210 protein-coding genes, 1 tRNA gene, 5 pseudogenes and 1 riboswitch (2 of these 217 only partly in view) are annotated in these 225,956 nt (G+C 63.8%); of the genes and pseudogenes, 127 read left to right on the top strand and 89 right to left on the bottom strand.

The features are described from left to right. The 6 genes from ACJA3S_RS10585 to ACJA3S_RS10560 form a co-directional block, all read left to right on the top strand. Positions 1-644: the 3' portion of a DUF4123 domain-containing protein gene (locus tag ACJA3S_RS10585; protein WP_406821784.1), read on the top strand. It extends 286 nt beyond the left edge of the window; the window shows 644 of its 930 coding nt (coding positions 287-930); its start codon lies beyond the left edge, outside the window; its stop codon occupies positions 642-644. After that, a complete protein-coding gene (locus tag ACJA3S_RS10580) occupies positions 641-3,631 on the top strand; it encodes a T6SS effector BTH_I2691 family protein (protein WP_406821783.1) in 2,991 nt (996 codons plus the stop codon). Before ACJA3S_RS10585 ends, ACJA3S_RS10580 begins: the two co-directional genes overlap by 4 nt. A 3-nt stretch (positions 3,632-3,634) precedes the next feature. After that, a complete protein-coding gene (locus ACJA3S_RS10575; RefSeq protein ID WP_406821782.1) occupies positions 3,635-4,522 on the top strand; it encodes a hypothetical protein in 888 nt (295 codons plus the stop codon). A gap of 258 nt (positions 4,523-4,780) precedes the next feature. Further along, the gene (locus ACJA3S_RS10570) at positions 4,781-5,674 is read left to right on the top strand and encodes a DUF6708 domain-containing protein (protein WP_406821781.1); all 894 of its coding nucleotides are present in this window, start codon (positions 4,781-4,783) and stop codon (positions 5,672-5,674) included. A gap of 306 nt (positions 5,675-5,980) precedes the next feature. After that, entirely contained in the window at positions 5,981-6,358 is a 378-nt protein-coding gene (locus ACJA3S_RS10565; protein ID WP_406821780.1) for a histone-like nucleoid-structuring protein, MvaT/MvaU family, read from the top strand. 285 nt (positions 6,359-6,643) lie between these two features. Beyond that, a complete protein-coding gene (locus ACJA3S_RS10560; RefSeq protein WP_406821779.1) occupies positions 6,644-7,969 on the top strand; it encodes an MFS transporter in 1,326 nt (441 codons plus the stop codon). A gap of 115 nt (positions 7,970-8,084) precedes the next feature. Here ACJA3S_RS10560 and ACJA3S_RS10555 read toward each other — a convergent pair whose 3' ends face one another. The 3 genes from ACJA3S_RS10555 to ACJA3S_RS10545 form a co-directional block, all read right to left on the bottom strand. Next, a complete protein-coding gene (locus tag ACJA3S_RS10555; protein WP_406821778.1) occupies positions 8,085-8,900 on the bottom strand; it encodes a sugar phosphate isomerase/epimerase family protein in 816 nt (271 codons plus the stop codon). Between the two features lie 31 nt (positions 8,901-8,931). Next, positions 8,932-9,984: a Gfo/Idh/MocA family protein gene (locus tag ACJA3S_RS10550; RefSeq protein WP_406821777.1), complete on the bottom strand. Its 1,053-nt coding sequence runs from the start codon at positions 9,982-9,984 to the stop codon at positions 8,932-8,934. Positions 9,985-10,123: 139 nt separating this feature from the next. Beyond that, positions 10,124-10,900 carry an IclR family transcriptional regulator gene (locus ACJA3S_RS10545; protein ID WP_406821776.1) on the bottom strand — a complete coding sequence of 259 codons (777 nt, stop codon included), beginning with the start codon at positions 10,898-10,900 and terminating at the stop codon, positions 10,124-10,126. A gap of 196 nt (positions 10,901-11,096) precedes the next feature. Here ACJA3S_RS10545 and ACJA3S_RS10540 point away from each other — a divergent pair, with 196 nt between their 5' ends. Beyond that, positions 11,097-12,815 carry an FAD-dependent oxidoreductase gene (locus tag ACJA3S_RS10540; protein ID WP_406821775.1) on the top strand — a complete coding sequence of 573 codons (1,719 nt, stop codon included), beginning with the start codon at positions 11,097-11,099 and terminating at the stop codon, positions 12,813-12,815. Between the two features lie 74 nt (positions 12,816-12,889). After that, entirely contained in the window at positions 12,890-14,230 is a 1,341-nt protein-coding gene (locus tag ACJA3S_RS10535) for a D-serine ammonia-lyase (RefSeq protein WP_406821774.1), read from the top strand. A 190-nt stretch (positions 14,231-14,420) separates the two neighbouring features. On the opposite strand, the gene alr is transcribed toward ACJA3S_RS10535, so the two are convergent. From alr to ACJA3S_RS10510, 5 genes and pseudogenes are all read right to left on the bottom strand, one after another. Continuing rightward, a complete protein-coding gene (gene alr, locus ACJA3S_RS10530) occupies positions 14,421-15,650 on the bottom strand; it encodes an alanine racemase (protein WP_406821773.1) in 1,230 nt (409 codons plus the stop codon). Between the two features lie 166 nt (positions 15,651-15,816). Next, a pseudogene (locus tag ACJA3S_RS10525) lies at positions 15,817-15,916 on the bottom strand (IS5/IS1182 family transposase); the annotation flags it as partial. 61 nt (positions 15,917-15,977) lie between these two features. After that, the gene (locus ACJA3S_RS10520) at positions 15,978-17,045 is read right to left on the bottom strand and encodes a lipocalin-like domain-containing protein (protein ID WP_406821772.1); all 1,068 of its coding nucleotides are present in this window, start codon (positions 17,043-17,045) and stop codon (positions 15,978-15,980) included. Next, complete coding sequence (locus tag ACJA3S_RS10515) at positions 17,035-19,497, bottom strand: FtsX-like permease family protein (RefSeq protein WP_406821771.1); 2,463 nt, start codon at positions 19,495-19,497, stop codon at positions 17,035-17,037. The genes ACJA3S_RS10520 and ACJA3S_RS10515 overlap by 11 nt, the downstream gene beginning before the upstream one ends. Next, entirely contained in the window at positions 19,494-20,162 is a 669-nt protein-coding gene (locus ACJA3S_RS10510; protein ID WP_406821770.1) for an ABC transporter ATP-binding protein, read from the bottom strand. The genes ACJA3S_RS10515 and ACJA3S_RS10510 overlap by 4 nt, the downstream gene beginning before the upstream one ends. Before the next feature lie 307 nt (positions 20,163-20,469). Here ACJA3S_RS10510 and mrdA point away from each other — a divergent pair, with 307 nt between their 5' ends. Then, positions 20,470-22,365, top strand: a complete 1,896-nt coding sequence (mrdA, locus tag ACJA3S_RS10505; protein WP_406821769.1) for a penicillin-binding protein 2 — start codon at positions 20,470-20,472, stop codon at positions 22,363-22,365. A gap of 36 nt (positions 22,366-22,401) precedes the next feature. Here the strand turns inward: mrdA and ACJA3S_RS10500 are convergent, their stop codons facing one another. Beyond that, positions 22,402-23,028 (bottom strand): glutathione S-transferase family protein, encoded by a 627-nt coding sequence (locus ACJA3S_RS10500; RefSeq protein WP_406821768.1) that lies wholly within the window; start codon positions 23,026-23,028, stop codon positions 22,402-22,404. Between the two features lie 209 nt (positions 23,029-23,237). On the opposite strand from ACJA3S_RS10500, the gene ACJA3S_RS10495 reads away from it, so the two are divergent. Next, positions 23,238-23,555: a DUF2388 domain-containing protein gene (locus tag ACJA3S_RS10495; protein ID WP_406821767.1), complete on the top strand. Its 318-nt coding sequence runs from the start codon at positions 23,238-23,240 to the stop codon at positions 23,553-23,555. A 92-nt stretch (positions 23,556-23,647) separates the two neighbouring features. Here ACJA3S_RS10495 and glcC read toward each other — a convergent pair whose 3' ends face one another. Further along, positions 23,648-24,412, bottom strand: a complete 765-nt coding sequence (gene glcC, locus ACJA3S_RS10490) for a transcriptional regulator GlcC (RefSeq protein WP_170029396.1) — start codon at positions 24,410-24,412, stop codon at positions 23,648-23,650. 196 nt (positions 24,413-24,608) lie between these two features. Between glcC and glcD the strand changes: the two genes are divergently transcribed. The 7 genes from glcD (at position 24,609) to ACJA3S_RS10455 (ending at position 33,094) form a co-directional block, all read left to right on the top strand. After that, positions 24,609-26,108 (top strand): glycolate oxidase subunit GlcD, encoded by a 1,500-nt coding sequence (gene glcD / locus ACJA3S_RS10485; RefSeq protein WP_406821766.1) that lies wholly within the window; start codon positions 24,609-24,611, stop codon positions 26,106-26,108. Continuing rightward, positions 26,108-27,160, top strand: coding sequence for a glycolate oxidase subunit GlcE (glcE, locus tag ACJA3S_RS10480; RefSeq protein ID WP_406821765.1), 1,053 nt, complete (start codon positions 26,108-26,110; stop codon positions 27,158-27,160). Before glcD ends, glcE begins: the two co-directional genes overlap by 1 nt. Positions 27,161-27,169: 9 nt before the next feature. After that, positions 27,170-28,405, top strand: coding sequence for a glycolate oxidase subunit GlcF (gene glcF, locus ACJA3S_RS10475; RefSeq protein ID WP_406821764.1), 1,236 nt, complete (start codon positions 27,170-27,172; stop codon positions 28,403-28,405). Further along, positions 28,398-28,796: a heme-binding protein gene (locus tag ACJA3S_RS10470; protein WP_406821763.1), complete on the top strand. Its 399-nt coding sequence runs from the start codon at positions 28,398-28,400 to the stop codon at positions 28,794-28,796. The genes glcF and ACJA3S_RS10470 overlap by 8 nt, the downstream gene beginning before the upstream one ends. A 45-nt stretch (positions 28,797-28,841) precedes the next feature. Next, entirely contained in the window at positions 28,842-31,013 is a 2,172-nt protein-coding gene (locus ACJA3S_RS10465) for a malate synthase G (protein ID WP_406821762.1), read from the top strand. Positions 31,014-31,212: 199 nt separating this feature from the next. Next, the gene (locus ACJA3S_RS10460; RefSeq protein WP_406821761.1) at positions 31,213-31,551 is read left to right on the top strand and encodes a hypothetical protein; all 339 of its coding nucleotides are present in this window, start codon (positions 31,213-31,215) and stop codon (positions 31,549-31,551) included. Positions 31,552-31,660: 109 nt separating this feature from the next. Then, the gene (locus ACJA3S_RS10455; RefSeq protein WP_406821760.1) at positions 31,661-33,094 is read left to right on the top strand and encodes a PLP-dependent aminotransferase family protein; all 1,434 of its coding nucleotides are present in this window, start codon (positions 31,661-31,663) and stop codon (positions 33,092-33,094) included. Here ACJA3S_RS10455 and ACJA3S_RS10450 read toward each other — a convergent pair. Both ACJA3S_RS10450 and ACJA3S_RS10445 read right to left on the bottom strand, forming a co-directional pair. Further along, on the bottom strand, positions 33,087-34,283 hold the full coding sequence (locus ACJA3S_RS10450; protein ID WP_406821759.1) for a cyanate transporter: 1,197 nt from the start codon (positions 34,281-34,283) through the stop codon (positions 33,087-33,089). The genes ACJA3S_RS10455 and ACJA3S_RS10450 overlap by 8 nt on opposite strands. Next, entirely contained in the window at positions 34,280-34,738 is a 459-nt protein-coding gene (locus ACJA3S_RS10445; protein ID WP_406821758.1) for a nucleoside deaminase, read from the bottom strand. The genes ACJA3S_RS10450 and ACJA3S_RS10445 overlap by 4 nt, the downstream gene beginning before the upstream one ends. A 195-nt stretch (positions 34,739-34,933) precedes the next feature. On the opposite strand from ACJA3S_RS10445, the gene ACJA3S_RS10440 reads away from it, so the two are divergent. Further along, complete coding sequence (locus ACJA3S_RS10440; RefSeq protein ID WP_406821757.1) at positions 34,934-35,371, top strand: carboxymuconolactone decarboxylase family protein; 438 nt, start codon at positions 34,934-34,936, stop codon at positions 35,369-35,371. A gap of 128 nt (positions 35,372-35,499) precedes the next feature. Here ACJA3S_RS10440 and ACJA3S_RS10435 read toward each other — a convergent pair whose 3' ends face one another. After that, positions 35,500-36,510 carry an AraC family transcriptional regulator ligand-binding domain-containing protein gene (locus ACJA3S_RS10435; RefSeq protein ID WP_406821756.1) on the bottom strand — a complete coding sequence of 337 codons (1,011 nt, stop codon included), beginning with the start codon at positions 36,508-36,510 and terminating at the stop codon, positions 35,500-35,502. Positions 36,511-36,678: 168 nt separating this feature from the next. On the opposite strand from ACJA3S_RS10435, the gene ACJA3S_RS10430 reads away from it, so the two are divergent. Genes ACJA3S_RS10430 through ACJA3S_RS10420 form a run of 3 tightly spaced genes read left to right on the top strand, consistent with a single transcriptional unit; the run spans position 36,679 to position 39,319 of the window. Further along, entirely contained in the window at positions 36,679-37,863 is a 1,185-nt protein-coding gene (locus ACJA3S_RS10430; protein ID WP_406821755.1) for an acetyl-CoA C-acyltransferase family protein, read from the top strand. 13 nt (positions 37,864-37,876) lie between these two features. Continuing rightward, positions 37,877-38,725, top strand: a complete 849-nt coding sequence (locus ACJA3S_RS10425) for a 3-hydroxybutyryl-CoA dehydrogenase (protein ID WP_406821754.1) — start codon at positions 37,877-37,879, stop codon at positions 38,723-38,725. A 12-nt stretch (positions 38,726-38,737) separates the two neighbouring features. Continuing rightward, on the top strand, positions 38,738-39,319 hold the full coding sequence (locus tag ACJA3S_RS10420; protein ID WP_406821753.1) for a TetR/AcrR family transcriptional regulator: 582 nt from the start codon (positions 38,738-38,740) through the stop codon (positions 39,317-39,319). Between the two features lie 110 nt (positions 39,320-39,429). Here the strand turns inward: ACJA3S_RS10420 and ACJA3S_RS10415 are convergent, their stop codons facing one another. From ACJA3S_RS10415 to ACJA3S_RS10395, 5 genes are read right to left on the bottom strand one after another with little or no spacing between them, the layout of a single operon-like run. After that, entirely contained in the window at positions 39,430-39,807 is a 378-nt protein-coding gene (locus tag ACJA3S_RS10415; protein ID WP_170029381.1) for a response regulator, read from the bottom strand. A gap of 43 nt (positions 39,808-39,850) precedes the next feature. After that, the gene (locus tag ACJA3S_RS10410) at positions 39,851-41,077 is read right to left on the bottom strand and encodes an ATP-binding protein (protein WP_406821752.1); all 1,227 of its coding nucleotides are present in this window, start codon (positions 41,075-41,077) and stop codon (positions 39,851-39,853) included. Continuing rightward, on the bottom strand, positions 41,071-41,646 hold the full coding sequence (locus ACJA3S_RS10405; RefSeq protein ID WP_406821751.1) for a chemotaxis protein CheB: 576 nt from the start codon (positions 41,644-41,646) through the stop codon (positions 41,071-41,073). The genes ACJA3S_RS10410 and ACJA3S_RS10405 overlap by 7 nt, the downstream gene beginning before the upstream one ends. Next, positions 41,643-42,464 (bottom strand): CheR family methyltransferase, encoded by an 822-nt coding sequence (locus tag ACJA3S_RS10400; protein ID WP_406821750.1) that lies wholly within the window; start codon positions 42,462-42,464, stop codon positions 41,643-41,645. Before ACJA3S_RS10400 ends, ACJA3S_RS10405 begins: the two co-directional genes overlap by 4 nt. Then, positions 42,461-45,928, bottom strand: a complete 3,468-nt coding sequence (locus ACJA3S_RS10395) for a response regulator (protein WP_406821749.1) — start codon at positions 45,926-45,928, stop codon at positions 42,461-42,463. The genes ACJA3S_RS10400 and ACJA3S_RS10395 overlap by 4 nt, the downstream gene beginning before the upstream one ends. 248 nt (positions 45,929-46,176) lie before the next feature. Between ACJA3S_RS10395 and ACJA3S_RS10390 the strand changes: the two genes are divergently transcribed. After that, positions 46,177-46,527 carry a response regulator gene (locus ACJA3S_RS10390; protein ID WP_406821748.1) on the top strand — a complete coding sequence of 117 codons (351 nt, stop codon included), beginning with the start codon at positions 46,177-46,179 and terminating at the stop codon, positions 46,525-46,527. A 74-nt stretch (positions 46,528-46,601) separates the two neighbouring features. On the opposite strand, the gene cobF is transcribed toward ACJA3S_RS10390, so the two are convergent. After that, entirely contained in the window at positions 46,602-47,351 is a 750-nt protein-coding gene (gene cobF, locus ACJA3S_RS10385) for a precorrin-6A synthase (deacetylating) (RefSeq protein WP_406821747.1), read from the bottom strand. Between the two features lie 67 nt (positions 47,352-47,418). Further along, on the bottom strand, positions 47,419-48,708 hold the full coding sequence (locus ACJA3S_RS10380) for an OprD family porin (RefSeq protein WP_406821746.1): 1,290 nt from the start codon (positions 48,706-48,708) through the stop codon (positions 47,419-47,421). 361 nt (positions 48,709-49,069) lie between these two features. Between ACJA3S_RS10380 and ACJA3S_RS10375 the strand changes: the two genes are divergently transcribed. The 3 genes from ACJA3S_RS10375 to ACJA3S_RS10365 all read left to right on the top strand — a co-directional run bounded on the left by ACJA3S_RS10375 (position 49,070) and on the right by ACJA3S_RS10365 (position 50,520). Beyond that, positions 49,070-49,429, top strand: coding sequence for a histone-like nucleoid-structuring protein, MvaT/MvaU family (locus tag ACJA3S_RS10375; RefSeq protein WP_406822235.1), 360 nt, complete (start codon positions 49,070-49,072; stop codon positions 49,427-49,429). Positions 49,430-49,654: 225 nt separating this feature from the next. Further along, positions 49,655-50,182 carry a lactoylglutathione lyase gene (gloA, locus tag ACJA3S_RS10370; protein ID WP_170029373.1) on the top strand — a complete coding sequence of 176 codons (528 nt, stop codon included), beginning with the start codon at positions 49,655-49,657 and terminating at the stop codon, positions 50,180-50,182. Between the two features lie 95 nt (positions 50,183-50,277). After that, positions 50,278-50,520, top strand: a complete 243-nt coding sequence (locus ACJA3S_RS10365; protein ID WP_406821745.1) for a hypothetical protein — start codon at positions 50,278-50,280, stop codon at positions 50,518-50,520. Between the two features lie 63 nt (positions 50,521-50,583). Here ACJA3S_RS10365 and ACJA3S_RS10360 read toward each other — a convergent pair whose 3' ends face one another. Continuing rightward, positions 50,584-51,405 (bottom strand): shikimate 5-dehydrogenase, encoded by an 822-nt coding sequence (locus tag ACJA3S_RS10360; RefSeq protein ID WP_406821744.1) that lies wholly within the window; start codon positions 51,403-51,405, stop codon positions 50,584-50,586. Between the two features lie 162 nt (positions 51,406-51,567). On the opposite strand from ACJA3S_RS10360, the gene ACJA3S_RS10355 reads away from it, so the two are divergent. The 3 genes from ACJA3S_RS10355 (at position 51,568) to ACJA3S_RS10345 (ending at position 53,191) form a co-directional block, all read left to right on the top strand. Then, positions 51,568-51,903, top strand: coding sequence for a hypothetical protein (locus ACJA3S_RS10355; RefSeq protein WP_170029370.1), 336 nt, complete (start codon positions 51,568-51,570; stop codon positions 51,901-51,903). 93 nt (positions 51,904-51,996) lie between these two features. Beyond that, positions 51,997-52,179, top strand: coding sequence for a hypothetical protein (locus ACJA3S_RS10350; protein WP_170029369.1), 183 nt, complete (start codon positions 51,997-51,999; stop codon positions 52,177-52,179). A 193-nt stretch (positions 52,180-52,372) separates the two neighbouring features. After that, positions 52,373-53,191: a helix-turn-helix transcriptional regulator gene (locus tag ACJA3S_RS10345; RefSeq protein WP_406822234.1), complete on the top strand. Its 819-nt coding sequence runs from the start codon at positions 52,373-52,375 to the stop codon at positions 53,189-53,191. A gap of 37 nt (positions 53,192-53,228) precedes the next feature. Here the strand turns inward: ACJA3S_RS10345 and ACJA3S_RS10340 are convergent, their stop codons facing one another. After that, positions 53,229-53,540 carry a DUF1654 domain-containing protein gene (locus tag ACJA3S_RS10340; protein WP_406821743.1) on the bottom strand — a complete coding sequence of 104 codons (312 nt, stop codon included), beginning with the start codon at positions 53,538-53,540 and terminating at the stop codon, positions 53,229-53,231. A 248-nt stretch (positions 53,541-53,788) separates the two neighbouring features. Here ACJA3S_RS10340 and ACJA3S_RS10335 point away from each other — a divergent pair, with 248 nt between their 5' ends. The 3 genes from ACJA3S_RS10335 (at position 53,789) to ACJA3S_RS10325 (ending at position 56,330) form a co-directional block, all read left to right on the top strand. Continuing rightward, positions 53,789-54,463, top strand: coding sequence for a polysaccharide lyase family 7 protein (locus ACJA3S_RS10335; RefSeq protein ID WP_406821742.1), 675 nt, complete (start codon positions 53,789-53,791; stop codon positions 54,461-54,463). Positions 54,464-54,632: 169 nt separating this feature from the next. After that, positions 54,633-54,986, top strand: coding sequence for a DUF2599 domain-containing protein (locus ACJA3S_RS10330; RefSeq protein WP_406821741.1), 354 nt, complete (start codon positions 54,633-54,635; stop codon positions 54,984-54,986). Positions 54,987-55,091: 105 nt separating this feature from the next. Beyond that, the gene (locus ACJA3S_RS10325) at positions 55,092-56,330 is read left to right on the top strand and encodes a DUF2599 domain-containing protein (RefSeq protein ID WP_406821740.1); all 1,239 of its coding nucleotides are present in this window, start codon (positions 55,092-55,094) and stop codon (positions 56,328-56,330) included. 103 nt (positions 56,331-56,433) lie between these two features. Here ACJA3S_RS10325 and ACJA3S_RS10320 read toward each other — a convergent pair whose 3' ends face one another. Continuing rightward, entirely contained in the window at positions 56,434-57,498 is a 1,065-nt protein-coding gene (locus ACJA3S_RS10320; RefSeq protein WP_406821739.1) for an SDR family oxidoreductase, read from the bottom strand. A 72-nt stretch (positions 57,499-57,570) separates the two neighbouring features. On the opposite strand from ACJA3S_RS10320, the gene ACJA3S_RS10315 reads away from it, so the two are divergent. After that, on the top strand, positions 57,571-57,975 hold the full coding sequence (locus ACJA3S_RS10315; protein WP_406821738.1) for a MerR family transcriptional regulator: 405 nt from the start codon (positions 57,571-57,573) through the stop codon (positions 57,973-57,975). A gap of 41 nt (positions 57,976-58,016) precedes the next feature. Here ACJA3S_RS10315 and ACJA3S_RS10310 read toward each other — a convergent pair whose 3' ends face one another. Continuing rightward, positions 58,017-58,385, bottom strand: a complete 369-nt coding sequence (locus ACJA3S_RS10310; protein ID WP_406821737.1) for a hypothetical protein — start codon at positions 58,383-58,385, stop codon at positions 58,017-58,019. Between the two features lie 295 nt (positions 58,386-58,680). Here ACJA3S_RS10310 and pbpG point away from each other — a divergent pair, with 295 nt between their 5' ends. Then, on the top strand, positions 58,681-59,607 hold the full coding sequence (gene pbpG / locus ACJA3S_RS10305) for a D-alanyl-D-alanine endopeptidase (RefSeq protein ID WP_170029361.1): 927 nt from the start codon (positions 58,681-58,683) through the stop codon (positions 59,605-59,607). Positions 59,608-59,773: 166 nt separating this feature from the next. Here the strand turns inward: pbpG and ACJA3S_RS10300 are convergent, their stop codons facing one another. Beyond that, complete coding sequence (locus ACJA3S_RS10300) at positions 59,774-60,229, bottom strand: REP-associated tyrosine transposase (RefSeq protein WP_406821736.1); 456 nt, start codon at positions 60,227-60,229, stop codon at positions 59,774-59,776. A gap of 357 nt (positions 60,230-60,586) precedes the next feature. Beyond that, on the bottom strand, positions 60,587-61,024 hold the full coding sequence (locus ACJA3S_RS10295; RefSeq protein WP_406821735.1) for a hypothetical protein: 438 nt from the start codon (positions 61,022-61,024) through the stop codon (positions 60,587-60,589). A gap of 202 nt (positions 61,025-61,226) precedes the next feature. Here ACJA3S_RS10295 and ACJA3S_RS10290 point away from each other — a divergent pair, with 202 nt between their 5' ends. From ACJA3S_RS10290 to ACJA3S_RS10250, 9 genes are all read left to right on the top strand, one after another. Beyond that, positions 61,227-62,561, top strand: coding sequence for a lysine N(6)-hydroxylase/L-ornithine N(5)-oxygenase family protein (locus ACJA3S_RS10290; protein ID WP_406821734.1), 1,335 nt, complete (start codon positions 61,227-61,229; stop codon positions 62,559-62,561). Between the two features lie 174 nt (positions 62,562-62,735). Next, positions 62,736-63,929, top strand: coding sequence for a PepSY-associated TM helix domain-containing protein (locus tag ACJA3S_RS10285; RefSeq protein ID WP_406821733.1), 1,194 nt, complete (start codon positions 62,736-62,738; stop codon positions 63,927-63,929). Beyond that, the gene (locus tag ACJA3S_RS10280) at positions 63,926-64,465 is read left to right on the top strand and encodes a thiamine pyrophosphate-binding protein (RefSeq protein WP_406821732.1); all 540 of its coding nucleotides are present in this window, start codon (positions 63,926-63,928) and stop codon (positions 64,463-64,465) included. The genes ACJA3S_RS10285 and ACJA3S_RS10280 overlap by 4 nt, the downstream gene beginning before the upstream one ends. Continuing rightward, complete coding sequence (locus tag ACJA3S_RS10275) at positions 64,462-64,782, top strand: hypothetical protein (RefSeq protein WP_406821731.1); 321 nt, start codon at positions 64,462-64,464, stop codon at positions 64,780-64,782. Before ACJA3S_RS10280 ends, ACJA3S_RS10275 begins: the two co-directional genes overlap by 4 nt. After that, the gene (locus ACJA3S_RS10270) at positions 64,779-65,348 is read left to right on the top strand and encodes a DUF6162 family protein (RefSeq protein ID WP_406821730.1); all 570 of its coding nucleotides are present in this window, start codon (positions 64,779-64,781) and stop codon (positions 65,346-65,348) included. Before ACJA3S_RS10275 ends, ACJA3S_RS10270 begins: the two co-directional genes overlap by 4 nt. A gap of 17 nt (positions 65,349-65,365) precedes the next feature. Next, positions 65,366-66,268 (top strand): metal ABC transporter substrate-binding protein, encoded by a 903-nt coding sequence (locus ACJA3S_RS10265; RefSeq protein ID WP_406821729.1) that lies wholly within the window; start codon positions 65,366-65,368, stop codon positions 66,266-66,268. Continuing rightward, positions 66,265-67,011 carry a metal ABC transporter ATP-binding protein gene (locus ACJA3S_RS10260; protein ID WP_406821728.1) on the top strand — a complete coding sequence of 249 codons (747 nt, stop codon included), beginning with the start codon at positions 66,265-66,267 and terminating at the stop codon, positions 67,009-67,011. The genes ACJA3S_RS10265 and ACJA3S_RS10260 overlap by 4 nt, the downstream gene beginning before the upstream one ends. Continuing rightward, positions 67,011-67,910 carry a metal ABC transporter permease gene (locus tag ACJA3S_RS10255; RefSeq protein WP_406821727.1) on the top strand — a complete coding sequence of 300 codons (900 nt, stop codon included), beginning with the start codon at positions 67,011-67,013 and terminating at the stop codon, positions 67,908-67,910. Before ACJA3S_RS10260 ends, ACJA3S_RS10255 begins: the two co-directional genes overlap by 1 nt. Further along, a complete protein-coding gene (locus ACJA3S_RS10250) occupies positions 67,907-68,770 on the top strand; it encodes a metal ABC transporter solute-binding protein, Zn/Mn family (RefSeq protein WP_406821726.1) in 864 nt (287 codons plus the stop codon). Before ACJA3S_RS10255 ends, ACJA3S_RS10250 begins: the two co-directional genes overlap by 4 nt. A gap of 63 nt (positions 68,771-68,833) precedes the next feature. Here ACJA3S_RS10250 and ACJA3S_RS10245 read toward each other — a convergent pair whose 3' ends face one another. The 6 genes from ACJA3S_RS10245 to ACJA3S_RS10220 all read right to left on the bottom strand — a co-directional run bounded on the left by ACJA3S_RS10245 (position 68,834) and on the right by ACJA3S_RS10220 (position 73,036). Next, the gene (locus ACJA3S_RS10245) at positions 68,834-69,916 is read right to left on the bottom strand and encodes a DUF1615 domain-containing protein (RefSeq protein WP_406822233.1); all 1,083 of its coding nucleotides are present in this window, start codon (positions 69,914-69,916) and stop codon (positions 68,834-68,836) included. Then, the gene (locus ACJA3S_RS10240; protein WP_406821725.1) at positions 69,913-70,464 is read right to left on the bottom strand and encodes a hydrolase; all 552 of its coding nucleotides are present in this window, start codon (positions 70,462-70,464) and stop codon (positions 69,913-69,915) included. The genes ACJA3S_RS10245 and ACJA3S_RS10240 overlap by 4 nt, the downstream gene beginning before the upstream one ends. Positions 70,465-70,521: 57 nt before the next feature. Continuing rightward, positions 70,522-71,241 (bottom strand): thioesterase II family protein, encoded by a 720-nt coding sequence (locus ACJA3S_RS10235; protein ID WP_406821724.1) that lies wholly within the window; start codon positions 71,239-71,241, stop codon positions 70,522-70,524. Continuing rightward, positions 71,238-71,459 carry an MbtH family protein gene (locus ACJA3S_RS10230; RefSeq protein WP_003256222.1) on the bottom strand — a complete coding sequence of 74 codons (222 nt, stop codon included), beginning with the start codon at positions 71,457-71,459 and terminating at the stop codon, positions 71,238-71,240. Before ACJA3S_RS10230 ends, ACJA3S_RS10235 begins: the two co-directional genes overlap by 4 nt. A 253-nt stretch (positions 71,460-71,712) precedes the next feature. After that, a complete protein-coding gene (locus tag ACJA3S_RS10225) occupies positions 71,713-72,114 on the bottom strand; it encodes a hypothetical protein (RefSeq protein ID WP_406821723.1) in 402 nt (133 codons plus the stop codon). Between the two features lie 37 nt (positions 72,115-72,151). Beyond that, positions 72,152-73,036 (bottom strand): LysR family transcriptional regulator, encoded by an 885-nt coding sequence (locus ACJA3S_RS10220; RefSeq protein ID WP_406821722.1) that lies wholly within the window; start codon positions 73,034-73,036, stop codon positions 72,152-72,154. Between the two features lie 146 nt (positions 73,037-73,182). Between ACJA3S_RS10220 and ACJA3S_RS10215 the strand changes: the two genes are divergently transcribed. Next, entirely contained in the window at positions 73,183-74,202 is a 1,020-nt protein-coding gene (locus tag ACJA3S_RS10215) for an alpha/beta hydrolase (protein WP_406821721.1), read from the top strand. Positions 74,203-74,568: 366 nt separating this feature from the next. Further along, positions 74,569-74,742: a hypothetical protein gene (locus ACJA3S_RS10210; RefSeq protein WP_406822315.1), complete on the top strand. Its 174-nt coding sequence runs from the start codon at positions 74,569-74,571 to the stop codon at positions 74,740-74,742. A 40-nt stretch (positions 74,743-74,782) separates the two neighbouring features. Here ACJA3S_RS10210 and ACJA3S_RS10205 read toward each other — a convergent pair whose 3' ends face one another. The 3 genes from ACJA3S_RS10205 to ACJA3S_RS10195 are packed head-to-tail and all read right to left on the bottom strand — an operon-like array spanning position 74,783 to position 76,219. Further along, on the bottom strand, positions 74,783-75,175 hold the full coding sequence (locus ACJA3S_RS10205) for a hypothetical protein (RefSeq protein ID WP_406821720.1): 393 nt from the start codon (positions 75,173-75,175) through the stop codon (positions 74,783-74,785). Further along, positions 75,156-75,764 (bottom strand): polymorphic toxin type 44 domain-containing protein, encoded by a 609-nt coding sequence (locus ACJA3S_RS10200; protein ID WP_406821719.1) that lies wholly within the window; start codon positions 75,762-75,764, stop codon positions 75,156-75,158. Before ACJA3S_RS10200 ends, ACJA3S_RS10205 begins: the two co-directional genes overlap by 20 nt. Before the next feature lie 32 nt (positions 75,765-75,796). After that, complete coding sequence (locus tag ACJA3S_RS10195; RefSeq protein ID WP_406821718.1) at positions 75,797-76,219, bottom strand: PAAR domain-containing protein; 423 nt, start codon at positions 76,217-76,219, stop codon at positions 75,797-75,799. Between the two features lie 247 nt (positions 76,220-76,466). Between ACJA3S_RS10195 and ACJA3S_RS10190 the strand changes: the two genes are divergently transcribed. Next, on the top strand, positions 76,467-77,189 hold the full coding sequence (locus ACJA3S_RS10190) for a pirin family protein (protein WP_406821717.1): 723 nt from the start codon (positions 76,467-76,469) through the stop codon (positions 77,187-77,189). Between the two features lie 114 nt (positions 77,190-77,303). Here ACJA3S_RS10190 and ACJA3S_RS10185 read toward each other — a convergent pair whose 3' ends face one another. After that, positions 77,304-77,597: a DUF1330 domain-containing protein gene (locus ACJA3S_RS10185; protein ID WP_225777299.1), complete on the bottom strand. Its 294-nt coding sequence runs from the start codon at positions 77,595-77,597 to the stop codon at positions 77,304-77,306. A 78-nt stretch (positions 77,598-77,675) separates the two neighbouring features. Between ACJA3S_RS10185 and ribBA the strand changes: the two genes are divergently transcribed. From ribBA to ACJA3S_RS10150, 7 genes are all read left to right on the top strand, one after another. After that, on the top strand, positions 77,676-78,797 hold the full coding sequence (ribBA, locus tag ACJA3S_RS10180; RefSeq protein ID WP_406821716.1) for a bifunctional 3,4-dihydroxy-2-butanone-4-phosphate synthase/GTP cyclohydrolase II: 1,122 nt from the start codon (positions 77,676-77,678) through the stop codon (positions 78,795-78,797). A 354-nt stretch (positions 78,798-79,151) separates the two neighbouring features. Beyond that, on the top strand, positions 79,152-80,177 hold the full coding sequence (locus ACJA3S_RS10175; RefSeq protein WP_406821715.1) for an ABC transporter substrate-binding protein: 1,026 nt from the start codon (positions 79,152-79,154) through the stop codon (positions 80,175-80,177). After that, positions 80,174-81,091, top strand: a complete 918-nt coding sequence (locus tag ACJA3S_RS10170) for an ABC transporter permease (RefSeq protein ID WP_406821714.1) — start codon at positions 80,174-80,176, stop codon at positions 81,089-81,091. The genes ACJA3S_RS10175 and ACJA3S_RS10170 overlap by 4 nt, the downstream gene beginning before the upstream one ends. Before the next feature lie 6 nt (positions 81,092-81,097). Continuing rightward, positions 81,098-81,907, top strand: a complete 810-nt coding sequence (locus tag ACJA3S_RS10165; protein ID WP_170029338.1) for an ABC transporter permease — start codon at positions 81,098-81,100, stop codon at positions 81,905-81,907. Between the two features lie 19 nt (positions 81,908-81,926). Further along, positions 81,927-83,075: an ABC transporter ATP-binding protein gene (locus tag ACJA3S_RS10160; RefSeq protein WP_406821713.1), complete on the top strand. Its 1,149-nt coding sequence runs from the start codon at positions 81,927-81,929 to the stop codon at positions 83,073-83,075. A gap of 224 nt (positions 83,076-83,299) precedes the next feature. After that, a complete protein-coding gene (locus ACJA3S_RS10155; protein ID WP_406821712.1) occupies positions 83,300-84,601 on the top strand; it encodes a substrate-binding domain-containing protein in 1,302 nt (433 codons plus the stop codon). Positions 84,602-84,780: 179 nt separating this feature from the next. Next, positions 84,781-85,845 (top strand): TerC family protein, encoded by a 1,065-nt coding sequence (locus ACJA3S_RS10150; RefSeq protein ID WP_406821711.1) that lies wholly within the window; start codon positions 84,781-84,783, stop codon positions 85,843-85,845. Positions 85,846-85,891: 46 nt separating this feature from the next. Here the strand turns inward: ACJA3S_RS10150 and ACJA3S_RS10145 are convergent, their stop codons facing one another. Further along, positions 85,892-86,260, bottom strand: a complete 369-nt coding sequence (locus ACJA3S_RS10145) for a histone-like nucleoid-structuring protein, MvaT/MvaU family (RefSeq protein ID WP_289132069.1) — start codon at positions 86,258-86,260, stop codon at positions 85,892-85,894. A gap of 170 nt (positions 86,261-86,430) precedes the next feature. Between ACJA3S_RS10145 and ACJA3S_RS10140 the strand changes: the two genes are divergently transcribed. Next, the gene (locus ACJA3S_RS10140; protein ID WP_406821710.1) at positions 86,431-87,225 is read left to right on the top strand and encodes an OBAP family protein; all 795 of its coding nucleotides are present in this window, start codon (positions 86,431-86,433) and stop codon (positions 87,223-87,225) included. An 88-nt stretch (positions 87,226-87,313) separates the two neighbouring features. On the opposite strand, the gene ACJA3S_RS10135 is transcribed toward ACJA3S_RS10140, so the two are convergent. Then, positions 87,314-88,543 (bottom strand): acyl-CoA dehydrogenase, encoded by a 1,230-nt coding sequence (locus tag ACJA3S_RS10135; protein ID WP_406821709.1) that lies wholly within the window; start codon positions 88,541-88,543, stop codon positions 87,314-87,316. A gap of 141 nt (positions 88,544-88,684) precedes the next feature. Between ACJA3S_RS10135 and ACJA3S_RS10130 the strand changes: the two genes are divergently transcribed. Then, a complete protein-coding gene (locus ACJA3S_RS10130; protein ID WP_170029332.1) occupies positions 88,685-89,611 on the top strand; it encodes a LysR family transcriptional regulator in 927 nt (308 codons plus the stop codon). Between the two features lie 194 nt (positions 89,612-89,805). Beyond that, positions 89,806-90,960 carry a cysteine desulfurase family protein gene (locus tag ACJA3S_RS10125; protein ID WP_406821708.1) on the top strand — a complete coding sequence of 385 codons (1,155 nt, stop codon included), beginning with the start codon at positions 89,806-89,808 and terminating at the stop codon, positions 90,958-90,960. Positions 90,961-90,966: 6 nt separating this feature from the next. Here the strand turns inward: ACJA3S_RS10125 and ACJA3S_RS10120 are convergent, their stop codons facing one another. The 3 genes from ACJA3S_RS10120 to nfsB form a co-directional block, all read right to left on the bottom strand. Then, positions 90,967-91,404 carry an RES family NAD+ phosphorylase gene (locus ACJA3S_RS10120; RefSeq protein WP_406821707.1) on the bottom strand — a complete coding sequence of 146 codons (438 nt, stop codon included), beginning with the start codon at positions 91,402-91,404 and terminating at the stop codon, positions 90,967-90,969. Beyond that, entirely contained in the window at positions 91,401-91,850 is a 450-nt protein-coding gene (locus tag ACJA3S_RS10115) for an antitoxin Xre/MbcA/ParS toxin-binding domain-containing protein (RefSeq protein ID WP_170029329.1), read from the bottom strand. Before ACJA3S_RS10115 ends, ACJA3S_RS10120 begins: the two co-directional genes overlap by 4 nt. A gap of 128 nt (positions 91,851-91,978) precedes the next feature. Further along, on the bottom strand, positions 91,979-92,632 hold the full coding sequence (gene nfsB / locus ACJA3S_RS10110; RefSeq protein WP_406821706.1) for an oxygen-insensitive NAD(P)H nitroreductase: 654 nt from the start codon (positions 92,630-92,632) through the stop codon (positions 91,979-91,981). A gap of 104 nt (positions 92,633-92,736) precedes the next feature. Here nfsB and ACJA3S_RS10105 point away from each other — a divergent pair, with 104 nt between their 5' ends. Genes ACJA3S_RS10105 through ACJA3S_RS10095 form a run of 3 tightly spaced genes read left to right on the top strand, consistent with a single transcriptional unit; the run spans position 92,737 to position 95,174 of the window. Continuing rightward, on the top strand, positions 92,737-93,660 hold the full coding sequence (locus ACJA3S_RS10105; RefSeq protein ID WP_406821705.1) for a LysR substrate-binding domain-containing protein: 924 nt from the start codon (positions 92,737-92,739) through the stop codon (positions 93,658-93,660). A 48-nt stretch (positions 93,661-93,708) separates the two neighbouring features. Continuing rightward, on the top strand, positions 93,709-94,539 hold the full coding sequence (locus ACJA3S_RS10100) for an AraC family transcriptional regulator (protein ID WP_406821704.1): 831 nt from the start codon (positions 93,709-93,711) through the stop codon (positions 94,537-94,539). A gap of 50 nt (positions 94,540-94,589) precedes the next feature. Further along, the gene (locus tag ACJA3S_RS10095) at positions 94,590-95,174 is read left to right on the top strand and encodes a LysE family translocator (protein WP_406821703.1); all 585 of its coding nucleotides are present in this window, start codon (positions 94,590-94,592) and stop codon (positions 95,172-95,174) included. 53 nt (positions 95,175-95,227) lie between these two features. On the opposite strand, the gene ACJA3S_RS10090 is transcribed toward ACJA3S_RS10095, so the two are convergent. Beyond that, positions 95,228-96,427, bottom strand: a complete 1,200-nt coding sequence (locus ACJA3S_RS10090; RefSeq protein ID WP_406821702.1) for a sugar transporter — start codon at positions 96,425-96,427, stop codon at positions 95,228-95,230. Positions 96,428-96,633: 206 nt separating this feature from the next. Between ACJA3S_RS10090 and ACJA3S_RS10085 the strand changes: the two genes are divergently transcribed. The 5 genes and pseudogenes from ACJA3S_RS10085 to tssK form a co-directional block, all read left to right on the top strand. Beyond that, positions 96,634-97,950 carry a hypothetical protein gene (locus ACJA3S_RS10085; protein WP_406821701.1) on the top strand — a complete coding sequence of 439 codons (1,317 nt, stop codon included), beginning with the start codon at positions 96,634-96,636 and terminating at the stop codon, positions 97,948-97,950. Between the two features lie 645 nt (positions 97,951-98,595). Continuing rightward, positions 98,596-99,606 (top strand): type VI secretion system baseplate subunit TssG, encoded by a 1,011-nt coding sequence (tssG, locus tag ACJA3S_RS10080; RefSeq protein ID WP_406821700.1) that lies wholly within the window; start codon positions 98,596-98,598, stop codon positions 99,604-99,606. Beyond that, the gene (locus tag ACJA3S_RS10075) at positions 99,603-100,181 is read left to right on the top strand and encodes an FHA domain-containing protein (protein ID WP_406821699.1); all 579 of its coding nucleotides are present in this window, start codon (positions 99,603-99,605) and stop codon (positions 100,179-100,181) included. Before tssG ends, ACJA3S_RS10075 begins: the two co-directional genes overlap by 4 nt. Beyond that, positions 100,178-100,927 carry a type VI secretion system lipoprotein TssJ gene (tssJ, locus tag ACJA3S_RS10070; RefSeq protein WP_406821698.1) on the top strand — a complete coding sequence of 250 codons (750 nt, stop codon included), beginning with the start codon at positions 100,178-100,180 and terminating at the stop codon, positions 100,925-100,927. Before ACJA3S_RS10075 ends, tssJ begins: the two co-directional genes overlap by 4 nt. 25 nt (positions 100,928-100,952) lie before the next feature. Next, positions 100,953-101,219, top strand: a pseudogene (gene tssK, locus ACJA3S_RS10065) (type VI secretion system baseplate subunit TssK); the annotation flags it as partial. A 125-nt stretch (positions 101,220-101,344) separates the two neighbouring features. On the opposite strand, the gene tssM reads toward tssK, so the two are convergent. Next, on the bottom strand, positions 101,345-105,022 hold the full coding sequence (gene tssM / locus ACJA3S_RS10060; protein WP_406821697.1) for a type VI secretion system membrane subunit TssM: 3,678 nt from the start codon (positions 105,020-105,022) through the stop codon (positions 101,345-101,347). A gap of 290 nt (positions 105,023-105,312) precedes the next feature. On the opposite strand from tssM, the gene tssF reads away from it, so the two are divergent. The 11 genes and pseudogenes from tssF to ACJA3S_RS10005 form a co-directional block, all read left to right on the top strand. After that, complete coding sequence (gene tssF / locus ACJA3S_RS10055) at positions 105,313-107,076, top strand: type VI secretion system baseplate subunit TssF (protein WP_406821696.1); 1,764 nt, start codon at positions 105,313-105,315, stop codon at positions 107,074-107,076. A gap of 14 nt (positions 107,077-107,090) precedes the next feature. After that, positions 107,091-107,894, top strand: a complete 804-nt coding sequence (gene icmH / locus ACJA3S_RS10050; RefSeq protein ID WP_406821695.1) for a type IVB secretion system protein IcmH/DotU — start codon at positions 107,091-107,093, stop codon at positions 107,892-107,894. Positions 107,895-108,136: 242 nt separating this feature from the next. Then, positions 108,137-110,878 carry a type VI secretion system Vgr family protein gene (locus ACJA3S_RS10045; protein WP_406821694.1) on the top strand — a complete coding sequence of 914 codons (2,742 nt, stop codon included), beginning with the start codon at positions 108,137-108,139 and terminating at the stop codon, positions 110,876-110,878. Then, positions 110,875-115,362, top strand: a complete 4,488-nt coding sequence (locus tag ACJA3S_RS10040; RefSeq protein WP_406821693.1) for an RHS repeat-associated core domain-containing protein — start codon at positions 110,875-110,877, stop codon at positions 115,360-115,362. The genes ACJA3S_RS10045 and ACJA3S_RS10040 overlap by 4 nt, the downstream gene beginning before the upstream one ends. Beyond that, positions 115,359-115,877 (top strand): Imm15 family immunity protein, encoded by a 519-nt coding sequence (locus tag ACJA3S_RS10035; RefSeq protein ID WP_406821692.1) that lies wholly within the window; start codon positions 115,359-115,361, stop codon positions 115,875-115,877. The genes ACJA3S_RS10040 and ACJA3S_RS10035 overlap by 4 nt, the downstream gene beginning before the upstream one ends. Positions 115,878-116,223: 346 nt before the next feature. Then, positions 116,224-116,412: pseudogene (locus ACJA3S_RS10030) on the top strand (colicin E3/pyocin S6 family cytotoxin); the annotation flags it as partial. A gap of 305 nt (positions 116,413-116,717) precedes the next feature. Then, positions 116,718-116,981: a PAAR domain-containing protein gene (locus tag ACJA3S_RS10025; RefSeq protein WP_406821691.1), complete on the top strand. Its 264-nt coding sequence runs from the start codon at positions 116,718-116,720 to the stop codon at positions 116,979-116,981. Positions 116,982-117,143: 162 nt separating this feature from the next. Continuing rightward, positions 117,144-117,500, top strand: coding sequence for a hypothetical protein (locus ACJA3S_RS10020; RefSeq protein WP_406821690.1), 357 nt, complete (start codon positions 117,144-117,146; stop codon positions 117,498-117,500). A gap of 508 nt (positions 117,501-118,008) precedes the next feature. Continuing rightward, a pseudogene (locus tag ACJA3S_RS10015) lies at positions 118,009-118,273 on the top strand (PAAR domain-containing protein). Between the two features lie 14 nt (positions 118,274-118,287). Beyond that, positions 118,288-118,731, top strand: coding sequence for a hypothetical protein (locus tag ACJA3S_RS10010; RefSeq protein WP_406821689.1), 444 nt, complete (start codon positions 118,288-118,290; stop codon positions 118,729-118,731). Further along, positions 118,676-118,862, top strand: a pseudogene (locus ACJA3S_RS10005) (IS630 family transposase); the annotation flags it as partial. The gene ACJA3S_RS10010 and the pseudogene ACJA3S_RS10005, both read left to right, overlap by 56 nt. 80 nt (positions 118,863-118,942) lie before the next feature. Here the strand turns inward: ACJA3S_RS10005 and calA are convergent. Next, positions 118,943-119,995 (bottom strand): vanillin reductase, encoded by a 1,053-nt coding sequence (gene calA, locus ACJA3S_RS10000; protein WP_406821688.1) that lies wholly within the window; start codon positions 119,993-119,995, stop codon positions 118,943-118,945. A 180-nt stretch (positions 119,996-120,175) separates the two neighbouring features. Between calA and ACJA3S_RS09995 the strand changes: the two genes are divergently transcribed. Next, positions 120,176-121,081, top strand: coding sequence for an AraC family transcriptional regulator N-terminal domain-containing protein (locus ACJA3S_RS09995; protein ID WP_406821687.1), 906 nt, complete (start codon positions 120,176-120,178; stop codon positions 121,079-121,081). A gap of 35 nt (positions 121,082-121,116) precedes the next feature. Here ACJA3S_RS09995 and ACJA3S_RS09990 read toward each other — a convergent pair whose 3' ends face one another. Continuing rightward, a complete protein-coding gene (locus ACJA3S_RS09990; RefSeq protein WP_406821686.1) occupies positions 121,117-121,713 on the bottom strand; it encodes a TetR/AcrR family transcriptional regulator in 597 nt (198 codons plus the stop codon). 92 nt (positions 121,714-121,805) lie between these two features. On the opposite strand from ACJA3S_RS09990, the gene ACJA3S_RS09985 reads away from it, so the two are divergent. Next, positions 121,806-122,402, top strand: coding sequence for an NAD(P)H-dependent oxidoreductase (locus ACJA3S_RS09985; protein WP_406821685.1), 597 nt, complete (start codon positions 121,806-121,808; stop codon positions 122,400-122,402). A gap of 1 nt (position 122,403) precedes the next feature. Here the strand turns inward: ACJA3S_RS09985 and thpR are convergent, their stop codons facing one another. Further along, complete coding sequence (thpR, locus tag ACJA3S_RS09980; RefSeq protein ID WP_406821684.1) at positions 122,404-122,949, bottom strand: RNA 2',3'-cyclic phosphodiesterase; 546 nt, start codon at positions 122,947-122,949, stop codon at positions 122,404-122,406. 158 nt (positions 122,950-123,107) lie between these two features. Between thpR and lpxO the strand changes: the two genes are divergently transcribed. The 8 genes from lpxO (at position 123,108) to ACJA3S_RS09940 (ending at position 130,998) form a co-directional block, all read left to right on the top strand. Further along, positions 123,108-124,007 carry a lipid A hydroxylase LpxO gene (gene lpxO, locus ACJA3S_RS09975; RefSeq protein WP_406821683.1) on the top strand — a complete coding sequence of 300 codons (900 nt, stop codon included), beginning with the start codon at positions 123,108-123,110 and terminating at the stop codon, positions 124,005-124,007. Positions 124,008-124,140: 133 nt separating this feature from the next. Next, complete coding sequence (locus tag ACJA3S_RS09970) at positions 124,141-124,485, top strand: carboxymuconolactone decarboxylase family protein (RefSeq protein WP_225777259.1); 345 nt, start codon at positions 124,141-124,143, stop codon at positions 124,483-124,485. A 79-nt stretch (positions 124,486-124,564) separates the two neighbouring features. Then, positions 124,565-125,134: an N-acetyltransferase family protein gene (locus ACJA3S_RS09965; protein ID WP_406821682.1), complete on the top strand. Its 570-nt coding sequence runs from the start codon at positions 124,565-124,567 to the stop codon at positions 125,132-125,134. Between the two features lie 197 nt (positions 125,135-125,331). Next, on the top strand, positions 125,332-126,498 hold the full coding sequence (locus ACJA3S_RS09960) for a DUF1624 domain-containing protein (RefSeq protein ID WP_406821681.1): 1,167 nt from the start codon (positions 125,332-125,334) through the stop codon (positions 126,496-126,498). 28 nt (positions 126,499-126,526) lie between these two features. Continuing rightward, positions 126,527-126,723, top strand: a riboswitch (cobalamin riboswitch). A gap of 106 nt (positions 126,724-126,829) precedes the next feature. Then, positions 126,830-127,840 carry an ABC transporter substrate-binding protein gene (locus ACJA3S_RS09955; protein WP_406821680.1) on the top strand — a complete coding sequence of 337 codons (1,011 nt, stop codon included), beginning with the start codon at positions 126,830-126,832 and terminating at the stop codon, positions 127,838-127,840. A gap of 2 nt (positions 127,841-127,842) precedes the next feature. Then, entirely contained in the window at positions 127,843-128,856 is a 1,014-nt protein-coding gene (locus tag ACJA3S_RS09950; protein ID WP_406821679.1) for a FecCD family ABC transporter permease, read from the top strand. After that, the gene (locus ACJA3S_RS09945; protein ID WP_406821678.1) at positions 128,853-129,641 is read left to right on the top strand and encodes an ABC transporter ATP-binding protein; all 789 of its coding nucleotides are present in this window, start codon (positions 128,853-128,855) and stop codon (positions 129,639-129,641) included. The genes ACJA3S_RS09950 and ACJA3S_RS09945 overlap by 4 nt, the downstream gene beginning before the upstream one ends. A gap of 16 nt (positions 129,642-129,657) precedes the next feature. Beyond that, complete coding sequence (locus tag ACJA3S_RS09940; RefSeq protein WP_406821677.1) at positions 129,658-130,998, top strand: OprD family porin; 1,341 nt, start codon at positions 129,658-129,660, stop codon at positions 130,996-130,998. 45 nt (positions 130,999-131,043) lie between these two features. Here the strand turns inward: ACJA3S_RS09940 and ACJA3S_RS09935 are convergent, their stop codons facing one another. Further along, entirely contained in the window at positions 131,044-131,367 is a 324-nt protein-coding gene (locus tag ACJA3S_RS09935; RefSeq protein ID WP_406821676.1) for a hypothetical protein, read from the bottom strand. Between the two features lie 219 nt (positions 131,368-131,586). Between ACJA3S_RS09935 and ACJA3S_RS09930 the strand changes: the two genes are divergently transcribed. The 5 genes from ACJA3S_RS09930 (at position 131,587) to ACJA3S_RS09910 (ending at position 137,347) form a co-directional block, all read left to right on the top strand. Next, the gene (locus ACJA3S_RS09930; RefSeq protein ID WP_406821675.1) at positions 131,587-132,066 is read left to right on the top strand and encodes a hypothetical protein; all 480 of its coding nucleotides are present in this window, start codon (positions 131,587-131,589) and stop codon (positions 132,064-132,066) included. Between the two features lie 79 nt (positions 132,067-132,145). Beyond that, positions 132,146-133,717, top strand: coding sequence for a diguanylate cyclase (locus tag ACJA3S_RS09925; protein ID WP_406821674.1), 1,572 nt, complete (start codon positions 132,146-132,148; stop codon positions 133,715-133,717). A 91-nt stretch (positions 133,718-133,808) separates the two neighbouring features. Then, positions 133,809-134,219, top strand: a complete 411-nt coding sequence (locus ACJA3S_RS09920) for a DUF2946 family protein (RefSeq protein WP_406821673.1) — start codon at positions 133,809-133,811, stop codon at positions 134,217-134,219. Between the two features lie 68 nt (positions 134,220-134,287). Beyond that, entirely contained in the window at positions 134,288-136,438 is a 2,151-nt protein-coding gene (locus ACJA3S_RS09915; RefSeq protein ID WP_406821672.1) for a TonB-dependent receptor, read from the top strand. 150 nt (positions 136,439-136,588) lie between these two features. After that, complete coding sequence (locus ACJA3S_RS09910; RefSeq protein WP_406821671.1) at positions 136,589-137,347, top strand: hypothetical protein; 759 nt, start codon at positions 136,589-136,591, stop codon at positions 137,345-137,347. Positions 137,348-137,354: 7 nt separating this feature from the next. Here the strand turns inward: ACJA3S_RS09910 and ACJA3S_RS09905 are convergent, their stop codons facing one another. From ACJA3S_RS09905 to ACJA3S_RS09890, 4 genes are read right to left on the bottom strand one after another with little or no spacing between them, the layout of a single operon-like run. Beyond that, complete coding sequence (locus ACJA3S_RS09905; protein ID WP_406821670.1) at positions 137,355-138,089, bottom strand: amino acid ABC transporter ATP-binding protein; 735 nt, start codon at positions 138,087-138,089, stop codon at positions 137,355-137,357. Next, positions 138,076-138,726, bottom strand: coding sequence for an amino acid ABC transporter permease (locus ACJA3S_RS09900; RefSeq protein ID WP_186685054.1), 651 nt, complete (start codon positions 138,724-138,726; stop codon positions 138,076-138,078). Before ACJA3S_RS09900 ends, ACJA3S_RS09905 begins: the two co-directional genes overlap by 14 nt. Next, a complete protein-coding gene (locus ACJA3S_RS09895; protein ID WP_170029301.1) occupies positions 138,723-139,388 on the bottom strand; it encodes an amino acid ABC transporter permease in 666 nt (221 codons plus the stop codon). Before ACJA3S_RS09895 ends, ACJA3S_RS09900 begins: the two co-directional genes overlap by 4 nt. A gap of 22 nt (positions 139,389-139,410) precedes the next feature. Further along, positions 139,411-140,196 carry a transporter substrate-binding domain-containing protein gene (locus ACJA3S_RS09890; protein WP_406821669.1) on the bottom strand — a complete coding sequence of 262 codons (786 nt, stop codon included), beginning with the start codon at positions 140,194-140,196 and terminating at the stop codon, positions 139,411-139,413. A gap of 275 nt (positions 140,197-140,471) precedes the next feature. On the opposite strand from ACJA3S_RS09890, the gene ACJA3S_RS09885 reads away from it, so the two are divergent. Together ACJA3S_RS09885 and ACJA3S_RS09880 are read left to right on the top strand one after the other, a co-directional pair. Next, the gene (locus tag ACJA3S_RS09885) at positions 140,472-141,155 is read left to right on the top strand and encodes a FadR/GntR family transcriptional regulator (RefSeq protein ID WP_406821668.1); all 684 of its coding nucleotides are present in this window, start codon (positions 140,472-140,474) and stop codon (positions 141,153-141,155) included. A 154-nt stretch (positions 141,156-141,309) separates the two neighbouring features. Then, positions 141,310-142,647, top strand: coding sequence for an MFS transporter (locus ACJA3S_RS09880; RefSeq protein ID WP_406821667.1), 1,338 nt, complete (start codon positions 141,310-141,312; stop codon positions 142,645-142,647). Between the two features lie 32 nt (positions 142,648-142,679). Here the strand turns inward: ACJA3S_RS09880 and ACJA3S_RS09875 are convergent, their stop codons facing one another. From ACJA3S_RS09875 to ACJA3S_RS09865, 3 genes are read right to left on the bottom strand one after another with little or no spacing between them, the layout of a single operon-like run. Continuing rightward, complete coding sequence (locus ACJA3S_RS09875; RefSeq protein WP_406821666.1) at positions 142,680-145,826, bottom strand: CusA/CzcA family heavy metal efflux RND transporter; 3,147 nt, start codon at positions 145,824-145,826, stop codon at positions 142,680-142,682. Between the two features lie 16 nt (positions 145,827-145,842). Next, positions 145,843-147,042, bottom strand: coding sequence for an efflux RND transporter periplasmic adaptor subunit (locus ACJA3S_RS09870; RefSeq protein WP_406821665.1), 1,200 nt, complete (start codon positions 147,040-147,042; stop codon positions 145,843-145,845). Continuing rightward, entirely contained in the window at positions 147,035-148,288 is a 1,254-nt protein-coding gene (locus tag ACJA3S_RS09865; RefSeq protein WP_406821664.1) for a TolC family protein, read from the bottom strand. The genes ACJA3S_RS09870 and ACJA3S_RS09865 overlap by 8 nt, the downstream gene beginning before the upstream one ends. A 219-nt stretch (positions 148,289-148,507) precedes the next feature. Between ACJA3S_RS09865 and aroQ the strand changes: the two genes are divergently transcribed. Together aroQ and ACJA3S_RS09855 are read left to right on the top strand one after the other, a co-directional pair. Further along, positions 148,508-148,957, top strand: coding sequence for a type II 3-dehydroquinate dehydratase (gene aroQ / locus ACJA3S_RS09860; protein ID WP_170029294.1), 450 nt, complete (start codon positions 148,508-148,510; stop codon positions 148,955-148,957). Then, complete coding sequence (locus tag ACJA3S_RS09855; RefSeq protein WP_186684544.1) at positions 148,954-149,805, top strand: shikimate dehydrogenase; 852 nt, start codon at positions 148,954-148,956, stop codon at positions 149,803-149,805. The genes aroQ and ACJA3S_RS09855 overlap by 4 nt, the downstream gene beginning before the upstream one ends. Before the next feature lie 95 nt (positions 149,806-149,900). On the opposite strand, the gene ACJA3S_RS09850 is transcribed toward ACJA3S_RS09855, so the two are convergent. Next, entirely contained in the window at positions 149,901-150,416 is a 516-nt protein-coding gene (locus tag ACJA3S_RS09850; protein WP_406822232.1) for a thioredoxin family protein, read from the bottom strand. Positions 150,417-150,426: 10 nt separating this feature from the next. Continuing rightward, positions 150,427-150,702, bottom strand: coding sequence for a DUF2790 domain-containing protein (locus tag ACJA3S_RS09845; protein ID WP_406821663.1), 276 nt, complete (start codon positions 150,700-150,702; stop codon positions 150,427-150,429). A 217-nt stretch (positions 150,703-150,919) separates the two neighbouring features. Between ACJA3S_RS09845 and ACJA3S_RS09840 the strand changes: the two genes are divergently transcribed. The 4 genes from ACJA3S_RS09840 to ACJA3S_RS09825 all read left to right on the top strand — a co-directional run bounded on the left by ACJA3S_RS09840 (position 150,920) and on the right by ACJA3S_RS09825 (position 154,301). Further along, positions 150,920-151,660 carry a response regulator gene (locus ACJA3S_RS09840; protein ID WP_186684542.1) on the top strand — a complete coding sequence of 247 codons (741 nt, stop codon included), beginning with the start codon at positions 150,920-150,922 and terminating at the stop codon, positions 151,658-151,660. Continuing rightward, the gene (locus tag ACJA3S_RS09835) at positions 151,657-152,943 is read left to right on the top strand and encodes a sensor histidine kinase (RefSeq protein WP_406821662.1); all 1,287 of its coding nucleotides are present in this window, start codon (positions 151,657-151,659) and stop codon (positions 152,941-152,943) included. Before ACJA3S_RS09840 ends, ACJA3S_RS09835 begins: the two co-directional genes overlap by 4 nt. 239 nt (positions 152,944-153,182) lie before the next feature. After that, complete coding sequence (locus ACJA3S_RS09830) at positions 153,183-153,800, top strand: ferric reductase-like transmembrane domain-containing protein (protein WP_406821661.1); 618 nt, start codon at positions 153,183-153,185, stop codon at positions 153,798-153,800. Positions 153,801-153,812: 12 nt separating this feature from the next. Continuing rightward, positions 153,813-154,301: a DoxX family protein gene (locus tag ACJA3S_RS09825; protein ID WP_170029288.1), complete on the top strand. Its 489-nt coding sequence runs from the start codon at positions 153,813-153,815 to the stop codon at positions 154,299-154,301. Positions 154,302-154,438: 137 nt separating this feature from the next. Here the strand turns inward: ACJA3S_RS09825 and ACJA3S_RS09820 are convergent, their stop codons facing one another. From ACJA3S_RS09820 to ACJA3S_RS09785, 8 genes are all read right to left on the bottom strand, one after another. Further along, positions 154,439-155,137 (bottom strand): DUF2063 domain-containing protein, encoded by a 699-nt coding sequence (locus tag ACJA3S_RS09820; RefSeq protein WP_406821660.1) that lies wholly within the window; start codon positions 155,135-155,137, stop codon positions 154,439-154,441. After that, complete coding sequence (locus tag ACJA3S_RS09815; RefSeq protein ID WP_406821659.1) at positions 155,130-155,978, bottom strand: DUF692 domain-containing protein; 849 nt, start codon at positions 155,976-155,978, stop codon at positions 155,130-155,132. Before ACJA3S_RS09815 ends, ACJA3S_RS09820 begins: the two co-directional genes overlap by 8 nt. Before the next feature lie 73 nt (positions 155,979-156,051). Then, positions 156,052-156,543, bottom strand: a complete 492-nt coding sequence (locus ACJA3S_RS09810) for an EF-hand domain-containing protein (protein WP_406821658.1) — start codon at positions 156,541-156,543, stop codon at positions 156,052-156,054. Positions 156,544-156,707: 164 nt separating this feature from the next. Continuing rightward, positions 156,708-157,268, bottom strand: a complete 561-nt coding sequence (locus ACJA3S_RS09805; protein ID WP_406821657.1) for a DUF4174 domain-containing protein — start codon at positions 157,266-157,268, stop codon at positions 156,708-156,710. Between the two features lie 153 nt (positions 157,269-157,421). Next, positions 157,422-161,966 carry an NEL-type E3 ubiquitin ligase domain-containing protein gene (locus ACJA3S_RS09800; protein ID WP_406821656.1) on the bottom strand — a complete coding sequence of 1,515 codons (4,545 nt, stop codon included), beginning with the start codon at positions 161,964-161,966 and terminating at the stop codon, positions 157,422-157,424. A 108-nt stretch (positions 161,967-162,074) separates the two neighbouring features. Beyond that, entirely contained in the window at positions 162,075-166,544 is a 4,470-nt protein-coding gene (locus ACJA3S_RS09795; protein ID WP_406821655.1) for an NEL-type E3 ubiquitin ligase domain-containing protein, read from the bottom strand. A gap of 78 nt (positions 166,545-166,622) precedes the next feature. Continuing rightward, positions 166,623-168,983, bottom strand: coding sequence for a DNA polymerase II (locus ACJA3S_RS09790; RefSeq protein WP_406821654.1), 2,361 nt, complete (start codon positions 168,981-168,983; stop codon positions 166,623-166,625). A 276-nt stretch (positions 168,984-169,259) separates the two neighbouring features. Further along, positions 169,260-170,450 carry an MFS transporter gene (locus ACJA3S_RS09785; protein WP_406821653.1) on the bottom strand — a complete coding sequence of 397 codons (1,191 nt, stop codon included), beginning with the start codon at positions 170,448-170,450 and terminating at the stop codon, positions 169,260-169,262. A 117-nt stretch (positions 170,451-170,567) separates the two neighbouring features. Here ACJA3S_RS09785 and ACJA3S_RS09780 point away from each other — a divergent pair, with 117 nt between their 5' ends. Continuing rightward, complete coding sequence (locus ACJA3S_RS09780) at positions 170,568-171,464, top strand: LysR family transcriptional regulator (RefSeq protein ID WP_406821652.1); 897 nt, start codon at positions 170,568-170,570, stop codon at positions 171,462-171,464. Here the strand turns inward: ACJA3S_RS09780 and ACJA3S_RS09775 are convergent. Continuing rightward, positions 171,445-172,365, bottom strand: a complete 921-nt coding sequence (locus ACJA3S_RS09775; protein WP_170029281.1) for a LysR substrate-binding domain-containing protein — start codon at positions 172,363-172,365, stop codon at positions 171,445-171,447. The genes ACJA3S_RS09780 and ACJA3S_RS09775 overlap by 20 nt on opposite strands. Positions 172,366-172,524: 159 nt before the next feature. Between ACJA3S_RS09775 and ACJA3S_RS09770 the strand changes: the two genes are divergently transcribed. The 8 genes from ACJA3S_RS09770 (at position 172,525) to ACJA3S_RS09735 (ending at position 178,271) form a co-directional block, all read left to right on the top strand. Then, positions 172,525-173,313 carry a YqcI/YcgG family protein gene (locus ACJA3S_RS09770; protein ID WP_406821651.1) on the top strand — a complete coding sequence of 263 codons (789 nt, stop codon included), beginning with the start codon at positions 172,525-172,527 and terminating at the stop codon, positions 173,311-173,313. Between the two features lie 2 nt (positions 173,314-173,315). Further along, complete coding sequence (locus ACJA3S_RS09765) at positions 173,316-173,942, top strand: LysE family translocator (protein WP_406821650.1); 627 nt, start codon at positions 173,316-173,318, stop codon at positions 173,940-173,942. A 38-nt stretch (positions 173,943-173,980) separates the two neighbouring features. After that, positions 173,981-175,066, top strand: coding sequence for a hypothetical protein (locus ACJA3S_RS09760; protein WP_406821649.1), 1,086 nt, complete (start codon positions 173,981-173,983; stop codon positions 175,064-175,066). Positions 175,067-175,204: 138 nt separating this feature from the next. Continuing rightward, positions 175,205-175,900 (top strand): sel1 repeat family protein, encoded by a 696-nt coding sequence (locus ACJA3S_RS09755; protein WP_406821648.1) that lies wholly within the window; start codon positions 175,205-175,207, stop codon positions 175,898-175,900. Positions 175,901-176,137: 237 nt separating this feature from the next. Further along, positions 176,138-176,830 (top strand): AzlC family ABC transporter permease, encoded by a 693-nt coding sequence (locus ACJA3S_RS09750; RefSeq protein ID WP_406821647.1) that lies wholly within the window; start codon positions 176,138-176,140, stop codon positions 176,828-176,830. Next, entirely contained in the window at positions 176,827-177,141 is a 315-nt protein-coding gene (locus ACJA3S_RS09745; protein WP_406821646.1) for an AzlD domain-containing protein, read from the top strand. The genes ACJA3S_RS09750 and ACJA3S_RS09745 overlap by 4 nt, the downstream gene beginning before the upstream one ends. Next, entirely contained in the window at positions 177,138-177,971 is an 834-nt protein-coding gene (locus tag ACJA3S_RS09740) for an AraC family ligand binding domain-containing protein (protein WP_406821645.1), read from the top strand. The genes ACJA3S_RS09745 and ACJA3S_RS09740 overlap by 4 nt, the downstream gene beginning before the upstream one ends. Before the next feature lie 72 nt (positions 177,972-178,043). Then, positions 178,044-178,271: a hypothetical protein gene (locus ACJA3S_RS09735; protein ID WP_003260451.1), complete on the top strand. Its 228-nt coding sequence runs from the start codon at positions 178,044-178,046 to the stop codon at positions 178,269-178,271. A 39-nt stretch (positions 178,272-178,310) separates the two neighbouring features. On the opposite strand, the gene ACJA3S_RS09730 is transcribed toward ACJA3S_RS09735, so the two are convergent. From ACJA3S_RS09730 to ACJA3S_RS09710, 5 genes are all read right to left on the bottom strand, one after another. Continuing rightward, positions 178,311-178,793: a copper chaperone PCu(A)C gene (locus ACJA3S_RS09730; RefSeq protein ID WP_406821644.1), complete on the bottom strand. Its 483-nt coding sequence runs from the start codon at positions 178,791-178,793 to the stop codon at positions 178,311-178,313. Next, positions 178,794-179,402: an SCO family protein gene (locus ACJA3S_RS09725; RefSeq protein ID WP_024086651.1), complete on the bottom strand. Its 609-nt coding sequence runs from the start codon at positions 179,400-179,402 to the stop codon at positions 178,794-178,796. Positions 179,403-179,724: 322 nt separating this feature from the next. Then, complete coding sequence (nfuA, locus tag ACJA3S_RS09720; RefSeq protein WP_003250416.1) at positions 179,725-180,309, bottom strand: Fe-S biogenesis protein NfuA; 585 nt, start codon at positions 180,307-180,309, stop codon at positions 179,725-179,727. A 58-nt stretch (positions 180,310-180,367) separates the two neighbouring features. Next, positions 180,368-181,402 carry an acyltransferase family protein gene (locus tag ACJA3S_RS09715; protein ID WP_406821643.1) on the bottom strand — a complete coding sequence of 345 codons (1,035 nt, stop codon included), beginning with the start codon at positions 181,400-181,402 and terminating at the stop codon, positions 180,368-180,370. 208 nt (positions 181,403-181,610) lie between these two features. Next, entirely contained in the window at positions 181,611-183,911 is a 2,301-nt protein-coding gene (locus ACJA3S_RS09710; RefSeq protein ID WP_406822231.1) for a fatty acid cis/trans isomerase, read from the bottom strand. A gap of 179 nt (positions 183,912-184,090) precedes the next feature. On the opposite strand from ACJA3S_RS09710, the gene metH reads away from it, so the two are divergent. Continuing rightward, a complete protein-coding gene (metH, locus tag ACJA3S_RS09705; protein WP_406821642.1) occupies positions 184,091-187,798 on the top strand; it encodes a methionine synthase in 3,708 nt (1,235 codons plus the stop codon). 159 nt (positions 187,799-187,957) lie between these two features. Next, positions 187,958-188,173, top strand: coding sequence for a DUF2970 domain-containing protein (locus ACJA3S_RS09700; RefSeq protein WP_170029270.1), 216 nt, complete (start codon positions 187,958-187,960; stop codon positions 188,171-188,173). A gap of 280 nt (positions 188,174-188,453) precedes the next feature. Here ACJA3S_RS09700 and ACJA3S_RS09695 read toward each other — a convergent pair whose 3' ends face one another. Continuing rightward, on the bottom strand, positions 188,454-189,530 hold the full coding sequence (locus tag ACJA3S_RS09695) for an ABC transporter substrate-binding protein (RefSeq protein ID WP_406821641.1): 1,077 nt from the start codon (positions 189,528-189,530) through the stop codon (positions 188,454-188,456). Between the two features lie 210 nt (positions 189,531-189,740). Between ACJA3S_RS09695 and ACJA3S_RS09690 the strand changes: the two genes are divergently transcribed. The 5 genes from ACJA3S_RS09690 to ACJA3S_RS09670 all read left to right on the top strand — a co-directional run bounded on the left by ACJA3S_RS09690 (position 189,741) and on the right by ACJA3S_RS09670 (position 194,802). Then, positions 189,741-191,393, top strand: coding sequence for a nitrite/sulfite reductase (locus ACJA3S_RS09690; protein WP_406821640.1), 1,653 nt, complete (start codon positions 189,741-189,743; stop codon positions 191,391-191,393). Beyond that, positions 191,377-191,871, top strand: a complete 495-nt coding sequence (locus tag ACJA3S_RS09685; protein ID WP_406821639.1) for a DUF934 domain-containing protein — start codon at positions 191,377-191,379, stop codon at positions 191,869-191,871. The genes ACJA3S_RS09690 and ACJA3S_RS09685 overlap by 17 nt, the downstream gene beginning before the upstream one ends. Positions 191,872-192,109: 238 nt before the next feature. Then, positions 192,110-192,913, top strand: a complete 804-nt coding sequence (gene dkgB / locus ACJA3S_RS09680) for a 2,5-didehydrogluconate reductase DkgB (protein ID WP_406821638.1) — start codon at positions 192,110-192,112, stop codon at positions 192,911-192,913. Between the two features lie 20 nt (positions 192,914-192,933). Beyond that, positions 192,934-194,106 carry an MFS transporter gene (locus ACJA3S_RS09675; protein WP_406822230.1) on the top strand — a complete coding sequence of 391 codons (1,173 nt, stop codon included), beginning with the start codon at positions 192,934-192,936 and terminating at the stop codon, positions 194,104-194,106. A 231-nt stretch (positions 194,107-194,337) separates the two neighbouring features. Next, positions 194,338-194,802 carry a DUF1348 family protein gene (locus ACJA3S_RS09670; RefSeq protein WP_406821637.1) on the top strand — a complete coding sequence of 155 codons (465 nt, stop codon included), beginning with the start codon at positions 194,338-194,340 and terminating at the stop codon, positions 194,800-194,802. On the opposite strand, the gene ACJA3S_RS09665 is transcribed toward ACJA3S_RS09670, so the two are convergent. Next, positions 194,803-196,158 (bottom strand): ATP-binding protein, encoded by a 1,356-nt coding sequence (locus ACJA3S_RS09665; protein WP_406821636.1) that lies wholly within the window; start codon positions 196,156-196,158, stop codon positions 194,803-194,805. Beyond that, positions 196,155-196,877 carry a response regulator gene (locus ACJA3S_RS09660; protein WP_406821635.1) on the bottom strand — a complete coding sequence of 241 codons (723 nt, stop codon included), beginning with the start codon at positions 196,875-196,877 and terminating at the stop codon, positions 196,155-196,157. Before ACJA3S_RS09660 ends, ACJA3S_RS09665 begins: the two co-directional genes overlap by 4 nt. Before the next feature lie 164 nt (positions 196,878-197,041). Between ACJA3S_RS09660 and ACJA3S_RS09655 the strand changes: the two genes are divergently transcribed. The 5 genes from ACJA3S_RS09655 to ACJA3S_RS09635 all read left to right on the top strand — a co-directional run bounded on the left by ACJA3S_RS09655 (position 197,042) and on the right by ACJA3S_RS09635 (position 201,462). Continuing rightward, on the top strand, positions 197,042-197,824 hold the full coding sequence (locus ACJA3S_RS09655) for a VacJ family lipoprotein (protein ID WP_406821634.1): 783 nt from the start codon (positions 197,042-197,044) through the stop codon (positions 197,822-197,824). Continuing rightward, positions 197,814-198,047 (top strand): hypothetical protein, encoded by a 234-nt coding sequence (locus tag ACJA3S_RS09650; protein WP_406821633.1) that lies wholly within the window; start codon positions 197,814-197,816, stop codon positions 198,045-198,047. The genes ACJA3S_RS09655 and ACJA3S_RS09650 overlap by 11 nt, the downstream gene beginning before the upstream one ends. A 132-nt stretch (positions 198,048-198,179) precedes the next feature. After that, positions 198,180-199,412, top strand: a complete 1,233-nt coding sequence (locus ACJA3S_RS09645; protein ID WP_406821632.1) for an MFS transporter — start codon at positions 198,180-198,182, stop codon at positions 199,410-199,412. 36 nt (positions 199,413-199,448) lie between these two features. Then, entirely contained in the window at positions 199,449-200,222 is a 774-nt protein-coding gene (locus ACJA3S_RS09640; protein WP_406821631.1) for an AraC family transcriptional regulator, read from the top strand. A gap of 91 nt (positions 200,223-200,313) precedes the next feature. After that, positions 200,314-201,462 carry a M14-type cytosolic carboxypeptidase gene (locus tag ACJA3S_RS09635; protein WP_406821630.1) on the top strand — a complete coding sequence of 383 codons (1,149 nt, stop codon included), beginning with the start codon at positions 200,314-200,316 and terminating at the stop codon, positions 201,460-201,462. Between the two features lie 60 nt (positions 201,463-201,522). Here ACJA3S_RS09635 and ACJA3S_RS09630 read toward each other — a convergent pair whose 3' ends face one another. From ACJA3S_RS09630 to ACJA3S_RS09600, 7 genes are all read right to left on the bottom strand, one after another. Next, complete coding sequence (locus ACJA3S_RS09630; RefSeq protein WP_406821629.1) at positions 201,523-202,488, bottom strand: spore coat protein U domain-containing protein; 966 nt, start codon at positions 202,486-202,488, stop codon at positions 201,523-201,525. After that, positions 202,488-204,785, bottom strand: a complete 2,298-nt coding sequence (locus tag ACJA3S_RS09625) for a fimbria/pilus outer membrane usher protein (RefSeq protein WP_406822229.1) — start codon at positions 204,783-204,785, stop codon at positions 202,488-202,490. The genes ACJA3S_RS09630 and ACJA3S_RS09625 overlap by 1 nt, the downstream gene beginning before the upstream one ends. Before the next feature lie 105 nt (positions 204,786-204,890). Continuing rightward, the gene (locus tag ACJA3S_RS09620; RefSeq protein WP_406821628.1) at positions 204,891-205,667 is read right to left on the bottom strand and encodes a molecular chaperone; all 777 of its coding nucleotides are present in this window, start codon (positions 205,665-205,667) and stop codon (positions 204,891-204,893) included. A gap of 39 nt (positions 205,668-205,706) precedes the next feature. Continuing rightward, entirely contained in the window at positions 205,707-206,210 is a 504-nt protein-coding gene (locus tag ACJA3S_RS09615) for a spore coat U domain-containing protein (RefSeq protein ID WP_406821627.1), read from the bottom strand. A gap of 3 nt (positions 206,211-206,213) precedes the next feature. After that, positions 206,214-206,741 carry a spore coat U domain-containing protein gene (locus ACJA3S_RS09610; protein ID WP_406821626.1) on the bottom strand — a complete coding sequence of 176 codons (528 nt, stop codon included), beginning with the start codon at positions 206,739-206,741 and terminating at the stop codon, positions 206,214-206,216. A 19-nt stretch (positions 206,742-206,760) separates the two neighbouring features. Then, the gene (locus ACJA3S_RS09605; RefSeq protein ID WP_406821625.1) at positions 206,761-207,297 is read right to left on the bottom strand and encodes a spore coat U domain-containing protein; all 537 of its coding nucleotides are present in this window, start codon (positions 207,295-207,297) and stop codon (positions 206,761-206,763) included. 30 nt (positions 207,298-207,327) lie between these two features. Further along, on the bottom strand, positions 207,328-207,855 hold the full coding sequence (locus ACJA3S_RS09600) for a spore coat U domain-containing protein (RefSeq protein ID WP_406821624.1): 528 nt from the start codon (positions 207,853-207,855) through the stop codon (positions 207,328-207,330). 266 nt (positions 207,856-208,121) lie between these two features. On the opposite strand from ACJA3S_RS09600, the gene ACJA3S_RS09595 reads away from it, so the two are divergent. Genes ACJA3S_RS09595 through ACJA3S_RS09585 form a run of 3 tightly spaced genes read left to right on the top strand, consistent with a single transcriptional unit; the run spans position 208,122 to position 213,252 of the window. Next, positions 208,122-210,371, top strand: a complete 2,250-nt coding sequence (locus tag ACJA3S_RS09595) for an ATP-binding protein (protein ID WP_406821623.1) — start codon at positions 208,122-208,124, stop codon at positions 210,369-210,371. A 15-nt stretch (positions 210,372-210,386) separates the two neighbouring features. Next, positions 210,387-210,848 carry a response regulator gene (locus tag ACJA3S_RS09590; RefSeq protein ID WP_186675810.1) on the top strand — a complete coding sequence of 154 codons (462 nt, stop codon included), beginning with the start codon at positions 210,387-210,389 and terminating at the stop codon, positions 210,846-210,848. Between the two features lie 13 nt (positions 210,849-210,861). Further along, complete coding sequence (locus tag ACJA3S_RS09585; RefSeq protein ID WP_406821622.1) at positions 210,862-213,252, top strand: response regulator; 2,391 nt, start codon at positions 210,862-210,864, stop codon at positions 213,250-213,252. A 191-nt stretch (positions 213,253-213,443) separates the two neighbouring features. On the opposite strand, the gene ACJA3S_RS09580 is transcribed toward ACJA3S_RS09585, so the two are convergent. Continuing rightward, positions 213,444-213,518: transfer RNA gene (locus ACJA3S_RS09580), tRNA-Gln, on the bottom strand. Positions 213,519-213,779: 261 nt separating this feature from the next. Between ACJA3S_RS09580 and ACJA3S_RS09575 the strand changes: the two genes are divergently transcribed. After that, positions 213,780-214,022, top strand: coding sequence for a hypothetical protein (locus ACJA3S_RS09575; RefSeq protein WP_114170314.1), 243 nt, complete (start codon positions 213,780-213,782; stop codon positions 214,020-214,022). Position 214,023: 1 nt separating this feature from the next. Here the strand turns inward: ACJA3S_RS09575 and ACJA3S_RS09570 are convergent, their stop codons facing one another. Continuing rightward, positions 214,024-214,449, bottom strand: a complete 426-nt coding sequence (locus ACJA3S_RS09570) for a DUF1810 domain-containing protein (RefSeq protein WP_406821621.1) — start codon at positions 214,447-214,449, stop codon at positions 214,024-214,026. A 163-nt stretch (positions 214,450-214,612) separates the two neighbouring features. On the opposite strand from ACJA3S_RS09570, the gene zapE reads away from it, so the two are divergent. Further along, on the top strand, positions 214,613-215,734 hold the full coding sequence (gene zapE, locus ACJA3S_RS09565) for a cell division protein ZapE (protein WP_406821620.1): 1,122 nt from the start codon (positions 214,613-214,615) through the stop codon (positions 215,732-215,734). 54 nt (positions 215,735-215,788) lie between these two features. Then, positions 215,789-217,003 (top strand): delta-60 repeat domain-containing protein, encoded by a 1,215-nt coding sequence (locus ACJA3S_RS09560; protein WP_406821619.1) that lies wholly within the window; start codon positions 215,789-215,791, stop codon positions 217,001-217,003. A 76-nt stretch (positions 217,004-217,079) separates the two neighbouring features. Here the strand turns inward: ACJA3S_RS09560 and ACJA3S_RS09555 are convergent, their stop codons facing one another. Then, entirely contained in the window at positions 217,080-218,969 is a 1,890-nt protein-coding gene (locus ACJA3S_RS09555; RefSeq protein WP_170029244.1) for a propionyl-CoA synthetase, read from the bottom strand. 180 nt (positions 218,970-219,149) lie between these two features. Here ACJA3S_RS09555 and ACJA3S_RS09550 point away from each other — a divergent pair, with 180 nt between their 5' ends. After that, entirely contained in the window at positions 219,150-220,016 is an 867-nt protein-coding gene (locus ACJA3S_RS09550) for a LysR family transcriptional regulator (RefSeq protein WP_406821618.1), read from the top strand. Here ACJA3S_RS09550 and ACJA3S_RS09545 read toward each other — a convergent pair. The 5 genes from ACJA3S_RS09545 to ACJA3S_RS09525 all read right to left on the bottom strand — a co-directional run bounded on the left by ACJA3S_RS09545 (position 219,990) and on the right by ACJA3S_RS09525 (position 224,186). Beyond that, a complete protein-coding gene (locus ACJA3S_RS09545; RefSeq protein WP_406821617.1) occupies positions 219,990-221,144 on the bottom strand; it encodes an HPP family protein in 1,155 nt (384 codons plus the stop codon). The two genes, ACJA3S_RS09550 and ACJA3S_RS09545, sit on opposite strands and share 27 nt — an antisense overlap. Before the next feature lie 395 nt (positions 221,145-221,539). After that, on the bottom strand, positions 221,540-222,898 hold the full coding sequence (locus ACJA3S_RS09540; RefSeq protein ID WP_406821616.1) for a sensor histidine kinase: 1,359 nt from the start codon (positions 222,896-222,898) through the stop codon (positions 221,540-221,542). After that, positions 222,895-223,563 (bottom strand): response regulator transcription factor, encoded by a 669-nt coding sequence (locus ACJA3S_RS09535; RefSeq protein ID WP_406821615.1) that lies wholly within the window; start codon positions 223,561-223,563, stop codon positions 222,895-222,897. Before ACJA3S_RS09535 ends, ACJA3S_RS09540 begins: the two co-directional genes overlap by 4 nt. Continuing rightward, the gene (locus ACJA3S_RS09530) at positions 223,564-223,878 is read right to left on the bottom strand and encodes a PepSY domain-containing protein (RefSeq protein ID WP_406821614.1); all 315 of its coding nucleotides are present in this window, start codon (positions 223,876-223,878) and stop codon (positions 223,564-223,566) included. Next, positions 223,878-224,186, bottom strand: coding sequence for a PepSY domain-containing protein (locus ACJA3S_RS09525; RefSeq protein WP_406821613.1), 309 nt, complete (start codon positions 224,184-224,186; stop codon positions 223,878-223,880). Before ACJA3S_RS09525 ends, ACJA3S_RS09530 begins: the two co-directional genes overlap by 1 nt. A 183-nt stretch (positions 224,187-224,369) precedes the next feature. Between ACJA3S_RS09525 and ACJA3S_RS09520 the strand changes: the two genes are divergently transcribed. Beyond that, entirely contained in the window at positions 224,370-225,449 is a 1,080-nt protein-coding gene (locus ACJA3S_RS09520) for a patatin-like phospholipase family protein (RefSeq protein WP_406821612.1), read from the top strand. A 53-nt stretch (positions 225,450-225,502) separates the two neighbouring features. Continuing rightward, on the top strand, positions 225,503-225,859 hold the full coding sequence (gene queD, locus ACJA3S_RS09515; protein WP_176507467.1) for a 6-carboxytetrahydropterin synthase QueD: 357 nt from the start codon (positions 225,503-225,505) through the stop codon (positions 225,857-225,859). A 39-nt stretch (positions 225,860-225,898) separates the two neighbouring features. Here the strand turns inward: queD and ACJA3S_RS09510 are convergent, their stop codons facing one another. Then, on the bottom strand, positions 225,899-225,956 hold the 3' portion of the coding sequence (locus tag ACJA3S_RS09510; RefSeq protein ID WP_406821611.1) for a hypothetical protein. 560 nt of this gene lie beyond the right edge of the window; the window shows 58 of its 618 coding nt (coding positions 561-618); the start codon falls outside the window, past its right edge; its stop codon occupies positions 225,899-225,901.

The raw sequence follows: 225,956 nt of genomic DNA, 5'->3' as shown, positions 1-225,956 counted from the left end.
CCCATGCAATCGCTACCTGGATGCCCATTGGCGGTGCCATCGCGCTGGATGCCGATATTGGCCTTGGTGGGTTGGCAGACCATTTCACCAACCTGGTACAGGTTTCGCTTCCTGACCAGGGGCTGGCCACGTTCCAGTTCAGACCGGATCACCTTGCAGCCTGGCTGGATGCACTGGATGACGACCATCGGGCTGCCTGGCTTGGGCCTGTGACTTCACTGGCCTGGCGAGTCAACTGGGGGCCAGTCCACGAATGGAGGACGCTCGAGCGCAACCCGACCAGTGCTCGTGCCTTCTCGCAGGCCCCACTCTCCCTGAGCAAGGTCGAGCTGGAACGGCTGCAAGCAGGCCTGCACGAGCACTTCGTGCTCACCTTGGCTCACGAGGTAGCAGCCCTGCCACAGCATGCCAACCACACATTGGCGGACATCAGGCAATGGATTGAAAACCTGCTGCCGCAATTGACGGCGCTGAACTTTCGCGATGAGGAGGTCGCTGGGCAATTCATCAGGCTGATCGCCAGGCACATGTGGCTCATGACCGATGATCAGGCCGTCACGATCTACACCAACCTGAAGGAGTCACCCCAGAGCCGGCTCCACGAACTGCATGCATTGATCGAAAGCGAGGAGCCCGCCCCATGAACGACGCCTCCGTGAGCAGCGCCACCTCCGGCCCTGCCTGCAGCGCACGCATTCCCATCCTGCCGGTGCGCTATGCCATCGTCCCGCGCAGCGGCGACGCTCCTGCCTGCCGCTATGCCGCTGCCGGCTTCAACCTCAAGCAGGATTTCCCTCCGCTGCAGCATTCCGCCTACACCCTGCGCGCCCTGCGCCCGGGCTATGTCTACGTGTTCATGCAGGGCCCCCGGGGCCAGAAGCTGGTCATCCACGAGTACCTCGGCGCAGGCCTCTACAAGGAACTGCGCTATCGCGGCCTGGAGGGCTACCACCTGCGCGATCGCTACCTGTCCAGCCGCACCCTGGGCTGGGTCTGGGCCGACACCTGCCCCGATACCGCCAGCGACGTGTGGATCGGCTACAGCCCGCACCTGTGGACCAACGCCATGACCGCCCGCATCAGCGCTTCGCCAGCCTTGCGCAAACGCCACATGCGCCAGCTGGACATGGCCGAACTCATCAGCGCCAGCCAGGCCCCGTCAAGCCAGCCCCACGTCTTGCCAGTCAGTGCCCTGCCCACCTGGGTCGAAGATTTCAAGCCTGCCGCGCGGCGCATGCCCCTGAGCTGGAGCAGCGATCCGCTCAGCGAAACCTTGCCCATCGGCAACCTCGTTGCCATCGGTCGGCACTACCCCTACACCCAGCCGAAGGTACCGGTGGTGGTGGCGCTCGCCGACGCCGAGGGCATGGCCCTGGACCTGAGCCTGACGGTGTCCGCCTACCAGCACCAACTGCGCGACCTGATGCCCGCCGAGCAGTTGCAGCACCTGAAACCCGCCGAGGGCCCCGAGCACGAACGGGTACCGGCCTGCTACCGGCTGGATGCCGAACAGCTGAGCCCACAGAGCCGCGACTTCCACCACCGCAACCTGGTCGCCATGCTGCTGAACAAGACCCTGGAAAGCCTGTATCCGGCGGATGCGCCATCCCCGGAGCTGGCCGCGTTCCGGCTGGGCACGGAACGGCGCGGGCCTGCCCTGTCGCCCTCGGCATCGCGGTTCCAGGCCCTGACCCATGAAGACTATTCACCCAATGGCGCGCGCCTGGCACAGCGCCTCGATAGCGTCAGCTACCTGCGCTTCCTCGCCGAACGCGATGAGCTGGAGCAACGCATCGGCGCCCTGCGCAACCAGGCCTTGCAAGCCAGCCACGACCATGACGCCTGGCTGGCAACCGCCGAACCCCGGCATATCGACGACCCCTACAGCCTGGCCGCCGCCCTGGCCTGCTACGACCGCGACGAACTCACTTCCGCCCGCGGGCTGGAAATTTCCCTGGCGCTGCTGATCCAGCCGATGGGCCAGCCGGCCCCCGGTAGCGAAGACCAGGACCGCCGTCTCAAGCGCCTGGAGCAGTGGCTGGACCAGCACGACAGCCCGCTCTACACCGCCCTCGCCCCGTTCAACCCGTTCAAGGACAAGGCCGACGCGATCGGCAGCCTGCTCGGCGCCAGCGACAACGTGATCGAAGGCTTGGCCGGGCGTTTTCCGGCCATGGCCGACATCACCGACCTGACGGCCCAGTCGGTCAACACCGTGGTGCTCAAGCGCCTGCGTGGGCAGACTCGCTGGGATGCCAGCCGTGGCCTGCGCCAGCAAGTGCTGCTGGCGGCAGGTGAAGCCAATGCCGAGAAAGCGCTCGGGCTGTTGGCGGCACGCTACCGGATTACCGACCAGGCGATCAGGGAAAATCCATTCAGCCAGGAGGTGCAGAAGTACCTGAAAAGCGGCATGGCGCAGGTGGAGGAAATGAAGCGCCTGCGTATCTCGGGAAGCCGGACGATTTCAGTTGAAATGACCACTACCGTACGGGTGAAACCCAACTTTCTCGGGTTGCTGACATCCAGCGTTGGCGGTGGTTTGAACGCCGGGATGCTGTGGTTCAACGTGTTATCGCTGAAGACGGCCTACAGCAGCCTGCAGAAAAGTGATGCGCCGGAATACACCATGGGCTTCGCTTCATCGATTTTCGGTGTTATCGGTGCGGCGGCGTCGACGTTGGTCAGCGTACGCGCAACGCAGAAAGCCGTGATGCTGAGGCTGAGTTCGACCGCGCCAGGGATGGCGTTTGGCAATGGATTAGTCAAATTTCTAGGAAGTAACCTGTTTGCGCGGGTATCTGGATATCCAGCAATTTTACTTGGATTGCTTTCAGATCTGCAGAAGGCGGAACGTCAAAAGGACAACGGCGACTCAAGAGCTGCCACGTATACTACCCGCGGCGGGTTCGCCATTGCTGTGGGGTCTGTGCTGGTACTTGAGGGTAGTCTAGCGATCGCAGGTCCAACGCTGTTAATTCCGTTTGCAGGCTGGGCTGCTGGCTCAGTTTTCTTAGCTGGGACGGCAATCATTGCGATCGGGTTGTACCTTCATGCCAAAGCACATGAAAGGATCCATACCCCTACAGAGCTATGGGCTGCCAGATGCGTATTCGGCACACGCAAGAACGACGGTGAAGCACGAAAAAATATCACACTTGATTTTGAAAGAAGACTACCAAAATTCAGAAATTTAACTGATGAAATTGAAGCTTGGTACGCTGACCACTACGCGCCCATTCTGCTGACGGAGAAGGAAGCAGGCATTATTGGTGTTGAAGGATTAAACAGCACCTGGAACGAAGCCAACCATTGGTCAACACCAAACTGGACCTCAATTATATACAATGAGGCGGCCACAGCCATTCCTTCCGCAGAATTCTCAATTCTTTTAAAAGGCTTCATCATAGGGCAAAGTGAATGGTCAGCCGCTGTCAACACTCTATCTGAGAACAACCAGGTGTCGAACCTAACAATGGATATAGTCTGCTTTCCCACAAAAGCAGGCCTGATTCTGAACTTCAAGGGTTCAGTACAAAACAAAAGAAGCATAAGCCTTAGCGTCGACTACCACCCCAATCAAGGTCTACTGACGACCTCAGAATCATCCGCCAAATTCACACTGAGCAACTAGAATATGCCGACAATCTGGTTATTCACCCCCACTATAAAACAAAACGTATCACCCAGAATCCTAGGCCAGGTCGATCACATCAAACATAACTACCTCTGCCTGCGCAATCCTTGGGTTAACGACTCCGTTTTCATGGGGAAAATGTACGTTGCAATGATTCTATCGACGGCAGCCTACACATACCCAACCGCCCTCACAGAGCAATTAACATATGATGGTAATTATGAAATTTCGATCATGTTTCTACTAGCGCCCTTCATATTTTCGCCATTTTTATTTTATAGACTATATTTTATCAAGCGACTATCGGCCATATACCTTAACAGATACTCGAAAAAAATATATTATAAACGAATAGGCAAACTGTTCATCTTCGATTGGAACGATACGGTCGGCGGTATATTTAAACGCACCGAGTTCGGTGGTTCATCCTTTTCCACCAGTTATGCACTTGCCTTTGCCCCTCGCCGAGCCGACGGCAGCCTCCACCAAAAAGACTGCCTCTGGGTCGACAGCAACGAACCCACCGATTCCGACGTCCAGCACGTCGCTGAAGTATGGGAATACCTGCGCCAATTCATGGACCACGGCCCGGACAAACTTCCCCCTCCCGGCGAATCCAACTGGTGGCACAAGCCTCTGCACGCCATCTGCCTGACCCCGGCCGAAGCCTGGCGCCACTATGCCCCTTGGCGAACCGGCGAGCCTGGTGAGATGCAGGGCAAGAAGAACTGGCAACTACCGTTCTGGGCCGTACTGTTTCCCTACAACCTGACAGTCGCCATCTGCTGGTACGGCGTCTGTCGGCTGTTCAATGTCCGCGCAGCCCCACCGCCCTCAGAAGCGTTTGAGGAAGCCCCGGCACATCCAATCAAAAAGAAGCGGCGATGACAGACGCCAAGTGAGCACTGCTGCCTTCGGCAATGCCTGCAGGGAAGTGAAGCGCTTGCGTATCTCGTACTTTCCGTGAAGTCCTGGTGGACTTTTTTCCAGCCGCTACAACCGGGTTAATTGTGGCGGCTGGCTTAGTTCTAATTTCAAACACATTATCCCAATCAAACCATGCCCTCACCTCATCTAGCCTACAACACAAATCAAGGGCTAGATGAAACCAATGAGCCTTTCAACTTCCCTTTTTGAGCGCTGATCATGGCAACCATCTGGATATTCGACACAACATCCGAATCAGGTCACAAACCGGCTATTGGAGGACAGGTATTACACTTGTCCTACAATACTTTGTGCCTGCGAAACCCCTGGGTTACGGATTCCGTTTTTATGGGAAAACTATATTGCGCATCAATCATAACGATAATGTTTTTCAGTTACCCATACTTTTTCTCTGACGATGCGTGGAACCCGTATACATTCGACCCCATCCTGATGTTCGGATTCGCAATCGCCCCCTTCGTATTCCTTCCGTTTCTCGCCTATAGAATATATTTCATAAAGAACTTATCTAGCTTTTGCCTTAACCGCTCAACCAGGAAAGTGTACTACCAGCGATTGTCGAAATTATTAGTTTTTGAATGGTCTAACATCGGAGGTGGCATTTTCAAACGCACCGAGTTTGCCGGCGCCTCCTTCAGCACCAGCTATGCCCTCGCCTTCGCCCCTCGCCGGGAAGACGGCAGCCTTCACCAAAAGGACTGCCTCTGGGTCGACAGCAACGAACCCACCGAAGCCAGCGTCAAGCATGTCGCCGAAGTATGGGAATACCTCCGTCACTTCATGGACCACGGTCTCGACAAACTCCCCCCACCTGGTGAACCCAATTGGTGGCACCGGCCGCTTCACGCCATTTGCCTGACTCCGGCAGAAGCCTGGCGCCACTATGCCCCCTGGCGAACCGGCGAACCCGGTGAAATGCAGGGCAAGAAAAACTGGCAACTACCGTTCTGGGCCGTGCTGTTTCCCTACAACCTGACAGTCGCCATCTGCTGGTACGGCGTCTGTCGGCTGTTCAATGTCCGCGCAGCCCCGCCACCTCCGGAAGCCTTTCAAAAAACTACCGTTCAACCCACTAAAAAGAAACGCAGATGAAGCCCGTGGTTGGCCTTCGTCATGGTTGCCCGCCCCATGGCGAAGCCTGCCATTGGACAAAGCCCTCAATCGCACAGTTGGGCTGCCTTGCGGCCCGACGCCCCGCCAGATAAAACAGTCCTCATAACTTATTACAACTAGCCAACTTCAGTGTGAGAATAAACCTACACAGCCAAACCAGCATTAAACACCCCATTCAAGACGATGCGCCCGCTGCCAATCCTGAATATTTCACAAATTATTTCTCTGCTTGCATTACCGTTCGACAGCCACTAACACTTACCCATCAAACGATGGAGATAAAACATGTCACGACTTGCCGAATTCCGCGCACTCGAGCACCTGCTCGCCGCCAAGAAGCCCGAGCTGTCCTTCATAAGGATCGACCCGCACCTCAAACGAGAATTCGAGTTCGAAAGCAAACTCCACGACCTGCTTGCCGAATACCAGTTCGGCCTATCGGACATATTGGCGATCAGCGGGATAGAGGACGAAGATCGCAACCATTCATGGTCGCCTCCACTTCCATTGCGCCGCTTCAGGGCACGGCAAAGCAGGTACTACAGAAACCCGTACACCGCTGAGGTAATAGAAGCGAAGAGTACCTTGAACAAAACGCTGCAACGGTGGATTCAACAATACGGCCGCGAGGAGGTGAAACGCTGGGCAACTGTGTGGTACTGACACCTTGGTGCCAACCCATACCTGCCAGGAAAACCAATGTCCCCTGCCGATACTTTCCCGGCCTGCAGTGCCGAGACGAGGGCCCCGTCTGCTTCGCCATGATCCGCCCCACCGCCTCGCCCGCAGGCCACCGCAACCGTTCGATAACCGAACACTAGCCTCTCCCTTGAATTGACGCTGCCGCCTTCACTGCCCACCATGCACCGGCCTTGCATGTCCCCTGCCTGGGACTGGCGCCCTACCCGTAGCACCGCAGCTGAATACAATTTCAAGAACGAGCAGTTTATGAACCACTCCACGAACACCCCCGCCGCCCCTCGGACGCCCCAGGGTTCGATGGGCGACAAGCTTCGCGGCGCCTTCGCCGTCGGCAAGACCCGTTGGGGCATGCTTGCCCTGGTCTTCTTCGCTACCACCCTGAACTACATCGACCGTGCCGCGCTGGGCATCATGCAGCCAATCCTGGCCAAGGAGATGAGCTGGACGGCGATGGACTACGCCAACATCAACTTCTGGTTCCAGGTCGGCTACGCCATCGGTTTCCTGCTGCAAGGCCGGCTGATCGACAAGGTTGGGGTAAAGCGCGCGTTCTTCTTCGCCGTGCTGCTATGGAGCCTGGCCACCGGCGCCCATGGCCTGGCCACGTCGGCCGCCGGTTTCATGGTCTGCCGCTTCATCCTCGGCCTGACCGAGGCGGCCAACTACCCGGCCTGCGTGAAGACCGTGCGCCTGTGGTTCCCGGCGGGAGAACGCGCCATCGCCACCGGCCTGTTCAATGCCGGTACCAACGTCGGCGCCATGGTCACCCCGGCCCTGCTGCCGCTGATCCTGGCGGTGTGGGGCTGGCAGGCCGCGTTCATCGCCATGGGTAGCCTGGGCCTGGTGTGGGTGCTGCTGTGGCTGCTGAAGTACTACAACCCGGAAGACCATCCGCGCGTGCGCCAGAGCGAGGTGGAATACATCCAGCAGGGCGATACCGCCGAGCCGAGCCGCGTACCATTCAGCCGCATCCTGCGCCTGCGTGGCACCTGGGCCTTCGCCGTGGCCTATGCGATTACCGCGCCGGTGTTCTGGTTCTACCTGTACTGGTTGCCTCCGTTCCTCAACCAGCAATACAGCCTGGGTATCAACGTGACCCAGATGGGGATCCCGCTGATCATCATCTGGCTGACGGCGGACTTCGGCAGCATCGGCGGCGGCATCCTGTCGTCCTGGCTGATCGGGCGTGGCATGCGCGCCACCACGGCGCGGCTGGTGTCGATGCTGATCTTCGCCTGCACCATGCTCAGCGTCACCTTCGCCGCCAATGCCAGTGGCCTGTGGGTCGCGGTGGCCGCCATCTCGCTGGCGGTGGGTGCGCACCAGGCGTGGACGGCGAATATCTGGAGCCTGGTGATGGACTACACACCCAGGCACCTGGTGAGTACGGTGTTCGGCTTCGGCAGCATGTGTGCGGCGATTGGCGGCATGTTCATGACCCAGATCGTCGGCAGCGTACTGACCGCCACCCACAACAACTATGCGCTGTTGTTCACCCTGATCCCGGCCATGTACTTCCTGGCGCTGCTGTGGATGTACTTCATGGCACCGCGCAAGGTCGAGCACGCCTAGGCGCGCTGACACTTTCCTCTGCGGGGCCCCTTGCGGGCCCTTTTTTTTGTCGAGCCGCAAGGGGTAATGCCTGCTGGCTTGCCAGCGAACAAATGCAGTGCCCGCGCTACTTCGGTCAAACCTTGGCCAGCACCGCCATGGCTTTCTGCAGTGCCATGCGCGCACGTTGTTCACCACTGATGCCCTGCGCCAGCAGGGGCAGCGTGGGGATTTCCAGGCTCAGCGGTACATTCGGCGGCAAGGCACGCAGCAGGCCGACCAGGTCGGCATCGCCCTCGCCGGGGAAACGCCGCTCATTGCGTGCCTGGCGCAGGATTTCGTCCATGTCAGCCGGCACCGGGCCAGCGACGTCACACAACTGGGCGTAGCGCATGCGCTGTGGCGCCAGCTGCGCCAGGTCGTGCAACGAACAGCTGGAGCGGTTGAAGTGGAACGCATCCACCAGCACGCAGCCATTGCCGCGATCAGCATTGGCTACCACCCGCATGGCCTGGCGCAGGTCGCGCACATCGGTCCAGGGCATGAACTCCAGATGCGGATAGATACCGTAGCCCGCCGCCAGGTCGCACAGCGCGGCAAAACGCTCGGTCAAGCGCGCCTCGTCCGGATCGTTGCCCGCCACCAGCAGCTCTGTACCGCCCAGTTCTGCGCCCACTGCCAGAATCGGCTCGAAACTGGCCACACGGGTGTCTGCCTTCAGGCGCAGGATTTCCAGGTCGAGCACCTTGATACCCGTGTCGCGCAGACGCGCCTGGGTCTGGCGGCGCAGGTCGCCATCGGCCACCAGCGGAAAATGCTGCTCCTGCTCGGTGGCAGGCACCAGGCGCAGGCCAACGTGGCTGTAACCGGCGCGAGCCGCGGCTTCGACCATGTCCGGTGGGGACAGCTCCAGCACGGTCAGCGCCGCCAGGGAAAACACTCGATCAGTCATCAGTCGTTACCTGTAAGCATGAAGGGCGCATTCAAGCCACCTGCTCGGGCGCACAGGCCCGACCGCTGTCCGCTGCCTTGCGGATCGCTTCGATCAAGGCCAGGGTGCGCCCGCCATCGGCCGCATCGATCAGCGGCGCCTGTTCGCCACGGGCAACCCGCACGAAGTGTTGCAGCTGCAGGGTCAAGGCCTCGCCGGCTGGGATGCTTTCCACACTGTGCAACAGCGGCGAATGCCAACCCGCGCCGGCCTCGGCGTAGTGCCAGCGCTTGAGCTGGGGAATGCTCAACGCGCCCAGGGTGCCGGCCAGCAGGTAGCAAGGCTGGCCGTCCTGGCGCGGGTACACCGGGCTTTCGCCAGAGTCCAGCTCCCAGCTCCAGGGCGCGGCCACCGCGTCGGAACCGGTCAGGCTACCCAATGCGCCATTGGCGAACTGCAATAGCACCGCTGCGCTGTCTTCGTTGGCATAACCGCGCACATCGCTGCGGGTGAAAGCCTGAACCTGCTCCACCTCGCCACACAGGTGGCGCAGCAGGTCGAGGTCATGGATCAGGTTGGTCAGCAGGAAACCGGCGCCCGGCTCGCGCCGCCATGGGGTTTCGAAGTAGCTGTCGGGCTTTTGCAATTGCCACAGCGCGGTAACGTTGATCAAGCGGCCCAGCTTGCCGTCGGTAATCACCTGGCGGGCCTGGCTGATCAGCGGGTTATGCCGACGGTGATGGCCGACCAGGACCGGCACGTTGCGCCGACGCGAAGCCTCGATCAACGCGCGGACTTCATCCAGATGCACGCCCACCGGCTTTTCCACCAGCACGGGGATGCCGGCCTCGATGCAGTCCAGCGCGGTGGCGACGTGCAGGTTGTTCGGGTTGGCGACGATCACGGCCTCGGGCCGCACGCTATCCAGCATGCGCCGATGGTCGGCAAAACAGGGCACGCCGCATTCGGCAGCAAAGGCCTCGGCCTGTGGGCCTGGGTCGGCCACGGCACACAGGCGCGCTTGCGCCACGTTGAGCAGATGCCGGTAATGCTGGCGGCCCATGCTGCCAGCGCCGATCAAGGCGATACGAAGGGGTGCGTTCAACAGCCTGTCCTCTTGTGATTGTTGTACTGAGGATTCCGGAACCAGGTTCCACAATCTGCGTTAAACAATCTAGAACCAAGTTCTGCATTTCAGAAGCACTGACAAAACAGACTGTGCGGTTATCGCCCGCAAATGCGCCTCAGGCGAACAGTTCGCTGGCCCGGCTGGCTGCCGACAACTCCTCGGTCGCCGCCAACAACAGCGGCGCCAACTCTGCCAGGCGGCCTTGCGCCAGGCGCGCGCTGGGCCCGGCAATGCTCAATACGCCGATCACTTCGTCGCTTTGCGGGCGCCGCACTACCGCAGCCATGGCCGAGGTACCGACGGCGGAGGTTTCCTCGACCCAGGCATAACCGCGCTCCCGGGCCCGGTGCAGGTAGGCCAGCAGCTCATCGGTGGAGCGTGGCGCCTTCGGGCCGAACTGGGCCGGGTCGGCAATGCCCTGCCGCAGCACCATCTGCAGTGCCTGTTCATCATCCAGACTGGCCAGCCAGGCATGCCCGGACGCCGTGTAGAACAGCGGCGCATCGCGGCCCATGTCGGGGTCGTAGCGCAGCCCCGAGCGGGCGCCCTGGGACTTGGCAATCCAGGTCTGGCGGGCGCCGTCGATCACACCAAGGCGCACCAGTTCGCCGCTGTCCTGGGCCAGGCGGTCGAGAATCGGCTGGATGATGTCGGCACCGCTGCTGGCCAGGTAACGGAAGCCCAGTGCCACCAGTTTGGCCGACAGCTGGTAGCGGCTATTGTCACGGTTCTGCCGTACGTAGCCCAGCCGTGCCAACTCGGCGAGCATGCGGTGGGCAGCGCTCTTGGGGATGTCCAGGCGCTCGGCCAGGGTTTGCAACGGCAACCCCTGCGGTTCACCGGCAAGGTGCTCGACAAGACTGAAGGCGCGTTCGATCTGACTACCAGCCATGACTCAGGTCCCTGAAATTTTTGCGAATTCTAGAAGATGATTCCACAGCCTCGATAGCCGCCGCAGCCGCATCGAGCGGAATTGTCCGTTTATCGCCCATTAGTTGCCCGTAAAGGCCATCATGCCCTTGCCGGTCGGCAGGTTGCGCAAGAAGAATGTGGAACCTAGTTCCAATAACAAATACAGGACGCTTGCAATGCCTTCCGCTCTCATGGAAACCGAATGCGATCTACTGGTCATTGGCTCCGGCGCCGCCGGGCTGGCTGCCGCAGTGACGGCTGCCTGGCATGGGCAGAAGGTGCTCGTGGTGGAAAAGGAACCGGTGTTCGGCGGTGCCACCGCCTGGTCCGGTGGCTGGGCCTGGGTGCCGCGCAACCCGCTGGCACGCCGGGCTGGCATCGAGGAAAGCATCGAGCAACCGCGTACCTACCTGCGTCACGAACTGGGGGCGTATTACAACGCCGAGCTGATAGACGCCTTTCTCGAGGCCTGCCCGCACATGGTGGCGTTCTTTGAACGGCACACGGCGTTGCAGTTTGCCGACGGCAACGGCATACCGGACATGCACGGCGACACGCCAGGTGCGGCCGAAGGTGGGCACCAGGTGATTGCCGCGCCCTATGACGCTCGCGAAGTGGGCGCATTGCTGCCGCGCCTGCGCAAGACCCTGCGCGAAACCTCGTTCATGGGCATGCCGATCATGGCCGGTGCCGACCTGGCCGCGTTCCTCAACCTGACCCGCTCGCCCAAGGCCTTGCTGCACGTATGCAAGCGGTTTGGCCGCCACCTGTACCACCTGGCCCGGTATGGCCGGGCGATGCACCTGGTCAACGGCGTGGCATTGGTGGCGCGCCTGGCGAAGTCGGCACAGGACCTGGGTGTGCAACTACACGCGTCGGCACCGGCCAGGCGACTGCTGGTCGAGCATGACCGGGTATGCGGGGCAGTGATCGCCACAGCGCAGGGTGAACGATCGGTGCGTGCCAAAGCCGTGGTGCTGGCGGCAGGCGGCTTCCCCAACGATACGGCGCGGCGCCAGCAACTGTTCCCGCGCGATGCCAGCGGCCACGACAACCTGGCCCTGCCGCCCAAGGGTTGCTCGGGCGACGGCCTGCGCCTGGGCGAGTCGGCCGGCGGCGTGGTTGCGACCGACCTGAAGTCGCCGGTGGCCTGGGCGCCGGTTTCGCAAGTAGCGCACCGCGACGGTAGCGTCGGCCACTTCCCGCACATCATCGAGCGTGGCAAGCCGGGCATCATCGGCGTGCTGGCCAACGGCAAGCGGTTCGTCAACGAAGCGCATGGCTACTACGACTACGTAGCGGCCATGGTTGCGGCCGTACCGGCGCAGGACGAGGTGTGTTCGTGGCTGATCTGCGACCACCGCTTCCTGCGCCGCTATGGCCTGGGCTACGCCCGCCCGGCGCCGTTGCCGGTATGGCCGCACGTGCGCAGCGGCTACCTCAGGCGCGGCGCCACGCTCGACGCGTTGGCCGAGGCCTGCGGCATCGACCCGGTCGGGTTGTGCGCCACGGTCAGCGAGTTCAACAGCCACGCGCGTAACGGCCAGGACCCCGCCTTCGGCCGTGGTTCCACAGCATTCAACCGCAAGCAGGGCGACCCGCAGCATGACGGGCCCAACCCTTGCGTGGCACCGATCGAGCATGCGCCGTTCTATGCCGTGAAGGTACAACCCGGCTGCTTTGGCACCTTCGCCGGGCTGCGCACCGACGGCAATGCCCGCGTGCTGGATGCGGCCGGGCAGCCAATCGCTGGGCTGTACGCGGCGGGTACCGACATGGCCAGTGTGTTTGGTGGCTGGTACCCGTCCGGTGGCATCAACCTGGGCCCGGCGCTGACCTTCGGCTATGTGGCCGGGCGCCATGTTGCCGGGGCACGCGCCCATGAATGCGACTGATCAGCTTGCTCGCGAGGGGTAAATCTGCTTACTTCGCCCAGCCGGCTCCGCTCCCATTGTTCAGGAACTCCACGATGATTCACGGCAAGACGCTGCAAGCATGGTGCAACTCCCACCCCCTGATCGAGGACCTGGTCGCCCTGCGCGAAACCCGCTGGTTCAACCCGCACATCGCCCCCGCCGCAGAGGCCCTGGCCGATGTCGGCCTGAGCGCCGCCGACGTGCGTGCGGCCAGCGCCCGGCTGGCCCGCTTTGCCCCGTACCTGGCCAGCGTGTTCGCGGATACCAGCGCCTCTGGCGGCATCATCGAATCGCCATTGCGGCCATTGCCCAAGTTGCACGCCACCTTGCTGCAGGCGGCCGGCCTGCCCGCCAGCGGTTCGCTGTGGCTCAAGGCCGACAGCGAACTGCCGATCTCCGGCTCGATCAAGGCCCGCGGCGGTATCCATGAAGTGCTCAAGCACGCCGAGGACCTGGCCCTGGCGGCCGGCCTGATCAACCTCGACAGCGACTACCGGGTTCTGGCCAGCGCCTCGGCACGGCAGTTTTTCAGCCAGCACAAGGTTGCGGTCGGTTCGACCGGTAACCTCGGCCTGTCGATCGGCATCATCAGTGCCAGGCTAGGTTTCCAGGCCACCGTCCACATGTCGGCCGATGCCCGGCAATGGAAGAAGGACAAACTGCGCAGCCATGGCGTGAACGTGGTCGAGCATGCCAGCGACTACAGCGTGGCAGTGGCGCAGGGGCGCCAGCAGGCGGCGGCGGACCCAACCTGCTACTTCGTCGACGACGAGAACTCACCGCACCTGTTCCTCGGCTACGCCGTGGCCGCCGAGCGGCTTGCCAGGCAGTTCGACACGGCCGGCATCCAGGTGGATGCCGAGCACCCGTTGTTCGTCTACCTGCCCTGCGGCGTTGGCGGTGGGCCAGGTGGCGTGGCGTTTGGCCTGAAGCTGCTGTGGGGCGACCATGTGCACTGCCTGTTCGCCGAACCCACCCACTCGCCGTGCATGTTCCTGGGGGTTTACAGCGGGCTGCATGATGCCACCAGCGTGCAGGATTTTGGCATCGACAACCTCACCGCCGCCGATGGCCTGGCGGTGGGCCGCCCTTCCGGCTTCGTTGGCAAGGCCATGCAGCGCCTGCTGGACGGTTATTACACGGTCAGCGACGAAACCCTGTACCGGTTGTTGGTACTGGCCCATGACCTGGAACAGGCACGGCTGGAACCTTCGGCGCTGGCCGGCATGCCGGGGCTGCTCAAGGTGCTCGACTCGCCCGAATACCTGGCACGCATGGGCTTGTCGAGCGAGCGTATGGCCAGGGCTACGCACCTGGTGTGGGGGACCGGCGGCAGCATGGTGCCGGAGGCGGAATTCGCCGCTTATCTGAGCAAGGGCCGCTCAGGCACCTAGGCTCTGTACGAAAAGCCTTGATACTTGTTCATGCTGCGTTGAAAACAGCCTCGGAATGCTCATGTACTCCAGTACACTCCGCTTCCTCGGCTGTTTTCGCCTTGCCTGACCTGCGTCTCAAGACTTTTCGTACAGAACCTAGCGCCCGAGCCCTGGGCCGGCAGCGCCAGGGCTTGCTGGAACGGCTATCTCAGTCGACCAGAATCTTCGGGTTGGAGTTGCCCCATACGGTGTACAGGTCGGCCAGCAGCGCGCCGTTGATTTCTTCGATCTCGGCCTGGGTGATTTCGCCCCCGGCCTGCTTGCCGAACAACACCACTTCGTTGCCACTCTTCACATCGGGGAAGTCGGTGACATCGACCATCAACGTGTTCATCGACACCTTGCCTACCACCGGCACACGGTGGCCGTTGATCAGCACATGGCCCTTGTTGGTGAACACCCGGCGATAGCCATCGGAGTAGCCGACGGTGATGTTGGCCAGGCGCGAATCACGGCTCAGGGTAAAGGTACGGTCGTAGCCGACAGTGTTGCCGGCCGGGTAGCTGTGTACCGCTGCCACGTGCGACTTGAACTGCATGACCCGCTGGTACTCGGTGTGCGTCGGCACGGTATCGCCGAACAGCGCGCCACCGGCGCGCACCATGTCCAGGCGCGCTTCCGGCACTTCCAGCGTGGCGAAGGAGTTGGCCGTGTGCAGGGTGAGCTTGCTGCGATCCAGCTTGGCATGCTTGATCAGCCAGTCGGTCTGCTCGTTGAAGGCGGCCAGGCCTTTGCGCACATCGTCCTTGTCTTCCACGGCGAAGTGAGTCATCAGCGCGACCAGCTTGAGGTGCTTCTGGTCGGTGATCTGCAGTGCTTCGCCACGGCCAGACCAGGTGGCCATTTCTACCCCGTTGCGGCTCATGCCGCCGGAATTGAGCGCCAGGTGGATGCGCAAGGTCTTGCCGTGACGCTCGGCCAGGGCATCGAGCTGGCGGGCGAATTCGGCGCTGCCGACCAGTTCTTCCATGTCGTACTGCAGGGCATCTTCCACTTCACCGAGGCTGGCCAGGCGCACCCGCACCAGCTGCCCGGTGAAGCCACTGGCACGGACCACACGGGCTTCCTCGTTGCTGGCCACCGCCACGCAGGGCACGCCCTGGGCAATGATCGAGGGCATCACCAGGCCGATGCCGTGGCCATAGGCGTCGGCCTTGAGCACGGCGCACAACTTCGACTTGCCACCCAGCTCGGCCTGCAAGGTCCGAATGTTGTGCTGCAGCGCGCTGGCGCTGATTTCGACCCAGGCGTTGCTGTTCTGCACAGTCAGGGCGGTGGTGCCGTTGTCCATCGACAGCGGCGGTGCGGCGTACAGCGGGGCTTGGCCAGTGATCAGCAGAGCGAGGGAGGCAGCCAGGAGGGTACGGCGAAATGGCATGGTGATTTCTCTATTCTTTTTTTTTGGTGATGTATGCGGCCGGAAAGACCCAAGGGAATTGGTGCTCGGCACGCCTCAGCGAGGGTGCCACAGCCATTGGGGATATGGCCAGCTGTGTCGCGCCCAGCCAACACCGGCTAGGCTCTATACGAAACAAAATGTCGCAACACCGCATGGAACAGGCCAGTGAGACCATGGGGGGCGTAGCTTTTCGCGAGCTTGTTGAAGCCTGTCACGATGCGGCGGTTCTCTTTCAGCCAGCCAAACCGCCATGGTCTCACTGGCCTGTTCCATGCGGTGTTTGCGACAGCTCTTTGCGTACAGAACCTAGTACCCGGTCATTTCCAGATAACCGCGCCCACCCGCACTCCCGGTCAACCGCACCGGCCCTTCCCAGTACGGGAAGCGGGTGTCCATCCACGCCTGCGGCTCCAGCGCCTCGGCCTGCACATCCACGCCCTGCCCCGGCACCCGCACCCGCCAGCGCGTCGGCACCTGCTTGCCGTTTTTCTGCCGCGTCCAGGCCTGCGCCTGCAACTGGACCTGCGCCCCCGCCAGCGCCACCACCTGACCTTGCGGGCCAACCCAGGTCCCGGCGCGATACGCCTCGCCCTGGGCCTGGCGCACCTGGAACAGCATCAGCTTGGCACCGTTGTCCAGGTGCAGCGAAAACCAGTCCCAGCCGGTCTGCCCGGGGGCCAAGGGCTGGCTGCTCCACTCCCGGTCCAGCCAGGCCCGGCCTGTGACAGCAATACATTGACCGTCACGCTGCACATACCCATGCACGTGGTAGAACGGCTGGCTGTAATAATACGAAGCCTGCCCCTTGCCGGACTTCTCGCTGTAACCCTGCTCGCCATGCAACACCAGAGGCCCGTCGCTGTGCAGTTGCAGGTCATAGCGAAAGCCTTCGGTAGCGGCCAGCATCTGCAGGTTGTCGATGCCAACGCTGCCCTGCAGCGACCAGTCATTGATCCACGCCCGGAACGGCTGGGCCTGAACGCCGGCCTGGCCGATGCCGCCGCGCGCCAGGGTCTCAGCCGACTGGTGGCCGCCCGGGCCGGTCAACGCCGCGTGCCCCAGCCACAGGTTCGGGCTGTTCCAGCCAGCAGTTTCCGGGCCGGGGCGCAGGGCCGAGCGGAACAGTGTCCACTGCACGCCCCAGTCCCGCTGGCGGGCATCCTGCAGGTTGGCGGTGACGTACCACCATTCGATGCGAAAGCCATCATGCGCCCCATGGTCGCGTGGAAAGGCCAGGTGCTGGCCACGAGTCACCTGGCTGAACGCAGCCGCCTGCTGGCCGAGCCCGGCATAGCTTTGCTCCGTCGGCTGCTCGCAGCCACCCAGCAAGCCACTTAGCAAGCCACACAGCAGTACGCGCAGGCTACGCCTCATCGGTGAACGGCCTCAACAGTTCGCGCGGCTGGCGACGCGCCAGCTGCCACAGGGGCCAGGCGCTGGCCAGCAGGCTGGTCAGCAAGGCCAACAGGGCCAAGTGCAGCAGTTGTGCGGGGAACAGGTAAAGCGGCAGGCGCCAGCCGAATGCCTGCACGTTCAGCACCGCGACCAGGCACCAGGCCAACAGGATACCCAGCGGAATCGCCAGCAGCACGGTAAGGCTGCTCAGCAGCAATGTCTGCCCAAGGCTCAACCAGGCCAGCTGCGCACGCCGCACCCCCAACGCCCACAATGGCGCCAACTGGCCCAGGCGAGTCTGGCCCAGGGTCAGCAGGTTGATGAACAGCGCCACGCCGGCCACGCCAAGGGTCAGGCTGTTGAGTGCCGCGGTGGCGGCAAAGGTGCGGTTGAACACCTCGGTCGACCAGCGTTTCAGGCGGGCCTGCTCGACCACCCGGCTGTCGTCCAGGGCAAAGCGCTGCTGCAATGCGGCGATGAGCGATGGCGCCTGGTCTGCAGCTATATCGACGCTCACGCCAGTCAGGGAAGCCTGCACCCAGTGCTGGCGTAACCAGCCAGCATCGACCAGGGCATGGCCCTTGGGGTTGCCGTAATCGGCATATATCCCCACGACAGTCAGGCCCGACGAGGTGTCTGCCGGCACCCTCAAGCGGTCACCCAGGTGCAGTTCCAGGCGCCTGGCCAACTGTTCACTGAGCATCACGGCCTGCCCGCGGGCCAGCTGCTCCCAGGCACCTGGCTGTTGTTCCAGCAATGGCCAGCGTGCTGGATAGGCCGGATGGTCGAGGATGCCCTGTACCTGCACCGGCCAACCTTGCAACTGCGTTTCCACGCGCCAGACAGGCAGTACCGTGCTGGCCCCGGGTTGCAGCCCGAGCCACTGGCTGATCTGCAGGCCCTGGGCGGTATCCCGCGGGGTGATGTACAGCGCGGCCGACAGGCGCTGGTCAAGCCAGCCGACAAAGGTCTTGCGAAAACCTTCGGTCATGCTGCCGACACCGACGCTGGCGGCCAGCGCCAGCAACAGGGCCATCAGCGCCAGCGCCAAGGCCGGCAGTTGCTGACGACTGTCGGCGACGAACCATTGCGCCAGCGGCCGCCGGCAGCGGCGCGCCAGCCAGGCCAGCGCCCTGTCGAGCAAGGCGGGCAGCAACAGCGCCGCCGCCAGCAGCAGTGCTGCCAGCATGCCAAACGCGCTGGGCAGGCTGTTACCCAGCACGCCGCAGCCCAGGGCCAGCATCAGCAGCAGGCCCGCCAGCAAAGCCTGCCGCCGCAACCACGGCCCTTGCGCCTGGCGCCAGGCCTGGGGCTGCGCCAGCGCCAGCAAGGGTAGCCGGGCGGCCCGCAGTACACTGCTCAGCCCGGCCAGCAATGCCCCCAGCACGCTCACCAGCACACCCGCCAACCACCACCACGCCGGCAGGCTCAGCGTGCCGGCCACCTGGGCGCCATACAGGCCGCGCAGGCTGGCGGCCACATCGGGCAGCAAGCATGCGGCCAAGGCATACCCACTGGCCACCCCGGCGACGCCACCCAGCACGGCGAACAGGCCCAGTTCCAGCACCAATGCCCACAACAGGGTGTTCAACTGGAGGCCACAGGCACGCAGGTTGCGTATCAGCCCGCGCCGCTGCTCCAGCGCCAGGCCGATCGCGGCATGGGCGATGAACAGGCCGACGACGAATGCCAGCAGGCCAAGTGCCGTGAGGTTCAGGTGGAAACTGTCGGTCAGCCGTTGCAGGCCACCGTCATCCTGCCGCGCCTGCCATTCAAGATCAGCGGCGAATGCTCTCGGCAGCGGCCCTGGCGCAGTGGCCAGCAGCAGGCGCGACAACTGCCCAGGCGCATGCAGCAATGCCTGCGCATGGCCAATGTCCACCACCATCACCCCAGGGGCCAGCGCAGGTTGCAGCACCACCGGTGGCAACAGCTGCCCTTCGCTGTCGCGTGCCGCCGCCCCGGGCTCCACGTTCAACTGCCGCAATGTATCTGGCCCCACCCAGGCCTGCCCTGGCGAGCCGATGAACGCTTGCAGGTCGAGGGCCGGCAGCTGCACCCCGGCAACGCTGCTGGCCGGCGGCAGGCTCAATGGCTCGATGCCGATCAGCCGCACACTGCGTGGCGGCTCGCCCGGCAAACGCAAGCGGCCTTCCAGCACCGGGGAAACCGCCCAGCCCAGCCTGCGCAGCTGCACGTACAGGGCCTGGTCGAAGCGCTCGCCATTGCGCGCCACCAACTGCGCCTGCAGCGGCGCCGCCAAAACCGCACTGGCCCGGGCATAGTCGCTGCGCGCCTGGCTGTTCAGCGCCTGCACACCGGTCCACAGGGCGGTGGCCAGCCACAGGCCGGTAAAAATGCTGAAGCATTGCACCCGGTGGCGCCGCCAATGGCTGAGCAGCGCCCACAGGGCCAGTGGCAGCAGCCTCATCCGCCCTGCTCGGCCCGCACACGGCCGGCCTGCAAGTAGCAACGTTGCTGCAAGCGTGCCGCCAGGCGCGGGCTGTGGGTCACCATCAGCACACCACTGCCGGCCTCGGCGACCAGTTGCAACAGCAGGCTCAGCACCTCGTCGCTGCTGGCTTCATCGAGGCTGCCGGTGGGCTCGTCGGCGAGCAGCCAGGCCGGGCGCCCAGCCAGCGCGCGGCCGATGGCAACCCGCTGTTGCTGGCCGCCGGAGAGCTGTTCCGGGTAGCGCTCCAGCAGGCTCGCCAGGCCCAGGCGTTGCACCAAATAGGCGACCCATTGCGGGTCATGCCGCGCAGCCAACCGGGCCTGGAAGGCAAGGTTGGCCGCCACGTCCAGGCTGCTGATCAGGTTGTACTGCTGGAATACCAGGCCAACCGCCTGCCGCCGCCAGCGCGCCAGCGCCGCCTCGGAGCGGCCATCGAGCGGGGCGCCGTCGATCAGGATACGGCCACTGTCGGCGCGGTCGAGGCCGGCCAGCAGGTGCAGCAAGGTGCTCTTGCCGCTGCCCGACTCGCCCATCAGCGCCAGGCTGCTGCCACGGGCCAGGCGCAGGTCGACGCCCTGCAATACCGGCAGCAGGCCTTGTGGGGTGGAGTACGATTTGTGCAATTGCTCGATGACCAGCATCGATAGGCCCTGTTGGCTTCAAGTGTCCTTTTAGGCATAGCAGGTTCAGGGCAATGCGCGTGCATCGTTGCAGGGCCAGGTTGCAGCTTGGTAGCGCCGTGATGAACAAATCTTCATGTTGCCGGCGGCCCGCGTGATTACGGGCGTGGCAGCTGCCATTGCTTTAGCGCCGGCAGGCTTTTGCCTTGAGAGGGCCTGGTAGCTTGCGTAGCATCACCGCCCCCGCTGCCACAGCGCTCGCGCCCACAGGTCAGCTTGCACGGCGTCCGCCGTCATCCAGCCCCACCACCCGCAGACAGAACCGCCGATGCCGCAACCCATCCCCCTCAAGGACCACGAAAAGGAAAAGCACCTGGTCAACCGCCGGCTCCTGGCCTGCGCCGCCCTGGTCTTCAGCCTGTGTGCCGTGCTGGTGGGCCGGCTCTATGTGCTGCAGGTGGTGCAGCATGAGCAGCAGAGCGCCGTGTCGGAAAACAACCGCGTGCACGTGCTGCCCATCGCTCCCGAGCGCGGGCTGATCTACGACCGCAACGGTGTGGTGCTGGCCGACAACAAGCCCAGCTTCGACCTGACCATGACCCGCGAACGGGCCGGCGGCGACACGGCCAAGGTGCTCGACACCCTGGCGCAGGTGCTGGGCCTGGGCGAAGACGAGCGCAAGCAGTTCGACAAGGACCTGCGTCGGGGCCGCAAGCCGTTCGAGCCAGTCACCCTGATGGTCGGCCTGAGCGAAGAGCAGATCGCCCTGGTGGCGGTGAACCAGTTCCGCCTGCCGGGCCTGGAAGTGGAGCCGCAGTTCATCCGCGAGTATCCGCTGGCCGAGCATTTCGCCCATTCGGTGGGCTACGTGGGGCGGATCAACGAAAAAGAGGCCAAGGCCCTCGACAACACCGAGTACCGCGGCACCCAGTCGATCGGCAAGACCGGTATCGAACACTTCTACGAAAGCCAGCTGCACGGCCACGTGGGTTATGAAGAAGTCGAGACCAACGCCCAGGGCCGGGTGATGCGGGTGCTCAACCACAAGGACCCGACCCCCGGCCAGGACATCGTCCTGACCCTGGACGCGCACCTGCAACTGGCGGCGGAAAAAGCCCTGGGCGACCGCCGTGGCTCGGTGGTGGTACTCGACCCGGCCAACGGCGATGTGCTGGCCATGGTCAGCAACCCCAGCTTCGACCCCAACCTGTTCGTCAAGGGCATCAGCTACAAGCAGTACGCTGCGCTGCGCGACTCGATCGACCGGCCGCTGTTCAACCGCGTGCTGCGCGGCCTGTATGCACCGGGCTCGACGGTCAAGCCGGAGGTGGCCATTGCCGGCCTGGACAGCGGCGTGATCACCCCGGGCAGCCGGGTCTTCGACCCGGGCTACTACGAACTGCCCAACTATGACCACAAGTACCGCAACTGGAACCGCAGCGGCGATGGCTGGGTGGACATGTACAGCGCGATCATGCGCTCCAACGACACCTACTTCTACGACCTGGCACACAAGCTCGGCATCGACCGCCTGCACGACTACCTGGCCGAGTTTGGCCTGGGCCAGAAGGTGTCGCTGGACATGTTCGAGGAAGCCGCCGGGCTGATGCCGTCGCCCGAGTGGAAGCGGGCCACGCGGCGCCAGGCCTGGTTCCCCGGCGAGACGCTGATCCTCGGCATCGGCCAAGGCTACATGCAGGTCACCCCGCTGCAGCTGGCCCAGGCCACCAGCCTGCTGGCGAGCAAGGGCGTGTGGCACCGCCCGCACTTGGCGATGACCGTGGGCGGCACTGCACCGCTCGACCCGCACCCGATGCCCGATATCGTGCTGCATGACAGGCATGCCTGGGACCAGGTCAGCCAGGGCATGCAGATGGTCATGCACGACCCGCGCGGGATCGCCCGTGCCGCAGCGGCTGGCGCGCAGTACCGGATTGCCGGCAAGAGCGGCACCGCGCAGGTGGTGGCGATCAGGCAGGGCGAGCGCTACAACCGCGAAAAAACCCAGGAACGGCACCGCGACAACGCCCTGTTCGTCGGTTTTGCGCCTGCTGACCACCCAAGCGTGGTGGTGGCGGTGATGATCGAGAACGGGGAAGCCGGCGGACGGGTAGCGGGCCCGGTGGTGCGGGAGGTAATGGATGCCTATCTGCTGGACGAACAGGGCCATCTGAAGCCTGAATATGCTGGTGGCGCAGGCGCGCATGCTGCGCCACACAGCTAGGCGTGAAAACGGCGTGTCACCTGGCAGCGGTACGCCTCAGGCGGCTTCGCGCGGCATCAGCTCGTACGGGTGTTTCCACCGCGGTAATGCCTGGATCCGAGCCTTCCAGGCCTCGATATGGGTGAAATCCGCCACCCAGATGCCGGTGTCCTCCGGCATGTACACATACCCCGCCAGCGACAGGTCGGCGATGGTCAGGCGCCCACCTACCATGAAAGGGGTCTTGGCCAGGTGTGCGTCGACGATGCGATAGGCCGCCAGGGCACGCTCACGGAGGAACCGGGTCACCTCGGTTTCGCCGGTGTTCTTCAGGCAAAACAGGAAGCGCAACGCCGCGTAGTAGCTGGTGAACTTGTGGTTGTCGAACAGCATCCAGCGCCAGATTTCGCGTTTTTCGTCTTCGTCGCGCGGGCCGAACTGTCCGGTCTGCGCAGCGAGGTATTCGAGGATCAGCGCCGACTGGGTGAGGGTCTTGCCGGCGTGTTCCAGGACCGGCACCTCGCCCTGTTCGTTCACTTCCTCGCGCCAGGCCTGCTCGCGGGTCTGGCCATGGAAGAAATCGACGAACACCGGTTGCCAGGCCTGGCCGGTGAGTTCGAGCATCAGGGCAGCCTTGTAGGCGTTACCGGATTCGGCGAAGCAATGCAGTTTGTAGTCGGGCATGAGAGGACCTTCAGATTCCGTTGAATGATCGTGCAGGCCCGTGGTGGGCAAGCCCGAGCAAATCACGCCGGGCGCGCCACAGTCAATGCACGCGTGCAGCAGCTGAACGCCCCTGCCGTGGAACACCCATGGAACTCCGGCCAGGTTCGCGCGCTCTTAAACACTGAGTGGTTTATTTCCCTGTGCTGCACGTTACTGGAGAACATGCCATGCGCCACCTACTCCTCGCCCCTGCCTTGCTGCTCCTGCTGCCTGCCGGCGCTGCCCTGGCTGACGTCGACGCGGGCGACGTCGCCACCTCGGCTGGTGTTTCCGCTTCGCTCTATTCGACCTTCAAGGACGACAAACGGATCATCCCGGCGCGTGACGAGCTTTCCGCTTATGTCGCCAGTGGCGGTGCAATCCGTGGCGCCTATGTGGAGGCGGCGCTGGAACAGGCGCGCAAGGACCACCCCGGCCTGCAGGCCAGTGACGAAGAACTGGCCCAGGCCATCCTGTCGCAGGACGATAGCGTAGCCAATCATTGACCAGGCCAGCCTGCCGGTGACCCGCGCCCACAAGGCCGCTACGGCCGTTGTGGGCGCGGGTGCCCCCACGAAAGGGCAGGCACAGGCAAATTTCACCCCCAGCCATCCATGCGCATGGTCGCTCGCACCAGGCGCTGCTCCTCCTGCTCGATTTCGCGCAAGCTGTCGCGTATCCCGTTGATGTGTTCCCGTGCCGCGCGCTGCGCCTGCTCGGGCAATTGCTCCATCACGGCGTGGTACAACCGGGCATGCTGACGGTCGATCTGGCGCTTCTGCGCGGGGCGGCAATACAGGTTGTTGACCGACGCAAACACGGTGCTCAAGGTCAGGTCACTGAGCGATTGCAAGGTATGCACCAGCACCGGGTTGTGCGAGGCCTCGCTGATCGCGCGGTGGAAGGCATGGTCGCGGCGGGCATGTTCACGGGCATCGAGTGGCTCCTGGGCGGCATGGGCAGCCAGCATCTCTTCATAGCGCCGGCGGATCAGCAAACGGTCGATATCGGTGGCACGCAAGGCCGCCAGGCGCGCCGATTCCGCCTCCAGCAGCGCACGCACCTCCAGCAGATCGAACAGCGTGCGCGGCTGCGAGCTGAACAGGTGCATCAACGGCGTGCCGCCTGCCTGGCCGGTCAGGTCGGCGACGAACGAACCGCGCCCTTGCTCGGTGTCGATGATGCCGCGCCCGCGCAGGATGCGCAGGCCTTCCCGCAGTGCCGAGCGCGAGCAGCCCAGCTTTTCCACCAGGCGCCGCTCCGACGGCAGCGCCTGGCCGACCTTGAGCACGCCCTCGACGATCAGCCGTTCGACCCGTTCGGCCACCTGGTCGGCGACCTTGGCCTTGCCTTCCGTACCCACTGTGCACCCTCCTGCTGGTAGGACCACTTCGCCTACCCGGCTCAATCTAGCCGAGCAAACCCATCAATAACCAGCACCGGCTACATAAACTGGTAGGACCAGTTCGCCAGCTACTCGACCGCGGCCGCCATGACGCTCAGGCTGGACAGGCTGAGCGATGTGCCAATAACGACAAAAACCGTTGCCGAGTGAACCCATGAACATCCTGTACGACGAACGTGTCGATGGCGCACTGCCCGCCGTGGACCAGGCCGCCCTGCTGCAGGCGCTGCGTGAAGCCCTGCCGGACCTCGAAGTGCTGCACCGCGAGGAAGACCTCAAACCCTACGAATGCGATGGCCTTTCGGCCTACCGCACGGTACCGCTGCTGGTGGTGCTGCCCGAGCGCCTGGAGCAGGTGCAGACCTTGCTCAGGCTCTGCCACCAGCGCGGCGTGCCGGTGGTTGCGCGCGGCGCCGGTACCGGCCTGTCGGGCGGCGCCTTGCCGCTGGCCAAGGGCATCCTGCTGGTGATGGCGCGCTTCAACCGCATCCTCGAAGTCAACCCGCAGGGCCGCTTCGCCCGGGTGCAGCCCGGCGTGCGCAACCTGGCCATCTCCCAGGCCGCCGCCCCGCACGGCCTGTACTATGCGCCAGACCCGTCCTCGCAAATCGCCTGTTCCATCGGTGGCAACGTGGCCGAAAACGCCGGTGGCGTGCACTGCCTGAAATACGGCCTGACCGTGCACAACCTGCTCAAGGTCGAGATCCTGACCGTCGAAGGCGAGCGCCTGACCCTGGGCAGCGATGCCCTGGACAGCCCCGGCTTCGACCTGCTGGCCCTGTTCACCGGTTCCGAAGGCATGCTCGGCATCGTCACCGAAGTCACCGTCAAGCTGTTGCCAAAGCCTCAGGTGGCACGGGTGCTGCTGGCCAGTTTCGACAGTGTCGAGGACGCTGGCCGGGCGGTGGCCGAGATCATCGCCGCCGGGATCATCCCCGGCGGCCTGGAAATGATGGACAACCTGGCGATCCGCGCCGCCGAGGATTTCATCCACGCCGGCTACCCGGTGGACGCGGCGGCCATTCTGCTGTGCGAGCTGGATGGCGTCGAAGCCGACGTGCACGACGACTGCGAAAGGGTCGCCGGCGTGCTGGCCGAGGCCGGGGCGCGCGAGGTGCGGCTGGCCAGCGACGAGGCCGAACGCGTGCGCTTCTGGGCCGGGCGCAAGAACGCCTTCCCGGCAGTGGGGCGCATCTCCCCGGACTATTACTGCATGGACGGCACCATCCCACGCCGCGAGCTGCCACGGGTGCTCAAGGGCATCAGCGAGCTGTCCCACGAGTATGGCCTGCGCGTAGCCAATGTCTTTCATGCCGGCGACGGCAACATGCACCCGCTGATCCTGTTCGATGCCAACCTGCCCGGCGAACTGCAGCGCGCCGAGGCCATCGGCGGCAAGATCCTCGAGCTGTGCGTGGCCGTCGGCGGCAGCATCACCGGCGAGCATGGTGTCGGGCGCGAGAAGATCAACCAGATGTGCGCACAGTTCAACGCCGAGGAAATCACCCTGTTCCATGCGGTCAAGGCCGCCTTCGACCCACAGGGCCTGCTCAACCCGGGCAAGATCATCCCCACCCTGCACCGCTGCGCCGAGTTCGGCGCGATGCATGTGCACCACGGGCAACTGCCCTTCCCCGAGCTGGAGCGCTTCTGATGAGCATCGACCGTGATATGAGCCAGGCCCTGCTGGAGCAGGTCAGCCAGGCATTGAACCAGGCCACGGCGTTGCGTATCCAGGGCGGCAACAGCAAGGCCATGCTCGGCAACCCGGTTGCCGGCGAGGTGCTGGACACCCGCAGCCACCGCGGCATCGTCAGCTACGACCCGACCGAGCTGGTGCTCACCGCCCGGGCCGGTACGCCGCTACGGGAAATCGAGGCGGTGCTGCACGAAGCCGGCCAGATGCTGCCGTGCGAACCGCCGCACCTGGGCGCCGAGGCCACCCTTGGTGGCATGGTCGCGGCCGGGCTGTCGGGGCCACGGCGGCCGTGGGCCGGGTCGGTGCGCGATTACCTGCTGGGAACACGGGTGATCACCGGCCACGGCAAGTTGCTGCGCTTTGGCGGCGAAGTGATGAAGAACGTCGCCGGTTACGACGTGTCACGGCTGATGGCCGGCAGCTTCGGTTGCCTGGGGCTGCTGACCGAGGTATCGCTGAAAGTGCTGCCGCGTCCGCGCCAGTGCCTGAGCCTGCGCCTGTCAATGAGCCGCCACGAGGCCCTGCTGGAGCTTGCCGAGTGGGGCCAGCAGCCGCTGCCGATCAGCGCTGCCTGCCATGACGGCGATGCGCTGTACCTGCGCCTGGAAGGCGGTGAAGGCTCGGTGCAGTCAGCCCGCCAGCGCCTGGGCGGCGAACCGCTCGACAGCTGTTTCTGGAGCGACCTGCGCGAACAGCGCCTGGCGTTCTTTGCCGACCCCGCACCGCTATGGCGCCTGTCCGTGCCGCTGGCCACCGGTGAGCTGGAGCTGCCCGGCCGACAACTGCTTGATTGGGGCGGAGCCCAGCGCTGGCTGAAATCCACCGCAGCAGCAGAGGACATCCGCGAGCAGGTTGCCAAGGTGGGTGGCCATGCCACCTGTTACGCCCCCGGCACGGCCAGCAGCCCACCGCTAACCCCTGCGCTGATGCGCTACCACCGTGCCCTCAAGCAGCAACTCGACCCCCAGGGCATATTCAACCCTGGCCGCCTGTACCCGGACCTGTGAGCCCAGACCATGCAAACCAACCTCAGCGAAAGCGCCCGGCGCCTGGCCCGCGCCGACGAAGCCGAAAGCATCCTGCGCTCCTGCGTGCATTGTGGTTTCTGCACCGCCACCTGCCCCACCTACCAGCTGCTGGGCGATGAACTGGATGGCCCACGCGGGCGCATCTACCTGATCAAGCAGGTGCTCGAAGGCGAACCGGTGAGCGCCAGTACCCAGACACATCTGGACCGCTGCCTGAGTTGCCGCAATTGCGAAACCACCTGCCCTTCCGGGGTGAAGTACCGCGACTTGCTGGACATCGGCCGCGCCGTGGTCGACCAGCAGGTACCGCGCCCACTCGGCCAGCGCCTGCTGCGCCAGGGCCTGCGTGCGGTGGTGCCGCGCCCGGCGCTGTTCAAGGCCCTGACCCGCAGCGGCCAGGCGCTGCGCCCGCTGCTGCCGGCCACGCTCAGGCACAAGCTGCCGGCCCGGGTCGCCGCCCCCGGCGTGCGTCCGCCAGCCCGCCATGCGCGCCGGGTGCTGCTGCTGGAAGGCTGCGTGCAACCGGCCCTGTCGCCCAACACCAATGCTGCCGCCGCACGCCTGCTGGACCGCCTGGGCATCAGCGTGGAGCCGATCCGCCAAGCCGGTTGCTGTGGCGCGGTGGACTACCACCTCAATGCCCAGGAACAAGGCCTGCAACGAGCGCGGCGCAATATCGACGCCTGGTGGCCAGCCATCGAGGCCGGCGCCGAGGCCATCGTGCAGACCGCCAGCGGCTGTGGCGCGTTCGTGCGTGATTACGGCCACCTGCTGGAGAAGGACCCGCGTTACGCCGCCAAGGCCGCACGCGTCAGCGCGCTGTCGCGTGACCTGGTGGAGGTGCTGCGCGACGAGCCGGTCGAGCAGTTGGGCCTGTGCGCCGAGCAGCGCCTGGCCTTCCATTGCCCGTGCACCCTGCAACACGCACTGAAGCTGGGCGGCGCCGTGGAAACCTTGCTCACACGCCTGGGCTTCACCCTGACCGCGGTCGCCGACAGCCACTTGTGCTGCGGCTCGGCCGGCACCTACTCGCTGACCCAGCCTGAGCTGTCGCGGCAATTGCGCGACAACCGCCTCAACGCCCTGGAAAGCGGCAAACCGCAAGTCATTGCCACCGCCAACATCGGCTGCCAGGCCCACCTCGACGGGGCCGGGCGCACGCCGGTGCGGCACTGGATCGAAATTGTCGAAGCAGCCTTGAACCCGGAGAACCACCATGCATAGCAAGCCCGTAATCGGCCAGGCCGAAGTCGCCCGTGTGCTCAGCGCCGCCCGCCAGCAAGCCCTGGCGCAACAGTGGCGCGTGACCATTGCCGTGGTCGATGACGGCGGCCACCCGCTGGCCCTGGAACGCCTGGACGGCTGCGCCCCGGCCAGCGCCTACATCGCCATGGAAAAAGCGCGCAGCGCAGCGCTTGGGCGCAGAGAGACACGCGATTACGAGGAAATGGTCAATGCAGGCCGTACGGCATTCGTCACCGCGCCGCTGCTGACCAGCCTCGAAGGGGGCGTGCCGCTGCAGGTGGATGGCCAGGTGGTAGGCGCCATTGGCGTATCCGGGGTCAAGCCCGGGCAGGATGCCCAGGTGGCCATGGCCGGGGCTGCCGCCCTCTGATTCCTCTGCCCCCCTTTCGAACACCGACTATCGAGCGAACAGACCATGCCAAACCCTCCACTGCACATCGCCCCCACCCTGCAGCGCTTCATCGAAGACGAAGTGCTGCCCGGCACCGGCATCGAGGCCCGTGCCTTCTGGCACGGCTTCAGCACCCTGGTTCACGACCTCGCCCCGCAAAACCGCGCCCTGCTTGCCGAACGCGAGCGCCTGCAGGCAGAACTGGACCACTGGCACCGCCAGCACCCCGGCCCGATCAGTGACATGGCCGCCTACCAGCAGTTCCTGCAAGGCATCGGCTACCTGGTGGATGCGCCCGCCAACGTGCGCGTCAGTACTCGCAACGTCGACCGCGAGATTGCCGTGCAGGCCGGCCCGCAGCTGGTGGTACCGCTGAGCAACGCCCGCTATGCCCTGAACGCCGCCAACGCCCGCTGGGGCTCGCTGTACGATGCGCTGTATGGCACCGATGCCATCGCCGCAACCGAGGGTGCCGAACGTGGCCACGGCTACAACCCGGTGCGCGGCGCCAAGGTGATTGCCTTTGGCCGGCAGTTCCTCGACGCCAGCGCGCCGCTGCAAGGTGCATCACATGACGATGCCAGGGCCTACACGGTCGACCATGGCCGGCTGCAGGTGACCCTGGCCGATGGCCGTCAGGTCGGCCTTGAGCATCCTGGGCAACTGCGCGGCTACCAAGGCGAGCCGCATACGCCGACAGCGATCCTGTTGCAGCACCACCAACTGCATTTCGAAATCCAGATCGACCCCAACCACCCAATTGGCCAGCAGGACCTGACCGGGGTCAAGGACATTCTCCTGGAGGCGGCGCTCACCACCATCATCGATTGCGAAGACTCGGTAGCCGCAGTGGATGCCGACGACAAGGTCAACGTCTACCGCAACTGGCTCGGCCTGATGAAGGGCGACCTCAGCGAGCAGGTCAGCAAAGACGGCAAGACCTTTGTCCGCAGCCTGGCGGCAGACCGCAACTACCAAGGCGCGGACGGCCAGCCCTTGACCCTGCCGGGCCGCTCGCTGCTGTTCATCCGCAACGTCGGCCACCTGATGACCAACCCGGCCATTCTCGACCGTGACGGCCAGGAGATTCCGGAGGGCATCCTCGATGCCGTGGTCACCAGCCTGATCGGCCTGCATGATCTCAAGCGCCGTGGCAACTCCCGCGAGGGCAGCCTGTACATCGTCAAGCCGAAGATGCACGGGCCGGCCGAAGTGGCTTTTGCCGACCAACTGTTCAGCCGCGTCGAAGCGCTGCTGGGTTTGCCTGCGCACACGTTGAAGATGGGCATCATGGACGAGGAGCGGCGTACCAGCGTCAACCTCAAGGCCTGCATCGCCAACGCCGCGTCACGGGTGGTGTTCATCAACACCGGCTTCCTCGACCGCACCGGCGACGAGATGCACACGGCCATGGAGGCCGGGGCCATGCTGCGCAAGGGCGACATGAAGGGCAGCGCCTGGATCCAGGCCTACGAGCGCAGCAACGTGCTGGTCGGGCTGGCCTGCGGCCTGCGTGGCAAGGCGCAGATCGGCAAGGGCATGTGGGCCATGCCTGACCTGATGGCGGCCATGCTCGAACAGAAAGTCGCCCAGCCCAGGGCTGGCGCCAACACCGCCTGGGTGCCCTCGCCCACTGCCGCGACGCTGCATGCGCTGCATTATCACCAGGTGGATGTGGCAGCGGTGCAGCAGGCGCTGGAACAGCTTGACCTGGATAGCCAGCGCGCGGCGTTGCTGCATGACCTGCTCAGTGTTCCGGTCAGCCCCGGCCGCCCCTGGAGCGCAGCCGAGATCCAGGCCGAGCTCGACAACAACTGCCAGGGCATCCTCGGCTACGTGGTGCGCTGGGTCGAGCAAGGGGTCGGCTGTTCCAAGGTGCCGGATATCCACGACGTGGGCCTGATGGAAGACCGTGCCACCCTGCGGATTTCGGCGCAGCACATTGCCAACTGGCTGCACCATGGGGTGGTCGATGCCGAGCAGGTCGAGGCGACCCTGCAGCGCATGGCCGCCGTGGTCGACCAGCAGAATGCCGCGGACCCGGCGTACCGCCCGATGGCGGCCGATTTCGCCGCTTCACACGCCTTCCGCGCCGCACGGGCGCTGGTGTTCGAAGGGCGACAGCAGCCCAGCGGCTACACCGAACCCTTGCTGCACGGCTGGCGGTTGCGCTTCAAACAGGAGGTCCAGCGCTAGCGGTGCCAGGCATTCAGAGGGAAGCGGCCTGGCGTTACCCCAGGCTGCTTCCCTACTGCTCCTGGCCAGCCGGGGTGGCGTCTGTCACGCGCAGTAATTTCCTACGCGGCACTCGGAAACGTCTTACTTGTTGCCCCTGGCCGAGGCAAACATGATCGGCACTGGATGACGCAAGGTCGCGATCCAGAGGAGGCTCCGCATGCACCTGTACGCCCGCTCCACCGCCGAATTGCGCAGCACCCTGCGCGAACTGCTGGCCCATGACATGAACAACCCGGATGACGACCCGCACCTGTCGGGGGTGATGTTCTTCTGCGCCACGGATGAACGCTCCCGGCAACTGATCGAGCGAATCGAGTTGCTGGCCAGCGAAGTGTTCTTCGACGCGCACGGGCGAGCCATTGCCCAGCACATGAAGGCAGCAGCAGTGGACGGCGTGTGCATCAGGCGCAACCGCAAGGCGCCGGCGGACGAAACGGTGATACGCATAGCGTTGGCGGACAAAGGCTACATCACAGTGAGCACGGCCCGCTTCTGACCACACGCCTACCCTCTCGCCCTGGCAGGAGCGGCCTTTCGCGACACAAGGCCGCTCCTGCAGCTCGCCTTCCGCTATCCTGAGCGCTTCCCCCGCTCCGGACCCGCTCATGGAACTGCACATTCGCCTGCAAGGCCGCAAAGGCCTGGCCGACCAGCTCTACCAGCAATTGCGTGCCGGTATCGACAGCGGCCACCTGGCTGCCGGCACCCAACTGCCGCCAAGCCGCCTGTTGGCCGAGCAACTCGGCGTGTCACGCAAGACCGTGGCCGAAGCCTACTCACGCCTGACCTATGACAATCTGTTGAGCGGCGTGGTTGGCCGTGGCACCTTCATCAGCCCACGTCAGCCGCTGCGCAGCAGTGAATCACCCGCCATCCCTCTCGCTGGTGCCGCCTCGCTCGAACGCTGGCAGCAGCGCGCCACCGTGCTTGGCCGACGTCAGCTGCAATCACCCTCACGCTATGACTTCATCGGCGGGGCTTCGACCAAGGCACAATTCCCCTTCGACCAATGGCGCAGTTGCCTGAACTACGCCCTGCGCCGCAGCCAGCGCCATCCCGAGCGGCACTTCCCGGCCCAGGGCCTGCCCGAGCTGCGCGAGGCTATCGCCCACCACATAGCCTACGCCCGAGGCGTGCACTGCAGCGCCGCCGACCTGCTGGTCTGCAACGGTGCCCAGCAGGCGCTCGACCTGATCACCCGGGTGCTGGTCGAGCCAGGTTGCCAGGTGGCCATGGAGGACCCTGGCTACCCACCTGCACGGCAACTGTTCATGGCCTTGGGCGCGCGCCTGCAGTCGGTACCGGTGGATGACCAAGGCCTGTGCGTGGAACAGATCGCCGATGGCACCCGGCTGATCTATGTAACGCCTTCGCACCAGTTCCCACTGGGCATGCCGATGAGCGAGCCACGTCGGCACGCCCTGCTGGCGCGGGCCGCCGAGCTGGGCGCGTTGATCATCGAAGACGATTACGACTGCGAGTTCCGCTACCACGGGCCGGCGGCAGATGCACTGCAGCGCCTCGACCGCCATGGCCTGGTGGCCTATGTGGGGACGTTTTCCAAGACCCTGCTGCCGGAACTGCGGCTGGGTTATGCAGTGCTTCCGCCGGCCGTGCTGCAAGCCGCCTGCGTGGCCAAGCACCTCAGCGACTGGCACAGCCCGACCCTGCTGCAATGGGCGCTGGCGCGGTTCTTGACCGAAGGCCACCTGAACAAGCACATCCGCCGCTGCCACGACATCTACAGCGCTCGTCGCGAACGCATCCTGGCGCGCCTGGGCGGCGACCTGGCGCCGTGGTTCAGCGCCATCCCCGCCAGCGCCGGCTTCCACCTCAGCGCCCTGGCCCGGCCTGGGGTGGATGTCGAGTTGCTGACCAACCTGGCACGCAAGGTGGAGGTTGGCCTGTACTCGCTGGCGCCGTTCTTCAGCGAGACAACGGTGCGTCCCGGGCTGCTGCTGGGCTTCGGCGCCATCGAACTGCTGGATATCGACCCGGCGCTGGACCGGGTGCGCGACACCCTGCAGCGCCTCAGCTGACCGGCGCGGCCTGGCCGGCAGCCAGCGGGCGGGCGATGGCCGCAGCATAGCCGCGCGGGTTGAAGCAGGCGGTCACCAGCAGCATCGCCAGCACGGTCACGCTCAGCAGCGTCCACGACGCCTGGAAGTCACCGCTCACATCCCGCAACCAGCCGGTGATGTACGGCACGATAGCGGTGATGACGAAACCGATCCCTTGCACGAACGCCGCCAGGCTGCCCGCCTCGGCCGGGGTTTGCAGATGTTCGAGGGTCAAGGTCAGGCTCTGGCTGAAACAGGCGCCCAGGCCAAAGCCGATCAATGCCACCCACAGCCCCGCAGCCAGTGTCGGCGCCAGCAGCAGGCCGAGGAAACCCACCAGCTGGATCGCCAGCGCCAGCCACAGGCCGGGGCGGCGATCTGCCCAGCGCCGCAACAGCAGCGGCAGGCCCATTGCCCCAGCCACCTGGAACAGGGTCATCAGGCCCACCAGGTCTGCACCGCCCTGGGCGCTGCCGCCGTGCTCGATGTGATAGGCCGGCAACCAGGCGACCATGCTGGTATAGCCGCCGTTGATCAGGCCGAAGTACAGTGCCAGCAACCAGGCCCGGCGCGTCCCGAACCAGTGCCCGCCCGCAGTACCGGCCTGCGTCGCTAGGGGCTGGCGCGGCCGCAGCATGGCCCAGGCCAGTAGCGCCAGCAGCGCCGGCGCTGCCCACAGGCCCAGGCCGACCTGCCAGCGGCCGAAGTAGCCACTGACATGCGGCCCGAGCACGGCGGCCAGGCCGCCGCCGCTCATCAGCGCCGCCGAATACAGGCCCATCGCGGCGGCCAGGCGCCCGGGGAACCAGCGGTTGACCAACCCTGGCATCATGCCCTGCACCAGCGCTACCCCGAGGCCGGCCAGTAGCGCACTGGCGATCAGTGCCCAGGCACTGTGCAGTTGCAGGCGCCACAGGCAGGCCAGGGCGATCGCCGCCAGGCCCGCGAGCATGCCGCGATGTTCGCTGAGCCAGCGCTGCAAGCATGGCTGCAGCAGCGGCACCAGGCCCATGCACAGCACCGGCAACGCCGTCAGCAAGGCCGCTTGCTGATAGCCCAGGCCGGTGCTGGCGCGCATGGCTTCGAGCAACGGGCCGATACTGGTCAGGATCGGCCTCAGGTTCAGTGCCAGCAACAGCACCAGCAACAGGTTCAATGCCGCTCTCATTGCTGGTTGGCCTGCTGCCATTCCTGGTACAGGCCGGCTTCGCCGCTGGGCTTCAGCGCCCGCAGCGGCAGGCTCTGCTGTTGCGGCGGGCGGGCCATCTGCGCGTAGACCGCCGCGGTGGACAAGCCGAAGGGTTCACCCTCGGTGTTGTCGTAGGCAAACCAGGCGCGCTCGATACCACACAGGTGCATGGCCGCCAGGCACATCGGGCATGGATGGCCGCTGGCGTAGATTTCGGCACCCGCCAGGCGCGCCCGGCCCAGCGCATGGCTGGCTTTGCGGATGGCCTGCATCTCGGCGTGGGCGGTAGGGTCCTGGGTGCTGTGGATCTCGTTGACCGCGCGCGCCAGCACCTGCCCCTGGTACACCAGCACGGCGCCAAAGGGCCGGCCACCGGCGCGGATGTTGGCGCGGGCCAGGTCGAGGGCTTCGCGCATGAAATGTTCGGCGGACATGAATGGCTTCTCCAGTAGCAATACCCGGTCATTATCCCGGCCCGGACACCCAGGCAGAAATGAAGAGATTGGATGCCTGTCAGTGGCCAGCCGAATAGCCGATTGGCCTCCCGCTTATATGCAAGATTGGCTATCGGGGCGGCACAGGGCCGACGCTACAGTAGCGCCATCCCTCACACACCCTTGGAGATAGCCATGCACAACCGTATCGAATGGGCCAAGCAAGCCCCTGAGGCCTATCAGGCGATGGTCGGCCTGGAACAGGCCCTGGCCAGGAGTGGCCTGGAGAATTCGCTGCTGGAACTGGTGCGCCTGCGGGCTTCGCAAATCAACGGCTGCGCCTACTGCGTCAACCTGCACGCCAACGACGCGCGCAAGGCCGGTGAGACCGAAGCGCGCCTGCAGACCTTGTGCGTCTGGCAGGAAACCGCCTATTTCACCCCACGCGAGCGTGCTGCGCTGGCCTGGGTCGAAAGCCTGACCCGGCTGCCCGAGCACGGTGCGCCGCAGGCACACTATGAAGCTTTACTGGAGCACTTCGAACCAGCCGAGGTGGCCAACCTGACCCTGGCGATTGCCACCATCAATGCCTGGAACCGCTTTGGCGTCGGGTTTGCCATGGTGCCGGCCTGATCATTTGAGCCACTGCCTGTGCCGGCCTTTCGCGGGTGAACCCTCTCGCACAGGGAATTCATGGCATTCGAAAGTTGCCCGGTACCTGTGAGAGCCGGCTTGCCGGTGATAGGCCGGAGCAGGTAAAGCTATCGCCCGGCCAACCGCGCCCGGTAGCTGCCTGGGCTCTGCCCGGTCCATTTCTTGAACGCCCGGTGAAACGCACTGGGCTCCTGGAAGCCCGCCTGCTCGGCGATCTCGGCAATGCTCAGCACCCCTTCACGCAGGCGCTCGAAGGCCATTGCCCGGCGCACTTCGTCCTTGATCTGCTGGTAGGAGCGGCCTTCCCGCTCCAGCTGGCGGCGAAACGTGCTGGCACTGACCCCCTGCTGCTGCGCCAGTGCCGCCAGCGTCGGCCATTGCCCATAGCGCCGCGCCCGCAGGTGCCGGTACACCTCGGCCACCAGCCCGTTCTGGTTGCGGAAGCGAATCACCAGCCCCTGTGGCGCGCTGCGCAGGAAGGTTTTCAGGGCGGCCAGGTCCTGCACCACCGGCAGCCGCAGGTAGGCGCTGTCGAACTCCACTTCGGTACGCCCGCTACCCAGGCGCAGGTCTGGCCCCCATAACAGCAGGTCGTCCTCTTGCGCCGGGCGCGACACCGCCAGCTCGGTGCGGTCGATGGCGATCCGCCGCCCGGCCAGCCAGCACAGCATGCCGATCATCAGTACCAGGTAGGTTTCCTCGGCATACACTCGGGTCAGCGGGTCGGCAATGTTCGAATGCACGCTGATCACGGCCCGCCCGCCACGCACCGTCAGGCTGCCGCGCAAGTCACGCAGGAACAGGCCGAAACCGGCCATGCACTGGCGCAAGGCTTTTTCCAGGTTGGGCTCGAGGATCAGGCCCCGGCAGATCAGCGCGAAGCTGCCCGGCGGCATGCCATGGCTGTCGAGGCGGAAGAACTCGTCATCCAGGCGCTGGATCAGCGCCAGCCACAGCTGGGCAAAGGCCTTGGCCGGCACGCGGGCCTGGGGCTGCGCGAGCAGCTGCGGGTCGATGCCCACCGCGCGCAGCTGCGCATCGCGCTCGGCGGGGCAGTTGCGCAACGCGTGGAGCATGGCATTGAGGAAGTACACGGCGACCGAATCGCTATCGCGCATGGCGGTTTTCGCTGTCTATGCTGAGTGGCAAAAAGTGCCAGGTTGTTTGAACAGTTCCGGCATAGGCTGCAACAGAGCCTTTGCCTAGACTCGGTCCCACTCCGGGATCGCCGGCCATTCTCGCAGAGCCTGGCCCGGTCCCGCCATGCCTTCGCAATCGGAGCCCCTATGAGCAGCGCAGAAATCTACGTCGTCAGTGCCGTCCGTTCAGCCATCGGTGGCTTTGGCGGTTCCCTCAAGGACCTGCCGCTGGCTGACCTGGCCAGCGCCATCACCCGTGCCGCCATCGAGCGCTCGGGGGTTGCCGCCGAGCAGGTCGGCCACCTGGTGATGGGCACGGTGATCCCCACCGAGCCACGCGATGCCTACCTGGCCCGGGTCGCGGCGATGAACGCCGGCATCCCCAAGGAAACCCCCGCGTTCAACGTCAACCGCCTGTGCGGCTCCGGCCTGCAGGCGATCGTCTCGGCGGCCCAGTGCCTGCTGCTCGGCGACACCGACGTGGCGGTGGCGGCCGGCGCCGAATCCATGAGCCGTGGCCCGTACCTGCTGCCACAGGCACGCTGGGGTGCGCGCATGGGTGACCTGCAAGGTATCGACTACACCGTCGGCGTGCTGCAGGACCCGTTCGAGCACTTCCACATGGGCATCACTGCCGAGAACGTCTCGGCCAAACACGGCATTACCCGCGAGATGCAGGACGAACTGGCCCTGACCAGCCAGCGCCGCGCCGCCCGCGCCATCGCCGAAGGCCGTTTCGCCAGCCAGATCGTTCCGCTGGAGCTGAAAACCCGCAAGGGCAGCGTGCAGTTCAGTGTCGATGAACATGTGCGTGGCGAAGTGACCGCCGAGCAGCTGGCCGGGATGAAGCCGGTCTTCAAGAAAGACGGTACCGTCACTGCCGGCAACGCCAGCGGCATCAACGATGGCGCAGGCGGCCTGGTGCTGGCCACGGGTGACGCGGTGCGCCGCCTGGGCCTGAAGCCGCTGGCACGCCTGGTCGGCTACGCCCATGCCGGCGTCGAGCCGGAGCTGATGGGCCTGGGCCCGATCCCGGCCACCCGCAAGGTACTGGAAAAGACCGGCCTGAAGGTGCAGGACCTGGACGTGATCGAGTCCAACGAAGCGTTTGCCGCCCAGGCCTGCGCCGTGGCCCGCGAACTGGGCTTCGACCCGGAAAAGGTCAACCCCAACGGCTCGGGCATCTCGCTTGGCCACCCGGTGGGCGCCACCGGCGCGATCATTGCCACCAAGGCCATCCATGAACTGCAGCGCATCCAGGGCCGCTACGCCCTGGCCACCATGTGCATCGGCGGTGGCCAAGGCATCGCCGTGGTCTTCGAGCGCGTCTGAGGGAGGCTGACCGATGAACATTGAACAAATCGCCGTGATTGGCGCCGGCACCATGGGCAACGGCATTGCCCAGGTGTGTGCAGTCGCCGGCTACCAAGTGTTGCTGGTGGATGTTTCCGACGCGGCGCTGGAGCGCGGCGTGGCCACCCTGAGCAAGAACCTCGAGCGCCAGGTCAGCAAGGGCAGCCTCGATGCGGACAAGGCTGCGGCGGCGAAAACGCGGATCCGCACCAGCACCGACTACAGCCAGCTCAACGGTGCGCAACTGGTGATCGAGGCGGCCAGCGAAAACCTGCAGCTCAAGCAGCGCATCCTGCAGCAGGTTGCGGCCAACGTCGCCGCCGAGTGCATCATCGCCACCAACACCTCATCGCTATCGGTCACCCAGCTGGCTGCCAGCATCGAGCACCCTGAGCGTTTCATCGGCGTGCATTTCTTCAACCCGGTGCCGATGATGGCACTGGTCGAGATCATCCGCGGCCTGCAGACCAGTGACAGCACCTATGCCCAGGCATTGGTGGTGACCGAAAAGGTCGGCAAGACGCCGATCACCGCCGGCAACCGCCCGGGCTTCGTGGTCAACCGCATCCTGGTGCCGATGATCAACGAAGCGATCTTCGTGCGTCAGGAAGGCCTGGCCAGTGCCGAGGATATCGACACCGGCATGCGCCTGGGCTGCAACCAGCCGATCGGCCCGCTGGCGCTGGCCGACCTGATCGGCCTGGACACGCTGCTGGCGATCATGGAGGCCTTCCATGAAGGCTTCAACGACAGCAAGTACCGCCCTGCCCCGCTGCTCAAGGAAATGGTCGCGGCCGGTTGGCTGGGGCGCAAGAGCGGCCGCGGTTTCTTCAGCTACTGAGGAGCGAACGCCATGCCCCCGGTCAATGCCGCGATGCGCTGTGCCAATTTCGAGGAGCGACGTGAGCGGGCCATGGCGCTGTTTGCCGAAAAGGGCTTTGGCCAGGTCAGCATGCGCGAGCTGGCGGCCCATGTGGGCCTGACTGCCGGCTCGCTGTACCACCACTTTCCCAGCAAGCAGGACCTGTTGTACGACCTGATCGAAGAGTTGTACGAGGAGTTGCAGGCCACCCTCGACCAGGGCCGGCGGGCCATGGCCCGCGGGGCATCGGCGTTGACCTGCCTGATTGCGGCGCACTGGCAGCTGCACGCCGAGCGACCGCTTCAGTTTCGCCTGGCAGAGCGCGACTTGTGTTGCCTGAGCGACGACCAGCAGGCGCGCCTGGCCTTGTTGCGCAAGCGCTATGAGGCGGGGTTGCTGAGGCTGATCGCCCCCCAGGCGAAGCTGCAGGGCGAGGCGCTGGTGGCCACCGCCCATGTGCTGGCGACGCTGCTGAACCAGTTGCCGGGGCTGTTGAAGGCGCTGCCCGAGGAACAGGGGCTGGGGTTGATGGAAAGCATGCTGGTGGGTGGCCTGGAGCGGACACTGCGCTAGCCTGTTACGGCCCTTTCGCGGGTAAACCCGCTCCCACAGGAACTGTGCAAGTCTCAAGGTTTGCACAGTTCCTGTGGGAGCGGGTTTACCCGCGAAAGGGCCAGTGCAGGCTAGCGCAGAAGCGACTGGATCTGCTCGTGCAGGGTATCCAGGTCGAATGGCTTGGCCAGGATCGGTGCCTTGCGCGTGATCGGGCTGCCGGATTCAAGAATCTCGGCCGGGTAGCCGCTGATGAAAATCACCTTGAGGTCCGGCCGCAACTTGACCGCCGGTTCGGCAATTTCCACGCCGGAGATCCCGCCGGGCAGGCGGTAGTCCGTCACCATCAGGTCCAGGTGCGGTTTGCTGGCCAGGATCGCGAAGGCCTGCTCGCCATCCTCGGCCACCAGTACGTGGTAGCCCTCGCCCGCCAGGTAATCCCGCAGAATCATGCGAATCGCCGGCTCATCCTCGACGACCAGCACCACATCTTGTGCATCTTCACTCATGTCAACGCCTTGAAATGCTTGCAACAGCCATCAGACCCCAGGCTCATGCAGAGGTTGCCCGCGCCTGGTCGTTTTGTTGTTCGCAGGCTGCCAGCGGCAACTGCAGGGTGAACGTGGCACCCTTGCCCTCTTCGCTGTCGAGCAGGATACGCCCGCCATGGGCCTGGACGATCTGCTCCGATATGTACAGCCCCAGGCCCAGGCCACCACTGGCCTGCTGGGTCGCCACCCGCTCGAACTGCTGGAAAATGCGCTGCTGGTTGGCCGCGCCAATGCCGATGCCGTGGTCCTGCACCTGCACGCAGGCCAGGCCATCGTCCTCGAACACGCGCACCTGCACCGGTTTGCGCTCACCGTAGCGCAAGGCATTGGACAACAGGTTGGCCAGCACCTGCTCGATGCGAAACTCGTCCCATTCACCGTGCAGCGGCTCGCAGCGTTGCAGTTCGATGTGGGTATCCAGGGCAGTGGCCTGGGCCGCAAAGTTCTCCACCAGGCCACGCACCAGCTGGCCCAGGTCGAACGCCTTGGGCCGCAGCGACAGTTTGCCGGTACGGATGCGCGACACATCGAGCATGTCCTCGACCAGGCGGATCAGGCTGTTGATCTGCCGTTCGTCGCGCTCGACCATGGCCTGCAGCTTGTCGCGGCTGAACGCGGCAAGGTTGCCGCGCGACAGGTGCAGCTTGCGCAGCTGGGTTTCGAGGATCAGCCCGTTGAGCGGGGTGCGCACCTCATGCGACACGATCGACATGAAGTCATCGCGCATGCGCACGGCATGCTCCAGCTCGGCCCGCGCCGTCTGCAACTGCGCCAGCAGCATTTCCTGTTCCTGGCGGCTGCGTTCCAGCGCCTGCAACTGGCGGTCGAGCACCTTGCGCTGGCGGTACAGGTCGACGAACACCGACACCTTGCTCTTCACCGCCAGGGTGTCGAGCGGTTTGTGCAGGAAGTCCACCGCACCGCTTTCGTAGCCCTTGAAGGCGTAGTTCATCTCACGCCCGGCGGCAGTGACGAAGACGATCGGGATGTTGCGGGTCTTTTCCGTACCGCGCATCAGCTCGGCCAGCTCGAAGCCGTTCATGCCAGGCATCTGCACATCGAGGATGGCCAGGGCGAACTCATGTTCGAGCAACAGCGACAACGCGGCTTCGGCAGACTGGGCCTGGTGCACCTCGCGATCTTCGCCCTGGATCAATGCGTCGAGGGCCAGCAGGTTCTCCGGCAGGTCGTCGACGATCAGCAGTTTGGCGGTGGTGTGGCTTAGCATGCGCTGGGTTCCAGGGCAGCGAGCAACTGCTCGATACCACTCAAAGTAAGGATATGGTCGGGCTGGTGCAGGGCCAGGGCAGCCTCCGGCATCAGCGCGACCTGTGCATCGCGAGGGTCCTGGACGATGGTCCGGCCCCCGCTGTTCTTGATATAGGCAAGCCCTGCGGCACCATCTTCGTTGGCCCCGGTGAGCAGTACGCCAAGCAGGCCGGCACCGTAGGCGTCGGCCGCCGACATGAACAGGAAGTCGATTGCCGGTCGGGAAAAATGCACCGGCGGCTCCTGGCTGAGCGACAGGGTGAAATCGCGTTCCACCGACAGGTGATAACCCGGCCCGGCCACATAGATCTGCCCAGGCTGCAGCAGCTGCTTGTCGCACGCCTCGCACACTGGCCGATGCAGGCGGCGTTGCAGCACTTCGGCCAGCTGGCTGTGGCGGTCATCCGGCAGGTGCAGCACGCAGACCACCGGCAGGGCAAAGCCGGCCGGCAACCCGCCGAGCACCTTGAACAGGGCCGTCACCCCGCCTGCCGAGGCACCGATCACCACCGCGCGCACGCCATTCATGATTTACGGAAGATCCGTTCGGGCTTGACCAGCGGCTCGAAGCGCTCGGCATAGGCGGAAAAATCCACCGACTCCTTGCTGCCCAACACCAGGAAGCCACGGTGGCACAGAGACTCGTGGAACAGCCCCAGGGCGCGGTCCTGCAGTACCTTGTCGAAGTAGATCAGGACGTTGCGGCACGACACCAGCTGGGTTTCGGAAAACACGCTGTCGGTGGCCAGGCTATGGTCGGCGAAGGTTACGTTTTCGCGCAACGAGCTGTCCATGATGGCATTGCCGTAGGCCGCCGTGTAGTAGTCGGAAAAGTCCCGCCGGCCACCGGCCAGGCGGTAGTTCTCGGCGTATTCGTACATGCTCTGCATCGAGTAGATGCCCTGCTTGGCCTTGTCCAGCGAATGCGGGTTGATGTCGGTGGCGTAGATGATGGTGCGCTCCAGCAACCCTTCCTCGCGCAGCAGGATGGCCATCGAATAGACCTCCTCGCCAGTGCTGCAGCCGGCAATCCAGACCTTGATCGACGGCCAGGTGCGCAGCAGCGGCACCACCTCGTTGCGCAGCGCCAGGAAGTGCTCCGGGTCGCGGAACATCTCGCTGACCGGGATCGTCAGGTACTGCAGCAACTGCATGAACATGCCGGGGTCGTGCAGCACGCGCTCCTGCAGTGCCGATACCGTCAGGCAATCGAACTGGCGCAGCGCATGCAGGATCCGGCGCTTGATCGAAGCGCCGGAATAGTTGCGGAAATCGTAGCTGTACTTGAGGTAGATGGCCTCGATCAGCAAGCGGATTTCGATGTCGGTGTTACGTTCGCTAGTCAAATTCGCTCCAGTTGCGGCAGCCAGACACGGATCAGCGAGAACAGACGGTCCAGGTCGATCGGTTTGGCCAGGTAGTCGTTGGCGCCAGCCTGCAGGCAACGCTGCTGGTCATCCTTCATCGCCTTGGCGGTCACGGCGATGATCGGCAACTTGCGCCACCGCGCTTGCTGGCGAATCAGGCGGGTCGCCTCGAAGCCATCCATTTCCGGCATCATCACGTCCATCAGCACCAGGTCGATGTCATCATGCTGTTCCAGGCGCTCGATGGCTTCACGCCCGTTGCGACCGATCTCGACGATCGCGCCCTTGTGTTCCAGCGCGCTGGTGAGGGCAAAGATGTTGCGCACGTCATCGTCCACCAGCAACACCTTGCGGCCCTCGAACACCTTGTCGCGGCTGCGCGCAGTCTTGAGCATGCGCTGGCGTTCGTTGGACAACTGCGACTCGACCTTGTGCAGAAACAGCGTCACTTCATCGAGCAGGCGTTCCGGCGAGCGCGCCCCCTTGATGATGATCGAGCGCGAATACTTGAGCAGGTCGGCTTCCTCTTCACGGGTCAGGTTGCGCCCGGTATACACGATTACCGGCGGGAACGCGCGGATGTCCTCGGCGGTCATGCGCTTGAGCAGCTCGTTGCCGAGCATGTCCGGCAGCTTGAGGTCGATGATCATGCAGTCGTAGATGTTCTCGCGCAGCAGCGCCAGGGCATCCTTGGCCATGGCCACGGCAGTGATCTCGACATCCTCATCGCCGATCAGCCGGGCAATGCTTTCGCGCTGCAGGTCGTCGTCTTCCACCAGCAGGATGTGCTTGAGCTTCTGGGTCAGCTTGGCTTCCAGACGGGCGAACACTTCCTTGAGTTCCTCGCGGCTGGTGGGCTTGACCGCATAGCCGACGGCGCCCATGTGCATGGCCGCCTCGACCCGGTCTTCCACGGAAATGATATGCACCGGGATGTGCCGGGTGCTGGCCTGCTCCTTGAGGCGTTGCAGCACGGTGAGGCCGGAATGGTCGGGCAGGCGCATGTCCAGCAGGATGGCATCGGGAATGTACTGCATGGCCAGCTCGAAGCCCTCGTCGGCGCCCTGCGCGACCAGGCAGCTGTAACCCAGCTCGTGGGCCAGGTCGAACAGGATCCGGGCGAAGTTCGGTTCATCCTCGATCACCAGGATGCAGCGGTTGGCGAACGGCGCGCGCTCGCGGTCGTCGGCAAACGCCGGGGCCGGGCGTTGTGGCTTGCTCGCCACGGGTGTCGGCGCAGCCGGTGGCAAGGCATCGACCGCCGGGCGCAGGGCGAGCGGTTCGGCGGTCTGTGCCTCACGCTCGTAGCGCTCCGGCAGGATCAGGCTGAACACGCTGCCCTGGCCGAGGCTGCTGTCGACGCTGATCTGCCCTCCCAGCAAATGCGCCAGGTCGCGGGAAATCGACAGCCCCAGGCCGGTGCCGCCATAACGCCGGTTGCTGGTGCCATCGACCTGATGGAAGGCACCGAAGATCGCCTGCTGCTGGTCGGCGGCAATACCGATGCCGCTATCGCGCACGGCAAAGATGATGCCGCTGTCGGGCTGGTAGCCGATGTTCAGGCTGACCTGGCCGCGCTCGGTGAACTTGATCGCGTTGGACAGCAGGTTCTTGAGGATCTGCTCCAGGCGCTGGCGGTCGGTGAACAGGGTGGCCGGCACCTGGGCGTCGGTGGTTACCTCGAAGGCCAGGCCCTTGTGCGCGGCCAACGGTTCGAACATGCCGCGCAGGCCTTCGACCAGGCGCTCCAGCTGGGTGGTTTCCGGGCGTACTTCCAGCTTGCCGGCCTCGACCTTGGCGATGTCGAGGATGTCGTTGATCAGGTTGAGCAAGTCGTTGCCGGCCGAGTAGATGGATTCGGCGAACTTGACCTGTTCCGCGCTGAGGTTGCCTTCGACGTTCTCGGCCAGCAGCTTGGCCAGGATCAGCGAACTGTTCAGCGGTGTGCGCAGCTCGTGGGACATGTTGGCGAGGAACTCGGACTTGTACTTGCTCGAACGCTGCAACTCTTCGGCGCGTGCCTGCAGTTGTTCCTGGGCGTGGAGCAGTTCGTCGTTCTTGCGGTCCAGCGCCTCGGTGCGCTCGGACAACTGCTCGTTGGTCTGCTCCAGCTCCGCCTGCTGGGTTTCCAGGTGGGCCTGGGACTCCTTGAGCACGCGGGATTGTTCCTCCAGCTCCTCGTTGGCGGTTTTCAGCTCTTCCTGCTGCACCTGCAGCTCTTCGTTCAGTTGCTGGGTTTCGGCCAGCACTTCCTGCAGGCGCTGACGGTAGCGGGCGCTGTCGATCGAGATACCGATGTTGCCACCAAGCCGCTGCAGCAGTTCCTCGTCACGTGGCAGCAATGGCCGCAGGAAGCCCAGTTCGAGTACGCCATTGACCTGCGCGCCCTCGCCCGCCGGCATCAGCACGGCGCTGAGCGGCAAGCCCCGGCCCAGGCCGGAGCTGAGGTGGAAATAGCCTTCTGGCAAGTTGTCCAGGCGCAGCAGGCGCCCCTCGCGCACGGCCTGGGCCAGCAAACCTTCGTGATCGCCCAGCACCTGCTCGCGGGCCTGCTCTTCGGCATCCAGGCCGTAACAGGCCACCCGCACCAGGTGGCCATGCTCGTCGCGCACGTACATGGCCCCGACCACGCTGCCCAGGTAGCCAGCAAAAAAGCGCAGGATATTGTCACCCAGCATGGACAGGGTCAGCTGGCCCAATACCTGCTCGGCCAGCTGGGTCTGGCCGTTGCGCAGCCAGGCCTGGTGCTCCAGGTGCTCGGTGGCGCGTTGCTGGGCGTGCAGGTTGGCATCGTAGCTGGCCGACAGCGCCAGCAGGTCGCGGCGCCCCAGGTAGGCGAGCAAGGCGCTCAGGCCGACAATGAACAGCACGAACGACAGCATGACCGTGACCGTGACACTGCTGACCCGCTCGTTACGGGTCATGCGCAGTTGCTGCTCAGCGCTGATCAGGGCATCGAACTCTTTGCGGATCTCATCGGTCAGGCGCTTGCCACGCCCACTGCCGATCGACGCGCGGTAGTCGCCCTGGCTGCGGCGTTGGGCAATCAGTTCGCTGCCAAAGGCGTTCCAGGCCTGCTGCAGGGCGATCAAGCGGTCGATGCGTTCGACCTGCTGCGGGTTGTCCTCGACCATGCTGCGCAGGCCCTGCAGGCTGCCGAAAATACGCGGCTTGGCCACTTCGTAGGGGTCGAGAAAACGCTCGTCGCCGGTAATCAGGAAGCCGCGCACGCCGGTTTCCATGTCGATCGACAGCTTGACCGTCTCGTTGGCATTGCCGATGACCCGGTCGGTGTGCTCAACCCACTGCATGGCCGAAAGCAGGTAGTTGATCACCCCGACAAAGGCCAAGGCCCCAAGCAGCCCCACCCCCAAAGGGAGGCCGACGTTGCGGGTCAACAACTTGCGGAAGCTGCGCTGGTCCATCGAGGCTGCTTGAATCATGTGAAAACGCCCGAGCAAGAAAAGTCCATGAAGAGTGTGGCCGATCAATCGTTGTTGTTATCTGCCACTGCACCGTCCTGTTAAGCGAGTCTAACCAGCTTTAGCGGGTCTGGCAGGGCATTTAGCCAGTATTTGAAGGTGATGTGCGCCAATCGTTCCATCTGATTGCATGGACCGGTATCCTCGGGAACTTCTGCTGCCACCCGGTGCACAGATTAAAGACATTCCATTTGTACAGGATCAGAACCATGCACCTTCTGGTAGTCGAAGACGACGACATCGTCCGCATGCTGATGGTCGAAGTGCTCGACGAGTCAGGCTATAAGGTCATTCAGGCGGAAAACGCCAGGGCAGCGCTGCGCATTCTCGAAAACCCGGACCAGGCCCTGGCGCTGATGATGACCGACGTGGGGCTGCCGGACATGCGCGGCGAGGCGCTGGCGGCCAAGGCCCGCGAACTGCGCCCGCTGCTGCCGGTGCTGTTCGCCAGCGGCTATGCCGAAAGCGTTGATGTACCAGAGGGCATGCACCTGATCAGCAAGCCGTTCAGCATCGACCAATTGCGCGACCAGGTGATGGCCATCGTGGGCCCGGCTTGAGGGGAACGCAGTCGGTTTCGCGAGCCTGCCCGCTTCCAGACCGCGTGGCCTGCAGCTGCAGCGGTATCCGCGCCTCACAGCTCCCTGCGCAACAGGTAGGTATCCATGATCCAGCCCTTGCGCCCGCGCTGCCGTTCGCGCACTTCGAGGATCTGAGCCTTCACCGCCTGCAACGGCCCGGCAATCAGCACTTCATCTTCGGTCCCCAGATACGCGCCCCAGTAGATCACCAATGCCGGGTCATCGAGCTGGGCAAATGCGCACTGGCCATCGAGCATGACTAGCACATTGTCGATACGCGCCTGCGTCGCCAGGCATCGCCCTGGCAGCACGGTCAGCGGCTCACCAATGCGGTTGAGCGGCACCTGGTGACGCGCGGCCAGGGCCTGCACGCTGCTGATGCCGGGAATCACCCGCAGGCGCAGCGCTACGCCGCGCTCGCGGACCAGGTCGAGAATGCGCAACGTACTGTCATACAAGGCCGGCTCGCCCCACAGCAGGAAGGCGCCCACCTCCCCGGCGCCGACCTCCTGGTCGATCAGTTGCGCGTACAGGGCCGCACGCTGGCGGTGCCAATGCTGTACCGCACCCAGGTAGCCATCGGCGTGCGCCGCGCGCACAGGGTCGGCCACCTGCACCAGGCGGTAGCCACCCTCGGGCCGGTAACGTTGCAGGATGGCCTTGCGCAGCTGCACCAGCTCATCCTTGTCGCGGCCCTTGTCGAGCACGAAGAACACGCTGGCCTGGGCCAGCGCCTCGACCGCCTCGTAGGTGATCTGGCGCGGGTCACCGGGGCCGATGCCAATCAACAACAGGTCTTTCATTGCCCTGCCCTTTGCCGGAACCAGCAGCCATTGTCAGGCGGCTGCCGGTATTTGGCAAAGCAAGCGATCAGAACAGCGAGAAGTTGTAGCTGACAATCACCCGTGTCTCGTCCATGTCACGCGCCCAACGTTCATAGTTGCTGCGGTAAGTGGAATTGCGCAGGCGTACGCTGACATCCTTGAACGTGCCAGTTTGCACCTGGTACTTGAGTTCGGTGTCGCGTTCCCATTCCTTGCCTTCGGCCATGCTGCCCGGCACCTTGATACTGTCGCCATTGATGTAACGGGTGAAGAAGGTCAGGCCGGGCACACCCAGGGCTTTGAAATCATAGTCATAACGCACTTGCCAGGAGCGTTCCTGGGCGGCGGCGAAATCGTTGACCTGGGCATAGTTGACCAGGTATGGGTTGCTGCCATCCAGGTACGGCATGGCACTGTCGCCGTACATGCGCTGCCAGCCGGCACTGAGCTTGTGGCCACCCAGGCTGTAGCCGAGCATGCCGCTGAATGCGCGGTGGTCGATTTCGCCCGCGCGCGCATTGCCGATGTCGTCACTCTTGATCAAGCGCAGGTCGGCCGACAAGCTGCCCACCGCCAGCGGCTGGCTGGCGACCAGGCCAAGGAAGTGCTGGCGATAGATGTTATCCAGCCTGGCCACCTGGTACTGGGCGCTGAGCCGCTCGTTGAAACGGTAATCGACGCCGGCCAGATCGAAATGGTCGGCTTCGATATCGCAGGCATAACGCTTGTTCTTGCAGTGCACGCGAATATCCTGGCGGTCAGTGGAATCACGCGCGGTGTACTGGTTCAGGCGTGCCAGGGTGAACTTCAGGTCGCGCAACTCTTCGGAAGTCAGCATGGCGCCATGGAACATGGTCGGTAGCAGACGACCGTCGTTGTATTTGAGCAGCGGCACATCCGGCATCATCGAACCGTACTTGAGTACGGTATTGGACAGCTTGGCCTTGGCGGCCAGGCCCAACTTCGCATACTGGTCGGCCGAGTGTCGCGGGTCGTGGCCAGAAGACGGCAACAGGCCGCTGTTACTGTCCGCCGGGCTGGAATCCAGTTTGAAACCGAACATACCCAGTGCATCCACGCCAAACCCTACCGGCCCTTGGCTGAAACCGGACTGCACATTCAAGATGAAGCCTTGTGCCCATTCTTCGCGCTTGGACGCACCCTGGCTGGAACTGCTGTGACCGTCACGAAAGTCTCGGTTGAAATAGACATTGCGTGCTTCAACCTTGGCGCGGCTGTCTTCAAGAAAACCAGCGGCCTGGGCATGGGCACCGGCACACAACAGGAACAGGCCGGCAACACGACGCCCGGGGGCGCGGGGAAAAGGGGCAAACATGCGGGGAAACATCCAGAATCAAAGCGAGTAAATAACCTGTGGCACAGGCTGGCCACGGTATAGCGGCGCGGCCGAAGAATACACGGCCATCATCGGAAATGATCGCGCAACCGCTCTACAACGCGCCATTGGACCATGGTCTAAGCGCCAGGCAGGGCAACCATGAAGAAAACGCAAAATAACGCACGGGGCACCCGGAAAGTTCCCCGCTTACTTCAAAAAAAGTTTGCAGTTTACCCCGTACCCGTGAATGACTACACTCGATATCAGCGAACAACAGAACCTACCCGCGTGGCCGGCGTTTTTTATTTCTTCAATGTTCGTCACGCCCTGCCACCGCCGACGTACAGGAGTGATTACAGTGTCCAGACTTGCAGAGTTTCGTGCTGCCGAAAAAGCGCTTCAGGAACAGATGGCGCAACTGGAAGCGTTGAAAAAGGATGCCGGCCTCAAACGCGAAATCGAATTCGAGCAGAAACTAGTCGGCCTGATGAAAAGCTATGACAAGAGCCTGCGCGATATCATCGCCATCCTCGACCCGAAGGCCACGTCCCGGGCGCCCAGTGCCGCGCCCAAACAACAACGCCGCCCGCGCGTAGTGAAGGTTTACACCAACCCGCACACCGGCGAGCGAATCGAAACCAAAGGCGGTAATCACCGTGGCCTCAAGGCCTGGAAAGAGCAGTACGGAGCCGCCACGGTAGAAAGCTGGGTACGCTGATGAAACGTCCACGCACACTTCACACTTTTTTCACAACGGCTGGCTCAGTATCGAGACAGCTAAAGGACTAGCGACCCCATCACGCGCCCGCACATGCGGGCCTCTAATTCCAGCGCCCTGCCTTGTGCAGGGCGCTTTCATTTGCGCAATCGGCGTACTGCCGTATCATGGCCAGCCTGTCTGTTTTGCCGGTGCCCTGCGCCCGGCCTTGCCTCAGGAGTTCCCATGAGCCTGCACGATCTGCAAACCCTGCCTGGCGTCACCGCCCAACCGGACGCTGCCACTGCTCAGTTCGTCTTCAACCACACCATGCTGCGGGTCAAGGACATCGAAAAGTCCCTGGACTTCTACACGCGCGTGCTGGGCTTCCGCCTGGTGGACAAGCGCGACTTCCCCGAAGCGGCCTTCAGCCTGTACTTCCTGGCCTTGGTCGACCCGGCGCAGATCCCGGCCGATGATGCCGAACGCCACCAGTGGATGAAGTCGATCCCCGGCGTGCTGGAGCTGACCCACAACCACGGTACCGAGAACGATGCCGCATTCGCCTACCACAACGGCAACACCGACCCGCGCGGTTTTGGCCATATCTGCGTTTCGGTACCGGACGTGCGTGCCGCCTGCGCGCGCTTCGAGGCCCTGGGTGTAGCGTTCCAGAAACGCCTGCAGGACGGCCGCATGAACCACCTGGCCTTCATCAAGGACCCGGACGGTTACTGGGTCGAAGTCATCCAGCCGAGCGAACTCAAGGGCTGAGTTCCTCGCGCTGCGCTCGTCGGGCCGGGAACTCCTGGCCCCTTGCTGTGGTATATGGAGGTAACTGCTTCACATGCCACAGCGAGGTAAGGACGATGCAATCTCTTCACTGTGAATACCGCCAGCACACCATCACCGCCAGCGTGATGCCCCACCCCGACTCCCCCCTGCCCTATGCCGCCGGATGCCTGATCACCGACCCTGAAGGGCATACCAGCAAACGCATGTCGATGCCGATGAAGTTCTTCTCCAACCTGGAGAATGCACAACATGTGTCGCTGGCCCATGGCCGGGCGCTGGTCGACCAGCAACTGGATGAAGGGCACAAGGTGTTCTGATCCTGGTTGTTCTGTCTTGGCCCCTTCGCCGGCTTACCCGCGAAGGGGCCAAAACAGGCGCAATCAGACATTCCGGGCGTAAGCCACCGCCGCCTCCACCTGCGCCGGCGTCGGTCGCACCCCGGTGTACAGCACGAACTGCTCCAGCGCCTGCAGCGCAATCACTTCCAGCCCGGTGATTACCGGTTTACCCAGTGCCTGCGCGCGCCGGATCAATGGTGTCTGCGCCGGCATCGCCACCACGTCGAACACCCGCTCGGCCGCGGCGATGGCGTTTTCGGAAAACGCCAGCTGCTCGGCTTGCGCGCCGCCTGCCATGCCGATTGGCGTCACGTTGATCAGCATCGGTGGGCACAGGTCCTCCAGCTCAGCCACCCAGCGATAGCCACAGACATCCGCCAACTGCCGCCCGGGCTGCTCGTTGCGCGCAACGATGATTCCCTCGGCGAACCCGGCATCGCGCAGCGCACTGGCGACGGCTTTGGCCATGCCGCCGCTGCCGCGCAGGGCAAACGCCGTGCGCGGGTCGACCTGGTGCTGCGCCAGCAACTGGCGTACCGCCAGGTAGTCGGTGTTGTACGCCTTCAGATGGCCGTTGGTATTGACCAGGGTATTGACCGACTCGATGGCCGCCGCGGAGGGGTCGACCTCGTCGACCAACGCCATGCAGGCCTCCTTGTACGGCATCGAGACGCCGCAGCCGCGGATGCCCAGGGCGCGGATGCCCGCCACTGCTGCCGGCAGGTCATCGGTGCGCATGGCCTTGTAGTAGAAGTCCAGGCCCAGCTGCTGGTACAGGTGATTATGGAAGCGCACCCCGAAGGTGCCGGGGCGGCCGGCCAGGGAGATGCACAACACGGTATCTCTGCTGGGACTTGTCGACATAACCTGCTCCTTTGTCATAACTGAAACGTTTGTGCAGCGTAACAGAGGCAACCACTGGTCGTCCCTTACACAACCTTTACCGTTTCCCTGTGCTCAGCCGAGCAAGAGTGGGGTCATAGTTAACAGGACCCCACGCTTGGGGTGTCCTTGCGAGGTTGCTTTATGAACCGCCACATTCCTTCAGTCGCCCTGCTGGTCGGTGCCCTGGCCATCAGCGGGCCCGCTGCCGCCCATGGTGGCCATGGCGGCGGTGGTTGGTATGGCCCGGGCCCGCTGCTAGGTGCCGCCGTGGTTGGTGCGGTGGTCGGGGCAACGGTTTATGGCGGGCGCGAGCGTACCGTGTATGTCGAGCGCCAGCCGGTCTACTACGCACCGCCGCCGGTGTACATGCAACCGCCACCACCACCGGTGTATTACCAACCGTACTATGCGCCACCGCCGGGCTACCGCAGCTACTACGGCCCGCCACCGGTGTATTACGGCCCGCCGCGCTGGTGAGGGTTGATAGAACTAATGACCACTATCGAGGAAGTTGATTTCAAAGCGCCTCGGCTGCTGCGTATGGTGAAGCCATGTTTACAGGAGGTCCCCATGGCCACTATTCAGATCATGTCCGTTGTTGGCAGTGCCGTCCCCGCTGCGTTGCGTGAACAAGGCCTGCTGGCCTGCTGGTACCTGGTGCGCAACGGCGAAGCCGTTAGTGGCCCGATGCCGAGCCGGGCCTCGGCCCAGGCGCTGATCGAACAGCTGCAACCAGGCACCCTGGTCGCCTGACCCGTATTTGTTGTGCGTTGCTCCCTACGCCCTTCTGGCCCGCCTATTGGCGGGTCTTTTTTTTCCATTGCCGCAGGCCGGCTGGCTTTTGTTGCAGGCCTGAATCGGTTTAGCCTGGCGCTAGCCACGGCACGGAAAATATTTACCTTCAAACCTATTTAGCAATGAGCTAAACACTGGCATGCTCCGCCTCATGGACATCTACGAAATCCGCAAGCACAACCTGGTCAAGTTGATCGGCAACCAGAGAAAAGGCTCCTGCGCAGAACGCTGGGGCATGGCCCCTGCGCACCTCAGCCAGATCCTCTCGAACAAGACAGCGAAGAACCTGGGTGATGACGTGGCGCGCAGAATCGAAGCTATCGAGGGCTTGCCCCGAGGGTGGTTCGACACCCTGGCGGCAGTTGAGCAGGCACAGACCGAGGTTGCCGACAGCAGGCTGTCCGCAGCTGAGCTGGTCAAGCAGATGCTGGCCAGAAGCGGCAAAGGCATTCCCGAAGAAACCCGGCAACGGCTGCTGGCTGCTGCCGAGGAGCCGGTAAAGGCCGCGCTGGTCAAGGCCGACCTGGTTCAGCCCGGCCTGGTGGGCGACGAGGTATGGATTGCCCACTATGACGTGCGGGCGGCCATGGGCGGCGGGCAAGTCCCCCACGACTACCCGGAAATGTTCAAGGACGTTCGCGTCAGCCCAAGCCACCTGCGCGAGCTGGGCGTGGAATTCAGCGACCATCACCACCTGAAGATGGTGACCGGCTGGGGCCAGTCGATGGAGCCGACCATCAGGCACCGCGACCCGCTGATCGTGGACGTCAGCATCCGTGAGTTCGTCGGCGATGGCATCTACCTGTTCTGCTGGGGTGACCACCTCTATATCAAGCGCCTGCAGATCGCCGATGAAGAGCATTTCGAAATGATTTCCGACAACTCGCGCCACAAGGACCGCATGGTCCGTCAAGAGGAAACCTATATCCAGGCCAGGGTGCTGCTGGTGTGGAATGCGCACCTGGTATGACGCCAAGCCCGCCTCCTGGCGGGCTTTTTTCTGCAATTCAGAACGGTGCAGCTTCGCCCACCTGCGGCTTTACGGCAAGATCATCGCGCGCACCCACGCTGCTACGCGCCCAACGCAACGTGACACTGCCGTCATCGTTGAAGGCAAGGTCCAACTCAGGCGTTTCGGCCAGCAGACCCAGCACTTCCTGCCACTCAGCCTCACCATCCGTATCCAGGCGATGGACCACAACCCAACGCCGGGTCTGGGCCAGCGGGTGGTTGATCATCGCCGACACCCGCAGGCTAAGCCGCTCTAACCCGGTCATTTGCTGGCGCTGCTGCAGCGTCGGCTTCATGTGCTCGGACATAGGTTCACTCCAATACCTGTATTTTTGTACAGTATCCGGGTAAAGCATAGCCCACAGCAAAAACCAGCGTAAAGCCCGTTTCCGGGAAAAACCTGACCTGGAGAAGATTTGCCGACGAGCGAAATTAATTTAGCCAAAAGCTATTGACGTGAATTTAGCGCAAGGCTAATTTTTTTACCGACAGCGGCGCAATAGTCGCTGCCAGCCCCAGGGGCACAACCCGTTATCGATTATCAAGGAGTACCTCCATGAGCGTAGACATCAGCAATCTCATCCTTTCCGTTCCGGTGGCCGAATCCTCCACCAGCCTGGTCGCCGACGAGCTCACCGGCAGCGAAGCGCTTGCCCAGTATCCAGAATATGTATCAGTGCTGGCCGACGGTTCGGTGCAGCTGTCTGCCCCAACCAAAGGCGTGTCGAGCAAAAGCACCCACCGCACGCGCTGCGAGTGGTCGGAGCCGACCTACTGGACGCTGGCCGGTGCGCCAAACCACTGGAATCGTCAAGTGATGACCCTGACCAAGGTCAACTTTGCGCAGAAGGTGGTCGTGGCGCAGATGCACGTGTACGGCGATGACAGCCCGCCAGTGAAGGTGTTCTGGAGAAAAGGCGATATCACCCTGGGGTTCCGGCAGACCTACAACCAGACCGATCCGGTGAACTCGACGGTGCTCAGGGGCGTACCGCTGGGCGCGAAGTTTTCCGTGAGCATCCACGCCACCGCCCAGGGCAGCGTCAACGTCACTGCCAGTTGCAACGGGGTGACCGGCAGCTCCGGCGACCTGCCGTTCGACAGCAGCTGGGCGGCGCACCGGTTCGAATTCCATGGCGGCGTCTACAACCAGGTCGATTACACCGATACGACGCCAGCTGATGATGGCTCGATCTGCATCATCAGCGATCTGTCACTGGTCCATGCCTGAACTTGGCTAGCCGAAAGACGTCCCGATGCCCTGTGCCTGGCGCAGGCAGCACGGGACGTCTTGCGATGAGGTCGGCGTTGTCTGGCAAGCGCATTTGACCGCAAAGAGCCGGCTAACTACGCTGCGGCTACAAGCGTGAACCATTTTTGTGCGACAAGGAGTGTCGGCAATGTACCCGCATGTTCGTTCCCTATTCCTCATCGCCTGTGCCCTGCCCTTCACCCTCGGTGCGCTGGCCGCCCAGGCGCCGCTCGATCCGCAGGAAACCGTCAAGCGCATCAACCGCAACTACAACACCATCAATAGCCACTGCCAGGAAGCCGACACCGGTGCCGCACGCGGCCACTACGACTGCAGCGGTGTGACCTTGCGCATGGTCAATGACGGGCCGTTCAACCCCTGGGACTACAGCCCCTATGCGGGCAACTCCCGGGGCAAGACGCCCTGGAACCTGGAGCCGTTCCGGCCAAGGCTATCCGACAGCGAAACTTGCGCCGCAGGTTGCACCCCGGTCCCGCGCTGACCACTCGAGCATTTGACTATTCACCTGGCAAGAAGGAGGTGCAGCCGTACCCGAATGAAGTTGGACCGCAGGTTGTTTTTTGGCTAAATCAGGGAGATACATGCCATGCAAAAACGTTTGAACAGGATTGTCCCGCTACTGACCTTGCCGTTGTTGCTGCACATCACGTCGGCCAACGCCGAGTCCTGCGAAGAGACCCTGAGGCAGGTGGAAAGCCTCTACAACAAAACCGTCGACAGCTGCGGCAACGACCCAGCATCCGACTGTTCCGGCCTGTTGATCAGGGGTACCCACCGCGCCGACCCGGCGAAGGGCCAGCAATGGGACGTATGGAACCCAAGCCCCAAGGCGCGGGAGCTGGGGACCTTTGCCGCCTCCTGGATGCGGGCCGACGGCATCAGCTATGAAGACCCGGGCATGAGCACGCAGAACGGCTACATCATCAAGCCGATCGACCTGGTGCGCGCCCCCGAGACACCGGTGCATGTGTACTGCGCCTTCCCCAACGACGCCTGGACCGATTTCCGTGATGACCGGGGCTGCGGCAATAACCGCAATACCAGCCAGACCGAGGCCGTTTGCCAGGCCATGGCCCCGCCCATCACCAACGCCAGTGCCTGGGTCGCCCATTTCACCCGGTTCAACAACGACCGCCTGCAGGACCAGCTGCAATGTGGCTTCAACATGCGCAACCCGATGAGCAGCCAGGACCGGGTCAATGCGTTCCGCAACTTCATGGGCGCCCGACGTGTCATCAACACCCGGGAGTTCCAGACCCAGACCGAGCTGCGCCTGGGCAACCCGAAAGATGATGAATTGCCGATCCTGGCGTTTTTCTACAGTGATCAGCGCGGCCTGAACGATGCCCTGGCCAACCAGCGCGACTACAAGAACAAGACCGGCAAGGACCGCAACATCATCAAGATCAACTTCCCGCGCACGCCCAACGGCAAGGCCAGCTTCGCCTGCACCCAGGCAGCGCCGCTGCCCACGCAGCGGTTCTGCGACAGGTACATTGAGTCCAGCACCTGGGTGCAGCGCCCGGATCCGAAACTGGGGCCGCACACTTGGTCGCTGCAGGTTGTGCCCACCGCCTGCGGCCGGGCGATCAAGGACGACCAGACCGACCGGATGTTCGCCGAGCTGTACAACAAGCACAAGGACGATGCGCAATGGCGGCGCTACAGCGTCAACGGTGGCTCGCTGCGTCGCCAGCTGGTGTGCCACCTGGCAGCAAGCTATGACAACAAACCGGTCAGGGACAAACCCGAATGGAACCTTGAGCCGGCGCGCCCGTACGTCGACCAGGCCACGGCCATAGCGCAGTACTGCAACCCGTATTGAACCGCTGGCCCGGACCTGCCGGTACTGACCGCTATCGGCGGGTTCCAGGCCTTGGTTTTCATGGCATGCGCCAGCTTGACGCGCATGGCCCGAGGGGGGTGGCTCAGCCGGGCAAGTGAGCCATGACATAGCGCACCGTCCGTTCCAGTGTCTGGGCCATGTCAGGGTGCGTTAACCGATACTTGCGCTCCAGGTGCTCGCTCTCGCTCATGTCGAAGCGCTGCGTCTGGATGAAGTTCAATGACTCGGCGCGGATCTCCAAGCGTGCGGCCAGGCCGGGAATCATCGCTAGCCAGCGGAGCAACCCGATCGCGACATGGCGCTGGGGTGGCTTGACCCCCAGCGTTTGCGCCAGCGCCTTGAGCAGCCCGCGCAGGTTGGGCGTCTGCTCATTGAGCGCCAGCACCTGCCGGTTGGCCAGCAATGGGTCGAACGCGACGCAGGTCATCAGCGTCACCAGGTAATCGACGCTGACCATTGGCAACCAGTGCTGAGGGGAACCAGGCACAGCCTTGAAACGGCCTTGCGCCAGATTGCGAATGAGCTCGACCAGCGGCTGGCCTGCCAGGATGTGCCCACTCTCGCTGTGGCCACACACCGTTGCCGGATGCACCATGGTGTAATCCGCGTGTGCTTCCTGCATGTAGCGGATGACCGCGAAATGCGCTTCGAGCTTGCTGCCTTCGTAGCCGCCCACGCGGCGATACACTGCGCGCCAGTCAGTGTTTCCGGGGCAGTCGTAATCAACCCCGATACCGTCGAGGAAGGCGAGGTTCTGTACCATGTAGCCGCCCACCATCAGCAGGCGGGCGTGCAAGCTCGCCGCCAGCCTGGCGACCCTCAGCGCGCCTTGCACATTGACCGCGCGGGCACGTTCCATCGTCAGCCCCCAGGAGAACTCTGCGGCCAGGTGGAAAACCACCGAGACGCAGGACACGCGCTGCCTGTCTGCCTCGCTGAGCCCAAGCCCGTCCCTGCTGATATCGCCCGCAACGGCATGCAGATTCGCCGGGTTACCGCCCAGCTGGCCGACCTGCTCCCTGAGACGCGCGAGGTGGCCCGGGTTGCGCATCAGCACCCAGGTCTTGTGCCCAGTCGCGGAAAGCCGGGCCAGCAAATGTTGCCCGACAAACCCACTGCCGCCTGTAACGAAGCATTCCACAGCCATGACCGAATCCTTGTTTGCAAGATCGGCGCAGGCTAAGGTATAGAGCCTGGTCTACAGTCAAGGAAATTCGCTGTGAATGTTGCGGAACTGGAGCGTCGCAGTGGCATCGGCCGCCACGCCTTGCGCTATTACGAAAAGCTCGGGCTTATCGGCGCCCATCGACGGGCGAACAACTACCGCGATTACAGCGAACAGACCGTTGCCGACCTGCAGTTCATTCAGATTGCCCAGAGCATGGGGTTTTCGCTTGCGGCGATCGGCGAGATCCTGGCTGCCAAGCGCGGCAACACGATCAATTGCGCCCAGGGCGCGGCCTTGATCGCGGAAAAGATGGCCGAAATCCAGGCGAAGATCATCACGCTGCAGGGTGCCTATGCATCACTGGATGCGGAGCGGGCGAAGCTTGAAGCCAGTGCTATCGCCAAGGGGCTGATGGTGCCGAGCCTTCCTGTGCAGCAGGCTGTCTCCAGGCAATAAAAAACCCAGCGCAATGGCTGGGTTCAGGGGTTAGCGCGTGCTTACTGGGAAACGCTTCGGCTGTGATGCCAGTACAGATAGGCCAAGCCTACTGGAGCAATGAAAATCGCCATTGACCAGCAAACCGCCATGGTGAAGACCTTGACCGCCAACATGAGCAGTGCGTTCACGAAAAAGACGTTATTACCCATGATGAAGCCCACGACGCTTTCGTAGACGAAACGAGAGTACGGGTATAACAAGGTCGAGACGACCGCCATCAGCAGCAGGCCGGGTTTGCCGGTCAGGCCGGTGGGGCTATTGGCAGCGAAGCCCAGAATCAAGGCCGCGAAAAGCGCGCCGAAGAAAAGCTGGCGGATGTAATAGCTCGGTGTCAAACCGCCAAACGTCATTGCAATGATGCGCCGCATAAGATCCCTCTCAGGCTGGTAACGAAGGCGCCGACTTTACCAGTTACGGAATTCATGGGCAAAGCGGCAAATGGCAACCCGAACCTGATTAGCCAGGGCCGCTGGTGGGGCTTGCGAACGTGCAGAAACCGAGCCGCGCCTTATCCAGCCGCGATCCAGGATTAAATTTCCTTCACCTTGCGCCCTTTAGTCATAAGGCATTCGACAGCATTTCAGCCATACTCCAAAATGCAGCGGTTTTTGGGGGAAAACCCTTGCACAGCCAACGACATACCAACTTTTAGTGAGCCTGAACGTGAAAACATCCCTGTCCATCCTCAGCCTGCTGCTGTTGCTCACAGGTACCGCGACCCTCCCGTCGACCGCTGCTGCACAATCCCCGGCCCAGGTTCAACGTGACCCGTCCAAGCTGCACCTGGCTTCGGGCAGCGCTCTGCTGATCGATCTGAACAGCAACCAGGAGTTGTATTCGAACCACGCCGACCGCGTGGTGCCGATCGCCTCGGTGACCAAGCTGATGACAGCCATGGTAGTGCTCGACGCCAAGCAGCCCATGGATGAAATGCTCACCATGACCATCGCCAACAACCCGGAAATGAAAGGCGTGTATTCGCGGGTGCGCCTGGGCAGCCAGCTGGACCGCCGCGAAACCTTGCTGATTACCCTGATGTCGTCGGAAAACCGTGCGGCCAATACCCTGGCCAACCATTACCCGGGTGGCTACCCGGCGTTCATCAAGGCGATGAACGCCAAGGCCCGTAGCCTGGGCATGGCGCACACCCGCTACGTCGAACCGACCGGCCTGTCGACGCAGAACGTGTCCACCGCCCGCGACCTGGCCAAGCTGCTGATGGCCTCGCGCAAGTACCCGATGCTGAGCGAGCTGTCGACCACGCGCGAGAAGACCGTGGCCTTCCGCAAGCCCAACTACACGCTGGGCTTCCGCAATACCGATCACCTGGTGAACAAGAGCAATTGGGACATCAAGCTGACCAAGACCGGCTTCACCAATGAGGCCGGGCATTGCCTGGTGCTGTTGACCCGCATGGACAACCGCCCGGTGGCCATGGTCATCCTCGATGCGTTCGGCAAGTACACCCACTTCGCCGATGCCAGCCGCATGCGCCAGTGGCTGGAAACCGGTGCCGCCAAGCCAGCGCCGGCGGTGGCCATGCAGTACAAGGCGGAGCGGCAGAACAAAGGGCGCCTGGCGGCGGAATGACGGCGCTTGGTGACAGCGCTGGTTGAGCCAAGGGCGCGGGTGTTCGTCGAAAGAGGGATGGCGCCTGGCGCGAGCGCCGCCCGCGCGGCGCATCGCGGATAAATCCGCTCCTACATTTGTTGCAACGTGCCGAACCTGTCAGGCCATGGTTGTCAGCCTTTGGGGATCAGATCCAGATTGCATCCCAATGCGGATAGTCTGCGATTCTGTTCACCAAGCCTGCTCTAAGCGGGTTGGCAACGATGTACCTGGCGGCCTTAACCACATCTTCGTCCCTGCGTAAGGCGCGGTCATGATAACCGGCTTGCCAGACAGGGGTTGTAATGCTTCCGGTCTTTCGTAAACCGTGGCTCGACCTGGCTTTGAAGCGGCGCATGAGTGTGCTCAGGGTTATTTCTTTCAGTTCGATCAGCCAGTGGACATGGTCAGGCATGACAACCCACGCCAGTGAATGGCAGCTGTTCTCCTGCTCTGCCATACGCAGATTGCGAATCACGATGCGAGCGTATTGAAAATTCAGGAACAGCGGGCGCCGGTTTCGGGTGACGGTGGTGAGCATGTAGAATCTACCGGGTTCTGAGCACCTTCCGCGGCGCAGCAGGCAACCTTTCGGGGAATGCATGACGGTCATCCATGAATGTGCGATTCCCGTTTCAGCCTAGAATTTTCTGCAAAAGGCGGTGAAGCAATATGGTTTGCAGATGTGTCCCCCGACAGGCGACCATGGCGTAACAGGTTCGGCACGTTGCAACAAATGTAGGAGCGGATTTATCCGCGATGCGCCGCGCGGGCGGCGCTCGATCTGATAGGCGCTGCAACTCTCCCGACGTACACCTGGTGGCCCTGACCCGCCCGTAAGCCGGGAACATCAACCTCCTTGAACATTCCCGGATGCCTGGGCGGGCCTCATCGCGGATAAATCCGCTCCTACAACAGCCTCGCGTGAGAAGCCCTGGCCAGGCGGGCGCCGTTGCCAGCGTCAGGCCTGGGTACTGACCATCCCACCCGCACTGCTGCCACCGGTGGTCTGCAATGCTTCGAGCAACTGTGCGGTAGCCTGCAGGATTTCACCATTGAGCGTGGTGATGCTCGCCTGCCTGGCACTCACGGCGGCCAGTTTGGCCGTTTCTTCCATCGGCTGCGCCATCAACAGGGCCAATTGCTTCTGCTCGTCGGCCAACTGCTTCTGCAGCCGCTTGATCATCTCGCGCAATTGCTTGATATGCGCAGGTTCAGCACTGTCGCTGCTGCTCTCGGCAGCTTGGGCTTTGCTGTCAGCGCTGACTTTCGACAGGTCGACCTGAGTGCTGGCTGCCCCGCCCTCTTCGTTCTTCTGCACATCCTGGCTGACGACCGCCGAGGTACTGCCCGACACTTGGCCTGCGCTGCCGACGCTGATTGCTGCAATGGCGCTCATGTATTTCTCCCTGCAAGAAAAATGGGTCCTTGATCTGATCTGCCTATCGGCCGCAAAGCGCAGGTCTTTAGCCCCGGCTTGCTACCAAGCAGCCGGCCGCCGGTAAATTCCCGTGCGTTTGGCTCGTTCCAACCCATGTACCTACGCAGGCGCCGGCTCATCCCGGCGAGCGTCCACCTTCGACCACTATGGAATCGCAGCCATGAGCCAGTCTGCCCCCCCGGAAACTGTCAAGGACTTGATCGGCGTGGGCTTCGGCCCTTCCAACCTGGCCCTGGCCATCGCCCTGGAAGAACTCGCCGAGGCCCAGGGCCATGCCCTCGATGCGCTGTTCATCGACAAGCAGCAGGACTACCGCTGGCACGGCGAAACCCTAGCGACCCAGAGCGAGCTGCAGATCTCGTTCCTCAAGGACCTGGTATCGCTGCGCAATCCCACCAGCCCCTACAGCTTCGTCAACTACCTGCACCAGAAGCAGCGCCTGGCCGACTTCATCAACCTCGGCACCTTCTATCCCTGCCGCCTCGAATACAACGACTACCTGCGCTGGGCCGCCGAGCACTTCGCTACCCAGGCGGTGTATGGCGAAGAGGTGCTGCGCATCGAGCCGGAAGTGCAGGCGGGCCGGGTCGAACACCTGCGCCTGGTGTCGCGTGACATACAAGGGCGCGAATACAGCCGCCGTGCCCGTTCGGTGGTAGTCGGTAGCGGCGGCACGCCGAAGATACCGGAGAAGTTCGCCGCCTTCGGCGACGACCCGCGGGTATTCCACCATTCCCGCTACCTCAGTAGCCTGAACCAGCTGCCGTGCACCGCCGGCACACCGATGCGCATCGCCGTGATCGGTTCCGGCCAGAGCGCCGCCGAGGCGTTCATCGACCTCAACGACAGCTACCCGTCGGTCAAGGTCGACATGATTCTGCGCGGCTCGGCGCTCAAGCCCGCCGATGACAGCCCGTTCGTCAACGAGATCTTCGCGCCGGACTACACCGACCTGGTCTACAACGAACCGGCCGACCAGCGCAGCAAGCTGCTCGGTGAATACCACAACACCAACTACTCGGTGGTCGACCTCAACCTGATCGAGCGCATCTACGGCATCCTCTACCGGCAGAAGGTGGCGCACCAGTACCGCCACAACGTGCTGTGCAGGCGCCAGGTGGAAACGGTGCTGGCCACCCGCGAAGGCCTGGAGCTGACCCTGCGCGACCTTGCCACCGGCCAGCAGCAAACCCACCGCTATGACGCCGTGATCCTTGCCACTGGCTACGAGCGCCGCTCGCACCGTGACCTGCTGGCACCGCTGGCCGGCTACCTTGACGATTTTGCTGTCGACCGCAACTACCGCGTGCTGGCCAGCCCCGACCTGCAGGCCTCGGTGTACCTGCAAGGCTTCTGCGAAAACAGCCATGGCCTGAGCGACACCCTGCTCTCGGTGCTGCCGACACGCGCGGCAGAAATCGGCCGCGCGCTGTACCAGGACCTGGCGCAGCTGCACGGCAAAGCGCAGGCGGCGGTCGCCCTGACCCGCGCCTGAACCGCTGCTCACCACCTGCCTGGCCGGCCCGGCGCAATCCGCGCAGGCCGGCCTTGGTGTTCCTGAAACATTTTCTTGCATTTAAAACGGCAGGATTTTGATTCTCATTCGTCCTTATCAGTACAGCCTCTTTGGCTGGGCACACGCTCGACCACCCTTGCAGAAGACTGTCCGATGGCCAAATCCGCGAAAAAATCGAAATCCAGGCTTTGGTTCCTGGTCCACAGCTGGCTCGCCCTGCCGATCTGGTTCTTTGTCCTGATCGTCTGTTTCACCGGCATGCTCGCCGTGGTCAGCCAGGAAATCGTCTGGCTGGCCAACCCGGACGTACGCGCCAACAAGCCCGATGGTGATGTCGAGCGCCTGAGCTTCCAGCAGGTGCTGGATGCGTTGCACAGGGCCGAGCCCGACATGGTGGTGGAGCGCCTGAGCCAACCCGACGGCTCGCACTTTGCCGTCAAGGCCGATGTCACCCTGCCTGACGGCACCAGCCCGACGTTGTACGTAAACCCCTACACCGGCGCGATCCAGGGCAAGACACCGGACTTCGACTTCGAGGCCTTCACCCGTGCCCTGCACGGCTGGTGGCTGGTGCCGTTCACCAATGGCTTCAGCTGGGGCTGGTACCTGGTGTCGCTGCTCGGGCTGCCCATGCTGGCGTCGCTGGTCACCGGCCTGGTGGTGTACAAGAAATTCTGGAAAGGCTTCTTCAAACCGCTGCGCACCGGCCATGGCTCGCGGATTTTCTGGGGCGACCTGCACCGCCTGGCCGGGGTCTGGTCGATCTGGTTCATTGCAGTCATCTCCATCACCGGCACCTGGTTTCTGATCCAGGCGATCCTGTTCGACAACCACATCACCATTTCCAGCCGCCCGGTGGTGCCGGTGATCGCCCGCGAGGACGTGCCGCAAACCGCGGATGGCAGCCCCGCACCGCGCATCGACCTGGATGAAGCCGCGCGTATTGCCGGCCTTGCGATCCCGGGCCTGGAGGTCAATTTCATCACCCTGCCAGCCACAGCCTACAGCCACGTCACCCTGGGCGGGCCGGGCTGGTACCCACTGATGTTCCAGAGCGCTTCGGTGAACCCCTATACGCGTCAGATCGACAGCCAGTTCCTGCTCAGCGACCGCTCGCCGCTGGAGGTCGTCACCGAATCCATGCGCCCATTGCATACCGGCGATTTCGGCGGCCTGCCGATCAAGCTGGTGTGGTTCTTCTTCGGCCTGGTCCTCACCCTGATGGTGTTCAGCGGTTTGCTGATCTGGACCAGACGCACCGCCCAGGCCACCGCCGCCGCGCTCAAGCGCAGCGAACGCATGCCGCACCCGGCACGCACCGACAGCACCGTGGAGGTCCGCCCATGAGCAAGGCACACGCGCTGCCCGGCAGCCCGCTGAAGCAGCTGTGGCTGAAGTGGCGCTTCCACCTGAATGTCCTGCTGATTCTCATCCCGCTGGGCTTCATGCCGAAGTACTTCGCCGACGCCAAGCTGTTCCGTGGCGAAGCTGGCCTTGGCGCCAATCTGATCAGTGACATCCAGGTCGGCCCCTACCGCCTCGACCTGGCCGAGCTGCGCGACGAGGCCCCCCGCGCCGATGGCCCGGCCGGGTACTTCAAGGTGTTCAACGCCTCGTTGTGCAAGGCCTGTGTCAAGGAGGTCAAGGCCGCCTACCTGCGCATCGGCAAACCGCGCAGCCTGCGCGCCGCCGGCACGATTTTCTTTGGCGCGCCCTACCACATGGGCACGTCGCTGCCCATCCCGCCCCGCACCCGCCAGGACGCGCAAATCTGGATCACCCTGGAAGGCTGGGACGGCAGCCTGCACCAGGCGTCAGTCCCGCTGGCCCAGGCATCGCCAGCCACCGTGGCCTGGCTCGAAAAACAAGGAGGCAAGAAATGAAACACCTGTTGCGCATCCTCGCCCTGCCTGTGCTGGTGCTGGGCGCTGGCCCTGCCCTGGCACACAACCCGATGTGCGAATGCGAAGGACTGGCCGGTGGCCAGGTCAAGTGCACCGGTGGCTTCTCGGACGGCAGCGGTGCCCCTGGGGTGACGCTGGATGTGATCGGCTACGACGAACAGGTGCTGGTCGGCGGCAAGCTCGGTGAGGACTCGACGCTGACCTTCAAGCGCCCGGACGGCGAATTCTACGTGCTGTTCGATGCTGGCCCCGGGCATGTGGTGGAAGTCGACCACGCCGATATCACCCAGCCATGAGCCGCTGCCAAGTGATCCGCCCGGCCGGTGCCGGGCACGAAACCCTGTACGTGCTGCTGGTCAGCCTGCTGGTCGTGGTGCTCGCCGCCAGCGTGGTGCTGGCGCGCGGCGAGCGTGAGGACGAACAGGCCATCGCCCGCCACCAGATCGATGCCCGTCGTGACCTCACCGCCGCCGAGCAAGGCCTGTACACCGACCTGCGGGTGGCCTTCGACGAAATCCGCCTGCTGCGTGAAGAAACCGCCGCCGTCCCCAGCGTGAGCGCCCTGGCCGCAGAAGGCCTGCCACCGTTCGTGGTCGACGCCGGCAGCCAGCGCCGCGGCAACCACCAGTGGTCATGGCTGCAAGCCGGTGCCTACCTGGGGCGCAGCCAGGCCCCGGAAGTGGCCGGCAGCCTGCTGTTGATCGTGCCGAGCGACGGCGCTGGCGAGGCGGATGTCTGGCTGCACCGCGACACCGCCGCTGCGCCCCCGGACGACCTCGGCCAGGCCGCATTGATTGCGGCCGGCTGGCGCCAGGTGGTCAGCCATTACGACGCCGGGGTCACCCGCGAACACCGTCACTGAACCCAAGGACTCCGCCCATGTTCCGCTCCGCCCTCGCCCTGCTCCTGGCCCTTGCCCTGCCGCTGCCGGCCCTGGCCGATAACGGCAAGCCGCTGCGCATCGGCATTACCCTGCACCCCTATTACAGCTATGTGCGCAACATCGTCGGCGACAAGGCCGAAGTGGTGCCGTTGATTCCGGCAGGTTTCAACCCCCACGCCTACGAGCCACGGGCGCAAGACATCAAGCGCATCGGCACGCTGGATGTGGTGGTGCTCAACGGTGTCGGCCATGACGATTTTGCCGAGCGCATGATCGCCGCCAGCGAGAGGCCCGCTATCCCCACCATCGAGGCCAACCAGAACGTGCCGTTACTGGCGGCCACCGGCATTGCCGCCCGTGGCGCCGGCAAGGTGGTCAACCCGCACACCTTCCTGTCGATCAGCACCAGCATCGCCCAGGTCAACAATATCGCTCGCGAGCTGGGCAAGCTCGACCCGGACAACGCCCGGCTGTACACGCAGAATGCCCGTGCCTACGCCAAGCGCTTGCGCACCCTGCGGGCCGAAGCCCTGGCCAACGTCACCGAAGCGCCCGGCGCCAGTTTCCGGGTGGCGACCATCCATGCCGCCTACGACTACCTGGTGCGTGACTTCGGCCTGGAGGTGACGGCCGTGGTCGAGCCAGCCCATGGCATCGAGCCCAGCCCGGCCCAGTTGAAGAAGACCATCGACCAGCTGAAGGCCCTGGATGTGCGGGTGATCTTCTCGGAAATGGACTTCCCGTCGGCCTATGTCGAAACCATCCAGCGTGAATCCGGCGTGCGCCTTTACCCGCTCACGCACATCTCCTATGGCGAATACACCCAGGACAAGTACGAAGTGGAAATGCAGCGCAACCTCGACACCGTCGTGCGCGCCATCCAGGAGAACCGCACATGACCGCCGCTGCCAACCTGCTGGCGGCCTGCGGGCCCCGCATTGAATTCGCCGGCATCGACCTGAGCCTGGGCGGCACCCGTATCCTCGACCAGGTCAGCTTCAGCGTGGCCGCCGGCAGCGTGCACGCCATCGTCGGCCCCAACGGCGCGGGCAAGAGCTCGTTGATCAAGACCCTGCTCGGGCAGATGCCGCACCAGGGCCAGTTGACCCTGCACTGGCCTGGTGAGCGCGAAGTGATCGGCTACGTACCGCAGGCGCTGGAATTCGACCGTGGCCTGCCAATGACCGTGGACGACTTCATGGCCGCCATGTGCCAGCGCCGCCCGGCGTTCCTCGGCCTGTCGCGCCGGGTGCAGCCGGCCATCGATGCGGCCCTGGCGCGGGTCGGTATGCTCGACAAGCGCAAGCGGCGCATGGGCGCGCTGTCGGGTGGCGAACGCCAGCGCGTGCTGCTGGCGCAGGGCCTGGTCCCGGCGCCGCAGTTGCTGGTGCTGGACGAGCCGATGTCGGCCCTTGATGAAGCCGGTATCCAGGTATTCGAACAGTTGCTGCGCAGCTGGCGCCAGGCCGGTACCACCGTGCTGTGGATCGAGCACGACCTGCAGGCCGTGCTGCGCCTGAGCGACCGCGTGACCGGCCTGAACCGCCAGGTGCTGTTCGATGCCCCGCCGGCCCAGGCCCTGACCCCGGAGCGCCTGCTGGGGCTGTTCTCCGTTCACCCGCGCAGCGAGGGGCGTGCCTGATGAGTGTTGAATCCTTGCGCCTGCTGGTCCAGGGCTGGGCCACGGCCGGCTACCTGCCCGAGGCGCTGGCCTACGGTTTCGTGGTCAACGCCTTGCTGGCAGGGCTGATGATCGGCCCGGTACTGGGCGGCCTGGGTACCCTGGTGGTGGTCAAGCGCTTCGCCTTCTTCTCCGAGGCGGTCGGCCATGCCGCGCTGACCGGCGTGGCCATCGGCATCCTGCTGGGTGAACCCTACACAGGCCCGTACGGCAGCCTGTTCGGCTACTGCCTGCTGTTCGGCATCCTGCTCAACTTCCTGCGCAACCGTACCGGGCTAGCGCCGGACACGCTGATCGGCGTGTTCCTCTCGGTGTCGTTGGCCCTGGGCGCCAGCCTGCTGCTGATGCTGGCGGGCAAGATCAATGTGCATATCCTGGAAAATGTCTTGTTCGGCTCGGTGCTGACCGTGAGCGGCCAGGACCTGCTGGTGCTGGGCATCGTCGCGCTGCTGGTGCTGGCCCTGGCCGTGCCCCTGTACAACCGCATCATGCTGGCCAGCTTCAACCCGCAACTGGCGGCGGTGCGCGGGGTGGCGGTGAAGACCCTGGACTACTTGTTCGTGGTGCTGGTGACCTTGGTCACGGTAGCGGCGGTCAAGGTGATCGGGGCGATCCTGGTCGGGGCGCTGCTGGTGATCCCGGCCGCCGCTGCGCGCCTGGTCAGCCAGTCGCTCAAGGGCTTTTTCTTCCTGTCGGTGCTGATCGCCACCTCGAGCACCCTGCTCGGCATCCTGCTGCCGATCGTATTCGACCTGCCAGTGCCGTCGGGTGCCGCGATCATCCTGGTTGCCGGCATCTGCTTTGCCCTGGCTGCGCTGGCCCGCGCCCTCGTCCCCCGCCTGCAAGGAAACCCGGCATGAACCTCAAACGCCTGACCCTGGCGCTGGCCCTGGCCAGCCTGCCATCGCTGTCTTTCGCCACCCAGGTGCTGACCAGCCTGCCAGTCACTCACAGCCTGGCCAGTGCCCTGCTCGACGGCACTGCGGTACAGCTCACCCGCGCGGCGCCGGCCAACCTGCCGGCCAGCCGTCAGCCCGCGTATTTCAGCGGACGTGGTGGCGCCAACCTGCATGAGGCCGCGCAGCAGGCCGATGCGGTGATCGGCGTGCGTTCGATCTGGCGTGATGACCCGCTGTACCCGATGGCCCGGCGCAGCAATATCCGTATTGTCGAAATCGACGCCGCACGGCCGCTAGACGGCGCGCTGCCAGGCATCGCCGTCAGCGGCGACGATGCCTATGGCGCTTACCCCTGGCTGAACCCGAGCAACCTTGGGCGCATGGCCGACGTAATGGCCAACGACCTGGGACGGCTGGCGCCGGAAGCCAAGACGACGATCCAGGCCAACCTGGCCAGGCTCAAACGCCAGTTGCTGGAACTTGCCGCCAGCAGCCAGACACGCCTGGCCAAGGTCGACAACCTGACCGTGGTGAGCCTGTCGGAGCGCCTGGGCTACCTGGCCAGCGGGCTGAACCTGGATGTGCTGGAACAGCCGCTGCCGGCCGCATGGGATACCGCCGCGCTGCAGGCGCTGGAGCAGAACCTGAAGACCCAGGAGGTGGCAGTGGTGCTGGACCACCGCCAGCCGCAGCCGGCGGTGGTCGAGGTGATCAGGGCCGCCGGGGCGAAGCTGGTGGTGGTGGAGAGTGACCCTGAAGATGCCTTAGCCGGACTGGAGGCCAGTGTCGACCAGGTGGTGGGCGCACTGAGCGGAGGCTGAAGTGGCCTGTGCCGGCCTGTTCGCGATTAGAACTGCGCACAGGCCGGCACAGGCGAGCCCCTGCTAACGCTTCATGCAGCGCTGATAGCGCTCATTCACCCGCCCGGCAAACCACGCCGTGGTCAGCTTGCGGGTGATCTTCGGGCTCTTCAGCTCGATCCCCGGCAACACCGCCCGTGGCAGCGGTTTGCCCGCCGCAGCATCGGCCAGGGCGAATACCCCGCGGTACAGGTCGCTGTCCTCGAATGCCAGGCGGTCGCCCTGCTCAAGCTGGCGGCGAATCTGTGGGTTGCGCAACCCGAGCCGGTTACCGAGCTTGCGCGCCGCTTGTTCGGTGGCCCCCGGCAGGATGGAGCCCGGTGCGACCAGGTCCCCGTCGAGCGCCAGTGTCACCCCGCTCGCCTTGCTCAGTGCTGCCTGGAAGGCCGCGTTGCGGCTGGCGTACCAGCCCGCATTGAAATCGGCAAAGCGGTACAGCTGGCGTTCGTAGTTCGCCGGGTAGCCCAGCAAGTGGGCGATGCCGAAATACATGCCGCCACGCCGGGTGAAGACCTCCTGGCGGATGGTGCCGGTGTAGCTGTAGGGGTAATCGCGCGCATGCTGTTCGGCAAAGTCGATGCTGACCTGCATCGGCCCGCCGGTATGCACCGGGTTCAACCCATCGAGCAAGGTCTTGCCCAGCGGCACACGGGCGATGACCTCGTCGTACAGTTCGCTCAACTGCTTCTCGCTGTGCACCGCCTGCAACCGCTGCTGGTAGCTCTTGCCATTGGCCGAAGGGGTCTTCAGCGCCCCATCGACCAGCAGCCTGGGAATATGCAGGCGTGCGGCACGGCGGTCGATTTCCTGGCGGGCAATGCGCCCCAGGTTGGGCACCTGCGGGTCGGCGTTGAAGGTCGACTCCTGCTCGGTCACGGCCAGCACCGCGCACAGGTTGCTCTGGCTCGGGGCAATGCGCTGGGTTTCGAATGCCTGCTGAATGTCCCTGGCCCAGCCCTCGCGGTCCCTGGCCTGGGCGGGCAACAACCGCAGCAGTTGCGCGCGGACCTTGGCCGGGTCTGCTTCGGGTGCTTGCTCACGGCGCCCGGCGCAACCTTGCAGCAGCGCCAGGGCGATCAGCCCGGCCGCCAGTATCCGGCCGTTCAGGGCTGTTCACCGACCAAGTAGGTCTTGCTGATGTGCCGGAACAGCGGGTGCCCGGCACTGCCCATCAGCTCGAACAACACCATCTCGCGGGTCACCACCTGCGCGCCGGCAGCACGCATGCGCGCCAGGCCCGCGGCCTTGCTCGCCGAGGTGCGGCTGTCGCAGGCATCCTCGACCACGAACACCTGCTTGCCCAGCGCCAGCAGGCCGAGCACGGTCTGCAGCACGCAGACGTGGGTTTCCATGCCGCAGACAATCACTTGTTCGCGCGCCATCAAGCTCGCTGGCAGGCACCCGGCGGCCACGCAGGAAAAATGGCTTTTCTCCACCACCTCGGCGGCGGGCGCCACGGCCAGCAGCTCGGCCAGGGTATGCCCCAGGCCCTTGGGATACTGTTCGGAAATCACCGTCGGCAGCTCCAGCTCGGCAGTTGCGGCCAGCAACCAGCGGGCCCGTGCGCGGGTGCCGGCAGGGTCGCTCATGGCGCCGATGAGCTTCTCCTGGATGTCGACGACCAGCAGCGTCGCCTTGTGTGGATCGATCAGCATTGCCTGCCCCTTGCCTGGAAAAAGGCCTAGCCTCCCCCAGGCAAGCGGTGACGTCAATCAGGCGGAAAGCCGAAGCGGTTCGAGCGATGCGACCAGCGCAGCGAGCACCTGGTCTTCCTGTTCGTGAATGAAGAAGTGCCCGCCCGGGAACATCTGCAGCGAGAATGGCCCATGGGTTTCCTGGCGCCAGGCCTGCAGTTGCTCGTCGCTGGCGCGATCGTCCACGCCACCCAGCACGTGCAGCGGGCACTGCAACGCCGCGCGCTGGCGGTAGGCGTAAGTGCCGCAGAGCAGGAAATCGGCGCGCAGGATGGGCAAGGTCAGGCTCATCAGCTCGGCGTTGGCCAGCACTTCCTCGGGCGTGCCCTGCAGTTCGCGCAATTCGCTGATCAGCTCGGCGTCGCCCTTGGGTTCGCGCCAATTGTTGCGCTCGTAGTCCTCGCGACGGGTCGGCGCAGCGGTTCCACACGCGAACAGGGCCAGCGGCGGCGGGCAACCCAGCGCTTGCAGCTCGTGGCTCAGCTCGAAGGCCAGCAGTGCGCCGAGGCTATGGCCAAGCAGCGCATAGGGGGCACTGGCCGCCAGGCGTTGCTCGGCAGCCAGTTGCCGAGCCAGGGCCTGCAGGTCGGTGTGCAGTGGCTCGGCCATACGCGCACCGCGCCCGGGCAGTTCGACCGGGCGCACCTGCAGCCACGTCGGCAGCTTGCGCCGCCAGCGGCTGTAGACCATGGCGCTGGCGCCGGAGTACGGCAGGCACAGCAGGTTCAGGGCGGTCACTGGGCAGCGGCTTCGGCCATTTTCTGGCGCAGGCTCAGCGGGCGCATGTCGGTCCAGACTTCATCGATGTAGGCCAGGCAGTCTTTCTTCAGGCCGCTCTTGCCAACGGCGCGCCAACCGTTGGGGATGGCCTTGTAGTCGGGCCAGATCGAGTACTGCTCTTCGTGGTTGACCACTACCTGGAACTGGATATCGTCGCGGTCGAAAACGGAAGTCATTGCCTGTCTCCTTGAATGATGAATGCCACTGCGCGCGTGGCGCAGGGGAGCCTTGTAGTAGACGTGGCACGCGGTGAAAAAATTAGCGACCTGGCACGTGTAGGAGCGGCCTTGCGTCGCGATCGGGCGCGCAGCGGCCGCTATATCTGCAACCAACAGTCTTGCTGGCAGGTCAGGATCGCCAGGAATGCGGCCGCTGCGCGCCCGATCGCGACGCAAGGCCGCTCCTACAAAGGCCGCGCTTGGCTGGCCTTCAGGTTTCCCGCAGCAAATCATGGCTATCGAGCAGACGGAAGGCAACCTGCGGGTTGCGCTCCAGCCCTCGGCGGATCGCCGCCGGAATCGACTGCCGGGTCTTGCGGCACAGCCCAGGCTGGTCATCCAGTTCGATGACGATGCCGCGCATGGTGCGCACTTCGTTGTAACCGGGGGCAATGTGCACGCGGATGCCGAGGTTTTCGTACATTCGTTGCTGCAGGCGTTGCAGGTCTTCCAGGTCCTTGAGGTTTTCCAGGCGTTCGAGCAGGCGCTTTTCCTCCTGACGGGTCAGCAGGAGGATGCGCTGGGCGGCCTGCGGGTGGTCGACCAGCTGTTCGCGGCCGCAATCGCAGGCGCCAGGAGGGCAAGGCTGGCGCAAAGGGGGTGTTGTGCTCATGCCAGCAAGCATAGCCCGTAGCAGGCTCTGCAGGTTGTCACAGCTGCATCAACCGCTCGCGCAGGAAAGCCACAAAGCCTTGCACCGGACGCGCCACCTGCCGGTGCTGTGGGTAGACCGCCGACAGCTGCAACGCCGGCGGGCGCCATTCATCCAGCACAGTCACCAGCCGCCCATCGGCCAACGCCTGGCCAACGATAAAGGTTGGCAGGTAAGTCACACCCATCCCGGCGATCGCCGCATCCCTGAGCAACTCGCCATTGTTCGCCCGCATGCGCCCGGTCACCTGCAGCGCCTGGGCCTTGCCACCCTGGTGGAACTGCCATTGCACCTGCCGCGCATGCCCGTAAGGCAGGCAGTCGTGCCCGGCCAGCTCGCCCGGGCGGCTCGGTACGCCCCGCGCTTGCAGGTACGCCGGGCTTGCGCAGTAAACCCGCTCGACGTTCGCAATACGCCGCGCAATCAGGCTGGAGTCCTCCAGCACGCCAATCCGCAGCGCCAGGTCATAGCCCTCGCCGATCAGGTCTACGGCGCGGTCGCTCAAGTCCACCTCCACACCGACCTGCGGGTGCAGTTGCAGGAACTCGGTCAGCAGGCAGCCCAGGTGGGCCATGGCAAACGACAGCGGCGCGCTCAGTCGCAAGGTGCCACGCAACGCCTGGGCCTGGCCGCTGATGTCGTGCTCCACCTGCTGCACCTCGCCCAGCAGGCGCAGTGCCGACTGGTAGTAGTGCTGGCCCAGCGGGGTGGCATCCAGGCGCCGCGTGGAGCGGTTGAGCAGGCGCACACCCAGGCGCTCTTCAAGCTGCATCAGGCGCCGGCTGATCGATTGCTTGGACATGCCCAGGCGCTCGGCAGCGGCAGTGAAACTGCCGGCTTCCATCACTTGGGCAAAGATGCGCATGTCTTCGTAAGGGTTCATTGTCTCGCTCTTGGTGACAGTCAAACGCTTTATAGCGGCTTTTTCCCATCAGTGCATCTGCCTAATCTACGCACAGGTCGCAACGATGGCCCGCCAGGCCAGGCAAGACGCCCATTACCAACACTTGCATAGAAAAGGATTCGCTCATGAACATTGTCCACAAAACCCTCGCCGCTTCCCTGCTCGCGCTGTCCGTTTCCAGCGCTTTCGCTGCCGGCAGCCCGGGTGTCGAAAGCCACACCCAGGCGTTCCTCGACGCGTTGCAACAAGGTGGCGGCAAGCCATTGGAACAGCTCAGCCCGAACGACGCCCGTGCCGTGCTGACCGGCGCCCAGGCTTCGGTCAAGGTCGACCTCTCCGGCATCGAGGTGAAGCAACGCACCATCCAGGCCGATGGGCAGTCGATCACGCTGCAAGTGGTACGCCCGGCCAATGTGCAGGGTGAGCTGCCGGTGTTCATGTTCTTCCACGGCGGCGGCTGGGTGCTCGGCGACTTCCCGACCCACCAGCGGCTGATCCGCGACCTGGTGGTCGGCTCCGGTGCAGTGGCCGTGTATGTCGACTACACCCCGTCGCCGGAAGCGCATTATCCGACGGCGATCAACCAGGCCTACGCCGCAACCCGCTGGGTGGCCGAGCATGGCAAGGAAATCGGCGTGGACGGCAAGCGCCTGGCCGTGGCCGGTAACAGCGTCGGCGGCAACATGGCGGCGGTGGTTGCGCTCAAGGCCAAAGAAGCCGGTACCCCGGCGCTGCGCTTCCAGCTGCTGCTGTGGCCGGTCACCGATGCCAGCTTCGAGACTGCTTCCTACAAGCAGTTTGCCGAGGGGCACTTCCTGACCACCGGGATGATGAAATGGTTCTGGGACAACTACACCAGCGATGCCAAGGCACGGGAACAGATCTACGCCTCGCCGCTGCGCGCCAGCAGCGAACAGCTGAAAGGCTTGCCGCCGGCGCTGGTGCAGACGGCCGAGTTCGACGTGCTGCGCGATGAAGGTGAGGCGTATGCCCGCAAGTTGAATGCCGCTGGCGTGACGGTGACCTCGGTGCGCTACAACGGGATGATTCATGACTATGGCTTGCTCAACCCGCTGAGCCAGGTGCCGGCGGTGAAGGCGGCAATGCGTCAGGCGGGCACCGAACTTAAAGTGCACCTGCAGTAAATCGATGTCTTAGACCCGCCCAGGCGGGTCTTTTGCTGCTATGGCGGAAATGGCCCGCAGGCTTAGATGAATCTGCCATCGGTGCGGCTATCTATGGCACCGTCTGGCCCAATGTAGATATCAATACTTGGCCACTTGGGCTTTGCCCGAATGCAGTGCCATCCTCCCTGGTTGTTCCAATCGAGTTGCATGAAGAATTGGCCGTTCGGGAAGATATGCCCTGCGCCTCCTGTGGCTTCCCCCGGATAGATCTCACTTTTTGATATATCGTGCTGGACATTCAAGATTTAGCCGAGACGCCCCTGGCCTTTGTCAGAAAAATGAAAACTTACCTGAGGTGTGGCGACATACCAAAAAATGATAGGCGTGAGCATTATCACCACTACCCAGCGCCAGATGTACCGTTTCGGCTTATTTGCACGCGTGAACACGTATACCATCTCCCATGAATATGGGTGGTTGAACCCGTTGAGCGAGGTGCCGGCGATGAAGGCGGCGATGCGACAGGCGGGCAGTAAACTTAAAGTGCATCTGCAGTGAGACGATTAGCAAAGGCCCCGTCCAGGCGGGTCTTTTGCTGCTATTGCGGAAACGTCCCGCAGGATTCGATGAATCTGCCATCGGTGCGGCTATCTATGGCACCGTCCGGCCCGATGTAGATATGGATCCTGGGCCACCTGGGCTTGGCCCGAATGCAGTGCCATTTACCTTGGTTGTTCCAATCGAATTGCATGAAGAATTGGGCGTTGGGGAAGATATGCCCGGCGCCGCCGGTGGTTTCACCTGGGTAGATCTCGCCTTTTGCAATGTTATCTTGGACGTTCAAGATATAGCCAAGACGTCCCTGCCCCTTGTCAGAGAAATGAAAACTCACGCGCGGTATGGCAACATACCAAAAGACGATTGGGCTGAACATAATCGCGACCACCCAGCGCCAGAAATGCCGTTTCGGTTTATTTGCAGAGGTGGTCACGTACGCTACCTCCCCAGCTTGACAATGACACTGCTAGTACCTCATCCATAAGCACCTTTGCCGTAATCCCACCGTCTGGTTGCTGCTTGTGCAGTTTGATACCAATACTGATTGAGACACGATCGCCTATATCATCCCAAGCACGCATCCCGTCGATGTCTGCGTAGCGACGAGGCCCATCTTGTTCATCCCAATCATCTATCTTCCGAATGGTATCTGATGCAATCTGCTCAAGCCCGGCACCGTCCAGAAGAGCGCTTTCAGACAGACCACCAGCCCGCCCTACATAGCCGTAGTGGATGTTCGACCAGATATCGTAGAAGTAGTCAACTTCACCTCGTTTGTGCCAAACCCCACTGAATTGTTGCCTGATGGACTTTTTATGATCCCATGGCCTGTCCTGACCCACCCGCTCCGTCCAAAGCGCTATCGCGGCAGCAGTGTTAGCAACCATCATTGATTGAAAGTCAGGCGGTAAAAGACGTGCATACCAAGGAAGCTTTAGAAATTTTGCACGTTCCTCTGTCGCGTCAAAGCTGGTCAGCTTCTTCATTTTCAGTACGGATGGGTGTGTGATGTTGCGGTTCATTTCCCCCGCGATATAGCTCGCTACCGGCTCCATCATGTCAGGGTGGTTGCAAGTGCCAGGCAGCAGTTTGCTTTCTGCAAGCGCAAGCTTGATGGGAGAGATGGAGCCACCTTGAGCTGATACTGACGCCTGACTCGCCTGCTGGTCGTCGCGGACCTTGTCGTTTCGCCAAGTCCTCCCGTGGCCATGACACGGTTGCTTCCCGCCGGGCACGCGCAGGCTACCAAAGCCCCATCAACTACCGCCGGGCGCCCTTGGATGATGAAGTGTGATACGCCCTCCACGAGCGTTCCGACCTCACCACAAACAGGGCATGGAGTAGTCTTGTCATCCAGCCTCAAGGCCTCACGCCCCTGCACCTTGAATCCGGCGTTACTGGCCAGGCATACGGCCCCTGTAGTGGTACGGTCTCCATTCAAGGCCTGGGGTCGATCGTGAATCTTGAAAGGTGCCATCCGTAGATTCCTCAAGCGAAACCGGGAGGCTAGCACCCACCAAGACCAAGAAAATCGCGCCCGAACGGTACAGGAACAGTCCTACAGGACACGTTGCATTGTCCTACGCGTCACTTCCCCGATAGTCAGCCTAGAAGGGACAGTGATTCACGAGCGTGCTTATTTTTTAACAACCAAGCTGACAGTTAAGCTTCTCCCATCAGCAGCCTGATGCCTTAGCGGATCAGGCTTATCAAGGAGAACCACCATGCTTACCGTACGCAACGCCAAAGACCGCGGCCTGGCCTTCCACGGCTGGCTGAAATCGTTCCACACCTTCTCCTTCGGCCATTACCGCAACCCGGACGAGCAAGGTTTCTCCGACCTGCTGGTGATCAACGACGACCGCGTCATCGCCGGCAAGGGCTTTGGCCAGCACCCGCACCGTGACATGGAGATTTTCTCCTATGTGCTGGAAGGCGCACTGGAGCACAAGGACACGCTGGGCACCGGATCGGTCATCCGCCCGGGCGATGTGCAACTGATGAGCGCTGGCCATGGCGTGGCGCACAGCGAGTTCAACCACAGCCAGGCGCAGCCGGTGCACTTTCTGCAGATCTGGATCGTGCCGAACGTGCAAGGCGCCACGCCGCGTTACCAGCAACAGCATTTCAGTGCCGAGGAGAAGCGCGGCAAGCTGCGTTTGATCATCTCGCCGGATGGCGCCGAGGGGTCATTGCAGGTACGGCAGAATGCGCGGGTGTATGCCGGTCTGTTCGACGGTGACGAGCGTGCCACGCTGACCTTGGCGGAGAATCGCCATGCCTACGTGCATGTGGCCCGGGGCAGCATCGAGCTCAATGGGCAAGTGCTGAATGAAGGGGATGGGGTGCGGGTGAGGCAGGAACAGGTGCTGGAACTGGGCAATGGAGTGGATGCCGAGGTGCTGGTGTTCGACCTGCGACCGCATGAATTGCCTGGCATGCCATAAGGCAGGACCGGCTATTTCGCGGGTAAACCCGCTCCCACAGGTACGCCACATACGTTGAAATCTGTGGCGTACCTGTGGGAGCGGGTTTACCCGCGAAGAGGCCGCAAATCCAGCTCAGGACTCGACCCCTTCGACGATGATCACTTCGGCTTTTGCCACCCCCTGGCGATGGCTGCACGCCTCCTGGTACAGCGCGGACCGGTAACACGCCAACGCCTGCTCGTACGAATCGAACTCGATCACCACGCTACGCTGAGGGGTAGGCCGCCCTTCCAGCGCCTCACTGCGCCCGCCACGGGCCAGAAAGCGGCCGCCGAACGCCTGGAAGGCAGCCGGCGCGCGTTGGGTGTACTGCTGGTATTGCTCGGGGTCGGTCACGTCCACGTGGGCGATCCAGTAGGCCTTCATGCGCTGCTCTCCTGTTACGGCGATATTTATGTATGATGGTATACCATAATAATCACCCTATTACCGCGAGCGTGCAACATGGCTTTCAACACCATCGAGGAACTTCTCGAGGACTACCGGCAGGGCAAGATGGTCCTGCTGGTGGATGACGAGGACCGGGAAAACGAAGGCGACCTGCTGATCGCCGCCGAGCGTTGCGACGCCCAGGCCATCAACTTCATGGCCCGCGAAGCGCGTGGCCTGATCTGCCTGACCCTGACCGAAGAACACTGCCAGCGCCTGGGCCTGGAACAGATGGTACCGGCCAACGGCAGTGTGTTCAGCACCGCTTTCACCGTGTCGATCGAAGCGGCCAGCGGCGTGACCACCGGCATTTCCGCCGCTGATCGGGCGCGCACCGTGGCCGCCGCCATGGCCCCCGGCGCCCGCCCCGAGGACCTGGTGCAACCGGGGCACATCTTCCCCCTGCGCGCCCGCGAAGGCGGCGTGCTGACCCGCGCCGGCCACACCGAAGCCGGCTGCGACCTGGCGCGCCTGGCCGGTTTCACCCCGGCTTCGGTGATCGTCGAAGTGCTCAACGACGACGGCACCATGGCCCGCCGCCCCGACCTGGAGGTATTCGCCGCCCGGCATGGGATCAAGATCGGCACCATCGCCGACCTGATCCACTACCGCCTGAGTACCGAACAGACCATCAAGCGTATCGGCGAACGCGAACTGCCGACCGTGCATGGCAGCTTCCGCCTGGTCACCTATGAGGACCGCATCGAAGGGGGGGTGCACATGGCCATGGTCATGGGCAACATCCGCCGCGAACAGCCGACCCTGGTGCGGGTGCATGTGATCGACCCGCTGCGCGACCTGGTCGGTGCCGAATACGCCGGGCCGCCCAACTGGACGCTGTGGGCGGCGCTGCAGAAGGTGGCCGAAGAAGGTGCGGGTGTGGTGGTGATCCTGGCCAACCATGAGTCCTCCCAGGCCTTGCTCGAACGCGTACCGCAGCTCACCCACCCGGTGCGGCCTTACCAGCGAGGGCAATCGAAGGTGTACTCCGAGGTCGGCACCGGGGCGCAGATTCTGCAGGACCTCGGTGTCGGCAAGTTGCGTCACCTCGGCCCTCCACTGAAATATGCCGGTCTGGCTGGGTACGAGCTGGAGGTGGTGCAGAGCATCCCCTTCGAGCCTGGCCTGGTGGGTTGATACGGAGCCGTGTAGGAACGGCCTTGTGTCGCGAAAGGGCTGCGAAGCAGCCCCAGGGTTTCAGCGCAGATGCACAAATGGCTGGGGCTGCTGTGCAGCCCTTTCGCGACACAAGGCCGCTCCTACACGGGTTCGCGTCAGCCTGGAGCGGACGGAGTGATGGCCGGTAGCCTCATAACGCTTGCCAAAAGTTTGGAATACCATAATATGATATCCCGTAGACCTTAAATCTGTCGGCCGGCTCCTACAATTACAAACGGCCTTCAGACACCTTGTTTTAGCGGCTCCCCGAACACGATTGGCGGGCGCACCACAAGCCCCGCCTCGAATAACAAAAGCAACGAGGGCGTAACCATGCTGTTGAGCAAACGTGTAACCGCAGTGCTGTCCGCCAGCCTGCTGACCCTGGCCTGCCAGGCCACCCAGGCTGCCGACAGCCTGAACTTCGTCAGCTGGGGCGGTACCACCCAGGACGCCCAGAAAGAAGCGTGGGCCGTACCCTTCAGCAAGGCCAGCGGCATCAAGGTGGTCCAGGACGGCCCCACCGACTACGGCAAGCTCAAGGCCATGGTCGAAAGCGGCAACGTGCAGTGGGACGTGGTCGATGTCGAAGCCGACTTCGCCCTGCGCGCTGCCAGCGAGGGCCTGCTCGAACCCCTCGATTTCAACCAGATCAAACGCGACAAGATCGACCCCCGCTTCGTCTCCGACCACGGCGTCGGTTCGTTCTTCTTCTCCTTCGTGCTCGGCTACAACGAAGGCAAGCTCGGCGCCAACAAACCGCTGGACTGGACGGCGTTGTTCGATACCAAGACCTACCCCGGCAAACGCGCCCTGTACAAATGGCCCAGCCCTGGCGTGCTGGAACTGGCCCTGTTGGCCGATGGCGTAGCACCCGACAAGCTCTACCCGCTGGACCTGGACCGCGCCTTCAAGAAACTCGACACCATCAAGCAGGACATCGTCTGGTGGGGCGGTGGCGCCCAGTCGCAGCAGCTGCTGGCCTCGGGTGAAGCTGCGCTCGGCCAGTTCTGGAATGGCCGTGTCTATGCCCTGCAGCAGGACGGTGCGCCGGTGGGCGTGAGCTGGAAGCAGAACCTGGTCATGGCCGACTTTCTCGTAGTGCCCAAGGGCGCCAAGAACAAGGACGCAGCCATGAAGTTCCTGGCCAACGCCAGCAGCGCCGAAGGCCAGGCCGAGTTCGCCAACAAGACTGCCTACGCGCCGGTGAACGTCGATAGCGTGGCCAAGCTGGACAAGGACCTTGCACAAAACCTGCCTACCGCCTACGCCCAGGACCAGGTCACCCTCGACTTCGCCTACTGGGCCAAGAACGGCCAGGCCATCGCAGCCCGCTGGAATGAGTGGTTGGTCAAATGAAAGTCGCCATCAACGCCCTGCATAGCGCGCAAGGTGCCCCCACGGGCACTGGCGCACCGGGCGCGGCCGCGCGCCGCGTCAGCCTGAGCCAGCGCTGGAAAGGCAGCCGCAACTTGCTGCCGGCCCTATTGTTCCTGGGCCTGTTCTTCTTCGCCCCGCTGGCCGGCCTGTTGCTGCGCGGGGTGCTGGAACCAACGCCGGGGCTGGGCAATTACGAGCAATTGTTCGCCAACTCGGCCTATGCGCGGGTGCTGTTCAACACCTTCTCGGTGGCCGGCGTGGTCACCCTGATCAGCGTGCTGCTGGGTTTCCCGCTGGCCTGGGCGATCACCCTGGTGCCCAAGGGCTGGGGCCGCTGGCTGCTGAACATCGTGCTGCTGTCGATGTGGACCAGCCTGCTGGCGCGCACCTACTCGTGGCTGGTGCTGCTGCAGAGTTCGGGGGTGATCAACAAGGCGTTGATGGCCATGGGTATCATCGATGCGCCGCTGGAAATGGTGCATAACCTGACCGGCGTGGTGATCGGCATGAGCTACATCATGATCCCGTTCATCGTGCTGCCGCTGCAGGCCACCATGCACGCCATCGACCCGATGGTGCTGCAGGCCGGCTCGATCTGCGGCGCCAGCCCGTGGACCAACTTCTGGAAGGTGTTCCTGCCGCTGTGCCGCTCGGGGCTGTTCTCCGGGGCGCTGATGGTGTTCGTGATGTCGCTCGGTTACTACGTCACCCCCGCCCTGCTGGGCGGTGCGCAGAACATGATGCTGCCCGAATTCATCATCCAGCAGGTGCAGTCCTTCCTCAACTGGGGCCTGGCCAGCGCCGCCGCCGCACTGCTGGTGGTCATCACCCTGGTGCTCTTCTACCTGTACCTGAAGCTGCAGCCGGAATCCCCGGTTGGCAACGCGAGGTAAACCGCCATGCTTTTGTCTCCCAATGCCATGGGCCGCCCGCTGCGCACCGGCCTGTACCTGACCACCGGGGTCATTGCCGCCTTCCTGCTGCTGCCGGTGGTGTTCATCGTGCTGCTGTCGTTTGGCTCATCGCAGTGGCTGGTGTTCCCGCCGCCGGGCTGGACCTTCAAATGGTATGGCCAGTTCTTTTCCAACCCGGAGTGGATGGACGCTGCGCTGGCCAGCCTCAAGGTGGCCCTGCTGACCACTGTGGCAGCCGTGCTGCTGGGCCTGCCCACCGCGTTCGCCCTGGTACGTGGTCGTTTCCCCGGCCGCGAACTGCTGTACGGCCTGTTCACCATGCCGATGATCGTACCGCTGGTGATCATTGCGGTGGCGGTGTACGCGCTGTTCCTCAAGCTTGGCTACACCGGCACGCTGTTCGCCTTCGTGGTCAGCCATGTGATCGTCGCCCTGCCCTTCACCATCATCTCGATCATCAACTCGCTGAAGCTGTTCGACCAGTCGATCGAGGACGCCGCGGTGATCTGCGGCGCCTCGCGCCTGCAGGCGATCTTCAAGGTGACCTTCCCGGCGATTCGCCCGGGCATGATCGCCGGCGGCCTGTTCGCCTTCCTGGTGTCGTGGGATGAGGTGGTGCTGAGCGTGATGATGGCCAGCCCCGACCTGCAGACCCTGCCGGTGAAGATGTGGACCACCTTGCGCCAGGACCTCAGCCCGGTCATTGCCGTGGCCTCGACGCTGCTGATCGGCCTGTCGCTGCTTGTCATGTTCATTGCCGCCGCGTTGCGCCGGCGCACCGAAGTCAACGCCTGAGCGCGCGGAGAAAACAATAATGAGTGCAGTGATGAAAGAAAACGCGCCAGGCAAGACCCTGGTCAGCCTGCGCGGCCTGAACAAGCATTACGGCGACTTCACCGCCGTCGATAACCTCGACCTGGACATCCAGGATGGCGAGTTCCTGACCTTTCTTGGCTCCAGCGGTTCGGGCAAATCCACCACCCTGTCGATGCTGGCCGGTTTCGAAACGCCCAGCAGCGGCGAAATCCTGGTCGACGGCCAGTCGCTGGTCAACGTGCCACCGCACAAGCGCGACATCGGCATGGTGTTCCAGCGCTATTCGCTGTTCCCGCACCTGAACGTGCGCGACAACATCGGCTTCCCGCTGGCCATTCGCAAGCTGAACGCCGCCGAGACCAGCAAGCGCGTCGACGCCATGCTCAAGCTGGTGCAGCTGGAGCAGTTCGCCCACCGCAAGCCGGCGCAGATGTCCGGCGGCCAGCAGCAACGCGTGGCGATCGCCCGGGCGCTGGTGTACGAGCCACGCATTCTGCTGATGGACGAACCGCTCGGTGCGCTGGACAAGAAACTGCGAGAAGACTTGCAGGACGAACTGCGTCAGTTGCATCGGCGCCTGGGCATTACCATTGTCTACGTGACCCACGACCAGGAAGAAGCCATGCGCCTGTCGCAGCGCATCGCCATCTTCAGCCATGGCAAGATCGTCGGCCTGGGCACCGGTTACGACCTGTACCAGAACCCGCCGAATGCCTTCGTCGCTTCGTTCCTGGGCAATTCCAATTTCCTGCGGATCCAGGCCAGCAGCAACGGCGCGGGCAGCTTCGAAGGGCAGCCGGTGGCGATCCGCCTGACGCCGGGCCTGGCCGCGTCGCAGCAGGCGCTGATCATGGTGCGCCCGGAAAAGGCCCTGGCCCTGACTGCCGAACAGGCCGCACGCGAGCCGCTGCCGGCGGGCTGGAACGAGGTCGGCGCCAAGGTTGGCGAGGTGTTGTTCCTGGGCGAGAGCCAGACCTGCCACGTAGTCACTGCGGGTGGCACCGAGTTGACCGTGAAAGCGCTGTCGGCTGCGGGGATGCCGATGCAGCCGGGCGATACCGTAAAGGTGCGCTGGGCGGTGGCGGATGCCTGCATCTACACCGAATGGGCCGAGAGCGATTTGAGCAAGTCCGCCGGGGCGCATTGAAATAGCCGGCAAGACCGGGGCCAGCCACCGCGTTGCCTGTTTCGCGGATAAATCCGCTCCGACACGGGTGCGCGCTGACGCCGTACCTGTGACCGACAAGCTGCACAGCAGCCCCGGTAATGCTGGGTAACAGAAATCAGCAAGTATCGCCCACCAGCTGTCACATTATCATCACGCCACTGTCGTAATCTGCCGGCCAACTCTATGCCACAGGGCTAACCGGCATGCCCCGTCTGCTTGTCTTGCTGCTTTCCCTGCTTGCGCTGGCGGCCCAGGCCGAGCACCTGCGGGTGCAGGGTTCCAACACCATCGGCGCAGCGCTGCTGCCGGCGTTGGTCCAGGCGCAATTGCGCACCCGGCAAGCCACTGCGATCGAACAACACCCCGGGCAACTCGCCAATGAAACCGTGATCACCGCGCGTGATGCCCAAGGGCAGCCGATACGCGTCGATATCGCCGCCCACGGTTCCAGTACCGGCTTCGCCGCCCTGGGCCATGGCGAGGCCGACCTGGCTGCCGCTTCACGGCCCATCAACGACAGCGAAGCGGGCCAGCTGCGCGCCCTCGGCGACCTGCGCGCTGCTGCCGCCGAGCAAGTGATCGGCCTCGATGGCGTCGCGGTCATCGTCCACCCCGACAACCCGCTACCCCAACTCACTACAGCGCAATTGGCACAGGTGTTCTCCGGCCAGATCCAGCGCTGGGAGCAACTGGGCATTGCCGGTGGCAGCATCCATCTTTACGCCCGTGACGACCGCTCCGGCACCTACGAAACCTTCAAGGCGCTGGTGCTGGAGCCGCAGCATCGGACGCTGTCGGCCACGGCCAGGCGCTTCGAGTCCAGCGACGAGCTGGCCGCGCAAATCAGCGCCGACCGCCAGGCCATCGGCTTCAGCAGCCTGCCGGCCGTGCACCGGGCCAAGGTGCTGGCGGTGGCCGAAGGCGACGCGCCGGCCATGCTCCCCGAGCGCGCGCTGGTGGCCAGTGAAGACTACCCGCTTTCGCGGCGCCTGTACTTCTACCTGCCGGCTAAGCCGAAACCGCAGGCCAAGGCCCTGGCAGACTTCGCCCAGAGCCCGGCCGGCCAGGCGATCGTCGCCCAGCTGGGTTTCGTCTCGCAACAGATCAATGCCCAGCCTGTCGCGCCGCTGGCCGACATGCCACCGCGCTATCGCGCCCTGGCCCAGCAAGCGCAGCGGCTGAGCGTGAACTTCCGCTTTCAGAAGGGCAGCGCCAGCCTCGACAGCAAGGCCTTGCGCGATGTGCAGCGAGTGGCCGAGTACCTGCGCCAGGCCGGCAAGCTGAACGGCAAGGCAGTGCTGGTGGGGTTTGGTGACCCCAAGGAAACGCCCGGGCGTGCCGCCCTGCTCTCCCGCCTGCGCGCCCAGGCGGTGCGCCGCGAGTTGGCGCGCGATGGGGTCGAGGTGCAGCAGGTCATGGGCATGGGCGATGAACTACCGGTGGCAGGCAACGAGCGGGAGCAAGGCCGCCTGCGCAACCGCCGGGTCGAGGTGTGGGTGAACTGACCGCCGCTGCGGTTCGCGCTACACAGGTCCCGGCAAAAAAATGTAACAGCTCCTCATTCGGCATCCCCGGCAATCAGGTCTAGGCTCAAGAGCATGTGATACCGGGCCCCTCTGACGGCTGCCAGGCCGCCATGTCGGATCACTGTTGCCATGCAACGTCGACATTCAAGGAGGGGCTCATGACAGCTCTACATACATTCCTCACCACCCCGTTTCTCGGCACCAGCGCCTGGTTGTGGCTGCTGTTCGTGGCCATCGTCGTCGGCCTGCTGGTACTCGACCTTGGCGTGCTGCACCGCCACGAGCGGGAAATCGAAATGCGTGAAAGCCTGTTGCTGTATTCAGGCTATTTCAGCGTCGGCGTGCTGTTCGGCATTGGGGTCTGGTACTACCTGGGGGCGCAACCGGCGCTGGAGTTCTATACCGGTTTCCTGGTCGAGCAGTCGCTGTCGATGGACAACGTGTTCGTCATGGCGATGATCTTCAGCTATTTCGCCATTCCCCGCCGCTACCAGCACCGCGTGCTGTTCTGGGGCATCCTCGGCGTGGTCGTGCTGCGGGCGATCATGATCGGTGTTGGCGCGGCGCTGGTGCAGAACTTTGCCTGGGTGTTGTATATCTTCGGCGCCTTCCTGCTGTTTACCGGGGTGAAGATGGCGCTGTCGAAGGAAGACCATCGGCCGGACCTGGCCAACAACCCGATCCTGAAGTTCGTGCGGCGGCACATGCGGGTCACCGAGCAGATTCATGGCGCGCATTTCTTCGTACACCAGGCACCGCCCGGCCAGAGCAAGGCGCTGCGCCATGCCACCCCGCTGTTCCTGGCGCTGGTGCTGATCGAACTGGCCGACCTGGTGTTCGCCGTCGACAGCGTGCCCGCGATCTTCGCGATTACCCAGGACCCGTTCATCGTCTATACCTCGAACATCTTCGCCATCCTCGGGTTGCGCTCGCTGTATTTCGCGCTGGCGGCGCTGATGCATCGGTTCGTTTACCTCAAGTACGCGCTGGCGATGGTGCTGATCTTCATTGGCTGCAAGATTTTCTACCACGGCATGGTGGGCAAGGTGCCGGCGTTGCTGTCGTTGGGGGTGACGTTCGGGCTGTTGCTGGGTGGCGTGGTGGTTTCACTGGTCAAGACGCGCGGGGAAAAACCGGAAACCAGGGATGCTGCATGCCAACAGCCACTGAAGATTGATTCTACTGCCAACCGAAAAGAGGAAGACCCGCAAATGCGGGTCTGATTTCTAGCTAGTCAAACTTAAGCAATAACTCTCCTGCCTGGGCACCCTAACGAACCAGCCAGTTCTCAACTTCTGCAGCGCCATGTTCAGCTTTCCAGGCCTTCATCTTCGCGTGGTTGCCGCCCTTGGTTTCGATCACCTCCCCCGTATGCGGGTTCTTGTACTGTTTCACCTGGCGCGCGCGACGCCTGGCTTTCGGCGCAACGGCGGGCTGCGCCGGGCGGCGACCGCCTTGCGGGTCCAGCAGGCTGATGATGTCGCGCAGGCTGAACTCATACTTGGCCAACAAGTTGCGCAGTTTGGTTTCAAACTCGATTTCTCTTTGCAGCTCGGGGCTGCCTTTCATGGCTTCCAGTTCGGCAAGTTGAGCAGCCAGTTTCTGTTCCAGTTGGCGGAATTCTGCAAGACGGGACATGGGGGTACCTTTCTCGGGACGGCCTGGGTTTTCGCAGTTGACAACGAATTAGTGCAACCAGGCGAGGACTAAGTTCCAGGCCAATGCACCAGCAGTACCGCCCGTCCCGTAAATTCAATGTTATGCACCAACTGGCGGTCTTCTGCCCACACCCCATGGAGACCGCTTACATGAAGTTCATCACCTGCTGCCTGAGCCTTTCAGTCGCCTGTCTCGCCCTCTGGGGCTGCTCGACGCCCCGAACAGTATCGCCTGTCGAAGCCCCCGGAAACCCCGAGTCCGGAACCACCAAACTGCTGGAGGCAGGCGCAGCGCTGTTGCAGGACAAGCCCCCCATCGAAGCGCTGAATGCCTATCTGGATGGCTTCCACTTCTACAACGGCCACCCCGATATTCAGATGGAGGCCCACCATTACTGCTCGCTGTTGAACGAGGATGTCATCCAGTGCGTGATCTACGACGGCAATACCCCTAGCGCCAAGATCATGGGCATCGAGTACATCATCGACCAGAAGCTGTTCGCCCAGTTGCCGGCAAAGGAGAAAGCCATGTGGCACAGCCATGGCTATGAAGTATCGTCTGGCCAGTTGGTTGCACCAGGCATCCCCGCAGCGGCAGAACATGCGCTGATGCAACGCCTGGCGCATACCTACGGGAAAACCTGGCATACCTGGCACACCGACCAGGACAAGGCGCTGCCGCTCGGCGTCCCGCAATTGATGATGGGCTTTACCGCCGATGGCCAGGCCAACCCGACGATGGTCGAGCAACGCAACCGGCGCCTGGGCATCGATACGGCCAAGAGCAAGGCGCAACGGGCCGACATCGCGATACCCACGCCAGACCCGCAGGCCAATGGCTGGCAACGGGGCGATGTGATCCAGCTCGTCGGCCCGACCGGCGACCACCTCCACCGCCCCACCAAGGCGACACCGGAAGACACCAACAGCCGTTCCAGCCGCTAGCCTGGCTACGTGCTTGTTGGCGAAAAGCCGGCTGCCACCGGTGTCGCTGCGCCCCGCCTGTGGCAGCGGGCGACACTGGCGGGCGAGATCATCGCTCGCCATGCCCCTTGCGCGTCGGCATGTGCTTGCCGATTTCATACTTGCCAATCGCCGCACGATGCACCTCGTCCGGCCCATCGGCCAGGCGCAGGGTACGCTGCATGGCATACATGTAGGCCAGCGGGAAGTCACCGCTCACGCCTGCCCCGCCATGGATCTGGATCGCCCGGTCGATCACTTTCAACGCTACGTTCGGGGCGACGACCTTGATCTGGGCAATCTCGCTGCGAGCCACCTTGTTGCCGACCGTGTCCATCATGTACGCCGCTTTCAGCGTCAGCAGCCGGGCCATGTCGATTTCCATGCGCGAGTCGGCAATCTTGTCGACGTTGCCACCCAGTCGCGCCAGTGGCTGGCCGAACGCGGTGCGCTCCACCGCGCGCTTGCACATCAGTTCCAGTGCACGTTCGGCCATGCCGATCGAGCGCATGCAATGGTGGATCCGGCCCGGGCCAAGCCGGCCCTGGGCAATCTCGAAGCCGCGGCCTTCGCCGAGGATGACGTTCTCGTACGGCACCCGCACGTTTTCGAAGAGCACTTCGGCGTGGCCGTGGGGCGCGTCGTCATAGCCGAACACCGGCAGCGGCCGGACGATCTTCACCCCGGGCGCATCGGTGGGCACCAGCACCATCGAATGCTGCTGGTGGCGTGGCCCCTGCGGGTCGGACAGGCCCATGAAGATCATTACCTTGCAGCGCGGATCGCAGGCGCCCGAAGTCCACCACTTGCGGCCATTGATCACCCATTCGTCACCGTCACGCACAGCCGTGGCCGCCATGTTGGTAGCGTCCGAGGACGCCACGTCCGGTTCGGTCATGGCGAATGCCGAACGGATCTCGCCGCGCAACAGCGGCTCCAGCCACTGGCGCTTCTGCGCATCGCTGCCATAACGCACCAGCACTTCCATGTTGCCGGTGTCCGGTGCCGAACAGTTGAACGGCTCTGGCCCGAGCAACGAGCGGCCCATGATCTCTGCCAGCGGGGCATATTCCAGGTTGCCAAGCCCGGCGCCATATTCCGATTCAGGTAGAAACAGGTTCCACAGCCCCTCGGCGCGAGCCCTGGCCTTGAGCTCCTCCATGATTGCAGTGGGCTGCCAGCGGTCGCCCTCGGCAACCTGCCGCTCGAATACTGCCTCGGCGGGATAGACATAGGCGTCCATGAACGCGCTGACGCGCTCACGCAGTGCCTGGACCTTGGGCGAATAGGCGAAATCCATCGGGGGCTACCTTCACGGTTCAAAATACATGGGGCAGAGCCTAGAGCAGCATGCCCCCATCCACCTAGTCTATTTTCCCCGTGTATAAACATTCATAACCGATATATGATCGGCCGATAATTCCAACAAAGAGCGGCGCCCATGAACCTCAGCAAGGTCGACCTCAACCTGTTCATCGTGTTCGATGCGATCTACACCGAAGCCAACCTGACCCGCGCCGGGCAGATTGTCGGCATCACCCAGCCAGCGGTGTCCAACGCCCTGTCGCGGCTGCGCGAAACCTTCAACGACCCGCTGTTCGTGCGCACCGCGCAAGGCATGGTGCCTACACCCATGGCGCAGAACATCATCGGCCCGGTGCGCAACGCCCTGGCGCTGCTGCGCACTTCGGTGCAGGAAAGCCGCATCTTCAACCCGCAACAGGCCAACAAGACCTTCCGCATCAGCATGACCGACCTGACCGAGGCGGTCATCCTGCCGCCGCTGTTCCAGCGCCTGCGCCGCCTGGCACCGGCGGTGCTGATCGAAAGCTTCCTGTGCAAGCGCCGCGAGACCACCAAGGAACTGGCCGCCGGGCGCCTGGACTTCGCCATCGACGCGCCGTTGAATACCGACCCGCAAGTACGCCACATCAAACTGATGCAAGACCGCTATGTCTGCGCCTTGCGCCAGGGCCATCCATTGGCAGACAGCAAGCTGACCCTCGAAAGCTACCTGGGCATGACCCATATCCATATCTCCAGCCGCCGCAACGGCCTGGGCTATGTCGACCTGGCCCTGGGCAAGATGGGCGTGCAGCGCAAGGTTGCCTTGCGCTCGCAGCATTACCTGATGGCCTCGCAGGTGCTGCAGCAAACCGACATGGCAATGACCGTGCCCGAGCGCTTCGCCCGCCGCCATCAGTTGCGCTACCAGCCACTGCCAGTGGAAGTACCGGCGCTGGAGACCCACCTGTACTGGCACGAAAGCACCGACCAGGACCCGGCCAACCGCTGGATGCGCGAACAGATCACCGAGTTGTGCGAGCGCGTCGTCGCCGAGGAAGAGAAGGCGCTGGCACCGGCCTGAAGGGGTAGCTGATTGGTGTTGGATGAATATCTGACGCAGCAAGAGAAAAATTTTCCACATATTCAGCAGCAGCTAGAATTTTCTGTTTGAACATTCGGAAAAAAGCTGCAAAGAAGCGAAAACCATCACCTACCTGGCGGGTACGCTTGCTCCAACGATCGCCGATTCCACGGCAGCAGACACGGACCCGCCCAATGCCTAGCGCCCCGCTCTACTTCGACTACGCCGCCACCACTCCGGTCGACGACCGGGTCATCGAAACCATGCTCGCCTGCCTCGGCAGCCAGGCCAACTTCGGCAACCCGGCATCCACTGGCCATGCCTTCGGCCAGGCTGCCCGCCAGGCTGTCGAGCAAGCCCGTCAGCAAGTCGCCGAGCGCGTCGGCGCGCAGGCTGACGCATTGGTCTGGACGTCAGGCGCGACCGAGTCCAACAACCTGGCGCTCAAGGGCATCGCCCAAGGCCTCGGCCAGCCCGGGCACCTGATCACCAGCCAGCTGGAACACAAGGCCGTGCTCGACACCGTGGCCGAACTGGAGCGCCAGGGCTGGGCCGTTACCCGCCTGGCGGCGGATGCCGCCGGCCTGATCCAACCTGCAGCGGTGCAGGCAGCGTTGCGTGCCGACACGCGCCTGGTGTCGCTGATGGCGGTCAACAATGAGCTGGGTACGCTCACTGACGTTGCCGCGATTGGCCAACAGGTGCGCGCCCACGGTGCCCTGCTGCACGTGGATGCAGCGCAGGCGGTGGGCAAGCTGGCCATAGACCTGAGTGCGATGGCCGTGGACCTGATGTCGTTCTCGGCGCACAAAGTGTATGGCCCCAAAGGGATCGGTGCGCTCTACGTCGGGCCGCGCGCGCGCCCGCTGATGTGCGCGCAAATGCACGGCGGCGGGCATGAGCAGGGGTTGCGCTCCGGCACCCTGGCGACCCACCAGATCGTCGGCATGGGCAGCGCCTTTGCCTTGGCCGGCCAGCCCGGCGATTGCGAGTACCAGCGCCTCGAGCAGCTGGCCGGGCGCCTGCGCGAAGGCCTGCTGGCGCTGCCTGGCATTACCCTCAATGGCTGCGCCCGGCAGCGCATTCCGCATACGCTGAACCTGTGTATCGACAACCCGGCTTTCAACAGTGCCGCACTGGCCAGCGAGTTGGCATTGTCCACCACCTCTGCCTGCAATTCGGCAAGCAAGGCGGCCTCGCACGTGCTGCTGGCATTGGGACTGGACGAAAACCGGGCACGCAACAGCGTGCGCCTGAGCATCGGCCGCTTCAGCACCGAGGCTGAAGTGGACACAGCGATCAAAGTATTTGCCAGGGTGCTGGCAGCGGCTTCGGCGGCATTCTGGTAAACCCGCCTAGAACAGCCGGCTGTCCGGGGTGAAGTCCTCGACGTCGAGCCTGGCACTGTGCGCCTGCGGGTGCCGCGGGTTGAACAGGTAATTGGTAGTTCTGGGCATGATCGCGCTGGGCACCGGCAGCAGCAATGCCGAACAGTCATCGAGGAAGCGGTTGCCCAGGCCGCGGGTAAGTTCGGTCTGCGTTGACCAACCGGGCTGCAAGGCTGGCAGTTGCGCTTGCGATACCGTGTCAGGCAACTCGATGCGCAGCAAGCGCATGGTGGTGGGGAAATCCTCGGGGTCGATCTCCAGGTGCACCAACACCTCGAGCATGGCCCCGGCAGGGCTGGTGGCAGCATAGACCACCGGCCGACCGGCCTGGTGCCAGCGGCCGCTGACACGCAAACCGCCGGTTCCGCTCAGGTCCGCGTAGGCGCTGATCCGCCACAGGATCACAAGCCGAAGCCTTCAGCGATCTGCAGCAGCATCTCCTCGACCTGGGTGGTGCCTTGCTGGGTAGTGAGCATCTGCATTGGCGTCAGCCCCGAGAAGCGTTCCTTGGGCTTGGACAGCCAGCGCTTGGCCTTGGCCGCGTCGCCGAACACGGCTTCGGCCATGGCGGTGATATGCGCCGAGCGGAACAGCCGGTCGCTTTCCTCGACGGTCAGCGGCTGGTCACGCTCGATGCGGGACTTCAAGGTGCGCAGCGGAATGATCTGGTCGCGCTCCACTGGCGTGAATACGCCGAGCTCGGTCAGCTTTACCAGCCAGGTGGCGGCAAACCCATGGGTAATGCGCGTGTGGATCTCGAAATCACTGGCAAGCTCGGGGATTTCCAGCAGCGCATGCAGGCGCGCCCGGTACTCGTGGTAACCGTTGTCGCGAAGCACTTCGGCAAGCATGGCAAGCTCCTTTCCGGCATTTGCCGACAAGTATGCGGTATTTGCCGGAAACTTGCCAACCAGCATGCCGAGCGGTCGAGCGCGTGACCTTGATGGATTGCCGGGGCCGCAGAGCGGCCCCGGCGATGTCACAGGAAGGTGAACACCTGCGCAGCCGGCAAGCGCGACTTGTTCAGCCCGGCATTGAAATCCGTCTCGCTGCGATAGCCCAGGCTGAGGATCACCACGCTGGTGAAGCCACGCTCGCGCAGGCCCAGTTCGGCATCGAGGATCTTGCTGTCGAAGCCCTCGATCGGTGTCGCGTCCAGGCCATGGGCCGCAGCCCCCAGCATGGCCGTACCGAACGCCAGGTAGGTCTGCTTTTCCATCCAGTGCTGCAGGTCTTTCTGGTCAAAACGGTGCAGGTCGACGTAATGGCGGCGGCTCTGGTTCTGCGCGGCGCGCGCCTGCTCATCGCGGAAACGGCCATCGGCAGCTTCCTGCTCGAGCAGGGCGTTCAGGTGAGCCTCGGTCATTTCGGTGCGGGTACAGAACACGATCACATGCGACGCATCGAGGATCTTCGGCGAATTGTAGGCATAGCGCTCGGCAGTGCTCTTGGCCAGACGGGCCTTGCCTTCGGCCGTGTCGGCGACGATGAAATGCCACGGCTGCGAGTTGACCGACGACGGGCTGTGGCGCAGTTGTTCGAGCAGGGCATCGACGGTGGCCTGGGGAATGCGGCGCGAGGCGTCGTAGGCTTTGGTGGTGTAGCGGCGCTTGGCCAGCGAGACGGTATCCATGCAGCAACTCCTGAAATCGAACGGGGGTGTGCCGGCAATCCTATCTTCCCGGTAAAAAAGAAAAACCGGCACAATGTAACAACACTTTAATTCCGGGAGTGAAAATGCTGCGCATCACCGACCTCGAACTGTTTGTCCGCAGCAGCGTGCTGGGCAGCTTCACTGCCGCCGCCCATGAGGCCGACCTGCTGCCCGGCCAGGTGGCCGCCGCGATCAAGCGCCTGGAACGCGACCTCGATGTGCGCCTGTTCGCCCGCACCACCCGCAGCCTGCGCCTGACCGCCGAAGGCGAGCTGTATCTGCCGACCGCAGTGAATGTGCTGGAAAGCCTGCGCCAGGGCCGCGAAGACTTGCATGGCAACTCCAGCGTGCTGCGTGGCGTCCTGCAGGTGTCGGCACCTTCAGACCTGGGCCGCAACATGCTGCTGCCGTGGCTGAGCGCCTTTCGCCGCGAGCATCCGGCGCTGCACCTGCGCTTCTTCCTGTCCGACCAGATTGCCGACCTCAACCGCGACCCGGTGGACGTGGCTATCCGCTACGGCCTCAACCAGGACGCCAACTACATTGCCCTGCCCCTGGCCGACTGGAACCGCCGGGTGCTGGTCGCCTCGCCCGACTACCTCGCCCGCCACGGCCGCCCACTCACGCCTGAAGCCCTGCAACAGCACGCCTGCCTGCTGTACATGCAGCACAATCGGGTCTACGACAAATGGCGGGTGGGCAACCGTACCGTGCAGGTGCGCGGACCGCTGGTCAGCGATGATGCCGATGTGATCCGCCGCCTGGCCTTGCAAGGCGAAGGCATCGTCTACAAGTCGTGGCTGGATGTGAGCGCCAACGTGGTAGCCGGCGAACTGGAAATCATCCTGCCCGAGCACCTCGGTGAGGCTGCCCCGGTCACCCTGGTATGCCCGCACCGCAAGCAACTCACGCCCGCGATCAGGCAACTGCATGTGTGGCTGCGCGAACGCTTCGAGGCCCTGCGCACACGGGCGCTGAGCAACGGTTGCACAATCGTTCCAGACTGAGCCAGGCCTTTACGCTAAGGTGGCGATTTCCGCCCGGGTACGCCACCAATGAGTAACTGGATCGACCTTAAACAGGACGCCGACACCGGCATCGAGTCGGTCCGCGCGCATTTCGTCGGGCATGCCTACGACCCGCACTGGCACGACAGCTTCCTGGTCGGCGTGACCGAACAGGGGGTGCAGCAGTTCAACTGCCGCCGGGTACGCCATCGCAGTACACCGGGGCAGGTGTTCCTGCTCGAGCCCGGCGACATCCATGACGGCCTGGCACCGACCGCGGAAGGTTTCACCTATTCGACGCTGTACCTGCAGCCCGCCTGGCTCGACCAGCAACTGCGGGCGCTGTTCGAGCACGTGCCAGGCGACAGCCTGCCCAGCTTTGCCGATACCCTGTGCCAGGACGAGCACCTGTCCCGCGCTACCGCCCTCGCCTTCCGGGCCGTGCACCAGCAGGCCTGGCGGATTGTGCGCCAGACCGCCATGGACGACCTGCTGGCTTGCCTGACTCGCCACCTGCATTGGCGCCGGCGCATCAACCCCGACCCGCGCCTGCCGCTGACCGCCCAGCGAGCGCGGGATTACCTGCACGCCCACCTGGCATGCGACATTGGCCTCGAAGACCTGGCCCAGGCCTGTGGCATCGACCGCTTCCGCCTGACCCGCGCGTTCAAGGCCGCATATGGCCTGGCGCCGCACGCCTACCTGATCCAGCTGCGCCTGGCTCGCGCGCGGCGCCTGCTCGCCGAGGGCCAGACACCCACCGAGGTGGCCATGGCCCTGGGCTTTGCCGACCAGAGCCACCTGGGGCGCTGGTTCCGCCGTGCCTACCAGCTGACCCCAGCCGACTACCGCAAGCGCTGCTCAAACCTTCCAGACTGAATGGCGGCAGCCAGCCAACATGGTGCTTCGTTCATCCGGAGCCATTGACCATGTCGCAGTCGCTGTTGCCTTTCATCCTGTTCGCCCTGGTGTCCAGCATCAGCCCTGGGCCAACCAACCTGTTGATCCTTGCGCATGGCGCCCGTGCTGGCCTGCACGCGAGCCTGGCGCCGGTAGTAGCGGCCTGTGGCGCAGCCGCCGCGATCGTGCTGATGGTCGGCCTGGGGCTGGGTGAGCTGCTGCTGCGCCACCCGCTGGCCCAGCAGTTGATGGGCTGGGCCGGGGTGCTGTGGTTGAGCTGGCTGGCGTGGAAGATGCTGCGCAGTGCAGGCGCCCCGCTGCAGGCAGCCACAGGGCAAGGTTTCAGTGCGCTCAGTGCGGCCGCGTTGCAGGTGGTGAACCCCAAGGTGTGGCTGATGGCCGTGGCTGTGGTCGGGGTATTTGCCGCACCGTCGCTGCCGGTGTGGCAACTGGCGCTGGTGTTCCTGCTGATCGCCTTGCCGTGCATGGCAGCCTGGGCGCTGCTGGGGGCCGGCAGCGCGCTCTGGCTGCAGGCGCCGCAGCGGTGGCGGCTGTTCAACCAGGTGCTGGCCGTGGTGCTGCTGGTGTCTGCATGGGCTGCCGTGCTGGGCTGAGCTGTCTGCGCCCTCGCGCCCAGGTACCTGCAGGAGTGCCTGCCAGGGTCAGGTCAGTGTGTCAGTGCCTCGCGGAACCGCGCGGTACTGGCAACCGCCAGCAGCAACCCAAGCACCGCCACGCTTCCGCCCACCAGGCCGATGTAGGCCACGTCCAGCTGGCTACTGACGATACTGCCGAGCAATGCGCCACCGCCGATGCCGATGTTGTAGATACCCGAGAACAACGCCATGGCCACGTCGGTGGCATCGGACGCCAGCTTCAAGGTCTTCGACTGCAGCGACAGGCTGAAACTGAGAATGGCCACGCCCCAGAACATGCTCAGCGCAGCGAACGCATAAAAGTTGCCCGACAGCGGCAACAGCAGCAGCAGGCAAGCCGCCAGCAGGCCGATCGAACCGACCAGGAAGCCATGCGGGAAGCGCTCGCTGTAGCGGCTGAACAGCAACGAGCCAAATACCCCGGCGCCACCGAACAGCAGCAATAGCAAGGTGGTGCGTTCACCGCCAATCTGCGCCACATGCAAGGCGAACGGTTCGATGTAGCTGTAGGCCGTGAACTGCGCGGTAATCACCAACGTCACCAGCACATAGGTGATCACCAGCGCCGGGCGCTTGAACAGGATCGGCAGGCTGCGCAGCGAGCCGGAGTTCTGGCTGGGCAACAGCGGCAGCGATTTCATCAAGCAGAGCATGGTCGCCAGCGCCACCACGGCAATGCTCAGGAACGTGATGCGCCAGCCCAGCGCCTCCCCTACCACCCGGCCCAGTGGGATGCCCAGGACCATGGCCAGGGTAGTGCCGGTGGCCAACAGGCCCAGTGCCTTGGCCTGCTGGCCCGGCGGTGCCACACGCACCGCCAGCGAGGCGGTGATGGCCCAGAACACCGCATGCGCCAGGGCGATGCCGATACGGCTGACCAGCAACATGGCAAAGCTCTGTGCCAGCCACGACAGCAGGTGGCTGACAATGAACACCAGGAACACGAGCAGCAACAGGCGCCGCCGCTCGATGTTGCGCGTCAGCAGCATCATCGGCAACGAGGCCAGCGCCACCACCCAGGCGTAGATCGTCAGCATCAGGCCGACCTGGGCGGTGCTCATGGCGAAGCTGCGGCCAATGTCGCTGAGCAGCGCCACCGGGACGAACTCGGTGGTATTGAAGATGAACGCCGCCAGGGCCAAGGCAATCACGCTCAGCCAGCTGCCGCTGCCGGCCGTAGGGGGCATGTGGGTGGGTATGGGTCCATTCATGGGTTGCAACCGGTTCTCCGCAGACAAGGCAACAGACCGCGCGCCAGCCACCCGGTTGCACTGGGTGTCGACGTACGCTTTGTTATTGGAAGGAATGCCCGGCATGGTACGCGTCACACCCAGGCCTCACAACCGCGCATCGGGCAGAAGGAGTACCATGCGCGCTTTGTGTGAAACGTATATGCAACTTGGAGCCCGACCCGCGCATGGACAAGCAGCCTCCCCAGCAACAATGGCAACAGGCGGTCACCGCCTATGCCCAGGCCGTCAACGACTACGTCGCGCAGGGCCGCGCGCACGGCTGGGACCACCTCGAAGCACCGCAGGCCGCCGCGACCGAGCATTTGCTCGAGGCCTGGCTGGCAGCCTTGCAAGCGGCCAACCGCTCCGGCGTTGATGACCAGCAGCGCCAGGCCTTCCGCGAGGCCTGGCCGCCTGCGCACCATCCCTTGCTGCCGTTGCTCGATACCCACGGCCAGGGTATCAGCAGTGTCCTGCTGCTGGATGACGGCAGCCTGCTGGCGCGCATCGGCATGCCCTATGAAAAAGGCCAGGTCGTACATATCGACAACTTCGGCGTAACGCCGGTGATCGGCGTCGAATATTTCGGCCGCTGCCCTGGGCGTCGCTACTTCGCGCTGGCCAATGCCGAAGGCATACGCGTCACTGATGGCTGGGGCGGCCCACAGGTACAGCGGCTGGCCTGGCCGACGGGGCTGGAGGGGTTGCCGGCAGGTTACCCGTTCGAGCCGTTCGAGTTGCCACCCACTCCCTCCGCACTGATCCCCTTTCCGGATGGCCAGCGGGTACTGCTGGTAAGTGCCGAAGGTATTTTCCTGCTCACCTGCCAGGGTGCGACCCGGCTGCTGCCGCAGCAGGCACGGATACTCGATGAGCTGGCCGAGGGCACCGACCCGGACGACATCAGCCTGGGGCTGAGCATGGAGCACGGTGCGGTGTCGGCGGATGGCCGCTTGATCGCGGTCGGTGAGCAGGGCAGCCGCCACCTGGTACTGGACGACCAGCTCAGGCCCGTGGCCGCGATCGGGCCGGCCAGCGAATACCCGCACTTCGCCCTGTTCAACCGCACCGGGGACCAGTTGATACTCAACGCCTGCCACTTCTACAGCGGTGCCACGCTAGCGGTCAGGGTGGCCGACCTGCCGGGGCTGGATACCGATTACTACAGCCAGGACCCGCGTACCCCGCAGGTGCAGGATGGTGCACGGGTGTATGCCGCCGTGGCGCGTGACGGCGAATACATCGTCGGCGATGCCTATGGCTACCTGCGGGCGTTTGGTGAAGATGGCGTGGAGCATTGGCAGCATTACCTGGGCTCGACCATCAGCGCGCTGGATGTCAGTGCCGATGGGCGGACGCTGGTGGCGGCCAGCCATGCCGGGTTCGTTTCGCTGATTGCGCTGGACAGCCAGCGGCCAGCCTGGCAGATCGGCACCGGGGACCATGGTGAAGTGCGGCGCTGGTTGTTCTGGAAGGGCTGGGACAGGCCGATGGCCTGGTAACCGCAGGTGCCCCGCTCCCATCGGGACCAGTGTGGTGTTTCACAAATGCCGCTGAAAATCTGAGCCAGGCTCGGTAGAAGCTCACTCTCCAAGGGCACCACTTCACGCTGACCTCGGCGTCATGGCTGAGGTTGAGCGTTTTATTTTCAACGTTGAGCGAGAAGCTACGACAAGCGTGTCATAAAGCAAACCCACTCCTGGACTTGTCACTATCGCCCCCTGGCGATCCGAACGCAGTCGCTCTACTGCGCGGCGTAGTTCAATGGCTGCACAAGCTGTTCTCAGTGTTTGGTCAGGGTCGCTAGTCATTGAGCTCGCAGTGATCGAGCAGGCAACTCGGAGTTCTATATTGCCCCTCCGCATCACGCAGAATGAACAGCAGCAACCAACACGACCGAACATCCCAAGCACACGACTTACCTAGCACAGGAAAAAGCTGTGAACTGCGCGATAGCGTGGTGACCAACTTCCTGCAAACATCTGCTTACACTTCGCGCCTCGACCGGAAGCCCTTCCTCATTGCATGGTTTTCTTTTTAGCGAAACTACCGCCGAGCCATTTGTTTAATCAATGCCTACCGACTGGTAATTATTCTTACAAACACGTCTTACATATAGAAACCACACCACTCCCTGAGGATTTGACATGGACGATGAATCAGCAAATAAAGTCCAGGATGCTGTGGACCGTATGTTGCCTGAGGCCCATCAGTACTCGTACTTCCAGCTTCTGGAGTTGATGTACCAGGTACACAGCGATGATCTTGAGCAACGCCCCCTCTCCCGCGAAACCCGAAGACGCTTGCGGCTGGAGGTCTCTCCGAAACTGTCATTCCCCGTCGCCGATGTCCTCAGTGCTGAACGCATTGGGGGCGATCGCTACAGCATTCAAGCCACCTTCCTGGGCTTGCATGGCACCGATTCGCCGCTGCCCAGCTATTACCTTGACGAAGTGGCCTATGAGCATGCGCAGAGCATCGGTGTACGCCCGGCCTACTTCAACTTCTTCAATCATCGCCTACATACCCTCCTGCATCAGGGGTGGCGCAAGTACCGCTATTACCGGCGCTTCCAACCGGGCGCCACAGACGGTTTCTCTCGTTACATCTTCGCCATGATCGGCCTGGATGACGCGGCGTTGCGCGGGGCGACCGCCTTGCCCTGGAGCCGGTTGCTGAGCTTCGTGGGGATGATTGCCAGCCGCAGCCGATCACCGGGCATGGTGGCTGGCATGATCGCGCACTGCTTCGATCTTCGGGACGTGACGATCCGTGAGTTCGAGAAACGCGTCGTGCAGATACCGCAGTCTCAGCGCAATGGCTTGGGTTCGCGCAATTGCACGCTCAATGACAACTTCCTGGTGGGCGGCAGCACCGTGTCACGTAGCAGCAAGTTCACCATCGTGATCGCGGGGCTTGACCAACAGCAGTTTCGCGAGTTCCTGCCCAGCGGTGACAACTACCACCGACTGGCCCGGCTTGTGGAGTTTCTGCTGCGCGATGTCGGAGCGTATGACCTGGAATTACGCATGCGTGCCGAAGAGGCACCGCCCTTCAGCCTCAGAGCCGAGCATGGCACCCACCTCGGCTGGACCAGCTTTTTAGCTGACCGCAATGACCCCACACCTCCCCCTGTTCGCATCACGGTACGCGCATGAGTACAGATGATCTCTCCCCCAGTCTTACCCTGGCCGTCCTCAACCCGAAAACACTCCTGCATGGCAGCGAGCCGCAGTACCGCTTCGACAAGGCAGGCGGCACCCTTGGCACGCAAGCGACCTGGCAGCTGCATGATCGTGAGGCGCGCATCCTGCCGGTGCACTGCGAGATCCGCTGGCATGAAGGCCATTTCTGCCTCATCGACCACAGCAGCAAGAGCTTCATGAACGGCAGTGACACCGCACTGCTATCAGGCACACCTATACGCCTCAGGCACAACGACAGGCTGCAGATCGGCGATTACCAGATTGCCATCCGCTTGGGCAATGAGGACGAGGCAGAGGAACGGCTGGAGCTTCATTCTGCCCACAATCCGCTTTCACCCCTGCAGGCCACACAGCGTTTGTGCCCACTGCAGGTTCTCGGCGAACCGGCTATCGATGCAATGAGTCTGTGCCTCCCCTCAGAGCCCGTGCATACAGATGAGCTCGATCCCCAAGCGTATCTGGACCGTGTGGCGCAATCCCGCATTGACCCCACCATCGCCGAGATCTTCGGCAGGGAGATGCGATGAACAAGCGCATCGGTGTGGTCCTGGCCTGTCTGGCACTCAGCGGCTGTACCTCGATCAGCAAGGCATACCAGGTGATCAGGGACCCGACGCTGCCTGTCGGCGGCCCTACCAACGACATCAGCCATGTGGGGCTCAGTCTATATGCCGCTGATCCACCTGCTGTCGCCAGCTCAGCTAACACGACCCTGGAGGAGCCTGCCCCGCCGTCTGACCAACCGACGGGGCTGGCGGTGACCCTCAGTGCGACGGATGCCGTTGGGCTAACTGACAAGGTCGGCGCGCTGGCTGAACAACTGCACCAAAACTACCCAACATCACCCAGTGCGCCTGCCCAGTTGGCCAGCTACACAGCAGCGCACTCCGAGGCACCAGAGCCGGCCGGCCAAGCGCCGCGACAAGCCCCCTCTTCCATCGCCTTCAAAGTACTGCAACTCAGGGACGACTCCCTGTTGCTGGACGCCACATATGAGCAAGTGGAAGAAGATCTGGACAAAGCACTGGGCAGCACCCTGATCAGCGTTGACGACTTCCGGTTGGTGCCGGGCCATTTCAAGTTCATTGAACATGAAGAGATCAACGAGCGTACGCGTTACATCGCTGTCGTGGCGCACCTGGATGATCCTCACGGCAAGTGGAAGGATTCCATACGCATCAAGCCCCGCGGTTACAGCCACACCGTGCACGTCCACTTCGAGAACAACGGCGTCGAGCTGCGTCAGGACAGCGAATTTCTCCGCAACCAGTAACGCCTACTGAAAGAAGGAATACCCGATGACTTCACGTAACGCTGTGCTGTGGAAAGAAGGCGTGTTCGTCAAACCCCAGCACTTCCAGCAGATGGCCTTCGCCGCCGAATCGGCACTGCAACAACGCGTGTCCAGTTTGAACGATGCGTTCTATGGGTTCAGCGAACTGGAATTGAATGCGGAGTACCTGAGCTTCGGCAAGGTTGCCATCATCCGCGCCCGTGGGGTAATGCCCGATGGCACTGTCTTCGACATTCCCGGTGACATGCCACCGCCCGCGCCACAGGAAATTCCCCGGGGAGTTCCCGAATCTTGAGATGCAACTCTGGGCGATCGGGCCGGACTGAATCGCTGAAGCAGTCAAAGAAGAACGCCGATGCCAGTAGTGGCATCGGGGTTGTTCTTTTATGAGCTATGTCAGCGCTTTGCCACTTCGTTGGCTACCCCTTCGCGCAACAACCGCTGCGGCAATTCGAAACCCGCAAACAGCTGGCGAGTGAAAGGATTGTTCGCGCCTGTCGCGTGGAACTTGTAACGCGCAGTCTCACCGGCAATCCCGAAACTTAAATCGACGCTGGTTGGCGTGCGAGCGTTCAATCCACCGCGACTGAGCAGGCGGTAGAACGACCATGGGCCGTGGTAGCCCAGGCTGACCGTCGTACCCGCTGCCTGTACCAAGGTGACGCGGCTATGCCCACTCTCCCCGCCAGGGCCTGGCCAGGTCATGCCAAGCGGGTCTTTACCCTTGTCCGCAAATGCCTGCAGCTGGCCATCCACACCAAAGACGCTGCCTCGCAATCCGCTGCTGATGGCTACCGGCTCCAGGCCAAAACTCACGTTCAATTCACCGCGGTTGTCGAAGAACGCGTTGCGGATCGCTTCCGCCTGCTTCAGTTGCATCATCACCTCAGGTCGGACCAGATAGCCGTCATCGGCGCTGGAATAGAGCGCATTGAGGTTGTCCTTCAGAAACACCGTGAGGTATTGATCCTGGAAGCGTTTGAGCTGCCCCTGCGGACCAAAAAACGCTTCGAAGTCCTTGAGCGAAACATCCGGCCCGGCCGGATCAATGGGGTAGCGTGAAGCCAGGCGCTCCTGGTAGACGCTGTACACCTCCGCCTCCCAACGCTGCTCCAGCTCGCGCAGTGCCATGACCATCAACACCTGAGAGGTCTGGTCCGCCAGTTGGCGAACATGCCGGTTCAGCGGTTCCGGCAAGCCCATGGCGACGCGCTGCAGGTTGCGGATGGGATCGGGTTCCTTCTCGGAGAACCGGGTCAGCGCCACCGCCAGCGCGGCCTTGCCCTGATTCGGGTTGTCCTGCACCGCTTTCACATAGTCATACACGGCGCTGACGGCCCGCAGAGTTTCGTCATGGAAGGACGGCTTGTCGCCCTGCACATCGAGCATCCCCGAAAGCCCGGCAAACGACCGATAAATCCCCATGGCCTGTACGCGACCTGGTGGATTGCCTTGTGGCTGCTTCTCGTTGTCCACGGGTTCAGGGTAGATCAGCGTGTTGCCACGCACCGTTTCCAACAATCGCCGCATGGGTGCTGCCGGGCCGGTGACCTGCTCCAGCACACTCAACGCATGGGCCAGGTCGGTGAACTCTGTAACCGAAAACTGGTTCAGCACCCGCCGCCAACTGTCGATGTAGTCTGCGCTGTACAAGGCGCGCAGGCGTTCCGTCAGGGCCTGGCGGTCCACCTCGGAATAGTCGAGGGTGCGCCGCTCGCCCAATACCCACTGGTCGATCAGGGCGAGGTCGGCCACGTTCTGGCTGTGTTGGTCGAAGTAGTCGCGAAAGCCCCGCGCAGTGAGCAACGGTGGCAGCGACAGACTGCCATCGACGGCCGCCTGAAAGTTGCGCTGGTTCAACGGCACATAGACGATATCGAAGGCCGGCCCGATCTCGTTGCGCAGGTCCAGCGCACCGTGCAACTGCTGGGCAGCTTGCTGTTTCAGGCCGATGTAGACGCGCTGGGCCAGGGGTAGCTTGCGCAGTTGCTGTTGAGCATCCGCGACCACACGTTGGTAATCAGGCAACTCAACATCAGCATAAGCCAGGCCGTACTGCAGATGACGCATCAGCGCGGCCTGCAACTGGCCTTGGCCCGGATAAGCCTTTTGCCATTCACGGGCCATCCACTGCTCAACCAGTTCTGGTCGGCGATTGGCGCGATCCTCGATCATGCGGTACACGCGCAGGGCGGCCAGTTGTTCATCACTACCGGGTGCCGCCTGCTGGATGGTCGCCGCCACGCCACCCGCAATCGCCGGTAGAAAGCGCCGGGCCAATGCATTCAGGTAGGCCTGGTCCACCTGTGGGCCGATGGCTTTGCCCTGGTACAAGCCCATGTCCGTGAACACGGTCCAGCCTGAGCGATAGTCACCGTACAGGCTCACCGCATCGCGGATCTCATCCAGTGGTGCCAGCAGGTTGCGCCCGCTCAGGTCAGCTTTGCCGTCGGCGCTGGTGTTGGTGAACGCCTGGCTTTTCTCCAGCACCTGTTCGGCCTTGTCACGGTTGACGCTGTAGAAGTACAGCCAACCACCGGCCATGGCCAACCCGCACACGCTCGCGGCGATGGCGCCGCCTCGCAACAGGCGGACCTTGTGCTCGACAACCCGCTGGTTGTCGCCGGCCAAGCCGGCCTCGGGATAGACCACGCGTTGCAACAGTTGCTGAGCGAAATAGACCACGGAAGTGCCTTGTTGCTTGGTCGACAGTGCTGGCGGGCTGAAGGCAAAAGCACGGGCGGAGGCATCCGCGAGCAGGTTACGTACCTCTCCGCGCTGGTAGACCGAGGAAAAATACACGCCCCGCACCAACGCAGGCGTGGTGTATCGATCGCTGCTCAGCACGTCGCCCAGGAAACTCAGCAACATCTTGCGGGCACCACTCAGCTCCCTGAGCAGCGAGTAGGCACGTTTGCGCGCCGCTGGAGGCATTGCACCGCAGGCCGACTCCAGCGTGTCCTCAAGCTGCTCGATGAAGTGCTGGTAGGCCTCGCCCAGTTCCTCCAGCCAGCTGTCGAAATCGTTCACCGACGCCAGCGTAAAGGTGAAGCCCTGCACCTCTTCGCGCTCGCGTGCCGGCAGCTTGGCAAACAGTTCCTCAAAGCCGTCCAGCAGGTCGAACTTGCTCATCACCACGTACAGCGGCAGACGCGTGCCTAACTCGCCACCCAGCTCCGTGAGGCGTGCGCGCAGCACGAAGGCCAGGTCACGACGCTCTTTTTCGCTTTGCGCGAACAGCTTGGTCATGTCCACCAGCAGAACCACGCCATTGAGCGGCCGACGACTGCGATTCTGCGCCAACCAACCGATCATGTGCCACCACAGTCGGCGCTCGATACCTGCCGGCAGCCCTGGCGGATCGGCCGGCTTGAGCGCGACGGGAGCAGCTGTCTCTGTAGCTGCAGGCGCATCGTCCTGACCGTCTTCAAGCGTTGCCGGGGACGGCTGCGGATCGGGTACCGGCACGGGCCGCTCCGGTTGGCTGATGAACTCACCGGGTGGATCGATCAGCACCGCATCGTCCCCTACCCACCAGTCGATATCGAACACCAGGTCTGGATCGGCGCTGGTCCGCTGAGTCGAACTGCGCTCGGTACGGGTCAGGGCAAAGCGCTGATCCGAGCGGCTGACAAAGCTCGATTTGCCGGCATTCTCTTCGCCCAGGATGAGATACCACGGCACATCGTATCGATGCCCGCGACCGCCCTGGCTGTCGCGCAAGCGAGCCAGGCTGGCGTCGAGGGCGCGCTGCTGGGCCTGCAGGTACACCAGGCAGGGATCCTCCACCTCACGCCGCTGCCGTTGCTGCTCGCGCATGATCGAGCGATTGCGACGGTGCACCCACGCGCTCCACACCAGCAGCGGTAACACCACCAGCAGCACGGTGGCGGCAATACGCACAGGCTGCTCGGCCAGCGGCTGCTGGCCACGCCACTGCCACTGCGGCCCCCACCACCATACCCCGATCACGGCAACTGCCACGCAGAGCACTGTGGCGATAACAACTACGGGCATCGCCTGACGCTGCAACAACGATAAACCACGCAGCAGACTGTCCTTTTTCACTTTCATAGCGGCAAACCTTACCGACTGCACTTTCGATGAATTGACGCACGCTCGAGGCACGAATGGCAAAAGACAGTAACAGCACCCGAAATTACTTATCAACGCCTACCATTACGAAATAAGCGCTAACACTTTTTTTGAAGACGCCGCACGGCGATCTGCAATAAAGAATTAATAGCCGCACACCACCACGGCATTTAAACCACGAACTTGTGGGAAGTTTCCTACAAGTCGCCCCGATCAATTTTTATTGCGTCGGACTCGCCCCCTTAAATAGAGCGCTCGAAACAACAAACATGAAGTTTAAAGATTGGTTCAGGCAGGAGCTGCAGACCCTCCGGGAGCTGGGTGACGACTTTGTCGAAGACGAGCCGCGCCTGGCGCCTTTTCTCGGGCGCACCGCTTCGGACCCGCAAAGTGAGCACGTGTTGGAACACTTCGCCTTCCTGACCGCTCGCCTGGTCATGAAGCTCGAAGACCACCTGCCCGAGCTGACACACCCTCTGCTGCAACTGCTCTACCCCAATGTGCTGCGGCCGCTGCCGAGCATGACGGTGATGCAATTCATGCCGGTCGACCATGCGCTGAGCGAAACCCAGGTGCTGGCCAAAGGCACGCCGGTGTATTCCCGGCCGGTTGAAGGCGTGAGCTGCGAATTCCGCACGTGTGCCGAGCTGGCCATCGCACCGCTGGAGATCCGCAGCATCACGACGCAGCCCAGTGCCGAAGCCCCCGTGGTGCGCATCGACCTGGGCGCCCTGTCCGAACAACCCCTACGGCGTATGAAGTGCGACCATTTGCAGTTCCATCTCGCCGGTGGCATCCGCAACGCGCTGCACCTGTACCAATGGCTGGCACGGCACCTGGACAAACTCTACCTGCACATCGGCCAACACCGCTTCGCACTGCCACCCGCCGTGACCTTCGTCGGTTTCGAGGTCGATGAAGCCCTGCTGCCAAGCGCAGGCGAGCAGATGGACGGCTACCGCATCCTGCACGAGTTCTTTTGCTTCCCCGAACGCTTTCATGGCTTTCGCATCGAGGGGCTGGGGGCCTACTGGCCGGATGAAGCCGCCGAACAGATCCAGCTGGAATTGCGCTTCAACAGGCCCCTGCCACCTGACATCCAGATCGATCAGACGACGATCCTGCTCAACTGCGTTCCCGCCATCAACCTGTTCACCTGCAAGGCCAAGCCCATTCCACTCAATGAAAAGGCAAGCCACGCGCTTGTAAACGTGGGCCGCCAAGGCAGCGATAAAGACGAGATATTCAGCATCGATCACGTCAGCAGCCAGCGGCAGAAGACCAAGGACCATGTACGCGACTTCAAGCGCTTCGAGGCCCTGTACCGTGATTTCCCACTGGGCGAACGGCTACCTACGCTCTACTACCAACTGAACATCGAACAGGAGCCGGTCAACGATAAGGTGCAACACCAGATTGGCGTGGTGCATCACAACCTCGTGCCGTATCTGGGTGACCAGGAAGAACTGAACATCGAGCTGACCTGCAGTAACGGCGCCCAGGCGCAACAGCTGAAGGTGGGCGACATCGACCTGACCACCCAGGACACACCCTCGTACATAACTTATCGCAACCTGACCCCACCCACTCGCAGCTACCCGCCGATGCTGCAAAGCGGTGGCCAAGGTGAGCGTCACTGGGCGCTGATCTCCAACCTGGCCTTGAACAACTTGTCGCTGTCCTCACCGGCTGCGCTCGCTTCAGTTCTGCGGGTATATGACTTTGTTGGTGCTCATGACCTGCAGCAGGCCCGCAAGACCGCTCAGCGCCTGGGCGCCATCAAGAAAGTGCACAGCGAGCCCTACGACTGGCTGATCAAGGGCCTGCCCGTACGCGGCATGCGCACCACCCTGCACATCGACCCTGACGGCTTCGAATGCGAGGGCGAGGTGCAGCTGTTCGGCAACGTGCTGTCCCACTTCATGGCGTTGTACGCCAGCAGCAATTCCTTTCATCAACTGCAGATCGTCAACACCGCCAATGCCACCCGCCAGCTATGGCCCGCCCGGACCGGGCGGCAACCGGTAATGTGACCTGGAGGTCCCCCATGAAGAATGTGCCTGAGCAAGACTACGAAAAGGGCCACCTCGACGCCCAAACGTCTCCACCGCCGTACGAACTATTCTCACAGGTTGACGCGCTTGGGTTCGACACCCGCTCGAACACTGGCAATCCCATCCTCGACATTGCCGCGCCGCTGTTCGGTTTGGTCACTCGCCTGGAGGGCACCGAAAAGTACGAGCACGTCGAGCCGTTATATGCCCACGTCAAGACCATGATCCATGGCATGGTCGAGGAAGTGCGCCAGCTTGAGCACTGCGATGAGGGCGACCGCGTGGTGTTTTCCTACTGCCTGTGCTGTGTGGTCGATGAAGCGGTGATGGCCACGCCCTGGGGACGTGACTCACCGTGGAAGGCCCAGTCCCTGCTGAGTGCCATCCATCAGGAGACCTGGGGCGGCGAGAAATTCTTCGATGTGCTGGAGCGCCTGCTAGGGGCGCCGGAAAAACGCCGCGACCTGTTTGTGTTCCTGTTCTGGTGCCTGGCATTGGGCTACCGGGGCAAATACGCCAACCAGACCAATGGCGACCAGGCGCTGGAACGCTGGATGGAGCGCCTGCGCAAGCGGATCGTGGAACTACGCGGCGCCAAAGCCCACTCACAACGGTTGACCGACCCTTTCAGCAATGTGGCGCCCCGCCACTATCGCATGAACCGCCAATTGCCCTGGTGGACACCGTGGGCCGTCATGGGCGTGTGTTGTACCGCCGTCTATATGTACTTCGCCAGCAGGCTCAACGGTATCACTGAACAAGTTCTGGCTTCGCTGCAAACGCTGTTGCAGCCATAACTTTCACCAGAACGAATTGACCTGACTCAGCAGTCATTGTGCCTATCAGCGCAACAAGTACGGCTTCACCCATAAAAACGATAAGCGCTGCATTTAGCGAAACTTCCTACACAACTCTAGGAAACCACTGCAGCGACCTGGAAGGGATTCCTCGCTACGGTCTTGAGTGCACTTACGCCGTGCGTTCCATAACGCGTTCGGCTTCATGAACCTGCCCGAAAGGATGAACAGCAGGAGTCTGCATGAGCAACTTGAACGATGTGCGTTTTACCTTCAGCACGCCCGCCGATGAGGCAATAGCATTTGATGTGGTGTCCTTCGAATTGAAGGAAGGGATCAGCGAACTGTACCGACTGGAAATCGAACTGGTCAGCTTCGCCGACGACGCCGACTTTGCCACCCTCCTCGACCAGCCTGCCGCTTTGACCATCTGGCAACAGGATGAGGCTGTGCGCCATGTGCACGGCCTGATCAGCAGCTTCGAGCAAGGCAAGACTGGCCACCGCCGCACCCGCTACCGCGCCGTGATCGAACCACAACTGGCGCGCGCCGGCCTGCAATCGGACTGGCGCATTTTCCAGCACCGCCCGGTCCCGCAGCTGTTGGAGGAACTGTTCCGCGAACGCCAGTGGGGCACGTTGGCCCAGTACATGGTCAACCCGCACCAAAGCCGTGAGTTCTGCGTGCAGGCCGGCGACTTGGACCTGGACTTCTTCTGGCGCCTGTCAGCCGAGGAAGGCCTGATCTCGATCTTCGAGCACAGCGAAGCCAGCCATGGCGTGGTGCAGGCGGACCGGATCAACCAGTTCGGCAGCCTGGCAGGTGAGCCGGTGCTGTACGTCGCCAACCGTGGCGGCACCGAGCAGCAGCCCTGCCTGCACCACTTTGCCTACCGCGAGCAGGTGCGCAGCAGCCGCCAGGTCCTGCGCGACTACACCTTCACCCACCCGCGCTACAACCATGAGCACACCATGCTCCCTCAGGAGATGGGCAACCAAAGCAACGATTACGAACGTTACGACTACCCTGGCCGCTACAAGCACGACAACGCCGGCAAACCATTCACCCAGACCAAGATCGATGCGTTGTTCAGTGATGCACGCGTGGCCGAGGTCGAAGGTGACGATGCCCGCCTGCAGCCGGGTATCGCCTTTCAGCTGAGCGGCCATGCCCGCGAGGACATGAACATCCTCTGGCGACCGCTGCGCATCACGCACACGGGCCGCCAGTTCACCGCACTGGAAGAGGACGCGGCTGAGGCCGAGGTCGGTACGTCCTACTCACTCACCGCCACCCTGATTCCGGCACTAGTCGAATGGCATGCCCCTGCCCGCCCCAAACCGGTGATCGAAGGCCCGCAGATAGCCAAGGTGGTCGGGCCGCCCGGTGAGGAAATCTACTGCGACGAGCATGGTCGCGTGCGGGTGCAGTTTCCCTGGGATCGCTTCGGCCAGGACGATGACAAGAGTTCCTGCTGGGTGCGGGTCACCCAGGCCTGGGCCGGTGCCACCTGGGGCCACATGGCCATTCCCCGCATCGGCCAGGAGGTAGTGGTCAGCTTCCTCAACGGCGACCCCGACCAGCCGATGATCACCGGGCGTAGCTATCACATCGTCAACCGCCCACCGTACCGACTGCCCGAGTTCAAGGCCGTCAGCCCGATCCGTAGCAAAGAGCACCACGGCAAGCGCCATAACGAACTGCGCCTGGACGACACCACCGGGCAGATCAGTGCGGCCTTGATGAGTGATCACGATCACTCGGCACTGAACCTCGGCTACCTCACCCATCCCCGCCATTTTGGCGGCAAACCTCGTGGGCAAGGTTTCGAACTACGCACCGATACCCACGGCGTGGTGCGTGCGGGTGGCGGGCTACTGTTGACGACAGAAATCCGTAGTCGCGCCGCCGAGCATCACACCGATCTGGCAGAAACTGCCGAGCGCCTGAAAGCCGCTCAGGAATACCACACCACCTTCGCCAGTGAAGCCCGCGACCACCTTGCCCAGGAAGGCGGCGATCAGGATGAAGTGGGCGATGCCCTCAAGGCACAACACGACGCCATTCGCGGTAGCGGCGGCAACCCTGACGCCAATCACTTCCCTGAACTGGCCGATCCTCAACTGGTACTCGCCAGCCCAACCGGCATCGCCGCCAGCACCCCGGAATCCACCCATATCGCCAGCGGCGAACACCTGGGTTTGAGCACGGGTGGCCACACCAGCATGGCCATCGGCAAACGCTTGCTGATCAGTGCCAGCCGTGGCGTACGGCAGTTCGTGCAGAGCATGGGCTGGCGACTGGTGGCGGCCTCCGGCGACATCGACCTCCGCGCCCTGAAAGACAACATCAACTTGCTGGCCAAGCTCAAGGTCAGCATCACCGCCGAACGGATCACCCTCAGTGCCAAGGAGGAACTGGTGATTCAGGCCGGTGGCAGCAGCACAACCTACAGCGCGGGCGGCATCGTGCACGCCACGGCGGGTCAGTACACCGCGCATGCGACTGACTTCATCTACAAAGGCTCGAAGAGCGAAGCAGCAGCGTTTCCCGACGAGATCAAGGCGGGCCAGGGCAATCTGGAACTGTTTCAGCACTATGCGAGCCGCCATGCCTACGAGATGGCGGACTACCGCGTCGAAGACGCATTGGGTCGGGTGTTCACAGGAAAGCTGGATAGCGAGGGCTTCGCCAGCGTGGCAGGGCTCGCCGCCGGACCGGCCAAGGTGACATTGGGCAAGGATCCGACTGATACATGGTCGCCAGCGAGCGAGATCAAACAGTCTGGCGATGCCGCCATTAGCTCGAAAACCGCCGAGCTCGCAGCCAAGGCGGCGGAGCAGGTTGCAACTGCAGTTCTCTCGAATGCCGCCCCCCCAAATGCCTCGGTAGCCAAGGGACTGCTCAATCAGCCTCTGATGAACCGCGCCTCCGAAGAACTGGAGATGTTAGTCACCGCCGCCGTGGGGAAAACAAGAAGATGACCGCACCTTCCGCACGTCCACACGAGACGGCCGTCGCGCCTATCAGAGAGATCCCCCCGGAAGACATTGAAGAAAGTGCAAACAATGTTGACCTCTGGCTCAGGCAACTCAGCGAAAACAGGCTGACCCTCGCCGATCTGAAGATGGCTGCTGAGTTCATTCCCATCGCTAACAACATCATGGCGGCTGTTGACGCCGTCAGCGATATGATCACGCTCGCAGAGAACAAGAACAGAACGTTGCTCGACTGGGTCAGCCTCGGCATAAACCTGATCGGTGTAATTCCAGTCCCTCCCGTTATGGCCTTTGCAAGAAAGAGCCTTAGACCTGCCCTGCACCTAGCCAAGCAGCAGGTCAAAGCAAATCCGAAAGCAGCGATCGGCGAAACCATAGTAACCGTCCTGACCGGGCACCTGAACGCAACGATCCTCGGCGAGTTGGAGAACTTCGTCACCTTCGCAGAAGCCGAACTGTCGCAAATGCTTGCGAAAAGCGGCGCGTCTGCGAAGGCATTGATGCTTACGATCGCCAAGGGTATCGACGACTTCCTGAAAGGACAATTGAAGCATGCGCCGGCAACCAAAAGCGACGAACTTTCGTGGCTGGAGGAGATTGCAAAACATGCGACGCTTCCCCTGGAAGTCGCTACCGTTGCGGCGCTCAATAGCTTATCGCGACTGATCCCCCCTTACATAAAAGCCATTGGCTTCAAATATGTTGCATTACTTCGACACCTTGCTACCGAGGTGGAGCAAAGTCTCAAGGACCTTGGCAACGCTCAACTAGCCAACAGTATTGGCCACATCCTGTTAATGCTGCGAAACGCCGCTGGGCGCAAACGTGCTCAGCTCAATACCAGTGTTCCTCCAACCGGCATAAGGCAAGCCAGAGGGGTTAGCCGCCAAAATGAACTGGGCGCGATCAACAGGCAGCCTGGCCCGAGGCAGGATGCAAAGCCCGAGAAGAATGGCGCCTGCGCTAGTACATGCCACAACATCACTTTCGCGCGCGGCTCTGAACAGTTGATTCACACTGATTTTACGCTTCTTGGATCCTTCACAGTTTCTTGGGCACGCAACTACCGATCCAGTCAGTCCGCCCTTGACGGCGGCCCATTGGGTGCACGATGGATATCTCCCTACACTGTCTACTTTGAAATCACCGATGAAGCACTGTGCTACCAGGCTGCTGATGGTCGTTCCCACAGCTACCCACTGCCCAAAGTCGGAAAATTCCATCATGACCCCGTCGAAGAAGTCGTACTCGTTCGGACGGGCGAGCGAACGCTTTCACTCGCCAGAGGACATGCGCTAGAAGAGCAGTATGAGCGGGTCGGCGACATTTTCAGGCTCATCTGCATACGCCAGCGCGGCGGAGCCAGCATCGCCCTCCACTACGAGCATTTTCATGAAGGAACCAAAATCCTCTCTGACTTGCTGACCTATCAGAACGACCAGCCCCATCAACACATCCAAACGCAACTTGATCGTACCGGACGCATCGAGAGCTTGTGGTTGATGAAGGCGGGAGAGCCGGTTCGGCAGCTGGCAGCCTATCGCTATAGCGACGATGGTGACCTGATAACTGCCCTGGATGAGCATGGCAGGCAGTGGAACTACGAGTATCGGCATCACTTGATCACCCGGTACACCGACAGGACCGGCCGGGCAATGAACCTGGCATGGCTGGGTGAAGGGCCGGATGCCAAAGCCATCCACGAATGGGCAGACGATGGCAGCTATGAGGTGCGCCTGGAGTGGGACAAGCACATCCGCCTTACCTACGTCACGGACGCCCTGGGCAACGAAACCAAGCACTACTACAACATTCAGGGCTACACCTATCGCATCGTCCACCCCGACGGCAACGAGGAATGGTTCTTCCGCGACGATGCCATGAACGTGGTCCAACATGTGCACCGCGACGGCAGCGTTGACCACTATGCCTACGATGAGCGCAGTAACCTGCTGCAGCACACTCGTCCAGATGGCACCTCGGTCCACCACGCCTACGATGACCTCGACCAACGTTTTAAAACACGGGATGCCGAGGGGGGATTATGGCGATATGACTACGACCAACGCGGCAACATCATCGAAACCACAGACCCACTGGAGAACAAGACCCAGTACACCTACAACAGCGACAACCTGCCCATTGCCATCACCGATGCCAACGGGGGCGAGAAAAAGCTCACGTACAACCACGACGGTCAGCTGGCTAGCTACACCGACTGCTCTGGCAAAACGACTCAGTGGAAGTACGACGCGCTCGGCCAACTTACCAAGCTTATCAACGCTGCCGGTGAGGTAACCGAGTATCACTACGACGCAGGGCACCTCACCAGTGTCGTCCATCCGGACCAGACCCGAGATCGCTTCGAATATGATGCTGAAGGCCGGCTGCTCAGCTTCACCGACGCTCTGCACCGCCGTACCCGCTGGGACTATAACGAAGCCGGGCTGATCCATCAGCGCCACAACCCCAACGACACCACCCTCACCTACCACTGGGACAAGCTCGGCCAACTGGTGCGCCTGCGCAACGAGAACAACAGTGAAGCCACCTTCGCCTACGACCCCGTAGGCCGCTTGCTCAAGGAGACAGGCTTCGACAAGCAGGCCACCGACTACCTCTACGACAACGGCAGTGACTTGCCTACCCGCCGCCTCGACGGCGACCGCATCACGCACTTCGACTACGACCCCATGGGCCGTTTGGTCGAAAGCAACGCTGGGCAGCGTGGCGGCAAAGAGTGGGAAACCGAAACCTTCGCTTACGACGGCAACGGCAGACTGCTGCTCGCCGAGAACAAGGACTGCAAACTGCAGTGGTTCTACGATCTTGCGGGCAACAATACCCGCGAGCACCAGCACTTCAAGTACATGCAGCAGCCGAAGGTCGCCGTCTTCACCCATGAATACGACGCCCTGAATCTGCGGGTCGCCACCACTCGGCCTGATGGCCACAGGGTCAGTTGGCTCACCTATGGCAGCGGGCACCTGCTTGGCCTCAAGTTTGATGATCGCGAACTGCTCAGCTACCAACGCGATGACCTGCATCGGGAGATTGGCCGCGAACAAGGCAATGGCCTGATTCAGCGTCAAACCTGGACTGCGAATGGTCAATTGCTCGAACAAACCTTGGCGCACCGTGGTGCCACCAGACGCATTGCGGCTCGCAATTATCAGTACGACGAAAGCGGCCAGCTTACCCATGTCAACGACCTGAACCGGGGTGACACGTACTACCGTTACGACCCAGTGGGCCGACTGCTCGAAGCCACCCACAACTACAGCAAGGAGACATTCGCCTTCGACCCGGCGAGCAACCTGCTGGATCCCGACGCGCCGCATGGACCGAACCCGCACTCACCGCGCAAGATCAACGACAACGTGCTCCGCAGCTACTGCGGCACTCAGTATCGATACGACGAGCGCGGCAACCTGCTGGAGCGGATCGAGAACGGCAAGACAGGTCATTTCACGTGGGACCTCTACAATCGGCTGCGGCGTTATGAAGATGATCGGCTGATCGTCAGTTTCGCGTATGACGCGTTGGGCCGTCGTCTATACAAGAACTCACGCGCCAAGTACCGGGATCGGCCTCAGGCAGGGCCATTGTGGAACGAGAACGCTCGACGGCAGCGGGATGAGGAACTGGGCTGCGGATTCACCTGGTTTACCTGGGACGGCGACACGCTTGCCACGGAATGCCGTGAGCAGAAGGAACGGGGTGGCAGCACCACTCACTATGTGTTTGAGCCAGGGACGTTCATACCTGTAGCCCAAGCTGTGACCAATACTGTCTTGGACCTCCTGCCACAGCCCCTGTATGGAGATCATTACAGCATCGATAGAGATCCGATCTGGCTGAACAAGCCCAAAGCAGGGCCGATTGATGCGTTTGTTTGGTATCAATGCGATAAGCTCGGTACGCCTATGGAGCTGACTGACGAAGATGGGCGGATAGCCTGGAGCGGAGTTTATAAGTCTTGGGGATTTGCTAAAGAAAAGCGAAGTGACAAAGCTCGATTCGTGGATATTGGAAATCAGTTGCGCTTTCAGGGACAGTACTTTGATATTGAGACAAGGCTACATTACAGCAGGCATAGATATTACGACGCGAATATTGGCCGATTCATCAGCACGGATCCGATTGGATTAAAAGGAGGATTAAACCCATATACTTATGCACCCAATCCACTTGAGTGGATCGATCCACTAGGTCTGGCAAAAGTTAAACCAAGCGGCACGCCAAAACAAGCACAACAAAAAGTAAGAAGAGAACAAGCTCCCACGGAAATTACAAGAATTGACGCCCCGGAAAAGGATGTACCCAAAAGCCAATGGCATGCACATTGTCCCTGCGGCTCGGGGTACAACCAAGACGGATCCATTCACGACAAAGGAAAAGGAGAAGTCACATTCTCGAAAAAGACGATAGAATGGCTTAATACTCATGGTTGGAGAATTGAAAAATGATGAACATACAAAGCACTTTCAAAGAAATAACTCAAAACGAACCTTGGAACGAAATAAGCACATTTTTTGACGAATACGAATCATTTGAGGAGATCCCTCTTGTATCTCGATACAAAAAAATATTCAAACTAACCCGCGAATACCAAACTCCAGCCATCACAGCATTCCTAGTAAACACTGCTTTTTTCACTTTAAACTCAGCCATGCTTTTCGCTCGACTAAACAGAATTCGCACCAACACCCGATTCTACGCGTTAACCTTTACTGATTTCACCACAACCAACCCTGAAGAACCCCCGATACCTAACTTCTTCATACACGCAAAAGAGTCAAGAGATATCTTCTTAAAACGCTTAATTTCAAGTGGGCCACAAAAAAACTCGCCAGAATTAAACCTGATCAAAGAGATATTTATAGAGTGCCACTTAGAACCTATATTTTCCTTCTACGAAAGTAGATTTTTCGACGACGCATGCAACGAAGAATTCGTCAGAGTATTTGCAGTACTTCGATAGCCATATTTGTAATGGTATTGAACGGAGCATCAATTGATGCTCCGCCCCAATGCCCGCCAATGCATCAACTCACAGAGATCAAGCCACCACGCCTTTCCATAACTTCGTGATATACACAAAAACACAACAACAGCCAGCAACATAGATTTGCAGTGATTTCTCAGGAGAGATTTTATATCAAGAACATTGTGAAGATGGGTGACGTAGCCACTCACGGAGGCATAGTAATTGGGTCAATGGCTGATACTAACCTCGACGGCAAACCAATGGCTGGCAAAGTAGTTTTCCCGCACCATCAAGCCTACCAGGCTTTCCCGAGGCAGCTAGGGCACGACCAAAAACACCCGTTCAGGGAGGAGGTGGATTAAGAAAACGTTGGAAGCTTCCCGACGGCTGTATCTGCGAATGGGACTCACGACATGGCGAAGTTGAAAAATATGATCGCCGCGGCCGTCACCTTGGCGCTTATGACCCTGAAACAGGTAATCCGATACCATCTAAAAATCCGAAACCCGTTCGGAGAGTTGAACCATGAATCATAAAGTAAAGCGATACATCTCAGTATTTGCGAAAGGAGGCGACGAGTTGATTGATGAGATAAATTTCATTCACAAGCCGAACCCTGCCGAGCTACGACACATATTTGGCATCAACGACCCGACTGACAATCTTTACAACGAGTACCCTATAGACATCAAGACGGCGATAAAGCTAAATGGCCTGATAGCCGGAGTTTTTGACCTAGATAAATTTGACTATTTCTTGTCATGTGAACGCCTTACCGACCTATAGAGCCACATACTCCAAATCTAAAATCACCAACAAGGCGAGCCGTGCACAATGAAGAGAGTAGTTAGACTTGGCGACAAAACCAATCATGGAGGAATAGTTATTAACTCCATTCCCCACACCAACCTCAACGGCAAACCAATGGCCGGCAAAGGCAACATGGTTTTCTGCCCTCTATGCAAAGGCGAGTTTCCCATCGTCGAGGGCAGTGATACCTACCGCGTTAACGGAGTACCCGTCGCGCTCGATGGCATGAAGACCGCATGCGGGGCAAGCTTGATTGCCAGCGCCTCACACGGCAGCGTCCATAGCTGAGCCAACGCGACAAGTGGAGCAGGCGAACAACAGACATCCCAGCAGTATGTCTGTTGCCGCCGCTCCCGGCCTCCGACCACGGCCTGATCAGTCTGTACGCCGTTACGTCAGTGCTCGTGTACCGTTGGAAATTATCACGGGAAGTGCATTTGAGGAATAATTATGTACGACGACTATCTTACCTGCCAAGAAACCTACATAGCCCTTGAGAATTTATTCTTAGATGAATTCAGATCTTTTGCATCTAAAAATATTCAATCCAAAAACTTTTTGACGCCTTTTTACGCAACAACATTCAACAATGGCCAGCGATTCGCGGATGCAAATCCTATTTTCTCTGTTCGGGACTTGAAGGAAAACAGAGTCATGCGAATAGTGATTAGCGAGGATGAAAAGGAGCTTTCAATATTTTTTAAATCAACTGATTTTGGTGATGAGACTGTGGTATTCGGAGGAATTATCAATTTAGAGCAAATGTTACAGGTCATGAGGGAGTGGGCAGTACAAGCTATCCAATGATGAGAGGATGGATCCTCCCTTCAGCCAGGACTCGGGTAGCAGTACTTTGAGTCCTGGCGCTATTAGCTGGATGCTGGTACTCGCAAAGCAAAATGGGTCGTTGCATAATAAGGGGCGAATCGAATGCCACCAGCGCTAGACAGCACTAAGTACACCCAACTCAACAACTTCATTGATGCCATATCAGCTCGGGATACAGCAACCCTAGCCAGCCAGTTTGCCCTATCTCGAAAAATCATTCCGGAAATATACAAGCAAATACCAACTTATTTTTCCACAAGCTCTAAATTATCCGCACTACCAAACACTCAAAACCCAGACAAAACCGACATCCCACTACTAACGATATACGACACCGGCGACGGGGACATCGCTGTGGAATGCTTCATACTTGAGAATAACGAGCCCTCTGAGGCCATACTTCACGTTAGCTTTTTCGCGCACCCCCCAAATAAATTGATTTATGAATTTATAGATTCTTAACCCCCATATCATACAGAGCACCATAATGAGACCCATAATACGATTCGGGGACACCACCGATCATGGAGGGAAGGTGATCGACGCAATTCCGCACACCAGCCTTAATGGCAAACCAATGGCCGGCAAAGGGAACTTGGTTTTCTGTCCTCTATGCAAAGGCGAGTTCCCCCATCATTGAGGGCAGTGATACTTACCGCGTCAACGGAGTGCCCGTCGCGCTCGACGGCATGAAGACTGCGTGCGGGGCAAGCTTGATTGCCAGCGCATCACACGGCAGCGTCCACAGCTGAGCCAACCAGGCCAAATGGAGCAGACGAACAACAGGCATCCCAGCAGTATGCCTGTTACCGCCTGTCCTGACCTAAGATTAAGGACCGGCAATGAGACCCAGCACTTCTGCGACATTCTCGGTTACCTATACCGCATCATCCATCCCGACAAGAACGAGGATTGGATCTACCGAGATGCCGCCAAAAACGTTACCCAGCACATCTATACCGACGGTAGCACCGATGTCTATGCCTACGATGAGCGCAGTAACCTGCTGCAGCACACTCGTCCAGATGGCACCTCGGTCCACCACGCCTACGATGACCTCGACCAACGTTTTAAAACACTGGATGCCGAGGGGGGATTATGGCGATATGACTACGACCAACGCGGCAACATCATCGAAGCCATAAGGTTGAGCTTTTTTCTCAACGCTGAGCGAGAAGTGGATCAAGTGCCAGACAGATGTCTGCGTTAAGGATCTGGAGGCGTCGATCGAGCACTACCTGGAACCTACAACCCAAAACCCAAAGCCATTTCGGGGGGCACAAGAAGGCCGAGGACATCCTTGCCTCAGTCGCTCGTGCGGCACGAGCGCTGGGCAACTGATTTTTCAATGGTATTTCTAAAACACCACAGCTCTGCGGAAGCGGGTGTGACCGCGACGAGGCTGCTAAGCAGCCGTTCGGTCAGCCCTCGAGTGTGGCCATGTCGATGACGAAGCGGTACTTCACATCACCGGCAATCATCCGCTCGTAGGCCTGGTTGATGTTGCGAATATCCAGCAATTCGATATCGCAGCGAATGTCATGCTCGGCGCAGAAATCCAGCACTTCCTGGGTTTCGGCGATCCCGCCGATCAGGGACCCCGCCAGCACCCGACGCTTCAACACCAGATTGGCCGCGTGCACAGCCGGGTCGATCGGTTCGATCAGGCCTACCAGAATATGCACGCCATCGAACTTCAGTGTTTCCAGGTAGGGATTGAGGTCATGCTGCACCGGGATGGTGTCGAGCAGGAAGTCGAACCGCCCGGCTGCTGCGCGCATCTGCCCGGCATCGGTGGACACGATCACATGGTCGGCGCCCTGGCGACGCGCTTCCTCGGCCTTGGCTTGCGAACGGGTGAATAGCGTGACCTCGGCGCCCAGGGCCTTGGCCAGCTTGATGCCCATGTGGCCAAGGCCGCCCATGCCAAGGATGCCAACCTTGTGCCCGGGGCCGACGCCATGGTGCTTCAGCGGCGAATAGGTGGTAATGCCGGCACACAGGATCGGCGCAGCGCTGGGCAGGTCCATGCCGGCCGGAATGCGCAGCACGAAGTGTTCGTTGACCACGATGCTGCTGGAGTACCCGCCCATGGTATTGCTGCCGTCGACCCGGTCGGGGGTGGCATAGGTCATGGTCGGGCCTTCCAGGCAGTACTGTTCCAGGTCCTTGGCACAGGCTTCGCAGTGGCGACAGGCGTCGACCATGCAGCCGACCCCGACCAGGTCACCGACCTTGTGCGCAGTCACCTTGTCGCCCACCGCGGTGACGCGGCCGATGATTTCGTGGCCAGGCATCAGCGGGTACACGGCAATGCCCCATTCGTTGCGGGCCTGGTGGATGTCGGAGTGACACACGCCGCAATACAGGATTTCGATGGCGACGTCGTCCGGGCGCGGGCTACGGCGCTCGAAGGTGATGGGGGCCAGGGGGCTGGTTGGCGTCTGGGCGGCATAGCCGATGGCAGTGTACATACAGGGCCTCGCTGTGGAGTGAAACGATTCAGGCGGCGCATTTTGCGCGCCATGTACCGCCCCGCCCACCGCTGATCCTCCGGCATTCATGCCTGATTCTCCGAACATGTCCTGCCGCAGCTGGCGCCCAGCCTCCAATCTGCGATGATCAGGCTGTCTGATTCTCTGCCCTGGTTGACCATGCAACTGACCCGCCACGTCGACGCCAATGCACCGCTTTGCGCGCTGATCCGCCGTCTCGCCACACGCCCCGGCTTCGTGCCGACACACCTGCCCCAGGTGCAGGTACTGAGTTGGGACCATTACGTGGCCAGCAGCCCGCAGATCTACGAGCCCAGCCTGATGATCCTGGCCCAGGGCAGCAAATTGGCACGCCTGGGGCTACGAACCCTGGAATACGGCGCCGGGCATTATCTGGTGCAGGCATTGTCGGTGCCGTTCATGTGCGAAACCTTTGCCACCCCGGAAGCGCCGCTGTTGGGCGTGGCGGTACACATCGACCGCGGCGTGCTCGGGGAGCTGGTGCAAAGCATGGACCTGGCGCCGGATGCAGCGGTGCAGGCACAAACGCCGCAATCGATGACTTCGGCGGCGCTCGATGCACCGATGCGCGAATGCGTGGAACGCCTGTTGCACTGCCTGCAGGACCCGCTGGATGCCAAGGTGCTGGGGCCGGCGCGGGTACGCGAGGTGCTGTATACCGCCTTGCGTGGCCCACAGGCGGGCGTATTGCGGGCATTGGTCGAGCAACAGGGGCATTTTGCCCGCATTGGCGCCGCCCTCGCCCACCTGCGCGAGCACTACGCCGAGCCGCTGAGCGTGGAGGCGCTGGCCGCGCGTGCCAACATGAGCGTGTCGACCTTTCACGAGCATTTCAAGCGCTGCACTGACATGGCGCCGATGCAATACCTCAAGCGCCTGCGCTTGCTCAAGGCCCAGCAGATGCTGATTGGCGAAAGCCTGGGGGTGGCCCAGGCGGCCCACCGGGTGGGCTACCAGAGCACCTCGCAGTTCAGCCGCGAATACAAGCGCCAGTTCAACCGCAGCCCAGGCGACGAATTACCCTATCAAAGCTTGCCGGTTTGAGTTGATGGGCTTTGCCGCCGGGCAATCTCGAACCGTCACTGGCGCTCGACCATCGCCATGATGGCGGCCTGCAGTTCGGCCTTGGCCGCCTCAGCTTCCAGTTCTCCCGCTGCAGCCGCCTGCGACAAGGCATCCGCCGCCCCCACCAACAGGCGCATGCCAGCAGCCCCGACGCTACCGCTGGGGGAAAAGCCGGCCAGCGCCTCCCGGCATTTGTCCAGGAAGGGCTGCTCATAGGCCCGCTTCAGCGCTTCCATCTCCGGCGACCCGGCCAACGCGGCCGAAACACCGGGTATTTCCAACCCCTGGCTCATCACGCAGTCGACGTAGGCCTCGGCTATCACCCTGGCGCGGCTGGCCAGGCTGGCGTCACAGCGCGCCAGGGCCTGTTCCAGCATGCGCGACTGGCGGGCATCGTATTCCTGATACAGCGCCACCAGCAGCCCGGTACGGGTTTCGAAATGGTCATAGACCACCGGCTTGGTCACCCCCGCCTGCTCGGCCAGACGGCCCAGGCTGAGGGCATCGGTGCCCTCCTCGCGCACCAGCTGCCAGGCCATGTCGAGCAGCTGGCGACGGCGCTCGTCACGGCTCAGGCGCTTGCGCGTGCGGGTTGGATCATCGCTTGACATCGCTTACCTACCAAAAGTAACTTACTGGACGTAACTTACCTTGAGTATATAGCGCTGAAGGTAACCCTGCATCCTCATCCAGGAGATTTACCATGCATGCCCTGATCGTCATCGGTCATCACGACCCGCAGTCCCTGACCCACGCAGTGGCCCGCCAGGTTGCCGATGGCCTCGCCCAAGCAGGCCACAGCAGCGAAATCGCCGACCTGGCCAGCGAAGGTTTCGACCCACGGTTCGGCCTGGCCGACCATGCCGTGCACCGCCGGCTGGCTGCCCCGCCAGCGGATGTACGCAAGGAGCAGGCACGCATCGAACGCGCCGATGCCCTGGTGCTGGTGTACCCGATTTACTGGTGGTCGCTGCCAGCCTTGCTCAAGGGCTGGGTTGAGCGGGTGTTCAGCAACGGTTGGGCGTTCGACTATGACGGCAGCACCACCGTGAAGAAATTGCGCGGCATGAAGGTGCACCTGGTCGGCGTCGCCGGCGCCGACCGCGGTACCTTTGAACGACATGGTTATGGCGAAGCGATGCGCGTGCAGATCGAGCACGGCATTTTCGACTATTGCGGCGCCGAGGTGCTCAGCTCCACCCTGCTGTACGACAGCGAAGGTATCGACCCGGCACCGCACCTGCGCACCGCGTGCGCGCTCGGCGAACGGTTGTTCGCCGCTTGCGAAGTGACGGCCTGAGTCAGTTCGACAGGGGCCACTGCGCCAAGGGCCAGTAGGCGCCCTTGCGCGACTCGTAGAGGGTGAAATGGCGGGCAGCGAGGAAGAACTCCGGCGTACTGCTGGCTTCTGGCGGCTGGCCGCGAAAATCCCTGGCCAGTGTCAGGTGTGGACGATAGTCGCGGCTGGCCGCTTCCACCCCTAGCGGCAGCAGCGCCTGCTGCAGGCCGTACACCAGGTGCAACAGCGCCGCAGGGGTTTGCTGAGCCTCCAGCACCAGGGCGCTGGCCCGCTGCCATACCTGCAAGCGGTCCAGTAACAGCCGTGGTGCTGCAGCCGGCAGCGTCAGCTGGTCGACCGCCGCGCATATCGCAGGCACCTGAGCGGCATCTACATCGCCGAGAAACAGCAGCGTCACATGGAAGTTGGCGGCCGGCACCGGCTTGCCGCTGCGCAGGTTCAGGCCGCGTCGCCACTGGGCCAGTGCCCGGCGCTGGGCCTCGCTGACCGGCAAGGCGAAAAACAGCCGCTTGAAGGGGGTGCCAGTGCCGCGTAAATCCTGAATCATGGGAACTCCCGAACATGAAACGTTTGCGCAAGGTTAGAGGGTATTACACCTAAGTCGTCCCGATGTTTCGTAACAATAGGTACAAAGTACCCCCATGATTGTTTATGCTGGCTGGCTAATGCCATGGCGCATGGCCATTTTTCGACAAGTAAACGTCCATGAAAATTGCACTCGTACTCCTCTTCGCCCTCTCGATCGCCTATGTTCACCTGCGCGGTCGGGTTCGCCACAAGCTGACCCGCCAGCTGGGTGATCACTCCAGCTTCCTGGCCCCGGTCAACAGCTTCCTGTACCTGTTTTCCAAGCACCCGGCCAAGCCTTACCTGCCGGTGGAAGCCTTCCCGGAACTGCAGACGCTGCAAGACCACTGGCAGGAGATCCGCGAAGAGGCGCGCCAGCTGCTGCATGTGGGCGAGATCAAGAAGTCCGACAATTACGATGACGTCGGTTTCAATTCCTTCTTCAAGACCGGCTGGAAGCGCTTTTATCTGAAATGGTACGGCGAAAGCCACCCCTCGGCGATGACCCTGTGCCCGCGCACCACCGAGCTGCTCAAAGGCATCGGCACGGTCAAAGCGGCGATGTTCGCCACCCTGCCACCGGGCGCCAAGCTGGTGCGTCATCGTGACCCGTATGCCGGCTCGTACCGCTACCACCTCGGCCTCGACACACCCAACGATGACGGTTGCTACATCGACGTCGACGGCGAGAAGTACTCGTGGCGTGATGGCCAAGGTGTGGTCTTCGACGAGACCTACATCCACTACGCGGCCAACACCACCGAGCACAACCGCATCATCCTGTTCTGCGATATCGAACGCCCGCTCAAGTACCGCTGGGCAACCGCGTTCAACCGCTGGTTCAGCCGCAACGTCATGGCGGCCGCCGCCGCGCCCAACGATGCAGGCGACAAGACCGGTGGCATCAACCGGCTGTTCACCCGTATCTACAAGATCCGCGAACGGGGCAAGGCGCTGAAAAAGCGCAACCGCACCCGCTACTACCTGGAAAAGTGGGCGTTCGTCGCTGCACTGGTGCTGGTGTTCATCTACATCTGAGCGGCCCGCTGACAAGTGCACAAGCGGCCGGGTCTGGCCGCTTCAACGCTGGCCAGCACCAAAGTACAAGTCCCACTTGCCGCGCTTCGACTAGCCTGAAAGCTCCACTCGCAACCTTACCAAGGTGAAGACAATGAGCATGATGGACTGGGACGCCTACCGTAAGCAGTTGATGGCCGGCATCGGCGATCTCAAGCAACTCTCCCCCGACACCGTTGCCGGCTACATGACTGCCAGCGGCGCCGGCGCCAAGACCAACCACCTGGACGCCAAGACCCGCGAGCTGATTTCCCTCGCCGTGGCCGTGACCACCCGCTGCGATGGCTGCATTGCCGTGCACTCGCAGCAAGCCGTCAAGCACGGTGCCAGCCGCGAGGAAATCGCCGAGGCCCTCGGCGTGGCCGTGGCGATGAATGCCGGTGCCGCGCTGGTGTACTCGGCGCGGGCCCTGGATGCAGTAGGCAAGGCCACCGACTGAGCGCAATCGGCGTCGCCGCCCTTGCGCGACGGCGCCGCGCCCACCAGACTGGGCGGCCCAGCCCTTTCAGAATACCCGCATGATTCACATCCGCCCCATGACGGCCAAAGACTTCGAGCACTTCTGGCCCACCTTCCAGGCTGTCGTCCAGGCCCGGGAAACCTATGCGTTCGACCCGGCGCTGAGCTTCGAACAGGCGCGCCAACTGTGGCTGGAAATGCCGTTGCGTACGCTGGTCGCCGAGGACGACGGCGAATTGCTCGGTTCGTACTACCTCAAGCCCAACGCCGCCGGGCCTGGGGCGCACGTGGGCAATTGCGGCTACATGGTCTGCGAACGCGCCCGTGGCCGGGGTGTGGCGCGGTTGATGTGTGAACACTCGCAGAAACTGGCGCGCCAGGAGGGCTTTCTGGCCCTGCAGTTCAACTCGGTGGTCGCCACCAACGAGGTGGCGGTGGCGTTGTGGCACAAGCTCGGCTTCGAAACCGTCGGGCGTCTACCCAAGGCCTATCGCCATGCCAGCCTGGGGCTGGTGGACTGCCTGGTGATGTACAAGTGGCTGGCGGATGAACCGGTAGTGGAGAAACCACCGTTGCTGATCGGGCGCAAGAATATCGAGGCGCGGGTTTCGCGGCGGCGCGGGCGCTAAGCGTTTCTTCCAGAACTGGGCTTTTCGCGGGCACGCCCGCTCCCGCAACTATCGCGCAGCTCGCCAGGCCGGCGCTGTAGCTGTGGGAGCGGGCGTGCCCGCGAAAAGGCCGGCACAGGCAAAAAGCGCTACCAACCGGGAATTTTTAGTTATAAGATAACGTTTCATTTGACATTCATTCCTAGCAGCGACCCGCCATGACCAGCGCCAGTGCCACCCTTACCCTGCTCACCCAGCGCCTGCAGAGCATCGATGCCCTGCGCGGCCTGGTGATCCTGTTCATGCTTCTTGACCACGTACGCGAAACCTTTTTCCTGCATCGCCAGGTCAGCGACCCGATGGCCATCGACACCACCGAGCCCACGCTGTTCTTCAGCCGCACCCTGGCCCACCTGTGCGCCCCGGTGTTCGTCCTGCTGACCGGCCTGTCGGCCTGGCTATACGGCGAAAAGCATCAGGGCCGCGGCGACGTCTCGGCGTTCCTGTTCAAGCGCGGGCTGTTCCTGGTGGTGCTGGAGTTCACCCTGGTCAACTTCGCCTGGACCTTCCAGCTGCCGCCCAGCGTCATCTACCTGCAGGTGATCTGGGCCATTGGTATCAGCATGATGGTCTTGTCGCTGCTGGTGTGGCTGCCACGTGGCGCACTGATCGGCCTGGGTGCAACCCTCATCGCCGGGCATAACCTGCTCGACACCGTGCACTTCGAGGTCGGATCGGCCCTGCATGTACCTTGGGCGATCCTGCATGATCGCGGCTGGCTGGAAGTCTCCGACAGCCTGCGCCTGCGCACCTCCTACCCGGTACTGCCGTGGATCGGCGTGATCGCCCTGGGCTATGGCCTGGGCCCCTGGTTCGCCCGAAGCAGCGATAACACTCAACGCCAGCAACGCTTGCTGCTGGCCGGCCTGGCCGCCTTGCTGGGCTTTGTCGCGCTGCGCCTGTTCAACAGCTACGGCGAGGCACCGTGGAGCGTTTACCCCACGCTCACGCAAACGCTCATGAGCTTCTTCAACATCACCAAGTACCCGCCCTCGCTGCTGTTCCTGGCACTGACCCTGGGCTGCGGCCTGCTGTTGCTGCGCGCCTTCGAACGCGCCGGGCAGGCGCGCTGGATCAATGGCCTGGCGGTGTTCGGCGCGGCACCGATGTTCTTCTACTTGTTGCACCTGTATGCGCTGAAGCTGCTGTACCTGGCCAGCGTGGCGCTATATGGCCGCAACCAAGGTGACTACTTCGGTTTCGACAGCATCACCGCCGTGTGGCTGGGGGCACTGCTGTTGGCGTTTTCGCTGTACCTGCCAGTGCGCTGGTTCGCCCGGCTGAAGGCGCAGCGGCGCGACCTGGCCTGGCTGAAGTACTTGTGAAAAGCGTTTTCAGCCGGCGGCGCGATGGTCTACCATGCCGGCCGCCGGTTTCCATCACGGAATCAATAGGGAATCCCCGGCCCAAGCAAACGGGCCAAACGGAACTGCCCCCGCAACTGTAGGTGCCGAGCCTGCTCCAACGATGCCACTGGGTCTACCCCGGGAAGGCCGGAGCCAGGCCATGACGCACCAGTCAGGAGACCTGCCGGCCTACATTCACCAACCGGCGGGGTGTCCGGGATGGCCATCTGTGTTGCCCTGCTGCGGCGGGGCTCGGCGATGCCTGTCCGTGTGTTCCTCACCAGAACTGTCCGATAGGAGATCGCCCAGCATGCTGCCCCGTTTTGCCACCCTGCTCGCCGGCCTCGGCCTCACCGGCCTGGCGCAGGCCGCAGCGACCCATTACCCGCTGACGATTGATAATTGCGGCAAGCCGCAGACCTTCGCCCAGGCACCGGAACGCGCCGTCACCATTGGCCAGGCCAGTACCGAGATGCTCTACGCGCTGGGGCTGGGCGACAGGCTGGCAGGCACTTCGCTGTGGTTCAACAACGTGCTGCCCGAGTACCAGGCACAGGACGCCAAGGTACCGCGCCTGGCCAACAACGAGCCCAGCTTCGAGGCAGTGGTTGGCAAGCGCCCGCAACTGGTCGCGGTGCAGTTCGAATGGATGGTCGGTGCCCAGGGCGCGGTGGCCACCCGCGAACAGTTCGACGAGCTGCAGATCCCCACCTACCTGCTGCCATCGGACTGCGAAGGCAAGGACAACCTGGTCGGCGCCGACGGTACCCGCCTGCAGGCGTTCCAGGTCGACAGTATCTACAAAAGCATCAGCCAGCTGGCCGAGATCTTCGACGTGCAGGCGCGCGGCAGCGTCCTCAACGCCGAGCTCAAGGGCCGCCTGGACAGCGCCAAGGCACAGCTGGTCGGCAAGGACTTGTCCACCACCTCGGCGCTGTTCTGGTTTTCCAGCGCCGACCTGGGCATCGCGCCCTATGTAGCGGGCCGCCAGGGCGTTGCCGATTTCATGCTGCGCACCCTCGGCGTGCGCAACGTCGTCACGTCCACCGAAGAATGGCCCACCGTCGGCTGGGAAACCCTGGCCAAGGCCAACCCCACCTGGCTGATCATTGCCCGCATGGACCGCCGCCGCTACCCTGCCGACGACTACCAGAAGAAGCTGGCGTTTCTGCGCAGCGACCCGGTGACCCGCAACATGGAAGCGGTGAAGCACAACCGCATCATCGTCCTCGATGCCGATGCCATGCAGGCCGGCATCCGCCTGTTCAGCGGCCTGCAGACCTTGTCGGCCGCCTTCGCCAGCGGCAACCCAGGCCAGTGATCATGCGCTTGTCATTGTTCATCACGGTGGCCCTGGCGGCACTGCTGGTAGCCGTGCTGGCCGGTACCGCCATCGGCGAGAGCAACCTGGCACCTGCTGTGGTCGCCCAGGTTCTGGCCAACCAGCTGTGGCAGGCCGGTTACCCGGTCGACCCGATCGACGCCGGGATCGTCTGGAACTATCGCCTGACCCGCACCCTGGTGGCCGCAGCCTGCGGCGCCGGCCTGGCCACCTGCGGTGTGATTCTCCAGGCGCTGTTGCGCAACCCATTGGCCGAACCGTACCTGCTGGGGTTGTCTGCTGGCGCCTCGACCGGGGCAGTACTGGTCGGCCTGCTGGGCTTCGGCAGCCTGGCGTTGAGCATGTCCGGCGGTGCTTTCATCGGTGCCCTGGCGGCGTTCGCCCTGGTGCTGGTCCTGGCTCGCGCGGCCGGCAGCGGCGTCAACAACGCCCAGGTGATCCTCGCCGGCATCGCCGGTTCGCAACTGTTCAATGCCCTCACCGCCTTGCTCATTACCATGTCGGCCACTGCCGAGCAGGCGCGCGGCATCCTGTTCTGGCTCCTGGGCAACCTCAGCGGCGTACGCTGGCCTTCGGTGTGGCTGGCGGTGCCCGTGGCGGTGTTCGGCTTGTTGGTGTGCCTGTGGCACCGGCGCACGCTGGATGCGTTCACCTTCGGTGCCGACTCGGCGGCATCGCTGGGCATACCGGTGCGGCGTACCCAGTTGCTGCTGATCAGCTGCGCAGCGCTGGTCACTGCGGTCATGGTGTCGATCGTCGGCGCCATCGGCTTCGTCGGGCTGGTGATCCCCCATGCGCTGCGCCTGCTGCTCGGCCCCGGGCACAGCCGCCTGCTGCCCGCCAGCGCGCTGGGTGGCGCACTGTTCCTGATTGCCGCCGACATCCTGTCGCGCACCCTGATCCCCGGCCAGGTCATCCCCGTGGGGGTGGTCACCGCACTGATCGGCGCACCGGTGTTCGCGTTGATCCTGGTCAGCCGTCGGGGGCGCCCATGACCGCCATGAGCGCGGTGAACATTTCGCCGCTGAGTTGCCAGGGGCTGGGCCTGCAGTTGGCGGGCAATGCCGTGTTGCACGAGATAGACCTGCACCTTGTCGCCGGCGAGACGCTGGGCATCGTCGGCCCCAACGGCTCCGGCAAGTCTTCATTGCTGAAAGTGCTGGCCGGGCTGCGCAAGCCAGCCAGCGGCAGCGTGCAGTTGCTCGGCGAAGCGCTGGCGCGGTTGCCCCGTCGGCGTATCGCCCAGGCCCTGGCGCTGGTCGAACAGCAGGCCGACACCTTCGATGCAATCAGCGTGTTCGACGCCGTTGCCCTGGGCCGCACCCCCTGGCTGTCGGCACTGGCGCCGTTCTCGCCGGAAGACCACGCGATCGTCGAGCAGGCCCTGGCTGACCTCGATGCGCTGCACCTGCGTACGCGCCTGTGGGGTTCGCTGTCCGGTGGCGAGCGCCAGCGCGTGCATATCGCCCGTGCCCTGGCGCAGCGGCCACAGGTATTGCTGCTGGACGAGCCGACCAACCACCTGGATATCCAGCACCAGCTGAGCCTGCTGCAACAGGTGCAAGCCTTGCCGGTGACCACTCTGGTGGCGCTGCATGACCTCAACCAGGCGCTCACCTGCGACCGCCTGGCAGTGCTCGACAAGGGCCGCCTGGTTGCCCTCGGCAAGCCAGCCGAGGTGCTGACCCCGGAACGCCTGCTGAGCACCTTCGGCGTGCACGCCCATTACCTCATCGACCCCTTCGACGGTGCACGCATCCTGCGTTTTCGCGCCCCCTGAACAGGAAGTTCCACCCATGTCGCGCCCTCTTGCCCTGCTGCTCGCCAGCGCCCTGCTAGCCCCGACCGCGCTGGCCGAATCCGCGCAAGCGCAAAGCAATGGCTGGCTCGAGGATGGCAGCTGGAGCCTGCTCAACCGCAGCGTATTCGACCAGCGCGACTACAAGCACGGTGGGCGCAACAGCGCAGCGCGCAATGCCTACAAGCCGCGCAATGAACGTAACGGCAAGGCTGAGGAGTGGGCCTATGGCCTGATGGCGACCTTGCAGTCCGGTTTCACCCAGGGGCTGCTCGGCGTCGGGGTCGACGCCCACGCCTACCTGGGCGTGCAGCTCGACAGTGGTGGTGGGCGCGCGGGCAAGGCGCGCCTGCTCGCGGTCGATAACGCTGGGCACCCCAAGCGCGATTACAGCCGTGCCGGCTCGGCACTGAAACTGCGAATGTCCGATACCGTGCTGTCCTACGGCGAGCAAAGGGTCAAGACCCCGGTGTTCAGCGCGTCCGACAGCCGCCTGCTACCCGAGACCGTCACCGGCCTGTTGCTCACCAGTAGTGAACTCGACAACCTCAAGCTGGTGGCCGGGCACTTCACCGAGGACACCGACCGCAATGCCTCCAGCCACGACCAGGGCTTCGTGGTGAACTATTCCAACGGCCGCCAGGGCAACAGCTTCGACCTGGCTGGCGTGGTGTGGGACCCGGGTGCCGCTTTCCGCGGCAGCCTGTACAGCTCACGCTATGAGGACAGCTGGAACCAGCATTACCTGGGCAGCACCTTCAGCCACGCCCTGGACGAACGCCGCAGCCTCAGCCTGGACCTCAACCTGTACCGCACCACCGACACCGGCAAGGCGCTGTCCGGGCGCATCGACAACACCACCTGGAGCCTGGTCTCGCGCTACGACCTGGGGCCGCACGGTTTCAGCCTGGGTTGGCAGCAGGTGCATGGCGATACGCCATTCGATTACGTGACGCGCGGGGCGATCTACCTGGCCAACGCAGTGCAGATGTCGGACTTCAACGCGCCCAACGAGAAATCGTGGCAGGCACGTTATGACCTGAACATGGGCGCCTATGGCGTGCCGGGGCTGAACCTGACGGCGCTGTATGTGCGCGGCTTCGATATCGATGGCACGCATGTCGACCCGGCGGGCGGTTACGCCTACCTGGGCTACGGCAAGGGTGGCAAACATTGGGAGCGCGACCTGGAAGCGCGCTATGTGGTGCAAAGTGGCAAGGCCAAAGGCACCGCGTTTTCGCTGAGGCACAACCTGCATCGAGGCAATACCGCCCAGGCGGAACTGGACGGGGACCAGATCCGCTTGGCCGTGGAATGGCCGTTGTCGGGTGCGCTCTGATCGCCCCTCAACCGAATCGAGGCTGCCAGGCAGCCCCGGTAGCGTTCAGGCAACCGAACTGCCGGCAGGCAGCAAGCCCCACTGCGCCCGCTCCTGCGCATTCATCGCCGCCACCACCTCGGCGAACGTACACTCAAGCTCCGCACTGACATTGCCAAATGCCTGGAAATTGGTCAGCAGGTAGCGCTTCACCGTCCTGGGCCAACGCCGCTCCTTGTGCGCCGCATTGATGATGCTCTTGGCGTCGTGGTAGGTCGCACCACGCCACAGGTCTATCAACCGGTTCTCGAAATCACCGAAGGTCCACAGGTCTCTGCGGTCTTCGAACTCGTCCAGCAGTTTGAGTTTGTACAGGGCCAGGTGTGGCATCGTGAGTCTCCCTTGGTGCAGTGAACAATCCGTGCACCCGGAAGGTAAGCAAGGCGGGCAGGTTTGGAAATGAACGCGTGGATCATCAACCCTGGGCCTTTGTAGGCGTTTTCCGAAGCGCAACGCAGCGACAACGGCAGACGAACGCAAAGGATGGGTCGTCGTGGCCCGGCGGACGTCGGTATAATCCCCGCTATCATTGCCCGACCAGGCCACGCCATGCCGCGCTTCCTCACGTTGCTGTTGCCCCTGCTGCTGACTGCCGCCCTCACCGCCTGCGACCAGAAGCCCTCGCGTGAACAACAGATCCTGGCCCAGCTGCCCCTGCAGGACGCCTATGCGCACAACATCGAGCGCATGGCCGTGCTGCTCGGCCGCAGGCACCCGCAGCTGTCGCAGGCGGCCATCGAGGATGTGCTACGCAAGCACCTGACCGTCGAAGACCAGCGCCAGGACCTGTTCCGGCTGTACAGCGAAAAGAACTTCAGCGATGCCGAGTTCGCCACCATCGTCGAGGCCACCCATGACCCGGCCAAGGCCCGCGCCCTGGAAGACACCGAAGCCGGCAAGCGCCTGGGCGAGAAGCTCACTGCCCTGATGCGCGAAACGGCCCGCGACGTCAACGTCCAGGCTCTGGCCGAGCAGCGCATGCAGCAGGTGGAAGACGAACTCGACGCGCTGGAAAAGGCAGGCTCGTGAATACGGTTTCCCATCGCGTGCATAACGCGTAAGGTTATTCCTATTTCGTAGATGCTTATTCCATTATTCGAGGTCAGGATTGCCAAACAGCAAGCACGGATTGCGCCTGGATCTACGCACCCTCATCCTGGTGCTTTGCGCCCTTACCGCCTTGGTCATGCTGTGCGCCAGCTATTTTGCCAGCTACCGGGTGCAGCGCCAGTTGCTGATCGACCACGCCCTGGAAGCCAACCGGGTGTATGCGACGAAGCTGGCCAGCATTACCGAGACCTTCATCAGCAATGCCCAGCAACAGCTGTCGTTCAGTGCCAGCGTGCAAGCGCGGCAGTTGGGTGATGCCCAGGCGCTGCAGGCTGAAACAGAACGTGTGCTGAGCCAGAGCATGGCCTTCAACTCCACCTTCGTGCTCGATGCCAACGGCGTGCTGCTGGCCATTTCCCCTGCGCCGCTGCGGCATCTGGTCGGCAGCCGCATGCAATCGCCTGGTGTTCAGGAAGCATTGCAGGCGCGTAGCCCGCTGGTATCGACGCCCTACATATCGGCGGCCAACAACCTGGTGGTGGCCTTGTCGCACCCGATTTTCGACAGCAACGGTCGCTACCTGGGGTACGTGGGGGGTAGCCTGTACCTGCGTGAGCGCAACATCCTCAACAGCCTGCTGGGCGAACATTTCTACAAGGACGGTTCGTACCTGTACGTGGTCGACCGCAACCGTCGCCTGCTCTATCACCCCGATGGCCAGCGGGTGGGCAAAGTGGTTGAAGGCAATATCTTGATCGACCAGCTGGCGACCCTGGGCAATGGCACCCGCCAGCTGACCAACAGCCACGGTGTGGCCATGGTTGCCGGTTTCGCCACCGTGCCCAGCGCCGGCTGGGGGGTGGTGGCGCAGCAGCCGCTGGCGCAGACCGTAGCGCCGTTGAACCGGCTGATCCTGAACGTGGTGGGTATCTCGGTACCCCTGGCCCTGGTAGGCAGCCTGCTGCTGTGGTGGTTGGCCATGATCATTGCCCGGCCACTGTGGCAACTGGCCGCCGGCGCGCGCTCGATGGACCGCGCCGGCACCGCCGAGCGCCTGCATCGGGTGTCGGCCTGGTACTTCGAGGCAGCGCAGCTCAAACGCGCACTGCTGTTCGGCCTCAACTTGCTGCATGAGCGCATCGGCCGGCTCAACCGTGACGCCCAGACCGACCCGCTGACCGGCCTGGGCAACCGCCGCAGCCTGGAGTTCAGCTTGTCACTGCTGGAGGCCGAAGGGCGGCCGTTTGCCGCCATCGTGCTGGATATCGACCATTTCAAGCGGGTCAATGACAACCATGGCCACGAAGTTGGCGACCAGGTACTGCGCCGGCTAGCGGAGTTGATGCGCCGCTGCTGCCGGGAAGGTGACCTGCTGTGCCGTACCGGCGGCGAGGAGTTTCTGATGCTGTTGCCCGGGGCCAGCCCGGACGTGGCGGCGGTAGTGGCCGAGCGGCTACGGGTGACGGTGCAGGATACCCCGGTCGAGCCAGTAGGTGCGGTGACGATTTCGCTGGGGGTGGCGCACTGGGAAGGCGAGGCTGGTGGCGAGCCAGGGTATGTGCTGAGTGCCGCCGACCGGGCGCTTTACCGGGCCAAGCAGGAGGGACGCAACCAGGTTGTCATTGCCTGACATCTTGCATTGATCAAGGTTGCAGGACAGCGCTCAGGCATCGCGCGCAAAAGCGCTACCCGACCGTTCATCCGGGTGGTAGATTCGCGCCATGAAAACCACCCGCCACATTCGCCTGCTGACTGCCTGGACGCTCTACGCCAGCGTCCTGTTCAGCCTGGCCTTGTGCGGCCTGCACCATGGCCAGATGGGCGGCCTGCGCCTGGCGGGCCTGCAAGGCAGTTTCTGTTCGCTCGACGGCGAGCACGGCATGGCCATCGACCTCGAGGGCACTGGCGGCGACCAGCACATGGCCCAGCTCGACTGCCCGGTGTGCTCCTCGTTCGGCCTGGCCGTGCCGCTCAACAGTGGCGGCTGGTCGTTCACCCCGGCCCAGGCCGTGGCCACTTCGCCCATGGTGATACGCAGCTGGGCGCAACCGCCGCCACGCCACCTGCGCCCAGCCCTCACCCCTCGCGCTCCCCCCTTCGTTTTCCCCGCAGCTGCTCTTCATTTCGCCTGACCTCAGCCGGGCGCGCCTGCCGGCGCGCCCGCGGTCAGCCATGACCTTTGCGTGGAAAACCTGCCAACATGCTTCGCCATACTTCCCTGGTGCTCTTCATGGGCACCTGCAGCCTTGCCTGGGCGGACACCGCCCCCCTGCAACTCAGCGTCACCACCATCGACGGTGACCGCGACGCCGCCAGCGGCGTGCAACTGGACGAGCCGATCCGCACCGGCTCTCGCCTCGGCCTCACCGCCCGGGAAACGCCCGCCTCGGTCAGTGTCTCGGACCGCCGCCTGATCGAGGAACGCGGCGCCCGGGACAGCCAGGAGGTGATCAACGCCATGACCGGGGTAAACGCCTCGGCCAATCCCGGCTTTGGCGGCTTCGTCGCCTACCGTGGCTTTACCCAGAACCAGGTCACCCAGTTGTACAACGGCATCAACCTCGGCTACAGCAGCGCCACCCGGCCGGTAGATGCCTGGGTGCTCGATCGCGTCGAACTGATCGGCGGGCCGTCGTCGTTCCTGCATGGTGCAGGTGCGGTGGGTGGCTCGATCAACTACCTCACCAAGCTGGCCAGCCGCGACCAGCAGACCGTTGACGGGCGGATCCGCTACGGCAGCTTCGACGACAGCGAGATAGCCTTCGGCATCAACCAGGCATTGGCCAGCAACCCCGCCGACGCCCGCCATTTCCTGCGCCTGGACTTCAGCCGCGGGCACGGCAACGGCTACGTCGACCGTAACGAACGGCACACCGACAGCCTGGCATTGTCGCTGCTCAGCGACCTCGCGCCCAACCTCACCCACACCCTGGCCCTGGAGTACCAGGAAGATCGCGAAGACAGCCCTTACTGGGGCTCGCCGATCCTGCCCGGGCGCAGCACGATGAAAATCGACAACAGCCGCCGCTTCGAGAACTACAACGTCGGCGATGGTCGCTATGAGCAGCGGGTACGCTGGCTGCGTTCGATCCTCGATTACCAGCTCAGCGACAGCACCAGCGTGCACAACACGCTGTACCACTACAACGCCCAGCGCGACTACCGCAACCTCGAACGCTACCGCTACACCGACGATGGCAAGGTCCGGCGCAGCAGCCCCTACCTGCAACGCCACGACCATAACCTGTTGGGCAACCGCATCGAGCTGCGCCACGACAACCAGCTGTTCGGCCTGACCAGCCAGTGGTCGCTGGGGCTCGAATACTCAACCATGCGCCAGACGCTGTACCCCACCTCAAGCAGCTGGAGCGACGTGGTCGATGCCGAGCACTTCGCCCCCGGCAGCTTCGATGACATCCCCGGGGTCAACGCCGGCCTGACCAAGCAGCGCCGCCACCAGGTCAGCAACCGCGCCGTGTTTGCCGAAAACCGCCTGCAACTCACCGAGCGCCTGGCCCTGCTGAGCGCATTGCGCTACGACTACCTGGCCATGCAGGTGACCAACTACGGCCCGGTAACGCCAACCTCGCCAGCCTACTTCGAACGGCGCTGGGAGCCGCTGTCAGGGCGTGTCGGCCTGACCTACGCACTGACCCCCTCTGCCAGCGTGTATGCGCAGTACAGCACTTCCGCCGACTTGCCGGCCGGTTCGCTGGCGGCAGCGACTTACTCCAACGTTGGCCTGTTCGACCTGTCCAAGGGAGAGCAGTGGGAAGTAGGCAGCAAGTTCGACTTCCTCGACGGGCGCGGCGCGGCCACGCTGGCGCTGTACCAGATCGTGCGCAAGGACTTTGCCGTGCGGGATGCCAACGACGCCAACCTTACGGTCCAGGCCGGCCAGCAGACTTCGCGGGGCATTGAGTTGTCCGGGCGCCTGCAGGTCACCCCCAAGTTGCTGGCCGAAGCCAACTACGCCTACGTCGATGCCCAGTACGATGAATTCAACGAGGCGGTCAACGGCGTATCGGTGTCGCGCAAGGGCAATGCACCGGTGAACGTGCCGGCCAGCGTCGCCAACCTGTGGCTGACCTACAGCCTTTCACCGGGATGGTCGGTGGGCGCGGACGGGCGTTACGTGGGCTCGGTGTATGCCGACAATGCCAACAGCCTGAAGGCCCCGGCCTACACCCTGTTCGGCGCATTCGCCCGTTACCGGCTGGATGCAACCACCAGCCTGACCGGGCGGGTACGCAACCTGACCGATGAGGTCTATGCCAAGCAGGCCTACAACAGCCAGTACTACATGGGGCCACCACGTACCTTCGAGCTGGCGCTGGACCTGCGTTTCTGATGTGCAAGGCGGTGTCGGCCTGGCGCCGATACCGCCGAACCAGACATTTCCTACACACAACCGCACAGAATCCCAGACCGTCCTGACGGATAATGCAGGCCTTCATCCACGCGGCAAGACGCTCGCTCCTGCCTCATCAAGGAAGTCCCTGTGTTCAGAACGCTGTTTCCCGTACTTGTGGCCGCCACACTCATCGCGTTGCCAGGTTGCCAGCACCAGCGCGCCTCCGAGGCGGAAAAACAGGCTCGCCGGGCGTTCGTCAGCGACATGCAGCAAGCGTTGAGGCTGGGCATCGCCACCGCTGATACGGGCCCGCAAATCGGCGTGGTCATGCTGGAGGTCGAACTCGACTCATCCTCTGCACCGGTCAGTTGCAAAGCCAGCAGGGCGCCGCTGCGGTACGAAAACCAACTGCCTGCCGTACTGGTCCGCACCGACTTCAAGTCACTGGCCGGCGTGGTGGAGGCGCAATGCTGGAACACCATCTATCCCGTGGTGCCCCAGGCGCTGCGCAAGGACAACGGTACGGCGCAAATCCGTGCGCCGCTGTTGGTGGTACTGCCGGCGTCCGCCCAAGCGCCTGGCACCGCACGGCGCCGGAGCAACGCGCAGCGTGATTTCTTCTGGCAGCAGCTGTTCGGCAACCTGCCGGTCGACAGCATTGGCCGGGCCTCGGTGTATTACCAGGCGAATGCCCAGGGCAAGGTGCAAGGCTGCCTGGTGCAGATCTACCCTCACCCGCTACGGCCGGACGATTTCCGCCTCGATGGCAAACTGCAGGCCCGCCTGAACAACCGTTGCATGACACTGGACCTGGCCAACCTGCCGGGCTTCAAGGCCGAAGATGATGGCTTGGCCAAGGGCTACAGCGAGATGGAATATGCCCCCTGGAAAGTCGGCGTGCGATGAAACGCAGCTAGGCCGACGCCACTGCCCCGATGAAGTTGGCCAGCTCCGCTGTTTGCGGCGCGGCGAACACCTCACGCGGGTTGCCCATTTCATGCACCTTGCCCTGGTGCATGAACACCAGCTTGTCGCCCACTTCACGGGCGAAGCGCATCTCATGGGTGACCATGACCAGGGTCATGCCTTCGCTGGCCAGTTGGCGCACCACCCCGAGCACTTCATTGACCAGCTCGGGGTCGAGCGCCGAGGTGATCTCGTCGCACAGCAACACTTTCGGTGACATGGCCAGGGCGCGGGCGATCGCCACGCGCTGTTGCTGGCCACCGGAGAGCCGGTCGGGGTAGGCATCGAACTTCTCCGCCAGCCCCACCCGCGCCAGCATCTGCTCGGCCAGGCGGCGCGCTTCGGCGCGGCTGGCCTTCTTCACCACCTGCGGCGCCAGCATCACGTTCTCGCCCACGCTCAGGTGTGGGAACAGGTTGAACTGCTGGAACACCATGCCCACCTTCTGGCGCAAGGCGCGCAGGTCGGCGCGGCTGGCGTCGAGGTATTCCCCGTCCACCTCGATCACCCCGTCGCTGATCGACTCCAGGCCATTGAGGGTACGCAGCAGGGTACTCTTGCCCGAGCCGCTGCGGCCGATGATGGCCACCACCTCACCCTCTTCGATGCTGAGGTCGACGCCCTTGAGCACGTGGTTATCGCCGTAGTACTTGTGCAACGCAGACACTCTAAGCAGGGGCATGCAGCCTCCTTTCCAGGTAACGGGCGCTCAACGAGAGCGGATAGCAGAGAATGAAATAGCCCAGCGCGACCAGGCCGTAGACCATGAACGGTTCGAATGTGGCATTGGCCAGCATGCCGCCGGTCTTGGTCAGCTCGGTGAAACCGATGATCGAAGTGACTGCCGTGCCCTTGACCACCTGCACCGAAAAGCCCACGGTCGGCGCCACGGCGATACGCAACGCCTGCGGCAGGATGACGTGGCGCAGCTGCTCCAGCCGGCTCAGCGCCAGGCTGCCGGAAGCCTCCCACTGGCCACGCGGGATCGCATCGACGCAACCGCGCCAGATTTCGGCGAGAAAGGCACTGGTGAACAGCGTCAGGGCAATGGCCGCAGCCATCCATGCCGACACATCCAGGCCGAACAGGGCGATCCCGAAAAACACCATGAACAGCTGCATCAACAGCGGCGTGCCCTGGAACAGCTCGATATAGCCGCGCGCCAGGCCGCGCCACAGCCGCTGCCCGGACAGCCGTGCGACCAGCACCAGCAAGCCGGCAGCACCACCGCAGAGGAACGCCACCAGCGACAGCAGCAAGGTCCATTGCAGGCCGATCAGCAGGTTGCGCAGAATGTCCCAGAAGGTGAAATCCATCAGCGTCTCCCCATCAGCAGGCGCTGCCCCAGCCACGCCAGCAACTGGCGCAGGAGGATGGCCATGAGCAGGTACAGCGCGGTGGTCAGCAAGTAGGTCTCGAACGCGCGGAAGTTGCGCGACTGGATGAAGTTGGCGGCGAATGACAGCTCTTCGGTGGCAATCTGCGAACACACCGCCGAACCCAGCATGACGATCACGATCTGGCTCGACAGCGCCGGCCAGACCTTGGCCAGCGCGGGTTGCAGCACCACGTGGCGGAACGCTTCGAAGCGGCTCATGGCCAATGCCGCAGCCGCTTCCAGCTGGCCCTTGGGAATGGCCTGGATGCCGGCACGGATGATTTCGGTGGAATAGGCGCCCAGGTTGATCACCATGGCCAGCACCGCCGCCTGCCACTCGGTCAGGCGCAGGCCCAGCGCCGGCAAGCCGAAGAAGATGAAGAACAGCTGGACGATGAACGGCGTGTTGCGGATCAACTCCACATACAGGCCGAACAACGCATCGAAAGGCCGCACGCGCCAGGCACGTACACCGGCGCCCAGCACGCCGATGGCCACCCCCAGCAGGGTGCCAACCGCCGTCAGCTGCAGGGTGAACCCGGCGCCCTTGAGCAACAGGTCGGCCTGGCCCAGCACGGGGGCAAAGTCGAATTCATAGGCCATGTCGACAGGCTCCAGGCAACACTCAGAGGTCCGCCGGCAGCGGCTGCTTCAGCCATTTTTCGGCATTGCGGTTCAGGCTGCCGTCCGCCTTGGCGGCGTCCAGCGTGGCGTTGACCTTTTCCAGCAGCGCCGGCTCATTCTTGGCCAAGCCCACGTAGACCGGCGAGTCCTTGAGCTTGACCTTGACCACCGGCACCTTGGCCGGGTTCTTCTCGGCGATGGCCGCCATCACCACACTGCCACTGGCGATCAGTTCGACCTGGCCGGAGAGGTAGGCGGCGATGGTCGAGTTGTTGTCTTCGAAGCGCTTGATCACCGCGCCCTTGGGCGCCACGGCACTGAGTTCCATGTCCTCGATCGAGCCGCGGGTGACGCTGATGGTCTTGCCGGCGACCGCGTCGATGCCGGCGATGTCCACGTCGGCCGGGCCGAACACTGCCAGGTAGAACGGCGCATAGGGGCGCGAGAAGTCGATTACCGCGGCACGCTCGGGGTTCTTGCCCAGGCTCGAGATCACCAGGTCGACCTTGCCGGTGGTGAGGAACGGGATGCGGTTGGTGCTGTTCACCGGGGTCAGGGCCAGCTTTACGCCCAGTTTGTCGGCCAGCAGCTGCGCAGTATCGATGTCCAGGCCACGGGGCTTGAGGTCGGGGCCGACCGAGCCGAACGGTGGGAAGTCCTGCGGCACCGCCACCTTGAGTACGCCACGGGCGCTGATGTCGGCCAGCGCATCGGCCTGGGCGGTTGGCAGTGCCAGGGTGCCGCTGCAGAACAGGCTGGCCAGGAACAGGGTGCGGAATGTCTTCATCGAACGGCCTCGCAGAGATCAACGGAAGGAAGGTGCCGGCTGGGCAGTGCACAGGGCATGCCAGAGAAGGCCCCCCCTGCACGAACGTGGTGAAGGGCGGCATTGCACGGTCTTACTGGTCTGAACAGTCAGCCGGCGCCGATGGACGGCCACACGCCTACGCCCCGCTTTTGTGCAGCCCCGCTGCAGCTTGCGCCAGCGCGGCGCAACGCTTGCCAGCACCGGGCAATAGCCGTAAAAAGCCAAGGTCATCGCCTCCGACCGGTCTGAACAGCATGCTCGATACACTCCCCCGCGCCGTCCCCGAACAGGCCCTGCAAGGCATCCGCAAGTTGATCGATGAAGGTGCCTATCAGCCCGGCGATGCCCTGCCCTCGCAGCGCGACCTGGCCGAGCAGTTGGGGGTCAGCCGGGCGTCGTTGCGCGAGGCCCTGTCATCGCTCAGCGCCCTGGGCCTGGTCAGCGTGCAACCGGGCAAGGGTGTGTTCGTCCAGGTGCCGCCGCCCGCGGCGTTCGCCTGGCCCTATGCCGAACAGGTGTCGGCCAGCGACACCTTCCAGCTGCGCTATGCCCTGGAAGGGTTTGCCGCCGGTCAGGCGGCACTGGCGCTGACGGCAGACGACATCGACCGCCTTGAGGAAAATGTCGAGGCGATGCGCCAGGAGCTTCGTGCCGGCCGCTTCGAAGCCGCCGCCCAGCTGGACTTCGCTTTCCACCAGTTGCTGCTGCAAGCCTGTGGCAACCACGCCATGCTGCAGGTGATCACTGCCAGCCAGGACATCTTCCTGGAAAGCCAGAAGCTGCCGTTCATTCGCCCGGAGCGGGCCATGGAGACTTGGCAGGAACACCGCAAGATTCTTCGCGCCCTGTGCCGTCGTTCACAGGCTGCGGCGCACAAGGCAATGCACGAGCACATTCGCAATGCCGCTTCACGCACCGGCGTGGTGTTTGCGGTGTAGCGCCTGCCCGAAGCGGTCGAAACAGGCATCCCAAGGTCGCCCTGAACGAAGCACGCCGCTGCCCGACTCGGTCTACTGGCGCTGATAACAACGATGGCGCGCTGAAGCGCGCCACCTTCTTCCAGGCTGCCTATGGAAACCGGAGAGCTTCCGTATGTCTGCATCGCATGAGGTATCCCCCGCCACCCTGCGCCGGGTGATCGCCGCCTCGGCCATTGGCAATTTCGTCGAGTGGTTCGACTTCGCCGTCTATGGCTTTCTCGCTACCCTGATCGCCAGTCAGTTCTTCGCCAGCACAGACGCCAGCGTGGCCTTGCTGAAAACCTTCGCCGTGTTCGCCGTGGCCTTTGCCCTGCGCCCGCTGGGCGGCATCGTGTTCGGCGCGCTGGGTGACCGCCTGGGACGCAAACGCATCCTGTCGCTGACCATTCTGCTGATGGCCGGCTCGACGACCCTGATTGGCCTGCTGCCGACCTATGCCAGCATCGGCCTGGCGGCCCCCGCGCTGCTGACCCTGGCGCGCTGCCTGCAGGGCTTTTCTGCCGGTGGCGAGTATGCCGGGGCGTGTGCCTACCTGATGGAGCATGCACCCCACGACAAGCGTGCCTTCTATGGCAGCTTCGTGCCGGTCTCGACCTTTTCCGCCTTTGCCTGCGCGGCGGTGATTGCCTATGGCCTGGAGGCCAGCCTGTCGGCCGAAGCCATGAATGCCTGGGGCTGGCGCATCCCGTTCCTCATCGCTGCACCGCTGGGGCTGGTTGGCCTGTACCTGCGCTGGCGCATGGAAGAAACCCCGGCGTTCCGCGAAGCCCTCGCCGAAGGCAAGGCGCATGAGCATTCGCCGCTCAAGGAAACCCTGCGCCACCATGGCCGGGCGATCCGCAACCTGGGCGCGTTCATCTCGCTCACCGCGCTGTCGTTCTACATGTTCACCACCTACTTTGCCACTTACCTGCAGCTGGTCGGCAACCTGACCCGGGCGCAGGCGCTGCTGGTAACCACGGTGGCCTTGCTGTTCGCCGCTGTTGGCTGCCCGCTGGCCGGGGCGTTCTCGGACCGCGTCGGGCGGCGCAGGACCATCGGTTTCACCTGCCTGTGGGTGATGCTGTGCGTGTTCCCGGCCTACTGGCTGGCCAGCTCCGGTTCGATAGCTGGCGCGCTGCTGGGGGTGATCCTGCTGGCGGTCGGGGCGTTGTGCAGTGGCGTGGTGACTGCGGCGTTGCTCTCGGAAAGCTTCCCTACCCGTACCCGCTATACCGCTTCGGCGATTACCTACAACGTGGCCTACACGCTGTTTGGCGGTACCGCGCCGCTGGTGGCGACCTGGCTGATCGGGCAGACCGGCAGCAGCCTGGCCCCCGCGTTCTACCTGGTGGTGATCGCGCTGGTGGCGTTGCTGGGCGGGTTGGCGTTGCCGGAGACTTCCCGGATTTCCTTGCATGATGAGGTGGAAGGCGACGGTGTGCGGGTTGCGGCTCGTCGTACAGTCTGAGCATTCGCGGCCGCGAAGCGGCCCCGGCAATCTCAACCTTCCTGCCCCTCCTCGCGCCGATACGCCCACTGGTACAACGCCGGCAACACCAGCAAGGTCAGTGCGGTGGAGGACAGGATCCCGCCAATCACCACCGTCGCCAACGGTCGCTGCACCTCCGCCCCGGTCCCGCTGGCCAAGGCCATCGGGATGAACCCCAGCGACGCCACCAGTGCCGTCATCAGCACCGGCCGCAAGCGCGTCAGCGCGCCCTCCTCGACCGCCGCGCGCAGCGTGCGCCCTTGCTCGCGCAGGCCGCGGATGAAGGCAATCATCACCAGCCCGTTGAGCACCGCCACCCCCGACAAGGCAATGAAGCCCACGCCGGCGGAAATCGACAGCGGAATGTCCCGCAACCACAGCGCCAGCACCCCACCAGTGAGGGCAAACGGAATGCCGGTGAATACCAGCAGGCCATCCCTGAGGTTGTTGAACATCATCAACAACAAGGCCATGACCAGCAGCAAAGCCACCGGCACCACCACCTGCAAGCGCGCAGCCGCCGATTGCAGTTGCTCGAACTGGCCGCCCCAGCGGGTCCAGTAACCCGGCGGAACCTGCACCTGCGCGAGCAGCGTCTGTTCAGCCTCCTTGACGAACGAGCCCAGATCGCGGCCACGCACATTGGCACTGACCACCACCACCCGCTTGCCATCCTCGCGGCTGACCTGGTTCGGCCCCAGTTGCAGGTTCAATGCGGCCACCTGCGACAACGGGATGAAGCCGATCTGCCCAGTGCCCGTCGCCGCACTGGCAGGTACCGGAATCAACAGGCTGCCCAGCCCGTCGACATCCGTACGCAAGGGTTCCGACAGGCGCACCACCATGTCGAAACGGCGGTCGCCTTCATACAGCGTACCGGCCGTGCGCCCCCCTACGGCTATGGCGATGGCATCCTGCACGTCACCGACATTCAAGCCATGCCGCGCCGCCTTGTCGCGGTCAATGTCGATGGTCAGCACCGGCAGGCCGGTGGTCTGCTCGACCTTTACCTCGGACGCGCCCGGCACACCCTGCAGGCTGCTGGCGATCTGCGCGGCGGTGCGGTTGAGCACGTCCATGTCATCGCCGTACAGCTTCACCGCCACATCGCTGCGCACTCCGGATATCAGCTCGTTGAAACGCAACTGGATCGGCTGCGACAGCTCATGGTTGCTGCCCGGCACGCTGGCCGCGGCACGCTGTACCTCGGCAATCAGTGCCTCTCGCGGCTTGCCCGGGTCCGCCCATTGCTCGCGCGGGCGCAACATCACATAGGCATCGGAGATGTTCGGCGGCATCGGGTCGGCGGCGATCTCGGCGGTGCCGGTGCGGGCGAACACCCGCTGCACTTCCGGCACCTGGGCAATGATCGCCTGCTCCAGGCGCTGCTGCATGTCCACCGACTGCGACAGGCTGGTGCCCGGCACACGCAGGGCCTGCAGGGCGAAATCGCCCTCGCTGAGGCTGGGGATGAACTCGCTGCCCATGCGGCTGGCCAGCAGCCCGGACAGCAGCACCAGGCTGGCGGCAGCGGCAAACGCCAGCCGGCGCCGGCCCAGTACCCAGGCCAGCAGCGGCGCATAGCGCTGGCGCGCCGTGCGCATCAGCAAGCCTTCTTCTTCCTTGACCTTGCCGCTGACGAACAGGGCAATGGCCGCCGGTACGAAGGTAACCGAGAGGAGCATCGCACCGAGCAAGGCCATGACCACGGTAAAGGCCATGGGGTGGAACATCTTGCCCTCCACCCCTGTCAAGGCAAAGATCGGCAGGTACACCACCATGATGATCAGTTGCCCATAGATCAGCGGTCGGCGTGCCTCACGTGCCGCGGCAAACACCTCATGGAAGCGCTCGGCACGCGTCAGCATGCGGCCATGCCGCTGCTGGGCATGGGCCAGGCGGCGGATGGCGTTTTCCACGATCACCACCGCGCCGTCGACGATGATGCCGAAATCCAGCGCACCAAGACTCATCAGGTTGGCACTGACCTGGTTGGCGAACATACCGGTGAAGGTGAACAGCATCGACAGCGGGATGACCATGGCCGTGATCAGCGCCGCGCGGATATTGCCGAGGAACAGGAACAGCACGGCGATGACCAGAATGGCGCCTTCGACCAGGTTCTTCTTCACCGTGGCGATGGCTTTCTCGACCAGATTGGTGCGATCGTAGACCGTCACGGCAACCACGCCCTTGGGCAGGTTGCGGTTGATTTCCAGCAACTTGGCAGCGACCGCCTGGGCCACCGTACGGCTGTTCTCGCCAATCAGCATGAACACGGTGCCCAGCACCACTTCCCGGCCGTTTTCGGTGGCCGCACCCGAGCGCAACTCTTCCCCCAGGCTCACCTGGGCGACATGGCTGACCCGGATCGGCGTGCCGTCGACGCTGGAGATGACAATATTGGCAATGTCTTCGGCCGACGCCAGCTGGCCCGGCGCGCGAATCAGCCATTGCTCGCCGTTGCGCTCGATATACCCGGCGCCAACGTTGGCGTTGTTGCGTTCCAGCGCCGCCACCAGGTCGTTGAGGGTGAGCTTGTACGCCGCCAGGCGCTTGGGCTCCGGTGCGATCAGGTATTGCTTGGCATGGCCACCGATGCTGTTCACCTCGGCCACCCCCGGCACATTGCGCAACTGCGGCTTGATGATCCAGTCCTGGATCACCCGCAGGTCGGTGAGGGTGTAGGGCGTGCCGTCCTCCTTGAGGGCGCCCGGCTCGGCCTCCACTGTCCACAGGAAGATTTCACCCAGCCCCGTGGAAATCGGCCCCATGCCCGCTTCGATGCCGTCGGGCAGCTGTTCGCGGGCTACCTGCAGGCGCTCATTGACCAGTTGCCGGGCGAAGAACAGGTCGGTGCCGTCGTCGAAAATGACCGTGACCTGGGACAGGCCCGAGCGCGACAGCGAGCGGGTCTGCTTGAGCCCGGGCAGGCCGGCCATGGCGGTCTCGATGGCAAAGGTGATGCGCTGCTCGGTCTCCAGCGGCGAGTAACCGGGCGCGGCGGTGTTGACCTGCACCTGGACGTTGGTGATGTCCGGTACAGCATCGATCGGCAGCTTCTGGTAGCTGTGGATACCCACCGCGGCCATCAGCACCACGGTCAGCAGCACCACCAGGCGCTGCTCGATGGCGAATTGAATCAGGCGTTCGAACATGCAGGGGTCCCCAGGATCAATGGCTGTGTTCGGCCGAGCCTTTGCCCAGCTCGGACTTCAGGACAAAACTGCCAGCGGCGGCCACCTGGGTTCCGGCGGCCAGGCCGTCGGTGATTTCCACCTGGCCAGCGTCGCGCCGGCCGGTCTGCACCGGGCGGGCCTCGAAACCTTCCTCGGTACGGGCAAACACCACGGTCTGCCCTTGCCAGGTTTGCAGAGCGCTTTGCGGTACCACCACGGCGGCGGTGAAACGTTCGATGCTGACCGCGACATTGACGAACAGCCCGGGGCGCCATGCGCCATTGGGGTTGGCCAGGGTGGCGCGCACGGTGGCGGCGCGGTTCTGCTCGCCGAGCAGGCTGCCGACGTAGTTCACCCGGCCCTCGACCTGGGCCTCCAGATCCGCCGCGCTGACCGTGACATGACGGCCGGTGACTACCTTGCCCAAGTCGCGCGGGGCCACGGCGAAGGTAGCCCAGACCCGGTTCAGGTCGGACAGGGTGAAGGCATTGCTGGTCTCATCGACCACCTCGCCCACGGACAGGTGCTTTTCCACCACCACCGCATCGAACGGTGCGCGCAATTCATAGCGGTTGCCGGCACCGGCCGGGCCCACGGCGGCAACCTTCTGCCGGGCATTGGCCAGGGCGATCTCGGCCTCCTGCAGCGCCTGGCGGGCTTGCAGGTAGTCCTGCTCGGCGCTGATGCGTGCCTGCCACAGCTGCTGCTCGCGCTGGAACGTCAGGCGCGCCAGTTCCAGGCGGCGCTGGGCCGCCTGCTGCTCGCTGCGCAGGTCGGAAATCTGCTGGCTGGCAATCACCGCCAGCACCTGGCCACGCTTGACCGCCTGGCCCAGCTCGGCTTGTACCGCCTCCACCACGCCTGGCACGCGTGGCACAACGTGCGCGGTACGGTCTTCGTCGAAGCGGATCTCACCCGGAAAACTGATGGTGCTGCCCAGTTCACCAGGGCCGGCGGTGGCCAGTTGTACCCCGGCAGCTTCGAACTGGGCAGGGGTAAGGTGCAGCGTGCCCGCTTCTTCGTCGTGGCTTTCACTGGCCGCCGCTTTGGCATGGCCGTGGCTGTCTTCGCCCTGCTCATCGTGCACGGTTGGCGCGCTGGAGGCCTTGCCGAGGGTGCCGGTCCAGGCCAGGCCAGCAAGGCCGAAAACGGCAACCGCCGCGACCCCAAGGGCGATCTTGCGTGGGTTAGTCATGGTTGCTCCTGCTGTGCGGAAATTTGCTGAAGTCATCGAGGTCGCCATAGATGCGTTCGACCTGCGCCCGCGCGTCGCTCGCCAAGGCCAGCGCTTCGAGGTACAGCCCACGTGCGTCGATCAGCGTGCGCTGGGCATCGAGTACATCGAGAAAGGCGAACTTGCCCATTTCGAAACCGCGGGTGGCCGTGTCCACCGCCTGCTGCGCAGCAGGCAGGATGATGCGGTCATAGGCCTGCACGTCCTGCATGGCCGTCGCCCACTGGCTGACAGCGTTGCGCGTTTCACTGCGCAGGCGCAGCGCCACGGCATTGCGCAGGTCCCGCGCCTGGTCGGCCCGGCGGGCTGCAGCCAGCACGTTGCCCTGGTTGCGGTCGAACAGCGGCAACGGCATCGACAGGCCGACCACGTTGACCCGCTCGCGGTCTTCGCGGCTGTATTGGCTACCAACGCTGACGGTGAGGTTGGGAATACGCTGGGCCCTTTCCGCGCCGAGGGACGCGTCGCCGCGCTCGACCTGGGCCGCAGCCAGGCGCCACTCGACGGTTTGCTCGACCTGGTCGAGCAACGCATCAGCGCTGGGCGCAGCACCGGGCGACAGGTTGGCCGCCTGCAACTGCCCGAAGCTTGCCTGCGGGCTGCCAGTCAAGCGTGCCAGGGCCTGGTTGGCCACGCTGCGCTGGGTTTGCGCGCGGCGCACTGCAGCCACGGCCTGAGCCAGCTGCACCTGGGCGCGGGTGGCTTCCAGCGGTGACGACTGGCCGGCAGCTACCCGCCCCTGCGCCACTCGCAAGCCACGCTCGGTCAACGCCTGCGATTGCTGCGCCAGGGCCACGGCAGTTTGCGCGCGCAAGGCGGCGTGGAAAGCCTGCACCACGTCGGCGCGCAGGCCGTTGCGCTGGCGCTCGAGGTCCAGCTGGGCGATGGCCTGGCCGGCACTGGCCACGGCAATGCGTGCGCCGCGTTTGCCGCCCAGTTCCAATGGCTGGCTGAGGGTCACTGTGGTGGTGCTGGTGTCGCGGCGGGTGTCCTCCCGTTCCCAGGCCAGCTCCGGGTTGGGAATCAGCCCGGCCTGGCGCCGTTCGCCGTCGGCGATGCCGATTTGCTGGCCGGCCGCAGTCAGCTCCGGGTTATTCGCAAAGGCGGCGGCCAGCGCCTGGGGCAGGCTCAGGCTCGGGCCGGCCTGGGCGCTGGCGGCGCCCGCCAGCAACAGGCAGAGCAAGGCGATCTTGCGGGGGATGGGCACGAAACAGCTCCTCGTCGGCAAACGTTGGCGAGGCACTGTAGAAAGCACTGCTTATCGGCGCGGTGGCAGCAGAATGACAATTCTGTAATGCGTACGCTTCTCGGTAATCGTGGTTCGATAATCGCCCACTTTCCCGGGGGCACGCTTCCGCTCGATTGACTAAACTAACCAGGCGGTACAAAACTGGATGCATCCAACAACAACAAAGCGATGCTCGTCATGAAGCCTCTCATTCTCGTGCTCAACGGCCCCAACCTGAACATGCTGGGTACCCGTGAACCTGCCCAGTATGGCTACGAAACCCTCGCCGACCTGGCCCAGGGTTGTGCCGATACCGCCCATGCCCATGGCCTGGAAATCGAATTCCGGCAAACCAATCACGAAGGCGAACTGATCGACTGGATCCACGCCGCCCGCGGCCGCTGCGCCGGCATCGTGATCAACCCCGGTGCCTGGACCCACACCTCGGTGGCCATCCGCGATGCCCTGGTGGCGGCCGAACTGCCGGTGATCGAAGTGCATCTGTCCAACGTGCACAAGCGCGAGCCCTTCCGCCACCTGTCCTTCGTATCCGCCGTTGCCGTCGGCGTGATCTGCGGCCTGGGCAGCCACGGCTACCGCATGGCCCTCAGCCACTTCGCCGAAATGCTGCAGGAGCGCGGCGCATGAGCCAGCCAGCCATCCTCGCCGGCCTGATCGGCCGCGGTATCCAGCTATCGCGCACCCCAGCCCTGCACGAACACGAAGGCGATGCCCAGGCCCTGCGCTACCTGTACCGGCTGATCGATGCCGACCAATTGCAACTGGACGACAGTGCCCTGCCCGGCCTGCTCGACGCCGCGCAGTACACCGGCTTTACCGGGCTCAACATCACCTACCCGTTCAAACAGGCAATCCTGCCATTGCTCGACGAGCTGTCGGAGGAAGCCCGCGGCATCGGCGCGGTGAACACCGTGGTGCTCAAGGACGGCAAGCGGGTCGGCCACAATACCGACTGCCTGGGCTTTGCCGAAGGCTTGCGCCGTGGCCTGCCCGACGTGGCCCGGCGCCAGGTGGTGCAGATGGGTGCCGGTGGCGCCGGCTCGGCTGTGGCGCATGCCCTGCTGGGGGAAGGGGTCGAGCGGCTGGTGCTGTTCGAAGTGGACGCGGCGCGTGCGCAGGCCTTGGTGGACAACCTGAATACGCATTTCGGCAGCGGACGTGCCGTGGTCGGCAGCGACCTGGCCGTGGCGCTGGCCGAAGCGGACGGGCTGGTCAATACCACCCCGGTGGGCATGGCCAAGCTGCCTGGCACACCACTGCCAGTGGCGCTGCTGCACGCGCGCTTGTGGGTAGCCGAGATTATCTACTTCCCGCTGGAAACCGAACTGCTGCGCGCCGCCCGGGCACTGGGCTGCCGCACGCTGGATGGCAGCAACATGGCGGTGTTCCAGGCGGTGAAGGCATTCGAACTGTTCAGCGGGCGCCAGGCTGATGCGGCACGGATGCAGGCGCATTTTGCCAGCTTTGGCGGATGATGCGGCGCAAGCTGCTTCGCCGCTGACCCGCCCTCACAGGCACTGCTTACCTCCTGTGGGAGCGGGCTCACTGCAAACAGGCCGGCACAGGCCAATCATCCCTGCTCATCCAGCAATGCCTGTATCACCTGCTCCTGCCCGGCGTAATCGCCCTCGCCAAAATGCACATGGCGCACCTGGCCCTTGCGGTCGACGAAATAGTGCGCCGGCCAGAACTGGTTGCCCCAGGCGTTCCACACCTGGTAGTCGTTGTCGACGGCCACCGGGTACGCAATGCCCAGCCTGGCCACCTTGTCACGCAAGGTGCCGACATCGTGCTCGTAGTCGTACTCCGGTGTGTGCACGCCGACCACTACCAGGCCCTGGTCGGCATAGCGCCGTGCCCACTCGTTCACATGCAGCAGGCTGCGCTGGCAGTTGATGCAGTCCCAGGTCCAGAAATCCACCAGCACCACCTTGCCCTTCAGTGCCGGGGCATCCAGCGGCGCCGAATTGAGCCACTGGCTGGCGCCCGACAGCGACGGCATCGCACCGTAGCTGTCGCGGGCCAGCAGGTGCCCAGCCAGGCCCAGGCCGACCACGGCCAGGGCAATACCGCCCACCTTCAGCATCAGGCGGCGATCAATTTTCATGGCAACCGCCAGTGGCGTAGCTGCGGTACTGCACGCTTTGCTGCTGGCCCTTGGAGTCGAGGTAGTCCATGCGGGTGTTCACCAGCCCGCAGGCGTTGCTCTGGTCATCCTGCACCGATAACACTTTCTGCACATCCAGGTGGTCGCCGTAGCGGTACTGCATTACCGCAGCGTCGTCCATCGCTGCGCTGGCAGCGTGGGCGGCCAGGGTGCCGAAGCTGAGCACGGCGAACAGGCTGGCGCTGGCGAAGGTCTTGAAGTTCATGGCATCTCTCCTGTGTGACACTTTGGGGTGGGGAGGCGTGCTCCCCGGTCGAGAGCCATTTCAGCGCTGCCAGGTATCCCGCATGTGTCGCCCAGCGGCGTGATCTGCTTCCTCCTGTATCAGCCGCCGAGCCAGATACACTGCAATACAAACCCCAGCAGGCAAGCGCGCAGGCGCTCGGTACACTGCGCCCACACCCTCCGCACAGGAACGCAGCATGGAACATGTCGATCACATCCTGATCGTCGACGACGACCGCGAAATCCGCGAACTGGTCGGCAATTACCTGAAGAAGAACGGCCTGCGCACCAGCATCGTCGCCGACGGCCGGCAGATGCGCGCCTTTCTCGAAGCCAACAGTGTCGACCTGATCGTGCTCGACATCATGATGCCCGGCGACGACGGCCTGTTGCTGTGCCGCGAGCTGCGCGCCGGCAAGCATCGCAACACCCCGGTGCTGATGCTGACCGCCCGTAACGACGAGACCGACCGCATCATCGGCCTGGAAATGGGTGCCGACGACTACCTGACCAAGCCGTTCTCGGCTCGCGAACTGCTCGCACGCATCAATGCCGTGCTGCGCCGCACCCGCATGCTGCCGCCCAACCTGACCATCAGCGAAAGCAGCCGGCTGCTCGGCTTCGGCCAATGGCGCCTGGACACCACCGCGCGCCACCTGCTCGACCGCGAAGGCACCCTGGTGGCCCTGAGCGGCGCCGAATACCGCCTGCTACGGGTGTTTCTCGACCACCCGCAGCGGGTGCTCAGCCGTGAGCAGTTGCTCAACCTGACCCAGGGCCGCGAGGCCGACATCTTCGACCGCTCCATCGACCTGCTGGTCAGCCGCCTGCGCCAGCGCCTGGGTGACGACGCGCGCGAACCCAGCTGCATCAAGACCGTGCGCAGCGAGGGCTACGTGTTCTCGTTGCCGGTGCAACTGCTCGAGTCGCCGTCATGAAGTGGCCACGCACCCTTGCCTCGCGCCTGGCACTGATCTTCTTCACCGGCCTGGTCCTGGCCTATGGCCTGTCATTCGGCCTGCAGGCCTACGAGCGCTACATCAGCAGCCGCTCGATGATGCTCAGCACCCTGGAACAGGACGTGGCCACCTCGGTCGCCATCCTCGACCGCCTGCCCGCAGCTGAACGCGCCGCCTGGTTGCCGCGCCTGGAGCGGCGCACCTACCGCTACCGGCTGGACCAGGGCCTGGCAGGCGAGGCAATGCCCAGCAGCGACCCACCCATGGCCGCCGATTCGATCGTCAAGGCAATCGGCAGCGACTACCACCTGACCTTCCAGGAAATCCCCGGCCCGATCGCGCACTTCCAGGCCCACCTGCGCCTGGCCGACGGCGCGCCGCTGACCATCGACGTGACCCCGGCGCCGGTCCCGGTGGCCCGCTGGCTGCCGGTGGTGCTGCTGATCCAGTTGGCCGTGCTGTTGCTGTGCACCTGGCTGGCCGTGCGCCTGGCGATCAGCCCGCTGACGCGCCTGGCCCGCGCGGTGGACAACCTCGACCCGGACAAGCCCGGCGTGCAGCTGGATGAAAGCGGCCCGCGCGAAGTGCGCTACGCCGCAGTGGCATTCAACGCCCTGCAGGCGCGTATCGCCGCCTACCTGAAAGAGCGCATGCAGTTGCTGGCGGCAATTTCGCACGACCTGCAAACACCGATCACGCGCATGAAGCTGCGGGTCGAGGTGATGGACGACGGGGTGGAAAAGGACAAGTTGTGGAGCGACCTGGGCGAGATGGAACACCTGGTGCGCGAAGGCGTGGCCTATGCCCGCAGCATGGACACCAGCACCGAGGCCCCCTGCCGGGTCAACCTCGATGCATTCCTCGACAGCCTGGTATTCGACTACCAGGACAGCGGGGCCCGGGTCGAGCGCCATGGCAGCAGCGACAGCCTGCTGGAAACCCGGCCGCACGCCTTGCGCCGGGTCCTGGTGAACCTGGTGGACAATGCCCTCAAGTTCGCCGGCGCTGCCGAGCTGGAAGTATGCCGCGAGGGCGACATGACGGTGATCCGCGTGCTCGACAATGGGCCGGGGATACCCGCTGGCGAACTGGATGAGGTGTTGAAGCCGTTCTACCGCGTGGAAGGCTCACGCAACCGCAGCACCGGTGGTACCGGGCTGGGTCTGGCCATCGCCTACCAGCTGATCCAGGCCATGGGCGGCCGACTGACCCTGAGCAACCGCTCGAGCGGCGGGCTGTGCGCACAGATCGAACTGAAATGACAGCGTTTGCAGCAGCGCCGTGGTGTCGCCACAGGGCTGGCCAGCCGCCCGCGGTTTTCAGCTTCGCCGCCTGAGTTGCCGGGGCCGCTGTGCGGCCTTGTCGCGGCACAAGGCCGCGCCTACAAAAAGCGGGCGTCGGCGCTACAAACAGATACATAACCCAACGTCCGCCGACACACTGCAGATACCCCGCGCCGACACACTCCCGGTCACACCCAAACAACCCGGGAGCCTCCCTGATGAAAGCCCTCACCCTGCCCTCTGGCTGGAAGCTGTTCGCTGCCCTCGCCGGGCTGACCCTGGCGATGACCGCCGTGGTCCTGGCCAGCCAGCCTGACCCGGACGGCCTGCGCAGCGCCATCCGCGCCACCGCCCGCAGCTCGTTCGCGCTGTTCCTGCTGGCATTCCTGGGCTCATCCCTGGTGACTTTGCTGCCGGGCCCCCGCAGCCGCCGCCTCCTGCAGGAACGGCGCTACCTGGGCTTGGCATTCGCCTTCTCCCATACCGTGCACGGCGTGCTGATCTACCGCTATGCCCAGCAGTTCCCCGAATTGTTCTGGGCCAACCGCACGGTCACTTCCAGCCTGCCCGGCAGCGTCGGCTACCTGTTCTTGCTGCTGCTCACCGTGACCTCGTTCAAGGCCGCCATGCGCCTGCTGGGTGGCCGTGCCTGGCAGGCCCTGCACAGCACCGGCATGTGGCTATTGGCGGCCGTGTTCTGCCTGTCGTTCTACAAACGCATCCCCATGGGTGGCTGGTACCCGCTGGCGTTCGCCCTGATGTGCAGCGCCATCGCCATCAAACTCACCGCCAAGCTGGCCCGCCAGCAACGCCGTAACACCCACGCCCTTTCCTGAGGAGAACACAGCATGACCACCTTGACTCGCACCCTGGGCACTTTTGACCGTTTCGGCGCCTGGAGCGCCGACCTGCCGTTGCGACTGTTCCTGGCCTGGGAGTTTTTCGAATCCGGCTGGGAGAAGTTCAATGGCAGCAACTGGTTCGCTGATTTGCAAGCGAACTTCCCGTTCCCCTTCAACCTGCTGCCAGCGGAGCTGAACTGGCAACTGTCGATGTGGGCGGAACTGATCCTGCCGTTGCTGCTGTTGCTGGGCCTGGGCACTCGGCTGGCATCGGCGGGGCTGATCGTGGTGACGGTGGTGGCGATTGCCGCAGTGCATTGGCCCGCACACTGGTCGAGCCTGGCCGAGCTGGCCCAGGGTTATGCCATTACCGACCAGGGTTTTGGCAACTTCAAATTGCCGCTGATCTACCTGGTGGCATTGCTGCCACTGCTGCTCAAGGGGGCTGGGCGACTGAGCCTGGACCATTGGCTCAGAGGGCGGTTCTGCAGATGAGCAGCCGCGGGCTGCTGTGCAGCCCATCGCCTGCAAGCCAGCGCCTACAGCGAGAGCACATGGCGTGAGGTCAATGCTGTCCAGGCCAGAGCTGGCTTGCAAGAGCAAGGGGCGCAACGCGCCCCCAGTACCTCACCTCAACGCGTCCCGATAATGACCCCCTGCCTGCGCAGCCCTTGCAGCAATGCCAACCCCTGCTGCACATCCCCGCCCAACGCCTCCAGCCGCGCCCGCCCACTGCCCTGCTCCAGCGCCAGTAACCGATACGCCAGCGGCGCCAGGCGCGCGAAGCGCACCTGCAACTGCGCATCGCGATACACCAGCAACAAGGTCGGCGCCTCAGGCGCAGCCACAGGCTGGTAATCCGCGCCGATCCGCTCCACTGGCCAACGATAAGCCAACACCCGCGCCACACATGACAACAGCGGTTGCCCTTCGAGCAGGTCGCCCGCCGGGTCGTGAGCCGGGTCCTCGGCATCACTCAGGTACAGCTGCGCCTCGATCCACTCATAGTGCGCCAGTTCCAGCTGCCAGGGCGCATCCAGTTCGACCCCTTGCAGATAATCGACAAAGGCCCCGGCGAGCTCGGTGAACAACGGCGTCTGGCTGCGATAGTTGGCATAGAAATCGCGCACCCGGGCGTGCCAACGCTGTTCACCCAATGCCTGACGCATCACTGGGAAACTGCCACCGAGCAGGCCTTCGATAGCACCATAGAACAGTTCACGGTAAACCTGCAGCCGCCGCGCCTCCACGCCGGGCGGCGGGGCATGGCGCTGAGGGTCGCGCAGATGGCGGGCCAGGGTGTACTGCTGGTCGCGCAAGGTCTCATTCATTGGCTTGCCCCTCCGACACACGCTGGAGCGTGCGGATGCGCGCCGTCTCGGCCAGCAGTTCGGCCAGCGGTGGGTAGTTGAAATCTCGCTCGAGCACGGTCGGCTGCACGCCAAAGCGTGCACAGGCAAGCGCGAACAGCGCCCAGACATCTTCCTTCACCGCAGCCCCGTGGGTGTCGACCTTGAGGTCCGGTGCTTCGTCGTAGTGACCCGCGATGTGCATGCCGGTCACCCGTGCCTGGGGCAAGCCTGCAAGAAAGGCCCGGGCGTCGTAGCCATGGTTGCAGGCGTTGACGAAGACATTGTTGACGTCCAGCAGCAGGTCGCAGTCGGCCTCCTCGATAACCGCGCGGATGAACTCGAGTTCGCTCATCGCCTGGTATGGCGCGGCGTAATAACTGATGTTCTCGACCGCGATGCGCCGCTCCAGGTGCTCCTGGGCCTGGCGTATGCGCGCGGCCACATGGCGTACGGCTTCGTCGGTGAACGGGATGGGCATCAAGTCATACAAGTGCCCGTCATCGCTGCAGTAGCTCAGGTGCTCGCTGTACAAGCGCACCTGGTAGCGATCGAGAAACTGCCGGGTCTGGTCCAGGAAATCCCGGTCCAGCGGCGCGCTACCCCCCAGCGACAACGACAGCCCGTGGCAGGCAATGCTGAAACGCTCGGCCAACTGAGCCAGGCCCTTGCCGTAGGCACCACCCACGGCGATCCAGTTTTCCGGCGCACATTCAAGAAAATCCACCGCGCCGGCATCCATGGCCAGCAACTGCGGCAACAGCCCGCGGCGCAGGCCAAGCCCTGCCCGCAAGGGCCGAGGCGACAATGATGTAAGCTGCATAACGGCTCTCCAACAGGCACAACGCCCCGCCTGGCCAGCAGGAGGGGCGTTGCGCGTTTCATGGGATTTACAGTCAGGGCTTGCCGGTCAGATGGCTGAACAGCCCTTCAGGCATGCTTTTGCCGTTGGCCTGGTAGATCGCCTTGAGGTGATCCGCGGCTTCCTGTTCGGAAATGAAGCCATCATGGTTGCGGTCGATCTTGTCGAACTCGCCAGCGCGGTCCTTGGCCACTACCAGGAACTCATCGCGCGAGACCTTGCCATCGTGGTTGCTGTCGGTCCTGGCGAACGAGGCGTCACCGCACTTGCCTTCGCCGCACTTGCCCTCAGCCCCGGCCTTGGCGCTGGCACCGCACTTGCCCTCACCGCACTTGCCTTCATTCTGGGTGGCCTTGCCGCTGCCGCCGCACTTGCCTTCACCACATTTGCCTTCGCCAGGCACCTTGGCCGACGCCAGCTGGTAACCCTGGGCCAACGGTTCGACGGCAAACGCACTGCTGCCCAATGCCATGCTGCCAATCAGGGCAGCGCCGAGCAGGCCGAGGGTGTTTCGTACTTGAGTCATGGTGTCGCTCCACTGTGGTTGGAATGTGGAGCCATTAGGCCGATGCGGTATGTCGTGGATGTATCCCGCAGCATGTGGTTTTGTATGGGAATGGGTCAGCAGCGTGACCAGATACAGTGCGATACACAACGGCCCCAGGGCTAAGCTGGGGCCGTTGTGCAGGGTCAGTCTTCCAACGGCTTGGGCGGTGCCGCGGGCTTGGCGGGCTTGGCTGGTTTGCCAGGCTTGCTGTCCTTGGCCTTGGTTTCCGGTGCGGCCGCTACAGGCTCGGGCGCCGTCACGGCCTTTTCGCTGGCGGGCAACTCATCGACTGCCTTGAGAATCACCTGCGGGTCAAGGGTATCGCCGCTGTCGTCGTCCTTGAGCATGTGCCGCTCGCCGTCCTTGCCCACCAGGATCACCTTGGTGCCCTTGCTCGCGCCCAGCTTCAACTCACGGATCAGGGCCATGGTGGTCTGCTGTTCGAGGTTCTTGTCCTCACGCTTGCCCATCATGTTGGCGACGCTGTAGAGCACCAGGTTGCGCTCTTTGAAGGCTGCCTGGGTGGCCGGGTCCTTGAGGGCGTCGTTCAAGCCACGCAACGTCGGGTCGGCGCTGCTGGGGGCAATCACGACCAAGGGCCTGGCCTTGCCCAGTTCCTTGGCCAGCGGCGCGTCACTATCGGCAGCGGACACAGGGCCGACCAGTGCGAGCAAGGTGGCGAGGGTCAATGACCGGACGAGCATGCGTATCTCCTTATTCTCTCGATAAACCAAAGACTACAGATCAGGGAGAAAAATCCTGCAGGCGAGCCTAAACCAACCAGGACGGCACATGTGCATGCAAAGGTAACCTGGCATTTCCCCCGGGGCAGGTGCGGCGCCCACTGCCGATGCCCGCTATTGAGCATAGTTCATCGCCCCATCACTGCTCGCGCCGGCACCGACTGCTTCAGGTTGCCCCGGCTGCGCCGTTCCGTCCAGCGCATCCAGCGTCAATGTCAGCATGAGCTGGCGTTCCTCCGCCTGGCGCTGGCTGGCCACCCGCTCGATCTCGGCCAGGCGTTCGGCCTCGGTCAGGCTGGCGTCGGCTTGCAACACTTCCAGACGCTCGTGGAACGGGGCGTCAAGCTGTTCGAAGCGGCGGGCATAGGCGCTGCGCAGGTGGGCTTGCCAGAAGTCCCGCGCTACCAGCGAGGTGGCCAGGCGCTCACCGCTTTCATGGGCGAGTATCCAGTTCTGCGCCTGCGCCAATTGCGGCGCCTCGACCCCGGCAATGACCCGGTAGGTCATGCCGCTGGTCAGCAATGGCAGGTCAAGCTGAGCGCGCAGGCCCAGGCGATAAGCCAGGACGATTTCGATCGGGTCGCTGCCGCGCCCTGTAGCCTCGCGCTCCATGACATCCTGCTGGGCAAACTGATCGACCTCCTCCAGCCGCCACAGTTGCCGGCCAAGCCGCAACAGCGCCTGCTCCTGCCCGCCCGCCGTCGCCTGGCTACGGGCCCGCCATGCCAGCAAGCGCAGCTCCAGGTCGCTGAAACGCAAGGCCACGCTGTCCTGGCAGGTCAGCTGCTCGGCGTCGTTGAACATCAGCTCGCGAAGCTCGTCCGAACCTCTCATCGCGCGCAGCATTTCCAGCACCCGGCCAGCCAGGTAGCGGGCACCGGTCAGATGCCGGAAATCCTCGGTCTCCATCAAACGTTCCAGCAGGTCGAAGAACTGTGCGGCGTCGGGCATCGCCTCCAATGCCTGCCAAAGGCTCCCCAGCTCGCTGCGCACCGGGGCCGCGGCCGCTTCCATCCAGCGCAATTGCGCGGGCAGCGCCTCGGCATCCCCTTCAAGCCTGGCGGCAAGCAAGGCTTCATGCAGCCGTTGGGCTTCGGCCTCGCTGAAAGGGTTACCCCCCAGGTGAACTTCGTGGTCCAACCATAACCGGGAGTTATAGAAACCTTCGGGCATGCCGGTCAACAGGTTGTCACGCAGGTCGACCACCCTCAGTGACGAGCTTTGCACCAGGCCATACGGCAGATCCCTGAGGCGCGTGCCGGCAAGCCGCAGCTCGCTGAGCCGAACCAGGCCGCTCAACGAGAATGGGCGCCCCAACGGGTTGTCGCGCAAATCGATCATGACCAGGTTGGGGCAGCTGGCCAATATGGTCGCTTGCCCGGGGTCCAGGCTGATGCGGTTTCGCTGCAGGCTCAGACGCTGCAGGTTGGGCATGCGCATTAGCGCCTGCGGGATGCGGGTAAGCCGGTTGTCGGGCATCTCCAGGCCGCGGATATTCGGAAATGCACGCAGAAAGCGCTCGGGCACGTCCTCGAGTTGCATGTTGTGCAGCGCCAGTACATGCACATGGTCGAACACAACCTGGTCGGTAAACGCCGGCAGCCCGCTGACCCGTGTGTTGGCCATGTCCCAACGGTACATCAGGCCGGGCGCTCCTTCCTGCGCCCCTTCGCGCATCTGCTGCCAGCAACTGCGCAATGCACGCCTGAGCCTGCGCCTGTTCTCGCGTTCTGCCGTGGTAGTGGCTGCGTGAACCCAACGGCGCAGCTCGCTGATCAGCGCATCGTAGGCCCGCTCATAGTGCTGCAGCGTGCGCTCCAGCCCGAGCACGGAATGGCGTGCCTGTTCCACCCAGGCAAATACCTCGTCATCGCTGAACGTGGGGTACAGATACCGCACACGGCGCAGGATCGGCCCAGGCCGATAGGCGCCCGGAGAGCTGCCTGGGCGGCGGCCACTGAGGGGATAGCCGATACGGCCGTCCGCCAGCCGGATAGGCAAGTGCACCCCCGCTAGACGCGACGGGCTGAGCAGTTGCGCGACCGCCTGGCGCCTGGCCAGGGCCTGGCGCGCGAGCACGCCCCGCAGGTTGTGCGCGAACGGCTCAGGCACCTGCAAGGCTGCGCGCAGGTCGTCGTCATAGGCAGCGCTGATGACCTCGATCAGTTCGCCTGCCTGGCCAACGGCCAGTCCTTGCGCATCGATACACTGGAACTGGCCGTCGGCAAACACCAGGTTGCGTACCCGAGCACCCAGCCGCATCTCAGCCACCGGGGTAGCCCGCTGCCCGCCGTTGAACAGCCGCCAGCGTATGCCACCTGCGGCAGCCGGCAGGTGCTCGAGCATCGCCAGCACGACCCGGCCAAGATCGAGGTTTTGCGGCGTGTCCCAATGCAGCGCTTCGAGCGCCCGCAGCACGCGCACGTCGGCCACGCGCTGCCTGGCTTTTTCAGCCAGGCATAGCGGGATACGCCCGCTCAGTCGCAGGCGCTCACGGTCTGCAGCATCGGCTTCGGCCAGCAGTGCCTGGGCGGCACGCCCGTGCAGGCTCGGAAACACCCGCTGCAACGTCGCCAGGGCCGGGTCGCCGTGCGGTATCTGGGTTTCGGCCTGATAAAGTTGCTCGAACAACCCGCGTCGCTGGGCCCAGGCAAGGTCTGCCAAGGCCGGGCCGGTGAGGCCTGCGGCCCCTTCCAGGCCACTGAGCTGCGCCAGCGCCGCAGGGTCTTCTACCTGCTGCCCAACCCGCAAGCAGGCCACCAGCGTACGGATGCGCTGCGCGATCAGCACCCGCTGGGCACTGTCGAGCACTCCAGGCTCCGGGGCCCGGCCCAGCACATGCCAGGCACGCAACTGGTCGCTGTCCAGGGCGTGAATGCTCAGCAGTTGGTCGGCCTGTTCGTCCTGCAGTTGCGCCAGTTGCCCGCCCAGGCGCCGCAGCAGGTAACGGGGCTCGTCCCACTGCATCGGCTGTTCGTGCCACAGCCGCCAGGCGCCGGCGCCGTTGTGCATCAGCAACGGCCCGTGGCCATTGTGCGGCCGCAGTTGCCAGCGGCCATCGGCACTCCGTTGCACCACCGGGTAGTAGTGCCCATCGATGGCCACCCAGGCCTGCTCATCCTGGCGCCACACGCCTTGCTCATCCACCCTCGCTGCAGCAGGCGGCGCCTGGTCACGGAAGGCCTCCAGGTTACCGTCCCACAAGCATTCCGTGCCGTCCTGCAGACGCGCCTGTGGCAAGCTGTCCACCCAGGCTGAGCGTTGCCACAGGCGCTGCGCCCCGCCTGCTGCCGCGCCTGCAGCGGCAAGTGCGGCCAGGTCGGTGGCCACTTCAGCAAGGTGGTCCAGCGCCTCGCGAGTCTCGCCTTCCCGCCACGCCGACACCGCCAGAAACACTTCGTCGAGCCATTTCCAGGCAAGCATCGCCAGTAGCACGGTCCCCAAGGCGGGAAGGTAAAGACTGGCGGCCCCCAGGACGCTCAGCCCCAAGGCCGTCAGGCGCTTCTCGTGCGCTTGCTGAACCTCGCGGTCCAGTTTTGCCACAGGAGGCGCGAATACCGCTGCATCATCCTTGATCTGGGCAACACGCATCGCCGCCAGGTGCCTGAACACATACGCACCTATGGGGTGCATGCGTTCGTCAAGGTCGATGTTGGCCCATAGAGGCAGGTCGTCATAGCCGGCCACGATGCGCGAGAAGAACGCCTGACTGTCACGCGCACGCACGAAGCGGGCAAAAAACTGCCGGTATGCAGCCGTGCGCAATCGCTGCCCCAGCACGCGCCGGGCGAAGCGTTGCAAATCGTCATGGGCGCTCCATGCACCGTAGGGATCGCCGGGGATGTACACCAGCACACGCTTGGTGCTGGTATACAGCGGGGCAAAGGTTTCATTGCGGACATCGAGCACCACGATCTGCTGCAACGGGCACCCCAGCACTTCCAGGCGCTTGCCCAGTACCCGGCTGCCGTCAAGCTGGGATAACCAGCCGTCTCGCCACAGCTTGACCACCAGATCCAGCTCGGCGGCATTGAGTACACCACTGTGGTGGGCCTGCACAGCCTCGATCAACATGCCGTGGCGCACGCTTTCCGCCAGCAACGCCTTGCTCTGCGAGGTGGCCAGGCAGCTGTCCAGGTGCTCCTGGTAACGCTTGCCCAGGTCCAGTTCGCGCACCAGGCTGGCAAAGGCCACGGCACTGGGCGCAGCCAGTGCCGTGCCGTCGGTGTGGTACAGGCCATTACCCGGTGCCTGGCCACCGGCCTTGGCTTCGGCAGCGGTAAAACTGCGCAACGCCGCTTCGAGCAGCGGGATCTGGTAATAGACCCGCTCGGTCAATGGCACACGAATCGGCGCGTAGGTGCTCAGCGGCTTGGCGAATGCCGCACGCATCCATAAATCGTCGACCTCGTGCTGCACGCCGCATTGCTTCTGCAAGGCCTGTGTCAGCAACGGAGCGGCAAAGCGGTCGAGCGCGACCACCCGCTGCAACAACGCCTGCAAGCGGTAGCGGCAATCCAGGCTGCCGCGCAGTGCCTGGCACAGGACGTCCATGTGCGCGGTTTTGCCCGGACGCAACCAGCCGGGCAAGCGCTTGGCGATGATGGCGTCCTGCTCGGCTTGTTCGAGCAGGTCGTGTGTGGTTTGCAAGGTACCCATGGTGCCGCCTCCGCGAGCTGAAAAGCGCAAGGCTATCGGCAGGCGGGGTACCCTGGTGGGTAACGGATTACCACCGTTCAGCGGCCAGGCACAGGCACACCGGCAGCGTTACCTGGGCCCGGCCGCGGGTATCAGGACAGCGCTCAGGTGGCGGGCCAGTGCTTCCCGCGTCAGTTGCCGGGTAACGTTGAACTGCCACTGCTGCACACGTGCTTGCAACTGATCGATTTGCGCTTGTGGGGCGCCGCGCTCGATCAGCCCTTCCAGTTCGGCGTGGAAGAAATGCGGCGTACTCAGACGCGTCGCGCAGGTGCGCGCCAGGTACTCCTTCCAGAACGCTGTGGTCGCCAGGTAATCGACCAGCGCATCCCTGAACTGGGCAGTGCGCACCAGTTGCGCGGCGGCATCGATATCCTGTTGCGTCAGGTTGGCGACACCGGGGTTGAGCATTTCGTCGTGCTCGATGGGCAGGTCCAGCTCATCGACCAGCGCCAGCCGGTAGGCCAGGGCGAACTCCAGAGACTCCTCCGGCCTGCCGGCGCGCACGGCATGCAAGCCCGCCACCTGGTCGAGGGTAGCCAACCGCCAGCATTGCCCGCCAAGGTGCAACAGCGCCCGCTCCGGGTCGTCGGCGTCACTGCCATGCAGCGCCTTCCAGATGCGCACGCGTACTTCGAGGTCACTGAACCGCAATGTTGCGTTGTCCTGACAGTGCTCGGTCAACGCATGCGCGTACAGTTCCGCGCGCAACAGCGGCTGTTGCTCGATCGACACCAGCATGCGCAGCACCCTCAGTGCCAGGTAGCGCGCCAGGAACGCCTGCTGGAAGTCAGCCGAGCTGGTCAGGCGCTGCAGCAGGTGGAAAAAATCTCGCGAGGCCGGCTGGCCATTGAGCGTACCCCACAGGCTGGCCATGCGATCACGCTCGGCGGGCACCACCAGGTCGATCCAGCGCAGCATTGACGGCACCTCCTCGTCCGCTACTTCGTGCCAGGTATCCTGATCACGCAGCAAAGGGTTGCCGGCCAGCCAGACCCGCCCGGCCTGCCACAAATCCGAGCGATAGAACCCGTAGGGCAAGGTACGGATCGCATTGTAAGCGAGGTCCAGGGTATGCAGCTGTGGTGCTTGCAGGACCCCGGCTGGCATCTGCGTCAACTGGGCATCCCGCAGCATCAGCACATTCAACCGAGGCATGCCGGCCACCGACAGTGCGCTGCGCAACGGGTTGTGGGACAGGTTGAGGTAGACCAGTGAGCGACAGGTTGGCAGCAAGGCCGTCAGGCCGCCGGCAGGCCCGATCTGGTTGTTCGACAGGTCCAGTACCTGCAGGCGCGCAGCCATGGCCTGGGGCAATGCAAACGCACGCAAGCGGCAATGGGTGACGTTCAATGCGCTCAAGTTGGAGAAGGCCTGCAGGAACGACTCGGGCACTGTGGTGATCTGCAATGAGCGCAGTGCCAGCTCCGATACATGCGCAAAGCTGACCGCAGCGGGAATATCCGGCAAGGCATCCAGGTCGCTGTTGTAGCAGCACAGGACGAAGCTCTGATCGGCCTGCACCGCACCGAGGCGTTTGGGTACCAGGTGGCGCCAGCAGTCGATGAGCCCGCGCACGAACTCGCGCCGCGCCTTCCAGGCCCAGACTTTGAGCGTGCTGGCAGGCCACTGCTTCAACGATCGACGCAACGTGCCCAGCTGCTGCCGCAGCTCGGCCAGTTCGATGGCCGGGTCACGCTGCGCGGCCCGCAACTGCTCCAGCCAGTGCTCGACTTCGGCATCGTCGAAGCCTGGGTAAAGGTCGCGCAGTTCAGCAGCCAGGTTCCTGACCACGCCTCGTCCCAGGCCCAGGCACTGGCGCCAGCCACTCAACGGATAGCCAATGCGGCCATTGGCCAGGCGTAACGGCATCAACATGCCACGCTTCGACAGGCGCACGCCGAGCACTTCTGCGATCAGCTCACGCTGCTGGGCGACCCGGCGGGCCAGCTCGTGACGCAACTGCAGCGCGAACGGTTCGCCCACGGCCAACGCTGCGCGTTGCTCACGGCTGTAGGCGCGGGCAATCAGCTGGAACAATTCGCCCGGCGCCCCGACTGGGCCCTGAGCATCGCTGAGGTGGAACACGCTGTCCCGGTACCTGAGGTCCAACCGGCGGCTACCCCCTCGGGTGGCCAGCAGCGGCGCGCTGCTGTCGCCGTCGAACAACTGCCAGCGCGGGCCGAGGTCCGCCCCCGCAAGCCGTTCGAGCATGCCCAGGGCAAACCGTGCAAGGTCCAACGACTGTGGTGTATCGAACAACAGCGCCTCGTGCACACGTATGCAACGGATGCGCTTGGCCAGTGCCGCAGCCGAGACCAGCAGATCGTCCGGGTTTGCCGTACCAAGCAAGTGCTCCGCCGCCAGCCGGTGCAAGCTGGCAAAATCGCGCTGTAATGCCTGCGTGTCATCCGTCACCGGGTATTGCTCGTAATACAGCTGGGCCAGTAACGAACGGCGCCGGCTCCAGACGCGAGTAGCCAGCTCGTCATTGGCCATGGCCTCTGCACCGTGCCAGCGCTGCACTCGGGCGAGCAGTGGCGAATCGGCCACCCCACCACCTGTGCGCAGCTGGCTGACCAGTAACTTGATGCGGTTGGCCAGCCTGACCCGGCTGACGCTGTCTACCAGGCAGGCATCGGGTGCCTGGCCGCACACATGCAGGCCACGCAAGTCGTCCGGCCCCAGGCCATGGATAGCCAGCACCTGGTCGATCTGGTCGTCTTCCAGTTGCCGAAAGTCGCCACCCAGGCGCCGGAACATCCCGTGCGTGTCAGCCCACTCCAGCGGCTGCTCGCACCATACCCGCCAGGCACCAGCGCCGTTGTGGCGCAGCTGCGGGCCGTGCCCTTGCCTGGGCAACAGACGCCATTGCTCATCCTCGCCCTGCACCACTTGGTAGAAGTGCCCTTGCATGTTCACCCAGCATCGGCCTCCCAGACGATACACGCCCTCGGCGTCCGGCAGGGCCTGTAGCGCAGGCGGCTCGCTGCGAAAGGGGGCCAGATCGAAGCGCCAGAGCTTTTCGCTGCCATCCTCGAGCCGCGCCGTGACCAGTTGCTCGACCAGCTCGGTCTTGCGCGCGACCGCACCGGCAAGTACAGACGTGATACCCACCGTGATAACGGTGCTGGCGATGTTCAACAGGTGTTCGACAGCGGCCTGGGTGTCACCCTCTCGCCAGCTTTCCACCGCATGGAAAGCCTCCTTGAGCATGTCCCAGGCCATGGCAACCAACATGGCCGCGCCAATGGCAGGCACAAACAGCCCCGCGACCCCCAGCGCCGCCCAGATACCCGCCTCCAGGCGCTCACGCTGGGCCTGATGCAATGCGCTGTCGATGCTTCGTACCGGCACGGCGATGAACGCCGCGTCATCCTTGATTGCCTCGATACGCGCCTGCGCCAGGTGATCGAACAAGGCGCGTGGATAGTCGACCAGGTGCTGGTCCATGTCCCGCGAGGCCGCTTCGACCACGTCCAGCAGCTCATCAGCCACCCGGGCAAAAAAAACCGCCTGATCACGCTGGCGCAGGAACCGTCGGAAAAACCGCTGGTAACCAGGGTCGGCAAGGCGCTTACCAAGCGTCCTGCGGATGAACGTATCGAGGTCTGACGCGACACACCAGGCGCTGAGCGGATCACCCGGCAGGTACACCAGCACCCGCCTGGTGCTGGTAAACCCCAGTGTAGTGCGGGTGACCTGCAGCACGATGATCTGCTCCAGCGTGCAGCCATAAACCTGCAGTTGCCTGGCAACCACCGGGTCGCCGCCGTACGTGCCAGGCTTGCCGCTGCTGCACAAGCTCAGGACAAGCGCCAGTTCGTCCTGGCTCAGGGCAGCCTCGGACAGGGCCTTGAAGGCATCTGTGCGCATGTTCGCCAGCAATTGTGCCTTGAGCATGGCCTGCATGCCCATGCCGTCCGGGCTGGGGGCATGCACAACCTTGTCCAGGTGCGCCTGGTAACGCTGGCCCAGGTCCAGCTGGCGGCACAGCCCGGCGAACGCCGGGGCGCTCACCTCGGCTACCAGCGCACCTGCCGCGTCCACCACGCTGTCACCGCGCGGCAAGGTACCCGGGATGGCTTCTTCCGCGCTGAAGTTGGCCAGCGCGGCATCGACCAGCGGGATGTCGTAATGGTTTTTTTCCTGCTGCGGCAGGTGCCCCGTGGCGAAGTCGGGATCAGGCGAAACCGTGAAATAGGTATGGCGGTAGAACAGCGTATCGGGGTCGTGCGGGCAATGCAGTTGCTCTCGCAACGCTTGCTGCAGCAACGGCTTGCAGAACGCATGAATGCCCTGCAGCGTGGCGAGTTGGCGCTGCAGGCGCAGTCGACAGTCAAAACCGTCTTGCAGGGCTTGCAGCAATATCGTCAGTTGTTCTGCCGTCACAGCCGACGGCTGTGCCTTGCCTCGGCTTGCCAGGGTCAACCGGTTTATCCAGGCCGGCAACCGACGGGCAAGAATGCCGTCCTGAAAGCCTCGCTCCATGTCCAGGGTCGTTGGCATTACTCGAGTCGGGTTGTGACTGTCTTGCATGGCGCGCCTCCAGGGTTACAGGAGGTGCGAAACTAGTGACTGTCAGTGGTCAACGAGTGCTAGCCGGGTACCACCGCGTCAGAACAGCAACAGTTGGCGGTCGGTCAACCCCGCGAAATCATCCCCCACGAACGGCAGAATGGCATCGGCGACCGGTTGCAGCTGGCGGCTCAGGTAATGGTCGTAATCGATCGGCGCTTGCCGGTTTTCCAGCGGCTCGGGGCCTGCGGTAGTCATGACGTAGCTGATCCAGCCGCCGCGCTGATATTGCTTTGGCCGCCCCAGGCGGCTGTTGTAATCATCGGCCAGGCGCGCTGCGCGCACATGCGGTGGCACGTTGCGTTGGTAGTCCGCCAGCGGCCGGCGCAGGCGCTTGCGATATACCAGCAGCGCGTCCAGCTCACCGGCCAGTGTCTGCCGCACATAGTCACGCACGTAGTCGCGGTACGGCTGGCCACGGAAGATCCGCGCGTACAGCGCCTGCTGGAACTGCCGGGCCAACGGCGACCAGTCGGTGCGCACCGACTCCAGGCCCTTGTAGACCATTTCCTCGCTGCCATCGGCACGCCGCACCAGCCCGGCATAACGCTTCTTGCTGCCTTCATCGGCACCACGGATGGTGGGCATCAGGAAACGCCGATAGTGCACCTCGTACTGCAGCTCCAGCGCGCTTTCCAGGTTCATCTGCTGACGCAGGTGTTCGCGCCACCAGCGGTTGACCTCGGCCACCAGCTCGCGGCCGATGCGGGCCGCAGCCTCATCCTCATGTGGCCCCTTGAGCCAGACGAAGGTGGAGTCGGTATCGCCGTAGATGACCTCATAGCCCCGGGCTTCGATCAACGCCCGGGTCTGGCGCATGATTTGGTGGCCACGCAGGGTGATCGACGAGGCCAGGCGCGGGTCGAAGAACCGGCAGCCGCTGGAGCCCAGCACGCCGTAGAAGGCATTCATGATGATTTTCAGCGCCTGTGACAGCGGCGCGTTGCCCTCGCGCTTGGCGGCTTCGCGGCCCTGCCAGACCCGCTCGACGATGGCCGGCAGGCAATGTTGGCTACGCGAGAAACGCGCGCCCCGGAAGCCCTCCACCGAGTGCGCCTGGTCGGGCAGGCGCAAGCCTTCGACCAGCCCGACCGGGTCGATCAGAAAAGTACGAATGATCGACGGGTACAGGCTCTTGTAGTCCAGTACCAGCACCGAGTCGTATAGCCCCGGGCGCGAATCCATGACGAAACCACCGGGGCTGGCTTCCTCGGGGCGGCTGCCAAGGTTGGGCGCGACGAAGCCCAGGCGGTGCATCTGCGGGATGTACAGGTGACCGAACGCCGCCACCGAACCACCACTGCGGTCCACGGCAAGGCCGGTAACCGACGAGCGTTCGAGGAGGAATTCGAGCAGGCGGGTGTGGGCGAAAATGCGCGTGACCAGCTCGCAATCCTTGAGGTTGTAGCGCGCCAGGGCCGGTTTGTCCTCGGCGAAGCGGCGGTTGATTTCATCCATGCGCTGGTACGGTGTGTCGATCGCCTTGCCTTCGCCGAGCAAGGTCTGGGCGACGCTTTCGAGGCTGAACGACGGGAAGCTCCAGGTTGCCGAACGCAGCGCCTCGATACCGTCGATCAGCAGCCGCCCCGGGGCCTCGGCGAACACGTGGCCGCCACTGGCCTGGCTGCGCAGGGTCATCGGCGCCCCCTTGCGCCCCAATGCCAGCGGCACCTGCAGCAGTTTGGCGTGCTCATGCAACAGGCGCAGGTCGAACTGGACCAGGTTCCAGCCGATGATTGCGTCGGGGTCATGCTCGGCGAACCACTGGTTGAGGCAGGTGAGCAACGCAGCGCGGTCGGCGCAATAGTGCAAGTCGAAGTCGAGGCCGGCGGCGGTACCGTTGGCCGGGCCAAGCATGTACACCTGGCGCTGGCCGCAGCCTTCCAGGGCGATGCTGTACAGCTCACCGCGCTCGCTGGTCTCGATGTCCAGCGACACCAGGCGCAGCGGCGGGCGATAGCCTGGCAGCGGCTTGATCTGGGCCTCGCAGAGCACGCCGTGGGCATCCGCCTGGCCGGTGAACTGCACCGGGGCGGTGATGAAGCGCTCCATCAGGTAACGCTCGGGCGGGCGGATATCGCCCTCGAACACGTCGATACCGGCCGCGCGCAGGCGTTGCTCCAGCTGCATCAACTGCCGGTGCTGATGGCAGTACAGGCCCAGCACCGGGCGCTGGTCGAAGTCCTTGAGCTGCAGCGGCCGCAGCGCTACGCCGGGTTCGTTGGCCAGCAATGCCCGGGCATGCGCTTCCTGCGCCTGGGGAATGAAGGCCACCGACACCTGCGGCGCCAGGCGCACCTGCCGCGGCCCCTGGTCGGTAGCCAGCCAGAACTCCACACAGGTGCCTTCGGGCGTGTCATGCCAATGCCGGGTCAGGACAAAGCCCTGCTGCAACTCCACCGCGTCGACCTCTGAATCGTTTGTTGTGCTGATCGTGGCGATTCTACCTCTGACGCACCGTTGCCGCGCATTTTTGTAGAGCGGGATCGTGCCGCTTCCTCCGGCTATTTGTGAACATCAAAGCAACGGTGTTCTTGTGAGGGCAACGGCCTCGTGTTGCCTGGACGAGTGGCATCGTCAGCAAGCCAGCGCCCACCAGTACACCGCTGGCCTTGAAGCCGTCGCGGTACCTGTGGGAGCTGGCTTGCCGACGATAGGGCTGACCGCTGAAACCCTCTATCGAGCCCCCGCCACGAAGCCATTGCGCCGCCCAGCCCAGGCCAACAGCCAGGCAACCCCGACCAGCCCCAGCACCACCGCGCCAAACCACTCCACCCCTGCCCCGCTCAGCAACAGCCCGCCGACCATCCCGCCCAGGGCAATGGCGCTGTTCCACACCGTCACCAACATCGACTGCGCCACATCGCCACCCTCACCTGCCGCATCCGCACAGGCGGTCTGCAGCAGGGTCGGTGCGCCACCATAGGTCACGCCCCACAAGGCGATGCCCAGGTACACCTGCCACGCCGACGCCTGCCCCAACACCAGCGTGGCCAGGGCAAAGCCAGCCAGGCTCAACAACACCAGCGGGCGCAGATGCAGGTCTACCAGTAGCCCCACCAGGCCGATCCCGGCCAGGGCCGACAGGCCAAACACCAACAACGCCGGGCCGATGTCGGCGGCCATGCCGGCGGCCGCCAGCAACGGCACGATGTAGGTATAGAGAATGTTGTGGCCCAGGATCCAGCATAGGATCACCAGCAGCACCACCGATACCCCCGGCGTGCGCAGCACCTGCACGGCCGCCGGACGCTTGCCGGCCGGGTGCCCCGGGTAATCCGGCACCGACCGCAGCACCCAGGCCAGCAACAGTAGCGCTACCACGGTGACCACCACGAAGGTGGCCCGCCATCCCAGCCCCGCGCCGAGCCAGGCGGCGATCGGCAGCCCGAGCGACAAGGCAATCGGCTGGCCGAGCATGGCCACCGCCATGGCTCGCCCCTGCAGCGCCACCGGCACCATGCGCCGGGCGTGGCCGGCAATCAGGCCCCAGGCCAGCCCGGCCGCAGCGCCGGTGCAAAAGCGTAACACCAGGGTCAGGGGGTTGGACCACGACAAGGCGGTCAGCCCGTTGAACAGCACGAAACCGGCAATCGCCAGCAACAGGGCGCGACGGCGGTTCCAGCCCTGGGTCAGGGTCACCAGCGGGATCGCGGTCAGCAGCGAGCCCAGGGCATAGGCGGTGACCCATTGCCCGGCCATGGCCTGGCTGATGTGCATGCCACTGGCGATCTGGTCGAGCAGGCCGGCCGGCAAGGTTTCGCTGAGGATGGCGATGAAGCCGGTCATGGCCAGCGCCAACAGCCCGCTGAGGGGTAGACGTTCGCTGCCGGCGGCCAGCAGCGGTGCGGAAGATGTCTGGGACATTGCAGATGCCTTGTGTGGGAAACCAGGCGGACAGTCTGCAAGCCAAGGCCATTGCGGAAAAAGACGGCTACAATGCCGTTCACCCAGGACACCAATGTCCGCAATCAGGGATAGCGCATGGACAGCCTCAGCGGCTTCGTGGTTTTCAACCGGGTGGCCGAGACCCGCAGCTTCGTCGCTGCCGGCCAGTCGCTGGGCATCAGTGCCTCGGCCGTGGGCAAACGTGTGGCGCGCCTGGAAAGCCGCCTGGGCGTGCGCCTGTTCCATCGCAGTACGCGCAGCATCACCCTCACCGCCGAAGGCGCGCTGTTCCTCGAGCGCAGCCGGCGCATCCTGGCCGAAATCGAGGCCACCGAGCAGGAACTGTCCCAGGCCAGCGAGACCCCGCGCGGTCGCCTGCGGGTGAGCATGCCGCAAGTCACCGGGCTGGTGATGCCGGCGCTGGCCGAGTTCATGGCGCGGTACCCGCAGGTGGAGCTGGACCTGGACTTTTCCGACCGCATGGTGGACATCGTCGGCGAAGGCTTCGATGTGGTGATGCGTGGCGGGCAACCGGGCGATTCACGGCTCAACGCCAAGTTCCTGGGGCACTTCCAGCACTGCCTGGTGGCTTCCCCCGAATACCTGCGCGAACGCGGTACGCCCCTGCACCCGCGCGACCTCGCGGCGCATACCTGCCTGCACTACCGCTTCCCCAGCAATGGCAAGCTGGAAACCTGGCCGCTGCGCCAGGAGCAGCCCGAGCAGGGCTACGACATCCCGATCTCGATGGTTTGCAACCATGTCGAGACGCGCGTCTGCTTTGCCGTGAACCACCGCGGCATCACCTGCCTGCCGGACTTCACCGTACGCCGCGAACTGGCCAGCGGCGCACTGGTCAGCGTGTTGGACGACTTCATGGAGCGGCGCGGCAGTTTCTACCTGCTATGGCCATCCGGGCGGCAGATGCCGCCGAAATTGCGGGTCTTCATCGACTTCATGCTCGAACGTGTGTTCAACCATACAGGTAGTTGATGTCCTTGCTCGCCAGCGGCGGCACCTGACCGAGCAGGAACTCGCGCAGCTTGTGCATTTGCCGCGCCTTGGGGCTGGCCTTGAGCCAGGTCATGTAGTAGCCGTCGCCAGTGGCCACCGCGTGCTTGAATGGCGTGACCAGGCGCCCCGCACCGAGGTCGGCGCTGGCCAGCACCAGGTCGACCACCGAGATCCCCAGGCCTTGCTGGGCAGCCGAGATGCCCTGGTCGAGGGTATCGAACACCTGCCCACGGTCGATGCTGATGTCCAGCGCATCCATGCGTGCCAGCCAGCGCCGCCAATCACGGCGGTCGGGTGAAGGGTGCAGCAGCTCGCACTGGGCCAGGTCGGCCAGGTCCGGCTGCGCCTGGGCCATGTAGTCGGGATGGCACACCGGGATCAGCCACTCGTCGAACAGCTTGAAACTCTCGATATCGGCGGGGAAACGCCCGTTGGCCAGGAGAATTGCGCAGTCGTAGGGCTCGGAATAGAAGTCCACGCTGTCAATGTCCATCCACACGCTGGACAACTGCACGCTGCAGGTGTCCTCGACCTTCTTGAACGCATCCAGCGCGCGCAGCAACCAGCGCACCGTGAGCGTGGACGGCGCCTTCAGGCGCAGGCCATAGCGATCCTGGCGCAACAGGGCGCAGGCATTTTCGATGATCTTGAAACCCACCTTGAGCTCCTGCGCCAGCAGGCGGCCGTGCTCGGTCAGGGCCAGTTTCGGCCCGCGCCGCTCGAACAGGTCGCAACCGAACATGGCTTCGAGCGTCTTGATGTGGTGGCTGACGGCCCCTTGGGTCAGGGCCAGTTCTTCCGCGGCACGGGTAAATGAGCCATAGCGAGAGGCCACCTCGAAGGCACGCAGCGCGTGCAAGGCCTGAATCCGTTCCGACATGGCGACGCCCCGAGCATGAATGAGACTAATAGTAGGTCATAGTTCCACGCGTTTTACAACGCCCGGATCGTCTCGGAAAATGCAGGTAAATAATAAAGATAACCAAGATCCTGCCTGCATATGACTGGAAATATCATCTAATAAACGCCTGGGGAAATCATGTTTACGGGTTATGGAACTTGCTATCGCCTGGACGCGCTGGAGCTGGCCGCTGAACATGTCCGGTACACGCAACACTGGACCTACAAAACCATAGAACATTTTCGCTCTATCCTTGCCAACCCCGAGTTCCCTTGCCTGTTTGGCCGCAAGGCGGTGAACGGCGCTACCTGCCACATCCTCTTCGCCCGCGCCGAGCAACTGGCCGACGATGTCGCCCAGGGCCTGGCCGACTACGTACGCACGGTCGCCCCGATCCCAACCAAGCAGCGTATCGGCAGCCCGCTGGTGGTATTCCTCGAAACCGCTGCCGACTACACCCTGGCCGAGCAACAGGCGCTGGCCTGGAAAGTGTTGCGCGGTGTGCATGCGCGCGACCCGCACCCTTGGCCGCAAGGCATGCCGACCGATCCCGAAGACAACGCCTGGTCGTTCTGCTATGCCGGCATGCCGCTGTTCATCAACATGAATTTTCCCGGCCATCAGCAGATGAAAAGCCGCAACCTGGGGCCGCACATCACCTTCGTCATCAACCCCCGGGCCAACTTCGACGAAGTGGCCAACGCCAATACCGAAAGTGGCCAGCGGATCCGCGAACGCATTCGCGAACGCGTGCGCCACTACAACGACGGGGTCATGCCCGACACCCTTGGTTTCTTCGGCGACGCCGACAATTACGAGTGGAAGCAGTACCAACTGCAGGAGGCCGGGTCGCTCAACCCCTCCCGCTGCCCATTCCATGCCCATGCCGCACACTCGGCCACACCCGACCTACTGATCGAGACCTGACCGTGAATACCGCACTCACCGCTACCTATGCCCTTACTGTCCTGCTGCTGATCGCCACCCCTGGCCCGGTGGTGGCACTGATCGTCAACACCGCGGCCGCCTCGGGCTCGCGCAAGGCCATGTTCACCGCCCTCGGCACCAACTGGGCATCACTGGTGCTGATCGGCGCGGCCGCCTGGATCATCCTCACCAGCGCCGCCATCGACAAGACCTGGCTGAACGCCATGAGCCTGCTGGGCTGCCTGTTCATCGGCTATATCGCCGTGGGCACCCTGAGGGAAGCTCTGGGGGCCACTGCAGCCGAGGCCCCGGCCGAGGTGGCCAAGCCCGGCCGCGGCGGGCTGCTGCAAGGCTTCATGGTGGGCATTTCCAACCCCAAGGACATCATCTTCTTCATTGCCTTCTTCCCGCAGTTCATCCAGATCACCGAGTCTTTCGGCAAGAGCATGGTGGTGCTGTCGCTGCTGTGGGTGGCCATCGACTTTGCCGTACTCAGCCTGTACATCTTCGCCATCGGCAAGATCGCCTCGCAGCGCAGCAACCGCCTGATCAGCCTGGCCTCGGGCGTCGCCCTGCTGCTGATCGCTGCCGGCGGCCTGCTGTACAACCTCAGGGAACTGGCAGCCTGACCGGGCTGCAGGCGCCCGTTGCAACAGAAGGAGAACCCATGACAGCGACAGACCCGAACCGGGCGCCTTCAGCGTTGCAACAGGACTACCAGCGCTTCCTGCTGCTGGGTAGCCGGCGTGCCCCACACATTGCGCATATCCATGAAACCGGCTACCGCTCCGGCACCATCAACACCGATGCCCTGGGCCTGCGCTACAGCCATTGCGCCGGCAAGCGCTTTTCCGCGGCCGAGCGCGGTGGTGCGACGCGCATCAACCTGCTGGTCGGTGGCTCCACCGCCCTGGGCATCGGCGCGAGCTCCGATGAACACACGGTCGCTTCGCACCTGTCGATGCTTACCGGTGAAGTCTGGCTGAGCCTGGCCGGTTGCGGGCTCAACGCCAGCCATGAGTTGCTGCTGTTTCTCACCCACCAGCATCGCCTTGGCCAGTTGGGGCATGTGGTGATACTCAGCGGCGTCAACAGCCTGGCCCACGAAGCCCTCTGCGAAGTCCTCGGCAACCCGCACGATCCGCAGCACGCCAAGGCCTACCAGGACTTTCTCAACAGTTTCAGCGAAGGTGTGCAACCTGCCGCTGCGCCCCGCCGGCCATCACTCTGGCGGCGCATCAGCCAAGCCTTGGTCGCGCCGCCTGTGGCTGAAGCGCCAGCCAGCTGGCCACTGTCGCCCCCGGAAAAACGCATGGCCCGCGCCGCCGACCACATTGGCCGGACCCTGCTGCAATGGGACCGCCTGCTGGCGGACAGCCACTCCACGCTCACCTTCATCCTGCAGCCGCTGCTGCCCTGGTGCCGGGATAGCCTTCCCGCTGGCGAGCAGACCATGCTGGACGCGCTGGAGCGGCAACCGGCAAATTTCGACCGGCTGCTGGACGGCGCCTTCGACAGCCAGTTGCACTCGGCCTTCTTCCGCCGTATCAAGCAACAAGCCGACCCGGTCCCCTGCTACGACATGAACTGCATGCTCAGCAGCTCACCGGTGTTCGGCGCTGACCTGTTCATCGACCGCCTGCATTTGAACGACCTGGGCAACAATGCACTGGCCAAGGTGATTACCGCCAAGCTTGGCCTGGCCCAGGAAAAACACGCGCAACGCAAGGGCACGCCCGTCAAGCTCGTCTGACAGTTGCCGGGTGCTCTTCCGGCCAGGCCCTTTGGGTGGCTAGAATAGGCCGTCGTTCCGATCTGCGCGAGGCGCACGCTTGACCGCCATGAACATCGAAGCCGTCCATCAGTACCTGGCATCCCGTGGGGCCTGCCTGTGAGCCGCATGCTTCGCTTGCCCCCCCTGTTGATCGCCCTGATGCCGCTGGCCACGCAGGCGCTTGAGGTACGCATCGACCCGCACGCCGACCTGCTCTACCGCCAGGCACTGCCATTGCTGGAGCAGGCCGACAGCCGCGATGACAGTGCCAGCACGCTGCGTACGGCCATGGACGCGGATCCGGAACTCAGCCGCCAGGGCCAGGCCATGGCCCACACGTTGCCGACTGCGGTTGCCTTGCTGAAAAAGTCGGTGGAGCTGGGCCACCCGGTCGCACAGTACCGCCTGGCGCTGTACTACATGACCTACCTGCCGGCTGCACAAATCCCGGATGCCGCCTGCCCGCTGCTTGAAGCCAGCCTCAAGCAGGGCTTTGCCGCTCCAGCACCGGCCATTGCCACCTGGTGCCCGCCCTACAACGCCAGCAGCGAATACCGTGCCGCGCTGGAAGCCATCCCCAACATGGCCACGGTGTATGCCGCCTACTACCCGCAGCCAGCCACGCGCCTGGCCTGCAACCGCAGCAGGCCACAAGGGCTGGAAATGCAGTGGGGACGCCAGCGCGACTACCAGGCCGAGGTGTATCGCCTGCTTGGCGACCTCGACCCGCAACACCGCCAGAGCCTGCTGCAGAAGGCCGTTGAAATAAACGGCTGCGTGACGGCGCAACAGCACCTGACCAGTCATCCCTGAACGCGCCCTTGTAGGAGCGGCCTTGTGTCGCGATGGGGCGCGCAGCGGCCCCAGGATTTCGGCGTCGCCGCTGAGATTGCCGGGGCCGCTGCGCGCCCCATCGCGACACAAGGCCGCTCCTACAAGGGACCGCGTCGATCGGCAAACAGGAAGCCGCATCGACCAGCAAGATCGTTCAAGCCATTGCCCCACACCTTCTGGCATGCTGGCCTACCTTGTACATGCACTGCAGCCATCATGCCCCACATTGCACGCCAAGCTTACCTCCACGGTGCCATCGCCAGCCTGCCGCTGTCGCTGGCCGTCGCCCCCTGGGGCCTGCTGGCCGGCTCCATGGCCATCGAGGCCAACCTCAGCGCCTGGCAGGGGCAAGGGCTGTCGGCGATTGTCTTCGCCGGGGCCGCGCAACTGGTCGCCATCGGCATGCTCAAGGGCGGCGCCAACCTGGCGTCGATCCTGCTGACCACGCTGCTGCTGACCTCGCAACACCTGCTGTATGGCCTGTCGATGCGCCCGCTGCTGTCGCGCCAACCGTTGCGCTGGCGGCTGGGCCTGGGCTTCCTGCTGACCGACGAGTTCTTTGCCCTGACCAGCCAATACGACCAGCAGCAATTCAACCGCTGGTATGCCCTGGGCGTCGGCCTGACGTTCTATATCGCCTGGAACCTGTTTACCCTGGCCGGCATCCTGTTGGGCCAGAACATTCCCCATCTGGACCAGTTCGGCCTGGACTTTTCCATCGTCGCGACCTTCGTCGCCCTGATCGCGCCATTGGTACGCAACCTGGCGACGGTGGTATGCGTGGCCGTGTCACTGTTCTGCTCGGTACTGTTCAGCCACCGGCACTGGGAAACCGCCCTGGTAGCCGCAGGCCTGTTGGGTATGAGTGCCGGTTTCATCTGTCAGAAATTCGCCGGAGCCCGAACGTGATCTGGATCCTTATTTTCGCCATGGGCGCCATCGTGTTCCTCAACCGCTATGCGTTCCTGGAGCCACGCCTGCCGTTGCGCCTGAGCTCCAACGCCCGGCAATTCCTCGGCTTTGCCGTACCGGGCATGCTTACCGCAATCTGTGCCCCGATCATCTTCATGCCTGGGCAGCAACTCAACCTGAGCCTGCTCAACCCCTACCTGCTGGGCTCGCTGGTGGCCATCGCCCTGGTGTTGTTGACCCGCAGCGTATTGCTGAGCATGCTGGTGAGCATGTTGATCTTCTACCTCCTGCGCAGCTGGCTGGCATGAGCACGCCCCTGCGCGAACAGACACACCTGTGGCAGGCGCCGGCACTGGGCGACGTGGAAATGCTGCACGCCCGCTATTTCCAGCAGCGCTTCGCCCCGCATGTGCATGAAGGCTATGTGTTCACCGTGATCGAGTCGGGCGCCCAGCGCTTCTGGCACCGTGGCAGCGAACACCTGGCACCGGTCGGCAGCATGGTGCTGATCAACCCGGACGAGCTGCACACCGGTGCCACCGCCCACGAAGCGGGCTGGCGCTACCGCGGCTTCTACCCAGAGCACGAGCGGGTAACCGGGGTGCTCGACGAACTGGAACTGGGCCGCCACGGCATGCCCCGCTTCAAGGACAGCGTGATCCACGACCCGGCCCTGGCCAGTGCCTTCAGCCAGCTGCACCAGCTGTCCGAAGCAGGCGCCAGTGCCCTGCAGCAACAGACCGCCTGGCGCCAGGCGGTGCTGGCCCTGGTGCAGCGCCACGGGCAATGCGCCGAACCTGCGGCCCCCGGCCAGGAACCGCTGGCAGTGGCCCGCGCCCGCGAACTGCTGGAAAGCCAGTTGGCCGACCCGCCTTCGCTGGAAGCGCTGGCGGCGGCGGTCAACCTGTCACCGTTCCATTTCGCCCGGGTGTTCCGCCAGGCCACCGGCCTGCCGCCCCATGCCTGGTTGAAGCAGCGCCGCCTGGCCCGAGCGCGAGAGATGCTCAAGCGTGGCTGGGTAGCCTCGGAGGTGGCATTCGACCTGGGTTATGCCGACCAGAGTCATCTGAGCCGGCAGTTCAAGCAGGCGTATGGGGTGACCCCGGGGGCCTACCGCAGCGCCTGCCTGCCGGCCTGAGCTGCGACAGCCGGCCACAGGTATTGCCGCCAGCCACTGCTACACTGACAGGGCTGAACGGAGGATCCTGCCATGTCCGAAAGAGAGCTCACCACCCTGCTGTCGCTGATGAACCAGCGCCAAGCCTGCCTGAGCAGCGCCTGCAAGGAGATTGCCGACTGGATCGACCGGCAGGGCGATGTGCCCGCCGCCGGCAAGATCCGCGCGAGCCTCAAGGCCCTGGAGGCTGACGAGGCCCAGGTACGCAAGACCTTGACCTCGTTGACGCTCGACAGGCCGCTGCCCAAGTTTCGCAGCTAGAAAAGATCAGGGCCGCTGTGCGGCCCTGTTTCACATCTGTCAGTGGTTCATGTGCATGTGCTCATGCCCTGCGCCCACCTCGGCGCTGAGCGCTCGCACTTCAGCCTGCACGTCCACGGTTTCCCTGGCACCCTTGGCATCTTCGATGGTCAGGTTCAGCGGCACCTTGTCGCCCTCCTTTACCTGATTGCTCAGCCCCATCAGCATCACATGCAGGCCATTCGGATCCAGCGTCACGGCTTTGCCGGCTGGCAACTCGACGGTTTTCACCTCTCGCATGCCCATCACGTCGCCGTTCATGGTCATCTCGTGCACCTGGACGGTCTTGGCCACCTTGGACGCCACGCCCACCAGCTTGCTGTCGCTGCTGGCGGTCAGGGTCATGAAGGCGCCAGTGGACTGCTGGTGCGGCACACTGGCACGCACCCAGGCATCGCTCACGGTGGTCTGGGCCAGGGCTGGCAGGGCCAGGCCCATCAGGACCAGGGCGGCCAGGCCGCGCTTGAACGGTTGCATCGACATTCAGCAAATCTCCATCAGGGTAACCAGGTCTTCGGCGCATTCCTGGGCGGTCAGGGAATGGCCCAGGCTCAGGCGCAGCGTGCCGCGGGTATCGTAGACATAGCTGGTGGACGAGTGCGAGACGGTATAGGTATCCCCGGCCGGGACCTTCTCGTAGAACACCTTGAATTCCTTCGCTACCGCGGCGATTTCCTCGGGGGTGCCGGTAAGCGCGGTGAACGACGGGTCGAATGCCTTGACGTAGGCATCGAGCACTTCCGGCGTGTCGCGCTCCGGGTCCAGGGTAATCAGCACCACCTGGAACAGGTCGCGATCGCGGCCCCTGAGCAGCTTGCGGATTTGCGCCGCGCGCGCCAGCGTGGTCGGGCAGACCGCCGGGCACTGGGTAAAGCCGAAGAAGATCATCGGCATGCTGCCGTAGAAACTCGACAGGGTGCGCACGTTGCCCTGGGTGTCCTTGAGGCTGAACTTGCGCCCAAGGATTTCGTTGCTCATGTTCTTGCCGTACTTGAACTCGAGCCCCCGGGCCGGGCTGCAGCCTGCCAGCAGGCCAAGCCCGAGAACGCCCATCCCGGCGACAACGGCGCGCCGGGTATATAGATCATTCATGAAACCGTCCTTTACAGGGAAGGTGCCGACCCTCGGGACGGGCCGGACGAAAAGCCGGGGCATTCTGGCATGACACCCCGAGGGGTTCTACCCGGGCAAGACGATGGTCGGCTGCAGCCCTTTGAATACGGGCTGCGGCCTGTTGTCGCAGGGCTTGAAACCGTAACACTTTGTTGCTAGGAGCGCGATTTTGTAGGAGCGGCCTTGTGTCGCGATGGGGCGCGTAGCGGCCCCTGCAATCTCAGCGGCGATGCCCAGATCCTGGGGCCGCTACGCGCCCCATCGCGACACAAGGCCGCTCCTGCAAGCAGACCATCCAGCCTTAGTAGTAGGCGTTTTCTTTCTGGCTGTGGTCAGTCACGTCGCGTACGCCCTTCAGCTCGGGAATGCGCTCGAGCAGCGTGCGCTCGATGCCTTCCTTCAGGGTCACGTCGGCCTGGCCACAGCCTTGGCATCCGCCCCCGAACTGCAGCACGGCGATGCCGTCGTCGACCACGTCCACCAGGCTCACCTGGCCGCCATGGCTGGCCAACCCAGGGTTGATCTCGGTCTGCAGGTAGTAGTTGATGCGCTCGTTGATCGGGCTGTCTTCGTTGACCATCGGCACCTTGGCGTTCGGCGCCTTGATGGTCAGCTGGCCACCCATGCGGTCAGTGGCGTAGTCGACCAGCGCGTCTTCCAGGAACGGCACGCTGACGGCATCCAGGTAAGCGGTGAAACTCTTCAGGCCCACGGCGGTGTCGTCAGGCTTTTCTTCGCCCGGCTTGCAGTAGGCGATGCAGGTTTCGGCGTACTGGGTGCCCGGCTGGGTAATGAAAATGCGAATGCCGATGCCAGGCGTATTCTGCTTGGACAGCAGATCGGCCAGGTAGTCATGGGCGGCGTCGGTAATGGTTATAGCGCTCATGTAGGTTCCTCACAGACTTGCGGCCAAGTGTACGCCAACCCGGCCTTCGAACAAAGTCCTAGTATTTGACTCGGGAAAGCGCATATTCAGGGGCTGGCTCCCGTGGCGCCGCCAACCAGGCCTGCAGGCGCCGGTACAGGCCGCGCTCCAGCCAGCGGTAGCTGAACCACGACATTAGTCCAATGGACGGCACGCACAGGGCGAACACCAGGTACGGGTTCAGCTGCAGGCGCTGGCTGGCGAACCAGCCGACATACAACACCAGCACATGCACCAGGTACACCGAATACGAGCAGTCGCCCAGGGCCTTGAGCAGCCGGTTGCCACGGAACAGCGGCTCCAGGGCGACGAAGGCCAGCACGATCATTGCGCTCGGCACTCCCCAGTTCAGCAACCGCCGCGAAGCGTCCAGGTAATAGATGGCCAGGCCGGCCAGCGTCAGCAACATCAACGGCAACCAGCGGCCCTGGCGGATCAGCCCGCTGCGGTGCAGCACGCCCAGGCCGATGCCGAGCAGGAATTCGTAGATGATGTCGTTGTTGTAGAAGCGGCTGAGCACGCCCAGCCGGCCCAGCACTTCACTGGCCAGCAGCAGCGCGGCGGTAGCCAGCAGTTGGTGATGACGCTGGCGTACCAGGAAGGCCAGGCCGAACAGCAAGTAGAAGAACATTTCGAAGTTCAGCGTCCAGCCCACGTTCAGGGTCGGGTACAAGCCGTAGCCGCCAGGGTTTTCCGCCGGGATGAACAACAGCGACAGCCACAGGTGCTGCCAGGTGAACGCCTGGTGCGGCATCCATTGACTGAAAGCGAGCAGCAGCGTGGCCATCAGCGCCGTGTAGAACCAATAGGCCGGGACGATGCGCAACACCCGGTTGAGCAGGAACTGGCGCGGTTCGATGGTTTTGTCACGGGTCGACAGGTAGATGACCAGCCCGCTGATGACGAAGAAGATGTCGACGCCAACAGCACCACGGTCAGTGAGCAGTTGGCCAATGGGGCCGGTGGCATGGAAGTCGAAGAAGATCTGCATGAAATGGTGGCAGACCACCACCCAGGCGGCGAACGCCCGCAGTGCCTGAAGCGAATACAGCATGAAATACCCTGCGATTGCCGGTGCATTGAGGCCCTTGGGAGCGCGTTGCGTTCCAACGCCGGCAAGCCAGCGCCCACCGGTACTGTGCAGCCCTCAGGCATGTGCAGCACCCGTGGAAGTTGGCTTGCCGGCGACAGGGCTGCACAGCAGCCCCCGGACCACCCAGCATTTCCGACCGCAGGGTATGCGGAAAGGTCAGCTCGCCCGATCAGAGGTTCTCGTAGCGGTTCATGTCCAGCACGCCCGCCTCGACCGGCTCGGTCTCCTTGATGAAGCTGTTCAGGTCATGGAAGTAGCGCCAGAACTCGGGATGGCTGCGGCGCACACCCCAGCGCATGACGATACGCTCGAAGCGCGCGGTATCATCCTTCGCGTATTCCATGTCCTCGACGAACTCCGGCACATCGCCGGCCGGGATGTTGAAGATGAAGTTCGGGTAGCTGCTGAGCACGCCCGGGTACAGGGTCAGGGTATCCAGCCCCGGCTGGTAGCGGTATGCCTCACCCAGCAGGAAGGCCACGTTGCTGTGCGCGCGGTTGCGCAGCAGGCTGTACACCTGACGCTGGCCATCCGCCCCTTCGATGCGCAACATGGTCGCCTCGGGCAGCTGGTTGATCACCTTCAGCCCGGCAGCCGGGCGCGACACCAGGCGGCTGAGCGACTGCTCGACATCACGGAACTCTGCGCTCATCTGCGGCCGCGAGCAGTACGCACCCTGGCAGCGGTTGATCGGGTCGGGCGCGGCATTCAGGCTGCCGGTGCGCTGCAACAGTTTCAGGCCGAAGTCACGCTTGGGGTCGCGCGGGTCGAGCTTGATGCCGCTTGGGGTGTCGGTGTCGATGTCCTCGTAGTCCATCCACATCTTCACCTTGCCACTGTTCTGGTACCAATCGCCGAGGATCGCCTTGCGCTGGTCGGCCGGCATCAGGCGCAGGAAGTTGACTTCGGCACCGTTACGGATCAGGTCGAAGTACAGGCGCGTCTGCAACTGGTGCGAAACATTGCCGAACACGTCGAAGTTGACCGCCAACTGGTAATAGGTACGTTCGAACAGTGGGTAGTCGAACAGCCACACGGTCAGCGGTACATCGCCGACCAGGCCCTTGGTCACCGAGGCGCTGTCGAAGTGGCGGAAGATGCTCAGCAGCGCATTGTCGTTACCGGCCCACAACGTCGCCCAACCCGGCGCCGGCATGTCGGCATAGGCTTCGCGGCGCAGCTTCTCGTACTCGTTGCGCTTGTCGCGGTAGGCGTGCCACAGGCTCAGCACACTGCCCACGTCATCGATCTGCCCAGGCATGGCCAGCAGCGGCGTGGCCTCGCCCCGGTACTGGGCATCGGTGATATAGCGGTCATGGGCCGGCTCCTGGAATAACGCCCAGAAGTTGTCGCGGATCACATCGGTGGCGATCTGGCCACGGCATACCGGGCCGCGGATGAAGGTCCGCACGAAATACTCGGCGTTATCCAGCATGAACTGGTAGCGCGCCACCGCCGGGATCGCCTCGAAGGTTTCGAACGGGTTGGCCCGGTGGCGCGGCCCGTAGCCTGGCAGCGCGGTGGCATGCCAGTCGCCGGCGTAGAATAGTTGCTTGACCCGCTTGAGCTTCTGCGGCCCCATCGGGTAGGTGATGTGGGTCTTGTGCACGAACACGCCCTGCACCGGGATCAGGCGGTAATAGAAGTCGGTGCCCGGCGGGTCGTTGGGGCGGCGCGTGGCGATCAGGTCGACCGGCTGCCCGCTCGGCGTGCGCGAGCGCACCCACTGGAAGAAGTGGCCCGGCTCGCCGCCGGCGAAGTAGATGTGGGCCAGGAACAGGTGCTCGTACAGCCAGCGGCCGACCAGCGCCTCGGTGGAACCGGGGCGGTTGAGCAGTTCTTCCCACTCGGCGATCTGCGTGGCTTCGATCGCGCTTGGCTTGATTGGCTGGTACTCGACCGGCGCACCGGCGGCCAGCCAGCGGCGCAGGGTGTCGTACTCCTTGTCGGTCAGCCCGGTTACCGCCAGGGGCATGCCCTCCCTGGGGTGGGCGCCGGCATAGGCGTCGAACTCGTGGGGCAAGGGGCACATGTTCTCGCGGTTCAGGCCCAGGACGATGTCCTCGGGCAGCTTGGCATTGGGCGCAAGCGGGGTCTTGTGGCCCAGTTCGAGCATGCGCGCCATCAGCGCCGCCTGGCTGCCCTGGCTGTCGAGCACCGAGTAGAAACCCTTCTTGCGCCACTCGCCCTCGCTGTGGGCATCGTAGAACAGCCGCGTGGTGGGTACCGCCTTGCTGCGGTCGCCCTGGTACACCGGGACCTTGCTCGCCCCGCGCACCGCGCCCTCGGGGCTTTCCAGCTTGAGCTGGCAGGCGGCGTCGTTGCAGGCGTGGCAGGCCACGCATTTCTCGGTGAAGATCGGTTGAATATCCCGGGTATAGGAGATAGCCGGGCTCGATTGGGGGGCTTGCCCGAACGCCACGCTGCTGATCAACAGCGCGCAAGCGGCGGCAAGGATACGAAGCACCATGTGCGGAAAGTCCTGGGTGTAGAAAGCCATCACGTTTTGCCTGGTCGTCCTTGGATGCACCGCTTGCAGACGCCCCGCCAACATGAGCAGTTTTCATGCAAATGGGCGACATGCCTAAAAACCGCGCAGCTTTGTTATGATTCGGCACCTTCTGAAATTTGCCCGACCAGGTAGTTCCTATGTCCGACCGTAGCGCTCGTCTCCAAGCACTCCAGAACGCACTCCAGCAGCGCATCCTGATCCTCGACGGCGGCATGGGTACTATGATCCAAAGCTACCGGCTCGAGGAACACGACTATCGTGGCACGCGCTTCGCCGATTGGCCAAGCGATGTCAAAGGCAACAACGACCTGCTGCTGCTCAGCCGCCCTGATGTGATTGCGGCTATCGAGAAGGCCTACCTGGATGCCGGGGCCGATATCCTCGAAACCAACACCTTCAACGCCACGCAGATTTCCCAGGCCGATTACGGCATGGAGGCGCTGGTCTACGAACTGAACGTCGAGGGCGCGCGCATCGCCCGCCAGGTGGCCGACGCCAAGACCCTGGAAACCCCGGACAAGCCGCGCTTCGTCGCCGGGGTGCTCGGCCCGACCAGCCGCACCTGCTCGATTTCCCCGGACGTCAACGACCCTGGCTACCGCAACGTCACCTTCGACGAACTGGTCGCCAACTACATCGAGGCCACCCGCGGCCTGATCGAGGGTGGCGCCGACCTGTTGCTGATCGAGACCATCTTCGACACCCTCAACGCCAAGGCAGCGATCTTCGCCGTGCAGCAGGTGTTCGAAGAAGACGGCATCGAACTGCCGATCATGATTTCCGGCACCATCACCGACGCCTCCGGCCGCACGCTGTCGGGGCAGACCACCGAGGCGTTCTGGAACTCGGTTCGCCATGCCAAGCCGATTTCCGTGGGCCTGAACTGCGCGCTCGGCGCCAAGGACCTGCGCCCGTACCTGGAAGAGCTGGCGACCAAGGCCGACACCCACGTTTCGGCCCACCCCAATGCCGGCCTGCCGAACGCCTTCGGCGAGTACGACGAGACCCCGGCAGAAATGGCCGCCGTGGTCGAGGAATTCGCCGCCAGCGGCTTCCTCAACATCATCGGCGGTTGCTGCGGCACCACCCCGGGGCACATCCAGGCCATCGCCGAAGCGGTGGCCAAGTACCCGCCGCGCAAGATTCCACAAATCGCCAAGGCCTGCCGCCTGTCGGGCCTGGAACCGTTCACCATCGACCGCCAGTCGCTGTTCGTCAACGTTGGCGAGCGCACCAACATCACCGGCTCCGCCAAGTTTGCCCGGCTGATCCGTGAGGAGAACTACACCGAAGCCCTGGAAGTCGCCTTGCAGCAGGTCGAGGCCGGCGCCCAGGTGATCGACATCAACATGGACGAAGGGATGCTCGATTCCCAGGCCGCCATGGTCCGCTTCCTCAACCTGATCGCTGGCGAGCCGGATATCTCGCGCGTGCCGATCATGATCGACTCGTCCAAGTGGGAAGTGATCGAAGCCGGCCTGAAGTGCATCCAGGGCAAGGGCATCGTCAACTCGATTTCCATGAAGGAAGGCGTCGAGCAGTTCAAGCACCATGCCCGCCTGTGCAAGCGCTATGGCGCCGCCGTGGTGGTGATGGCGTTCGACGAGGTCGGCCAGGCCGACACCGCCGCACGCAAGAAGGAAATCTGCCAGCGCAGCTATGACATCCTGGTCAACGAAGTGGGCTTCCCACCGGAAGACATCATCTTCGACCCGAACATCTTCGCCGTCGCCACCGGTATCGAGGAGCACAACCACTACGCCGTCGATTTCATCGAGGCCTGTGCCTACATCCGCGACCACCTGCCGTACGCACTGAGTTCGGGCGGCGTGTCCAACGTGTCGTTCTCGTTCCGTGGCAACAACCCGGTACGCGAAGCGATCCACTCGGTGTTCCTGTACCACGCGATCCAGAACGGCCTGACCATGGGTATCGTCAACGCCGGCCAGCTGGAGATCTACGACGAGATCCCTGCCGAGCTGCGGGAAAAGGTCGAGGACGTCGTGCTCAACCGCACCGCGCATGGCACCGACGCACTGCTGGCCATCGCCGACGACTACAAGGGCGGCGGCGCAACCCGTGAAGTGGAAAACGAAGAGTGGCGCTCGCTGCCGGTGGAAAAACGCCTGGAGCACGCGCTGGTGAAGGGCATCACGGCGTTCATCGTCGAAGACACCGAAGAATGCCGCCAGCAGTGCGCGCGCCCCATCGAAGTGATCGAAGGCCCGCTGATGAGCGGCATGAACGTGGTCGGCGACCTGTTCGGTGCGGGCAAGATGTTCCTGCCGCAGGTGGTCAAGTCGGCTCGCGTGATGAAGCAGGCGGTAGCCCACCTGATTCCGTTCATCGAAGCCGAGAAAGGCGACAAGCCGGAAGCCAAGGGCAAGATCCTGATGGCCACGGTAAAAGGCGACGTGCACGACATCGGCAAGAACATCGTCGGCGTGGTGCTGGGCTGCAACGGCTACGACATCGTCGACCTGGGCGTGATGGTGCCGGCCGAGAAGATCCTGCAAACCGCCCGCGACGAGAAGTGCGACATCATCGGCCTGTCCGGCCTGATCACGCCGTCACTCGACGAGATGGTCCACGTCGCCCGCGAGATGCAGCGCCAGGGCTTCAACCTGCCGTTGATGATCGGTGGCGCCACCACCTCCAAGGCGCACACCGCCGTCAAGATCGAACCCAAGTACAGCAACGACGCCGTGGTCTATGTCACCGACGCTTCGCGTGCCGTGGGCGTGGCTACCCAGTTGCTGTCCAAGGAGCTGAAAGCGGGCTTCGTCGAGAAGACCCGCGAGGAATACGAGCAAGTGCGCGAGCGCACGGCCAACCGCAGTGCCCGCACCGAACGCCTGAGCTACGCCCAGGCCATTGCAGCCAAGCCGCGGTACGACTGGGCCAGCTACCAACCGGCGGTGCCCTCCTTCACCGGCGTCAAGGTGCTGGAGAACATCGACCTGCGCACCCTGGCCGAATACATCGACTGGACCCCGTTCTTCATTTCCTGGGACCTGGCCGGCAAGTTCCCGCGCATCCTCACCGACGAGGTAGTGGGCGAGGCTGCCACGGCGCTGTACCAGGATGCCCGCGAGATGCTCGACAAGCTGATCGACGAAAAGCTCATCAGCGCCCGCGCGGTGTTCGGCTTCTGGCCGGCCAACCAGGTGGCCGATGACGATATCGAGGTGTACGGCGACAATGGCCAGGCCCTGGCCACCCTGCATCACCTGCGCCAGCAGACCATCAAGCCGGACGGCAAGCCCAACTGGTCGCTGGCCGACTTCGTCGCGCCTAAGGCCAGCGGCATCACCGATTATGTCGGTGGTTTCATCACCACCGCCGGCATCGGTGCCGAGGAAGTGGCCAAGGCCTATCAGGACAAGGGTGACGACTACAGCTCGATCATGGTCAAGGCCCTGGCTGACCGCCTGGCCGAAGCCTGCGCCGAATGGCTGCACGAGCAGGTGCGCAAGGAATACTGGGGCTATGCCCGCGACGAGCAGCTCGACAACGAGGCGCTGATCAAGGAGCAGTACCGTGGCATTCGCCCGGCGCCAGGCTACCCGGCCTGCCCGGACCACACCGAGAAGGAAACCCTGTTCCGCCTGCTCGATGGCACCGCCATCGGTGAGACCGGGCCGAGCGGCGTGTTCCTTACCGACCACTTCGCGATGTTCCCGGCGGCGGCGGTCAGTGGCTGGTACTTTGCCCATCCGCAGGCGCAGTACTTTGCCGTGGGCAAGGTCGACCGCGACCAGATCGAGCACTACAGCGCGCGCAAGGGCCAGGACATCAGCGTGAGCGAGCGCTGGCTGGCGCCCAACCTCGGCTACGACAGCTAAGACCTTGGGGGCCGCTTTGCGGCCCATCGCGACACAAGGCCGCGCCCACAGGAAAACGCAATCCGTGTAGGAGCGGCCTTGTGTCGCGATGGGCTGCGCAGCAGCCCCAATAGCTACCTACACTGTCCCTGATTGCCTCTGATTTTCCCAGGAGCCACCATGGACGATTCCAGCCAGGGCAAACCCCCAACCTTCTGGCAAATGCTGCACAGCATCCTCGCCGCCGCCTTCGGCGTACAAAGCGGCAAGAACCGCGCCCGCGACTTCACCCACGGCAAGGCCAGCCATTTCATTGTGCTGGGGACGCTGTTCACCCTGGTGTTCGTCGCCGTATTGATCGGCCTGGTGCAACTGGCCCTGCACCTGGCCCGCTAGGGTCTTTTCGCCGGCACGATAAAGCGCCTGCGGGATTCCCTCCCGCAGGCGCCTGGCTGCATCACGGTCTTGAAGGCAAGTCTACTGGTGGCTGACCCAATACACGGCGGTGACCACCACCAGCACGATCAGGCAGAGGATCGCCCAGGCATCGACGCTACTGTCAGCTTTGCGGACCTTGGTTGAGTTTCCCATTGCATTGCCTCTTGTAGTGGTTATGGGAATGCACTTCACCCCCAGCAGTTAAGACGAGCAATGCCCTTCGCTCAAGCAGGGTCTTTCAATAATTGATCGGTGAGGTCAGAAACGGGTACTGGTAACTGGCCGGCTGCCCTTCAGCACTGTAGTGCTGGAAATCGACGCCATAGTCGGCGCGTTCCAGCAGTTCCAGCCAGCGCTTGGCCTTGGCCTGGTCGATCACCTGCAACACCGGCACGCGGTGCTCGCGCAGGCCGTCGCGGTTCACCGCCAGCCCCAGGGCATCATCATGCAGCATCACCATGGCCCAGCCGCCGAGGCTGAAATGCCCGCCCAGCAGGACGCTCAGGCGCCCGTCGATACGCGCGCGCAGCGCCTCGGGCGAGCCGTTCACAGTACCGAACAGCACGTCATGCCCCGGCCGGTGCCCTGCCTCTTCGAATGCCTGCATGGCACCGAACGCCATCTCGTCATTGGCCGACCACACCAGGCGGGTGTGCGGATAGCGTTCCAGCAGTTGCTGCGCCTGCTCGTAAGCGCGCTGACGGTTCCAGCCACCGTATACCACCTGGCGCAGGCGCACCTGAGGGTAATCGGCCAAGGCACGCCGCATGCCCTCGACGCGCAGTTGCGAGGCCGGGGTGGTCTTGACCCCGGCAAAGGCCAGCAGGTCCACCGGCCCACTGTCGCGCGGCAGTTGCGCAACCATCTGCTGCAACATCTGGAAGCCTGCCTCCTCGTCGTTGCTGACCAAGGTGCCCAGGGGCTCGGCATACTTGTCGGGCTGGGCCTCGATGCTCAGCGCCTGGCTGGCGGTCAGGCCGTTGTTGACCAGGAACAGCTTGACCCCGGTGCCTCGCGACAGGCGCATGATTTCCGGGGCCACATACTGCTCGTTGACCAGCACCAGGTAATCCGGCCGCTGCGGCCCGTTCAAGATCGCCCTGGCATGGCTCAGCGCCAGGTCGGCGCGGCGCTCGCTGTACTCCACGCGCAGGGTCATGCCCAGCTCGTCCGCCGCCGCTTGCATGAAACGGGTATAGGTGGTCCAGAACGTCTCGGTAGACAGCCCTGGGTTGAGGAAGACCACCGAAGCCGGTTGCGCGCTTGCCGCCAGCGGCAGGATCAGACACAAGCTTTGGCACAACGCCTTGAGCATGGGGAATCCCTGCAGAACAAACCAGGGATTATAAACGCCGGGGCGCAGCCAGCGCACAAATGGCAGTCAGTCTCACATAGTCCGTTTGGTTCTTTTCATATGCAAAAACATCACTTTAGCGCATAAACGCAACCTGCTATCGTTCCCCGGCTCCGTACCGGAGTGCGCGGCCGTGCGCGCGAATAGCTGCATGCCTGAGACAGGACTTTTATGTACGTATACGACGAGTACGATCAGCGGATCATCGAGGACCGCGTCAAGCAGTTCCGTGATCAGACCCGCCGCTACCTGGCCGGGGAACTGAGCGAAGAAGAATTCCGCCCTCTGCGCCTGCAGAACGGCCTTTATATCCAACGTTTCGCACCGATGCTGCGTGTCGCCGTGCCGTACGGCCAGTTGAACGCCCGCCAGGTCCGCACCCTGGCCAAGATCGCCCGCGACTACGACAAGGGCTACGCCCACATCTCCACCCGCCAGAACGTGCAGTTCAACTGGCCGGCGCTGGAAGACGTCCCGGACATCCTCGCCGAACTGGCCACCGTGCAGATGCACGCGATCCAGACCAGCGGCAACTGCCTGCGCAACACCACCACCGACCAGTTCGCCGGTGTCGCAGCAGACGAAATCATCGACCCGCGCCCGTGGTGCGAAATCGTCCGCCAGTGGACCACCTTCCACCCGGAATTCGCCTACCTGCCGCGCAAGTTCAAGATTGCCATCAACGGCTCGCAGGAAGACCGCGCCGCCATCGAAGTGCACGACATCGGCCTGGAGCCGGTGCGCAATGCCGCTGGCGAACTGGGCTTCCGCGTGCTGGTCGGTGGCGGCCTGGGCCGTACGCCGGTAGTCGGCTCGTTCATCAACGAGTTCCTGCCCTGGCAGGACCTGATCAGCTACCTCGATGCCATCCTGCGCGTGTACAACCGTTACGGCCGCCGTGACAACAAGTACAAGGCGCGGATCAAGATCCTGGTCAAGGCGCTTACCCCGGAAGTGTTCGCCGAGAAGGTCGAGGCCGAAATGGTCCACCTGCGCGGCGGCAGCACCACCCTGACCGAAGCCGAAGTGCAGCGCGTGTCGCGCCACTTCGTCGACCCGGACTACCTGGCCCTGGACAACGTCGATTACAGCGCCCTGGATGCCGGGTACCCAGGCTTTGCCCGCTGGCGTTCGCGCAACACCCGCGCCCACAAGCGCCCCGGCTACGTGGCCGTGACCCTGTCGCTGAAGCCCACCGGCGTTGCCCCGGGCGACCTGACCGACAAGCAGCTGGATGCCGTGGCCGACCTGGCCGAGCGCTACAGCTTCGGCTTCCTGCGCACCTCGCACGAGCAGAACATCATTCTTGCCGACGTCGAGCAGCGCCAGTTGCACGCGCTGTGGCTGGAGCTGCGCGAAGCCGGCTTCGCCACCCCGAACATCGGCCTGCTGACCGACATCATCTGCTGCCCGGGGGGTGACTACTGCTCGCTGGCCAACGCCAAGTCGATCCCGATTGCCGAATCCATCCAGCGCCGCTTCGACGACCTGGACTACCTGTTCGACATCGGCGAGATCGACCTGAACATTTCCGGCTGCATGAACGCCTGCGGCCACCACCACGTGGGCCACATCGGCATTCTCGGCGTGGACAAGAAGGGCGAGGAGTTCTACCAGGTGTCGCTCGGCGGCAATGCCGCGCGTGGCGCGAGCCTGGGCAAGATCCTCGGCCCGTCCTTCGCCCAGGACGACATGGCCGATGTGATCGAGAAGCTGATCGCCGTGTACGTCGAGCAACGTACCGAGGAAGAGCGTTTCATCGACACCTACCAGCGTATCGGCATCGACCCCTTCAAGGAACGCGTCTATGCAGCGAATCATTAAGAACAACCAGATCGTCGACGAAACCTGGCACCTGCTGCCCAAGGAGACCTCGTTCGACGAGCTGACCAACTGCGACGACTACATCGTCCCGCTGCAGATGTGGCGCGACCATGCCCATGCCCTGAAGGCCCGCGACGGCGGCCTGGGTGTGTGGCTGGACAGCGACGAAGAAGCGGAAGAAATCGGCGACGACGTGCAGCACTTCCAGGTCATCGCCCTGAACTTCCCGGCCTTCACCGACGGGCGCAGCTACTCCAATGCACGCCTGCTGCGTGACCGCTATGGCTACAAGGGCGAGCTGCGTGCCATTGGTGACGTGCTGCGCGACCAGCTGTTCTTCATGGCCCGCTGCGGCTTCGATGCGTTCGCCATCCGTGCCGACAAGGACCCGGAAGACGCGCTGCAAAGCCTGAAGGACTTCTCGGTGACCTACCAGGCCGCCGCCGACGAGCCGCTGCCGCTGTTCCGCCGCCGCTGATCGTCCCCCTGCAAGACCTTGCGGCCCGCCTTCATGGCGGGCCGTTTGGTTTTCTGTGCTGGCATTCCCCCGGTCACAGTCACGGCACAACAACCTATTCTTGCCTCCTGGTCAAATGACCTTGGCCGCGCGCCACCTTAATCAATTCAGCTCAAACCCGCACACTGCTCCCCACACGAATAGCGATCGAACCGAGCGCAGCTCGGTCCGGCCCCACCCTACTCACCAGGAACAGAACATGAGCATTCCATCCTTCGGCCTCGGCACCTTCCGTCTCACCGGCCAGGCCGTCATCGATTCGGTCAAGGCAGCCCTGGAACTCGGCTACCGGGCCATCGACACGGCACAGATCTACGACAACGAAGCGGCTGTCGGCCAAGCCATCGCCGAAAGCGGTGTGCCGCGCAGCGAGCTGTTCATCACCACCAAGATCTGGGTAGCCAACTACGCCGCCGACAAACTGATCCCCAGCCTGCGCGAAAGCCTGCAGAAACTGCGTACCGAGCATGTCGACCTGCTGCTGATCCACTGGCCAGCCCCAGGCAACGGCGTTGAACTGCCCGAGTACATGGCCGCCCTGGCCGAAGCCAAGGCGCTGGGCCTGACCCGCGAGATCGGTGTGTCCAACTTCAACATCGAACTGACTCGCCAAGCCATCGAAGTGGTCGGCAAAGGCGAGATCGCCACCAACCAGATCGAGCTCAGCCCGTATCTGCAGAACCACAAGCTGGTTGCCTTCCTCAAGGACCAGGGCGTCACCGTCACCTCGTACATGACGCTGGCCTACGGCAAGGTCCTGAAAGACCCGGTACTGGCCGACATCGGTGCCAAGCACAAGGCCACGGTGGCCCAGGTTGCCCTGGCCTGGGCCCTGCAGCAGGGCTACGCGGTGATCCCGTCGTCGACCAAGCGCGAGAACCTGGCCAGCAACCTGCTCGCCCAGAGCCTGCGCCTGGACGCCGAAGACATGGCCCGGATTGCCGGGCTGGAACGCAATGGCCGCGAAGTCAGCCCCGACGGCCTGGCCCCAGCCTGGGATTGATCGCCATGAGTTCTCAAGCAATGAAAAGCGGCCGGGTACTCTTCGCCCTGGCCATCGGAGCCTTCGGCATCGGCACCACCGAGTTCACCCCGATGGGCCTGCTGCCGGTGATCGCCGAGGGCGTCGAGGTGAGCATTCCCAGTGCCGGCATGCTGATCACCGCCTATGCCATCGGCGTGATGGTCGGCGCCCCGGTCATGACGTTACTGTTCAGCCGTTTCGGCAAGCGCGCAGCGCTGATGGCGCTGATGGCCATCTTCACCCTGGGCAACCTGCTGTCGTCGCTGGCACCGGACTACTACACCCTGCTCGCCTCGCGGCTGGTCACCAGCCTCAACCACGGCGCGTTCTTCGGCCTCGGCGCGGTGGTAGCGGCCAGCGTGGTACCCAAGGAGAAACAAGCCAGTGCCGTGGCGACCATGTTCATGGGCCTGACCATCGCCAACATCGGCGGCGTGCCGGCGGCCACCTGGGTCGGCCAGCAGGTCGGCTGGCGCATGGCCTTTGCCGGCACCGCCGCACTGGGCCTGCTGGCCATGGCCGCGCTGTGGTTCGCCCTGCCCAAGGGTGAGCGCGGCAGCGTGCCGCAGGTGCGCAAGGAGCTGGCCGTGATCGCCCGCCCCAGCGTGTTGCTGGCGATGGCTACCACCGTGCTCGGCGCCGGCGCCATGTTCACCTTGTACACCTATGTCGCGCCGGTGCTGGCCGAACTGACCGGTGCCTCGGACAGCTTCGTCACCCTCGGCCTGGTGCTGATCGGCGTTGGCTTCACCTTGGGCAACAGCCTGGGCGGTCGCCTGGCCGACTGGTCGCTGGACGGCGCAGCGCGGATCTTTCTCGCAGCGCTGGCAGCCATCATGCTGCTGATGCCGCTGGTGCTGGGCAGCCATATCGGCGCCGCCCTGGTCTTGCTGGTGTGGGGCATGTTCACCTTTGCCGTGGTGCCACCACTGCAGATGCGAGTGATGATCGCAGCCATCGAGGCGCCAGGGCTGGCCTCGTCGATCAATGTCGGTGCGTTCAACCTGGGTAACGCCCTGGGCGCTGCGCTGGGTGGTGCGGTGATCAGCCTGAACCTGGGTTATGCGGCGGTGCCAATGGCCGGGGGCGTGCTCGCGGCAGCCGGGCTGCTGCTGGTTTGGCTGGGTGGGCGCCGCAAGGCCGCCGAAAACACCGCTGCCGACGCGGCCTGATCGCGACCACTTGCAGAAGCGGCCTTGCGTCGCGACGGGCCTGCGTAGCAGCCCCAGCCATTCCAGTTTTGATCAGGGAATCCGGGGGCCGCTTTGCGGCCCATCGCGACGCAAGGCCGCTCCTGCACATTGTTCCAGGCAATGCAATTATGAAGTGCCAGGCACATCCATTCTCAGGTCACGCAGCGGCGGCTAAGCTCCTCACCAGCCAATCGATCCGAGGAGTAGCCCATGTCCCGCCCACCCCTTCCACCCTTCACCCACGCAAGCGCCATCGAAAAGGTCCGCCTGGCCGAGGATGGCTGGAACAGCCGTGACGCTGCCAAGGTCGCGCTTGCCTATACCGTCGACACCGTGTGGCGCAACCGCGTCGAGTTCCCCCGCGGCCGCGCCGAGGTCGAGGCCTTCCTGACGCGCAAATGGAACCACGAACTGGAGTACCGCCTGATCAAGGAGCTGTGGGCTTTCACCGACAACCGCATTGCCGTGCGCTATGCCTACGAGTACCACGACGACAGCGGCCAGTGGTACCGCGCCTATGGCAACGAAAACTGGGAATTCGCCGACGACGGGCTGATGCAGAACCGCCATTCGAGCATCAATGAACAGCCCATCAGCGAAGCCGAGCGCAAGTTCCGCTGGCCGTTGGGGCGGCGCCCGGACGATCACCCCGGGCTCAGCGAACTGGGGCTCTGATCAACCTGCCGGCAGTGTGACCCTGACCTCCAGGCCACCACCCGGGCGGTTGCCCAAGGTCACGCTGCCGCCGTGCTCCAGCACGATGGCCCGGGCTGCCGGCAGGCCCAGCCCGACGCCGCCGGTATTACGGTTGCGCGAGCCTTCGATGCGGTAGAACGGCGCGAATACCTGCTCGTGCAGCTCCGGCGCGATGCCCGGCCCGCGATCCTGCACGCTGATTTCGATCTGCCCAGTACCTATCGCCAGCGTCACTGCGGGGTCACGGCCATACTTCGCGGCATTGTCGATCAGGTTGACCAGCACCCGCCTGATACCCACCGGCCGCCCCTCGTACACGCAGCGACGTGGCCCGCTCAGCCCCACCTCAACGCCGGCATCCCTGAAATCGTCCACCACGGTCGACAGCAACTCGCCCAGGTCAAACACGGTGGCCTGCTCCAGCCGAGCATCGTCACGGAAAAACGCCAGCGCCGCTTCGACCATCGCCTGCATCTCGTCAACGTCCTTGAACAGCCTGGCCTGCAACTGGGCGTCGTCAATGAACTCGGCACGCAACCGCATGCGCGTCAGGGGTGCGCGCAAGTCATGGGAAATGGCCGCAAGCATCTGGGTGCGGTCGTTGAGAAAGTGCTTGAGCTGCGCCTGGGTGGCGTTGAACGCGAGAATCGCCTGGCGCAGGTCATGCGGACCGACCACCGGAATCGGCGGCGCGTTGAAATCCTTGCCAAAACGCCGTGCGCCTTCGGCAAAACGCTCCAGCGGCTTGGCCAGGTAGCGGGTGGCCAGCAAGGCAACGGCAAGGCTGGAGAGCAGCATCAGGGTCAGGATGATCAGGTTGCGTGGCAACTCATCCAGCCCCCAGCTACGGGCAGTGGCGCGGAACAGCACCCACGACTTGTCGCTCAGCTCGATCATCAGCGCATAGCCGCGCTCAGGTGCGTATTCCGGCATGTCGGACGGTTCGAAGGCTTCGATCCTGGCATCCGGGCGCTTGAGCAGCGCGCGCAGGATCGGCGTGCCCTCGCTGAACTCGGCGTCGACCAGCACCGGCACGCCCGCTTCGTCATGGCGGCGCAGCCAGCGCACCGAGTAGCTGCCGTCGCCCGCCGCACTGGCGATGCTCGCCCGCTCTGCCAAGGGCGCGACATCGAGGATGCGGGTAACCGTTGCGACCTTTTCAATCACTCCGCTTTCCAGCAACGGTGGCTGCGCCCAGACACTTAGCAGCAGGCTGAACAGGCCTTTGAGCAGCAACAGGAAGAGCATCGCCGTCAGGGTGGTCAGCGCGATCCAGCGGGCAATGGTGATCTTTGGCCGTGGCAGGGCCTGGCGAGCCCGGGTAATCAGGCTCATCGCCTGGCGACCGTAGGCGTGAACAGGTAACCGGCGTTGCGCAAGGTACGGATCAAGGGCTCGTGGCCATGGTCGCTTTCAAGCTTGCGGCGCAGCCGGCTCACCTGGACATCGACGCTGCGGTCATAGGCCTCGTAGGCATCGCCACGGGCCAGGTCCAGCAGCTGCTGGCGGCTGAGCACCCGGCGCGGATGTTCGGCGAACACCAGCAACAGTTCGAATTCACCGTTGGACAAGGGGATCATGACGTTGGCCGGCGAACGCAATTCGCGCCGCACCACATCCAGCCGCCAGCCAGCAAACTCGAGAATCGCGCAGGCATGGCCCGACCCGCCAGCGGCTGCACGATCAGCCGCTTCGCCAGCACGCCGCAGCACTGCCCTGACCCGCGCCAGCAATTCACGGGCGGCGAACGGCTTGGTCAGGTAGTCATCCGCACCCAGCTCCAGCCCCACTACCCGGTCACTCAGCTCGCCCATCGCGGTGAGCATGATCACCGCCACCTTGTGCTCGGCGAGCAAGCGCTGGCACAGCACCAGGCCGCTATCGCCAGGCAACATCACGTCAAGAATCACCAGGTCTGGCACGCGCCTTTCGACGGCCTGCCAGAGCGCTTTGCCGTCCCTGGCCACGTCCACCTCGTAACCGTGCTGGCGAAGGAACTTCTGCAGCAGGTCGAGTACTTCGACGTCGTCGTCGACTATCAGCAAATGGCTCACTAAAACTCACCAAAACAAGAGATCCAGCGGTACTTTACGGCCATCCCCTGCAGCCGTCATATATTTCAACCCGGTAACAAAGTGTCGACACCGAGACATTCCGGACATCACCCGGCAAACAAAACTGCGCAGCATCGCCGCCAGTTCTTGCCAGGAAGCCATCCATGTCCCGTTCACCCTCCGCCTCCCGTTCAGCACGCTCTGCCGTACTGGTCCTGTCGCTGCTGGCTGCGGGCGGCTGTAGCCAACGCGCTCCCGCCACAGCGGTGTGCGGCAACGTCGCCTATCAACTCAGTGACCCGGCAGAACCCGCCAACCGCGCGGTGTTTGCCTTCAACCGCAGCGTCGATGACTACCTGCTGGCTCCCGTCGCCCGAGGCTACGAGGCGCTGCCCGGTTTCGCCCGGCAGGGCCTGCACAACTTTGCCAGCAACTTCGCCGAGCCCAAGGTGTTCATCAACGATGTGCTGCAAGGCAATGGCGAGCGGGCGATGACCAGCCTCACGCGCTTCATCTTCAACACCACCCTGGGTGTGGCGGGGCTGGTCGATGTGTCGGGGAAAATGGGGCTGAGCCAGCACCGTTCGGACTTTGGCCAGACCTTCGGTGTCTGGAACATTGCCAACGGCCCGATCGTCGAGCTGCCGCTGCTGGGCTCGCACAACCTGCGCGATGCCACCGGCACGGTACTGGGCATGGCGCTGGACCCGTTTGGCGGCAGCAGCGATACCGTCGCCACCTTGGGCAGCGTCGCCACAGCGGGCGGCTTCGTCGATGCGCGGGCCGAAGCCCTGCCACTGACCGACCTGCTGCGCACCTGGCCGGATTACTACGTCGCGCTGCGCGACTACACCGCGCAACGGCGCAGCAACCGGGTGGCAGAAGGCAAGGCCGGCGAGCGGGGTGCATGGCAGGTCGATTGTGCCGGGGGTGCCCGTGACAACTGATAGCCAAACCGCCGTGCTGTTGTTCAGGCGCCTGGAAGGCGCCGCCCGACAGCCGCTGGTGCTGCATGAACTGGAAGCCCGCCTGTCTGCCGATGGTCGCAGCCTGGTGCTGAGCCGCTATCGGGAGCGCGTTACCGCCGACGGCAAACCCTACCGCCACGAGGCTCACCGCAGCGTACCGATTGCCGCCTTGCTGCGCTGGATGGCCCGCCAGGGGCGGTGAAGCAAGAGCAGCGGATTCTGCAATGTCCGAAATGCGACAGTGGCTGCCTGTTCGGCGTGAGACAGGCAACCGCGGCGCTGGCTACCCTCCTCTGGCAATGCCTTGCTCCCTTTCGACAGAAGAACTTCGCCCATGACGATTCCCTCCGCCTCCATGGCCGCCACCACGCCTGCCGACCGTCCTCAGGGCTTTCTGGTCCGCATCGTCGGCGCTGCCGCATTCGCCCATCTGCTCAACGACCTGATCCAGGCCGTGCTGCCGTCGATCTACCCGATGCTCAAGAGCGATTTCGCCCTGAGTTTCGCCCAGGTCGGCTGGATCGCCCTGGTCTACCAGGTGACCGCCTCGCTGCTGCAACCCTGGGTCGGCCTGTACACCGACAAGCACCCGCAACCCTACCTGCTGCCGGCCGGCATGCTGGTCACCCTGGTCGGCATCGCCCTGCTCGCCTGTGCCGGCAGCTACGCCATGCTGCTGGTGGCCGCCGCCGTGGTCGGCGTCGGCTCGGCCACCTTCCACCCGGAAGCCTCACGGGTGGCCAGGATGGCTTCCGGCGGGCGCTTCGGCACTGCGCAATCGACCTTCCAGGTGGGCGGCAACACCGGCTCGGCGCTTGGCCCGCTGCTGACTGCTGCCATCGTCATTCCGCATGGCCAGCCCGCCATCGCCTGGTTCATGCTGGCAGCTGCGCTGGCGGTGTGGGTGCTGTGGCGGGTGACCGGCTGGACCAGGAGCCACGGCCAGACCCGGCTCAAGACCTTCGCCGGGCAGCAGCCGCCTGGGCTGGCCCCTGGCGCCATGTGGCGCGCCGTTGGGGTAATCGCCGTGCTGATGTTCGCCAAGTTCGTGTATATCGCTTCGTTCACCAACTACTTCACCTTCTACCTGATCGAACACTTCGGCCTGAGCGTGCAGCACAGCCAGCTGTACCTGTTCGTGTTCCTCGCGGCGGTAGCACTGGGTACCTTCGCTGGCGGCCCGGTGGGTGACCGGATCGGGCGCAAGGCGGTGATCTGGGTGTCGTTCCTTGGCGTGGCCCCCTTCGCCCTCGCCCTGCCACATGCCAACCTGGCCTGGACGGCGGCCCTGGCGGTGCTCATCGGCCTGGTCATGTCATCGGCCTTCGCTGCCCTGGTGGTGTATGCCCAGGAGGCGGTGCCTGGCCGGGTCGGCATGGTCTCCGGAGTGATGTTCGGCTTGATGTTCGGCATCAGCGGCATCGGTGCCGCCGGGCTTGGCGAGCTGGCCGACCGGCATGGCATCGAGTGGGTGTACCAGGCAATCGCCTTCTTGCCGCTGCTGGGGCTGGCCACTGCGCTGCTGCCGGCAACCCGCTCGCAAGCCCGCCCCGCCCGCTGCTGTTAAAGTGGCGGGGCCGGGCAGCCTGAACACGAGGTAGCAATGCTCAAACCGCAGCATGAATTGCTGGTCGAGGTCGATGAATGGGCCTGGGAAGTGGGTAGCCGCGCAACCGACTACCCGACCGACTGGTTCATCGAGCCGCACAGCCATGCCAAGCATCAGCTGATCTATGCCATCAAAGGGCTGATGATCGTCGAGTCCGGGAACGAACGCTGGACCGTGCCACCCAGCCGCGGGGTGTGGATGCCCTGCGGCCAGGTGCACGCGATACGCTGCGTGGGCGAAGTGAAGATGCGCAGTGTGTTCGTGCGCACCGATACCGCCGTCCCCCTACCCGGGCAGAGCAAGGCCATCAGCATCTCGCCATTGCTCAGCGAGCTGATCAAGGCCTCGGTGGGCTTCTGCGCGCCGTTTGCCGATGACTCGCGCGAAGGCCGGGTGATGCGCCTGATCCTGGATGAGATCTGCGTGCTGCCAACCCAGCCGCTGAAACTGTCGCAGCCCGGCGACAAGCGCCTGCGCACGATCTGCGCGGCGCTGCTCGAGCGGCCTTACGATAATGCCACCCTGGCCGACTGGGGCGTACAGCTGGGTGTGGACGAGAAAACCATCCAGCGCCTGTTTCGCAAGGAAACCGGCATGACCTTCGGTCAGTGGCGCCAGCAGGCGCGGCTGATGCAGGCGCTGGAACGGATCGCCCTGGGCGAGCGCATCATCGATGTCGCGGTGGCGTTGGGGTATGACAGCCCAAGCGCCTTCGCCAGCATGTTCAAGCGCCAGTTCGGTACCACGCCCAGCCAGTTCTTCAAATGAGCTGAAAAACAATCCTTGCATGATCTCACCCAGCAACCCGGTCATGGCGTGTACAGTAGGCTCACAACAAAGCCCAGAAGGAGCCCGGCACATGTCCGCAACGCTGTCCCCCCTGCAGATCGACTGCGATTTCGACTCCGGCAACATTCAGGTACTGGATGCCAGCAACCCGGCCCGGGTGCACCTGGCCATCCGCCCCGACACCCACAGCGGCCACTACCAGTGGTTCCACTTCAAGGTCAGCGGGCTGACGCCAGGCCAGGTCCACCGCTTCAGCCTCGACAACGCCTCCGGCTCGTCCTACAAGAACGCCTGGAGCGGTTACAACGCCGTGGCCTCCTACGACCAGCAAAGCTGGTTCCGCGTGCCCAGCCAGTACGATGGCACGGCGCTGTCGTTCGAGGTAACCGCCGAACAGCCGCAGATCTGGTTCGCTTACTTCGAGCCCTACTCACGCGCCCGCCACAACCAGCTGATCGAACGTGCCCGGCAACTGCCAGGGGTCGAGTTGCTGGCCAGCGGCCGCAGCGTCCAGGGCCGCGACATTCCCCTGCTGCGTGCCGGTGATGGCGCCGCAGGCAAGCGCAAGCTGTGGCTGATTGCCCAGCAGCACCCGGGCGAACACATGGCCGAATGGTTCATGGAAGGGGTGATCGACCGCCTGCAGGCCGACGACGTGGTGATCCGCCAATTGCTGACCAAGGCCGACCTGTACCTGATCCCCAACATGAACCCCGACGGTGCCTTCCTCGGCCACCTGCGCACCAACTTCAAGGGCAAGGACCTCAACCGTGCCTGGCAGGACGCCAGTGTCGAGTTCAGCCCCGAGGTGTTCTTCGCCCAGGCGCAGATGAAGCAGTACGGGGTGGATGCGTTCATCGACGTGCATGGCGATGAAGAGATTCCCCATGTATTCACTGCGGCCTGCGAAGGCAACCCGGGTTATACGCCGCGGCTGGCGCAGCTGGAAACGCAGTTCCGCAACACGCTGTGCAGCCTGACCCGTGACTTCCAGACCGTGCACGGCTACACCCGCGACGAGCCGGGGCAGGCCAACACGACACTGGCCTGCAATGCCGTGGGAATGGCGCATGACTGCCTGTCGCTGACCCTGGAAATGCCCTTCAAGGACCATGACGACGCGCCTAACCCGGCCACGGGGTGGTCGGGGGCACGTTCGAAGGCATTGGCCGGGGCAGTGCTGGAGACCCTGGCGCAGATGGTTGACGATTTGCGTTGAGCCTGCGGCGTTCCAGCTGACTTCCAGTTGGCACCTGCAGCTTGATGTGCTCGGGTACGCTCAGAACTGCACGTCCAGGATCACACTGTCGGCATAACTCCCTGCCGGCGGTGTGGCCTGGTCGGTATAGACCCTGGCGTTGTAGTTGAACACCTGGCTACCGGTACCCGTGCCTGCTCCCGGGTTCACATCGGCATCGCTACTGGCCCGTCGCGCCGCCCCCACCGAGCCCCAGCGCTGCGCCCCGGCGCTCTTGAAAATGTCGTAGGCCAGGTAGCCGTTTGCCGACGACTTCATGCGCCGCCGTCCGCTGGCCACGTTCTGGCCATCGTCCAGGCCCACGGTATAGGTGCTGCCCTTGGTGCACGACACGCTCAGGTTCTGGCTTACCGTACCGAACCCCGCCACCACCGGCGCACTGGCAAAGCTGATGTCGGGGGTGGTGATCTGGCAGTCATTGGTCACCGTCAGGCTCACTGTCAGCGGCTTGCTACCACTGCCGGTATCCCGGCCGATGCAGAACCCGCCGGCCCCGATCCCGGCGCAATAATCCCAGGTCCACTCGACGTTGAGGGTTTCCTGGTAGGTGCCCGCCGCTACGTTGCTGCCTACCTGCGTGCGCATGTACAGGGGCACGTTCTTGGGGGTACCGTTGAGCAGGCCCAGTACATCCAGAATGCCGGTGGTGCGGTATTCGAAGGAGGTACCACGGGTGATCGGATAGCTGGTTGTGGCATCGGCATACAGCGTGTAAGGGATGACATCCCCGGTCGGCCCCACCAGGCCGCTGGTGGGGGCAGTGATCTTGATCTTGAAGGAGTCGGTGCTGCTGAGCACGCTGAGCACCGAACCGCTGCATTGCAAGCCCGAATTGCTGCTGGAAGCCATCTGTACCGTGCTGCGCACTTGTGTCGAGTTGAGCGAGCCGAACGCCGCAGGCGCAGTCACCACGGAGGTGCACTGGGCCCAGGTGCTACCCATCGCCAGCAACAAGGCGCAGGCCAACAAGCCACGCCAGCGGCCCATCACTTGCACTCCAGCGGGCCGATCAAGGGGATCGAACCTTGCGTTTCAGGCAGGTCGAACGCCACCTGGCAGTGCCCGCCGCCCGCCAGTTCCACCTGCAGGCTATTGTGCCGCGCCAGGTTTTCCAGGTACACCAGGCCGTCCCAGCCGACGACCGCCTGGCTGCCACTTTCGCTATGCGTGACGCGGCTGCCCAGCGTGAGCACCTGCCGGTTACCGTCCACCAGCTCGATACTGGCGGCCAGCACGCGCCGCAGCGGAAACTCCAGCAGATAGCCGCTGCCACGGCGCACCGCCACGCGCTGCTCCACTTCCGTCGCCAGGATGTCCGGTGGCAAGTCCATCGGGTCGATCTCGTACTTGCCGCGGTAGTAACCGCTGCTGTATGGCACCAGCAGGTGGCCGCTGGCATCGGTGCGGCCGACTGCCTGGTTTTCATAGCGCACCGGCACATCGGCGTAGCCCTGGGTGCTGACCACCACGAAGGCATCGTCGATACGGTTGGCGGCAAACAACCCCGCATCCATCCACACCAGCGAGCCGCTGGCATCGGCCCAGCGGGTCATCTCGCCGCTGCTGCCATACACCCCCGCCTGCAACTGCACCGATTGCAGGCGCCAGGTGACATCGGCCTGGCGGTAGGCGTCGCGCTCGCTACCAGCGGCATAGCCCAGGTTGTAACCGACACCGCCGCCCACAGGCACGGCGCGGCTGTAGTTCACGCGCTGCAGGCGCTCGCCGGCCTGGCTGCGCTCCAGGCTCAGGGCCAGGGTGCCACGCAAGTCGAACGGGATGACCAGTTGCGCCTGCAGTGCCCACTGGCTAGCGCCCACTTCCCGGTTGGCCGACAGGTACAGGCTGCTGCCGCCCCACAGCGGCCGGCTGTAACTGACGTTGAGCAGCCGGGTCCGCGTGCCATCGCCAGCCCGCACGTCGAAGTAGCCGGCACCGATGTTGCCGTATTGGTTCAGGTTGAGGCTGAACGTGACCTGTTCGCTGCGCTGGCTCAGCTGCATGTCCTGGCTGTCCACACGGGTCAGGTCGGCATAGGCGCCGTAGCGTTGCAGGCGCTGGTAGCTGATGCCGATGCGCTGGCTGTTGTACTGATAGCCGAGGGCCACCTGGTGGCCTTTGTCGCCCTCGAACTGGCTCTGCGCCAGGGCCGCATTGAGCACGCCGACATTCCCCAGGCGCAGGTTGCCGCCCAGGCCGCCCAGCATCAACGATGCGGCGCTTTCGGCATGGCTCTCGACGGTAAAGGCGTCACTCACCCCATAGCGCAGGCTGGCCGAAGCCACCCCAGGGCCATAGGCAAAGTCACGCACGCCGTAGTCACGGCGCAGGCTGCCGGCCGCTACCGAGTAATCCGCCAGGCCTTGCTGCAGCAGGCTGCTGGTGACGTAGAACGGCAACGTGGTCGACACCTGTCGGCCAAGCGCATCGGTGGTGACCACTACCGCTTCCCCGGCACCATTGATGAACGGCACGTTGGTCAAGGTGTAGGGCCCCGGCTGCAACTCGGTGGTGCTGGACTTGTAGCCATTGATGAACAGATCCAGCGAGGTCGGCACCGCCGCCTCCCCGGCGAACGCCGGCAATGGGTAGGTGACCAGGTCGGGGCGCGCAGCGAAATCGCGAGACAACTGCAGGCCGCCAACCCGCACCGAGCTGCTCCAGGGCAAGGCGCCGGTCACCAGGTCCCCGGCCTCATAGGTCAGCAGGCGCTGCTCGTCGGTGAAGCGCCAGGTGGAGTCGTAACGCAGGAAGCCCTGACGCGTGTCGTCGGCCTGCGCAGCGTTGAACAACTGGCGCCACTGCCCGGTACTGGAGAACGTGCCCCAACTGTCGAACAGGCGCAGTTCATTCCAGGCTGCCAGGTAGCTTCCAGCATCATCGGTGTCGTTCAGGTACAGGTCGTAGTTGAACAAGGCGCCAAAGCTGCTGCGTGCATCGGTCGCCGGGTACAGGCTGCGCTCGCCCACCTGCTGGTCGGGCAGCCAGGCCGCTGGCACCTGCAGCAGCAAGCGCTGGTTCTGGCTGTCGTAGTCGGCATGCAACCCTGCGATGGCCTCCAGTGCCAGCTCGCCCTGCGGGTTGCCCGGCAGCGAGACACCCGCCGCCCGCAACACCTCGCTGTCCAGGTACAACTGCCCGGCGCGCTGCTGGACCGCGACCAATTCAGCCTTGGGCATCTGGTTCACCAGCAGTTCGAGGTATAGCGTGGCGTCGGTGATGGCGGAAAGCTCCAGCGGCGGTGGCGGCAGGTCGTCGGCCAGCACCAGGCCCGAGCCGAGCATGGCCAGCCCCACGCACCAGCGGGGCATCGTCGTCAGCCATTTCACACACGGTTTCCAGCCATTGCCGGGTCCCCCCTGGCCCATGAACGGCATTCAGGCGTTGGCTCATTGGCCTTGGCGGATAGCGTCCGCGCTGCCCTGGCCGTTGACCCGCCCTGTCAACACACTGCCCGCACCCGCTGCCAGCGGTGCCGGCCAGCGCATGCTGGCCCCCGGCAGCACATAGCCCAACAGGCCTTCGGCCAATGGCTTGCTCTGGCTGCCCTGCTGCACCACCACATCGGTCAGGCGGGCATGCACCGGGCCGGTATTGCGCAGCTCCACATAGGGCTTGCCCTGCACGGTCACCGCGCGCCAGCTGAGCTGCGGCTTGCCCAGGCCCTCGGCGTTGCGCTTGCCCTCAGGGTCGGCCCTGCCCCACAGGCCCTCGCCGTAGACGAACAGGGGTACCGAGTAACGCATCTGCAGGCGAATCGCCGCGGTGGTGCCAGGCTCGGCCTTGTCGACAGGGATGGCCGGCGGGATTTCGTCGATGATGATGCGGTAGGCCTGTTCCTGCCCGACCGGGGTGGGGGCGGTACGGGTCAGGCGGATCAGCTGCCGCTGCCCGGGGCCAATGCTGGCCACCGGCGGGCTGCCGATGATCTCGCGCTGGGCCTGGAACTGTTCCTGGTAGTCCCCCTGGCGCCAGGCGAACACTCGCACCTGCAGGTTGGCCGCGGTGGTGCCACGGTTTTCCAGCCACAGCGCGCCGGCCTTCTGGTCAGCTTCCAGGACCGGATCGATCGGCCAGATCAGCACCGAGGTTGCCGCCCAGGCCGGCAGGCTGGCCAGCCACATCAGTGCGATCAGACCACGCCTCCATTTCGCGCCTGCCCCCATGATGCTCTCCTTGAATACGGGTCGTTGCTGCTGCTGTGTTCACCAGCTCACTGTCACTTGCACCACATCGGTGTAGGTCCCGGCCGGCAGCGTGCCGGTCAGCTGGACCCGCCCGTACACCGGCAGCTTGATCGCCGTCGGGTCGGTGTAGCTCACCGCGACGCTCTGGCCGATCCCCAGGTTCTGGCTGTAGGCCGCATCCCGATACAGCTGGTAGGCCAGCACCTGCGTGCCACCGGTACGCTTGAGGTTGCGTGTGCCGCCGGCATTGTTCTGGCCGCCATCCACGCTCATGTTCAGGGCCACCCCCGGGGTGCACTGGAAGGTCACCGTGGAACCGCCCAACGCGGTGCCGAGCAGCCCGCTGGCCAGCGCCGATTGCGAGCCATAGTCAAGCGTCCCGTAGCTGCTCACGCCGCCCACCACCAGGCACCCGGCGACGATCTGTGCCGTCACCGCGAAGCTGCTGGTGGTCGCCGCATCCAGCGGCGCGCCCAGCAGCATGCCAAGGCAGGTCAGCCCGCCCGCCAGCCACCTGCGCATGGCTCAGAACGACAGCTCGACCGAAACCGTGTCGGTGTAGACCCCCGCCGGCAAGCCGGCCTTGCCTCGCGCCTGGCCGTACAAATTGACGGTCTGGGCCACGCCGGTGCTGGTCGGCAAGGTGATGGTGCCGTCGATGGCCAGCAGCTGCGAGTGCCCGGCGTCGGTGTAGAAGTCGTACGGCACGAAATTGCCGGCGCCATCGGCCAGCGCGCGCGTGCCCCCGGTCGACTGGCCGTCGTTGACGCCTGCGCGCACGCGAATCACCGGTATCGTGCCGGCCGAACACAGCACGCTCATCGCCCCACCACCGCCCATTACCTGGGCAGCGGCGGTCGTGAACAGGGCGTCCTGGGTGCCGAAATCCAAGGTACCGAAGTTCATCCCCGAGGTGCCCGAGCTGCCATTGACCTGGCATGCCGCAGTCAGGGTCAGCGTCGAGTTGATGTTCCCGGTCGTGGCGGCATGGGCCTGAAAGGCCAGCGCCAGGCCGAGGCCGGCGAGGATGCAGCGTGAAAGGTTCGATCGCATCGGAGTCTCCTAAGCGTTGTTACCAATCCAGGGTCACTCTCAGGGTGTCACGGTACAACCCGGCTGGCAGCGCGCGCGCCTGCGCCACTACCACACCGTAAATGGGAACCGGCACCTGGCGGGTGCCGCTGATGGTGAAGGCACGCGCCTGGCCAATGCCGTAGTGGCTGTTGCCGCCCGGGTCGACTGCCAGTTGGTAAGGGATCAGTTCGCGGCCGTTGCTCAACCGCCGTATGCCATCGCTGCCATTCAGGCCGCCATTGATGCGCACATTGAACGCCCGCACCTCGGGGGTGCAGCTGATCTGCAGGCTGCCCTCGCCGCTCAGGTCATCGACCTGGCTGCGCAGCGGCAGGTCCCAGCCTGGGCCCCGCTCGCCGAAATCCAGCACCCCCGGGTTGCCCACCAGGGTCGCTTGCGTGCCGTTGCTGCTGACCTGGCAGGCCGAGCTGATCACCAGGCGCGCCTGGATGAAGCCGGTGCTGGTGCCGTGCGCGGCACTGCTGGCCACCAGCAACGGGCCCAGGGCAAGCAGCAGGATCGGGGTTCGGCTCATGGCGTCGGGTTCCTGTGCATGGCGGCCTCGCTACCAGGTGACAGTGACTTTGAGCAGGTCGGCATACCGGCCGGCCGGGGGAACCCAGGCCAGCTTGTCGATGCGTGCGTACAACGGCAGCTCGACCGTGCCGCTGTCCGGCACCCACGCCGAATGCGCCACATTCACCGCTAACGGTTCGCGCCAGGCGGCATCGCGATACAGCCGGTAAGGGATGGGCCGGGCCTGCCCATCTTCGCTGGCGAGAAAACGCAGCTCGCCGATACCGCCGTGCTGGCCACCGTCGACGCGCACCTGATACGGGGTCTGCGGATTGCACTCCAGACGTGGCGGGCGTTGGCTCAGCAGCGCACCGCTGAGCGGCGCGCCGGGGCCGTCGAGGCGTGCTGCGGCGCCCAGGTCGACAAGCCCCTGCGCCTGGGCGCCGGCGTCGCGCGGTTGGCCAACCAGCATGCAGCCGCGCTGCACCAGCACGCGTACCTCCACCAGGAAGTCCGTCGCCGTGGCGCTGGTACTCACCACCAGGCCCAACAGCGCGGGCAGGAAGCGCTCCGTCACCTTGATTATCCTTGTCGATGTGTGCAGAGCTGAGCGTAGCAGCGAGTTGACATCACCGTGGTGGCATACAGCCATTTTTTTGTGTTAGCAACAAAGCGATATGCCCGCGCAGAAAACAGCCGGCGTGACGCAGAACCCACCGCCACTTCAGGCCTCCAATGCTCAAGGCCGGCATTGGTGCGGATAATCTGTTAGGGTGAAGCACTCTCATCCTGCACCAGGCACATACGGTACGCATGGACAGACATGACAGGAGCGTTTCATCGATGACTGCAGATAGCACGCTCACCCAGGCCCTTGAACGCTGTGCCCAGGAGCCGATCCAGCTACCTGGCAGCATCCAGCCTCAAGGGTTTCTGCTGGTGCTGGACGAAGCCGATCTGCGCGTGCTTCAGGCCAGTGAAAATGTCGAACAGTGGCTGGGCATACCGGCCAGGGAAATGATCGGCTGCAGCTTCGCCGAGCTGGTCAGTGGTGAATTCGACCTGCGCCTGCACTTGGCCCGCCTACCCGGGGACGAGGTGTTTCCGTTCCATATCGGTGACGTGCAGCTGCGCCAGGGGGCACCGTACAGCGACAAACTGCACCTGCTGGCGCACCGTCATGACCAAGTGCTGATTGCCGAATTCGAGCCCCCGCGGCTGCCGGCGGACCTTGCCGGGCAAGGCGATTACTACCCGCTGGTGCGCAGCTTCGTCGGCCGCCTGCACCAGGCCAGCAGCCTCGAAGAACTGCTGCAGCAAACCGTGCTGCAACTCAAGCGCATCACTGGCTTTGGCCGGGTCAAGGCCTACCGTTTCGACGCTGAAGGCAACGGCCAGGTGCTGGCCGAAGTCGCCGACCCAGGCTACCCCAGCTATCTGGGGCTGTGCTTCCCGGCCGCCGATATTCCACGCCAGGCGCGCGAGCTGTACCGGGTCAACCGCATCCGCGTGATCGAGGACGCCAACTATCGGCCCTCGCCGCTGCTGCCTGCTGCCAACCCACGCACCGGCAAGCCACTGGACCTGAGCTTTGCCGCGCTGCGCAGCGTATCGCCGGTGCACCTGCAATACATGCGCAACATGGGCACCCTGGCCTCGATGTCGCTGTCGATCGTGGTCGATGGGCAATTGTGGGGGCTGATTTCCTGCCACCACCAGCAACCGCGCCCGGTGGACCTGCGCACCCGCACGGCCTGCGAGCTGCTGGCCAGCGTGCTGTCGTTGCAGATCGAATCGCGCGAGTCCCACGCCAAAACGCGCCAGCTGCTGGAGCTACGCCAGCACATCGTGCGCATGATTTCGTCGATGGCCGACCACGACAGCGTCAGCGACGGCCTCCATGACTTGCCCGACGTGTTGCTGGCGTTCGCGGGGGCCCAGGGGGCTGCGGTCATCTCGGCCGAACGTTGCGACCTGATCGGCAAGACCCCACCCGCCGCGCAAGTCACCGCACTGGTGCACTGGCTGACGCAACGAGGCGAAGAGACCGTCTTCCACAGCGACAACCTGCGACGCGACATCGACGAACTGCCCGAACTCGCGGCTCATGCCGGTGGCGTGCTGGCCGTGGCGATTTCCCAGATTCACTCGCATTACCTGCTGTGGTTCCGCCCCGAGCAGGTGCGCACGGTGAACTGGGCCGGGCAACCGAGCAAGCAGGTCGGGCCACAGGGCAACCTCGACCCGCGCCACAGTTTCGAGCGCTGGCAGGAACAGCTGCGCGGCTACTGCGAGCCCTGGCAGCCGCTGCTTCTCGAAGGCGTGCTGGAGCTGCGCACCGCCGTGCTCGGCATCGTCCTGCGCAAGGCCGAGGAACTGGCGCAACTGGCCAGCGAGCTGCGCCGTTCGAACAAGGAGCTCGAAGCCTTCTCCTACAGCGTGTCGCACGACCTGCGGGCGCCCTTGCGGCATATTGCCGGCTACACCGAACTGCTCGGCGAAATCGAAGAGCAGAGCCTGAGCGAGCGCGGCAAGCGCTTCCTGCAACACATCGGCGAGGCCGCACACTTTGCCGGCAGCCTGGTCGACAACCTGCTCAACTTCTCGCAGATGGGCCGCTCCGCCCTGCGCCTGTCGGACGTCGACCTCAACGCCTTGGTCGAAGCCGTTCGCAGCGAGCTGGCGCCCGACTACGAAGGCCGCGACATCGTCTGGGACATCGCCCGGCTGCCCAAGGTGATCGGTGACCCGGCCTTCATCAACCTGGCCCTGCACAACCTGCTGGCCAACGCCATCAAGTACACCCGCGGCCGCACCCCGGCACGCATCGGCATCAGCGCCGTGCAGCACCCGGACGAAATCGAGATCTGCATTCGCGACAACGGCGTGGGCTTCGACATGGCCTACGCCAACAAGCTGTTCGGCGTGTTCCAGCGCCTGCACCGCATGGAAGACTTCGAAGGTACCGGAATCGGCCTGGCGAGCGTGCGGCGCATTATCGAACGTCACGACGGCCGGGTCTGGGCGCATGGCAAGATCGACCAGGGCGCCACCTTCCACTTCACCCTCCCGCGCCACCCCGCGACTACCTGAGGCACCGCTATCATCATGCTCAAACCCATCCTGCTGGTCGAAGACAATCCACGCGACCTGGAGCTGACCCTCCTGGCGCTGGAGCGCAGCCAGTTGGCCAACGAAGTCATCGTGCTGCGTGACGGCGCCGAGGCGCTGGACTACCTGCTGCGCCGCAATGCCTACGCCGAACGGGACGATGGCAACCCCGCCGTGCTGCTGCTGGACCTGAAACTGCCGAAGGTCGACGGCCTGGAAGTGCTCAAGGAAGTGCGCGCCACCCCCGAACTGCGCAGCATCCCGACGGTGATGCTGACCTCCTCGCGTGAAGAGCCCGACTTGTTGCGCGCCTACGAGCTGGGGGTGAACGCCTACGTGGTCAAGCCAGTGGAGTTCAAGGAATTCGTCGCCGCCATTTCCGACCTTGGGATATTCTGGGCAGTCCTCAATGAACCACCCCCCGGCTCGCTGCGCCTGCCCCGGCGCGGCAGCAACTGAGGCCGCCGCGACGATGCAGCCCATGCCGCTGAAACTGTTGATGGTCGAGGACAGCTCGATGGATGCCGAGCTGACCCTGATGCGCCTGGAGCGCAGCGGGCTGCATGTGCAGGCGCAACTGGTATTCGACCATGTTGGCGTAGAGCACGCCCTGCGCGAGGCCCACTACGACCTGATCCTGTGCGACTGCGTGTTGCCGGGCTCGTCCGGCACCGAAGTGCTGGCGATTGCCCAGCGCCTGGCACCGGACATCCCGTTCATTTTCCTGTCAGGCATCTACGGTGAAGAGCATGCGGTGGAAATGATCCGCCTGGGTGCCACCGATTATGTGCTGAAGAAGAACCTGCCACTGCTGCCCAAGGCGGTGCGCCGGGCCCTGACCGAGGTGCAGGAGCGCCAGCGCCGGCGTCGCGCCGAAGAAGCCCTGGCCGACGTCGAGGCACGTGCGCGCTTTGCCATCGACGCGGCTGGCATGGGCACCTGGGACATGCGCCCGCAAGAGGGCCTGTTGCTCTGGGATGACCGCTGCAAGACCCTGTTCGGCCTGCCCACCAGCACCGAAATGACCCTGGACGTATTCTATGCCGGCATCTACCCCGACGACCTGCCGCTGGTGCGCGAAGCGGTAGACCGCGCCATGCGCCCGGGAAGCGATGGCCAGTACCGCGTGGAATTTCGCATCGCCCAGCCCGATGGCCGGGAGCCGCGCTGGTTGCTCAGCAGCGGCCAGAGCCAGTTCGTCGACGACCAGTGCGTGCGCTTTTCCGGCGTGCTGCAGGACATCCATACCCAGCGCCTGGCCACCCAGGCGTTGCGTCAGCTCAACGAGATGCTGGGTGAACGGGTCGAGCGCCGTACCCGCGAACGCGACCGCGCCTGGGAGCTGTCGCAGGACCTGCTGGCAGTGCTCAACAAGGACCTGACCCCGGTGGCATTGAACCCCGCCTGGGAGGCCAGCCTGGGCTTTTCCCGCGAGCGCCTGAGCCAGTCGTCGCTACTGCACCTGCTGCCCGAACCCGACCAGGAACTGCTGCTCACCGAACTGGCCGCCCTCGCCCATGGCCGCACCAGTGTCCGCTTCGTCGGCCGCGTGCTGCATGCCGGCGGCCAGCAGCGCTGGCTGTCGTGGGTGGTGGTGCCGGAAGACACCCTGCTGTATGTGGTGGCACGCGACATCACCAGTGAACGCGAGGCCGCCATGGGCCTGGCCGAGGCCAACGCACGCCTGCGCGAGCAGATCAACGAACGCGAACGCATCGAGGCTGCGCTGCAACAGATGCAACGCCTGGAAGCAGTCGGCCAGCTGACCGCTGGCGTGGCCCACGATTTCAACAACCTGCTGACAGTGATCCTCACTGGTGCCAGCTTCCTCGAACGCGACCTGGCCAAGGGCGATGTGGACAAAGCCCGCTCCCGCCTCACGCACATCCGCGAAGCCGGCGAGCGCGGTGCCAAGCTGACCTCGCAGCTGCTGGCATTCTCCCGCCGCCAGCGCCTGGAGCCGGTGCCGCTGAACCTCAACCGCACCCTGGCCGGCCTGGAGGAGCTGTTGCGCCGCACACTGGGCGGCAATGTCTCGGTGCGCCTGGACCTGGAGCCCTGCCTGTGGCAGGCACTGACCGACCCGACCCAGACCGAGATGATCATCCTCAACCTGGCGATCAATGCCCGCGACGCCATGCCTGACGGTGGCCAACTGACCCTGTCGACCCGTAACGGCCGTGTTGAAGCCCGCCCGCAACGCCCCGAAGACCCGGACCCGGGCGAGTATGTGGTGCTGAGCATCGGCGACACCGGCTGCGGCATGAGCGAAGAGGTGCTGGCCAAGGTATTCGAGCCGTTCTTCACCACCAAGGACATCGGCAAGGGCTCGGGCCTGGGCCTGGCCCAGGTGTTCGGCTTCGCCAAGCAGTCCGGGGGTGGCGTGCACATCGACACCGTGCCGGGGCGTGGCACGCAAGTGGCGGTGTACCTGCCTGCGGTCAAGGATCAAGCGGTGAATGAACCGCTGCCGCCGCAGCTCAGCCACTCGATCAGCGCAAGCGGCGGTAACCGGACGGTACTGCTGGTGGATGACGACCACCTGGTGCGCGACATGCTTGGCGACGTGCTACGCCAGTATGGCTACCAGGTGCGCCAGGCGCACAGCGGCGAACAGGCCTTGGCCTTGCTGGATGAGCAGATCGACTTGCTGCTGAGCGATTTCGCCATGCCCGAGTTCAATGGCGCACAACTGGCCCTGGCCGCACGCGAACGGTATCCGCACCTGCCGGTGGTGTTGCTTACCGGTTATGCGGAATTGCAGGGGCTGGAGTTGCCGAACAGCCTGGTGGTGCAGAAGCCGGTACAGGCCGATGAACTGGCGCGGGTGCTGAACGAGATGCTGGTGACCAAGACCGTGTAGGAGCGGCCTTGTGTCGCGATGGGCTGCGCCAGCAGCCCCTTGGCAATTTGCCCTACATCTGAACCCTGGGGCTGCTGCGCAGCCCATCGCGACACAAGGCCGCTCCTACAAGGGCGTGCAAAAGGCAGAAACGGCAAAGCCCGGCGCTGATCATTCAAGCACCGGACCGAACTATGTTTGAAGCAAGAAAATGGCAGGGGCGGCTGGATTCGAACCAACGCATGGCAGGATCAAAACCTGCTGCCTTACCGCTTGGCGACGCCCCTGTATCGGATGCAGCGTTTGCTGCTCTGACAATTCCAACTGAGTGACAACTAGGTTGTTGTCTTGGAATGCGCGGCACTTTAACAACAAACTTTCGGTCTGTGAACCCCCTGGCGAAAAAAAATTGCCAAAAAACAGCGGGTTAGTCATTTGGGCGTTTCCCACGGCGACCATCCGTCGCTTTCCCCCCGCCTCGCTTCAACACAATCGCATTCCTCCCTTCCAATCAGATGAGGCAACTGTATTGACCATGGAGGACTCCCATGCCTGTTTCTCACGATCTCTACCAGGACCTGCACTACCCGCGCGAAATCGTCCAGCAACGCCGCCAGCAGGACAAGGCGCTGGACCGGCTGCTCGACGAATACGTGGACATCGACAACCAGGTACTGGCCGCCGAGTCGATCTCGGCCGGCAATTTCGAGGACGAAGACCTGCGCCACCTGAAGGAGCGCCGGCTGGCCGTGAAATACATGATCGAGCGCCAACTCGAGCGCAAGCCCTGAACTAACCCGCCAAGGCGGACACCGTCAGGGGGTCTGGCTCGCCGTCATAGAACTGCACCAGTGCCTGCTGGAACAACGGGTTGTCGGGCGCCGCCCGGGCGAACAGGGTCAGGCACGAACGCAGCTTGAGGTCATCGGGGCTGCCGAGCATGGCCCTGGCACTCTTGTCGCCATGCTGCAGCAGCGCGGTCACACACGCTTGCAACCGCGGCCCCAGCACGGGGTGGGCAAGGTAGGCTCGGGCTGCGTCGATCCCGGCCAACGCATACCGCTCGGCCATGGCGCTGCGGCCCAGGCCATCGAGCTGTGGGAACACATACCACATCCAGTGGCTGCGCTTGTGCCCGGCCTGCAGCTCCTGCATCACCTGGCCATACACCCGGTTCTGCGCCTCGACGAAGCGCTCCAGGTCATATTCGCTTTGCATGCTCGCCCCTCCTCGCATCGTGCTTACCTACCCTCTTCACTGTACGCCTGCAGCGCCGACCTATCTCGCCAGGCGATGATTGCCGCGCACTTTCTGTATTGGTCAAACTGGCCGCGCTCGGGCAAGCTGCATGCTCCCCCGTCATCGCCGAAGGAGCTTCGCTTTGCCTGCCTGGATTCCTGCCCCGTTACGCCAGCTCGGCCGGCGCTTGCGTGACACCGCCCCCCAGAGCGAGCTGCTCGGCTGGTTCGAAGAGCAGGCACGCAGCCGCGGTTATCAGCTCAGCGACGGCCAGCGCCGGGTAATCCAATGCATGGCCGAGCAACTGGCACAGCTCGAACAAGGCCAACCGCGCAGCCTGTACCTGTACGGCCCGGTGGGGCGCGGCAAGAGCTGGTTGCTCGATGGTTTCTTCCAGGCCGTGCCGGTAGCGGCCAAGCAACGCCTGCATTTCCATGACTTCTTTGCCCGCCTGCACCAGGGCATGCACCGCCACCGCGCGCTGGATGATGCGCTGGGCGCGACCCTTGACGAACTGCTGGGCGGCTGCCGGGTACTGTGCTTCGACGAGTTCCACGTGCATGACATTGGCGATGCGATGTTGCTCACGCGCTTGTTCAACGCCCTGTTCAGCCGTGGGGTGTGGTTGCTGGTAACGTCCAATTATGCCCCCGAAGGGTTGCTGCCCAACCCGTTGTACCATGAGCGCTTCCTGCCGGTGATCCGCCTGATCAACAGCTCGATGACAGTGCTCGAGGTCAGCGGTGACACCGACTTCCGCAGCCTGCCGGCCAACCGCAAGCACCAGCGCTTCACCCGTGGTTGCTATGCCTGGCCAGGCACCGCGGCACAACGCCAGGCGCTCGGGGTTCCGGATGAACAACCGGTGATACTGGAAGTGAACAAGCGCCCGTTGCGCGCGCTGGCCAGCGATGGCCGGCGGGTGGTGTTTGCCTTTGCAGACCTGTGCGAGCACGCCACGGCGGTTATCGACTACCTGGTACTGGCCGAGCGATACGATGAATGGGTCATCGATGGGCTGGACGATCTTTCGCAATGCTCGCTGGCGGCGCAGCAGCGTTTGGCCAACCTGGTGGATGTGCTGTATGACCAGGACCGGCAAGTGATAGTGATCGCTAAACGGCCGCTGGAAGAGAGCCTGGACGGGCCGCTTGCCGACCTGATGCGTACCCGCAGCCGGCTGGGGCAATTGCATCGACTCGCGCCAGGCGAGCCTCATCCAGTGAGTTTTTCCGAGCTGTCAACTGCCAGTTCTACCAGCTGACCGATCTTCTGCAGCAGCTTCTAATGCACTTTCATACCTATGGAGGTGCCTCCCATGTCAAGCAACCAAGCCCTGTGGACCCGCATTGACCTTCAGCTGCCAGAAGATGCCTCGACCGAACTGATCAACCGCCCGCCCTATCTGGTGGGTGGTTTCTACTACAGCTCCAAAGCCTCTAAAGATGACTCAGGTGAACCCACCATGGTTCTGACCAAGCTCACGCCCGATGGCGCGGTCGTCAGGGCATTTGGTGAGGATGGCACCGTACGGATCGGGATGCCGTCAGAACCTGCGGCATGGCTGTGCTTTGTTGAAAACGGCGATTACCTGGTGTGTAGCGTCGCGCTTCGAGCCAGCGAGCAGTTCGGCATTTTCCGCCTCGACAAGAACTCAGGAGCGCAAGACTTGGCGTTCGGATTCAAGCTGGTTCCTTGGCCAATGGAGCCGGGCGACTCCTCTCGTCAGAAAAGGAGTCAGGAAGACACCGCCGGATACGCAGGCAGCGTTCCCCAGTTTCCCGATGGCAAGCTTCGCCAAGAGGTAAACTCCGGGCTTGCACAATTTGACCTGCAAGGGAATCTGGACACATCGTTCAACCGCGTCGGCATGCGCAGGTTTTTCACCTGGGAGGGCCGCAATCTATTTACCCTCGCAGTAGTCGCCCGGTATGAAGAGGCGGAACATGCCGGCTTCTATTACTGCGGCATGCATCGAGTAGGCGGTGATGATGTGCAGGCTTGGGTAGGCGCCTGCGACAAGCATGGCGCAGTCATCTCTGGCTTTGCGCAGCAGGGTGTCTGGATTGTCAACCGCCTGCCAGGCCATCCGAACCTTGTTCATCTTGGTGTTAATTCTGCGGTGCAAGCACATGAACGCATTTATCTGGTGGGTGACGCAGGAAGCAACACCGGGCAAAGTGGGTTTGTGCTGTGCCTGAAACTGGACGGCAGTGTCGACCCCAGTTTCAACGACGGCGAAGCCGTCATTTTCAAACGCCCGGAGTTCGACCGGACGAAGGCATTCGCGGTCACTGCGCATGGCAGCGGTACCCTGATCGGCTGCGGCCATGGCTTCCAGCTCGGTAATCAATTGCCAACGGCAATCGTTCGCCTGGACGCAAACGGCAAGGTAGACACCTCATTCGGTGATAACGGCTGGTTACTGACGCCAGATTACCCAGAAAGCAAGACCCTGCTGACCCTGGCCCACGACGGCCAGCAAGCCATCGAGTTGCGGGGCGAGAAGTTCGTGGCCCGCTACCCCCTGTAGCACTCGAGCGCGCCAGCCGCTGATGGGCCCGCTCCTGGAGCGGGCCCATCAGCGCCTCACGCAACGCGGGCGCTGCTCAGCCAGCCCTGGGCAAGTCCGCCAGCACCGCTTCGATCTCCCCGAGCACCGCCGGGTCATCCAGGGTCGAAGGCGGCAGGTAGTCCTGCCCGTCGGCAATCTTGCGCAGCACGGCCCGCAGGATCTTCCCCGAGCGGGTCTTGGGCAGCCGCTTCACCAGCCGCACCCGGTTGAAGCAGGCCAATGCGCCAATCTCCTCGCGCACGCTGCCCACCAGCTCCACCAGCAACTGCGCCTCGGCGATGCCCTCGCCATCCTTGAGCACCACCAGGGCCAGTGGTACCTGCCCCTTGATTTCGTCATGCACGCCGATGACTGCGCACTCGGCCACTGCCGGATGACGCGCCACCAGGTCCTCCATCTCGCCGGTGGACAGCCGGTGCCCGGACACGTTGATCACATCATCCGTGCGGCCCATGATGTAGACGAAACCGTCGTCATCCAGATAGCCGCCATCGCCAGTGTGATAGTAGCCCGGGTAGGTGCGCAGGTAAGCCTGCAGGTAGCGCTCGTGGTCGCCCCATAGCGTCTGGCTGCAGCCGGGTGGCAGCGGCAGGGCAATGACGATCGAGCCCTGGTGGTTCGGCCCCAGCAGATGCCCCTCGTCATCCAGTACCTGCACGTGGTAGCCCGGCACCGCCCGGTTGCTGGACCCCGGCTTCGCCGCGCTGCCCTCCAGCCCGACGCAGGGCGCGGTGACCGGCCAGCCGGTCTCGGTCTGCCACCAGTGGTCGTGCACCGGCTTGCCAGTGACCCGTTCCAACCACTCGTGGGTGCTGGAATCGAGTTTCTCGCCCGCCAGGAACAACTGGCGCAGCGAGCTCAGGTCGTGCTTGCGAATCAGCTCGCCGTCCGGGTCTTCCTTGCGGATGGCGCGCATGGCGGTGGGCGCACAGAACAGGGCATTGACCTTGTACTGCTCCACCACCCGCCAGTAGGCCGAAGCGTCCGGGGTGCGGATCGGCTTGCCTTCGTAGAACACCGTGGTGCAGCCACTCATCAGCGGCCCGTAGACGATCAGCGAATGGCCAACTACCCAGCCGACATCGGAAATCCCCCACCACACGTCGCCCGCCTGCATGCCATAGATGTGACGCATGGCATAGCACAGCGCCACGGCGTTGCCGCCGTTTTCCCGCACGATGCCTTTGGGTTTGCCGGTGGTGCCCGAGGTATACATGATGTACAGCGGGTCGCCCGCATCCAGCTCCACCGGTGGCACCGGCTCGGCCTGCGCCAATGCCGCCTGCCAGTCCAGGTCACGGCCCGCCTGCAGCTCGGCGCAGGCTTGCGGCCGTTGCAACACCAGCACCTTGCGCGGCTGGTGGCGGGCCAGCTGCAGGGCGCGGTCGACCAGCGGCTTGTAGGCGATCACCCGGTCGAACTCCAGCCCGCAGGAGGCTGTCAGCAGCAAGGTTGGCCGGGCATCGTCGATGCGCAAGGCCAGTTCGTTGGCGGCAAAGCCACCGAACACCACCGAATGCACCGCTCCGATCCGCGCACAGGCCAGCATGGCCATGGCCGCCTGCGGCACCATGGGCATGTAGATGATCACCCCATCGCCCTTGTTCACCCCCAGCTGGCGCAGCAAACCGGCCAGGCGTGCCACCTCGTCACGCAACTGATGGTAGGTGTAGGCCTGCTGCACACCGGTCACTGGCGAATCGTAGATCAGTGCCAACTGCTCGCCCCGGCCTTGCTCGATCTGGTGATCGAGGGCCAGGTAGCAGCTGTTCAGGCGGCCATCGGCGAACCAGCGGTGAGTACCGTCGGCGTTGTCCTGCAAGGTCAGGGCTGGCTTGCGGTGCCAGGCCAGGTGCGCGGCCTGTTCCGCCCAGAATGCAGCAGGGTCGGAAATGGAATGGGCGTAGCTGTGCTGGTAGCTCATATCGAGGAATACCCGGTACTTGTTGTTATTGAAGGGCGAAACCTGAGTATGGACCGCTGCAGCCGCACCGCCATGGGACTAAAGTCACAACCGACCTGCAAATTTGCAGACAGCGCAAAAGCGCCCCGTAACAGTGCAAAGCCTCTAGAATAGGCCACCCCTTCAACCCACGAGCAGCGCATGGACATCGATCAGGCCCGAACCTTTCTGGAAATCGTGCGTTGCGGCAGCCTGGTTGCCGCCGCCGAGCGCCTGTTCGTGTCACAGACGGCAATTACCGCCCGTGTCCAGCGCCTGGAGCAGCAACTGGGTTGCCAGCTGTTCGTGCGCAGCCGCAACGGCGCCAGCCTGACCAGCGACGGCGAGGCCTTTGTCAGCTACGCCAATCAGCTGGTGCAAACCTGGGAGGCGGCGCGCCGCGACCTGCCGCTGCCGCAAGGCTGCCAGCAGGTGCTGCATGTAGGCGGTGAAGTGAGCCTGGGCAACCCGATGATGCTCGACTGGGTCAGTGCGCTGCACCAAGAGCTCCCCAGCCATGCCATTCGCAGCGAGGTGAGCGACGGCGAGTCGCTGCTGCGCAAGGTTGAAATGGGCCTGCTGGATGCCGCGCTGGTCTACCAGCCGACCTATGGCCCGGGGCTGCAGGTAGAGCAGTTGATGGAAGAAAAGCTGATCCGCGTGCGCCGGGTCGACCGCCCCGAGCCGTACATCTACATCGACTGGGGCGAAGCCTTCCGCCGCCAGCACGATGCCGCCCTGCCCGATTGCGCACGCCCGGCGCTGAGTTTCAACCTGGGGCCGCTGGCGTTGCAGTTCATACTCGACCAGGGTGGCAGTGGCTACTTCCGCACCCGGGTCGTGCAGGCCTACCTGGACAGCGGGATATTCGAGCGGGTGCCGCAGGCGCCGGAATTCACCTACCCGACTTATCTGGTGTACCCGCGCAAACAGGACAGCGACGCCCTGCAACAAGCCTTCGCCATCCTGCGCCGGCTGATAGCCGCCGGCGCCAGCGACTGGTCACAACGCTGGGACCCGCTGATCTGAAGCTTCGGTCCGGCTGAGCAACTGGCGCTTGAGGCCGGCGATCAGGTCGGTCTGGGTGATCACCCCCACCAGCTGGTCGGCTTCCAGCACCGGCAGGCAGTGCAGACCCTGCTCGCACAGCAACGGCAGCAACCGCTCCAGCGGGTGCTGGCTGCTGACGCTGATGACCCGGCGGCTCATTATCTGCTCCATGCGCACCGCCTTGCGGCCGAACCAACCACGCCAACTGAAGCGGCCCCGCTGCATGGCCGGGCCGACCAGGTCGCTGAGGCTGACGATGCCCACCAGCTTGCCGTGCTGCAGCACTGGCAGGGTTTTCAGGTGATGGCTGGCCAGCATCTGCCAGGCCTGCTCCAGGGTGGTATCGGGCGAGGCGAACTGAACATCGCGGGACATGACCGAAGCTGCGGTGATGCCGCCGAGGCTGCGCTGCAGGGCGTGCTGTTCGGTGGCCAGGATGATGCGTTCCAGTTCGTCACGGGTGACGTCGACGAACTCGCCCAGCTCTTCCAGTGCCTGGTCCAGGTCTTCGCCACGGATGCCGACCCGCTCGCTGGGCAGCGGGTCATGGGTATGGTGCAGGTCCTTGCGCGGCGCGGCGCCTTTCGGGTAACGCACGCCGGTCAGGCGGTTGTAGAGGATCGCCACTGTTACCAGGATCAGCGCATTGAGCAACACCGGCTCCAGCAGCCGATCGCCCAGCGCGGTCAGCCCCGGGTCGGCCAGCACCGCGCTCAGCGCCACGCCGCCACCCGGTGGGTGCAGGCAGCGCAGCAGGCACATCATCAGGATCGAGATACCCAGGGCAGCGGCGGCCACCCACAACTCCGCGCCGAAGCCCTGGCGCATGGCCAGGCCGACCGCACCGGCCACGGCGTAGCTGCCCAGCACCGGCCAGGGCTGGGCCAACGGGCCGGAATGCACGGCGAACACCAGCACTGCCGAAGCCGCCAGCGGGCCGAGCAGGTGCAAGGCGATGCCCGGGCCAAAGGCCATGCTGGTCAGCCAACCGGCGAGGAACAGGCCGAGCAATGCACCGATAGCGGCACGCAACCATTCTCTGGGGGGAATATTCAGCGGCGCAGGCAACAGCCGCTGCAGACGACTTTCGGAACGCGAGGCAGACATTTAGATAATCAGGATCTTTGGTTTTTCTGGTAGGAAAGAAAGCCCGGTACTGACGGCCGGTTTCGTGCAGGGGATTTTGCCGGGCAGGTTGAGGTTGGGCTAATTCAAAAAAATGCGGCTGTACTGCAATTTTTTTGCATTGGTGATATCACAGCCCATCGATTCGCCCCGTAGGAGCGGATTTTATCCGCGATGCAGGCAACGCGGTGGATGGCACCAGCTTTGCCGGTGATGCGGCTGAAGCCGTTCCTACAGGTACCGCGCCAACTCGAGGCCGGCATAGTTCACACCTGTAGGAGCGGATTTATCCGCGATGCAGGCGACGCGGTGAATGACACCGGCTTTGCCGGTGATCGCGGCTGAAGCCGGGCCTACACGTTTCGCATCGATTCAAGTCAGCGCTCTACCTGTGGGCCGGCAAGCCGCGTCGGCATTATCGATGCCTTGCGCGGCAGGTCGATGCTGACCCGCAGCCCACCCAACGGGCTCTCCAGCAGCGCCAGGCGCCCGCCCCAGGCTTCGATGATATCGCGCACGATGCCCAACCCCAGGCCATGCCCGTCAACCTGCTCGTCCAGCCGTGAACCGCGCTCCAGCACCTGTTGCCGCTGGCTGTCGGGGATGCCCGGGCCATCGTCATCGACCCACAACCGGTAGCCCGCGGTATCCACCGCAATGCCCAGGCGCACCTCGCTGTCAGCCCACTTGCAGGCGTTGTCCAGCAGGTTGCCGAGCAATTCGAGGAAATCCTCGCGGTCCCAAGGCAGCAACAGCCCGGACGGTACATCGCTGGCCAGCAACAAGCCCTCACCATGAATCAGCCCAAGCGTCGCCAGCAGCCCTGGCAATTCGGCGTCACAGTCAAACTGCGCGCCCGGCAGCGCGTCACCTGCCAACCTTGCCCGGTTCAGCTCGCGCGCCAGGCGTTGCTGGATCTGCTCCAGTTGCTCACGCATCTGCGCGCGCACCTCGGGCAACTCGTTCAACCGCTCGCTGGCAGCCAGGCTCAGCAGCACCGCCAGCGGCGTCTTCAGCGCATGGCCAAGGTTGCCCAGTGCATTGCGCGAGCGGCGCAGGCTGTCTTCGGTATGCTGCAACAAATGGTTGATCTGCCCCACCAGTGGCGCCAGTTCGCTGGGCACCTCGGCATCCAGCTGCGAGCGCCGGCCCTGCTGCAGTTGGGCGATCTGCTGACGCGCGCGCTCCAGTGGCCGCAGCGAGCGGGTCACGGTGATGCGTTGCAACACCAGCACCAGAACCAGGGCCACCAGGCCCATGCCCAGGCCGATCTGCTGCATGCGCCGGAAACCGTCGCGCACCGGCGAATAGTCCTGTGCCACGCTGATCGAGATGTCCTGCCCCAGGCGCCGGTAATCGGCGCGCAAGGCCAGCAATTGCTGACCTTCCGGCCCCAGTTGGTGGCTGTCGGAAAGACCCGGCGCAGCAGGTTTGGGCATGTCCAGGTCCCACAGCGAGCGAGAACGCCAGGTACCTTTATCGAAATCGATGCGGAAGTAATAGCCGGAAAACGGCCGCTGGTAAGCCGCCGAGATACGCCGCTCATCCAGCTGCAGGCCGGAAGGCCCGCGCACCAGGGCGACCAGCAGGTTCTCGCTTTCCTTGCGCAGGCCGTTCTCCAGGTAACGCTGCAGGCCAGCCTCGAACAGCCACAGGGTCAGTTGCGCCAGCACCAGGCCGACCACCACCAGCACCGCCACCAGGCCCAGGCTAAGGCGCGCCTGGATCGACTTCACGCGCTGCTCCCGGCGTAGATGTAGCCTTGCCCGCGACGAGTCTCGATGACGCTGCGGCCCAGCTTGCGCCGCAAGTGGTTGACATGCACTTCCAGCACGTTGGAATCGCGCTCGGTCTCGCCGTCGTAGAGATGCTCGGCCAGGTGGCTCTTGGACAGGATCTGCTGCGGATGCAGCATGAAATAGCGCAGCAGGCGGAACTCGGCGGCAGTCAGCTGGATATCCTCACCATCGCGACTCACACATTGGCGACTTTCGTCCAGGTGCAGGCCGGCCGCCTCCAGCGTCGGTTGGTTGGCCAGGCCACGGGCACGGCGCAGCAACGCCTGGATGCGCAGTTGCAGCTCTTCGGGGTGGAACGGTTTGCTCAGGTAGTCATCGGCCCCGGCTTTCAGCCCTTCGATACGCTCGGCCCAGGAGCCGCGCGCGGTAAGGATCAGCACCGGTGTGGTCAGGCCGGCAGCGCGCCACTGCGCCAGCACCTCAAGGCCCGGCAAGCCCGGCAAGCCCAGGTCGAGGAGGATCAGGTCGTACGGTTCGCTCTGCCCCTGGTAGGCGGCATCACGCCCATCGGCCAGCCAGTCGACAGCGTAGCCCTGGCGTTGCAGTGCGCGGGTCAGTTCATCGGCCAGCGGCACGTTATCTTCGACTAGCAACAGGCGCATTCAGTCGTCTTCCTCGTCCTTGAGCAGGGTACCGGTGCTGGCATCGAGCTTGACCTCGCGCACCACGCCTTCAACCGTCAGCAACTCGACTTCATATTCATAGCGATCGTCATCCTCCTCCAGTTCGGCCTCCAGCAGGCGTGCCCCGGGGTGACGCCCCAGGGCAGTTTCCAGCAGGTGCTCAAGTGGCAGGATGACCCCCTTCTGGCGCAATTCCAGGGCTTCGTCCTGGTCAAGGTCGCGGGCCATGGCCAACGAACAAGCGGCCAGCAGCACCAGCGCGAGGTAGCGTGCCGACCGCGGCAGGTGAATCATCAGTTGTCCCGCTCGTCCTTGAGGACCTCACCGGTCCTGGCATCCAGGTCGACATCCCATTCGACATTCTGGCTGTCGCGCAGCTCGACCTTGTAGATGTAGCGACCGTATTCGTCTTCCAGCTCGGAGTCGGTGACCGTGGCGCCCGGGTGCTTGGCCACGGCAGCGGCCTTGAGTTCGTCCAGCGACTTGATGGTCTTGGCGTTGACCAGTTTGACCACTTCGTCGGGCTGTACGTCCTTGGCGAAGGCAGCGTTGGCGCCGAACGCGAGGGCGGCGGCGGTGAACAGGGCAGTCAAGGTTTTCATCGTTCTTCTCTCCTGAGAACTGTACAAGTTGTCTACGGGGTTAAGATTACCCAGCGGTCCTTAATTCAACCTGAAAACAACTGCCGGCATGATAGCGCAGGTCAATGGGCCAGCGGCTTGCCGACCTGCACAGAGACCCCGCAGCGTCCCTATAATGCCCAGACACCGCCCAAGAGACCCGTCATGAGCGCCATCCACATCAAGTACCCCGCCCTTACCTTCAAGGCAGGCCAGCGTGCCCTGCGGCAGATCCGCGAGCGCGGCTTGCAGGCGGCCGATGTCGGTGTGCTGCCGGGCGCGGCGGGTGGGCCGAAGCCGCTGGGCATCCAGGGCCTGGACCTGGCACTGTTCGGTGAATGGCTGCCGTCGGCGCCCCGGCAACGCGCCCTGATCGGTGCTTCGATCGGTGCCTGGCGCTTCGCCAGTGCCTGCCTTGACGACCCGGTCGCGGGCATCCGCCGCCTGGGCGAACTGTATACCGAGCAGGATTTTGCCAAGGGCGTCACGCCCTCCGAGATCAGCCGCAGCTGCCAACGCATGCTCGATGACCTGTTGCAAGGCCGCGACGGCGAGCTGCTGGCCAACCCGCACTATCGCCTGAACATCCTGGTGGTCAAGAGCCATGGGCATCTTGCCCACGACCATCGCGCGCGCCTGGGCCTAGGCCTGGGTTCGGTGGTTGCCAGCAACCTGCTTGGCCGTGCGCGCCTGGCCCGTCACTTCGAACGCATCATCCTTCACGATGGCCGCGCCACGCCGCCGCTCGACGCGCTCACCGATTTCCCCTCGCGCTGCCTGCCGCTGGACCTGGCCAACCTGCGCCATGCCCTGCTCGCCTCGGGCTCCATCCCCATGGTCATGGAGGGTGTGAAAGACATCCCTGGTGCCGGTGCCGGCACCTACCGGGACGGCGGCCTGCTCGATTACCACCTCGACCTGCCCTACCGCGGCGACGATCTGGTGCTGTACCCGCACTTCACCGACAAGGTCGTGCCTGGCTGGTTCGACAAGGCCCTGCCCTGGCGCAGGGGCGATGCCTCGCGCCTGCAGAACGTGCTGCTGATGACGCCCTCGGCGCAATACCTGGCCGCCCTGCCCTACGGCAAGCTGCCCGACCGTAACGACTTCAAGCGCTTCATGGGTGATGCGCCAAGCCGTAAACGCTACTGGTACAAGGCCATTGCCGAAAGCCAGCGGCTGGGCGACGAGTTGCTGGAGCTGATCGCCACCGGGCGGTTGCATGATCAGCTGCAAGCCTTGTAGCGGCCATGCTGGTAGACTGCGCGCATTATCGATTCACACAGAGTTATGACAGCGTGGAAATCTTCAAGGAATTCACATTCGAATCGGCGCACCGCCTGCCCAACGTCCCTGCCGGGCACAAATGCGGCCGCCTGCACGGCCACTCGTTCAAGGTCGGCCTGCACCTGACCGGGCCGCTCGACCCGCACACCGGCTGGATCCGTGATTTTGCCGAGGTGAAGGCGATCTTCAAGCCGATCTACGATCAGTTGGATCACAACTACCTGAACGACATCCCTGGCCTGGAAAACCCGACCAGCGAAGTCATCGCCAAGTGGATCTGGGACCAGGTCAAGCCGCTGATGCCGGAGCTGTCCAAAGTACGCATTCATGAAACCTGCACCAGCGGCTGCGAATACAGCGGCGATTGAGCCAAGGGCCTGGTTGCCCAAGCCTCGCACTGAGAGCGGCTATGGGAAGGGGCGCTGCACGACCTGAACGGTGACGCGCCCCTGATAGGCATCGGAA

This window comes from Pseudomonas sp. KnCO4 (assembly GCF_045344305.1).
GTDB lineage: Bacteria > Pseudomonadota > Gammaproteobacteria > Pseudomonadales > Pseudomonadaceae > Aquipseudomonas > Aquipseudomonas anuradhapurensis.
This window is presented reverse-complemented; position numbering and strand designations above follow the sequence as displayed.

Excerpts from the sequence above, each read along its gene's own strand:
- ACJA3S_RS10580 (WP_406821783.1), top strand. The coding sequence starts at position 641 with ATGAACGACGCCTCCGTGAGCAGCGCCACCTCCGGCCCTGCCTGCAGC.
- ACJA3S_RS10575 (WP_406821782.1), top strand. The coding sequence starts at position 3,635 with ATGCCGACAATCTGGTTATTCACCCCCACTATAAAACAAAACGTATCA.
- ACJA3S_RS10570 (WP_406821781.1), top strand. The coding sequence starts at position 4,781 with ATGGCAACCATCTGGATATTCGACACAACATCCGAATCAGGTCACAAA.
- ACJA3S_RS10565 (WP_406821780.1), top strand. The coding sequence starts at position 5,981 with ATGTCACGACTTGCCGAATTCCGCGCACTCGAGCACCTGCTCGCCGCC.
- ACJA3S_RS10560 (WP_406821779.1), top strand. The coding sequence starts at position 6,644 with ATGAACCACTCCACGAACACCCCCGCCGCCCCTCGGACGCCCCAGGGT.
- ACJA3S_RS10555 (WP_406821778.1), bottom strand. The coding sequence starts at position 8,900 with ATGACTGATCGAGTGTTTTCCCTGGCGGCGCTGACCGTGCTGGAGCTG.
- ACJA3S_RS10545 (WP_406821776.1), bottom strand. The coding sequence starts at position 10,900 with ATGGCTGGTAGTCAGATCGAACGCGCCTTCAGTCTTGTCGAGCACCTT.
- ACJA3S_RS10540 (WP_406821775.1), top strand. The coding sequence starts at position 11,097 with ATGCCTTCCGCTCTCATGGAAACCGAATGCGATCTACTGGTCATTGGC.
- ACJA3S_RS10535 (WP_406821774.1), top strand. The coding sequence starts at position 12,890 with ATGATTCACGGCAAGACGCTGCAAGCATGGTGCAACTCCCACCCCCTG.
- alr (WP_406821773.1), bottom strand. The coding sequence starts at position 15,650 with ATGCCATTTCGCCGTACCCTCCTGGCTGCCTCCCTCGCTCTGCTGATC.
- ACJA3S_RS10520 (WP_406821772.1), bottom strand. The coding sequence starts at position 17,045 with ATGAGGCGTAGCCTGCGCGTACTGCTGTGTGGCTTGCTAAGTGGCTTG.
- ACJA3S_RS10515 (WP_406821771.1), bottom strand. The coding sequence starts at position 19,497 with ATGAGGCTGCTGCCACTGGCCCTGTGGGCGCTGCTCAGCCATTGGCGG.
- ACJA3S_RS10510 (WP_406821770.1), bottom strand. The coding sequence starts at position 20,162 with ATGCTGGTCATCGAGCAATTGCACAAATCGTACTCCACCCCACAAGGC.
- mrdA (WP_406821769.1), top strand. The coding sequence starts at position 20,470 with ATGCCGCAACCCATCCCCCTCAAGGACCACGAAAAGGAAAAGCACCTG.
- ACJA3S_RS10500 (WP_406821768.1), bottom strand. The coding sequence starts at position 23,028 with ATGCCCGACTACAAACTGCATTGCTTCGCCGAATCCGGTAACGCCTAC.
- ACJA3S_RS10495 (WP_406821767.1), top strand. The coding sequence starts at position 23,238 with ATGCGCCACCTACTCCTCGCCCCTGCCTTGCTGCTCCTGCTGCCTGCC.
- glcD (WP_406821766.1), top strand. The coding sequence starts at position 24,609 with ATGAACATCCTGTACGACGAACGTGTCGATGGCGCACTGCCCGCCGTG.
- glcE (WP_406821765.1), top strand. The coding sequence starts at position 26,108 with ATGAGCATCGACCGTGATATGAGCCAGGCCCTGCTGGAGCAGGTCAGC.
- glcF (WP_406821764.1), top strand. The coding sequence starts at position 27,170 with ATGCAAACCAACCTCAGCGAAAGCGCCCGGCGCCTGGCCCGCGCCGAC.
- ACJA3S_RS10470 (WP_406821763.1), top strand. The coding sequence starts at position 28,398 with ATGCATAGCAAGCCCGTAATCGGCCAGGCCGAAGTCGCCCGTGTGCTC.
- ACJA3S_RS10465 (WP_406821762.1), top strand. The coding sequence starts at position 28,842 with ATGCCAAACCCTCCACTGCACATCGCCCCCACCCTGCAGCGCTTCATC.
- ACJA3S_RS10460 (WP_406821761.1), top strand. The coding sequence starts at position 31,213 with ATGCACCTGTACGCCCGCTCCACCGCCGAATTGCGCAGCACCCTGCGC.
- ACJA3S_RS10455 (WP_406821760.1), top strand. The coding sequence starts at position 31,661 with ATGGAACTGCACATTCGCCTGCAAGGCCGCAAAGGCCTGGCCGACCAG.
- ACJA3S_RS10450 (WP_406821759.1), bottom strand. The coding sequence starts at position 34,283 with ATGAGAGCGGCATTGAACCTGTTGCTGGTGCTGTTGCTGGCACTGAAC.
- ACJA3S_RS10445 (WP_406821758.1), bottom strand. The coding sequence starts at position 34,738 with ATGTCCGCCGAACATTTCATGCGCGAAGCCCTCGACCTGGCCCGCGCC.
- ACJA3S_RS10440 (WP_406821757.1), top strand. The coding sequence starts at position 34,934 with ATGCACAACCGTATCGAATGGGCCAAGCAAGCCCCTGAGGCCTATCAG.
- ACJA3S_RS10435 (WP_406821756.1), bottom strand. The coding sequence starts at position 36,510 with ATGCGCGATAGCGATTCGGTCGCCGTGTACTTCCTCAATGCCATGCTC.
- ACJA3S_RS10430 (WP_406821755.1), top strand. The coding sequence starts at position 36,679 with ATGAGCAGCGCAGAAATCTACGTCGTCAGTGCCGTCCGTTCAGCCATC.
- ACJA3S_RS10425 (WP_406821754.1), top strand. The coding sequence starts at position 37,877 with ATGAACATTGAACAAATCGCCGTGATTGGCGCCGGCACCATGGGCAAC.
- ACJA3S_RS10420 (WP_406821753.1), top strand. The coding sequence starts at position 38,738 with ATGCCCCCGGTCAATGCCGCGATGCGCTGTGCCAATTTCGAGGAGCGA.
- ACJA3S_RS10415 (WP_170029381.1), bottom strand. The coding sequence starts at position 39,807 with ATGAGTGAAGATGCACAAGATGTGGTGCTGGTCGTCGAGGATGAGCCG.
- ACJA3S_RS10410 (WP_406821752.1), bottom strand. The coding sequence starts at position 41,077 with ATGCTAAGCCACACCACCGCCAAACTGCTGATCGTCGACGACCTGCCG.
- ACJA3S_RS10405 (WP_406821751.1), bottom strand. The coding sequence starts at position 41,646 with ATGAATGGCGTGCGCGCGGTGGTGATCGGTGCCTCGGCAGGCGGGGTG.
- ACJA3S_RS10395 (WP_406821749.1), bottom strand. The coding sequence starts at position 45,928 with ATGATTCAAGCAGCCTCGATGGACCAGCGCAGCTTCCGCAAGTTGTTG.
- ACJA3S_RS10390 (WP_406821748.1), top strand. The coding sequence starts at position 46,177 with ATGCACCTTCTGGTAGTCGAAGACGACGACATCGTCCGCATGCTGATG.
- cobF (WP_406821747.1), bottom strand. The coding sequence starts at position 47,351 with ATGAAAGACCTGTTGTTGATTGGCATCGGCCCCGGTGACCCGCGCCAG.
- ACJA3S_RS10380 (WP_406821746.1), bottom strand. The coding sequence starts at position 48,708 with ATGTTTGCCCCTTTTCCCCGCGCCCCCGGGCGTCGTGTTGCCGGCCTG.
- gloA (WP_170029373.1), top strand. The coding sequence starts at position 49,655 with ATGAGCCTGCACGATCTGCAAACCCTGCCTGGCGTCACCGCCCAACCG.
- ACJA3S_RS10365 (WP_406821745.1), top strand. The coding sequence starts at position 50,278 with ATGCAATCTCTTCACTGTGAATACCGCCAGCACACCATCACCGCCAGC.
- ACJA3S_RS10360 (WP_406821744.1), bottom strand. The coding sequence starts at position 51,405 with ATGTCGACAAGTCCCAGCAGAGATACCGTGTTGTGCATCTCCCTGGCC.
- ACJA3S_RS10355 (WP_170029370.1), top strand. The coding sequence starts at position 51,568 with ATGAACCGCCACATTCCTTCAGTCGCCCTGCTGGTCGGTGCCCTGGCC.
- ACJA3S_RS10350 (WP_170029369.1), top strand. The coding sequence starts at position 51,997 with ATGGCCACTATTCAGATCATGTCCGTTGTTGGCAGTGCCGTCCCCGCT.
- ACJA3S_RS10345 (WP_406822234.1), top strand. The coding sequence starts at position 52,373 with ATGGACATCTACGAAATCCGCAAGCACAACCTGGTCAAGTTGATCGGC.
- ACJA3S_RS10340 (WP_406821743.1), bottom strand. The coding sequence starts at position 53,540 with ATGTCCGAGCACATGAAGCCGACGCTGCAGCAGCGCCAGCAAATGACC.
- ACJA3S_RS10335 (WP_406821742.1), top strand. The coding sequence starts at position 53,789 with ATGAGCGTAGACATCAGCAATCTCATCCTTTCCGTTCCGGTGGCCGAA.
- ACJA3S_RS10330 (WP_406821741.1), top strand. The coding sequence starts at position 54,633 with ATGTACCCGCATGTTCGTTCCCTATTCCTCATCGCCTGTGCCCTGCCC.
- ACJA3S_RS10325 (WP_406821740.1), top strand. The coding sequence starts at position 55,092 with ATGCAAAAACGTTTGAACAGGATTGTCCCGCTACTGACCTTGCCGTTG.
- ACJA3S_RS10320 (WP_406821739.1), bottom strand. The coding sequence starts at position 57,498 with ATGGCTGTGGAATGCTTCGTTACAGGCGGCAGTGGGTTTGTCGGGCAA.
- ACJA3S_RS10310 (WP_406821737.1), bottom strand. The coding sequence starts at position 58,385 with ATGCGGCGCATCATTGCAATGACGTTTGGCGGTTTGACACCGAGCTAT.
- ACJA3S_RS10300 (WP_406821736.1), bottom strand. The coding sequence starts at position 60,229 with ATGCATTCCCCGAAAGGTTGCCTGCTGCGCCGCGGAAGGTGCTCAGAA.
- ACJA3S_RS10295 (WP_406821735.1), bottom strand. The coding sequence starts at position 61,024 with ATGAGCGCCATTGCAGCAATCAGCGTCGGCAGCGCAGGCCAAGTGTCG.
- ACJA3S_RS10290 (WP_406821734.1), top strand. The coding sequence starts at position 61,227 with ATGAGCCAGTCTGCCCCCCCGGAAACTGTCAAGGACTTGATCGGCGTG.
- ACJA3S_RS10285 (WP_406821733.1), top strand. The coding sequence starts at position 62,736 with ATGGCCAAATCCGCGAAAAAATCGAAATCCAGGCTTTGGTTCCTGGTC.
- ACJA3S_RS10280 (WP_406821732.1), top strand. The coding sequence starts at position 63,926 with ATGAGCAAGGCACACGCGCTGCCCGGCAGCCCGCTGAAGCAGCTGTGG.
- ACJA3S_RS10275 (WP_406821731.1), top strand. The coding sequence starts at position 64,462 with ATGAAACACCTGTTGCGCATCCTCGCCCTGCCTGTGCTGGTGCTGGGC.
- ACJA3S_RS10270 (WP_406821730.1), top strand. The coding sequence starts at position 64,779 with ATGAGCCGCTGCCAAGTGATCCGCCCGGCCGGTGCCGGGCACGAAACC.
- ACJA3S_RS10265 (WP_406821729.1), top strand. The coding sequence starts at position 65,366 with ATGTTCCGCTCCGCCCTCGCCCTGCTCCTGGCCCTTGCCCTGCCGCTG.
- ACJA3S_RS10260 (WP_406821728.1), top strand. The coding sequence starts at position 66,265 with ATGACCGCCGCTGCCAACCTGCTGGCGGCCTGCGGGCCCCGCATTGAA.
- ACJA3S_RS10255 (WP_406821727.1), top strand. The coding sequence starts at position 67,011 with ATGAGTGTTGAATCCTTGCGCCTGCTGGTCCAGGGCTGGGCCACGGCC.
- ACJA3S_RS10250 (WP_406821726.1), top strand. The coding sequence starts at position 67,907 with ATGAACCTCAAACGCCTGACCCTGGCGCTGGCCCTGGCCAGCCTGCCA.
- ACJA3S_RS10240 (WP_406821725.1), bottom strand. The coding sequence starts at position 70,464 with ATGCTGATCGATCCACACAAGGCGACGCTGCTGGTCGTCGACATCCAG.
- ACJA3S_RS10230 (WP_003256222.1), bottom strand. The coding sequence starts at position 71,459 with ATGACTTCCGTTTTCGACCGCGACGATATCCAGTTCCAGGTAGTGGTC.
- ACJA3S_RS10225 (WP_406821723.1), bottom strand. The coding sequence starts at position 72,114 with ATGAGCACAACACCCCCTTTGCGCCAGCCTTGCCCTCCTGGCGCCTGC.
- ACJA3S_RS10220 (WP_406821722.1), bottom strand. The coding sequence starts at position 73,036 with ATGAACCCTTACGAAGACATGCGCATCTTTGCCCAAGTGATGGAAGCC.
- ACJA3S_RS10215 (WP_406821721.1), top strand. The coding sequence starts at position 73,183 with ATGAACATTGTCCACAAAACCCTCGCCGCTTCCCTGCTCGCGCTGTCC.
- ACJA3S_RS10200 (WP_406821719.1), bottom strand. The coding sequence starts at position 75,764 with ATGAACCGCAACATCACACACCCATCCGTACTGAAAATGAAGAAGCTG.
- ACJA3S_RS10195 (WP_406821718.1), bottom strand. The coding sequence starts at position 76,219 with ATGGCACCTTTCAAGATTCACGATCGACCCCAGGCCTTGAATGGAGAC.
- ACJA3S_RS10190 (WP_406821717.1), top strand. The coding sequence starts at position 76,467 with ATGCTTACCGTACGCAACGCCAAAGACCGCGGCCTGGCCTTCCACGGC.
- ACJA3S_RS10185 (WP_225777299.1), bottom strand. The coding sequence starts at position 77,597 with ATGAAGGCCTACTGGATCGCCCACGTGGACGTGACCGACCCCGAGCAA.
- ribBA (WP_406821716.1), top strand. The coding sequence starts at position 77,676 with ATGGCTTTCAACACCATCGAGGAACTTCTCGAGGACTACCGGCAGGGC.
- ACJA3S_RS10175 (WP_406821715.1), top strand. The coding sequence starts at position 79,152 with ATGCTGTTGAGCAAACGTGTAACCGCAGTGCTGTCCGCCAGCCTGCTG.
- ACJA3S_RS10170 (WP_406821714.1), top strand. The coding sequence starts at position 80,174 with ATGAAAGTCGCCATCAACGCCCTGCATAGCGCGCAAGGTGCCCCCACG.
- ACJA3S_RS10165 (WP_170029338.1), top strand. The coding sequence starts at position 81,098 with ATGCTTTTGTCTCCCAATGCCATGGGCCGCCCGCTGCGCACCGGCCTG.
- ACJA3S_RS10160 (WP_406821713.1), top strand. The coding sequence starts at position 81,927 with ATGAGTGCAGTGATGAAAGAAAACGCGCCAGGCAAGACCCTGGTCAGC.
- ACJA3S_RS10155 (WP_406821712.1), top strand. The coding sequence starts at position 83,300 with ATGCCCCGTCTGCTTGTCTTGCTGCTTTCCCTGCTTGCGCTGGCGGCC.
- ACJA3S_RS10150 (WP_406821711.1), top strand. The coding sequence starts at position 84,781 with ATGACAGCTCTACATACATTCCTCACCACCCCGTTTCTCGGCACCAGC.
- ACJA3S_RS10145 (WP_289132069.1), bottom strand. The coding sequence starts at position 86,260 with ATGTCCCGTCTTGCAGAATTCCGCCAACTGGAACAGAAACTGGCTGCT.
- ACJA3S_RS10140 (WP_406821710.1), top strand. The coding sequence starts at position 86,431 with ATGAAGTTCATCACCTGCTGCCTGAGCCTTTCAGTCGCCTGTCTCGCC.
- ACJA3S_RS10135 (WP_406821709.1), bottom strand. The coding sequence starts at position 88,543 with ATGGATTTCGCCTATTCGCCCAAGGTCCAGGCACTGCGTGAGCGCGTC.
- ACJA3S_RS10130 (WP_170029332.1), top strand. The coding sequence starts at position 88,685 with ATGAACCTCAGCAAGGTCGACCTCAACCTGTTCATCGTGTTCGATGCG.
- ACJA3S_RS10125 (WP_406821708.1), top strand. The coding sequence starts at position 89,806 with ATGCCTAGCGCCCCGCTCTACTTCGACTACGCCGCCACCACTCCGGTC.
- ACJA3S_RS10115 (WP_170029329.1), bottom strand. The coding sequence starts at position 91,850 with ATGCTTGCCGAAGTGCTTCGCGACAACGGTTACCACGAGTACCGGGCG.
- nfsB (WP_406821706.1), bottom strand. The coding sequence starts at position 92,632 with ATGGATACCGTCTCGCTGGCCAAGCGCCGCTACACCACCAAAGCCTAC.
- ACJA3S_RS10105 (WP_406821705.1), top strand. The coding sequence starts at position 92,737 with ATGCTGCGCATCACCGACCTCGAACTGTTTGTCCGCAGCAGCGTGCTG.
- ACJA3S_RS10100 (WP_406821704.1), top strand. The coding sequence starts at position 93,709 with ATGAGTAACTGGATCGACCTTAAACAGGACGCCGACACCGGCATCGAG.
- ACJA3S_RS10095 (WP_406821703.1), top strand. The coding sequence starts at position 94,590 with ATGTCGCAGTCGCTGTTGCCTTTCATCCTGTTCGCCCTGGTGTCCAGC.
- ACJA3S_RS10090 (WP_406821702.1), bottom strand. The coding sequence starts at position 96,427 with ATGAATGGACCCATACCCACCCACATGCCCCCTACGGCCGGCAGCGGC.
- ACJA3S_RS10085 (WP_406821701.1), top strand. The coding sequence starts at position 96,634 with ATGGACAAGCAGCCTCCCCAGCAACAATGGCAACAGGCGGTCACCGCC.
- tssG (WP_406821700.1), top strand. The coding sequence starts at position 98,596 with ATGGACGATGAATCAGCAAATAAAGTCCAGGATGCTGTGGACCGTATG.
- ACJA3S_RS10075 (WP_406821699.1), top strand. The coding sequence starts at position 99,603 with ATGAGTACAGATGATCTCTCCCCCAGTCTTACCCTGGCCGTCCTCAAC.
- tssJ (WP_406821698.1), top strand. The coding sequence starts at position 100,178 with ATGAACAAGCGCATCGGTGTGGTCCTGGCCTGTCTGGCACTCAGCGGC.
- tssM (WP_406821697.1), bottom strand. The coding sequence starts at position 105,022 with ATGAAAGTGAAAAAGGACAGTCTGCTGCGTGGTTTATCGTTGTTGCAG.
- tssF (WP_406821696.1), top strand. The coding sequence starts at position 105,313 with ATGAAGTTTAAAGATTGGTTCAGGCAGGAGCTGCAGACCCTCCGGGAG.
- icmH (WP_406821695.1), top strand. The coding sequence starts at position 107,091 with ATGAAGAATGTGCCTGAGCAAGACTACGAAAAGGGCCACCTCGACGCC.
- ACJA3S_RS10045 (WP_406821694.1), top strand. The coding sequence starts at position 108,137 with ATGAGCAACTTGAACGATGTGCGTTTTACCTTCAGCACGCCCGCCGAT.
- ACJA3S_RS10040 (WP_406821693.1), top strand. The coding sequence starts at position 110,875 with ATGACCGCACCTTCCGCACGTCCACACGAGACGGCCGTCGCGCCTATC.
- ACJA3S_RS10035 (WP_406821692.1), top strand. The coding sequence starts at position 115,359 with ATGATGAACATACAAAGCACTTTCAAAGAAATAACTCAAAACGAACCT.
- ACJA3S_RS10025 (WP_406821691.1), top strand. The coding sequence starts at position 116,718 with ATGAAGAGAGTAGTTAGACTTGGCGACAAAACCAATCATGGAGGAATA.
- ACJA3S_RS10020 (WP_406821690.1), top strand. The coding sequence starts at position 117,144 with ATGTACGACGACTATCTTACCTGCCAAGAAACCTACATAGCCCTTGAG.
- ACJA3S_RS10010 (WP_406821689.1), top strand. The coding sequence starts at position 118,288 with ATGGAGCAGACGAACAACAGGCATCCCAGCAGTATGCCTGTTACCGCC.
- calA (WP_406821688.1), bottom strand. The coding sequence starts at position 119,995 with ATGTACACTGCCATCGGCTATGCCGCCCAGACGCCAACCAGCCCCCTG.
- ACJA3S_RS09995 (WP_406821687.1), top strand. The coding sequence starts at position 120,176 with ATGCAACTGACCCGCCACGTCGACGCCAATGCACCGCTTTGCGCGCTG.
- ACJA3S_RS09990 (WP_406821686.1), bottom strand. The coding sequence starts at position 121,713 with ATGTCAAGCGATGATCCAACCCGCACGCGCAAGCGCCTGAGCCGTGAC.
- ACJA3S_RS09985 (WP_406821685.1), top strand. The coding sequence starts at position 121,806 with ATGCATGCCCTGATCGTCATCGGTCATCACGACCCGCAGTCCCTGACC.
- thpR (WP_406821684.1), bottom strand. The coding sequence starts at position 122,949 with ATGATTCAGGATTTACGCGGCACTGGCACCCCCTTCAAGCGGCTGTTT.
- lpxO (WP_406821683.1), top strand. The coding sequence starts at position 123,108 with ATGAAAATTGCACTCGTACTCCTCTTCGCCCTCTCGATCGCCTATGTT.
- ACJA3S_RS09970 (WP_225777259.1), top strand. The coding sequence starts at position 124,141 with ATGAGCATGATGGACTGGGACGCCTACCGTAAGCAGTTGATGGCCGGC.
- ACJA3S_RS09965 (WP_406821682.1), top strand. The coding sequence starts at position 124,565 with ATGATTCACATCCGCCCCATGACGGCCAAAGACTTCGAGCACTTCTGG.
- ACJA3S_RS09960 (WP_406821681.1), top strand. The coding sequence starts at position 125,332 with ATGACCAGCGCCAGTGCCACCCTTACCCTGCTCACCCAGCGCCTGCAG.
- ACJA3S_RS09955 (WP_406821680.1), top strand. The coding sequence starts at position 126,830 with ATGCTGCCCCGTTTTGCCACCCTGCTCGCCGGCCTCGGCCTCACCGGC.
- ACJA3S_RS09950 (WP_406821679.1), top strand. The coding sequence starts at position 127,843 with ATGCGCTTGTCATTGTTCATCACGGTGGCCCTGGCGGCACTGCTGGTA.
- ACJA3S_RS09945 (WP_406821678.1), top strand. The coding sequence starts at position 128,853 with ATGACCGCCATGAGCGCGGTGAACATTTCGCCGCTGAGTTGCCAGGGG.
- ACJA3S_RS09940 (WP_406821677.1), top strand. The coding sequence starts at position 129,658 with ATGTCGCGCCCTCTTGCCCTGCTGCTCGCCAGCGCCCTGCTAGCCCCG.
- ACJA3S_RS09935 (WP_406821676.1), bottom strand. The coding sequence starts at position 131,367 with ATGCCACACCTGGCCCTGTACAAACTCAAACTGCTGGACGAGTTCGAA.
- ACJA3S_RS09930 (WP_406821675.1), top strand. The coding sequence starts at position 131,587 with ATGCCGCGCTTCCTCACGTTGCTGTTGCCCCTGCTGCTGACTGCCGCC.
- ACJA3S_RS09920 (WP_406821673.1), top strand. The coding sequence starts at position 133,809 with ATGAAAACCACCCGCCACATTCGCCTGCTGACTGCCTGGACGCTCTAC.
- ACJA3S_RS09915 (WP_406821672.1), top strand. The coding sequence starts at position 134,288 with ATGCTTCGCCATACTTCCCTGGTGCTCTTCATGGGCACCTGCAGCCTT.
- ACJA3S_RS09905 (WP_406821670.1), bottom strand. The coding sequence starts at position 138,089 with ATGCCCCTGCTTAGAGTGTCTGCGTTGCACAAGTACTACGGCGATAAC.
- ACJA3S_RS09895 (WP_170029301.1), bottom strand. The coding sequence starts at position 139,388 with ATGGCCTATGAATTCGACTTTGCCCCCGTGCTGGGCCAGGCCGACCTG.
- ACJA3S_RS09890 (WP_406821669.1), bottom strand. The coding sequence starts at position 140,196 with ATGAAGACATTCCGCACCCTGTTCCTGGCCAGCCTGTTCTGCAGCGGC.
- ACJA3S_RS09885 (WP_406821668.1), top strand. The coding sequence starts at position 140,472 with ATGCTCGATACACTCCCCCGCGCCGTCCCCGAACAGGCCCTGCAAGGC.
- ACJA3S_RS09880 (WP_406821667.1), top strand. The coding sequence starts at position 141,310 with ATGTCTGCATCGCATGAGGTATCCCCCGCCACCCTGCGCCGGGTGATC.
- ACJA3S_RS09875 (WP_406821666.1), bottom strand. The coding sequence starts at position 145,826 with ATGTTCGAACGCCTGATTCAATTCGCCATCGAGCAGCGCCTGGTGGTG.
- ACJA3S_RS09870 (WP_406821665.1), bottom strand. The coding sequence starts at position 147,042 with ATGACTAACCCACGCAAGATCGCCCTTGGGGTCGCGGCGGTTGCCGTT.
- aroQ (WP_170029294.1), top strand. The coding sequence starts at position 148,508 with ATGAAGCCTCTCATTCTCGTGCTCAACGGCCCCAACCTGAACATGCTG.
- ACJA3S_RS09855 (WP_186684544.1), top strand. The coding sequence starts at position 148,954 with ATGAGCCAGCCAGCCATCCTCGCCGGCCTGATCGGCCGCGGTATCCAG.
- ACJA3S_RS09850 (WP_406822232.1), bottom strand. The coding sequence starts at position 150,416 with ATGCTGAAGGTGGGCGGTATTGCCCTGGCCGTGGTCGGCCTGGGCCTG.
- ACJA3S_RS09845 (WP_406821663.1), bottom strand. The coding sequence starts at position 150,702 with ATGAACTTCAAGACCTTCGCCAGCGCCAGCCTGTTCGCCGTGCTCAGC.
- ACJA3S_RS09840 (WP_186684542.1), top strand. The coding sequence starts at position 150,920 with ATGGAACATGTCGATCACATCCTGATCGTCGACGACGACCGCGAAATC.
- ACJA3S_RS09835 (WP_406821662.1), top strand. The coding sequence starts at position 151,657 with ATGAAGTGGCCACGCACCCTTGCCTCGCGCCTGGCACTGATCTTCTTC.
- ACJA3S_RS09830 (WP_406821661.1), top strand. The coding sequence starts at position 153,183 with ATGAAAGCCCTCACCCTGCCCTCTGGCTGGAAGCTGTTCGCTGCCCTC.
- ACJA3S_RS09825 (WP_170029288.1), top strand. The coding sequence starts at position 153,813 with ATGACCACCTTGACTCGCACCCTGGGCACTTTTGACCGTTTCGGCGCC.
- ACJA3S_RS09820 (WP_406821660.1), bottom strand. The coding sequence starts at position 155,137 with ATGAATGAGACCTTGCGCGACCAGCAGTACACCCTGGCCCGCCATCTG.
- ACJA3S_RS09815 (WP_406821659.1), bottom strand. The coding sequence starts at position 155,978 with ATGCAGCTTACATCATTGTCGCCTCGGCCCTTGCGGGCAGGGCTTGGC.
- ACJA3S_RS09810 (WP_406821658.1), bottom strand. The coding sequence starts at position 156,543 with ATGACTCAAGTACGAAACACCCTCGGCCTGCTCGGCGCTGCCCTGATT.
- ACJA3S_RS09805 (WP_406821657.1), bottom strand. The coding sequence starts at position 157,268 with ATGCTCGTCCGGTCATTGACCCTCGCCACCTTGCTCGCACTGGTCGGC.
- ACJA3S_RS09800 (WP_406821656.1), bottom strand. The coding sequence starts at position 161,966 with ATGGGTACCTTGCAAACCACACACGACCTGCTCGAACAAGCCGAGCAG.
- ACJA3S_RS09795 (WP_406821655.1), bottom strand. The coding sequence starts at position 166,544 with ATGCAAGACAGTCACAACCCGACTCGAGTAATGCCAACGACCCTGGAC.
- ACJA3S_RS09785 (WP_406821653.1), bottom strand. The coding sequence starts at position 170,450 with ATGTCCCAGACATCTTCCGCACCGCTGCTGGCCGCCGGCAGCGAACGT.
- ACJA3S_RS09780 (WP_406821652.1), top strand. The coding sequence starts at position 170,568 with ATGGACAGCCTCAGCGGCTTCGTGGTTTTCAACCGGGTGGCCGAGACC.
- ACJA3S_RS09775 (WP_170029281.1), bottom strand. The coding sequence starts at position 172,365 with ATGTCGGAACGGATTCAGGCCTTGCACGCGCTGCGTGCCTTCGAGGTG.
- ACJA3S_RS09770 (WP_406821651.1), top strand. The coding sequence starts at position 172,525 with ATGTTTACGGGTTATGGAACTTGCTATCGCCTGGACGCGCTGGAGCTG.
- ACJA3S_RS09760 (WP_406821649.1), top strand. The coding sequence starts at position 173,981 with ATGACAGCGACAGACCCGAACCGGGCGCCTTCAGCGTTGCAACAGGAC.
- ACJA3S_RS09750 (WP_406821647.1), top strand. The coding sequence starts at position 176,138 with ATGCCCCACATTGCACGCCAAGCTTACCTCCACGGTGCCATCGCCAGC.
- ACJA3S_RS09740 (WP_406821645.1), top strand. The coding sequence starts at position 177,138 with ATGAGCACGCCCCTGCGCGAACAGACACACCTGTGGCAGGCGCCGGCA.
- ACJA3S_RS09735 (WP_003260451.1), top strand. The coding sequence starts at position 178,044 with ATGTCCGAAAGAGAGCTCACCACCCTGCTGTCGCTGATGAACCAGCGC.
- ACJA3S_RS09730 (WP_406821644.1), bottom strand. The coding sequence starts at position 178,793 with ATGTCGATGCAACCGTTCAAGCGCGGCCTGGCCGCCCTGGTCCTGATG.
- ACJA3S_RS09725 (WP_024086651.1), bottom strand. The coding sequence starts at position 179,402 with ATGAATGATCTATATACCCGGCGCGCCGTTGTCGCCGGGATGGGCGTT.
- nfuA (WP_003250416.1), bottom strand. The coding sequence starts at position 180,309 with ATGAGCGCTATAACCATTACCGACGCCGCCCATGACTACCTGGCCGAT.
- ACJA3S_RS09715 (WP_406821643.1), bottom strand. The coding sequence starts at position 181,402 with ATGCTGTATTCGCTTCAGGCACTGCGGGCGTTCGCCGCCTGGGTGGTG.
- ACJA3S_RS09710 (WP_406822231.1), bottom strand. The coding sequence starts at position 183,911 with ATGGTGCTTCGTATCCTTGCCGCCGCTTGCGCGCTGTTGATCAGCAGC.
- metH (WP_406821642.1), top strand. The coding sequence starts at position 184,091 with ATGTCCGACCGTAGCGCTCGTCTCCAAGCACTCCAGAACGCACTCCAG.
- ACJA3S_RS09700 (WP_170029270.1), top strand. The coding sequence starts at position 187,958 with ATGGACGATTCCAGCCAGGGCAAACCCCCAACCTTCTGGCAAATGCTG.
- ACJA3S_RS09695 (WP_406821641.1), bottom strand. The coding sequence starts at position 189,530 with ATGCTCAAGGCGTTGTGCCAAAGCTTGTGTCTGATCCTGCCGCTGGCG.
- ACJA3S_RS09690 (WP_406821640.1), top strand. The coding sequence starts at position 189,741 with ATGTACGTATACGACGAGTACGATCAGCGGATCATCGAGGACCGCGTC.
- ACJA3S_RS09685 (WP_406821639.1), top strand. The coding sequence starts at position 191,377 with ATGCAGCGAATCATTAAGAACAACCAGATCGTCGACGAAACCTGGCAC.
- dkgB (WP_406821638.1), top strand. The coding sequence starts at position 192,110 with ATGAGCATTCCATCCTTCGGCCTCGGCACCTTCCGTCTCACCGGCCAG.
- ACJA3S_RS09675 (WP_406822230.1), top strand. The coding sequence starts at position 192,934 with ATGAAAAGCGGCCGGGTACTCTTCGCCCTGGCCATCGGAGCCTTCGGC.
- ACJA3S_RS09670 (WP_406821637.1), top strand. The coding sequence starts at position 194,338 with ATGTCCCGCCCACCCCTTCCACCCTTCACCCACGCAAGCGCCATCGAA.
- ACJA3S_RS09665 (WP_406821636.1), bottom strand. The coding sequence starts at position 196,158 with ATGAGCCTGATTACCCGGGCTCGCCAGGCCCTGCCACGGCCAAAGATC.
- ACJA3S_RS09655 (WP_406821634.1), top strand. The coding sequence starts at position 197,042 with ATGTCCCGTTCACCCTCCGCCTCCCGTTCAGCACGCTCTGCCGTACTG.
- ACJA3S_RS09645 (WP_406821632.1), top strand. The coding sequence starts at position 198,180 with ATGACGATTCCCTCCGCCTCCATGGCCGCCACCACGCCTGCCGACCGT.
- ACJA3S_RS09640 (WP_406821631.1), top strand. The coding sequence starts at position 199,449 with ATGCTCAAACCGCAGCATGAATTGCTGGTCGAGGTCGATGAATGGGCC.
- ACJA3S_RS09635 (WP_406821630.1), top strand. The coding sequence starts at position 200,314 with ATGTCCGCAACGCTGTCCCCCCTGCAGATCGACTGCGATTTCGACTCC.
- ACJA3S_RS09630 (WP_406821629.1), bottom strand. The coding sequence starts at position 202,488 with ATGGGCCGCTGGCGTGGCTTGTTGGCCTGCGCCTTGTTGCTGGCGATG.
- ACJA3S_RS09625 (WP_406822229.1), bottom strand. The coding sequence starts at position 204,785 with ATGCTCGGCTCGGGCCTGGTGCTGGCCGACGACCTGCCGCCACCGCCG.
- ACJA3S_RS09620 (WP_406821628.1), bottom strand. The coding sequence starts at position 205,667 with ATGGGGGCAGGCGCGAAATGGAGGCGTGGTCTGATCGCACTGATGTGG.
- ACJA3S_RS09615 (WP_406821627.1), bottom strand. The coding sequence starts at position 206,210 with ATGCGCAGGTGGCTGGCGGGCGGGCTGACCTGCCTTGGCATGCTGCTG.
- ACJA3S_RS09610 (WP_406821626.1), bottom strand. The coding sequence starts at position 206,741 with ATGCGATCGAACCTTTCACGCTGCATCCTCGCCGGCCTCGGCCTGGCG.
- ACJA3S_RS09605 (WP_406821625.1), bottom strand. The coding sequence starts at position 207,297 with ATGAGCCGAACCCCGATCCTGCTGCTTGCCCTGGGCCCGTTGCTGGTG.
- ACJA3S_RS09595 (WP_406821623.1), top strand. The coding sequence starts at position 208,122 with ATGACTGCAGATAGCACGCTCACCCAGGCCCTTGAACGCTGTGCCCAG.
- ACJA3S_RS09590 (WP_186675810.1), top strand. The coding sequence starts at position 210,387 with ATGCTCAAACCCATCCTGCTGGTCGAAGACAATCCACGCGACCTGGAG.
- ACJA3S_RS09585 (WP_406821622.1), top strand. The coding sequence starts at position 210,862 with ATGCAGCCCATGCCGCTGAAACTGTTGATGGTCGAGGACAGCTCGATG.
- ACJA3S_RS09575 (WP_114170314.1), top strand. The coding sequence starts at position 213,780 with ATGCCTGTTTCTCACGATCTCTACCAGGACCTGCACTACCCGCGCGAA.
- ACJA3S_RS09570 (WP_406821621.1), bottom strand. The coding sequence starts at position 214,449 with ATGCAAAGCGAATATGACCTGGAGCGCTTCGTCGAGGCGCAGAACCGG.
- ACJA3S_RS09560 (WP_406821619.1), top strand. The coding sequence starts at position 215,789 with ATGTCAAGCAACCAAGCCCTGTGGACCCGCATTGACCTTCAGCTGCCA.
- ACJA3S_RS09555 (WP_170029244.1), bottom strand. The coding sequence starts at position 218,969 with ATGAGCTACCAGCACAGCTACGCCCATTCCATTTCCGACCCTGCTGCA.
- ACJA3S_RS09550 (WP_406821618.1), top strand. The coding sequence starts at position 219,150 with ATGGACATCGATCAGGCCCGAACCTTTCTGGAAATCGTGCGTTGCGGC.
- ACJA3S_RS09545 (WP_406821617.1), bottom strand. The coding sequence starts at position 221,144 with ATGTCTGCCTCGCGTTCCGAAAGTCGTCTGCAGCGGCTGTTGCCTGCG.
- ACJA3S_RS09535 (WP_406821615.1), bottom strand. The coding sequence starts at position 223,563 with ATGCGCCTGTTGCTAGTCGAAGATAACGTGCCGCTGGCCGATGAACTG.
- ACJA3S_RS09530 (WP_406821614.1), bottom strand. The coding sequence starts at position 223,878 with ATGATTCACCTGCCGCGGTCGGCACGCTACCTCGCGCTGGTGCTGCTG.
- ACJA3S_RS09525 (WP_406821613.1), bottom strand. The coding sequence starts at position 224,186 with ATGAAAACCTTGACTGCCCTGTTCACCGCCGCCGCCCTCGCGTTCGGC.
- ACJA3S_RS09520 (WP_406821612.1), top strand. The coding sequence starts at position 224,370 with ATGAGCGCCATCCACATCAAGTACCCCGCCCTTACCTTCAAGGCAGGC.